This is a genomic window from Alcanivorax sp. NBRC 102024 (assembly GCF_001602235.1).
In the GTDB taxonomy this organism is placed as follows: Bacteria; Pseudomonadota; Gammaproteobacteria; order Pseudomonadales; family Alcanivoracaceae; genus Alcanivorax.
Genome location: NZ_BDAS01000003.1, coordinates 1 through 230,686, shown reverse-complemented (window position 1 = coordinate 230,686; position 230,686 = coordinate 1). Strand labels below are relative to the sequence as shown.

Annotated in this window: 205 protein-coding genes and 7 tRNA genes (1 of these 212 cut by a window edge); 132 read left to right on the top strand and 80 right to left on the bottom strand. The window is 58.2% G+C overall.

All coding sequences use genetic code 11. The features are described 5' to 3' along the window. Both A0251_RS07350 and dusA read right to left on the bottom strand, forming a co-directional pair. Positions 1-393, bottom strand: the 5' portion of a protein-coding gene (locus tag A0251_RS07350) for a transaldolase (RefSeq protein ID WP_062816204.1). The gene continues 582 nt to the left of window position 1, outside the view; only the first 393 of its 975 coding nucleotides appear in the window; it begins with the start codon at positions 391-393; its stop codon lies off the left edge, out of view. Between the two features lie 276 nt (positions 394-669). Further along, on the bottom strand, positions 670-1,668 hold the full coding sequence (dusA, locus tag A0251_RS07345) for a tRNA dihydrouridine(20/20a) synthase DusA (protein WP_082810793.1): 999 nt from the start codon (positions 1,666-1,668) through the stop codon (positions 670-672). A gap of 284 nt (positions 1,669-1,952) precedes the next feature. Between dusA and A0251_RS07340 the strand changes: the two genes are divergently transcribed. The 3 genes from A0251_RS07340 to A0251_RS07330 all read left to right on the top strand — a co-directional run bounded on the left by A0251_RS07340 (position 1,953) and on the right by A0251_RS07330 (position 4,831). Next, entirely contained in the window at positions 1,953-3,437 is a 1,485-nt protein-coding gene (locus A0251_RS07340; RefSeq protein ID WP_062816202.1) for a SulP family inorganic anion transporter, read from the top strand. A gap of 21 nt (positions 3,438-3,458) precedes the next feature. Further along, positions 3,459-4,307 (top strand): universal stress protein, encoded by an 849-nt coding sequence (locus A0251_RS07335; protein ID WP_062816201.1) that lies wholly within the window; start codon positions 3,459-3,461, stop codon positions 4,305-4,307. 188 nt (positions 4,308-4,495) lie between these two features. Then, the gene (locus A0251_RS07330; RefSeq protein WP_062816200.1) at positions 4,496-4,831 is read left to right on the top strand and encodes a YnfA family protein; all 336 of its coding nucleotides are present in this window, start codon (positions 4,496-4,498) and stop codon (positions 4,829-4,831) included. Positions 4,832-4,906: 75 nt separating this feature from the next. Here the strand turns inward: A0251_RS07330 and A0251_RS07325 are convergent, their stop codons facing one another. Next, positions 4,907-5,482, bottom strand: a complete 576-nt coding sequence (locus A0251_RS07325; protein WP_062816199.1) for a DUF4399 domain-containing protein — start codon at positions 5,480-5,482, stop codon at positions 4,907-4,909. Between the two features lie 163 nt (positions 5,483-5,645). On the opposite strand from A0251_RS07325, the gene gltX reads away from it, so the two are divergent. The 3 genes from gltX (at position 5,646) to A0251_RS07310 (ending at position 7,608) form a co-directional block, all read left to right on the top strand. Next, positions 5,646-7,130: a glutamate--tRNA ligase gene (gene gltX / locus A0251_RS07320; RefSeq protein WP_062816198.1), complete on the top strand. Its 1,485-nt coding sequence runs from the start codon at positions 5,646-5,648 to the stop codon at positions 7,128-7,130. Positions 7,131-7,451: 321 nt separating this feature from the next. After that, positions 7,452-7,527: transfer RNA gene (locus A0251_RS07315), tRNA-Ala, on the top strand. Between the two features lie 5 nt (positions 7,528-7,532). Further along, positions 7,533-7,608, top strand: a tRNA-Glu gene (locus tag A0251_RS07310). Positions 7,609-7,853: 245 nt separating this feature from the next. Here A0251_RS07310 and A0251_RS07305 read toward each other — a convergent pair. The 5 genes from A0251_RS07305 to A0251_RS07285 all read right to left on the bottom strand — a co-directional run bounded on the left by A0251_RS07305 (position 7,854) and on the right by A0251_RS07285 (position 11,771). After that, on the bottom strand, positions 7,854-9,197 hold the full coding sequence (locus A0251_RS07305) for a nicotinate phosphoribosyltransferase (RefSeq protein WP_062816197.1): 1,344 nt from the start codon (positions 9,195-9,197) through the stop codon (positions 7,854-7,856). A gap of 1 nt (position 9,198) precedes the next feature. Next, positions 9,199-9,768 carry an isochorismatase family protein gene (locus A0251_RS07300; RefSeq protein WP_062816196.1) on the bottom strand — a complete coding sequence of 190 codons (570 nt, stop codon included), beginning with the start codon at positions 9,766-9,768 and terminating at the stop codon, positions 9,199-9,201. 74 nt (positions 9,769-9,842) lie between these two features. After that, positions 9,843-10,607 carry a TIGR01458 family HAD-type hydrolase gene (locus A0251_RS07295; RefSeq protein ID WP_062816195.1) on the bottom strand — a complete coding sequence of 255 codons (765 nt, stop codon included), beginning with the start codon at positions 10,605-10,607 and terminating at the stop codon, positions 9,843-9,845. Positions 10,608-10,665: 58 nt separating this feature from the next. Then, positions 10,666-11,367, bottom strand: coding sequence for an RES family NAD+ phosphorylase (locus tag A0251_RS07290; RefSeq protein WP_307188431.1), 702 nt, complete (start codon positions 11,365-11,367; stop codon positions 10,666-10,668). Next, positions 11,364-11,771: an MbcA/ParS/Xre antitoxin family protein gene (locus A0251_RS07285; RefSeq protein WP_062816193.1), complete on the bottom strand. Its 408-nt coding sequence runs from the start codon at positions 11,769-11,771 to the stop codon at positions 11,364-11,366. Before A0251_RS07285 ends, A0251_RS07290 begins: the two co-directional genes overlap by 4 nt. A 161-nt stretch (positions 11,772-11,932) precedes the next feature. Here A0251_RS07285 and A0251_RS07280 point away from each other — a divergent pair, with 161 nt between their 5' ends. Beyond that, a complete protein-coding gene (locus A0251_RS07280; protein ID WP_156478259.1) occupies positions 11,933-12,949 on the top strand; it encodes an amidohydrolase family protein in 1,017 nt (338 codons plus the stop codon). Between the two features lie 57 nt (positions 12,950-13,006). On the opposite strand, the gene A0251_RS07275 is transcribed toward A0251_RS07280, so the two are convergent. The 3 genes from A0251_RS07275 to gltA all read right to left on the bottom strand — a co-directional run bounded on the left by A0251_RS07275 (position 13,007) and on the right by gltA (position 16,529). Further along, positions 13,007-13,885, bottom strand: coding sequence for an NAD(P)-dependent oxidoreductase (locus A0251_RS07275; RefSeq protein WP_062816191.1), 879 nt, complete (start codon positions 13,883-13,885; stop codon positions 13,007-13,009). Then, the gene (locus tag A0251_RS07270; RefSeq protein ID WP_062816190.1) at positions 13,872-14,984 is read right to left on the bottom strand and encodes an SMP-30/gluconolactonase/LRE family protein; all 1,113 of its coding nucleotides are present in this window, start codon (positions 14,982-14,984) and stop codon (positions 13,872-13,874) included. Before A0251_RS07270 ends, A0251_RS07275 begins: the two co-directional genes overlap by 14 nt. A 261-nt stretch (positions 14,985-15,245) precedes the next feature. Then, positions 15,246-16,529: a citrate synthase gene (gene gltA / locus A0251_RS07265; protein ID WP_062816189.1), complete on the bottom strand. Its 1,284-nt coding sequence runs from the start codon at positions 16,527-16,529 to the stop codon at positions 15,246-15,248. 465 nt (positions 16,530-16,994) lie between these two features. On the opposite strand from gltA, the gene sdhC reads away from it, so the two are divergent. From sdhC to sucD, 9 genes are all read left to right on the top strand, one after another. Beyond that, positions 16,995-17,369 (top strand): succinate dehydrogenase, cytochrome b556 subunit, encoded by a 375-nt coding sequence (sdhC, locus tag A0251_RS07260; protein ID WP_062816188.1) that lies wholly within the window; start codon positions 16,995-16,997, stop codon positions 17,367-17,369. Further along, positions 17,363-17,734 (top strand): succinate dehydrogenase, hydrophobic membrane anchor protein, encoded by a 372-nt coding sequence (gene sdhD / locus A0251_RS07255; RefSeq protein ID WP_062816187.1) that lies wholly within the window; start codon positions 17,363-17,365, stop codon positions 17,732-17,734. Before sdhC ends, sdhD begins: the two co-directional genes overlap by 7 nt. Positions 17,735-17,737: 3 nt before the next feature. Further along, on the top strand, positions 17,738-19,513 hold the full coding sequence (sdhA, locus tag A0251_RS07250) for a succinate dehydrogenase flavoprotein subunit (protein ID WP_062816186.1): 1,776 nt from the start codon (positions 17,738-17,740) through the stop codon (positions 19,511-19,513). A gap of 12 nt (positions 19,514-19,525) precedes the next feature. Beyond that, positions 19,526-20,242, top strand: a complete 717-nt coding sequence (locus A0251_RS07245; protein WP_062816185.1) for a succinate dehydrogenase iron-sulfur subunit — start codon at positions 19,526-19,528, stop codon at positions 20,240-20,242. A 384-nt stretch (positions 20,243-20,626) separates the two neighbouring features. Next, positions 20,627-23,461, top strand: a complete 2,835-nt coding sequence (locus A0251_RS07240) for a 2-oxoglutarate dehydrogenase E1 component (RefSeq protein ID WP_062816184.1) — start codon at positions 20,627-20,629, stop codon at positions 23,459-23,461. 13 nt (positions 23,462-23,474) lie between these two features. After that, on the top strand, positions 23,475-24,734 hold the full coding sequence (gene odhB, locus A0251_RS07235) for a 2-oxoglutarate dehydrogenase complex dihydrolipoyllysine-residue succinyltransferase (RefSeq protein WP_062816183.1): 1,260 nt from the start codon (positions 23,475-23,477) through the stop codon (positions 24,732-24,734). Between the two features lie 93 nt (positions 24,735-24,827). Next, entirely contained in the window at positions 24,828-26,267 is a 1,440-nt protein-coding gene (gene lpdA, locus A0251_RS07230; protein WP_062816182.1) for a dihydrolipoyl dehydrogenase, read from the top strand. Between the two features lie 73 nt (positions 26,268-26,340). Next, positions 26,341-27,510 (top strand): ADP-forming succinate--CoA ligase subunit beta, encoded by a 1,170-nt coding sequence (gene sucC / locus A0251_RS07225; RefSeq protein WP_062816181.1) that lies wholly within the window; start codon positions 26,341-26,343, stop codon positions 27,508-27,510. Beyond that, positions 27,507-28,382, top strand: coding sequence for a succinate--CoA ligase subunit alpha (gene sucD, locus A0251_RS07220; protein ID WP_062816180.1), 876 nt, complete (start codon positions 27,507-27,509; stop codon positions 28,380-28,382). Before sucC ends, sucD begins: the two co-directional genes overlap by 4 nt. Before the next feature lie 47 nt (positions 28,383-28,429). Here the strand turns inward: sucD and A0251_RS07215 are convergent, their stop codons facing one another. Next, a complete protein-coding gene (locus A0251_RS07215; protein ID WP_062816179.1) occupies positions 28,430-28,666 on the bottom strand; it encodes a PA3496 family putative envelope integrity protein in 237 nt (78 codons plus the stop codon). 414 nt (positions 28,667-29,080) lie between these two features. Here A0251_RS07215 and A0251_RS07210 point away from each other — a divergent pair, with 414 nt between their 5' ends. From A0251_RS07210 to sixA, 5 genes are all read left to right on the top strand, one after another. Beyond that, positions 29,081-30,703: a hypothetical protein gene (locus A0251_RS07210; protein WP_062816178.1), complete on the top strand. Its 1,623-nt coding sequence runs from the start codon at positions 29,081-29,083 to the stop codon at positions 30,701-30,703. Continuing rightward, complete coding sequence (locus tag A0251_RS07205; RefSeq protein WP_062816177.1) at positions 30,700-31,602, top strand: TIGR01777 family oxidoreductase; 903 nt, start codon at positions 30,700-30,702, stop codon at positions 31,600-31,602. Before A0251_RS07210 ends, A0251_RS07205 begins: the two co-directional genes overlap by 4 nt. A 122-nt stretch (positions 31,603-31,724) precedes the next feature. Further along, entirely contained in the window at positions 31,725-33,572 is a 1,848-nt protein-coding gene (gene htpG / locus A0251_RS07200; protein WP_062816176.1) for a molecular chaperone HtpG, read from the top strand. 317 nt (positions 33,573-33,889) lie between these two features. Further along, entirely contained in the window at positions 33,890-34,921 is a 1,032-nt protein-coding gene (locus A0251_RS07195; protein ID WP_062816175.1) for an NAD(P)H-dependent glycerol-3-phosphate dehydrogenase, read from the top strand. After that, positions 34,918-35,394, top strand: a complete 477-nt coding sequence (gene sixA / locus A0251_RS07190) for a phosphohistidine phosphatase SixA (RefSeq protein ID WP_062816174.1) — start codon at positions 34,918-34,920, stop codon at positions 35,392-35,394. The genes A0251_RS07195 and sixA overlap by 4 nt, the downstream gene beginning before the upstream one ends. 307 nt (positions 35,395-35,701) lie before the next feature. On the opposite strand, the gene A0251_RS07185 is transcribed toward sixA, so the two are convergent. Genes A0251_RS07185 through xthA form a run of 4 tightly spaced genes read right to left on the bottom strand, consistent with a single transcriptional unit; the run spans position 35,702 to position 39,359 of the window. Further along, entirely contained in the window at positions 35,702-36,916 is a 1,215-nt protein-coding gene (locus A0251_RS07185) for a serine/threonine-protein kinase (protein ID WP_062816173.1), read from the bottom strand. 43 nt (positions 36,917-36,959) lie between these two features. After that, positions 36,960-37,463, bottom strand: coding sequence for a two-component system response regulator (locus tag A0251_RS07180; RefSeq protein WP_062816172.1), 504 nt, complete (start codon positions 37,461-37,463; stop codon positions 36,960-36,962). A 51-nt stretch (positions 37,464-37,514) separates the two neighbouring features. Next, positions 37,515-38,540, bottom strand: a complete 1,026-nt coding sequence (locus A0251_RS07175; protein ID WP_062816171.1) for an ion transporter — start codon at positions 38,538-38,540, stop codon at positions 37,515-37,517. 3 nt (positions 38,541-38,543) lie between these two features. Continuing rightward, a complete protein-coding gene (gene xthA, locus A0251_RS07170) occupies positions 38,544-39,359 on the bottom strand; it encodes an exodeoxyribonuclease III (RefSeq protein WP_062816170.1) in 816 nt (271 codons plus the stop codon). Between the two features lie 142 nt (positions 39,360-39,501). On the opposite strand from xthA, the gene A0251_RS07165 reads away from it, so the two are divergent. From A0251_RS07165 to A0251_RS07140, 6 genes are all read left to right on the top strand, one after another. Next, positions 39,502-40,314 carry an alpha/beta fold hydrolase gene (locus tag A0251_RS07165; protein ID WP_062816169.1) on the top strand — a complete coding sequence of 271 codons (813 nt, stop codon included), beginning with the start codon at positions 39,502-39,504 and terminating at the stop codon, positions 40,312-40,314. After that, on the top strand, positions 40,314-41,162 hold the full coding sequence (locus A0251_RS07160; protein WP_062816168.1) for an alpha/beta fold hydrolase: 849 nt from the start codon (positions 40,314-40,316) through the stop codon (positions 41,160-41,162). Before A0251_RS07165 ends, A0251_RS07160 begins: the two co-directional genes overlap by 1 nt. Before the next feature lie 108 nt (positions 41,163-41,270). Continuing rightward, the gene (locus tag A0251_RS07155; protein WP_062816167.1) at positions 41,271-41,732 is read left to right on the top strand and encodes a MaoC family dehydratase; all 462 of its coding nucleotides are present in this window, start codon (positions 41,271-41,273) and stop codon (positions 41,730-41,732) included. A gap of 289 nt (positions 41,733-42,021) precedes the next feature. Next, positions 42,022-42,975: an alpha/beta hydrolase gene (locus A0251_RS07150; RefSeq protein ID WP_062816166.1), complete on the top strand. Its 954-nt coding sequence runs from the start codon at positions 42,022-42,024 to the stop codon at positions 42,973-42,975. Then, positions 42,968-44,056 carry a diguanylate cyclase domain-containing protein gene (locus tag A0251_RS07145; protein ID WP_062816165.1) on the top strand — a complete coding sequence of 363 codons (1,089 nt, stop codon included), beginning with the start codon at positions 42,968-42,970 and terminating at the stop codon, positions 44,054-44,056. Before A0251_RS07150 ends, A0251_RS07145 begins: the two co-directional genes overlap by 8 nt. Then, positions 44,053-44,562 (top strand): DUF2505 domain-containing protein, encoded by a 510-nt coding sequence (locus tag A0251_RS07140; protein ID WP_062816164.1) that lies wholly within the window; start codon positions 44,053-44,055, stop codon positions 44,560-44,562. The genes A0251_RS07145 and A0251_RS07140 overlap by 4 nt, the downstream gene beginning before the upstream one ends. 94 nt (positions 44,563-44,656) lie before the next feature. Here the strand turns inward: A0251_RS07140 and A0251_RS07135 are convergent, their stop codons facing one another. After that, positions 44,657-45,454, bottom strand: a complete 798-nt coding sequence (locus tag A0251_RS07135; RefSeq protein ID WP_062816163.1) for an SDR family NAD(P)-dependent oxidoreductase — start codon at positions 45,452-45,454, stop codon at positions 44,657-44,659. Between the two features lie 101 nt (positions 45,455-45,555). Here A0251_RS07135 and A0251_RS07130 point away from each other — a divergent pair, with 101 nt between their 5' ends. Next, positions 45,556-45,765, top strand: a complete 210-nt coding sequence (locus A0251_RS07130; protein WP_062816162.1) for a hypothetical protein — start codon at positions 45,556-45,558, stop codon at positions 45,763-45,765. Here A0251_RS07130 and A0251_RS07125 read toward each other — a convergent pair. The 5 genes from A0251_RS07125 to A0251_RS07105 form a co-directional block, all read right to left on the bottom strand. Next, positions 45,750-47,078 carry a dicarboxylate/amino acid:cation symporter gene (locus A0251_RS07125; RefSeq protein WP_062816161.1) on the bottom strand — a complete coding sequence of 443 codons (1,329 nt, stop codon included), beginning with the start codon at positions 47,076-47,078 and terminating at the stop codon, positions 45,750-45,752. The two genes, A0251_RS07130 and A0251_RS07125, sit on opposite strands and share 16 nt — an antisense overlap. A gap of 98 nt (positions 47,079-47,176) precedes the next feature. Then, positions 47,177-47,794 (bottom strand): hypothetical protein, encoded by a 618-nt coding sequence (locus A0251_RS07120; protein WP_062816160.1) that lies wholly within the window; start codon positions 47,792-47,794, stop codon positions 47,177-47,179. Beyond that, positions 47,791-49,086, bottom strand: a complete 1,296-nt coding sequence (locus A0251_RS07115) for an ammonium transporter (protein ID WP_062816159.1) — start codon at positions 49,084-49,086, stop codon at positions 47,791-47,793. Before A0251_RS07115 ends, A0251_RS07120 begins: the two co-directional genes overlap by 4 nt. Positions 49,087-49,260: 174 nt before the next feature. Next, positions 49,261-49,740, bottom strand: a complete 480-nt coding sequence (locus tag A0251_RS07110) for an EVE domain-containing protein (protein WP_062816158.1) — start codon at positions 49,738-49,740, stop codon at positions 49,261-49,263. Beyond that, positions 49,737-50,117 carry a hypothetical protein gene (locus tag A0251_RS07105; RefSeq protein WP_062816157.1) on the bottom strand — a complete coding sequence of 127 codons (381 nt, stop codon included), beginning with the start codon at positions 50,115-50,117 and terminating at the stop codon, positions 49,737-49,739. Before A0251_RS07105 ends, A0251_RS07110 begins: the two co-directional genes overlap by 4 nt. 211 nt (positions 50,118-50,328) lie before the next feature. Here A0251_RS07105 and prmB point away from each other — a divergent pair, with 211 nt between their 5' ends. The 3 genes from prmB (at position 50,329) to A0251_RS07090 (ending at position 53,814) form a co-directional block, all read left to right on the top strand. Further along, positions 50,329-51,255, top strand: a complete 927-nt coding sequence (gene prmB, locus A0251_RS07100; RefSeq protein ID WP_062816156.1) for a 50S ribosomal protein L3 N(5)-glutamine methyltransferase — start codon at positions 50,329-50,331, stop codon at positions 51,253-51,255. A gap of 69 nt (positions 51,256-51,324) precedes the next feature. Beyond that, positions 51,325-52,410, top strand: coding sequence for a chorismate synthase (gene aroC, locus A0251_RS07095; protein ID WP_062816155.1), 1,086 nt, complete (start codon positions 51,325-51,327; stop codon positions 52,408-52,410). A 258-nt stretch (positions 52,411-52,668) separates the two neighbouring features. Further along, the gene (locus A0251_RS07090; RefSeq protein WP_062816154.1) at positions 52,669-53,814 is read left to right on the top strand and encodes an MFS transporter; all 1,146 of its coding nucleotides are present in this window, start codon (positions 52,669-52,671) and stop codon (positions 53,812-53,814) included. A 22-nt stretch (positions 53,815-53,836) separates the two neighbouring features. Here A0251_RS07090 and A0251_RS07085 read toward each other — a convergent pair whose 3' ends face one another. Then, positions 53,837-54,712: a LysR family transcriptional regulator gene (locus A0251_RS07085; RefSeq protein ID WP_082810792.1), complete on the bottom strand. Its 876-nt coding sequence runs from the start codon at positions 54,710-54,712 to the stop codon at positions 53,837-53,839. A 159-nt stretch (positions 54,713-54,871) separates the two neighbouring features. On the opposite strand from A0251_RS07085, the gene leuC reads away from it, so the two are divergent. The 21 genes from leuC to A0251_RS06980 all read left to right on the top strand — a co-directional run bounded on the left by leuC (position 54,872) and on the right by A0251_RS06980 (position 78,767). Beyond that, positions 54,872-56,290, top strand: a complete 1,419-nt coding sequence (gene leuC, locus A0251_RS07080; RefSeq protein WP_062816153.1) for a 3-isopropylmalate dehydratase large subunit — start codon at positions 54,872-54,874, stop codon at positions 56,288-56,290. 10 nt (positions 56,291-56,300) lie between these two features. Further along, on the top strand, positions 56,301-56,939 hold the full coding sequence (gene leuD, locus A0251_RS07075) for a 3-isopropylmalate dehydratase small subunit (protein ID WP_062816152.1): 639 nt from the start codon (positions 56,301-56,303) through the stop codon (positions 56,937-56,939). Positions 56,940-56,982: 43 nt separating this feature from the next. After that, entirely contained in the window at positions 56,983-57,423 is a 441-nt protein-coding gene (locus A0251_RS07070) for a hypothetical protein (RefSeq protein ID WP_062816151.1), read from the top strand. 26 nt (positions 57,424-57,449) lie between these two features. Beyond that, entirely contained in the window at positions 57,450-58,526 is a 1,077-nt protein-coding gene (gene leuB, locus A0251_RS07065; protein ID WP_062816150.1) for a 3-isopropylmalate dehydrogenase, read from the top strand. Positions 58,527-58,588: 62 nt separating this feature from the next. Next, on the top strand, positions 58,589-59,701 hold the full coding sequence (asd, locus tag A0251_RS07060) for an aspartate-semialdehyde dehydrogenase (RefSeq protein WP_062816149.1): 1,113 nt from the start codon (positions 58,589-58,591) through the stop codon (positions 59,699-59,701). A 126-nt stretch (positions 59,702-59,827) separates the two neighbouring features. Beyond that, a complete protein-coding gene (locus A0251_RS07055; protein ID WP_062816148.1) occupies positions 59,828-60,841 on the top strand; it encodes an aspartate-semialdehyde dehydrogenase in 1,014 nt (337 codons plus the stop codon). Positions 60,842-61,005: 164 nt separating this feature from the next. Next, entirely contained in the window at positions 61,006-64,143 is a 3,138-nt protein-coding gene (locus A0251_RS07050) for a FimV/HubP family polar landmark protein (protein ID WP_062816147.1), read from the top strand. Between the two features lie 69 nt (positions 64,144-64,212). After that, the gene (truA, locus tag A0251_RS07045; protein WP_062816146.1) at positions 64,213-65,016 is read left to right on the top strand and encodes a tRNA pseudouridine(38-40) synthase TruA; all 804 of its coding nucleotides are present in this window, start codon (positions 64,213-64,215) and stop codon (positions 65,014-65,016) included. An 83-nt stretch (positions 65,017-65,099) separates the two neighbouring features. Further along, complete coding sequence (locus A0251_RS07040) at positions 65,100-65,756, top strand: phosphoribosylanthranilate isomerase (RefSeq protein ID WP_062816145.1); 657 nt, start codon at positions 65,100-65,102, stop codon at positions 65,754-65,756. Then, positions 65,749-66,960: a tryptophan synthase subunit beta gene (trpB, locus tag A0251_RS07035; RefSeq protein ID WP_062816144.1), complete on the top strand. Its 1,212-nt coding sequence runs from the start codon at positions 65,749-65,751 to the stop codon at positions 66,958-66,960. Before A0251_RS07040 ends, trpB begins: the two co-directional genes overlap by 8 nt. A 9-nt stretch (positions 66,961-66,969) precedes the next feature. Then, complete coding sequence (trpA, locus tag A0251_RS07030) at positions 66,970-67,773, top strand: tryptophan synthase subunit alpha (RefSeq protein WP_062816143.1); 804 nt, start codon at positions 66,970-66,972, stop codon at positions 67,771-67,773. Between the two features lie 12 nt (positions 67,774-67,785). After that, positions 67,786-68,667, top strand: a complete 882-nt coding sequence (gene accD, locus A0251_RS07025; protein WP_062816142.1) for an acetyl-CoA carboxylase, carboxyltransferase subunit beta — start codon at positions 67,786-67,788, stop codon at positions 68,665-68,667. Beyond that, on the top strand, positions 68,660-69,895 hold the full coding sequence (locus A0251_RS07020) for a folylpolyglutamate synthase/dihydrofolate synthase family protein (protein ID WP_062816141.1): 1,236 nt from the start codon (positions 68,660-68,662) through the stop codon (positions 69,893-69,895). The genes accD and A0251_RS07020 overlap by 8 nt, the downstream gene beginning before the upstream one ends. Further along, on the top strand, positions 69,888-70,484 hold the full coding sequence (locus tag A0251_RS07015) for an SPOR domain-containing protein (protein WP_231874185.1): 597 nt from the start codon (positions 69,888-69,890) through the stop codon (positions 70,482-70,484). Before A0251_RS07020 ends, A0251_RS07015 begins: the two co-directional genes overlap by 8 nt. Positions 70,485-70,632: 148 nt before the next feature. Continuing rightward, a complete protein-coding gene (locus A0251_RS07010) occupies positions 70,633-71,118 on the top strand; it encodes a CvpA family protein (protein ID WP_062816139.1) in 486 nt (161 codons plus the stop codon). A 68-nt stretch (positions 71,119-71,186) separates the two neighbouring features. Next, a complete protein-coding gene (gene purF, locus A0251_RS07005; protein WP_062816138.1) occupies positions 71,187-72,710 on the top strand; it encodes an amidophosphoribosyltransferase in 1,524 nt (507 codons plus the stop codon). Positions 72,711-72,739: 29 nt separating this feature from the next. Then, a complete protein-coding gene (locus tag A0251_RS07000) occupies positions 72,740-73,951 on the top strand; it encodes an O-succinylhomoserine sulfhydrylase (protein ID WP_062816137.1) in 1,212 nt (403 codons plus the stop codon). Positions 73,952-74,042: 91 nt separating this feature from the next. Further along, positions 74,043-74,954 carry a MoxR family ATPase gene (locus tag A0251_RS06995; RefSeq protein ID WP_062816136.1) on the top strand — a complete coding sequence of 304 codons (912 nt, stop codon included), beginning with the start codon at positions 74,043-74,045 and terminating at the stop codon, positions 74,952-74,954. Positions 74,955-74,956: 2 nt separating this feature from the next. After that, positions 74,957-75,913 (top strand): DUF58 domain-containing protein, encoded by a 957-nt coding sequence (locus A0251_RS06990; protein WP_062816135.1) that lies wholly within the window; start codon positions 74,957-74,959, stop codon positions 75,911-75,913. A gap of 8 nt (positions 75,914-75,921) precedes the next feature. After that, the gene (locus tag A0251_RS06985) at positions 75,922-77,964 is read left to right on the top strand and encodes a DUF3488 and transglutaminase-like domain-containing protein (RefSeq protein WP_062816134.1); all 2,043 of its coding nucleotides are present in this window, start codon (positions 75,922-75,924) and stop codon (positions 77,962-77,964) included. A gap of 68 nt (positions 77,965-78,032) precedes the next feature. Beyond that, on the top strand, positions 78,033-78,767 hold the full coding sequence (locus A0251_RS06980) for a TenA family transcriptional regulator (protein WP_062816133.1): 735 nt from the start codon (positions 78,033-78,035) through the stop codon (positions 78,765-78,767). Between the two features lie 112 nt (positions 78,768-78,879). Here A0251_RS06980 and A0251_RS06975 read toward each other — a convergent pair whose 3' ends face one another. Next, positions 78,880-79,446, bottom strand: coding sequence for a hypothetical protein (locus A0251_RS06975; protein ID WP_062816132.1), 567 nt, complete (start codon positions 79,444-79,446; stop codon positions 78,880-78,882). 143 nt (positions 79,447-79,589) lie between these two features. Between A0251_RS06975 and hrpB the strand changes: the two genes are divergently transcribed. Then, positions 79,590-82,040: an ATP-dependent helicase HrpB gene (hrpB, locus tag A0251_RS06970; RefSeq protein ID WP_062816131.1), complete on the top strand. Its 2,451-nt coding sequence runs from the start codon at positions 79,590-79,592 to the stop codon at positions 82,038-82,040. A gap of 197 nt (positions 82,041-82,237) precedes the next feature. Here the strand turns inward: hrpB and acnB are convergent, their stop codons facing one another. Next, positions 82,238-84,838: a bifunctional aconitate hydratase 2/2-methylisocitrate dehydratase gene (gene acnB / locus A0251_RS06965; protein WP_062816130.1), complete on the bottom strand. Its 2,601-nt coding sequence runs from the start codon at positions 84,836-84,838 to the stop codon at positions 82,238-82,240. A gap of 182 nt (positions 84,839-85,020) precedes the next feature. Continuing rightward, positions 85,021-85,878 (bottom strand): lysophospholipid acyltransferase family protein, encoded by an 858-nt coding sequence (locus tag A0251_RS06960; RefSeq protein ID WP_231874184.1) that lies wholly within the window; start codon positions 85,876-85,878, stop codon positions 85,021-85,023. Positions 85,879-86,115: 237 nt separating this feature from the next. Between A0251_RS06960 and A0251_RS06955 the strand changes: the two genes are divergently transcribed. Then, positions 86,116-88,002, top strand: coding sequence for a hypothetical protein (locus A0251_RS06955; protein WP_197461875.1), 1,887 nt, complete (start codon positions 86,116-86,118; stop codon positions 88,000-88,002). Between the two features lie 96 nt (positions 88,003-88,098). After that, positions 88,099-88,719, top strand: a complete 621-nt coding sequence (locus tag A0251_RS06950) for a tRNA-(ms[2]io[6]A)-hydroxylase (RefSeq protein WP_062816128.1) — start codon at positions 88,099-88,101, stop codon at positions 88,717-88,719. Between the two features lie 111 nt (positions 88,720-88,830). Here the strand turns inward: A0251_RS06950 and A0251_RS06945 are convergent, their stop codons facing one another. The 3 genes from A0251_RS06945 to A0251_RS06935 are packed head-to-tail and all read right to left on the bottom strand — an operon-like array spanning position 88,831 to position 90,663. Next, positions 88,831-89,562, bottom strand: coding sequence for a UDP-2,3-diacylglucosamine diphosphatase (locus tag A0251_RS06945; RefSeq protein WP_062816127.1), 732 nt, complete (start codon positions 89,560-89,562; stop codon positions 88,831-88,833). A 2-nt stretch (positions 89,563-89,564) separates the two neighbouring features. Further along, positions 89,565-90,161: a peptidylprolyl isomerase gene (locus A0251_RS06940; RefSeq protein WP_062816126.1), complete on the bottom strand. Its 597-nt coding sequence runs from the start codon at positions 90,159-90,161 to the stop codon at positions 89,565-89,567. Between the two features lie 4 nt (positions 90,162-90,165). Continuing rightward, on the bottom strand, positions 90,166-90,663 hold the full coding sequence (locus A0251_RS06935) for a peptidylprolyl isomerase (protein ID WP_062816125.1): 498 nt from the start codon (positions 90,661-90,663) through the stop codon (positions 90,166-90,168). 160 nt (positions 90,664-90,823) lie between these two features. Here A0251_RS06935 and A0251_RS06930 point away from each other — a divergent pair, with 160 nt between their 5' ends. Continuing rightward, the gene (locus A0251_RS06930; RefSeq protein ID WP_062816124.1) at positions 90,824-92,506 is read left to right on the top strand and encodes a glutamine--tRNA ligase/YqeY domain fusion protein; all 1,683 of its coding nucleotides are present in this window, start codon (positions 90,824-90,826) and stop codon (positions 92,504-92,506) included. 50 nt (positions 92,507-92,556) lie between these two features. Here A0251_RS06930 and A0251_RS06925 read toward each other — a convergent pair whose 3' ends face one another. Further along, a complete protein-coding gene (locus A0251_RS06925) occupies positions 92,557-92,892 on the bottom strand; it encodes a YegP family protein (protein WP_062816123.1) in 336 nt (111 codons plus the stop codon). Between the two features lie 184 nt (positions 92,893-93,076). Next, positions 93,077-93,922: a bifunctional methylenetetrahydrofolate dehydrogenase/methenyltetrahydrofolate cyclohydrolase FolD gene (gene folD / locus A0251_RS06920; protein ID WP_062816122.1), complete on the bottom strand. Its 846-nt coding sequence runs from the start codon at positions 93,920-93,922 to the stop codon at positions 93,077-93,079. Positions 93,923-94,127: 205 nt separating this feature from the next. On the opposite strand from folD, the gene A0251_RS06915 reads away from it, so the two are divergent. From A0251_RS06915 to A0251_RS06870, 10 genes are all read left to right on the top strand, one after another. Beyond that, a tRNA-Pro gene (locus A0251_RS06915) sits at positions 94,128-94,204 on the top strand. 25 nt (positions 94,205-94,229) lie between these two features. Further along, a tRNA-Arg gene (locus tag A0251_RS06910) sits at positions 94,230-94,306 on the top strand. Between the two features lie 43 nt (positions 94,307-94,349). Beyond that, positions 94,350-94,425, top strand: a tRNA-His gene (locus A0251_RS06905). Positions 94,426-94,793: 368 nt separating this feature from the next. Then, a complete protein-coding gene (gene tig, locus A0251_RS06900) occupies positions 94,794-96,107 on the top strand; it encodes a trigger factor (RefSeq protein WP_062816121.1) in 1,314 nt (437 codons plus the stop codon). 280 nt (positions 96,108-96,387) lie between these two features. After that, a complete protein-coding gene (gene clpP, locus A0251_RS06895; protein ID WP_103916937.1) occupies positions 96,388-97,044 on the top strand; it encodes an ATP-dependent Clp endopeptidase proteolytic subunit ClpP in 657 nt (218 codons plus the stop codon). A 131-nt stretch (positions 97,045-97,175) separates the two neighbouring features. Next, complete coding sequence (gene clpX / locus A0251_RS06890) at positions 97,176-98,456, top strand: ATP-dependent Clp protease ATP-binding subunit ClpX (protein WP_062816120.1); 1,281 nt, start codon at positions 97,176-97,178, stop codon at positions 98,454-98,456. 28 nt (positions 98,457-98,484) lie between these two features. Beyond that, on the top strand, positions 98,485-100,881 hold the full coding sequence (gene lon / locus A0251_RS06885; protein ID WP_062816119.1) for an endopeptidase La: 2,397 nt from the start codon (positions 98,485-98,487) through the stop codon (positions 100,879-100,881). A gap of 185 nt (positions 100,882-101,066) precedes the next feature. Beyond that, the gene (locus tag A0251_RS06880) at positions 101,067-101,339 is read left to right on the top strand and encodes an HU family DNA-binding protein (RefSeq protein ID WP_035244197.1); all 273 of its coding nucleotides are present in this window, start codon (positions 101,067-101,069) and stop codon (positions 101,337-101,339) included. 10 nt (positions 101,340-101,349) lie between these two features. Then, positions 101,350-101,426: transfer RNA gene (locus tag A0251_RS06875), tRNA-Asp, on the top strand. Between the two features lie 165 nt (positions 101,427-101,591). Then, positions 101,592-103,523, top strand: coding sequence for a SurA N-terminal domain-containing protein (locus A0251_RS06870; protein ID WP_062816118.1), 1,932 nt, complete (start codon positions 101,592-101,594; stop codon positions 103,521-103,523). Between the two features lie 72 nt (positions 103,524-103,595). On the opposite strand, the gene A0251_RS06865 is transcribed toward A0251_RS06870, so the two are convergent. The 8 genes from A0251_RS06865 to gloB all read right to left on the bottom strand — a co-directional run bounded on the left by A0251_RS06865 (position 103,596) and on the right by gloB (position 114,325). Beyond that, a complete protein-coding gene (locus A0251_RS06865) occupies positions 103,596-104,396 on the bottom strand; it encodes an enoyl-ACP reductase (protein ID WP_062816334.1) in 801 nt (266 codons plus the stop codon). A 133-nt stretch (positions 104,397-104,529) separates the two neighbouring features. Beyond that, the gene (locus A0251_RS06860; RefSeq protein WP_062816117.1) at positions 104,530-106,104 is read right to left on the bottom strand and encodes an ABC transporter ATP-binding protein; all 1,575 of its coding nucleotides are present in this window, start codon (positions 106,102-106,104) and stop codon (positions 104,530-104,532) included. Beyond that, positions 106,101-107,153 carry an ABC transporter permease gene (locus A0251_RS06855; RefSeq protein ID WP_062816116.1) on the bottom strand — a complete coding sequence of 351 codons (1,053 nt, stop codon included), beginning with the start codon at positions 107,151-107,153 and terminating at the stop codon, positions 106,101-106,103. Before A0251_RS06855 ends, A0251_RS06860 begins: the two co-directional genes overlap by 4 nt. Next, on the bottom strand, positions 107,153-108,229 hold the full coding sequence (locus A0251_RS06850) for a microcin C ABC transporter permease YejB (RefSeq protein WP_062816115.1): 1,077 nt from the start codon (positions 108,227-108,229) through the stop codon (positions 107,153-107,155). Before A0251_RS06850 ends, A0251_RS06855 begins: the two co-directional genes overlap by 1 nt. Further along, entirely contained in the window at positions 108,226-110,058 is a 1,833-nt protein-coding gene (locus tag A0251_RS06845) for an extracellular solute-binding protein (RefSeq protein WP_156478258.1), read from the bottom strand. The genes A0251_RS06850 and A0251_RS06845 overlap by 4 nt, the downstream gene beginning before the upstream one ends. Before the next feature lie 12 nt (positions 110,059-110,070). Then, the gene (locus tag A0251_RS06840; RefSeq protein WP_231874183.1) at positions 110,071-111,864 is read right to left on the bottom strand and encodes an extracellular solute-binding protein; all 1,794 of its coding nucleotides are present in this window, start codon (positions 111,862-111,864) and stop codon (positions 110,071-110,073) included. Between the two features lie 16 nt (positions 111,865-111,880). Continuing rightward, on the bottom strand, positions 111,881-113,482 hold the full coding sequence (locus A0251_RS06835) for a LysM peptidoglycan-binding domain-containing protein (protein WP_062816113.1): 1,602 nt from the start codon (positions 113,480-113,482) through the stop codon (positions 111,881-111,883). Positions 113,483-113,551: 69 nt separating this feature from the next. Continuing rightward, a complete protein-coding gene (gene gloB / locus A0251_RS06830) occupies positions 113,552-114,325 on the bottom strand; it encodes a hydroxyacylglutathione hydrolase (protein ID WP_062816112.1) in 774 nt (257 codons plus the stop codon). Positions 114,326-114,379: 54 nt separating this feature from the next. On the opposite strand from gloB, the gene A0251_RS06825 reads away from it, so the two are divergent. The 3 genes from A0251_RS06825 to dnaQ are packed head-to-tail and all read left to right on the top strand — an operon-like array spanning position 114,380 to position 116,353. Continuing rightward, the gene (locus tag A0251_RS06825; RefSeq protein WP_062816111.1) at positions 114,380-115,156 is read left to right on the top strand and encodes a class I SAM-dependent methyltransferase; all 777 of its coding nucleotides are present in this window, start codon (positions 114,380-114,382) and stop codon (positions 115,154-115,156) included. A gap of 4 nt (positions 115,157-115,160) precedes the next feature. Further along, positions 115,161-115,616, top strand: a complete 456-nt coding sequence (gene rnhA, locus A0251_RS06820) for a ribonuclease HI (protein WP_082810791.1) — start codon at positions 115,161-115,163, stop codon at positions 115,614-115,616. Beyond that, positions 115,616-116,353, top strand: coding sequence for a DNA polymerase III subunit epsilon (dnaQ, locus tag A0251_RS06815; RefSeq protein ID WP_062816109.1), 738 nt, complete (start codon positions 115,616-115,618; stop codon positions 116,351-116,353). Before rnhA ends, dnaQ begins: the two co-directional genes overlap by 1 nt. A 15-nt stretch (positions 116,354-116,368) precedes the next feature. Here dnaQ and nhaB read toward each other — a convergent pair whose 3' ends face one another. Further along, positions 116,369-117,958, bottom strand: a complete 1,590-nt coding sequence (gene nhaB / locus A0251_RS06810) for a sodium/proton antiporter NhaB (RefSeq protein ID WP_062816108.1) — start codon at positions 117,956-117,958, stop codon at positions 116,369-116,371. 497 nt (positions 117,959-118,455) lie between these two features. Here nhaB and A0251_RS06805 point away from each other — a divergent pair, with 497 nt between their 5' ends. From A0251_RS06805 to A0251_RS06780, 6 genes are all read left to right on the top strand, one after another. After that, the gene (locus A0251_RS06805) at positions 118,456-120,135 is read left to right on the top strand and encodes a hypothetical protein (protein WP_062816107.1); all 1,680 of its coding nucleotides are present in this window, start codon (positions 118,456-118,458) and stop codon (positions 120,133-120,135) included. Further along, positions 120,135-120,941 (top strand): NAD(+) diphosphatase, encoded by an 807-nt coding sequence (gene nudC, locus A0251_RS06800; protein ID WP_231874182.1) that lies wholly within the window; start codon positions 120,135-120,137, stop codon positions 120,939-120,941. Before A0251_RS06805 ends, nudC begins: the two co-directional genes overlap by 1 nt. A 12-nt stretch (positions 120,942-120,953) precedes the next feature. Beyond that, positions 120,954-121,601, top strand: coding sequence for a hypothetical protein (locus A0251_RS06795; RefSeq protein WP_062816106.1), 648 nt, complete (start codon positions 120,954-120,956; stop codon positions 121,599-121,601). 134 nt (positions 121,602-121,735) lie between these two features. Next, positions 121,736-122,788 (top strand): protease SohB, encoded by a 1,053-nt coding sequence (gene sohB / locus A0251_RS06790; protein WP_082810790.1) that lies wholly within the window; start codon positions 121,736-121,738, stop codon positions 122,786-122,788. A 168-nt stretch (positions 122,789-122,956) separates the two neighbouring features. Next, the gene (locus tag A0251_RS06785) at positions 122,957-123,946 is read left to right on the top strand and encodes a YhdH/YhfP family quinone oxidoreductase (RefSeq protein WP_062816105.1); all 990 of its coding nucleotides are present in this window, start codon (positions 122,957-122,959) and stop codon (positions 123,944-123,946) included. Between the two features lie 117 nt (positions 123,947-124,063). Then, positions 124,064-125,020 carry a zinc transporter ZntB gene (locus A0251_RS06780; RefSeq protein WP_062816104.1) on the top strand — a complete coding sequence of 319 codons (957 nt, stop codon included), beginning with the start codon at positions 124,064-124,066 and terminating at the stop codon, positions 125,018-125,020. A 35-nt stretch (positions 125,021-125,055) separates the two neighbouring features. Here the strand turns inward: A0251_RS06780 and A0251_RS06775 are convergent, their stop codons facing one another. The 3 genes from A0251_RS06775 to A0251_RS06765 form a co-directional block, all read right to left on the bottom strand. After that, positions 125,056-125,547, bottom strand: a complete 492-nt coding sequence (locus tag A0251_RS06775) for a DUF934 domain-containing protein (protein WP_062816103.1) — start codon at positions 125,545-125,547, stop codon at positions 125,056-125,058. After that, positions 125,540-127,186, bottom strand: coding sequence for a nitrite/sulfite reductase (locus A0251_RS06770; protein ID WP_062816102.1), 1,647 nt, complete (start codon positions 127,184-127,186; stop codon positions 125,540-125,542). Before A0251_RS06770 ends, A0251_RS06775 begins: the two co-directional genes overlap by 8 nt. Positions 127,187-127,366: 180 nt before the next feature. Beyond that, positions 127,367-127,600 (bottom strand): DUF2970 domain-containing protein, encoded by a 234-nt coding sequence (locus A0251_RS06765; RefSeq protein ID WP_062816101.1) that lies wholly within the window; start codon positions 127,598-127,600, stop codon positions 127,367-127,369. A 201-nt stretch (positions 127,601-127,801) separates the two neighbouring features. Between A0251_RS06765 and nfuA the strand changes: the two genes are divergently transcribed. Then, positions 127,802-128,398, top strand: coding sequence for a Fe-S biogenesis protein NfuA (gene nfuA, locus A0251_RS06760; RefSeq protein WP_062816100.1), 597 nt, complete (start codon positions 127,802-127,804; stop codon positions 128,396-128,398). 153 nt (positions 128,399-128,551) lie between these two features. On the opposite strand, the gene A0251_RS06755 is transcribed toward nfuA, so the two are convergent. The 3 genes from A0251_RS06755 to A0251_RS17705 all read right to left on the bottom strand — a co-directional run bounded on the left by A0251_RS06755 (position 128,552) and on the right by A0251_RS17705 (position 131,040). Then, positions 128,552-129,343 (bottom strand): M48 family metallopeptidase, encoded by a 792-nt coding sequence (locus tag A0251_RS06755; RefSeq protein WP_062816099.1) that lies wholly within the window; start codon positions 129,341-129,343, stop codon positions 128,552-128,554. Beyond that, positions 129,340-129,549, bottom strand: coding sequence for a hypothetical protein (locus A0251_RS17380; protein WP_156478257.1), 210 nt, complete (start codon positions 129,547-129,549; stop codon positions 129,340-129,342). Before A0251_RS17380 ends, A0251_RS06755 begins: the two co-directional genes overlap by 4 nt. Positions 129,550-129,618: 69 nt before the next feature. Further along, positions 129,619-131,040 carry a haloalkane dehalogenase gene (locus A0251_RS17705; RefSeq protein WP_197461871.1) on the bottom strand — a complete coding sequence of 474 codons (1,422 nt, stop codon included), beginning with the start codon at positions 131,038-131,040 and terminating at the stop codon, positions 129,619-129,621. An 89-nt stretch (positions 131,041-131,129) separates the two neighbouring features. On the opposite strand from A0251_RS17705, the gene A0251_RS06745 reads away from it, so the two are divergent. Then, complete coding sequence (locus A0251_RS06745) at positions 131,130-131,453, top strand: SET domain-containing protein (RefSeq protein ID WP_062816097.1); 324 nt, start codon at positions 131,130-131,132, stop codon at positions 131,451-131,453. A gap of 39 nt (positions 131,454-131,492) precedes the next feature. Here A0251_RS06745 and A0251_RS06740 read toward each other — a convergent pair whose 3' ends face one another. From A0251_RS06740 to A0251_RS06730, 3 genes are all read right to left on the bottom strand, one after another. Then, positions 131,493-132,170 carry a pseudouridine synthase gene (locus A0251_RS06740; protein WP_062816096.1) on the bottom strand — a complete coding sequence of 226 codons (678 nt, stop codon included), beginning with the start codon at positions 132,168-132,170 and terminating at the stop codon, positions 131,493-131,495. Between the two features lie 91 nt (positions 132,171-132,261). Continuing rightward, positions 132,262-134,634 carry an endopeptidase La gene (lon, locus tag A0251_RS06735; RefSeq protein WP_062816095.1) on the bottom strand — a complete coding sequence of 791 codons (2,373 nt, stop codon included), beginning with the start codon at positions 134,632-134,634 and terminating at the stop codon, positions 132,262-132,264. Between the two features lie 54 nt (positions 134,635-134,688). Beyond that, positions 134,689-135,324 (bottom strand): methyltransferase, encoded by a 636-nt coding sequence (locus tag A0251_RS06730; RefSeq protein ID WP_062816094.1) that lies wholly within the window; start codon positions 135,322-135,324, stop codon positions 134,689-134,691. Positions 135,325-135,420: 96 nt separating this feature from the next. Between A0251_RS06730 and A0251_RS06725 the strand changes: the two genes are divergently transcribed. Beyond that, positions 135,421-136,707 (top strand): AarF/ABC1/UbiB kinase family protein, encoded by a 1,287-nt coding sequence (locus A0251_RS06725; protein WP_231874181.1) that lies wholly within the window; start codon positions 135,421-135,423, stop codon positions 136,705-136,707. Between the two features lie 47 nt (positions 136,708-136,754). On the opposite strand, the gene A0251_RS06720 is transcribed toward A0251_RS06725, so the two are convergent. The 3 genes from A0251_RS06720 to rimO all read right to left on the bottom strand — a co-directional run bounded on the left by A0251_RS06720 (position 136,755) and on the right by rimO (position 140,004). Further along, on the bottom strand, positions 136,755-137,705 hold the full coding sequence (locus tag A0251_RS06720; protein WP_062816329.1) for an alpha/beta fold hydrolase: 951 nt from the start codon (positions 137,703-137,705) through the stop codon (positions 136,755-136,757). 123 nt (positions 137,706-137,828) lie between these two features. Further along, entirely contained in the window at positions 137,829-138,674 is an 846-nt protein-coding gene (locus A0251_RS06715; protein WP_062816093.1) for a DMT family transporter, read from the bottom strand. 4 nt (positions 138,675-138,678) lie between these two features. Beyond that, entirely contained in the window at positions 138,679-140,004 is a 1,326-nt protein-coding gene (rimO, locus tag A0251_RS06710; protein ID WP_062816092.1) for a 30S ribosomal protein S12 methylthiotransferase RimO, read from the bottom strand. A gap of 130 nt (positions 140,005-140,134) precedes the next feature. Here rimO and thpR point away from each other — a divergent pair, with 130 nt between their 5' ends. After that, on the top strand, positions 140,135-140,641 hold the full coding sequence (thpR, locus tag A0251_RS06705; protein WP_062816091.1) for an RNA 2',3'-cyclic phosphodiesterase: 507 nt from the start codon (positions 140,135-140,137) through the stop codon (positions 140,639-140,641). A 91-nt stretch (positions 140,642-140,732) separates the two neighbouring features. Continuing rightward, a complete protein-coding gene (locus tag A0251_RS06700) occupies positions 140,733-141,362 on the top strand; it encodes a YbhB/YbcL family Raf kinase inhibitor-like protein (protein WP_062816090.1) in 630 nt (209 codons plus the stop codon). A 73-nt stretch (positions 141,363-141,435) separates the two neighbouring features. On the opposite strand, the gene A0251_RS06695 is transcribed toward A0251_RS06700, so the two are convergent. Next, positions 141,436-141,512: transfer RNA gene (locus A0251_RS06695), tRNA-Pro, on the bottom strand. A 142-nt stretch (positions 141,513-141,654) separates the two neighbouring features. Here A0251_RS06695 and A0251_RS06690 point away from each other — a divergent pair. Then, positions 141,655-142,761 carry a methyltransferase gene (locus tag A0251_RS06690; RefSeq protein WP_062816328.1) on the top strand — a complete coding sequence of 369 codons (1,107 nt, stop codon included), beginning with the start codon at positions 141,655-141,657 and terminating at the stop codon, positions 142,759-142,761. A gap of 104 nt (positions 142,762-142,865) precedes the next feature. Here A0251_RS06690 and mtnC read toward each other — a convergent pair whose 3' ends face one another. The 5 genes from mtnC to A0251_RS06665 all read right to left on the bottom strand — a co-directional run bounded on the left by mtnC (position 142,866) and on the right by A0251_RS06665 (position 146,393). Continuing rightward, positions 142,866-143,540, bottom strand: coding sequence for an acireductone synthase (gene mtnC, locus A0251_RS06685; protein WP_062816089.1), 675 nt, complete (start codon positions 143,538-143,540; stop codon positions 142,866-142,868). Between the two features lie 192 nt (positions 143,541-143,732). After that, entirely contained in the window at positions 143,733-144,275 is a 543-nt protein-coding gene (locus A0251_RS06680; protein ID WP_062816088.1) for an acireductone dioxygenase, read from the bottom strand. A gap of 4 nt (positions 144,276-144,279) precedes the next feature. After that, positions 144,280-144,915 carry a methylthioribulose 1-phosphate dehydratase gene (locus A0251_RS06675; protein WP_062816087.1) on the bottom strand — a complete coding sequence of 212 codons (636 nt, stop codon included), beginning with the start codon at positions 144,913-144,915 and terminating at the stop codon, positions 144,280-144,282. Between the two features lie 4 nt (positions 144,916-144,919). Next, the gene (gene mtnA, locus A0251_RS06670) at positions 144,920-145,948 is read right to left on the bottom strand and encodes an S-methyl-5-thioribose-1-phosphate isomerase (RefSeq protein WP_062816086.1); all 1,029 of its coding nucleotides are present in this window, start codon (positions 145,946-145,948) and stop codon (positions 144,920-144,922) included. Further along, on the bottom strand, positions 145,938-146,393 hold the full coding sequence (locus A0251_RS06665) for a PGPGW domain-containing protein (protein ID WP_062816085.1): 456 nt from the start codon (positions 146,391-146,393) through the stop codon (positions 145,938-145,940). The genes mtnA and A0251_RS06665 overlap by 11 nt, the downstream gene beginning before the upstream one ends. A gap of 121 nt (positions 146,394-146,514) precedes the next feature. On the opposite strand from A0251_RS06665, the gene A0251_RS06660 reads away from it, so the two are divergent. Continuing rightward, positions 146,515-146,988 carry a DUF2489 domain-containing protein gene (locus tag A0251_RS06660; protein ID WP_062816084.1) on the top strand — a complete coding sequence of 158 codons (474 nt, stop codon included), beginning with the start codon at positions 146,515-146,517 and terminating at the stop codon, positions 146,986-146,988. Between the two features lie 60 nt (positions 146,989-147,048). Here A0251_RS06660 and A0251_RS06655 read toward each other — a convergent pair whose 3' ends face one another. Then, positions 147,049-147,786 (bottom strand): DUF3108 domain-containing protein, encoded by a 738-nt coding sequence (locus A0251_RS06655; RefSeq protein ID WP_062816083.1) that lies wholly within the window; start codon positions 147,784-147,786, stop codon positions 147,049-147,051. 28 nt (positions 147,787-147,814) lie between these two features. Here A0251_RS06655 and A0251_RS06650 point away from each other — a divergent pair, with 28 nt between their 5' ends. Beyond that, entirely contained in the window at positions 147,815-148,492 is a 678-nt protein-coding gene (locus A0251_RS06650; RefSeq protein ID WP_062816082.1) for a hypothetical protein, read from the top strand. Then, entirely contained in the window at positions 148,482-148,871 is a 390-nt protein-coding gene (locus A0251_RS06645) for a PilZ domain-containing protein (protein ID WP_231866101.1), read from the top strand. Before A0251_RS06650 ends, A0251_RS06645 begins: the two co-directional genes overlap by 11 nt. A gap of 57 nt (positions 148,872-148,928) precedes the next feature. Here the strand turns inward: A0251_RS06645 and A0251_RS06640 are convergent, their stop codons facing one another. Beyond that, the gene (locus A0251_RS06640; RefSeq protein ID WP_062816081.1) at positions 148,929-149,558 is read right to left on the bottom strand and encodes a hypothetical protein; all 630 of its coding nucleotides are present in this window, start codon (positions 149,556-149,558) and stop codon (positions 148,929-148,931) included. Positions 149,559-149,947: 389 nt separating this feature from the next. Here A0251_RS06640 and A0251_RS06635 point away from each other — a divergent pair, with 389 nt between their 5' ends. Next, entirely contained in the window at positions 149,948-150,865 is a 918-nt protein-coding gene (locus tag A0251_RS06635) for a 5'-nucleotidase (protein ID WP_062816080.1), read from the top strand. Between the two features lie 86 nt (positions 150,866-150,951). Here the strand turns inward: A0251_RS06635 and A0251_RS06630 are convergent, their stop codons facing one another. After that, positions 150,952-151,749, bottom strand: coding sequence for a sulfite exporter TauE/SafE family protein (locus A0251_RS06630; protein WP_062816079.1), 798 nt, complete (start codon positions 151,747-151,749; stop codon positions 150,952-150,954). Positions 151,750-151,919: 170 nt separating this feature from the next. On the opposite strand from A0251_RS06630, the gene cysB reads away from it, so the two are divergent. Beyond that, a complete protein-coding gene (gene cysB / locus A0251_RS06625; RefSeq protein ID WP_062816078.1) occupies positions 151,920-152,894 on the top strand; it encodes an HTH-type transcriptional regulator CysB in 975 nt (324 codons plus the stop codon). Positions 152,895-153,093: 199 nt separating this feature from the next. Continuing rightward, positions 153,094-153,711 carry a bifunctional phosphoserine phosphatase/homoserine phosphotransferase ThrH gene (gene thrH / locus A0251_RS06620; RefSeq protein ID WP_062816077.1) on the top strand — a complete coding sequence of 206 codons (618 nt, stop codon included), beginning with the start codon at positions 153,094-153,096 and terminating at the stop codon, positions 153,709-153,711. A 90-nt stretch (positions 153,712-153,801) separates the two neighbouring features. On the opposite strand, the gene pabB is transcribed toward thrH, so the two are convergent. Then, the gene (gene pabB / locus A0251_RS06615) at positions 153,802-154,956 is read right to left on the bottom strand and encodes an aminodeoxychorismate synthase component I (RefSeq protein WP_062816076.1); all 1,155 of its coding nucleotides are present in this window, start codon (positions 154,954-154,956) and stop codon (positions 153,802-153,804) included. Between the two features lie 305 nt (positions 154,957-155,261). On the opposite strand from pabB, the gene A0251_RS06610 reads away from it, so the two are divergent. The 16 genes from A0251_RS06610 to A0251_RS06535 all read left to right on the top strand — a co-directional run bounded on the left by A0251_RS06610 (position 155,262) and on the right by A0251_RS06535 (position 178,082). Then, positions 155,262-156,137, top strand: a complete 876-nt coding sequence (locus A0251_RS06610; RefSeq protein WP_062816075.1) for a DUF6160 family protein — start codon at positions 155,262-155,264, stop codon at positions 156,135-156,137. 406 nt (positions 156,138-156,543) lie between these two features. Next, positions 156,544-157,353: a C39 family peptidase gene (locus A0251_RS06605; protein ID WP_062816074.1), complete on the top strand. Its 810-nt coding sequence runs from the start codon at positions 156,544-156,546 to the stop codon at positions 157,351-157,353. 51 nt (positions 157,354-157,404) lie between these two features. Further along, the gene (locus tag A0251_RS06600; RefSeq protein WP_231874180.1) at positions 157,405-158,415 is read left to right on the top strand and encodes a transporter; all 1,011 of its coding nucleotides are present in this window, start codon (positions 157,405-157,407) and stop codon (positions 158,413-158,415) included. 30 nt (positions 158,416-158,445) lie between these two features. Beyond that, positions 158,446-160,113: an OmpP1/FadL family transporter gene (locus tag A0251_RS06595; RefSeq protein ID WP_062816072.1), complete on the top strand. Its 1,668-nt coding sequence runs from the start codon at positions 158,446-158,448 to the stop codon at positions 160,111-160,113. Positions 160,114-160,242: 129 nt separating this feature from the next. Further along, on the top strand, positions 160,243-161,070 hold the full coding sequence (locus tag A0251_RS06590) for a hypothetical protein (protein ID WP_197461870.1): 828 nt from the start codon (positions 160,243-160,245) through the stop codon (positions 161,068-161,070). 44 nt (positions 161,071-161,114) lie between these two features. After that, a complete protein-coding gene (locus A0251_RS06585) occupies positions 161,115-163,061 on the top strand; it encodes a hypothetical protein (protein ID WP_156478256.1) in 1,947 nt (648 codons plus the stop codon). 97 nt (positions 163,062-163,158) lie between these two features. Continuing rightward, complete coding sequence (locus A0251_RS06580) at positions 163,159-163,857, top strand: GntR family transcriptional regulator (RefSeq protein ID WP_062816069.1); 699 nt, start codon at positions 163,159-163,161, stop codon at positions 163,855-163,857. A gap of 72 nt (positions 163,858-163,929) precedes the next feature. Beyond that, positions 163,930-164,817, top strand: coding sequence for a methylisocitrate lyase (gene prpB, locus A0251_RS06575; RefSeq protein WP_062816068.1), 888 nt, complete (start codon positions 163,930-163,932; stop codon positions 164,815-164,817). An 86-nt stretch (positions 164,818-164,903) separates the two neighbouring features. Beyond that, complete coding sequence (prpC, locus tag A0251_RS06570; protein ID WP_062816067.1) at positions 164,904-166,034, top strand: 2-methylcitrate synthase; 1,131 nt, start codon at positions 164,904-164,906, stop codon at positions 166,032-166,034. A 168-nt stretch (positions 166,035-166,202) separates the two neighbouring features. After that, the gene (gene acnD / locus A0251_RS06565; RefSeq protein WP_062816066.1) at positions 166,203-168,794 is read left to right on the top strand and encodes a Fe/S-dependent 2-methylisocitrate dehydratase AcnD; all 2,592 of its coding nucleotides are present in this window, start codon (positions 166,203-166,205) and stop codon (positions 168,792-168,794) included. A gap of 116 nt (positions 168,795-168,910) precedes the next feature. After that, positions 168,911-170,089 (top strand): 2-methylaconitate cis-trans isomerase PrpF, encoded by a 1,179-nt coding sequence (gene prpF / locus A0251_RS06560; RefSeq protein WP_062816065.1) that lies wholly within the window; start codon positions 168,911-168,913, stop codon positions 170,087-170,089. A 166-nt stretch (positions 170,090-170,255) separates the two neighbouring features. Continuing rightward, a complete protein-coding gene (locus tag A0251_RS06555; RefSeq protein ID WP_062816064.1) occupies positions 170,256-171,740 on the top strand; it encodes a bifunctional 2-methylcitrate dehydratase/aconitate hydratase in 1,485 nt (494 codons plus the stop codon). Between the two features lie 402 nt (positions 171,741-172,142). Continuing rightward, positions 172,143-173,876, top strand: coding sequence for a hypothetical protein (locus A0251_RS06550; protein WP_156478255.1), 1,734 nt, complete (start codon positions 172,143-172,145; stop codon positions 173,874-173,876). After that, positions 173,876-174,553, top strand: coding sequence for a DUF6160 family protein (locus A0251_RS06545; RefSeq protein ID WP_156478254.1), 678 nt, complete (start codon positions 173,876-173,878; stop codon positions 174,551-174,553). The genes A0251_RS06550 and A0251_RS06545 overlap by 1 nt, the downstream gene beginning before the upstream one ends. Positions 174,554-174,555: 2 nt before the next feature. Beyond that, the gene (locus A0251_RS06540; RefSeq protein WP_062816061.1) at positions 174,556-175,656 is read left to right on the top strand and encodes a hypothetical protein; all 1,101 of its coding nucleotides are present in this window, start codon (positions 174,556-174,558) and stop codon (positions 175,654-175,656) included. Positions 175,657-175,667: 11 nt separating this feature from the next. Beyond that, positions 175,668-178,082: a DUF6160 family protein gene (locus A0251_RS06535; RefSeq protein WP_062816060.1), complete on the top strand. Its 2,415-nt coding sequence runs from the start codon at positions 175,668-175,670 to the stop codon at positions 178,080-178,082. Between the two features lie 366 nt (positions 178,083-178,448). Here the strand turns inward: A0251_RS06535 and A0251_RS06530 are convergent, their stop codons facing one another. Beyond that, a complete protein-coding gene (locus A0251_RS06530) occupies positions 178,449-179,267 on the bottom strand; it encodes a pyruvate, water dikinase regulatory protein (protein WP_062816059.1) in 819 nt (272 codons plus the stop codon). A 464-nt stretch (positions 179,268-179,731) separates the two neighbouring features. Here A0251_RS06530 and ppsA point away from each other — a divergent pair, with 464 nt between their 5' ends. Both ppsA and A0251_RS06520 read left to right on the top strand, forming a co-directional pair. Then, on the top strand, positions 179,732-182,104 hold the full coding sequence (gene ppsA / locus A0251_RS06525) for a phosphoenolpyruvate synthase (RefSeq protein ID WP_062816058.1): 2,373 nt from the start codon (positions 179,732-179,734) through the stop codon (positions 182,102-182,104). Positions 182,105-182,324: 220 nt separating this feature from the next. Then, the gene (locus tag A0251_RS06520; protein ID WP_062816057.1) at positions 182,325-182,627 is read left to right on the top strand and encodes a Rieske 2Fe-2S domain-containing protein; all 303 of its coding nucleotides are present in this window, start codon (positions 182,325-182,327) and stop codon (positions 182,625-182,627) included. A gap of 87 nt (positions 182,628-182,714) precedes the next feature. On the opposite strand, the gene A0251_RS06515 is transcribed toward A0251_RS06520, so the two are convergent. Next, positions 182,715-183,362, bottom strand: a complete 648-nt coding sequence (locus tag A0251_RS06515) for a lytic transglycosylase domain-containing protein (protein ID WP_062816056.1) — start codon at positions 183,360-183,362, stop codon at positions 182,715-182,717. Between the two features lie 360 nt (positions 183,363-183,722). On the opposite strand from A0251_RS06515, the gene gorA reads away from it, so the two are divergent. Next, positions 183,723-185,087, top strand: a complete 1,365-nt coding sequence (gene gorA, locus A0251_RS06510) for a glutathione-disulfide reductase (protein ID WP_156478253.1) — start codon at positions 183,723-183,725, stop codon at positions 185,085-185,087. A gap of 63 nt (positions 185,088-185,150) precedes the next feature. Here the strand turns inward: gorA and A0251_RS06505 are convergent, their stop codons facing one another. Beyond that, positions 185,151-186,494, bottom strand: coding sequence for a cytochrome P450 (locus tag A0251_RS06505; protein ID WP_062816054.1), 1,344 nt, complete (start codon positions 186,492-186,494; stop codon positions 185,151-185,153). Between the two features lie 590 nt (positions 186,495-187,084). Between A0251_RS06505 and A0251_RS06500 the strand changes: the two genes are divergently transcribed. The 5 genes from A0251_RS06500 (at position 187,085) to A0251_RS06480 (ending at position 190,626) form a co-directional block, all read left to right on the top strand. Further along, entirely contained in the window at positions 187,085-187,867 is a 783-nt protein-coding gene (locus A0251_RS06500) for a ParA family protein (RefSeq protein WP_062816053.1), read from the top strand. Beyond that, a complete protein-coding gene (locus A0251_RS06495; protein ID WP_062816052.1) occupies positions 187,857-188,267 on the top strand; it encodes a YkvA family protein in 411 nt (136 codons plus the stop codon). The genes A0251_RS06500 and A0251_RS06495 overlap by 11 nt, the downstream gene beginning before the upstream one ends. Then, positions 188,245-188,847, top strand: coding sequence for a DUF805 domain-containing protein (locus A0251_RS06490; protein ID WP_231866190.1), 603 nt, complete (start codon positions 188,245-188,247; stop codon positions 188,845-188,847). The genes A0251_RS06495 and A0251_RS06490 overlap by 23 nt, the downstream gene beginning before the upstream one ends. Positions 188,848-188,989: 142 nt before the next feature. After that, positions 188,990-189,784, top strand: a complete 795-nt coding sequence (locus A0251_RS06485) for a hypothetical protein (protein ID WP_062816051.1) — start codon at positions 188,990-188,992, stop codon at positions 189,782-189,784. A gap of 80 nt (positions 189,785-189,864) precedes the next feature. After that, positions 189,865-190,626 (top strand): hypothetical protein, encoded by a 762-nt coding sequence (locus A0251_RS06480; RefSeq protein WP_231874179.1) that lies wholly within the window; start codon positions 189,865-189,867, stop codon positions 190,624-190,626. 87 nt (positions 190,627-190,713) lie between these two features. On the opposite strand, the gene A0251_RS06475 is transcribed toward A0251_RS06480, so the two are convergent. After that, complete coding sequence (locus A0251_RS06475) at positions 190,714-191,838, bottom strand: alpha/beta fold hydrolase (protein ID WP_062816050.1); 1,125 nt, start codon at positions 191,836-191,838, stop codon at positions 190,714-190,716. Positions 191,839-192,243: 405 nt separating this feature from the next. Here A0251_RS06475 and A0251_RS06470 point away from each other — a divergent pair, with 405 nt between their 5' ends. The 3 genes from A0251_RS06470 to A0251_RS06460 all read left to right on the top strand — a co-directional run bounded on the left by A0251_RS06470 (position 192,244) and on the right by A0251_RS06460 (position 194,584). Continuing rightward, positions 192,244-192,714, top strand: a complete 471-nt coding sequence (locus A0251_RS06470) for a PaaI family thioesterase (RefSeq protein WP_231874178.1) — start codon at positions 192,244-192,246, stop codon at positions 192,712-192,714. Continuing rightward, a complete protein-coding gene (locus A0251_RS06465) occupies positions 192,711-193,160 on the top strand; it encodes a PaaI family thioesterase (RefSeq protein ID WP_035244352.1) in 450 nt (149 codons plus the stop codon). Before A0251_RS06470 ends, A0251_RS06465 begins: the two co-directional genes overlap by 4 nt. Before the next feature lie 311 nt (positions 193,161-193,471). Continuing rightward, positions 193,472-194,584, top strand: a complete 1,113-nt coding sequence (locus A0251_RS06460; RefSeq protein WP_062816048.1) for a ferritin-like domain-containing protein — start codon at positions 193,472-193,474, stop codon at positions 194,582-194,584. 102 nt (positions 194,585-194,686) lie between these two features. Here the strand turns inward: A0251_RS06460 and A0251_RS06455 are convergent, their stop codons facing one another. After that, entirely contained in the window at positions 194,687-195,460 is a 774-nt protein-coding gene (locus A0251_RS06455) for a patatin-like phospholipase family protein (protein ID WP_062816047.1), read from the bottom strand. Here A0251_RS06455 and A0251_RS06450 point away from each other — a divergent pair. Continuing rightward, a complete protein-coding gene (locus A0251_RS06450; RefSeq protein WP_062816046.1) occupies positions 195,451-196,704 on the top strand; it encodes an MFS transporter in 1,254 nt (417 codons plus the stop codon). The genes A0251_RS06455 and A0251_RS06450 overlap by 10 nt on opposite strands. A gap of 174 nt (positions 196,705-196,878) precedes the next feature. Here A0251_RS06450 and A0251_RS06445 read toward each other — a convergent pair whose 3' ends face one another. The 3 genes from A0251_RS06445 to A0251_RS06435 form a co-directional block, all read right to left on the bottom strand. Beyond that, the gene (locus A0251_RS06445) at positions 196,879-197,772 is read right to left on the bottom strand and encodes an AlkA N-terminal domain-containing protein (protein WP_062816045.1); all 894 of its coding nucleotides are present in this window, start codon (positions 197,770-197,772) and stop codon (positions 196,879-196,881) included. Then, positions 197,769-198,860 (bottom strand): bifunctional DNA-binding transcriptional regulator/O6-methylguanine-DNA methyltransferase Ada, encoded by a 1,092-nt coding sequence (gene ada / locus A0251_RS06440; RefSeq protein ID WP_062816044.1) that lies wholly within the window; start codon positions 198,858-198,860, stop codon positions 197,769-197,771. The genes A0251_RS06445 and ada overlap by 4 nt, the downstream gene beginning before the upstream one ends. A 136-nt stretch (positions 198,861-198,996) precedes the next feature. Further along, a complete protein-coding gene (locus tag A0251_RS06435; RefSeq protein ID WP_062816043.1) occupies positions 198,997-199,665 on the bottom strand; it encodes an OmpA family protein in 669 nt (222 codons plus the stop codon). Positions 199,666-200,009: 344 nt separating this feature from the next. Between A0251_RS06435 and A0251_RS06430 the strand changes: the two genes are divergently transcribed. The 5 genes from A0251_RS06430 to A0251_RS06410 all read left to right on the top strand — a co-directional run bounded on the left by A0251_RS06430 (position 200,010) and on the right by A0251_RS06410 (position 206,185). Next, on the top strand, positions 200,010-201,617 hold the full coding sequence (locus A0251_RS06430; protein WP_062816042.1) for an FAD-binding oxidoreductase: 1,608 nt from the start codon (positions 200,010-200,012) through the stop codon (positions 201,615-201,617). A 12-nt stretch (positions 201,618-201,629) separates the two neighbouring features. Then, on the top strand, positions 201,630-203,129 hold the full coding sequence (locus A0251_RS06425) for a glycerol-3-phosphate dehydrogenase/oxidase (RefSeq protein WP_062816041.1): 1,500 nt from the start codon (positions 201,630-201,632) through the stop codon (positions 203,127-203,129). Next, positions 203,126-204,685 carry an FGGY-family carbohydrate kinase gene (locus A0251_RS06420; RefSeq protein WP_062816040.1) on the top strand — a complete coding sequence of 520 codons (1,560 nt, stop codon included), beginning with the start codon at positions 203,126-203,128 and terminating at the stop codon, positions 204,683-204,685. Before A0251_RS06425 ends, A0251_RS06420 begins: the two co-directional genes overlap by 4 nt. Positions 204,686-204,822: 137 nt before the next feature. Continuing rightward, positions 204,823-205,761, top strand: a complete 939-nt coding sequence (locus A0251_RS06415; RefSeq protein ID WP_062816039.1) for a hypothetical protein — start codon at positions 204,823-204,825, stop codon at positions 205,759-205,761. 1 nt (position 205,762) lies between these two features. Then, positions 205,763-206,185 (top strand): MerR family transcriptional regulator, encoded by a 423-nt coding sequence (locus A0251_RS06410; protein WP_062816038.1) that lies wholly within the window; start codon positions 205,763-205,765, stop codon positions 206,183-206,185. Between the two features lies 1 nt (position 206,186). Here the strand turns inward: A0251_RS06410 and A0251_RS06405 are convergent, their stop codons facing one another. After that, entirely contained in the window at positions 206,187-208,079 is a 1,893-nt protein-coding gene (locus A0251_RS06405) for a sodium:proton antiporter (RefSeq protein ID WP_062816037.1), read from the bottom strand. Positions 208,080-208,395: 316 nt separating this feature from the next. Between A0251_RS06405 and A0251_RS06400 the strand changes: the two genes are divergently transcribed. Further along, on the top strand, positions 208,396-209,595 hold the full coding sequence (locus A0251_RS06400; protein WP_062816036.1) for a multidrug effflux MFS transporter: 1,200 nt from the start codon (positions 208,396-208,398) through the stop codon (positions 209,593-209,595). Between the two features lie 32 nt (positions 209,596-209,627). On the opposite strand, the gene A0251_RS06395 is transcribed toward A0251_RS06400, so the two are convergent. Continuing rightward, entirely contained in the window at positions 209,628-212,045 is a 2,418-nt protein-coding gene (locus A0251_RS06395) for an ABC transporter permease (RefSeq protein WP_062816324.1), read from the bottom strand. Then, entirely contained in the window at positions 212,038-212,715 is a 678-nt protein-coding gene (locus A0251_RS06390; protein WP_062816035.1) for an ABC transporter ATP-binding protein, read from the bottom strand. Before A0251_RS06390 ends, A0251_RS06395 begins: the two co-directional genes overlap by 8 nt. 16 nt (positions 212,716-212,731) lie before the next feature. Between A0251_RS06390 and A0251_RS06385 the strand changes: the two genes are divergently transcribed. Further along, entirely contained in the window at positions 212,732-213,349 is a 618-nt protein-coding gene (locus A0251_RS06385) for an arylesterase (RefSeq protein WP_304438776.1), read from the top strand. Next, positions 213,342-213,956 (top strand): DUF924 family protein, encoded by a 615-nt coding sequence (locus A0251_RS06380; RefSeq protein ID WP_062816033.1) that lies wholly within the window; start codon positions 213,342-213,344, stop codon positions 213,954-213,956. The genes A0251_RS06385 and A0251_RS06380 overlap by 8 nt, the downstream gene beginning before the upstream one ends. A gap of 68 nt (positions 213,957-214,024) precedes the next feature. On the opposite strand, the gene A0251_RS06375 is transcribed toward A0251_RS06380, so the two are convergent. The 6 genes from A0251_RS06375 to A0251_RS06350 all read right to left on the bottom strand — a co-directional run bounded on the left by A0251_RS06375 (position 214,025) and on the right by A0251_RS06350 (position 220,041). Continuing rightward, positions 214,025-214,507 carry a DUF4442 domain-containing protein gene (locus A0251_RS06375; RefSeq protein ID WP_062816032.1) on the bottom strand — a complete coding sequence of 161 codons (483 nt, stop codon included), beginning with the start codon at positions 214,505-214,507 and terminating at the stop codon, positions 214,025-214,027. After that, a complete protein-coding gene (locus tag A0251_RS06370) occupies positions 214,500-217,064 on the bottom strand; it encodes a DUF349 domain-containing protein (RefSeq protein WP_062816031.1) in 2,565 nt (854 codons plus the stop codon). Before A0251_RS06370 ends, A0251_RS06375 begins: the two co-directional genes overlap by 8 nt. Positions 217,065-217,127: 63 nt before the next feature. Beyond that, on the bottom strand, positions 217,128-218,018 hold the full coding sequence (locus A0251_RS06365) for an acyltransferase (RefSeq protein ID WP_062816030.1): 891 nt from the start codon (positions 218,016-218,018) through the stop codon (positions 217,128-217,130). 170 nt (positions 218,019-218,188) lie between these two features. Next, complete coding sequence (locus tag A0251_RS06360) at positions 218,189-218,851, bottom strand: TIGR04211 family SH3 domain-containing protein (protein WP_062816323.1); 663 nt, start codon at positions 218,849-218,851, stop codon at positions 218,189-218,191. Between the two features lie 132 nt (positions 218,852-218,983). Next, entirely contained in the window at positions 218,984-219,283 is a 300-nt protein-coding gene (locus A0251_RS06355; protein ID WP_062816029.1) for a YciI family protein, read from the bottom strand. 23 nt (positions 219,284-219,306) lie between these two features. Further along, positions 219,307-220,041: a VC0807 family protein gene (locus tag A0251_RS06350; RefSeq protein ID WP_062816028.1), complete on the bottom strand. Its 735-nt coding sequence runs from the start codon at positions 220,039-220,041 to the stop codon at positions 219,307-219,309. A gap of 193 nt (positions 220,042-220,234) precedes the next feature. Here A0251_RS06350 and A0251_RS06345 point away from each other — a divergent pair, with 193 nt between their 5' ends. The 6 genes from A0251_RS06345 to rluB all read left to right on the top strand — a co-directional run bounded on the left by A0251_RS06345 (position 220,235) and on the right by rluB (position 225,885). After that, positions 220,235-221,068 (top strand): PHP domain-containing protein, encoded by an 834-nt coding sequence (locus A0251_RS06345; protein ID WP_255357613.1) that lies wholly within the window; start codon positions 220,235-220,237, stop codon positions 221,066-221,068. Between the two features lie 87 nt (positions 221,069-221,155). Then, positions 221,156-221,779: an L-threonylcarbamoyladenylate synthase gene (locus A0251_RS06340; RefSeq protein WP_062816026.1), complete on the top strand. Its 624-nt coding sequence runs from the start codon at positions 221,156-221,158 to the stop codon at positions 221,777-221,779. 154 nt (positions 221,780-221,933) lie between these two features. Further along, the gene (locus A0251_RS06335) at positions 221,934-223,148 is read left to right on the top strand and encodes a tryptophan--tRNA ligase (RefSeq protein WP_082810788.1); all 1,215 of its coding nucleotides are present in this window, start codon (positions 221,934-221,936) and stop codon (positions 223,146-223,148) included. A 28-nt stretch (positions 223,149-223,176) separates the two neighbouring features. Then, positions 223,177-224,115, top strand: a complete 939-nt coding sequence (locus A0251_RS06330) for a ScpA family protein (RefSeq protein WP_062816024.1) — start codon at positions 223,177-223,179, stop codon at positions 224,113-224,115. Positions 224,116-224,117: 2 nt separating this feature from the next. Next, complete coding sequence (gene scpB / locus A0251_RS06325) at positions 224,118-225,047, top strand: SMC-Scp complex subunit ScpB (protein WP_062816023.1); 930 nt, start codon at positions 224,118-224,120, stop codon at positions 225,045-225,047. Further along, a complete protein-coding gene (gene rluB, locus A0251_RS06320; RefSeq protein ID WP_062816022.1) occupies positions 225,040-225,885 on the top strand; it encodes a 23S rRNA pseudouridine(2605) synthase RluB in 846 nt (281 codons plus the stop codon). The genes scpB and rluB overlap by 8 nt, the downstream gene beginning before the upstream one ends. 96 nt (positions 225,886-225,981) lie before the next feature. Here rluB and A0251_RS06315 read toward each other — a convergent pair whose 3' ends face one another. Continuing rightward, positions 225,982-226,698: a 16S rRNA (uracil(1498)-N(3))-methyltransferase gene (locus A0251_RS06315; RefSeq protein ID WP_062816021.1), complete on the bottom strand. Its 717-nt coding sequence runs from the start codon at positions 226,696-226,698 to the stop codon at positions 225,982-225,984. Between the two features lie 263 nt (positions 226,699-226,961). On the opposite strand from A0251_RS06315, the gene A0251_RS06310 reads away from it, so the two are divergent. The 3 genes from A0251_RS06310 to A0251_RS06300 all read left to right on the top strand — a co-directional run bounded on the left by A0251_RS06310 (position 226,962) and on the right by A0251_RS06300 (position 230,512). Continuing rightward, positions 226,962-227,804, top strand: a complete 843-nt coding sequence (locus A0251_RS06310; RefSeq protein ID WP_062816020.1) for a MoxR family ATPase — start codon at positions 226,962-226,964, stop codon at positions 227,802-227,804. A gap of 18 nt (positions 227,805-227,822) precedes the next feature. Then, on the top strand, positions 227,823-229,001 hold the full coding sequence (locus A0251_RS06305; protein WP_062816019.1) for a VWA domain-containing protein: 1,179 nt from the start codon (positions 227,823-227,825) through the stop codon (positions 228,999-229,001). A 290-nt stretch (positions 229,002-229,291) separates the two neighbouring features. Then, entirely contained in the window at positions 229,292-230,512 is a 1,221-nt protein-coding gene (locus A0251_RS06300) for a hypothetical protein (RefSeq protein ID WP_062816018.1), read from the top strand. Positions 230,513-230,686 lie beyond the last annotated feature (174 nt).

Below are 230,686 nucleotides of genomic sequence, written 5' to 3'. Positions count from 1 at the left end.
CGGGTCCACGTCCAGTTCCCGGTAGATGGCCATCAGACGACGGGCCTTTTCCACCGTGGCGCGGGTATCAAAGGACAAGCGCGCATCCACCTCACTGGAAACACGGCCGGGAATCCGCTCCAGGATGGCCTGGCCGGCCAGGCAGGCATAGCAGTCGGTCAGCCAGTCCATCTCCCCGCCATGGCCCAGGGTGCGACACAGATCGGCTGCCTGTTGCAGCAATGGCCGGTAACGTTCGTCTCGTGCTGCTGCCAGCAGCAGGGAGGGGTTGGTGGTGGCATCTTCCGGTGCCAGTTCGGCGATCATGTCCAGATCACCGGTATCGGCCACCAGAGAGGTCCATTGGGCTAGCTGTTCGCGTTTGTTCACGGTATCCGTTCCTTTCAGTGTCATGGTGGGGCACGTTAAGGCGTTGCCATGACAGTATGGTGTTAGCGTGCAGTAATCATGTCCCGATGTGGGTGAAGAGAGTTGCAAGTTGAAAGTTCAAAGTTGAAACGCGGCGACGGATCGTACCAACCGACTACGATGTTGGCCGCGCTTTACCTGGGGAGTGAGCGCGGGCAGGACATTTCCCTTACTGATGGGCTTTCACGCGCTTTTCAACTTTGAACTTTCAACTTGTAACTCAACCACGATTCTTGCTAAGAATTGCGGGCTCATTACAGCCTAAGGCAGTTGCGCCAAAGCGTCCATGAGCACTTGCGGGGTGGTGCCGGGCTTGTGCATGTTTTCGCTCAGGTGACGGCGAAAACGGCGGGCGCCGGGTTCGCCCTGGAACAGGTTGAGGATATGACGCAGGGAATGTTTGGGGGCATGACCCAGCGCGTAGCGACGTTCTACATAGGGGAGAAATTGCTCGGCGATGTCCCGGCGGCTGGGGACGGGGTGATCGTCGGCAAACACGATGCGATCTGCATCGGCCAGGAAATAGGGATTCTGGTAAGCCTCGCGACCAATCATCACGCCATCCACGTCACCCATGTGGGCATGCACTTCCTCCAGAGTCTTCACGCCACCGTTGAGAATGATCTCCATCCGGGGGAACGCCTGCTTGATGGCGTAGGCCCGCTGATAGATCAGCGGCGGAATCTCCCGGTTTTCTTTCGGCGACAGCCCGGACAGGATGGCCTTGCGGGCATGGATGGTGAGACTGGTGCAGCCGGCCTGCTCCATGCGGGTAACAAACCGGTAGAGAAAGTCGTAATCATCCTGGTCATCGATGCCGATGCGGGTCTTCACCGTCACTGGAACGCGGACCGCCGCCTGCATGGCTTCCACGCACTGGCCCACCAGTTCCGGCTCGGCCATCAGAATGGCGCCGATCTTGCCCTGCTGCACCCGGTCCGACGGGCAGCCCACATTGAGGTTGATCTCGTCGTAACCGTATTGTTCGGCAATTCGTGCGGCTTCCGCCAGATCCTGCGGTTCGCTGCCGCCCAGTTGAAGCGCCACCGGGTGCTCTTCGTCATTGAATGCCAGAAACCGCTCACGGTCCCCGCGCAGAATCGCCTGGGCCACCACCATTTCGGTGTAGAGCAGGGTGTGGCGGGTAATCAGCCGGGCCAGAAACCGGTAGTCGCGGGTGGTCCAGTCCATCATCGGGGCGACGGACAGGCGCCGATCAGGCTGAAGCGACGGGGCTGTTTGGATCAAGGAATCATTCATGCAAGACGATAACACGGGTATTGGGTCAACTATTGTCGCATGTTGCGGCGCTGTGGCGTAGGCCGGGCGGCGGCGTTGCCTGTCAAAGGCCTGCCGGCTCTGCTAGACTCCGCGCCTTTCCGAACCACTCGAGACTGTTCATGATCCTCTCCCGGCTGAGTCCGCCCTAGTAGACAGCCCGTCTCCGGCTTTGCCGTATGGTGCCCTGCGCCATGTCATCCCGTGTTCTGTTGCCCTTGAGCAGCATCCTTGTCTGTCGTATTTGCAAAACAGGATTGTTCTTCATGCTTCGATCTATTCAGCAGGAATGGTTCAGTAATATCCGTGGTGATTTACTGGCGGGTTCCGTTGTGGCCCTGGCCCTGATTCCGGAGGCGATTGCCTTCTCCATCATTGCCGGTGTGGACCCCAAGGTGGGGTTGTATGCATCTTTCTGTATCGCCGTTGTCATTGCGTTTGTCGGCGGCCGCCCGGGGATGATTTCGGCGGCAACCGGGGCCATGGCGCTGGTGATGGTGACCCTGGTCAAAGACCATGGCCTGCAGTATTTGCTGGCGGCGACGGTGTTGACCGGGATGCTGCAGATTGTTGCGGGCTTTCTGCAGCTTGGCAATCTCATGCGCTTTGTCTCCCGCTCCGTGGTCACCGGCTTTGTGAATGCCCTGGCTATCCTGATTTTCATGGCGCAGTTGCCGGAGCTGGTCGGGGTAACCTGGCATGTGTATGCCATGGTGGTCGCCGGCCTGGCGATCATTTACCTGCTGCCGCTGCTGACCACCGCCGTACCATCACCCCTGATCTGTATTGTCGTGATGACCGGGATTGCCATGTATCTGGGTCTGGATGTGCCCACCGTCGGAGACAAGGGTGATCTGCCGGACAGTCTGCCGGTATTCCTGTTGCCGGATATCCCGCTCAACCTGGAAACCCTGAAAATCATTCTGCCGTACTCTCTGGCCCTCGCCGTGGTAGGTCTGCTGGAATCCATGATGACGGCAACCATCGTGGATGATCTGACCGATACCGATAGCGACAAGAATCGCGAATGCAAAGGGCAGGGCGTGGCCAACATTTTCTCCGGGTTCCTGGGGGGGATGGCCGGGTGTGCCATGATCGGCCAGTCCGTGATCAACGTGAAATCCGGTGGCCGCAAGCGCCTGTCCACCTTGTTTGCCGGTTGCTTCCTGCTGGTGCTGGTGGTGTTCCTGGGTGAATGGGTGTCCCGGATACCCATGGCCGCGCTGGTAGCGGTGATGATCATGGTGTCCATCGGTACCTTCAGCTGGGAGTCCATTACCAACATGGCCAAGCATCCGGCGAGCAGCACCGTGGTGATGCTGGCTACGGTGTCGGCCACCGTGGCAACCCATAACCTGGCGATCGGGGTGGGTATCGGCGTGGTACTCAGCGCGCTGTTCTATGCAAACAAGGTGGGGCGCGTTTTTTATGTGCGCTCGGATCTTGATGAAACTAACAGCAGCCACCGCCGCTACGAGGTGCTGGGGCAGGTATTTTTCACCTCTGCGGATCAGTTCATCGCTTCCTTTGATTTCAAGGAAGCACTGGATAAAGTGACTATTGATGTGCACCGTTCCCACTTCTGGGATATCACCGCCATCGGAGCGCTGGACAAGGTGATCATCAAATTCCGTCGTGAAGGGACCGAGGTGGAATTGATCGGTCTGAACGACGCCAGCGCCACCCTGGTGGATAAATTTGCCGTGCACGACAAGCCTGAGGCGGTCGAAAAACTCATGGGCGGCCACTAGTCCCCTGCCAAGGAGAAAACAATGAGTGATGTTATTGCCTGTATTGATGGTTCTCCGGCCGCGGCTCGGGTGTGCGACTATGCGGTGTGGGCGGTGCAGCGGTTGAATGCCCCCTTGACCCTGCTGCATGTGCTGGATCACTCCCGTTATCCGGTGGAAAGTGATCTTAGCGGCAACCTGTTGCTGGGCGGTCGCGAAGCCCTGCTCACCGAGCTCTCCGAGCTGGATGCCAAACGGAACAAGCTGGCCCTGGAGCAGGGCAAGCTGATGCTGGAAGCCGCTGCTGCCCGAGCCATCGAAAAAGGGGTGAGCGAGCCCAAACAACGACAGCGCCACGGCGGCCTGGTAGAAACTCTGGCCGGCATGCAGGAGCAGACCCGCATTCTGGTGATTGGCAAACTGGGTGAAGAGCACACCGGTGAGGCAGAGCAGGTGGGCGACCATGTGGAGCAAGTGATTCGCACCATGCACAAGCCGATTCTGGTGGTGCCCTCGGATTTCACCGAGCCACGCAAGGTGATGCTGGCCTTCGATGGCAGCCCGACCTGCCGTGAAGGAGTGAAAATGCTGGCCGCCAGTCCGCTGTTCCTGGGCCTGCCATGTCACCTGGTGGCGGTGGGCAAGGACAAACAGCTGGGGGAGGATCTGGCCTGGGCCCGTGACACCTTGGAGCAATCCGGTCACGAGGTGGAAGTGGCGCAGTTGGAAGGGGACGTGGAGCCTTCCTTGCACCAGTACCAGCAAGACAACCATATCGATATGGTGGTCATGGGCGCCTACGGGCATTCCCGTATCCGCGAGTTCTTTGTGGGTAGCACCACCAGCAAGATGATCAAGCATGCCACGGTGCCCCATTTGCTGCTGCGATAAGTCGCCGGTCCGGCGCACCGCAAAGCGCCCAGGGAAAGGAAAATGGTGCGGGCAGAACCGCATCGCGTTGGCCTGACATTTCTGGCAGACCGATTGGTCCCCGGGATGGGTGATTGTCCCGTCAGCGTGTGCTGTACTGAGCACGCCAGTGCCTGCGTATTGATCCGAGCCTATACCGGGAGGTTGTCTTGCCGGAATTGAAAATTCTGGGGCTGTTTCTGATCACGGCGGTCGCCGAGATCGTGGGCTGCTACCTGCCTTATCTATGGTTGCGTGAAGGGAAGTCAGCCTGGTTGTTGGTGCCTGCTGCGCTGAGCCTGGCGGCCTTTGCCTGGCTGTTGTCTTTGCATCCCACGGCGGCGGGGCGGGTCTATGCGGCCTACGGCGGCGTGTATATTTTTGTGGCCATTCTCTGGTTGTGGGGCGTGGACGGTATTCGTCCCACGGGCTGGGATATTGTCGGATCGCTGGTGGCGCTGACGGGGATGGCGATCATCATGTTTGCGCCTCGGCAGATGGGGTGATGCCAGAGGCTTGATGCCGGACGTTTGACGCTGAAAGACAAGCCCTTCTGGCGTCCGACGTCCGGCGTTTAATGCTTACTCCACCGTAATGGTGATCTTTTCGGACATTACCGGCGGTTCATGGGGCACATGCATGTGGTCACCCAGCAGCAATTGCAGGGTGTGTGTGCCCGGCTCCAGTTCCAGTTCGGTCTGGGTCTGGCCCTTGCCGAAGTGCACCACGTTGTCGTTGGCCGGCAGCGGGAAGTCCATGGCAGGCATGGACTCCTGATCCAGGTCGATCAGCAGGTGGTGGTGACCGGCATGCTCCAGTTGGGTGCCGGCGGGTACCACCTCCATGCCTTCCAGGCCAAACTCCACGGTTACCGGGCTGGTCACGGTGGCACCATCTGCAGGGCTGAGAATGGTGGCGCTGGCCCCTTCCGGTGCCGCGCTACGGGTTATGCCGTTGTTGCTTGCCGCTTCTTCTGTGCTTTCTTTGGCGCTCTCTTTGCTGCTCTCTTTGGCGCTTTCACCGGCATTGTCCATGGTGGGTGCTTCCGCAGCCGGGGTATCTGTTTTTGCTTCCTCTTTATTGTCAGAGCAGCCCTGGAGCAGGGTGGCACCGGCAATCATGGCTACCAGCAGGGAGTGTTGAAAGGGAATACGCATGGTCTTTTCCTTTACGTCCTGTCGAGTGGGTCAAGCCCGCCGGTGGCCCGGCGGGCGAAAGCATGAGTCGCGTTCAACCTTAGCAGAAAGCCGCCGGCCCGTGTCTATAAGCTTCCTGTTTTGACAGGTATAATCCGCGCCAGTTTGCATTGTTGGAGTCAGCATGACCGTCCGTACTCGCGTAGCGCCGTCACCCACCGGTGACCCCCACGTAGGCACCGCCTATATTGCCCTGTTCAATCGCTGTTTTGCCCACCAGCACGGTGGTCAGTTTATTCTGCGTATTGAAGATACGGACCAGACCCGTTCCACCGATCAGTCCGAGCAGATGATTCTGGATTCGCTCAAATGGCTGGGGCTGAGCTGGGATGAAGGCCCCGATGTGGGCGGCCCCCATGGCCCGTATCGGCAGAGTGAACGCAAGCATATGTATCGGGAGTATGCCGAGGCGCTGATCGAGAAAGGCCATGCCTTCAAGTGCTATCGCACCAGTGAAGAGCTGGACAGTCTCCGTGCGGCACTGAAAGAGCAGGGCGAGAACCGGGCGCTGAAGCCGATGGATCTGGAACTGCCGGCGGGAGAACAGGCAAAGCGGGAGGCGGAAGGGGCGCCCTATGTGATTCGCATGCGCGTGCCCACCGATGGCCGCTGCGAAATCCAGGACATGCTGCGCGGTACCGTGGAGCTGGATTGGGCGCTGGTGGATGCCCAGATCCTGCTCAAGTCCGACGGCATGCCCACCTACCACCTGGCCAATATCGTGGATGATCACCTGATGGAGATCACCCATGTGATCCGTGGTGAGGAATGGCTGAACTCCGCGCCCAAGCACAAGCTGCTCTACGAATATTTCGGCTGGGAGATGCCGGTACTTTGCCATATGCCGCTGCTGCGCAACCCGGACAAGTCCAAGCTCAGCAAGCGCAAGAACCCCACCAGCATCCTGTTCTACCAGCGTATGGGCTACCTGCCGGAGGCGCTGGTGAATTACCTGGGCCGGATGGGCTGGTCCATGCCGGATGAGAGCGAGAAGTTCACCCTGACGCAGATGCAGGACGCTTTCGATATCAACCGGGTCTCCCTGGGTGGTCCCGTTTTTGATGTGGAAAAGCTGAGCTGGCTGAATGGCCAATGGCTGCGTGAGCAGAGTGATGAGCAGTTTCTGGATACCTTGCTCGATTGGGCCTACAACCGCGATTACGCCATGAAGATCATTCCCCATTTGCGCCAGCGAGTGGAAACCCTGTCGGACGTGGCGGACAAGGCGGCATTCTGTTTCAACGGCATGCCGGCGATCAGCGAAGCCAGCTTCGAGCACAAGCAGTACGGTGGCGAGGACATGAAAGTGTGGCTCCAGTACCTGCTGTGGGCCTACGAGGCGCGCAATGACTGGAACCGTGACGGTCTGTTTGCGGATGCCAAGGCCATTGCTGATGCCCTGGACGTGAAGATCAAGGACTTCCTGTTTCCGGCCTTTGTCGCCATTGCCGGCACCAGCGCCAGCTTCTCGGTGGTGGATTCCATGGAAATCATCGGCGCCGACCTGAGCCGGGCCCGCCTGCGTAACGCCATCGAGGTGCTGGGCGGGGTGTCCAAGAAGCAGATGAAGAAGCTGGAGAAGGCCTACCGGGATTTGCCGGTAGGCTGAGGCCTGAGTCGCTGGCGGCGCGATAAGACCAGTTGCGAGTAACGAGTGACGAGAATCGAAAATCATCGGGCTTCCCCGGGTTTTGGGGTTTGTCTTTCGAAACTGGCTTCTCGCAACTCGAAACTGGGGTTATCGCGCCGTCAGCGACGCTTCTACGGCAGAGGCTGTGGATTTTCGCCCAGTTTTTCAGCAGCTTGTTCAGGATGTAGTCAAATGGACTTCATTCTGAAAAAAACCACAGGTCTACGCTTGACAGAGTAGGGGTGCTGGGTAGAATACGCCGCACCAACCGGGACGCACCTTGTCTTGATTGATGTATTTGGGGCCATAGCTCAGCTGGGAGAGCGCAACACTGGCAGTGTTGAGGTCGGCGGTTCGATCCCGCCTGGCTCCACCAAATACGTCCCCTTCGTCTAGTGGCCCAGGACACCGCCCTTTCACGGCGGTAACAGGGGTTCGACTCCCCTAGGGGACGCCATATAGAAAAGCCCTGCTCGAAAGAGTGGGGCTTTTTTATTTTTGTGTATCGCGGATAAGGAAGCGGTCAGCTAGTCGGTACTCTGGCAGAGCTGGACGCCCGATATGGATGACAGAAGCTCGAATCTGCTCCGCCGCCGCTGATTGTGTAGGGTGCACTGAGCCTAAGGCGAACTGCACCATCAAACGCCGGATCGGTGCAGTTCGCCTTAGGCTCAGTGCACCCTACGCCCCGGGATTCTGCGATTAACCTTCCAGCTCCCGCAGCACCGTTTCCCGCAAGGTCTGTAGTCGTTCACTGAAAGCAACCGGGTAGCTTGATTTCACAGGGCTCAGGCTGAGCAGAGATTCGGGTAGCTTTCTCAGATGCCTGGCCACGTTCTCCCGGGTAACCGCCAAATCCGGCGCCTCGCGGCAGGGTTCGCCTTCCTGGATAACAGGCTGCAATAACGGTTCGCCCTCACTTTGCTCGTCCCGGGCGGTAATCCGGTCCTGCTGATAATGTCCCTGCTCATCGGTTTGTCGCCATACCTGCTTACGGCCCGGGTGTAGCTGCTTGCCGGGAGAGTTTTTCAGCCGGGGACGACCCGCATAGTCGGTGAGCTTGTAGGCCAGATCCAGGGTGGGGGCATCGCTGGAGGCCCCCATGCTGGTGCCTACGCCAAAGCCGTCGATGGGCGCGCCAGCCGCTAACAGACCGGCAATCCGGTATTCATCCAGACCACCACTGACCAGGATGCGGATCTGTTGCAGACCTGCGTCATCCAGTTGATGACGGGCGTCTTTTGCTTGCTGCGAAAGGTCTCCGGAATCCAGGCGAATGCCGCCCACATCCAACCCTTCATTGCGCACCAGGTGAATGACTTTTTCCACGCCAGCCCGGCTGTCGTAGGTGTCTACCAGCAGGGTGGTACCGGGATACAGTCGGGCGTAGGCGCGGAAGGCATCCAGCTCATCATCGTGGGCCTGGATATAGGAATGTGCCATGGTGCCACGGAGTGGTAGCCCGTGTTGCAGGCCGCCCAGCACATTACTGGTGCCGGCCAGGCCGGCGGCGCGGTAGGCACGCACCCCGCGCAGTGCAGCGTCGCTGCCATGCATGCGACGCATGCCGAAATCCACCACCGGCCGGCCATCGGCGGCGAGGACCATACGCACCGCCTTGGAGGCCAGTACGGTCTCCAGGTGCACATAATTCATCAGCAGGCTTTCCAGTAGCTGCGCTTCCATCAGCGGGGCGGTGATTTCCAGCAGAGGTTCCTGGGGGAATACCGGGGTGCCTTCCGGCAGGCAGTGGATGTGGCCACTAAAGCGGAAGTCCTGCAGCCACTGCAGAAAGTCATCATGAAACAGGTCCAGCGTCTTGAGCCGGTTAACCTGCCGGGAGGGGAAGTGCAGTTGGCTGACCCGTCGGGCGGCGTACTCCTGCCCGCAGGCCAGGATCACGTTGCGTTGCGCCGGCATTTGCCGATAAAACAGGCTGAAGGTTGCGGTGTCATTCATGCCTTCATGCCAGTAGGCCTGCAGCATGGTCAGTTCGTAGAGATCGGTCAGCAGACCCAGCGCATCATTGTCAGCAGAAAGATCCATATCAGGCGATATCTTCCAGTTGGGTGCCGGCTTCACGCAAGGCTTCGAGGGTGGGGGCTTCCTGATCGGGGAAAACCGGGCGAGTGGCGTTGCGGAGCAGATGCACCTGGAAGCCGGCGGCACAGGCATCCTTGATGGAGTGGAAGACGCAGACATCTTCTGCCAGACCGCCAACCCAGAGACGTTTGACACCTTTTTTGCGCAGCCAATCTGTCAGACCTGTCCCGTCAAAAGCGGAGTAGGCATCCCGGTCGAAGGCCGTGCCCTTGCTCACAATTACCGTGCCTGTGGGCAGGTGCAAATCCGGGTGAAAGGCGGCACCCCAGGTATCCTGTATGCAGTGCGTCGGCCAGGGGCCACCCTGGGCCTGGAAGGAGCAGTGGTCCACGGTGTGCCAGTCGCGGGAGGCGATCGCCGGCAGGTTGGCGTCGGCGGCGGCTTTCAGCCAGCGATTCATTGCCGGCACCACCTGGTCACCATCGGCGACGGCCAGAGCGCCACCGGGGCAAAAATCATTCTGGATATCCACGGCCAGCACAGCATCGCCGGCCTTGAGCGGGAAGTGTTCCATCGCTGCCAGCCCTCTGTTGCTTGTGACTACTCTCAGTGTCGGGGCCTGCTGGCAGTGATACAAGGGGGGGCGGTTTATTCGAGCAGGCGGGTCACGGTTCGGGCGACGGCGCGGATGTCGGCCTCCAGGCGGAACTCCCCGGTGATGGTTTTCTCGTCGCCGGCCCGGTATTTCCCGGTTTGCACCAGGCAGGCTTGCATGCCGCTGTTCAGGGCACCTTCCACGTCGCCATGGACATCGTCTCCGACCATCAGGGTGTCTTCCGGCCTTGTACCCAGGTCGGCCAGCACCTGTTCGAAAAAGGCGGGGGAGGGTTTGCCGGTGATGATGGCCCGGCAGTCGGCGGCATACTCCAATGCCCTGACAAAAGGGCCCGCATCCAGATGCAGGCCGTCATCCAGCTGGTAATAACGGTTCTCGCCGATGGCAATCAGCGGTGCGCCGTCCTGCAGCAAGCGAAACGCCTGGTCCAGATGCTCATAATTGAATTTTCTGCCGGCATCACCGAGTAGCACTGCATTGGGTGGCTTGCCTTCCAGATCGGAAAATTCCTCTTTCAGGTTTGGATGAAACAGGCAGTAGGGCGTGAGCTGATGGAGGGTCAGGTAGTCGTGGGCTGCTTGCGGGGCGGTAAACAGTTCTGACGGGTTCACAACCAGATTCAAGCTGGCCAGGTCGCTGAGGATTTGGCTGCGGTTGCGTTGGGAGGTGTTGGTGACAAAGCGCAGGGGCAAACCGGTGGCGCGCAGCCGTTCAAGGGCGTTCAGGGCGCCGGGGAGCAGGCGCGGGCCCTGGTAAAGTACGCCAGCGAGGTCCAGGCAGATGGCACGCAGCGGCATGGGATTCCTCCGAGAGCGACTCTGAATAGCCTGTTAGAGCATAGGCTCGGCGGTGTGGTCAGCTCAAGCGGCGAATGGTCAGCGTGTGGGCAATTTTCTCGCCATCCCAGATGTATTCATAGTGGGCGCTGGGAGTGATGGCTTCGATCGGTTGGGGGGTGAGCAGGGCGTAGCAGTGGCTGCCGGGGGCACGGACGGATTCGTAGTGAAGGCCGGTTTCGTGTAGCTGGTAAAGCTGCTGGCCGAGCTGTTGTGGGGCCTGGTAGTGGTCCGGGTCATGCCACTGTGGATAGCGGCTGGCCGGGGTGATATCGCACAGGGTGGCCGAGAAGTGGACCTTGAGGCCCCGCATGACAATACGATCGTATTTCAGGCCCTCTACTCGCTGAAAATAGCGTTGCTGATGGTACCGGGTTTCGGCAATGGCGGTGGCCATGCGGTCTGCGCAGTAGAAAACACCGTAGGCACCATCGGAAAACCGGGAGCCGGCCGGGTTTACGTGGACAAAGGGGCCCAGGGCATAGTTGCAGCCGGGAATGCCCCAGGGACGCTCTGCGGCGGGTACCCGGTTCAGGTCGCCCACTTCGTTCTGCAGGCGCGGGTTGGTCAGGGCCTGCACGGCAAAGAGCGCATCGAAGTCAGCCTGGTTCGCCACATCATCAAAGATGGCAATGGGCGGGTATTTGCCGTTGACCAGCCGGTAAGCCGCCTGGGATGGGAAGGCTTGTCGGGGCAGGGCGTGGATCTCTGTGTCGCTCATCCCCATTGCCCGCCCCGCAGACTGTCCAGTTGACGGTGCACTTCGTAGAGACTGGCCACGCGGCCGTTGCTCATGATGTCCATGGGGGTGGCCCCATTGAAGAACGGGTTGTGGTTGGCCATGCGAACGAAGCCATAGACGTTTTCCCGGTTGCCAAACAAGGTGCGCAGCGCCTGATGGATGTTCAGCAAGTAGCTGAGGCGCTCCAGCAGGTCGTTGCCCACCCGGGCACTGTCCGGCTGACTCTGGTACTTGTGCAGGGTGGAGCGACCCACGCCAAGCAGTGCCATCTTTTCCTTCTCGCTGCACTGCCAGTGCTCCAGCAGTTTGAGAACTGCGCGCAGTGCTGCATGGCGCGCACCGTCGTTCACTGCCAGCGTTGTCTGTTGTCTGGCTGCTTCCATAACGCCTCCTGACCTAACTCATGGTTCAATAATGGCCCTTTTTCCGTGTATTGTCTATATGTGGATATGCAGAGAGATCCGGGTCGCAGTTTATGAGAATGGTCAGAACTTGAGCCGGGTTTCCCGGTCCCTGACAGCGAGATGACAGACAGGGCATTGTGATGGGAAAGACAGGGTTGTCGATATGGGTACTGCTGATAATGCTGGGCAGTCCCGGGCTTCAGGCCAGGACGCTGACAGATGCGCACCTGCACTACGTGGATTTCATGCAGGACAGTGAGGGCAGCGAGGCCATGCTGGCGGCCATGGATCAGGCCGGGGTGGAGACGGCCTGGTTGTTCGGCTTGCCGGTGATGAAGAAGTGGCAGGCGGAGGCGCCCCGCAAACCCCGCTATTACCTGGGGGATGAAGCGCCGCTGTATTACTACAGCGCCACCGATGACATTGTGGCGCAGGCGGTTCTTGCCTTGCCAGAGTCGCAGCAGAAGCGGCTCAAACCTTTTGTCAGCGGCGTTAACCCCACGGACATGAATGCCGCGGATCAGGTTGAGGCGCTGATACAGCGCTATCCGGGATTGTGGTTCGGCATTGGCGAAATCCTGACTCGTCATGATCAGCTGACGGCGTTGACCGAAGGCGAAACCCCCAGGGCCAACCACCCGGCTCTGATGCGGGTTTACAAGCTGGCGGCCCGCTACGATCTGCCGGTGTTGCTGCACAGTAATCTGACATCGCTGCGGGAAGAGACGCCGATTTTCCTAGAAGAGCTGGAGACGGCGTTGTCCGCCAACCCGCAGACCCGCTTTGTGCTGGCCCATGCGGGTACCAGTGGTGGGGTGGAAGAGCGACAGGCGCCCCTGGGGACCCTGGTGCCAATCCTGCGGGCCTTACTGAGCCGTTATGCACATTTTTATGTGGATCTCTCCTGGAGCGTCAAGGATCACTATTTGTTGAAGAACGACAAGCCCGCATCGGAATGGGTTGAACTGATCCGGGATTATCCGGACCGTTTTGTCCTCGGTTCGGACCTGGTAGGGCACTTCGACAGCATGAAACGGCTGATGGATGACTACCAACCGCTGCTGGATGCCTTGCCCCAAAAAGTGGCGGAGCAACTGGCAAGCGGCAATGCTGCGGCGCTTGTGCCCGAAAAAGGTGCGCAATATCGGCGTGATTGAGGGGCATGAAATGTTCCGTTGTTGCCTTGGTGAAAAGGCAACAACGGCGGTGGCGGGCTACTCGGATTTTTGCAGACGGCGCAGCAGGGCGGAGGTATCCCAACGCCCGCCACCCATGGCCTGGATCTCCCGATAGAAATCATTGACCTGGGCCGTCACCGGCAAGAGGGTGCTGTTGCGGGCGGCTTCTTCCAGGCAGATATCCAGATCCTTGCGCATCCAGTCCACCGCGAAACCATGTTCGTACTGGTCGTCGATCATGGTCTGGTGGCGGTGGGTCATTTGCCAGGAGCCGGCGGCGCCATGCTGAATGGTCTCGAAGACTTTGCCGGCATCCAGTCCGGCATTCCGGGCAAAGGCGACGCCTTCGGCGAGGGCTTCTACCAGGCCTGCCACGCAGATCTGGTTGACCATCTTGGTGAGCTGCCCACTGCCCGCCGGGCCCATCAGATTGACCGCTTTGGCATAGTGGTTCAGCACGGGAACCGCGCGCTGGTAGGCCGCATCGTCGCCGCCACACATGATCGATAGCTGGCCGTTTTCAGCACCTTGCTGGCCGCCTGACACTGGTGCATCGATAAAGTCTGCCTGGCGATCCCGGCAGGCGGCGTCCAGCTCCCGGGCCACGGCGGCGCTGGCGGTGGTGTGATCCACCAGCAAGGCGCGTTCGCTGAGCGTTTTCAGCACGCCGTCAGGTCCCAGGGTGACCTGGCGCAGATCATCGTCATTGCCCACGCAGACAAACACCATGGCAGCGCCCGCGGCGGCTTCTGCTGGCGTATCCGCGGTGCGGCCACGGTAATCCCGGGCCCACTGCCGGGCGCGGCTGGCGGTTCGGTTGTAGACGGTCACGGACAGCCCGGCCTCGGCCAGGTGGCCGGCCATGGGATAGCCCATGGTGCCGAGCCCGATAAAAGCGGCGTTAATCTGTGACATTGCGGGTGTCCTGCTCCGTTACGGTGGCGGGGTCATTGGCCGGGAGTGGATAGGCGGCAAAGCGGGGGGCGGTGAGGCTGCCCAGGTACAGGGTATTGCCGTGTTGCTCCGCGCTGGTGATGGGGGCGAAGGCGTCGGCGCTGGTGTCCTGCAAGTTGTGCGTGACGTCACCCTGTTCGTTCAGGCCCAGCACGAAGCCGTGGTGGGCAGGCTGGGGCTGGAGGAAGGATGGCAGTCGGAAGGCCACCTTGCGCAGCAGGGGCTTGTCGGACATGGCGTCCAGCATGGCATTGCGCGGGCTGAACAGAGCCACCCAGAAGGTGCCATTGCCGTTGGCGGAGACGCCGTCGGGAATCCCGGGCAGGTTGTCGAAGAACACATCATGGCTGCCGGCTTTGTCGCCCTTCAGCCAGTAGCGGACGATCCGGTAACTCCCGGTTTCATTGACCAGGACAAAGTCCTCGTCCTGGGACAGTGCCACGCCGTTGGCGAATTGCAGGCCATCCAGCAGGACTTCGGCTTTCTCTGTCGCCGGGTCATAACGTAGCAGGCGGCCATGACCGCCGTGTTCGAGAATATCGTCCCGGGCGTGCAGGGCGGGACCGAATTTGCTGGATGCATCGGTAAAGTAGATGACCCCATTACTGTCCGCGTCCACATCGTCGGTGAACCGGTAATCCACACCATTGGCCCGTTGTGACAGCGCGGCAATGGCGCCGGAGGGGCTGATGCTGAGCAGGCCCTTGTAGCCGTCGGCCACGATCAGATTGCCCTGGGGGTCGAAATCCAGCCCCAGCGGACGCCCCTTGGTGTCGGCTATCAGGTCCGGGTTGCTGCCATCCGGGTCAAAACGGACGATGCGCCCGTCCACATAGCCAACGTAGAGAAAGCCGTCGTCATCAATGGCCACGTCTTCCGGGCCGACACCTTCATCCACTGCCAGAGAGCGGCTTTTTGCCAGGGCGGAGTTGCTGGCGTAGGGGCCTTCCAGTGCTGGCGCTTCGGGGGCTTGCCAGGCAACAGGGTCAATGGATACCGGCCAGAACAACAGATAGCCAACCAGAATGGCGAGAATCAGCAGTGCGATGTTTTTTATCATTGGAATCCGGAAGATCAATTAACGGAAAGCTGATGCTTGCATGCACGGGGCAACCACGCAAATGCAGGGCGGTAATAGCGTGTAATCAGCGCGGTGAAGTCTGTGTTGGCTGGTGAGCGAGAAGCGAGTTTCGAGGAGCGAAAGGCGGAGTCACGAGAGGGTTTTGGGTTCGTGGCTCGCAACATTCAACTCGTAACTGCTTTTCTTCAGGCACAAAAAAACCGCCCGGAGGCGGTTTTTTTGTCTGGCGATAACGGGCGCTTATTTGCGCTCGTTGACCGGTACGAACTCGCGTTCGGTCTCGCCGGTGTACAGCTGACGCGGACGGCCAATCTTGTACGGGTTGGAGATCATTTCGTTCCAGTGTGCGATCCAGCCCACGGTGCGGGACAGGGCGAAGATCACGGTGAACATGGAGGTCGGAATACCGATCGCCTTGAGGATGATGCCGGAGTAGAAATCCACGTTCGGGAACAATTTCTTCTCTTTGAAGTAGGGGTCGCTCAGAGCGATCTCTTCCAGCTTCATGGCCAGTTCCAACTGCGGGTCGTTGACACCGAGTTCGGCCAGCACTTCGTGGCAGGACTCGCGCATTACCGTGGCACGCGGGTCGTAGTTCTTGTAGACGCGGTGACCGAAGCCCATCAGCTTGAACGGATCGTTCTTGTCCTTGGCCTTGGCGATGTAGGTGTCGATGTTATCCAGGGAGCCGATTTCATCCAGCATGTTCAGCACGGCTTCGTTGGCGCCACCGTGTGCCGGGCCCCACAGGGCAGAAATGCCGGCAGCGATACAGGCGAACGGGTTGGCACCGGAGGAACCAGCCAGACGCACGGTAGAGGTAGAGGCGTTCTGCTCGTGATCAGCGTGCAGGATGAAGATGCGATCCATGGCCTTGGCCAGGGTCGGGCTGATCTTGGATTCTTCGCAGGGGTTGCCGAACATCATGTGCAGGAAGTTCTCTGCGTAACCCAGGTCGTTGCGCGGGTACATGAAGGGCTGGCCTAGCGCGTACTTGTAGCACATGGCCGCGATGGTGGGCATCTTGGCGATCAGGCGGTATGCGGTGATTTCACGGTGCTCGGGATTATTGATGTCCAGAGAGTCGTGGTAGAAGGCGGACAGGGCGCCCACTACGCCACACATGATGGCCATGGGGTGAGCATCGCGGCGGAAACCGTTGAAGAAATTGCGAATCTGCTCATGCACCATGGTGTGGTTCTTAACGGTGCTGACAAATTGCTCTTTCTGCTCAGCTGTCGGCAACTCGCCGTAGAGCAGGGTGTAGCACACTTCCAGGTAGTCGGACTTACCAGCCAGTTCCTCGATGGAGTAGCCGCGGTGCAGCAGCTTACCCACTTCACCATCAATAAAGGTGATCTTGGATTCACAGGAAGCGGTGGAGGTAAAGCCCGGGTCGAAGGTAAAGACACCATTGGCTACCAGTTTGGACACGTCGATAACGTCGCGGCCCAGGGTGGGGGAGTAGATAGGCAGGTCCAGGTCCTTACCATCTACCTTGAGAGTGGCTTTCTTCTCGGTCATGGGAATCTCTCCATTGGCGGACGAGGGAACGTTCCTCAAGGCAAGGAAGGTCCTCCAAAGCGCGGGGGAAGGTAAAGTTTTGACACACCTTTGTCAACGCGAACCCGGGAACCGGTGAGTCAGACTTTTGTAGGGTAAACAGCTTGTTACGGCCATAAACCCGTTTTGCATCAGGGTGGTGCAGGCTCTTTTCGTGGCGCTCACATCCGGTGCGGCATTGTAAATCAAGGCGTTAGGAGAAAGATACTTTGTCTTAATCGCCTGTTTAAGGTGCTCGGCGTTTGTTTTGCTCAGGGCGCGGCGATATACTGCCGCCCGGCAGAAACCTCTGACTGGGGGTTTTGTGCGGGCCCACCCCGGCCCGGGCGAGGTTGTTAAGATCAGACTTCACGTTTTGATCTCAACAACTTTGCCAAAGTTCCCGACAACCGCCCCAACCTGGGGCCCGGCTATAAGTAGGCTACCGTGAACGATAAGCGACCCGTTAACCTCGATCTGAGCACGATCAAGTTCCCGGTCACGGCTATAGCATCTATCACCCACCGTGTAACCGGCGTTGCCATTTTCCTGGCGTTGCCGATTCTGCTGTGGATGCTGGATCGCTCCCTGGCGTCTCCCGAGAGCTTTGCGGACCTGAAAGAACTGATGACCTCCCCGCTGGTGAAGCTGGTGGTATGGGCCATTCTGGCAGTACTGCTGTATCACCTGGTGGCAGGTATTCGCCACCTTGTTATGGACGCTGGCGTGGGTGAGAGCCTGGAAGGCGGCCGACGTGGTGCCAAGCTGGTATTCATCATTTCTGTAGTACTGATTCTGCTGGTAGGAGGCTGGATATGGTAACCAGTGTGACGAGCCTGGGCCGTAACGGCCTGTATGACTGGCTCATTCAACGTGTATCCGCCGTGATCATCGGGGTCTACCTGATCGGCATGCTCGGCTACCTGATGGTTGCCGGCGATCTGGACTATGGCAGCTGGAAAGCCCTGATGGGCTCTGTCTGCATGCAGATTGCCAACACCCTGCTGGTAGTTTCTGTTGCAGCACACACCTGGGTAGGTCTGTGGGGCGTAACCACCGACTACCTGACCAGCTTGACCTTCGGTAAAGCCGCCACTGGCGTTCGCCTGATTGCCCAGCTGGCAATTGCACTGGCTCTGGTGGTGTACCTGCTGTGGGGTCTGGTTCTGATCTGGGGAGGGGCGTAATCCATGTCCATTCGCACTATTACGTTTGACGCTATCGTCGTAGGTGGTGGTGGTGCCGGTATGCGCGCCTCACTGCAGATGGCCCAGTCCGGTTTCAAGACCGCGCTGATTTCCAAAGTTTTCCCGACCCGTTCGCACACCGTTTCCGCCCAGGGCGGCATTACCTGTGCGATCGCGTCTGCCGATCCCAACGATGATTGGCGCTGGCACATGTACGATACCGTCAAGGGCTCCGACTACATCGGTGACCAGGACGCTATCGAATACATGTGTAATGTGGGCCCGGAAGCGGTATTCGAGCTGGACCACATGGGCCTGCCGTTCTCCCGTACCGAAGAAGGCCGTATTTACCAGCGTCCTTTCGGTGGTCAGTCCAAGAACTTCGGTGAGGGTGGCCAGGCGGCCCGTACCTGTGCGGCCGCTGACCGTACCGGCCACGCGCTGCTGCACACCCTGTACCAGCAAAACCTGAAAAACGGCACCCAGTTCTATAACGAGTGGTACGCCGCCGAGCTGGTAAAAGACGCTGATGGCAATGTCTGTGGTGTCATCGCCATCGACATCGAATCCGGCGAAACCGTGTTCTTCAAGGCCAAGGCTACCGTCTTTGCCACCGGGGGCTCCGGTCGTATCTACGCCTCCACCACCAATGCCCTGATCAACACCGGCGACGGCGTTGGCATGGCCCTGCGTGCGGGTCTGCCGGTTCAGGACATTGAAATGTGGCAGTTCCACCCCACCGGTATTGCCGGTGCCGGTGTGCTGGTGACCGAGGGTTGCCGGGGCGAGGGTGGCTACCTGATCAACAAGGACGGCGAGCGCTTCATGGAGCGTTATGCGCCGAACGCCAAAGACCTGGCGTCCCGTGACGTTGTGGCCCGCTCCATGATGATGGAAATCCTGGATGGGCGTGGTGCCGGCCCCAATGGCGATCACGTGTTCCTGAAGCTGGATCACCTGGGTGAGGAAGTGCTGCACAGCCGCCTGCCGGGCATCTGTGAACTGGCTATTACCTTTGCCCAGACCGACCCGGTGAAAGAGCCGATTCCGGTTGTTCCCACCTGTCACTACATGATGGGCGGTATTCCCACCAATGTTCACGGTCAGGCGATCAAGTTGTCCGGTGGCCATGAGGGCGAAGACCAGTTTGTTAACGGTCTCTTCGCGGTGGGCGAGGTAGCCTGTGTATCTGTACATGGTGCCAACCGTCTGGGCGGCAATTCGCTGCTGGACCTGGTGGTATTCGGTCGTGCGGCCGGTCTCTTTATCGAAGACCAGCTGCGTCAGGGTATGACCCAGTATGAGCCTTCCGATTCTGATATCGAACAGGCTCTGTCCCGTGTGCGTCGCTGGGATGAGTCCAGCGGTGGAGAATCTGTTTCTGCCCTGCGCAAAGAGCTGCAGAGCGTGATGCAGAATCACTTCGGGGTGTTCCGTAAGGGTGACCTGATGGCGGAAGGTGTGGCCAAACTGGCGGATCTGCGTGAGCGGATTTCCAAGGCGCATCTGGATGACAAGAGCAAGCCGTTCAACACCGCGCGTATCGAAGCGCTGGAGCTGGACAATCTGCTCGAGGTGGCGGAAGCCACTGCTATCGCCGCAGAAGGCCGTACCGAAAGCCGTGGCGCGCATTCCCGCTACGACTACCCGGATCGTGATGATGAGAACTGGCTGTGCCATTCCATCTTCGACCCCACTGCCAAGAAGCTGGGTAAGCGCGAGGTGAATTTCAAGCCGAAGACCGTTGACACCTTCCAGCCCAAGGCGCGGACCTACTAAGGGGAGCTAACGATGAAAGTCAGTATCTATCGCTACAATCCGGAAACGGACCGCGAGCCGACCATGAAGGAGTATGAGGTCGATACCCAGGGTAAAGACCTCATGGTGCTGGATATCCTGGCTCTGGTGAAAGAGCAGGACGAATCCATGTCCTACCGTCGCTCCTGCCGTGAAGGCGTGTGTGGTTCCGATGGTATGAACATGAACGGCAAGAACGGCCTGGCCTGTATTACGCAGCTGTCCCAGGTGGCACCGGGTGTCCTGGAAGGCAAGAAGCCGCTGATCCTGCGTCCCTTGCCCGGCCTGCCGGTGATCCGTGACCTGGTCGTAGACATGGGCATGTTCTACAACCAGTACGAAAAAGTGCAGCCGTTCCTGCAGAACAGCACCCCGGCACCGGCCATTGAGCGCCTGCAGACTCCGGAAGATCGTGCCAAGCTGGATGGTCTGTATGAGTGCATCCTGTGCGCCTGCTGCTCTACCAGCTGTCCGAGCTTCTGGTGGAACCCGGACAAGTTCCTGGGTCCGGCGGCCCTGTTGCAGAGCTACCGCTTCCTGGCGGACAGCCGCGATACGGCCACTGAAGAGCGATTGAGCAAACTGGACGACCCGTTCAGCCTGTTCCGTTGCCATGGCATCATGAACTGTGTCAGCGTGTGTCCGAAAGGGCTCAACCCGACCCGGGCCATTGGCCATATCCGTTCCATGCTACTGGAACGGGGTATCTGACCCGAACGAAGGAGGCGGCCATGTGGCCGCCTTTTTTGTTTCTGGTGTTGAGCAATACCGCTGTCTATTCGACGTTTCGCCAATGCAGTGACAGGCATAAAAAGTGTTACCTTATTTTATCAAGACGGCGTCTAACAAAAGCGAAATAAAAGGGCTACACTAGACGTCGGTTCGAGGTAATCCCTCGTCGAGACGTGGCATAACACTCACTCTCACCAACCCGGTGAAGATGGGTGGTTTTGTTGCATCTCATGGGTGGGGCAGGGCTTAAAAGGCGCTGTCCCGGACAATACAAAGCGTACGGGAACAGGGTCGCCCCCCTGTGGTCGCAGTGACACCAGTTACCACAGAGTGTGACACCTCCCGCTGAAGGAACGAGCTGACATGCAAGACAGTTCCATGCAGCGCCAATGGCAGTCCTCCCACATTGGAGGAGCCAACGCCGCCTATGTCGACGAACTGTACGAATCCTATCTGACTGACCCCAATTCTGTGCCGGAAGACTGGCGCGTCTACTTCGAAAAACTCCCCAGTGTTGATGCCGCCGTCGAGTCCGACGTGCCCCATGCGGCTGTTCGCGAATATTTCCTGCTACAAGCCAAGAATCGCTCCCGTGTGCAAAAGTTTGGCGCCAGTGCTGTCAGCACTGAGCACGAGCGGCGCCAGGTGCGTGTGCTGCACCTGATTGCGGCGTACCGCAACCGGGGCCATCAGGTGGCCAAGCTGGATCCGCTGGGGATTATGGAGCGTGAAGCGGTACCGGATCTGGAGTTGTCACACCACGGGTTAAGTCCCGCGGACCTGGATACCGTATTCCAGACCGGTAACCTGTTTATCGGCAAACCGGAAGCCACCCTCCGTGAAATTGTTGACTGCTTGCAAGGCACCTATTGTTCCAGTGTCGGTGCCGAATATATGCATATCGTCAACACCGCGGAAAAACGCTGGTTGCAACAGCGTATGGAAGGGGTGCGCAGCCATCCGGAATACGGCGAAGACGTCAAAAAGCATATCCTCGAACGTCTCTCCGCCGCGGAAGGCCTGGAAAAATACCTGGGCAGCAAGTACCCCGGCACCAAACGTTTTGGGCTGGAAGGCGGTGAATCGCTGATTCCGCTGATGGATGAAATCATCCAGCGGGTCGGCAGCTACGGGGCCAAGGAACTGGTCATCGGTATGGCCCACCGGGGCCGCCTGAACGTGCTGGTCAACACCCTGGGCAAGAGCCCCAAGGATCTGTTCGAGGAATTTGACGGCAAGAGCTTTATTGAAACCGGTTCCGGTGATGTGAAGTATCACCAGGGGTTTTCCTCCAACGTGCAGACTTCCGGTGGCGAAGTGCACCTGGCCATGGCCTTCAACCCGTCTCACCTGGAAATCGTGTCTCCGGTGGTGGAGGGCTCGGTACGGGCCCGTCAGGACCGCCGTGAGGATTTTGAAGGCGAGCAGGTGGTGCCGATCTTGCTGCATGGTGACGCGGCTTTCGCCGGCCAGGGTGTGGTCATGGAAACCTTCCAGATGTCACAGACCCGCGGCTTCAAGACCGGCGGGACCCTGCATGTGATCATCAACAATCAGGTCGGTTTCACCACCAGCCGACGTGAGGATGCCCGTTCCACGGAATACTGCACCGACGTGGCGAAGATGGTTCAGGCGCCGATCTTCCACGTCAATGCGGACGACCCGGAAGCCGTGTACTTCGTTACCCAGCTGGCCGTGGACTACCGCATGCAGTTCAAGAAGGATGTGGTTATCGACCTGATCTGTTATCGCCGGCTTGGTCATAACGAGGCGGATGAGCCGTCTTCCACCCAGCCGTTGATGTACAAGAAGATCAAGTCTCACCCGACCACCCGAACCCTGTACGCGGAACGTCTGGTCAGGGAAGGCGTAGTCAGTGAACAGGCTGCGCAGAAAACAGCTGACGATTATCGCAACATGCTGGACGCGGGTGACCATGTGGTGAAATCGCTGGTGCGCGAGCCAAACAAGTCACTGTTTGTGGACTGGTCACCCTATATCGGTCATCAGGTGGAAGATGACTGGGATACCAGCTATCCGCTGAAAAAACTGCAGGATCTGGCTACCCGTCTGGAAACGCCGCCGGAAGGCTTTGTGGTTCAGCGTCAGGTAAAGAAGATCCTTGAAGACCGACGCAAGATGACGGCCGGGGCCTTGCCGCTGAACTGGGGCTATGGGGAAACCCTGGCCTATGCCACCTTGATTGATCAGGGCTTTAATGTCCGTATCACCGGCCAGGATTCCGGCCGCGGGACCTTCTCCCACCGTCATGCGGTTCTGCATAACCAAAAAGACGGTGAGCAGTATGTGCCGCTGCAGCATCTCTATGACGAGCAGCCGCGCTTCGACATTTATGATTCCTTGTTGTCGGAAGAAGCGGTGCTTGGTTACGAGTACGGCTATTCCACCACCACCCCCAAGACCCTGGTGATCTGGGAGGCGCAATTCGGCGATTTTGCCAATGGTGCCCAGGTGGTGATCGACCAGTTCATCTCCTCCGGGGAAGCAAAGTGGGGCCGCCTGTGTGGTCTCACCATGCTGTTGCCCCATGGCTACGAAGGGCAGGGGCCGGAGCATTCCTCCGCTCGACTGGAACGTTTCCTGCAGCTGTGCGCAGAGCACAACATGCAGGTCTGCGTGCCCAGCACCCCGGCCCAGATTTACCACCTGCTTCGCCGTCAGGCAGTCCGCCCGTTGCGCAAGCCGCTGGTGATCATGAGCCCGAAGAGTTTGCTGCGGCACAAGAAAGCCATCTCCACACTGGAAGAGCTGGCCGACGGTATTTTCCGTACCGTGCTGGATGATCCTGCAGAGCTGGATCGTGACAAGGTGAAACGGGTAGTGATGTGCTCTGGCAAGGTGTACTACGACCTGCTGGAGAAGCGGGACAGTGATGATTTGAACGACACTGCGCTGATTCGTGTCGAGCAGCTTTACCCGTTCCCGGAACAGCGTCTTCAGCAAGTGCTGGAGGGATACCCCAATCTGGAAACCCTGGTGTGGTGTCAGGAAGAACCCATGAACCAGGGCGCCTGGTATTGCTCGCAACACCATATGTATCGGGTGGCCCGTGAGGTCGGAGACCTGCGGGTGCATTACGCAGGTCGGGATATGGCTGCCGCGCCGGCGGCCGGGTCCATGGCCCTTCATGTGGAACAACAGCAGCGTCTGGTCCAGGACGCCTTCGAGATCAAGTAAATAAGGATTAGGCATGGCGACTGATATCAAAGCACCGCAGTTTCCCGAATCAGTAGCGGACGGCACCGTAGCCACCTGGCACAAGCAGGAAGGTGAAGCGGTCAAGCGTGATGAGCTGCTGGTGGATATTGAAACCGACAAGGTGGTGCTGGAAGTAGTGGCACCGGCTGACGGTGTAGTCAGCAAGATTCTCGCCGGTGAAGGCGACACGGTTGAGAGCCAGCAGGTGCTGGGTCATTTCGAAGAGGGCGCCAGCGGTGGTGCTGCGCCGTCCGGTGACAAGGCCGATTCGGCACCGGCGGAAGAAGAGAAAGAGGAACCGGCAGAAGCACCGGCGAAAGCCAGTGAGTCTGCCAGTGATGATGACAGCGCGTCGGACCAGGCGGGTCCGGCTGCCCGCAAGTTGATGACCGAGCACGGCGTGGCCGCGGAACAGGTAACGGGTACTGGCAAGGGTGGCCGTATTACCAAGGCGGATGTGGAAAAAACCATCAGCGCCAAGGAAGAGAAGCGGGCCAGCCAGCCGGCTCCGCAGCAGCCCGCTACCGTGGATGTGCCGGCAACGCCGGGCGAGCGCGAAGAGCGTCGGGTACCGATGACCCGCCTGCGCAAGCGTATCGCCGAGCGTCTGGTGTCTGCCCAGCAGAACTCCGCCATGTTGACCACCTTCAACGAGGTCAACATGAAGCCGATCATGGATATGCGCAAGCATTACCAGCCGGAATTCGAAAAGGCCCACAACGTGCGTCTGGGCTTCATGGGCTTCTTTACCCGTGCCTGTGTGGAAGCGCTGAAGCGTTTCCCGGCGGTGAATGCCTCTATCGACGGTGAGGATATCGTGTACCACGGTTACTACGACGTGGGTGTGGCGGTGTCCACCGAGCGCGGGCTGGTGGTGCCGGTGATTCGCGATGCGGACCAGCGTGGTCTGGCAGAAGTGGAATCACAGATCATCGAGTTCGGTCAGAAGGCCCAGAAGGGCAAGCTTTCCATTGAGGAAATGACCGGTGGCACCTTCACCATTTCCAATGGCGGGGTGTTCGGGTCACTGATTTCCACGCCCATTCTCAACCCGCCGCAGACCGCCATCCTCGGTATGCACAAAATCCAGGAACGTCCCATGGCCGTGGACGGCAAGGTGGAAATTCTGCCGATGATGTACCTGGCGCTGTCCTACGATCACCGCTTGATTGATGGCAAGGAAGCGGTGCAGTTCCTGGTGGCAGTGAAAAACTTTATCGAAGATCCGGCGCGTTTGCTGCTGGATATCTGAATGTATGCCTGCACGCATCACGTCGGCACGCAACCACGCTAAGGGCGTGCCAGCGTGTTGCGTGAAGCGTGCCAGCGATTGAAGGAATAGATCATGGCTGACAAGTACGACGTCATTGTCATCGGTGGTGGCCCCGGCGGTTATGTGGCTGCCATTCGTTGTGCGCAACTGGGTTTCAACACGGCCTGCATTGAAAAACGGATCAACAAACAGGATGAGCCGGCACTGGGCGGTACCTGCCTGAACGTGGGCTGCATTCCCTCCAAGGCGTTGCTGGATTCTTCCTGGAAGTATCACGAAGCGCAGAGCTCTCTGGCGGACCATGGCATCAAACTGGGTGATGTGAGCCTGGATCTGGATGCCATGCACAAGCGCAAGGACACCATCGTCCGCAACCTGACCGGTGGTATCGCCCAACTTTTCAAGGCCAACAAGGTGACCTGGCTGCAAGGCTCCGGCCAGCTGAAAAGTGGCAAGCAGGTGGAGTTTACGCCGCTGGAAGGGGATGCCCAGACCTTGCAGGCCGAGAACATCATTCTCGCCGCAGGTTCTGTGCCGGTGGAAATTCCGCCCACTCCGATCGATCAGAAGCTGATCGTCGACTCGACCGGCGCGCTGGATCTACCCGAAGTGCCCAAACGTCTTGGCGTGATTGGTGCAGGCGTGATCGGGCTGGAGCTGGGCAGTGTCTGGGCCCGGCTCGGCAGTGAAGTGGTGGTCCTGGAAGCGGTGGATACCTTCCTGCCCACGGTGGATCAACAGATCGCCAAGGATGCCCGGAAACAGTTCAGTAAACAGGGTCTGGATATCCGCCTTGGCGCCCGGGTCACCGGGTCCGAGGTGAAAAAGAACCAGGTCGTGGTCAACTTTACCGATAAAGACGGGGACCAGCAGGAAACCTTCGATCGGTTGATTGTCGCGGTGGGCCGTCGCCCCTACACCGAGGGCCTGCTCAGCCAGGATGCCGGTGTCAGCCTGGACGAGCGTAATTTCGTCTACGTGGACAGCCAGTGCCGCACGGATGTGCCCGGTGTCTACGCCATCGGTGATCTGGTGCGCGGTCCGGCGCTGGCTCACAAGGCCATCGAAGAAGGTGTGATGGTGGCCGAGGTGATTGCCGGTGAGCACACTCAGGTCAACTACGATGCCGTCCCGGGGGTGATCTATACCCATCCGGAAGTGGCCTGGGTGGGCAAGACCGAAGAAGAAGTGAAGGAATCCGGGGAAGCCTACAAGACCGGTGCGGTGCCATTTGCGGCCAATGGTCGCGCCATGGCGGCTGGTGAGACCGGGGGCATGGTGAAGTTTGTGGCGGATGAAAAGACCGACCGCATTCTCGGCATGCATGTGGTCGGTCCTCAGGCGTCCGAGTTGATCCAGCAAGGCGTGGTGGCGATGGAATTCGGCGCCACCATCGAAGATTTGCAACTGATGGTGTTCGGTCATCCGAGCCTGTCGGAAACCGTTCATGAAGCCGCCCTGGCCGTGGATTACAAGGCAATCCACGTGGCGCAGCGTCGGCGCAAGAAATAACGCCGCAGAACGGTCGCGAAGTGACGGCGTCTGGACACGGGCGCCACTCATTCATTGATATGGAAGTATTGGCATGAATCTCCATGAATATCAGTCAAAGCAGCTTTTTGCTGATTATGGTCTGCCAGTTTCTACCGGTTTCGCCTGCGATACTCCTGAAGAGGTCGCAGCCAAAACCAGAGAAATTGGTGGTGACAAGTGGGTGGTAAAAGCCCAGGTGCACGCGGGAGGCCGGGGCAAGGCCGGGGGCGTGAAGCTGGTCAACAGCCCGGAAGAAGCGGCGGAGTTTGCCAAGCAATGGCTGGGCAAAAACCTGGTCACGTTCCAGACCGATGAACACGGTCAGCCGGTGTCCAAGATTCTGGTGGAAACCTGCACGGATATCGCCAAGGAACTCTATCTGAGCGCGGTGTTTGACCGTGCCTCCCGACGAGTCGTGTTCATGGCCTCCACAGAAGGTGGCGTGGATATCGAAACTGTTGCGGAAGAGACCCCGGAAAAGATCCTCAAGGCAGAGGTGGATCCGCTGGTGGGTGCACAGCCCTACCAGGCCCGAGAGATCGCTTTCAAACTTGGCCTTGAGGGCAAGCAGGTCGGCCAGTTCGCCAAAATCTTTGTGGGCCTGGCCAAGCTGTTTGAAGACAAGGATCTGGCATTGATCGAGGTGAACCCCCTGGTGATCACGGACCAGGGCGATCTGCATTGCCTGGATGCCAAGATCAACGTGGATGGCTCAGCACTGTACCGCCACCCGGACATCAAGGCCCTGGAAGACCCCAGCCAGGAAGACGAGCGTGAGCGCCGTGCTGCAGAGTGGGATCTCAACTACGTGGCCCTGGACGGCAACATCGGCTGCATGGTCAACGGTGCCGGCCTGGCCATGGGCACCATGGATCTGGTCAAGCTCAAAGGCGGTGCGCCGGCCAACTTCCTGGATGTGGGCGGTGGCGCCACCAAGGAGCGGGTCACCGAAGCCTTCAAGATCATCCTCTCCGATGATCAGGTAAAAGGCGTTCTGGTTAACATCTTCGGTGGTATCGTTCGCTGCGATCTGATCGCCGAGGGCATTATCGGAGCCGTGGAGGAAGTAGGTGTGACCGTACCTGTGGTGGTTCGCCTGGAAGGTAACAATGCGGAGCTGGGCTCCCAGAAGCTGGCAGAAAGTGGCATGAACATCATCGCCGCGCAAAGTTTTGACGATGCTGCCGAGCAGGTAGTGAAAGCAGTGGGAGGTGCCGCATGAGCGTACTGATCGACAAGAACACCAAAGTCATCTGCCAGGGGTTTACCGGCAGCCAGGGCACCTTTCATTCCGAGCAGGCCATCGAATACGGTACCAAGATGGTTGGCGGTGTGACTCCGGGCAAGGGCGGCCAGACTCACCTGGGCTTGCCGGTGTTCAACACCGTGGCTGAAGCGGTTGCCGAAACCGGCGCCACTGCCAGTGTGATCTATGTGCCGGCACCGTTCTGCAAAGACTCCATTCTGGAAGCTGCCGATGCAGGGGTGGAGCTGATCGTCTGTATTACCGAGGGCATTCCTGCGCTGGATATGCTGTACGTGAAGGAATACATCACTCGCAAGGGCGGCGTACGCCTGATCGGCCCCAACTGCCCGGGTGTGATCACTCCCGGTGAGTGCAAGATCGGTATCATGCCCGGTCACATTCACCAGCCGGGCAAGGTGGGTATCGTATCCCGCTCTGGCACCCTGACCTATGAGGCGGTCAACCAGACCACCAAGCTGGGTTTTGGTCAGTCTACCTGCATCGGTATTGGCGGCGACCCGATTCCCGGCACCACCTTTATCGATGCCCTGGAACTGTTCCAGAACGATCCCCAGACTGAAGCCATTGTCATGGTCGGTGAGATCGGGGGCACTGCAGAAGATGAAGCGGCAGCCTATATCAAGGAGCATGTGACCAAGCCGGTAGTCAGCTACATTGCCGGGGTGACGGCGCCTCCGGGTAAGCGCATGGGGCATGCTGGTGCCATCATTGCTGGCGGCAAGGGGACTGCGGACGAGAAGTTTGCTGCTCTGGAAGCGGCCGGAGTGACAACTGTGCGGAACCCTGCGGAAATCGGCAAGGCTGTCAAAGAAGCGACGGGCTGGTAAATCGCCCTCCGCATCGACAAAAAGGCCGGCATTTGCCGGCCTTTTTGTTAGTGGAGTACGTCGTCGTCCAGATTAAAGAACTCGTATTCATTGAGTTCCTTTTTCAGGCGCCGCTCCTCCAGGCGATCTTCGATGCGATGGCGCATGTCCATGTTGAAAGCCCTGGAGCGCGCGCTGCGCTCTTCCTGCTCCTCATCGTCCATGTCGTCATCCAGAATATCGAAATCTTCGTTCATCAGCAGATCTTCCGAATCAAGGTCTTGCTCATTACGACGGTTACTCATGGTGGCCTCCTGTGTCTGACCTCCTCAAACAACCTGTTAATCGGCTAGTCAGGCCCGGAGTACCGGTTTCCTAACGTCCTCAGCGCCTATATATCTGCTGATTTTCTCCCTTACAAGTTTTTTTTTATTTCCGATGATGAGTGGTGGTGGCAGGCGCGCCCGACGGCGCCGGGGGCGTTGCCCCGGCCGCTGCAGACAATGCCGAATGTGATGGAGATCATACCTGGCTGCCGGATAGCAAAATCAGTCACTTAAGTGCTGGAATGCCCGGGCGCGGCTTTGTAAAGTGGAGCCAACGGGCCAACGCTATGTCTGTAACCGGCAGACTCTGGTCTGAAGGTTAGTGCGGCAAACATGCTTCAAGAAGCCTGCTCAACGCTCCGTTGAGGAATCATCCGCTGAGAGAATAAGAAGATGGCAGAACTGCTGATCATTATTGGGGTAAGTGGCTTTATCATCAGCACCCTGGGACTGATGCACGAGGCCGCCAGTCGGGGGCATAGCGCTCTGTTTTTTCTGGTGCCACTGGCAAGCCTGGGGCAGGTACAGCAGCACTGGGAAGAGTACCGGTGGTGGGCGCTGGGCCGTGTTGCGTCGCTGCTGACGGCCGCGGTTGGCGTTGCCTTGTTCCTGGCAACCGGACAAACCCTGTTGGAGCCGTCTACCCGGCAGAATCTGGCGGGCCAGGCTGGCCAGGTGTTGCGGGGCGATAATATGGCGTCCAGTACTTCTTTCGTGACCTCCGAGAAAGCGGCGTTGCTGGTGGTGGAAGGGCAGGGCAAAGCCCTTTCGGGGCGCCTGCACGGTCAACGGTTTCGCTATGATCGGGTGGCATTGATTGATGGCGTGCTGACCGCCAGTCAGGGGGAAGGCTTTCTTCCCGAGTTGGAAGTGCGCATTCTGCTGGGCTGGAATCCGCAAGACATTACCGAGCGCCGTTCATTGTTGGTGAACCCGTCCGATGAAGAGGCGCCGGTAGTGCATCTTTCCTGGAAGCCTGATGGCCAGGATTACCCGGAAACCCGTATCTTTTCCGGGGGCTACCGTCTGGAACTGGCCCTGGCCCCGCTGGATACCGGCCAGCTTTCCGGGTCCATGGTCCTTGTCATGCCGGACAGTTTCAAAAGCTACCTGGTCGGCGACTTCACGGCGTATTCCAACCACCTTCGTTATCGTAATGGGGAGGTTGATCTGCACTTCGATCACGATGATACCCTGGCCCATGTGGCCGAAGAGTATCTGGTGACCCAGTTCCCGGAGGGGCTGCTGGAATCCGTCAAGGCTGAGCATGTCCAGCTGAGGCGTGCCGAGGCCAGTGGTCAGGTAATGGCCCGGGTGGTGTTGACCAATGGTGCGGTGGAGCAACGGCATGTGCGCCTGGAGAAAAGCGAGGTTGGCTGGGCAGTGGTGCCGGGCTCGATGGAAACACGGGTGATTACACCACCGTCAGAGGGTGGCGCCACGCTGGTCACCCCCACCTTCGAGAAAGCGGCACCAGAACAGCCAAAGGCTCAGCCGCCGGTGGAAAAGACCTTCCCGGAGCTGGTCGCTTATGTGGACAAGAAAGTGCTGCTGGAAACCCAAAGTGGTCGACAGCTTGATGGCGTACTACGACGGGTCAGCGGTAATCGTCTGTGGCTCGTCATGAATGTTGGCAGCGGCAATGTTGAGCGTAGTGTGTCAGACGAAGAGCTCAAATCCGTGACCTTGTCCAATGGACAGCGGATTGATCTGATCTCGGAGTCGGACACTGGCAGTGAGGTGGTCATTGCCCCTGACAATGAGGCAGCGCCAGTCCAGCCTGAGCGGTTGCAGCAGGAGCCGCAGCCGGAAGAGGCCATCTCCGCCAAGCTCAGGGAATTGCGTGCCCTGGTCGGCAAATCCGTGACCATTACTGCCGCCGGGGTCGCGACACGGACAGGGATCCTGCAAGCGGTGAGCGAGGATCATTTGACCTTGAGTGTGGCGATGGGAGCAGGCAACATCGAATACTTCTATGACATGAACAGCATTCAAAAAGTTGAGGCGGTACGTTGAAGATACTGATAACCGGAGGCAGTGGTTTTATCGGCCAGCATTTGTGCCGGCGCCTGGCGGCCCATGGGCACGAACTGGTAGTGCTCAGTCGGCGTCCGCGCCGGGCAGCCAAGGTGCTGCCGGAGGAAACCCGTATCGTGTCGAGCCTGGATGACATTGCCGATGATGATGCCATTGACGGTATCATCAACCTGGCCGGGGAAAGCCTGTTTGCCGGTCGCTGGACGGAGCGTCGCAAAAAGGTGCTGTTCGATTCCCGTATCGGCGTCACCCAGCAGCTGGTCAGCCTGGTGTCCCGGTTGCAGCGCAAGCCGGCAGTCATGGTATCCGGCTCGGCGGTGGGTTTTTATGGTGATGCGGGCAATGCGGAACTGACCGAAGACAGCTCTGCCCGCAAGCGTGACTTCGGATACCTGCTTTGCGATGCCTGGGAGCAATCGGCGCGACCGGTTTCCCGGCAGGGTGTTCGGCTTTGTCTGGTGCGCACCGGCATTGTGCTGGGGCGTGATGGCGGCATGCTGGGCAAGCTGCTGCCGGTTTACCGCCTTGGCCTTGGCGCCATGCTCGGCGACGGTAGCCAATGGCTGAGCTGGATCCATATTGATGACATGGTCGCGATTCTGGTCCGGGCGGTAGAGACTCCGGGGATCGATGGCGTGTTCAACGCGACTGCGCCTGGCCCTGTCACCCAGCGCGAGTTTCATCGCTCGCTGGCCAGTGCCGTGAAGCGTCCTGCTTTTTTGCGCGTCCCGTCAATCGCCTTGCGTACCGGGTTGGGTGAGCAGTCAGACATCCTGCTGGGTGGGCAGCGGGTCTATCCCCGTCGTCTGGAGCAGCAGGGTTTCGTGTTCCGCTTTCCGGATTTGCAGTCGGCCCTGGCCCAGCAGATCAAACGATGACCTTCCCAGGGCGTCTCTGAAAGACCGAGCTTGCAAGGCGTTACTCAGAGTCTCCCTGGCCCTTGAAAAAAGTCCGGCTGCCCCTATTACTCCCGGGTGATTAACGCCCATAGGAGTCAGCCGTGTCCGTAGAAAAACAAACCCATGGTTTTCAGGCAGAAGTCTCCCGCCTGTTACACCTGATGATTCATTCCCTGTACAGCAACCGGGAAATTTTTCTTCGCGAACTGATCTCCAATGCCTCGGATGCTTGCGACAAATTGCGTTTCATGGCATTGGATGAGCCGTCCCTGCTCGAGTCCGGGAGTGACCCTGCCATCAGCCTGCGGATAGACAAGGCGGCGGGCACCCTGACCATTGCCGATAACGGTATTGGCATGAACCAGGAGGAAGTGATCGAGAACCTGGGCACGATCGCCCGTTCCGGCACCGAAAAATTCCTGGCCTCGCTCAGTGGTGATCAGAAGAAAGACGCCCAGCTCATCGGTCAGTTTGGTGTGGGCTTCTACTCCGCCTTTATTGTGGCCGATCGGGTAACCGTAGAAAGCCGTAAGGCCGGTACCGATGTGTCAGCGGGTGTGCGTTGGGAAAGCGATGGCCAGGGCGAGTTTACCGTAGAGACCATTGAGCGGGCCGAGCAGGGTACGGCGGTGATTCTGCATCTACGCAAGGATGCCCGTGAGTTTCTGGATGATTTCAAGGTTCGCCAGGTGGTTCACCAGTATTCGGATCATGTGGCATTTCCGATCACGCTTGTTACCCCGGGCGATGATGGGGAAGAGGAGAAAACCGAGACTCTCAATTCGGCCACGGCCCTGTGGCAGCGCCCTCGTCAGGAGATCAGTGATGAGGAGTACCAGAATTTCTACAAGCATATCAGCCATGATTTTCAGGATGCCCTGAACTGGAGCCACAACAAGGTCGAGGGCAAGCTGGAATACACCAGTCTGCTTTATATCCCTGCCCGAGCGCCTTTTGATCTTTACCACCGCGATGCCAATCGTGGCCTTAAGCTCTATGTGCAACGCGTTTTCATCATGGATGATGCGGAGCAGTTCCTGCCGCAGTATCTGCGTTTTATCAAAGGGGTCATTGACGCGCCAAACCTGCCTCTGAACGTGAGCCGGGAGTTGCTGCAGGACTATGGTCCGGTACAGAAAATCCGTGCCGCCCTGACCAAGCGGGTGCTGCAGATGCTCAAGAAACTGGGTAAGGACGAGGAAAAATACGCCACCTTCTGGTCCCAGTTTGGTCAGGTTATCAAGGAAGGCATTGGCGAAGACCGGGACAATCAGCAGGCGATCGCTGCGCTGTTGCGGTTTGCCACTAGCAAACAGCCAGGCAAGGCGGCCACCTCACTGGATCAGTATCTTGAGAACAAACCCGCGGATCAGGACAAGATCTATTATCTGCTTGCCGACAGTCCATCAGCGGCAGAAAACAGTCCGCATCTGGAAGTGTTCCGCAAGAAGGGCATTGAGGTGTTGTTACTCAGCGATCCGGTGGATGAGTGGATGGTCAGCTACCTGGACAGCTATCAGGACGTGAAGCTGGTCAATGCGGCCCGTGGCGAGCTGGATCTGGGGGATCAGGAGGAAAAAGCGGATAACGATAATCCGTTGATTGCCCGCCTGGGCACCACCCTGGCTGAACGGGTAGAAGCGGTCCGGGCCACCTCACGCCTGGTGGATTCCCCCGCATGTCTGGTGTTGGCCGAAGATCAGCTGGGGCCGCAAATGCGCCGCATGCTGGAAGCTGCCGGTCAGCCGGTACCGGAAAACAAGCCGGTGCTGGAGGTGAATCTGGATCACGGTCTGTTGCAGGCGTTGGCAGGGATGGAAGAGGGCGAACGGTTCGACGATCTGGCCGCACTGCTGCTGGACCAGGCCATGCTGGCGGAAGGGCAGTTGCCCAAGGACCCGGCGGCCACCGCACGACGCCTGCAGGAGCTTCTTGTCAGAGCGTTGTGATAGCCCCCTGTAGGAGCGCTGACTATTCGCTTCGCTCACCCCTTCGGGGCTGCCTTGCAGGCGTTCCTTCGCTTCGCTTGGTGAGGCGCGAACCGAGCGTAGCGAGGACAGCGGTATCTTTGCCTTGTCCTTTCTATTGGCACAAGTTGAGCTCTGACAGGCTTGATCGCCTGCGGCGATTTCCTCGCTGGCGCGAGGTTCGCGCCTCAAGAGGCGCTCCTACAGGTGGTTTCGATCCAGGCTTGATGAGGCTTCCGTTGTCTCTGCTTCGATGGGCGCTTATGATGCCTCAAAAGCTGCTATACAAGGCGTTCCGTATGGAGCAGGAAAGACATAACGCAACAATTCTGGGCGGTGGCAGCTTTGGCACCGCCATGGCCAGTATCCTGGCCGCCAATGGTCATCGAGTGAATATCTGGGTGCGAGACCCGGAAACCGCTGCCGCGATCAATATGGACCGCGAGAACAGCCGTTATCTGCCCGGCGCAGAACTGCCCGCCGGAGTGAACGCCACTGATAGCCTGGAAGAGGCCTTGCACCAGGCCTCTCTGGTGTTTGTGGCTATCCCCAGCAAGGCGTTCGTTGAGGTTTTGCGTCAAGCGAAAGAGTGGGTCCCCGCCGATACCCTGGCCATCAGTTGTACCAAAGGCATTTATGCTGAAGGCTTTCTGCTGATGAGCGAAGTGCTGCAGCAGGAGTGGCCCCACGCCCGTATCGGTGCTCTCAGTGGTCCCAATCTGGCCAAGGAAATCGTGGAGCAGAAATTCAGTGGCACCGTGGTGGCAAGCCCGGATGAGACGCTTTGCCAAGTGGTGCAGACTGCCCTCAGCTGCGATTACTTTCGGGTTTATGACAACCCGGATATCTACGGCGTGGAGCTTGGCGGCGCGTTAAAGAATATTTATGCGGTGGCGTCCGGCATGGCTGCGGCCATCGGCGTCGGTGAAAACAGCCGCAGCTTTATGATTACCCGCGCCCTGGCGGAAATGAGCCGTTTTGCTGTGGAGCTGGGTGCCAACCCGATGACGTTCCTGGGTCTTTCAGGGGTGGGGGATTTGATTGCCACCTGTAGCTCCTCCCTGTCCCGCAACTATCAGGTGGGGTTCCAGCTGGGGCAGGGCAAGACCCTGGAAGAGGCGATAGAAAGCCTTGGCCAGACCGCAGAGGGTATCAATACCATCAAACTGGTGGCGGACAAGGCCGCCGAGCTGGGGGTCTACATGCCGTTGGCCACGGCGCTCTACCAGATCGTCTACCATGGCCAGCCACTGGAACTGGTAATCCAGCAGCTGATGAGTGGGGAATACAAGCACGATGTGGAGTTCCAACTGGCGGGACCCGGGTTGTGAGGTTGTATCTCAGCCGACATGGCCAGGCTGTTTCCCAGGCCCCCACCGATGCTGAGCGGCCATTGACCGAAACCGGCAGGGCAGCCTTGCTGGCGCATTGGCAGCAGATGCGCAGCAGCGGCATTACCGTTTCAGCGCTGATTGCCAGTCCTTATGTGCGGGCCCAGCAGACGGCTGACTGTATCCAGCAGGTCTATGGTGATCTGCCACGAGTCACCTGTGAGCAGTTGGTTCCGGATGCCCACCCCGGAGAGCTGTTCGATTGGCTGCTTGCGAATCCCCCCGCGGAGAATACCGCGCTGGTCAGTCATATGCCGTTAGTGGCGCAGCTGACGGCAAGCTGGACCGGTTCCGCAGAGCGTATTGGTTTCAATGTGGGAACGGTCGCCAGCCTGGATGTGGACGTGGCTGCCGCAGGGGGTGCCCGACTGTTGTGGCTGCGTAGCCCGGGAGAGGCGGTGGCTGGCCGCTGATCCGCCAAACGCTACCCCTGATAACACACTCTCTACCGTTCGCCGTAATCCGCTGGTCAGGCCCGTTGTGATTGTCCTAGTCTGACCCTGATGGCACCGGAACGCATGGCAGACTCCTGAAGGGTGTCATCGGAACCACCTAAGGGGGGGGAATGCGATGTCTCCTTGCGTCGCATCAACTTAGGCAGATCCTAGAGCACCAACCCGTGTTGGTGCTTTTTTTATGTCCGCAGTATTGTCCGTTATTCCCTGACCCGTCAGCGACGAAGCTTACAGCGCCTTGTGCGGCAAGGATTCATGAGGTGTGCTAACCCGATTCGGATTCCGGCTCCCAGGCCAGCCTCTCGATGGGTTGGCCATCGGCAGCCACCAGGTTTAGCTGCATTGGCAGTCGCCCCAGGAACGCCAGATCATCGGACTGGCGAAGTTCCTTGAGATACTGTTTTACCCGGCCGCTGATCCAGGGGTGTAGGGTCGCTTTGATCGTGACGCTCTTGCAGCGTGAGCCTCTTTGTTGATGCCAATCCTGAAGGGCGGAGCGCAGTACCGGGAAATGAGACTGAAATTGCTCGAAGTCGTCAGCCACCAGATAGATGTCGTACTGGTAGAGATTGCCTCTCCAGCTCATTCCCGCCTTGGTTTCCTTGAGTCGCAGGCGAGGCGCCAGGGCACTGTTGATGCCCGTTTCCTGTGGCCGGTAGCGGGCCCGTTCCCGGGTGTAATGTTCCGGTGACTCCAGATTATCGAGCAGCTCGGTAATGGCGGTGCCACTTTGTGGTCGGTCCGCGGGCGACTTGGCCAGTAACTGGCGGAGTAACGGCTGATAGTGGCGGAGTTTGACCGGTAGCAGGGGAATGGGCTCGCGCTGATGGGCCTGGGCCATGGCGCTGGCATCATCCCCCGTGTAGGGCGGCTTGCCAGTGAGCATCTCGTAGAATACGCAGCCCAGAGAGTAAAGATCGGATTGTGGTGTCAAAGGCTGGCGGCGATGCTGCTCCGGGCTCATGTATTTGGGCGTGCCCATGACGCTGGTGCTGCCGGTGACGGAGGTATCACGAAGGATGTTTGCGGCGATACCGAAATCCATCAGCAGGGCTGAGCCGTCGGCCCGGAACATCACATTGTCCGGCTTCACATCCCGGTGAATAAAACCGTGCTGGCCGGCATAGTCCAGTGCGCCGGCCAACTGACGGAGAACCGTCTCAGCCTGCCGGGGTTCCAGCCCGTCCCGGATGCGCTGTTTCAGGCTGCCCCCGGTGACGTACTCCATGCTCAGATAATAATAGCCCTCGTGTTCGCCCACATCGTAAACCGGCACGATATGCGGGTGATTAAGGCTGGCAACGGTGCGGGCTTCCTGCATGAAGCGCTCGGCAAAACTCGGCTCCAGGGCAAGGGAGGGGGAGAGAATCTTGATTGCAACCTGGCGTTCGAAGGAATGCTGTGTTGCCAGAAACACATGGGCCATTCCGCCCTTGCCAAGGCGCTCGGTAATACGGTATCCGGGAAGTCTGATGGCCATGCTGTTTTTTCGGGTCGTCCTGACCGTTTGTTGTGGGGCCCGTTTACTCGGGCGGCTCGCCGTAAAGCGCTTTCATCTCGGCTTCCGAGCGACGGGCCTGGGCCAGTTTCGCTTCCAGCCGCTTCTTCTGTTGGTCAAGGCTGAGGAAAAAGCTGACCTTGCTTTGCAACAGTTGAGGATCGATGGGCTTGAACAGATAGTCTACGGCACCACTGCGGTAACCTTGTTGCACAAAGCGTGTTTCTTTCGAGATGGCAGTCACAAAAATGATCGGCACAGTCTGGGTACGCTGGTGAGAGCGCATGATATCTGCCACCTCAAAACCGTCCATTTCCGGCATTTGTACGTCCAGCAAAACCAGGGCGTAATCGTGCTTGAGCAGCTTGGCCAGGGCGGCATTGCCACTGGTGACACTGTCCAGGTCGCAGTCCATGTCTTCCAGCACAACCTCCAGAGCGACCAGATTCTGCGGGGTATCATCCACAAGCAGAATGCGGGAGCGAGGCAGTTGCAGATTGTCGTCGCTGGATTCAGTGTTGGTGCTCATGCTGTGATCCGGTTGGCGTAGCCGCTGAGACTTTAGTCCTAGACGATGGTATCAACTTTTTTCGGGGCCGTCTTGCTCTTCCAGCTTCCATTGTTGCACGGCTATCTGGGCTTTTACCTGCTCCAGCACATCCATCAGGGTATCGCGGATCAATTGATCCAGCTGCTCCCCTTCGCCCTTGGCGGCGCCGATCAGGTCATGCAGCAGTTGCTCCAGTTGTTGCCGGTTGGCCGGTGAGGCCAGGTCGTCGACCAGCTGGTCCACAAAGGCGGTACCGGTTTCCCGGACGGCTTCGCCGAGCAGTGCGATGGCGCGGGGCCCGGCGACCGGTATGGCCGCCAACCGCTTGCCCGCCTGGGTGCGTGTCAGTGATTCGTCGGTAAGATGCGCGAAATATTCCGCCAGTTGATCCCGGTACTGGCCGTGGCTTTTCTGGGTGGCATCGGCGATGCGCGTGGCGATGAAACTGACCAGTTTATCCTGGCGTGGGGCCAGCACCTGGGACTCAATGCGATGAAGCAGGGGGCTGCCACCCCCAATTTCCCGTTGGGCGCCGCTCAGGACATTGATCACTACCCGGTCAGAAATCTCCTCCACCACAATGTTGTAGTACTTGAGAATGGTCTGGCCCAGCCAGGTTTGCGAGAGGTCGATGATTCCCATGCGCTGCAAGCGCATGAGCAGGCCAACCACCCTCAGGATCCGCAACCAGCGGAAGCTGCCCACCGGGATACAACCAAGCAGGTCGTACCAGTGGGCAAAGGGATAGAAAAACCAGCGGTGGTAAGTGCCCCTGGCAATGGCGACGATCCAGCGGATCACGAACTCCGTCAGGTAGACGGCCACGAAACAGAGGTCGTAGAACAGGAAGTTGCTGTGAATCGTGTCCCGGTAGAAAGCATGAAACCCTGGCGTCATCCCGGCCAGGAATTCCTGGACAGGGGGAACCTGGAAAAGCCAGTCAAACAGGATCAGCCCGAGGTTGAGTATCACCAGACCGATCATGAACAGGTCGATGATAAAACCGAGGGTATCCAGATTGAGCTTGAGCTTTTCCGGGTGCAATTTGATTTTCATGGTTCAACCGCGAAACCGTGCCCAGACCGGGCAGTGATCAGAGGGCTTTTCCATGCCGCGTAGCTCGTAGTCAACGCCGGTGCTGTCCAGTTTTTCCAGCAGAGGCGCGGTGGCCAGCACCGTATCAATGCGCAGGCCCCGGCGTGGTTCTCGCTCGAACCCCCGGGAGCGATAATCAAACCAGGAAAAAATATCATCGGTGTGCGGATTCTGATGCCGGAAAGTGTCAGTCAGACCCCAGTCAATCAGGCGCTGCCACCATTCCCGTTCCTCCGGCAGGAAGCTGGTTTTGCCTTCGCGAAGCCAGCGTTTACGGTTGGCCTCGCCGATGCCGATATCCCGATCGGTGGAGGAAATATTGAAATCGCCCATCACCGCCACTTGCTCGCCGGGTTGGTGATGGCTATCCAGGTATTGCTGCAAGTCCTGGTAGAACTTCTCCTTGGCAGGAAATTTGGTCGGGTGCTCGCGGTTTTCCCCCTGGGGGAAATAACCATTGAGTACCGTTATGGCAGAGCCATCGGTGTGCCGCAGGGTGCCGATGATCATACGACGTTGGGCGTCTTCCTCGTCGGAGGGGAAGCCGTACTGCACGGATTCAAGAGGCTCACGGGTTATCAGTGCCACGCCATAATGGCCTTTCTGCCCGAAATAGTAAGGGTGGTAACCCATGTCGCGGACAGCCTGTTCGGGAAATTCCGGGTCATGGACCTTGGTTTCCTGCAGGCCGATAACGGCCGGCTGATATTTATCGATGACGGCCTGCAATTGGTGCAGACGGGCGCGAATACCATTGATGTTGAATGAAATCAGGGTCATGGAGCCTCCTTTGTGCCGGCATTGTACACCAACAAAAGATGGCGAAGGCAGGCAACGCTGTGGCGTTTTCGGACATGGTCGAGGGTGAACAGATGGGGCTATGATGTCTCTTTTTATTCGATCCGCAACCCAGGGAGACACCATGTCAGCAGTTTCTGCCGGTCGCCAGACGCTGGTCTTCGCCCACGCCAACGGTATACCCGGGCACAGTTACGACACCTTCCTGGCGCCATTGGCGGATGAATTTGATATCACCATCATCGATCGCCTGGGCCACAACCCGGCGTATCCGGTGGATACGGGTTGGCACAGTCTGAGCCTGGAGTTGGAAGCCAGCCTGGCATCGTTGCCCAAGCCGTTGGTTGGCGCAGGACACTCGCTGGGTTCGGTGGTGATGTATCTGGTCGCGCAACGGCGGCCGGAGTGGTTTTCCGCGCTGATTATGCTGGACCCACCGATGATGAATGGCTGGCACGGGACCTTGATGCAGGTGGCCAAGCTGACCGGCATGATTGACCGGGTAACCCCGGCGGGCAAAAGCAAGGGCCGCCTGGATTACTGGCCGAATTGGGACGCCGTGGAAAGTTACTTTTCCACGCGTGGCCTGTTCAGGGCCTTTGATCCCCGTTGCCTGGCAGATTATTTGCGTGCGGGTCTGGAGCCTTGGGAGGGCGGTTGGCGATTGCGTTTTCGCCCGGAGGTGGAAGTCGATATTTTTCGCCATACCCCTACGACTGCCACCCGTATGCCAAGGCTGAAAGTGCCGGGGGCGATTATCACCGGCAAGGGATCGCCATCTCCCTTCCTCGACAGTGCCAGGCGGCATGTGCGCCGTCACGGCATGCTTCACCGCATTGCAGAGGGATCGCACATGTATCCACTGGAGAAGCCTGAACAGACCCTGGCCCTGTTTCGTGAAACCCTGCAAACGCTTCAGCAGGGGGAGGCAGGATAATGGCTGCAAAAGAGAAGAAATTTCACGTTTTCGGACAAACCCTGGCTGCCCTCAGCTGGGACGGCCAGGGTGAGCCGGTGTTGGCTCTGCATGGCTGGCTGGATAACGCCGCGTCCTTTATGCCGCTGGCAACACAGTGGCAGCGTCCCATGGTGGCCCTGGATTTCTCCGGCCATGGTCATTCTGATCATCGTCCGGATGGCGTAGTGACGCACCTGGTGGACCATGTGCGCGATGTGCTGGCTGTGGCCGATCAACTTGGCTGGCAGCGATTCACTCTGGTGGGACATTCCATGGGAGCCGGGATTGCCTGTCTGTTTGCCGCGGCATTGCCGGAACGGGTCTCCCGGTTGGTATTGATTGAAGGGCTGGGGCCTCCCACCACCGCCGCTGAAGATGTGGCCAAAACCCTGCGCAAGGCACTGGATGACATGATGGCGCTGGCCGACAAGCGCAAACCGGTGTACACGGAGATTGCCGATGCGGTCGAGGCTCGCACCCGGGGTTTTGGAGGCTTGAGTCGGGATGCATCCGCATTACTGAGCGAGCGGGGTTTAATGCCGGTGGATGGTGGCTGGACCTGGCGGGCGGACAGCCGCCTGCGGCTTACCTCATCGCTGCGGCTCACTGAAGAACAGGTGGAGGGGTTTGTGCGTGCCATTCAGGCTCCCGTCTGCCTGATTCTTGGCGAGCAGGGGATGGGGGGCAACGGTATGTTTGATCACCGTCTTGAGTGGCTGTCGAATGCCACGGTGGTGCGCTTGCCGGGCCGACATCATTTGCATATGGAAGCCCCGAAAGAGGTGGCGCATGCAATGAATGTTTTTCTTGATAACAACAACGGTTGACTGACCAAAAGCACCAGACCGGATCGGGCTGATATCTGAAAGGGTCATGTATTGACTTGCTGAGGAAGGCTAAGCTTCGGGAAAAACACATTTGAGGAGCGCGTTACGATGAAAGTGGTTGAGGTTGCCTCGCTGACCGAATACGTAGGAAAGGAATTGGGCGCGTCTGATTGGTTTCAGATCGATCAGGACAGAATTAACGCTTTCGCCGATGCGACTCTGGATCATCAGTTTATTCATGTGGATCCTGAACAGGCAAAGAACACCCCGTTTGGCACCACCATTGCCCATGGTTATCTGACCCTGTCCCTGCTGCCTTACCTGCAAGCGTCCATCGACGGTTTTCTTATGCCCAAGGGCATGAAAATGGCAATGAACTATGGCTTCGACAAGCTGCGGTTCATGGCTCCGGTAAAAGAGGGGAAGCGGGTTCGTGCCGTGGCGACCCTGCTGGATGCGAAAGAAAAACGCGATGGCCAGTGGTTGCTGACTTTTTCCTTTACCGTTGAGATTGAAGGCGAAGACAAACCCGCACTGATTGCAGAATGGTTGTTGATGTACTTCGTCTGACCGAAAAATCCCTTCCAATAGTCGTATCCCCCTCTCCTGGTCAGGCCTGTCATGTTGCGCGCGTCAGGCCTGTTTTTTTCGCACGGGCGGGTTTCAATTCCTGTCATCGTTTGCCGTGCAAAGTTCGGGTTCTACACAAGGTTGATCAAATAAGCTGCTGATTTGGCTCAGTTTGATTTTCTGTTTTGGCCACTTTTGCTGCTGGCAAAAGACCGCATTTCGACGTACTGTAAGGGGGAACTTTCGTAGTAGGGCGAGTTTGCCGCCACCCTTTTATCAGGGCTTTCCCATGTTGCATCGTCCCCGACAATGGCTTCGCCGTCTGGTAGATAACCGATCTGCCATACGCCGCGATTTGCGCCTCAGCCTGACCCATGCGGCGGATATCCCGCGCATGGTGCTGCCTGTTGGCCGCGAGCCGGGTATCCGCTCGGAACTGGCCTGGTCGTCTTATACCAGCCGCGGTGAAGCGGTATTCTCGCTACTACAGTTGTTGGTGCCTGCCACGCGCGAATCCATCAGCCAGGGTACCCTGGTGTGTCATCCTCCGAGGGCTACCGCAGAAGCCCGTTCTTCACGCTGGTTCTTTATCAATGGCATGGGCACAGCGGGACCGGTGGCATTGCTCAATGCCAGCGAGATCGCGCGAATTTTCCGACGTCCGGTCCACCTGATTCATACTCCCACCTGGGGGCTGATTCGCGATGTGGCGGAATCCATCACTGCGCGGACGTTGCGCAAGGATGGCAAGTTGTCCCGCCCGGCACTGAATATCCTTGTGGAAGCACTGGAAAACAACGATCAGGTGGTACTGCTCTGCCACTCTCAGGGCACCATTGTGGCCAGCTATATCGTTCGTAAACTGCTCCGCCACCCCAGTGCCCGGGAACTGGTCAAGAAGCTGGAAATCTATTGCATCGGCGGCGTGGCTGACAGTCTGGAAATTGATCCGCAACTGACCCTGGCGGCAGGACATCCCGTGCCCTATGTGGAGCACTTTGCCAACGGCCGCGATTATCTGGCGCAGATCGGCATTCTCTCGCATCTGGACAGTACCGCCGGGACCGTTTACTGCCTTGCTGATCGACCGGGCCATCTTCTCAACGAGCATTATTTGCCAGCCATTGCGCGCGGTGATTTCTGCCAGCGACGCTCCCGGCTTTACGGGTATGTGCGAGGACGGGAACCCGGCCCCAAAGGGGCGCTGTCCGTATTCAACAAGGAAGTGAAATTACATGGATAACAATAACAAACCGGTACTGTTGTTTGTCGATGACTCCAAGGTGATGCGTCTGGCAGCCGACAAGATGCTGGGCAGGGAGTTTCGTGTGGAGGTTGCGGAAAACGGGGTCGCAGCCTGGGAGATGATCTGCCATAACCCGAGCATCAGCGTGGTCTTTTCGGATCTGGCCATGCCGGAGATGGATGGCTTTACGCTACTGAAAAAAATCCGCACCAACGAGGATTACGGCATTGCCGGGTTACCGGTGATTATCGTCACCGGTGCCGAGAATGATGAGGAAGCGCGCAGCGAAGCCCTGCGGCTGGGGGGTACCGATTTTATCAGCAAGCCGTTCAATTCCACCGACTTGCTGGCCCGCGCGCGCGCCCATGCCCATTATCAGCGTGAGCGCAAGGAGCTGGTCCGCCAGGCCATGATCGATCCGTTAACCCGGCTCGGCAACCGTCGCTATCTGCAACATCGCCTGCGTCAGGAGCTGGCACTGGCCAGTCGGCAGCAAATCCCCCTGTCGGTTGTGCAACTGGAGATTTACCAATTCAATCAACTTTTCGTACAGCTCGGTAAACGCAGAACCGATATGGTGCTGATGAAAATGGCGCAGCTGATGCGGGGAGTGGTGCGCAAGGAAGATTCGCTGGCGAGAAGCAGCGTGGCCCAGTTCACCATTCTGCTGCCCAGTGCCGGGGCGAATGGTGCGCAGCGATTTGTGGAGCGAGCGTTGAAAGTCAGTGAGAAACTGGCCTTCCAGTTCCGTGGCAAACCGCAGCAGCTGCCTTTGTCGGTGGTGATCCACACGCCCACCGCGCACACCGGCCTGATACCTCGTCAAGTACAGGCGGTACTGGATCAACAAATGAAGAAGGCCCGTCTGGCGGGGCCCGGAGCAGTGGTGACGGATGGTCCCGACGAGCCTCTGGCCACCGCCCGGGCGGTGCCCTCGATAACCATAGAGCAGGCACTCACCCTGTTGCGGGCAGGCAAGTCCCGTGTGGTGGTGAATGCATTGCCGGATTTGAAACGCCAGCTGGCGCCACTGCTGAAACTGATAGAGCAGACGCCGGCGGGTCAGGAGACAGCATGAAGGTAATGGTTGACCGGGAATTTCCTGTCGGTGTGGACCGGCTTTATGAAATTCTCACCAGCAAGGCCTATTTCGAACAGCGTTTCGAGTGGGGCAAGGTAAATGACTACCGTTTCCAGGCATTTCAGGATACCGCGGAAGGGTTGTTGATACAGATCGTTCAGCCGATCCAGATCCGCACTGACAAGGTGCCGTCATTTGCGCGGCGGTTGCTGCCTGGTCAGGCAGATCTGTTGACCGAGTTTCTCTGGCAGAGCACGGGGCAGCCGGGATGTTATCAGGCCCGCTATCGCTTTCAGCTTGGTAATGTTCCGTTAAAGATCAGTGGGACCATGCGGCTCAGCGCTGACAGTGAAAACCAGTCGATTCAACAAACCCAGGTGGAAATCACCTCATCGGTTCCGCTGGTGGGCAAGAAGCTGGTGGATCTGGTGGCCCCCAAAATTGATGACGCCCTGGCCGGGGATTACCGGCACACCCTGCGTTATGTGGAGCAGTTCGCCTGACAGTCAGCCGTTGCGAGACGCGGGATTCGGGTCACAAAACCGGCACAGGGCCCAGGATCCTCGCAAGCCCCCTGCGGTTCCGGCGCTTGTCTCCCTAGCGCCGGTATTTGGCGCCCAATGCCCGTAAACCCCGCTCCCAGCGTTCCCTGAACCAGCGTTTGCGTCGCCACTTGCTCCGGGTGTGGCCCGAGGCAATGTGCAGGGCGCTGTCACTGTCCAGTGCCCGCAGAATTTGCTGGCTGAGTTCCTGGCGGGTGACCGGGCTGCGGGCAAGCTTGCGTTGGAAGCGGGCGTCGCTGAGCGGGTCCGTGGCGCACAGGTTATTGGCCTGTTCCGCATACAGGGGAATCACCACGGTGGTTACCTGGATACCGCTGCTGTGCAATTCGCTGTTAAGACTTTCTCCCATTGCCACGATGGCGGCGCTGGCGGCGCTTTGTGCCGCAGCCAGCGGGCCCGGCAGAATGCCGTATTCCGGCACCACATTGAGAATCCTGCCGCCTTCCTGGCGGTGCATGGCGCTGATCGCACTCTGACACAGGTTCACCGTATCCATCAGTTGCTCATCCAGCACCCGCTGCCAGTGGGAGGCCTGGGTGGCCTCGAAGGGCCCCAGGGTCAGCGGGGCCGGCAGGTTGATGACGGTGTCCAGTTGCTGCCAGCGACGTAACACCCGCTCCACGCCCCGTTGCCGGTCTCGGGCGCTGCCGGGCAGGCAGTCCAGGAAAAGGGCTTCCCGGCCGTTACCTTGCAGGTCGGCACACAGCTGGTTTCCGAGCTGCCCATCAGCGTCTGCCAGGGCCACCCGAAAATGCGCTGCGGCGTCACTGACCAGGGTCTGGCCAAGCTCGGAACAGGCATTGCTGATAAGCAGGGTAGGCTGATGTTTCAAGGGATCTCCGCGGCAAATCGATCAATAGTGAACAGGCGTTGACTTTCTCTTTTTGTGAGTTAACATGTGTTCACTAAAACAAGTTCAGAGGAGCATTTCCCATGACTATTATCTCTCGTCTCTGCAAAGATGTTGTCGCTCTGGTTGTGGCTGTTCTGTTCACCGTGCTGATGGTAGCCGGTCTTGCCGATCAGGGGAAAAATCTGTTTCCAGCCATGCTGGCGTTTGCCGCCATGGTCCCGGTAGTGGGCAGTGCGGCGGTAGCCATCAAACGTGACTGGGACAACCGTGACCATCACCTGTCAGTCTGACCCTCGCTGGCGCGGGCGCCTGCCGCCTGCGCCGCTCTCTCTGCTTCGGCCACTGACAGCGTCAGCACCTTATCTTCCCCTTCGCTGCGAGCCAGCAACACCGTGACGACACTGTCCCCCCACACGTTGACGGCGGTGCGGAACATGTCCAGCAGACGATCCGTGACCAGAATCAGGCCAATGGCTTCCGCCGGCAGGCCGATGGCGGCCAGTATCACCGTAATTGCCACCAGCGAGGCGGCGGGAATGCTGGCCACGCCAATGGAGGTGAGTACCGCGGTGATCACAATCATGAATTGTGTGGCCAGTGACAGATCCATGCCATAGGCCTGGGCAATGAACATGGCCGCCACGCACTCGTACAGGGCGGTACCATCCATGTTCACGGTGGCTCCCAGGGGGAGTACAAAGCTGCTGCTTCGTTGGGACACGCCGGCACGATTCTGCACGCATTCCATGGTCAGCGGCAGGGTAGCTGCGGAGCTGGCCGAGGAAAAGGCGGTGAGCAATGCCGGGGTCATGGCCTGAAGGTGTCGAAGCGGGGAGCGGCGGGCCAGGAAAAACACCAGTGCTGGCATGAAAACAAAGGCATGGAGGGTGAGCGCCACCACCACAGAGACAAAGAACCAGGCCAGCGGCTCAATGGCATCCAGGCCGGTACGGGTCACCGTAGCGGCAATCAGGGCAAAAACCCCTATTGGTGTGAAACGAATCACCAGCATGGTGATTTTCATCACTACCTGGTATATCCCCTCGATCAAATCTCGCAGGCTGCGGCCGGCAGCATTGCGTTCCGTGCGCAGGAAATAGCCGAAAAGAAGGGCAAATACGATCAGGCCCAGCATCTGGCCTTCTGCGGCGGCGGCGATCAGATTGGGCGGCAGCATTTGCATGAGAATCTGGGTGAAATCCCCGGCACCACGCCCTTCGATCCCCGCCAGTACGGCCTCGGTGTCGCTGGCCAGGCCAAGCATGTCCCTGGCCGGTTCACCATTGATGACCCCGGGGCTCAGCAGATTGACGATGACCAGACCGATGGTGACCGCGACCACGGTGGTGGTCATGTACAAGGCGACGGTCTTGAGCCCCATGCGCCCCAGGTTCCTGCCATCACCAACGCTGGTCATGCCATTGATGATGGCCGTGACAATCAGCGGCACCACCACCATTTTCAGCCCATTGATAAAAAGACTGCCCACCAGATCGTAACCGGCCAGTACCGGGACCCCGAACAGGGTGGTGGACTCGCTGGTCAGGCTGCCGGCCAGGGCGCCGGCCAGCATGGCAATAAAGATCTGGTGGTGTAGCTTCATGGTGTTCCCTATCGGTTGTTGTCGGGTTCAACGCGCGAACAGGATTACAAGCCTACCTGATCCTTGTTGGTGTCACAGGGGGGAAATGGCGGCAACGGTTACAGGAGCTGGCGAAGTGCCGCCGGCGCAACCTGGCGTGCCAGGGCCTTCTGGTAAGCCGCCTTCAGCTGTTGATCGGCTTCCACCGGGCCGAGTCGTTCGCACAGCAGGACATAGGTTCGGTTCAGTTGGTCACGCAGGGGGGGCAGTGCCAGTGGCGCCAGTGGGCGCTCCGGCGATTGCAGCCAGTATTCCATGGTCAGACGGACCTCGGCACCTACCTGCTGACTACGAAGCTGGGCGGCCAGGTCCAGGCGAAGCTGGCTGGCAGCTGCAGCCCCGATGCCCTCCCACAACGCATGCATCATCTGTTCAAAAGCCCGGCTGCAAGGGTGCTCCTCCAAGGGGCTCTCGTCGCTGCTGGCCAGGGGATCGTCGGCCAGTTCCTGTTCGGAGAGTGTCATGGCCTGTACCAGACTCATATGAATCTGGTGACGCCGTTCACCCAGATCAAACAGCTGGCACAGCTCACTGACGAACCCTTGCAATGAAAACCGTGGCCGTTCGGCATAGTTCTGCTGCCAGAGGCTGATAGCCTCAAGCAGCAGGGGCTCATTCATGTAGGGCATGAGTCCGGTGACAATGGCACGCCGTCGGCGTTGCAGTTCCTGACTCATGAACGCGACTCCACAGGGTTGCTCATATCACTGTTGTAGAGGGTGTTCTGGGGAAACTCCGGATAGCCACTCTCGGCATGTTCGCTCAGGTCCAGGCCTCGCTGTTCATGGAGCGCGGGAGCGCGCAGGCCGGCCAGCAGTGAAACCAGCATATACATGACCAGGGCAGTGAAGAACGCCCAGCCAAACGCCACCACGATGCCGAGCAGTTGCACGGTAATCCGTTCCGGGTTGAACAGGTCGCCTTCGTAGAAGAGGCCAGCGGCCAGGGTGCCCCAGGCGCCGGCGAAGGCATGCACCGGTACCGCGCCGACCACATCATCTAGGCGAAATGCCAGCAGGACCCTGGCACCGAACGCGGCCAGGGCCCCGGCCACCAGGCCGGTGAGGACCGCAAACCCCGGGGTCATGACTGCACAGCCGGCCGTCACCGCGACCAGACCGGCCAGGCTGCCATTGACGGTTTCCGTCAACAGAATCGGGCGTCGGCTGACCATGCGGTAGACCACGCTACCCACTGCGCCCGCGGCGGCAGCGAGCTGAGTGTTCAGGTTTACCTTGGCGATATCCACGCTGGCCGCCAGGGTGGAGCCACCATTAAAGCCGAACCAGCCGAACCAGAGGATAAAACCGCCCAGGGCCACATAGGACAGGTTATGGCCAGGGATTGTGCGAGGTTGGCCGTGGCGGTCGAAACGACCCAGTCGTGGTCCCACCACCAGTACCCCGGCCAGGGCGCACCAGCCACCAATACTGTGCACGACAGTGGAACCGGCAAAATCGATAAAGCCCAGTTTTGCCAGCCAGCCGTCACTGTTCCATGCCCAGTGGCCGTAAAGCGGATAGATCAGACCGGTGATAATCACCGCCCCGCACAGGTAGCCCACGTAGCGGGTGCGTTCGGCCATGGCCCCGGAGGCGATGGTAGCCGCGGTGGCCGCAAACATGATCTGGAACAACAGCATGGCCCAGGTGCTGGCATCCGCCTGGCTGAGCATAAACTGGTTCTCGCCGAACCAGCCGGTGCTACTGGTGCCAAACATCAGCCCGAAACCCACCCCCCAGAACACAAGCGTCCCCACGCACAGGTCCATGTAGTTTTTCATCACCACATTCAGGGCGTTTTTGGCTCGGCTCAGGCCGCTTTCCAGCAAGGCAAAACCGGCCTGCATGAAGAACACCAGGGCAGCGGCGACGGCAATCCAGACCGTGTCGACGGCGCTGAGTGAGTCGGCTCTGGCAAGCCCGGGCAAGAACAACAGGACACACCAGGGTAGGCGGCGCAGCGGCATGAGATGAACCTCATTCGTGGATAGTGACGAAGGGTCAACTGCAACGGCTGTGCCAAGCCGGGCGGACGAGGAAATCCGCGGGGTAGTCGTTCTTTTTTCGTATCTCCCGGCCCTGTTTTGGGGCGGAGCATCACAATGGTGCGCAGTGATGCGCCGTAATGATTCCGCTGACAGTCAGGCGCTGGCGCGCGTGGACTGACAGCATTGCTGAATACGCTGAAATTGCCGCTCAGTGACTTTCTGTACTGACAGGCGAGGACGAATGACCAGTTCCATGTCGGCAAATTCCGGATCCTGGCGCAGGGTTTTCAGGGTTAGCGGCTGTGGATACATGCACACAAAGCGAATATCCACCTGATACCAGCGTGGGGTGTCCGGTGTACTGCGGGGATCGTAACCCGTTGAGTCGGGATCAAACTGGCTGGGATCCGGATAGGGGGCACTGGCGACCCGGGCTTCGCCGACAATGGCCGGTTCGGCGCAACTGGAGTGATAGATCAGCACGGCATCGCCGTTGTCCATTTCGTCGCGCAGTCGGTTGCGGGCCTGATAATTGCGCACTCCGTCCCAACCGCTGGTGCCATCCGGGCAGGCTTGCAGGTCTTCAATGGAAAAGGTGTCAGGTTCGGTTTTCAGTAGCCAGATTTTGCTCACTTTTCCCCCGGGGCGTAGTTTTCCTGCAGCCAGGCCTTGGCCTGGCTGAGGCTGCCGCAGACGTGGACCGGAAACTGCGGTTTATTGAGCGTCAACATCATATTGGCAAAAGTCCGGTTTAGCATGTTTTCCAGTACCAGGACTTTGGCCTCGGTAATTTGTTCAAAATCTTCACCGCAGGCGTAGCGGGCGGCAGTGAAATCCAGTCCACGGATACGACCCAGATAGATGGCAAGCTGTTTGCGCTGGCGATTCATGTTGAACAGGGTCAGCCGCTGCCGATAAATGGACAGTTCCACACGCATGTCTACCAGGGTGCCGTTTTTCAGATCTACCAGGGTGAAAGGGCCATCTTGTGACACGGTAACTGCAGTCATGCTTATCCTTTCATAAAGTCTATCCGCACTTTATACGCAATCCTTGCTCGGCTGAAAATGATGGCACTGAATTCTGTTCGGATGGCTGAAGAGGATCCCTGCTTGACCATCGACCCCTCCTGTGGCTTTAAACGGGCCAGCAAGGCATTCTCTGGCAGGTCCTCCTCATGGATTCTGTGCTAACCTTCGCCGCCTGCTTGAGGAGGATGCCGTGATTAGCCCGCAACAACACCAGGAAGCCGTGACGGCGCTACAGACAGTGAGGGATTGCCTGCGCTTCGGTGAAAGCGCGCTGCGTGCCGGTGACGTTTTTTTTGGCCATGGTAATGATGATCCCTGGGATGAGGCCCTGGCCTTGCTGATGCACACCCTGTCGCTGCCGTTGCAGAGCGACCCGCGTATCCTGGATGCCCGCTTGCTGCCCTCCGAGGTCAGTGACTATCTGGACCTCTTGTCACGGCGGGTAAATGACCGGGTCCCGGTGCCGTATCTGACCCATGAAGCCTGGTTCTGCGGGTTGCCCTTTTACGTGGACGAGCGCGTGCTGATCCCCCGTTCGCCGCTGGCGGAGCTCATCGAGCAATCTTTCACTCCCTGGGTGGATCCTGAGCAGGTCCATGCGGTGCTGGATCTGTGTACGGGCAGCGGCTGTATTGCCATTGCCTGTGCCTATGCGTTTGAGCAGGCGAGGGTGGACGGCAGCGATATCAGTGAAGAGGCCCTGGCGGTCTGTGAAGAGAATATTCGCCGTCACGGCCTGGCAGGGCAGGTGAGAGCATTGCATTCCGACGGTCTTGCCCAGGTGGACGGTCCCTATGACCTGATTGTCTCCAACCCCCCCTACGTGGATGCGCAGGATATGGCCAGCCTGCCGGATGAATACCGCCATGAGCCGGAGTTGGCGCTGGCCTCCGGAGAGGATGGGCTGGATTTTACCCGCCGCTTGCTGCGTGAGGCCCCGGATCAGCTCACCGACCATGGTGTGTTGATCGTGGAAGTGGGCAACAGCTGGGAAGCCATGGTCAATCAGTGGCCCCAGGTGCCGTTCTTCTGGTTCGAATTCGAGCGCGGCGGTCACGGGGTATTCATGCTTACCCGCCAACAGCTGCTAGAATACCGCCAACAGTTTTCTTCCTGAGCCTCTGATGCTCCTTTCATCCGACCGGTGAAGGGAGTCAGCAATGGCCCAATGCTTTAGAGGATCCGCATGTCCGGCAACAGTTTCGGTGAACGTTTTCGCATCACCACCTTTGGTGAGAGTCATGGCCTGGCATTGGGGGCCATTGTGGATGGCTGCCCGCCAGGGCTGGAAATCAGCGAGGAAGACCTGCAGGTGGAACTGGACCGGCGCAAGCCCGGCACCAGCCGTTATACCACCCAGCGTCGGGAACCGGATCAGGTGAAGATCCTTTCCGGGGTGTTCGAGGGCAAGACCACCGGCACGTCCATTGGACTGTTGATTGAAAACACGGATCAGAAGTCCAAGGACTATTCCGATATCGCCACCACCTTCCGGCCCGGGCATGCGGATTACACCTATACCCAGAAATACGGCTTCCGGGATTACCGGGGCGGTGGTCGTTCCTCTGCCAGGGAAACGGCCATGCGCGTGGCCGCCGGCGCCATTGCCCGCAAGTACCTGGAACAGACTCAAGGTATCCGCATTTACGGTGGCTGTACCCAGATCGGGGCCATCAAGGCCGAGCAGTTCGACTGGTCAACGGTAAACCGCAATCCGTTTTTCTTCCCGGATGCCGACAAGGTGCCGGAGCTGGAAGCGCTCATCAATGCCCTGCGCAAGGACGGTTCTTCCATTGGCGCGCGGGTGGAAGTGTTTGCCGACGGTGTCCCGCCGGGTTGGGGGGAGCCGGTATTCGACCGCATCGACGCAGACCTGGCCAAGGCGATGATGTCCATCAACGCAGTCAAAGGTGTGGAAGTGGGCGATGGCTTTGCGGTCGTCAACCAGCGTGGCGAGGAACATCGTGATGAGATGACGCCGGACGGGTTTCTCAGCAACCATGCCGGCGGGGTCCTCGGGGGGATCAGCTCCGGGCAGACCATTCGTGTGGCCATGGCACTCAAGCCCACTTCCAGCATTCTGATTCCCGGCAAGAGCATTGATCTGCAAGGGAATCCGGTGGAGGTGATCACCAAGGGGCGTCACGACCCATGCGTGGGGGTGCGTGCCACCCCCATCGCCGAAGCCATGCTGGCCCTTGTGCTGATGGATCACTGCCTGCGCCATCGGGCCCAGAACGGCGATGTGACGCCACCGTTTCCGGCGATTTAAATGACGAATGCCTGATGCCAGGTCAAGGCGCCGGGATTCGTAGGGCGGAAATGGCCGTCAGCCCATTTCCGCCGATCTCGTGCCATAGTGAGTAGGGTGTACTTAGCCCAAGGCGAACTGCACCATCAAGCGCCGGATCGATGCAATTCGCCTTGGGCTCAGTGCACCCAGCAAAAAAAACGCGGGACTGCCCGAACAAAAAAGCGGCCGCCGCACAATGTCTCGCTCACGTTCCAAGCCAAGAGCAAGGTTCGCTCCATGCCCTATTACTGGCGACTGTCAGGCTTCTATTTTCTCTATTTCGGACTGCTGGGCACCCTGGTGCCTTACTGGTCCTTGTATCTGAAAGACCTGGGATTCAGTGCTGCTGCCATCGGTCTGTTGATGGCGATTCCGCAACTGACCAAGATCGGCGCTCCCAATCTTTGGGGCTGGCTGGCGGACCGCAGCGGCCAGCGTCTTCGTATCATCCGGGCCGGCAATCTGCTGGCGGCAGTGGTATTCCTGCCGGTGTTCTGGATCGATCAGTTCTGGTCCATGGCCGCACTGCTGGTGTCGTTCAGCTTCTTCTGGAACGCGGTGCTGGCCCAGTTTGAAGTGCTCACCCTGCAATCTCTTGGGCGTCAGTCTCATCGCTACAGTCTGGTACGCCTGTGGGGCTCGGTGGGTTTTATCCTGGCAGTGCTGGTGCTTGGTGAGGCTCTGGACCGGTTTGGTACTGAGCTGCTGCCCTGGGTGTTAAGCGCTCTGCTATGGCTGCTGTGGCTGGGTACGCTGACGTTGCCGGCCGGTGACGGGGTGGCGCGTCAGCGGAAACAGGGCGAGCCCTCTGTATGGCGCGTATTGCGCCGTCCCGCCGTTTCCCTGTTTCTGGTGTCGGCGTTTCTGATGCAGCTTTCCCACGGGCCTTACTACACCTTCTACAGCATCTATCTGCAGGATCTAGGGTTCAGCAAGTTTGTGGTGGGGAGTCTGTGGGCGTTGGGCGTACTGGCGGAAGTGGGGCTGTTTCTGGTCATGCACCGGTTGATGCGGCGTTTCTCCATACCCTGGATTCTGGTGGCCAGTCTGTTTTTGGCCGCCCTCCGTTGGCTGCTGATTGGCGTGGTGGCCGATTCCCTGTTCTGGCTGGCCTTTGCCCAGCTGCTCCATGCGGCCAGTTTCGGCAGCTTCCACGCGGGCAGTATCGCCTGGGTGCACAAACAGTTCGGGGCGTCACTGGGCGGTCAGGGACAGGCTCTCTATTCCAGCCTGGGCTTTGGTGCAGGGTGGGCCGCCGGGGCCGGACTGTCCGGTTTGCTCTGGCAGCAGTGGGGAGTCCATCTGTTCTTCGGCGCTGGGCTGGCCGCCGTGCTGGCGGCCATGTTGCTGATGGTTGGCGGTGTAACGCGTTCCCGCGATTAGCGGGACGCTGCGGTGGTAAGGGTTATAGCCCGGACGCCTCAAGGGCCTGCAAAAACGCCTTGGCGGCGTTGGAACGGGTGCGGGCCGGGTGGATCACCACGCCCAGTTCCCGTTCCGGCAAGGGCACGTCCACGGCCAGTTCCACCACCGAACCATCCACCATGGTGGCGGGCAGAACACTCCAGCCCAGGCCGATGGAGACCATCATGTGGATGGTTTCCAGATAGTTGGTGGACATGGCGATATTGAGCTTCAGGTTATGCTCGTCAAAGAGCCGCTCCACGATACCGCGGGTAAAGGTGACCGGTGACGGCAGGATGGCGCTGTAGCCGGTGAGGGTTTCCAGGGTGATATTCTCCACCTTCGCCAGCGGGTGCTCGGGGGCGCACATGAATACCAGTGGATCGCGCCAGATCACGTCACTCTGCAGACGGTCATCCGGTTGCGGGGGCAGGGTGACCACACCCATTTCCAGTTCCCCGTGCAGCACCCCCTCCCAGGCTTCCTCCGAATCAATAAAATGGATATCCAGCTCCACCTTTGGATAATCCCGGGAAAACTGGCGCAGTACCGGTGGCAGGCGATGCAGGCCGATGTGGTGGCTGGTGCCGATACGCAGTTTGCCGGTGACGGAACCGGACAGATCATGGATGGCCCGGGCCATATCTTCCACATCCATCAGCACCTGGCGGGCGCGGGGCAGCAGGGATCGGCCGGCTTCGGTAAGCTGAATCTGGCGGCCCACCCGGTCAAACAGACGGGCGCCAAGTTGCTGTTCGAGCAGGGCAATACGCTTGCTGATGGCGGGTTGGGTGATGTAAAGGCGCTCTGCGGCAGCAGAAAACGAGCCGGTTTCGGCCACCGCCATGAAGGCGCTGAGAGTCGGCGTGTCTATCATTCCCGGTGCGTCCAGTTATTCGGTTGCGAGATAATAATTGGTTATCTTAAAAATGAAAAATATGAATTGGATTTATTGATGGGTGAACCCTACATTAATAGTTATTGACAAACCAGTCGCAATGGTGAAGTTGCTGCACCGCGACACAGGGAGAGACACATGGCCGGCAAAACCCTCTATGACAAATTGTGGGACGCTCACCTCGTCACCGAGCGTGAGGATGGCTCCGCACTGATCTATATCGATCGTCAGATCATTCATGAGGTGACGTCGCCACAGGCCTTCGAGGGCTTGCGTCTGGCGGGTCGCAAACCCTGGCGTACGGGTGCCAGCGTGGCCACCATCGATCACAACGTGCCGACCACCCCATTCAAATCCGCAGCGGAAATTGTGGATGAAACCTCCCGCATCCAGGTGCAGACCCTGCAGGACAACACCAAGGAGTTCGGCATTACCGAATTCGGCATTGGCGATGTTCGCCAGGGCATCGTGCATGTGATGGCCCCGGAACAGGGCGCAGTGGTCCCCGGGATGACGGTGGTCTGCGGTGATTCGCACACCTCTACCAATGGCGCGCTTGCCTGTCTGGCCCATGGTATTGGCACCAGCGAGGTAGAGCATGTGTTGGCTACCCAGACCCTGGTGGCGAAAAAAATGAACAATATGCGTGTCAGCGTGGAAGGGGAGCTGGGTCCCGGTGTCACCGCCAAAGATGTGGTGTTGCATATCATCGGGATTATCGGCACCGCCGGGGGTACCGGGTATGCGCTGGAATTTGCTGGCAGTGCCATTCGCAGTCTTTCCATGGAAGGCCGGATGACGATCTGCAACATGTCCATCGAAGCCGGTGCCCGTGCCGGCATGGTGGCGGTGGATGATGTCACCATTGATTATGTGAAGGGCCGTCCCTTTGCCCCCAGCGGCGCAGACTGGGACAAGGCCGTGGAATACTGGCGCACGCTGGTGTCCGATGCCGATGCGCAATTCGACCAGGACATCACCATCGATGCGGTGGACATCAAACCCCAGGTTTCGTGGGGGACCAGCCCGGAGATGGTCGTGCCAGTGGATGCCAACCTGCCGGATCCCGCCGCCGAGAGCGATGAGGTGAAGCGCTCGGGCATGACACGTGCCTATGCCTACATGGGGCTCAAGCCGGGTATGCCGGTGACGGATATCAAAGTGGACCGGGTGTTTATCGGTTCCTGCACCAACTCCCGTATCGAGGATTTGCGTGCCGCTGCCGAAGTGGCCCGGGGCCGCAAGAAGTCAGCGTCGGTTAAGCAGGTGCTGGTGGTGCCCGGTTCCGGCCTGGTCAAACGGCAGGCGGAGCAGGAAGGTCTGGACAAGATCTTTATCGAAGCCGGCTTCGAGTGGCGTGAGCCGGGCTGTTCCATGTGTCTGGCCATGAACCCGGACCGTTTGGAAGCCGGGGAGCATTGTGCATCCACGTCCAACCGTAATTTTGAGGGACGCCAGGGCAACGGCGGCCGCACGCATCTGGTGAGCCCTGCCATGGCCGCCGCCGCGGCAGTGGCCGGTCACTTCGTCGATATTCGCGAACTCGACCGGGCCTGAGGAGAACATCATGGAAAAATTTATTCGTCAGGAAGGGCTGGTCGCACCGTTGGATCGTGCCAATGTGGACACCGACCAGATCATTCCCAAGCAGTTTCTCAAATCCATCAAACGCACGGGTTTCGGGCCGAACCTGTTTGATGAGTGGCGCTATCTGGATGAAGGCTTTCCTGGCCAGGACAGTAGCCAGCGGCCGAAAAACGAAGACTTCGTGCTCAACCAGGCACGCTATCAGGGCGCCAGCATTCTGCTTACCCGTCGCAACTTCGGGTGCGGCTCCAGCCGTGAGCATGCCCCCTGGGCGCTGATGGATTTCGGTTTCAAGGCCATCATCGCGCCGAGCTTTGCAGATATCTTCTACAACAACTGCTTCAAAAACGGATTGTTGCCCATTGTGTTGTCTGAGGATAACGTGGAAGCCCTGTTCAGAGCGGTGGAAGGGAAGGAAGGCTTCCGGATCACCATTGATCTGGAGCAGCAGCAGGTAATCCCGGAAAACGGAGAGCCACTGCCGTTCGAGATTGATGAGTTCCGCAAGCATTGTCTGCTCAATGGTCTGGATGAAATCGGCCTCACACTGAATGAGGCGGACACCATTCGTGCCTATGAAGCACGCCGCGCCGAGCGTGAACCCTGGATTTTCCAGTAACAGAGTCCGGGACCATTAAAAGAAAAAACCAGGAGGCGACACCATGTTGCGAATTTTATCTCTGCTGTCAGTACTGACTCTGGCCGGTTGTGCGACCGGTATGTACAACGAACCGGACGCAGGAGATGCGGCCAAACTGAGCGTGGATAACCAGCTCTCCGTCGCGTCTCAGGATGAGAATGCCGGTGGTTGGCAGATGCCTACCAGCAGCGCCGCCAAGGCAGAAATTTTCAAGGTCGATGGTGACCGGATTTCCGAGCAGGGCGGGGTGGAATCGGTGTTCATTGATGCCGGTGAGCGTTCCGTTGAAGTGTTCGCCGATCAGGGCGGCATTCTGCGGTTCGGTAAATTCCGCCATACCTTTGAAGAAAAGGGTATCTACCAGGTGCGGATCAAGCCGTCTTCCGGCAGCAAGGGCGATTACACCCTGGAGCTGGTCAAGGCCTCCGCACCGAATGATGTGCTGGTAAGCAAAAACTTTTAAACCCAGAGAGTAAACAGGAAGCAGGAATGAGCAAGGTACTGGTGTTGCCCGGCGACGGTATCGGCCCGGAAATCGTGAATGAAGCGGTGAAAGTGCTGAATGTCGCCAAGCAGAAGTTTGGCCTCGAGGTTGAGCTGGATGAGGCCCTGGTGGGCGGCGCGGCGGTGGATGCGGAAGGTGATCCGCTGCCGGAAGGTACCCTGGACAAGGCCCGCGCTGCGGATGCGATTCTGTTTGGCTCTATCGGTGGCCCCAAGTGGGACACCATTGAGCGGGACAAGCGCCCGGAGCGGGGGCTGCTGCGCCTGCGTTCCTCGTTGGGCCTGTTCGCCAATTTGCGCCCGGCGATCCTGTTTCCGCAACTGGCGGATGCATCCAGCCTCAAGCCTGAAGTGGTTTCCGGTCTGGACATTCTGATTGTGCGCGAGCTGACCGGTGGCATCTACTTCGGTCAGCCCCGCGGAATCAGGGAAGAGAACGGCGAGCGCGTGGGTTTCAATACCTACGTCTACACCGAGTCGGAAATGCGCCGCATCGCCAAGGTGGCGTTCGAGCTGGCCATGAAGCGTGGCAAGCGAGTCTGCTCGGTGGACAAGGCCAACGTGCTGGAAGTCACCGAGCTCTGGAAAGAAGTGGTCACCGAGGAGGCCAAGGCCTACCCGGAGATCGAGTTGTCTCATATGTATGTGGACAATGCGGCCATGCAGTTGGTGCGTGCGCCGAAACAGTTTGATGTGATTGTCACCGGCAACCTGTTTGGTGACATTCTCTCCGATGAAGCCGCCATGCTCACCGGCTCCATCGGAATGCTGCCCTCCGCGTCCCTGGACGAGAACCGCAAGGGCTTGTACGAACCCTGCCATGGCTCGGCACCGGATATTGCCGGCCAGGGTATTGCCAACCCGCTGGCGACCATCATGTCGCTGGCCATGCTGATGCGTTACAGCCTGGAGCGCGGCGATGTGGCGGATGCCATCGAAGCGGCGGTAGAGCGGGTACTGGATCAGGGGTTGCGTACTGCGGACATCTACACCGAGGGCACTCGCAAAGTGGGCACTGAAGAGATGGGTAGCGCCGTGGCCGAAGCTCTGGCCCAGGCGTAATAGCGCGTTCACCCGTTTATTCACAGATAGAAAGGGCAATCCTTTCAGGAGACTGTTTTCCAATGAAGAAAGTCGGTTTTGTCGGCTGGCGTGGCATGGTGGGTTCCGTTCTGATGGAACGCATGATTGCCGAAAATGATTTTGCAGATATCGAACCGGTCTTTTTCTCGACCTCCCAGGTCGGACAGGCGGGCCCCGATGTGGGCAAGGACATTCCTGCCCTGGGTGATGCCAAGAGCATTGATGAGCTGAAAAGCCTGGATGTGATCGTGACCTGTCAGGGCGGCGATTACACCAATGAGGTCTATCCCAAACTGCGTGAAGCTGGCTGGGACGGTTACTGGATTGATGCCGCCTCGGCCCTGCGCATGGCGGACAACAGCGTTATCGTGCTGGATCCGGTGAACCGCAAAGTGATTGATAGCGCCCTGGAAAAGGGTGTGAAGGATTATGTGGGCGGCAACTGCACCGTGAGCCTGATGCTGATGGCCCTCGGTGGTCTGTTCAATGAAGGACTGGTGGAATGGGCCAGCGCCCAGACCTATCAGGCGGCATCCGGTGCCGGCGCCCAGAACATGCGCGAGCTGATTGCCCAGATGGGCAAGATCCACGGCGATGTGGCAGACAAGCTGGCGGATCCGGCCAGCGCGATTCTGGATATCGACAGCCAGGTGGCGGCCACCATGCGTAGCAGCGATCTGCCCGCAGAACATTTCGGTCACTCCCTGGCGGGCTCTTTGCTGCCCTGGATCGACAAGGAAATGGAGAATGGGCAGAGCAAGGAAGAATGGAAGGCTCAAGCGGAAACCAACAAGATTTTGGGTCGTGGTGCGGATCCCATTGCTCTGGACGGTACCTGTGTGCGCATCGGTGCCATGCGTTGCCATGCCCAGGCCATCACTGTGAAGCTCACTCGCGATGTGCCCCTGGAGGAAATCTACCAGATCATTGGCAAGGCCAATGACTGGGTGAAAGTGGTGCCCAATGAGAAAGAGGCGACCCTTCGGGATCTGACTCCCACGGCGGTGACCGGTACCCTGAGTATTCCGGTGGGCCGGCTGCGCAAGCTCAACATGGGCGGCGAGTACCTGAATGCCTTCACCGTGGGCGACCAGCTGCTGTGGGGCGCCGCGGAGCCGCTGCGTCGCATGCTGCGCATCCTTATGGAGCGCTAGAAAGCAGTTAAAAGTTGAAAGTGGAAAAGCGCGGGCAGGGCCGAGGTAGTATCAAGGCCGTGCCCGCGTTTGTATTTGTGGGGGACGTGATCCGCGTTCCCGCAGCATCGTTCTAGCGAGGTTTCTATGCGCGCTATCAATCTTGCCATTGTCGGTGCAACCGGACTGGTCGGTGAGGCGATTCTCAAATTGCTTGCGGAGCGACAGTTCCCGGTCGGCGAGCTTTTTCTTCTGGCGTCAGACAATGGTGCAGGCGCCAAGGTGTCATTTGCAGGTAAATCGGTGATCGTCAAAAAAGCCGAAGATTTTGACTTTTCCCAGGTGGAGGTGGCGCTCTTTGCTGCGGGTGCCAGCGTCAGTCAGCAGCTGGCTCCCCGGGCCGCAGAGGCCGGGGCCGTGGCGGTGGACCTGTCACCGGCGTTTCGATACGAATCCGACGTGCCGTTGCTGGTTGCCGACGTCAATGACGAGCTGCTGGCCCAGGCCCGGGAGAACAACCTGGTTGCGTGTGCCGATGCGGCCACCGTCCAGCTGGTCCGTACACTCAAGCCCCTGGCCGACCTGGCTCCGCTCCAGGAAGTGGTGGTGACCCAGTTTCAGGCGGTGTCCGCCACGGGCAAAAGCGGGGTGGATCAGCTTGCACAGCAGAGCGTACGGTTGCTCAATGGCCTGTCTCCCAGCGAGGCGGCCCAGGCCCAGATCGCGTTCAATGTGCTGCCGGTCAGTGGCCAGGTCCAGGAAAATGGCTTTACCAGCGAAGAGCTCAAATTGATGCTGGAAACCCGCCGCATTCTGGCTGAGCAACCCCTGTCGGTGCAGGTTACCACGGTGCGGGTGCCGGTTTTCTATGGGCATGGCCAGAGTGTGTCGGTTCGTAGCATCCAGCCGCTGGCCATGGCGCAGGCGCTTACCGTCTGGGAAGCGCAGAACGACGTGGATGTGCTGGACAATGAGGATCCACAGGCCATGTCTCCGGTTGCCTCGGTGGAAGGGGAGCCGTGCCTGCGGATTTCCCGAACCCGGGAAGACATGGAAGGCAGCGGCGGTTTGAGCTATTTTAGCGTCGCCGACAATGTCCGTTGGGGGGCCGCGCTGAATGCGGTGAAGGTGGTCGAGAAGTTGCTAAAAGACTATCTGTAATGGATACTTACTGACATTATGTGACGCGGTTTCTAGGTTTTGACCCCAGCCTGGGGCAAAATGTGTGACCAGCGTCATAGGACTGCTTGCCGCCTCGGGTTCGTCCGGTAGCGCCCGCGGGATCGGGCTGAGCGCGGGAAACATAATAAATAAAGGGTTCGACCATGCTTCGAAAACTTGGGTTTGGCTTAACCGCACTGGTCATCATGTCACCAGGCGTTGCGGCAGCTTTAGGGGTTGGGGAATACGAGCTGAATTCCTACCTTAATCAGCCCCTGGATATGGAAATTTCCTTGCATGAGGTTGGGGATCTGACCGAAGAGGAAATTCTCGTGAATCTGGCGTCGCAGGCCGAATTTGATGCGGCGGGGGTGGATCGCGCCTATTTTCTCAACCGTATGGATTTTGCGGTGGAGAAGCAGGGGGCTGACAAAGCACGACTGCGTATCACCACGGACCAACCGGTTCGTGAGCCCTACCTGAATTTCCTGGTGGAATTTCTCTGGCCTACCGGCCGACTGATGCGTGAGTACACGGTGTTGCTGGACCCGCCCAGCTACGCGGACAGTGCAGCGACCACCACGCCAACGATCAGTCGTGCGCCCCAGCCGGTTTCTCGAAGCGAGCCGCAGGTGCAGCCCTCTCCCCAGCGCCCGGTTTCGCCGGCTCCGGCACAGCCTGCGCCAGCCGAACCGGCCGCACAGCCGTCAGTACCGGCTTCACCGATGGCCGACAGCGGTGCTCGTAATTCGTACACGGTGAAAGCCTCTGACACGATGTGGCGTATTGCTCTGGATAATCGTCCGGCTGACAGTGTTTCCGTGCAGCAAATGCTGGTCGCCATCCAGACCATGAATCCGGATGCGTTCATTAACAACAATGTGAACCTGGTACGGGAAGGCACCGTGCTGCGCATTCCCAACGAGCAGGAAGTGCGCACCATCTCAACCCGCAACGCCATCGTTGAAGTGGCGGACCAGAACCGCAAATGGCGCGAAATGCTCGAGGCCCGTGGCATTCAGGCCCCCCAGCAGCGCGCCCAACTGGATGGCAGCCGTCAGGTTGCCGATAGCGATGAAGATGACCGGGGCCCAACTACCGGCCAGGTGAAACTGGTTTCCCCGGAGTCTGCGGCCGGTGTGGATGACGGTGACAGTACTGGCTCTGCCAGTGACGGGAATGCCAACACGGCGGTGCTTGAGAATGAACTGGCCATTCGCGATGAAAATCTGGACCGTCTTGATCGCGAAAACGCAGAACTGAAATCCCGCCTGGGTGACCTGGAAGAGCAGACTCGTACCAGCGAGCAGCTCCTGAAACTGCGTAACGACCAGATTGCCCAGTTGCAGGAAGAACTCCGCAAGCTGCGTGAGCAGGAAGGCGTCGTTGTGGACGGGGAAGACCCGCTCATGGACGCGCCTGCCGAACCGGAAGTGGTTGCCGTGGAAGCGGGCACTGATGGCACGCCTGACAGTGATGTCGCTGCGGACACTTCCGAACCGGAATCCACAGAAACCTTGCAGGGTGGTGATTCTTCGGACGCACGCCTCGACGACAGCGCCTCTGCGGCGGCAGCGGATACCGGGGCAGCGAATCAGGATGAGAGCGTTGACGGCAGCGAGTCGGCAGAAGGGGACGCCACGGTTGTCGCCGGCGGCGAACCGACAACGGCAAAAGCACCGGAAGTGGCAAAACCCGAACCGGTAGCCCCGGCACAGCCTCCGGTCCAGCAGCAGGGCGGCATTGTGTCTCTGTTGATTGATAACCTGATGTATATCGCCCTGGCTCTGGTTGCCATCCTGCTGCTGGTATTCGTGCTGCTTCGCAGCAAGAAGAAAGACGATGCTGACCAGGACTCTGAGGGCGCCCTGTTCGAAGACCTTGATGATGAGGGTCAGGATGAGTTTGGCCTGAACCTGGATGATGACAACGCGGCCACTGGCGCCATCACGGATCATGATGATGACGACGATGCGCCGGAGCAGGGTGGCAGCCAGGATCCGCTGGAAGACGTGGAAGTCTATGTGGCCTATGGCCGTTACCCGCAGGCCGTGGATTTCCTGCGCAATGAAATCAACAAGCACCCCCAGCGAGATGACCTCAAGGTCCGTTTGCTGGAGCTGCTCAAGGAAATGAATGACGACGCTGCTTTCCAGCAGCAAACCAGCATTTTTGCCGGCACCTCCCCCGAGGTCGATGATGCCATCGCCCGCCTTGGTGGTAGCGTGGCGTCAGACGCTTCTGCAGCGGATGATGACGCCTTGTCTCTGGACGATCTGGAAATGGGGCTGTCTTCCGGTCTGGACGACGATGTGCCGACCATGCAGGCGGATGAGCCTGAATCCGGCACCACGGACCAGGCCCCGGAGCCGCAGGGTGATGAGCTGGCTGATTTCGATTTCGAACTCGATGAGAACGGCGACGATGAAGATCACACCGTGATGCTGGACTCTTCCGAGGAGAATACCGCTTCGCTGGATGACGACTTCAGCCTGGATTTCGAAGACGACAGCAAGCCGCAAACCGAGCAGGAAGAGGAAGCGCCTCTTTCCGATGCCGACAAGCAGTCCCTGGGCGCCAGCCCGGTGCTGGAGCTGGACGATGTAAGCAGCGCCTCCATGGGCGACGATGACACCGAGTTCGGCGATTTCAACCTGGACGACATGAGTCTTGAGTTCGATGAGTCCGGTGACAGTGAAGACAGCAAGGAAGAACTGGACCTGTCCCTGGATGATCTGGATCTGGATGGTGGCGCGGATGACAACGCGGATGACACTCTGACGGATCTGGACCTGGAACTGGATGAGGCCGAAAAATCGCTGGCCGAATCGGCGGAAAGTGGCGTTGAGGCTGACGCTGCCAAGGATGATCTTGCCGATCTGGATCTGGACGAGCCAGTAGAGCCGGAGGCGCCGGCCGCCGACAAGGCCGATTCACTGGAAGACCTGTTGGGCGATGACGATCTGGAGATCGAGGAACAGGGCGAGAGCCTGTCTCTGGAAGAGGAGCCTGCCCGGGAAGATGCGCCGGTGGCAGAACCGGAAATCCCTGCCGTCCCGATGCCGCAGGCCGATGAGCTGGCGTCGTCTGCACCGCAAGAATCCGCTGACGTCCTGGGTGACGAGGATGATTTCGATTTCCTCGGCGAAACCGACGAGAACGCCACCAAGCTGGACCTGGCCAAGGCCTATATCGATATGGGGGATACCGAAGGTGCCCGCGATATCCTTAATGAGGTGATCTCGGAAGGCAATGATCAGCAACAGGCGGAAGCCCGTGAGCTGATGTCCCAGGTCGGCTGATACTGGCTGAGCTAGGAAAAAGGGGGGCGATGCCTTAAGGTATCGCCCCCTTTTTGTTTTGGTGGAACCATGGCCCGCATCGCCCTGGGAATCGAATACGACGGTACTGATTTTCGCGGCTGGCAGACCCAGCAGCCCGGCGTCAGAACCGTGCAGGAATGCCTCGAGGAGGCATTATCGAAAGTGGCGGATCATCCGGTATCGGTGGTGTGTGCCGGACGCACCGATGCGGGTGTCCATGGCACCGGGCAGGTGGTGCATTTTGACTCTGATGCGCCCAGAGAGATGAAAAGCTGGATCATGGGCGGGAACACCAACCTGCCCCGGGACGTGACCGTGCGCTGGGCGAAACCGGTAAGCGATGAGTTTCATGCCCGTTTTTCTGCGGTCAGCCGACGCTATCGATACGTGATCTACAATCACTCGCGACCGCCAGCCCTGTACCGCAATCAGGTGACCTGGAATTACCGGCCACTGGATCTGAACGCCATGCGTGAAGCTGCGTCTTGTCTGGTCGGCAGTCATGATTTTACCGCTTACCGAAGTGTGCACTGTCAGGCCAAGTCTCCCCACAAGACACTACACAGTCTGAAACTGCACCAACACGGCAAGGTCATCGTGCTGGAAGCCCATGCTAACGCCTTCTTGATGCATATGGTGCGTAATATGGCGGGCGTATTAATGACAATCGGTGCCGGCAAGAGGCCGGCCACCTGGGCCCGCGAAGTCCTGGAATCCCGAGATCGTCGCAAGGGGGCAGCCACGGCGCCCCCCTATGGTTTGTATCTGGTGGAGATCGAATACCCGGATCAATTCGATTTGCCCAGAGAGCCGCTGGGTCCTCTGTGGTTACCCGATTCCCTTGAGGCATAATGGCAGGGGGTGAGTACAGTCTGGCTCGCTCACGCCCCGGAAATATCCCTAATCCATCGGGCTTTTGATACACTGGAGAACCCATGACCATACCCCGGGTCAAAATCTGTGGCATTACCCGCATTGAGGACGGACTGGCGGCGGCAAACGCCGGTGCTGATGCCATTGGTCTGGTTTTTTACGAGCCCAGTCCCCGTTTTGTGACGGTCGCCAGGGCAGCAGCAATTTGTGCCAGCCTGCCTCCGTTCGTGACTACCGTCGGCCTGTTTGTGAATGCCACACAGGCGGATATAGAGAATGTGCTGAGCCAGGTACCGTTGGATCTGCTGCAATTTCATGGCGATGAGCCTGCAGAGTTCTGTTCCCGTTTTTCGCGCCCCTGGATCAAGGCAGTGCGCATGAAAGACGATGTGGATCTGTATCAATGCGCGGTTCAGTACCGGCAGGCTGCAGGGTTACTGGTGGATAGCTATGTGGCCGGTATTCCGGGGGGGACCGGTGAGACGTTCAATTGGGACAGGTTGCCTAAGGACCTGTCCCTCCCCGTGGTGCTGGCCGGTGGCCTGCAACCGGGTAATGTGGCCGATGCCGTAGCACAGGTGCGGCCATGGGCGGTGGATGTGAGTGGTGGCGTTGAACAGAAAACTGTTCAGGGTGGCCGCAGTGGCGGGATCAAGGATCCTGCCGCCATCCGCGCCTTCATCAAAAGTGCGAAAACACGAGGAGTAGCTGGTGTCTGAACGCCCTGATTTTTCTGCTTTTCCTGACGCCCGAGGCCACTTCGGCCAATTTGGCGGCTGTTTTGTATCCGAGACCCTGATGGGGGCTCTGGACGATCTGGCCGCCATGTATGAGCGTCTCAAGGATGATCCGCAGTTCCGTGCGGATTTCGACTATGATCTGGCCCATTATGTCGGCCGCCCGTCTCCACTGTATCTGGCGGAGCGATGGTCGAAGCAGCTCGGCGGCGCAAAAATCTGGCTCAAGCGTGAGGACCTGAACCACACCGGGGCCCACAAAGTGAACAACACCATTGGCCAGGCGCTGCTTGCCAAACATATGGGCAAGCCACGGGTGATTGCGGAAACCGGGGCAGGGCAGCATGGGGTGGCAACTGCCACCGTGGCCGCCCGGCTGGGGCTCAAGTGCCAGGTGTACATGGGCGCCGAGGATGTGGAGCGACAGAAGCTCAACGTTTACCGCATGAAGTTGCTGGGTGCCGAGGTGATTCCGGTCACCTCCGGTTCGAAAACCCTGAAAGATGCCATGAACGAGGCCATGCGTGACTGGGTCACCAATGTGGATGACACCTTTTACATCATCGGCACCGTGGCAGGCCCGCATCCTTACCCGTTGCTGGTGCGCGATTTCCAGTGCGTGATCGGTCGTGAAGCCCGTGAGCAGAGCCTGAAGCAGGCCGGTAAGCTCCCGGATGCACTGGTGGCCTGTGTCGGTGGTGGCTCCAATGCCATTGGCCTGTTCCACCCCTTCCTCAATGATGATGGGGTGGCCATGTACGGCGTAGAAGCGGCCGGCGACGGGATTGAAACCGGTCGCCATGCGGCTCCGCTGAGTGCAGGGCGCCCGGGTGTGCTGCACGGCAACCGCACTTATCTGATGGAAGACGACAACGGCCAGATCATTGAAACCCATTCCGTGTCTGCCGGCCTGGATTACCCGGGTGTCGGTCCCGAGCACGCCTGGTTGAAGGATCTGGGACGGGTAAATTATGTGTCAGCAGACGACACGGAAGCCCTCTCTGCGTTTCGTGAGTTGACCCGGGTGGAAGGCATCATGCCGGCTCTGGAATCGGCCCATGCGCTTGCCTACGCTCGCAAGCTGGCTCCGACCATGACCCCGGATCAGGACATCGTTATCAACCTGTCCGGTCGAGGGGACAAGGATATTCTGACTGTCGCTGCCATCGATGGCATTGAATTTTAAGGAGCAGTAATGCGTCGTATTGAAAGCTGTTTTCAGCGGCTGGCCGAGCAAAAACGCAAGGCATTGATTCCTTTCGTGACCGCCGGTGACTCCAGTAAGGAAGTGACGGTGCCACTGATGCATGCCATGGTGGAAGCCGGTGCCGACATCATCGAGTTGGGTGTGCCTTTTTCTGACCCCATGGCTGACGGGCCGGTGATCCAGAAGGCCTGCGAGCGGGCCCTGGCCCATGGCACTTCCACTCATGACGTGCTGGCAATGGTAAAGGCATTCCGTGAGCGCGATAGCGAGACACCGGTGGTCCTGATGGGCTATCTGAATCCGGTGGAAGCGCTCGGCTATGAAAACTTTGCCAAGGCGGCCTCACAATCCGGCGTGGATGGCATCCTGCTGGTGGACTTGCCCCCGGAAGAGGCCCTGGAAATCAAGCCGGTGATGGATGCCCACGAGCTGGACATGATTTTCCTGGTGGCCCCGACCACCTCGGATGCCCGTATCAAGCTGATTGGCAAGGCCGGTTCCGGCTACCTGTATTACGTCTCTCTCAAGGGGGTGACAGGCTCGGCCTCCCTGAATGTGGACGAAGTGGCCGGTCGGGTTGAAACAATTCGCAACCTTGCTCAATTGCCCATTGGTGTCGGCTTTGGTATCAAAGACGCTGAATCTGCACAGGCGGTAAGTCGAGTGTCTGATGGTGTGGTTGTCGGGAGTGCCCTGGTGAACCAGATTGCGGCCAATCCGGACAACCCGGAAGCGATCAACCAGTCCATCAGTGACATTCTGGCCGCCATGCGTAACGCTATGGATCAGTAACGGGACCTTTGCATGAGCAACAGCAACTGGCTGGAAAAAATCCTGCCTGCAGTACGCCGCCCCCAGGAAAACCGGCGCAACAGCATTCCCGAGGGGTTGTGGCGCAAGTGCCCACGCTGCGACGGGGTGGTGTATCGGCCCGAACTGGACCGCAACATGGATGTTTGCCCGAAATGTGAGCATCACCTGCGCATCAATGCCCGGCGGCGGCTCAAGCTGTTTCTCGATGAAGGCGTGCAGACGGAAATCGGAGCGGAACTGGCCCCGGTGGATCGTCTCAAGTTCAAGGACTCCAAGAAATACAAGGATCGCCTGGTCGCTGCCCAGAAAGCCACCGAGGAAAACGACGCCCTGATAGCCCTGAAAGGGACGTTGCACGGGGAACCCCTGGTGGCCTGTGCCTTCGAATTCAACTTCATGGGCGGCTCCATGGGCTCTGTGGTGGGTGAGCGGTTTGTCCGTGCCGTAGACGTATGCCTGGAGCAAAAGCTGCCGCTGGTCTGTTTTTCCGCCAGCGGTGGGGCGCGCATGCAGGAAGCCCTGTTCTCCCTGATGCAGATGGCCAAGACCAGCGCGGCGCTGGAAAAGTTGCGGCAGGCGGGTCTGCCGTTTATCTCCGTACTCACCGATCCGGTTTATGGCGGCGTGTCCGCGTCCCTGGCCATGCTGGGTGATGTGAACGTGGCTGAGCCCAATGCCCTGATCGGTTTTGCCGGACCTCGGGTCATTGAACAGACCGTGCGGCAGAAATTGCCTGAAGGTTTCCAGCGTAGCGAGTTCCTCTTGGATCATGGTGCCATCGACATGATCGTGGCTCGCCACGATATGCGCGATACCCTCCATCGCCTGCTGGCGAACATGATGGGCTGGTCCCTCCAGACTGTCGATGACTGACGATCCTGCCGCATCCGCTCTGGCCGCCTGGCTGGAGCGGATCGAGGCCATGCATCCCACCGAAATTGAACTGGGCCTGGAGCGTATTCGCCAGGTGGCCAGTCGTCTCGGGGTGAGCACAATGCCTGTGCCGGTGATCACCGTGGCTGGCACCAATGGGAAAGGCTCCACCCTGCGCCTGATGCAGGTTCTGGCGGAGCGTCATGGCCGAAGAGTCTGTCTTTATACCTCCCCCCATCTGCATCGTTTCAATGAGCGCGTTCGCCTGCCTGATGGTCTGGCGTCTGATCAGCAGCTCTGTGAAGCGTTTGAACAGGTGGAGCAGGCGCGCCAGGACATTTCCCTGACCTATTTCGAGTTCAGTACCCTGGCGGCGCTGTGGCTGTTCCGGCAGAGCGGGGCGGATCTGGTGCTGTTGGAGGTGGGGCTCGGGGGCCGACTTGATGCGGTCAATATCGTCGACCCGGATGTGGCGGTGGTCACCTCGGTGGGGCTGGATCACCAGGACTGGCTGGGTGAGACCCGGGAAGCCATTGCCGGTGAAAAATGCGGGATTGCCCGATCCGGCAAGCCGCTGGTCTTTGGTGAGGCAGACTGGCCGCAAAACCTGCCGGAGCTGGCAGGACAGTATGCCGCGGTGCCGGTGTTTGCCGGCCGGGATTTCCGTCTTGCCCAGCAGGGAGTCACTCTCTGTGATGGGCGTGACCTGGCTTTTCCCGACCGGGTAGTGCTGGGTCGGGATAATCTGGCGACGGCTTGCCAGGCGCTCAGCCTGGCGGGGGTGCAGGTCGACACAGCGGACTGCCAGGCCGTGGCTGAAGTGACCCTGTTCGGGCGTTGTGAATTCCGACAGGTTCAGGGCCGTGCCTGCTGGTTTGACGTGGGCCATAATCTGCCCGCGGTTGCGCGTTTCCTTCAGATGTTGCCCCCCTGTGAGGGGGCGCGACACCTGGTGTTCGGGATGATGGCCGACAAGCCGATCGATGACGTGGTGGCGCTCTTCACCGGACAGCCGGTGAGCTGGCATCTGGCCGCGCCTGCCATTGCCAGGGCCGCCCCCGCGACCAGGCTGGCCGCTGCCTTGCCGGAGCAGGCATCCTGCCGCCAGTACGCTAGTGTCCGTGAGGCGTTGCAGGGTGCCCTTAACGCTGCACAGGCCGACGATCAGGTGCTAATCTTCGGGTCTTTCTATACCGTTGCGGAAGCGAGGGGAGAGCAAGGTGGATAAACGAACCCGTCAGCGCATTGTCGGCGTTGTTCTGTTGTTGGTCCTGGCGGCTGTGCTGGCACCCTTTGTGTTCCGGTCGCCGGAACAGATCCGCAATGCCCTGGATATGCAAATTCCTGATCAGCCGGAGATGACGGCGGTCAACGTGGATCCCGTTGTGACAACCGAGATGGAGGAGGCCGCGGCGGAGCGCATTGAGTCGGAGAGAGAGGCGGTCAGAGCTGCTGCGCAGGAGCATTTGCAGGCGAATCCAGACAGTGCCGAGCCGCCGCCAGCCAAGGAGCCTGTGGTGACGGAGGATGCGCCAGTGCCACCGCCGGCAGATCCGGATGACGGTCCGGTGCTGGCCGGTTTTGTGGTTCAGGTGGGCAGCTATTCCAGTGTCGATAACGCCGAGGCCGTGGTGGAGAAGCTGAAAGCCGCCGGTTACCGGGCATACAGTGAGACTGACAGCCACCAGGGCAAGGTCGTGCACCGTGTCATGGTGGGGCCGGAAATCCACAAGAAAGATGCCGAACGAACCCGCCAGCAGCTGGCGGATGACAGCCGTTTCGGCTTCAAGGGGCTGGTACGGATTTACGCCCCCTGATTGCCGCCATCCACGGGCTGTATCCATGGGCAAGTGGGTCAGCCTCTGTTAAACTTCGCGCTCTGAATTTTCCGGGTGTCCCGCCGCTGGCTACAGCGCAAGGGCACCCCCGGACGAGCGCTTATCCGCCGGTGAGAGCACGCTTTACATGAATCTGGCAGACGCCATCATTCTGATTGTCATCGCAATTTCCGCTTTGCTTAGCGTGCGCCGAGGCTTCACCCGTGAAGCCTTTTCGTTGCTCACCTGGGTGGCGGCCTTTATCATCGCGCGCCTGTTCAGCCCGGCCCTGGATCTTCTTCTTCAGGACCAGATCACCACTCCCAGCCTGCGTGCCGCTGTTGCTTTCGGCTTGCTGTTTGTCTTGACGCTGGTGGTCGGTGCCCTCATTAACCATTTGCTCGGTGAGTTGATTCGTGTCACCGGGCTGAGCAGTACTGATCGATTGCTGGGTATGGTCTTCGGCGCCATGCGAGGTGTGCTGCTGATGGTTGTGCTGGTAGCCCTGGGGCGGCACCTGTTTGGTGCCGATCCATGGTGGCAAGAATCCACTCTGGTTCCGCATCTGGTCATGATGGAAGCGTGGACCCGGGACATGGGCGAAAAACTACTCGCTCTGGTCATGAACGTATAAGCAACGAGGGGCTGCAAGACATCGTTCAGATGAATGCGGTTAACAGCCCCTAACGAGAGGAAAGTACCATGTGCGGCATTGTGGGCATTGTCGGCCATAGCTATGTGAACCAGGGTATCTATGATGCGCTGACAGTCCTTCAGCATCGGGGGCAGGATGCAGCCGGTATCGTTACCTGTGACGGGGATCGTCTTTATCTGCGCAAGGACAACGGCATGGTGCGTGATGTGTTTCGCACCCGCCATATGCGCCGTCTGGTGGGCAACATGGGCATCGGTCATGTGCGCTATCCCACTGCGGGCAGCTCCAGTTCCGCGGAAGCCCAGCCGTTCTATGTGAACTCTCCCTACGGCATCACCCTGGCCCACAACGGCAATCTCACCAATGCCGAGGAATTGGCCGAGCATATCTTCCGGGCCGATCTGCGCCATATCAACACCACCTCCGATTCCGAGGTGCTGCTGAATGTGTTTGCCCACGAACTGCAGAGTCGTGGCAAGTTGCAGCCGGAGCCGGACGATATCTTTGACGCCGTCGCCGCTGTTCACAAGCGGGTGGAAGGGGCCTATGCGGTGGTGGCCATGATTACCGGCTATGGCATTCTGGCGTTTCGTGACCCCCACGGCATTCGTCCGGTCTGTTTCGGTCGCAAGGACACCCCCAATGGTCCCGAGTACATGGTGGCGTCGGAATCTGTGGCTTTGTCTTCCCTGGGGTTTCATATCGAACGGGATCTGGCGCCTGGTGAAGCCATCTACATTACTGCAGAAGGGGAGATGCACACCCGTCAGTGTGCCGACAATCCCAGTCTGCATCCCTGCATTTTCGAGCAGGTTTACCTGGCCCGGCCGGACTCCATCATCGACGGTATTTCGGTGTACAAGGCGCGCCTGCGCATGGGCGAGAAGCTGGCGGAGAAAGTCGAGCGGGAATGGCCGGACCACGACATCGACGTGGTGATCCCGATCCCGGATACCAGCCGTACGTCTGCCCTGCAGATGGCGAACCATCTGGGCGTCAAATACCGTGAGGGTTTCATCAAGAACCGCTACATCGGCCGGACCTTCATCATGCCGGGCCAGCAGCAACGCAAGAAATCCGTGCGCCAGAAACTCAATGCCATTGAGCTGGAGTTCAAAGGCAAGAATGTGCTGTTGGTGGATGACTCCATTGTCCGCGGGACGACCTGTAACGAGATCATCCAGATGGCCCGGGAAGCCGGCGCCCGCAAGGTCTATTTCGCCTCTGCGGCTCCTGCGGTGCAGTATCCCAACGTCTATGGCATTGATATGCCGGCCGCCCAGGAATTGATTGCCCACGGTCGCACCACTGAGGAAATCGGCAAATTGATCGGTGCCGACAAGTTGATTTACCAGGATCTGGAAGATCTGGTGGAGACGTGCAAGGAAGGTAATCCCGGGGTGGAGTCCTTCGACTGTTCCGTGTTCAATGGAACCTATCTGGCGGGCAACATCACCCCGGAATATCTGGCCGGTCTGGAAGCCCGTCGTAACGATATGGCCAAAGGCAGTAGTGAGAAAACCCGCGCATTGGCAGATAACGAGATTATCGATTTGCACAATCCGAACTGAGCAAGACCGAAGGAAAACCGAGGCTATCAATGAACGATCTGGATCCGACACAACTTGATGTGGAAACCCTGGCTATCCGCACGGCACAGTTGCGTACGGACGAGATGGCACACTCGGATCCGATTTTCCTGACCTCGAGTTTTGTCTATGAAAGCGCCGCCCAGGCTGCGGCCCGATTCGGAGGCCAGGAGCCGGGTAATATTTATTCCCGCTTTACCAATCCCACGGTACGCGCCTTCGAGCAGCGGCTGGCAGCGCTTGAAGGGGGCGAAGCCTGTGTGGCGTTTGCTTCTGGCATGGCCGCCATCAGTGGGACTTTCTTTTCGCTGTTGTCTCCGGGCGATCACATTGTCAGCTCACGCAGTGTGTTCGGTACCACCAATGTGGTGTTCGACAAATACCTGGCCAAGTTCGGTATCGAAACGTCATTGGTGGATCTGAGTGACTTGCAGGACTGGGAAGCGGCAATACGGCCGGAGACCCGGATTCTCTACCTGGAAACCCCGTCCAACCCGCTATCGGAAATTGGCGATATTCGCGCCCTGGCCAAGTTGGCCCATGACAATGGCGCACTGCTGGTCGTGGATAATTGCTTCTGCACCCCTGCGCTGCAAAAGCCCCTGGCGCTTGGCGCTGATATCGTCATCCACAGTGCCACCAAATATCTTGATGGCCAGGGGCGTTGCCTCGGTGGTGCCGTGGTAGGCCCGAAAGCCGAAATGGAAGAAGTGCTGGGTTTTGTTCGTTCCGCCGGTGCCTGCATGAGCCCCTTCAACGCCTGGGTATTTCTCAAGGGCCTGGAAACACTATCCCTGCGGATGGAAGCCCAGAGCGCCCGTACCCAGGAGCTGGCCGAGTGGTTGGAAAAACAGCCTGGCATTGTGCGGGTGCATTATGCGGGCCTGAAACATCACCCTCAGCATGCTCTTGCCGGAAAACAGCAGTCCGGTTTTGGCGCTGTCATGTCCATTGAAGTGGAAGATGCTGCGGGAAACCGGGACCGGCAAGCAGCCTGGCGCTTTATTGATGCCACCCGGCTGATTTCCATCACCGCCAACCTGGGTGATGTTAAAACGACGATTACCCACCCGGCATCCACAACCCACGGGCGGGTTAAAGAGGAAGAAAAACAGCGGGCAGGGGTCACTGAAAACCTGATTCGTCTGGCCATTGGTCTGGAATCGGTGAACGACCTGAAGGCAGACTTGAACCGGGGTTTACAGGCGATCGCCAGCGCATAACAACAAGCGCCGGCGTAGGTTGGCCAATCGGGTTAAAAAGACGCCTGTACTTCATCTGTCGCGCCCGCAATAAATAGAATCAAGGGGAACCATGCAGGCACTGGATAAAGTTCTGGCCCAGGTGGGCCGTGTTGTACTGGGCAAAGAAGAACAACTCAAGCTCGCACTTACCTGCATGCTGGCCAATGGTCACCTGCTTATCGAAGACCTGCCCGGCATGGGTAAAACCACGCTCGCGCATGCCCTGGCCAGGGTCTTCAAGCTTGAGTACCGACGGGTGCAGTTCACCAGCGACATGCTGCCTGCGGACATTCTTGGCGTCTCTGTGTTTGACCCTGCCACACAGCAATTCTCCCTGCGCGAAGGGCCGGTTTTCACCCAGTTGCTGCTTGCCGATGAGATCAATCGCGCCACACCGAAAACCCAGAGTGCATTGCTGGAAGCCATGGAAGAGCGACAGGTGACTCTGGATGGGGTGACCCGGGATCTGCCACAACCATTCTTCGTTGTCGCCACCCAGAATCCGGTGGACCAGGCCGGCACCTTCGTGCTCCCGGAATCCCAACTTGACCGTTTCTTGATGCGAATTTCCCTGGGCTATCCCGCGCCGGAAGTGGAGCTGCAATTGCTGGCCGGTGGCGACTTGCGCGAACAGGTGCGGGAGTTGCAGGCCGTCATAAACAGTGAAGGCCTCATCAAGCTGTCACGGGTCGTGGGGAAGGTGCGCGCCAGCCACGAACTGCTGGACTATGTACAACGGCTACTGGATGCCACCCGATCTGATGACCGTTTTGTCTCCGGGTTGTCTCCCCGGGCAGGTCTGGGGCTGCTCAAGGCGGCCCGTGCCTGGGCCCTCATCAGTGGGCGTGATTATGTCTTGCCCGAGGATGTACAGGCAGTGTGGCCCTCTGTGGCGGAGCATCGTCTCAGTGCCCGGCAGGGTGGCAGTGTGGCCGCCACCACCCAGTCTTTGCTGCAGTCCGTTCCCGTTATACGCCGTTAGCCATGCTGATGCCGGCGCCGATACGGAACCTTTATGAACGCTGGCTGGCGCGGCGCTTACCGCCGGCCAGACAGGTGGTGCTGGATCAACGGCGCATCTTTATTTTTCCCACCGGCTACGGTTTCTTCTATCTGTTGGTGTCCGCCCTGTTGTTCATCGGCGGCATCAATTATGAAAATAATCTGATCCTGGCCCTGGCGTTCCTGCTTGCCAGCCTGTTCATGGTGGCAATTCTGCATACCTTCCGGAACCTGTCCGCCCTGGGCATGCGTAACGGTGATAGTGAATCCGGCTTTGCGGGGGAAGAAGGGGCACTGGAAATTGTGCTGTTTGCCCAACGTCGCGATCACCATTGTGTCTGGCTACGCTGGCCGGACCAGGATGGTCAACAGATCAGCATCCGCAGGGGCGAGGAAGAAAGCCTGTGGCTGAACCTGCCGTTGCCCGAACGAGGCAGGGTGACGGCGCCCCGGTTAAGGGTAGAAAGCCGCTTCCCGCTGGGATTGCTGCGAAGTTGGTCCTATGTGTCCATGGACCATTACTGCCTGGCCTGGCCGCGCCCGCAGGAAAGCCCGGATTGCCCGGCCGATGGCGGCAAAGAAAATCAGCAGTCATTCAGTAGTGGTCAAACGGGCAATGACGAATTCCAGGGGTTGCGAAACTACACAGCGGGGGATTCCCTGCGACGGGTCGACTGGAAAGGGTACGCCCGGGGCCGTGGGCTGAATACCAAGCAGTTCGAGGAACCGGTCGGTGGTCGTCTGTGGCTGCGCTGGGACCGTCTGCAGGGCCTGGGGGAGGAGCAACGCTTATCCATATTGTGCTACTGGATTTTGCAACTGGATCCGCAGCGCCAACCCTATGGTCTGGAGTTGCCCGGGCTGACACTGGCTCCGGATACCGGTGACGTGCATCGCTGGCGGCTGCTGGATGCATTGGCCAGTTATCCGGATTTCTGAGGTTCTCCATGGCGCGCATCTATCAGGTTCCATCCCATACCCGACTCTGGCTGGCTCTGGCTGTCGTGCTGTGCTCCATCCCGCAACTGGTCAAAGGCGTTCTCTGGCAGACCGGTTTGCTGGCGTTGGTGATCCTGATCCGCTGGCTGGTGGATCATCAACGCCTGACACTACCGGGCCGGATAGTGCGTTCCCTGTTGTTGATCGGTGCTGTCGGGCTGACGTTTTTCAGCTTCGGTCGACTGTACGGGCCCGAAGCCGGGGTCGCTCTGCTGGTGAGCCTGTTCGCGCTGAAGTATCTGGAAGTGGTGCAGCAGCGTGACGCCTATGTGGTGATTGTGCTCGGTTATTTTGTCTGTGCAACCGCGCTATTGTTTTCCCAGACCCTGGGCATGTTTCTCTATGTGCTGCTGTGCATGATGGTCCTTACCACCTGCCTGGTCGGGATCAACCACAGTGATACCCGTGCCAGTGGCTGGGTACATGGCAAGCGTGCGGCGATGATGACCTTGCAAGCGATCCCCATGATGGTGGTGCTGTTCCTGTTGGTACCCCGGGTGGCGCCGTTATGGAATATGCAGGTGGGGGGAGACAAGGCCCGCACGGGGATGAGCGACAGCATGTCGCCGGGACAGATCAGCGAGTTGTCGGAGTCGGCGGAGCTGGCGTTTCGGGTGGACTTTGAGGGAGAGATGCCGTCGCGGGGCCAGCGTTACTGGCGGGGCCTGACGCTGAGCCACTATGACGGTCGAACCTGGCAGCAGGCGATCCCCCAGGGGATCCCGGAATCGCAGTACCTGTACCGGCCAGGCAATAACAAACCGGACTGGTACCAGCGGATAGCAGAGCAGCGGGAGTCAGGGCAGCCCGGTTACCGCTATCAGGTGATCGCGGAACCCACCCAGCGGCGCTGGTTGTTCAGCCTGGATGTGCCTTTCCCGATCTATGGCGATGTGGCCCTGGCCAAGGATATGCGTCTGGTGGCCAACCGACCGGTTTCCGAGCGATTTGCCTATCGCGTGGAAAGCGTGCCTGCCGTGGCCGAAGAGATTGACCTGACCCGGCTGGAGCGACAATTGATGTTGTCGATACCGGAGGACGCCGGGGTCAAGGCACGTGGCCTGGCGCAACAGTGGCGTCTGGAAAGCCCTTCGGCTGAGGGGATTGCTCAGCGTGCCCTGCAATACTTCCGGGAGCAGCCTTTTCACTACACACTGCGGCCCCCACGGCTTGCCATGGATCCGGTGGATGATTTTTTATTCCGAACCCGGCGGGGGTTCTGTGAGCACTATGCGTCCAGCTTTACCTTTCTGATGCGCGCTGCAGGGGTGCCGGCCAGAGTGGTGGTTGGCTACCAGGGGGGTGAGCGTAACGAGCTGGGCTCACATTTACTGGTGCGCCAGTATGACGCCCATGCCTGGAGTGAAATCTGGCTTGAAAACAAAGGGTGGACCCGTGTGGATCCCACCGCCGCGGTTGCCCCCGAGCGCATTGAGTTTGGTCTGAGAGAGGCCCTGGAAAACAGCGAGGAGGGCAGCGATCTGCTGGATGATCTGGGGCTGCGTCGTTTCTCGGATGGCGGCGTACTGGCGCTGGTCAGCCAGTGGATGGACTATGTGGATTTCCGCTGGCAGACCTGGGTGTTGGGCTACGACAGTGTCTTCCAGTCCGAATTTCTCGGAGACCTTCTCGGCGCGGTTTCGCCAACGCGCATTGCCATTGCCCTGATTGTCTCTGTCGGCGTGCTGATGGGGCTCTATGCGCTGTTTCTGATTTGGCGAACCGGCAAGGCAAAACAGACGCTGATGGAGCGGGAATACTGGCGGTTACATCAACGGGCCAGTGAGCGGGGGCGCCCCCTGGTAGTCGGCCTGAGCCCCATGCAGCTATGCGATGCGATCAGCGAGCAATGGCCCCAGGCGGCTGGCGCTGCCCAAAGTTGGGCAAAATACTACCAGAAGCTCCACTACGATCCCGCTTCGCCACCGAATAAACAGCAACGGCGTCATTTACGCAGGCTCCGAAATCGCTTATACAAATTATTGGACTAGTGTGTTATCTGTATAGGATAGCTCTCTGATCCAACGCTGCGATAACTGGTTGTTATGGAGAACGACAAATGCGCGCCGCAAATTATAAGAAAGGGCTCGAACTCACCGATCACAGCCCCTGGGCCCAAACTTTCTGGGACGATCTGGTACCGTTGAAAAATCAGGTGGTGGAGCATCCGGTCTTTGTGGAAATGGGGGCCGGGACACTCAGCTTGCCCCGTTTCCGCAGTGCCTTGCTGAATTTCTATCCGCTGGTGGAAAACTTTCCCAAGTACATGGGGCTGAATCTGGCCAAGACCCAGCCAGGCCGGTATCCCGGCCACGAAGAAAGCAAGAACTGGTTGATCAGCAATATCAAGGTCGAACAACGCCATGCGTACTGGTATCAGGACTGGGCCATGGGCTTTGGTATTACTCTGGAAGAGCTGGAGTTTGTCACGCCGCCGCCAGCCATGGATGCGGTAAACCATTATCTCTGGCACATGGGCAGACAGGCCAGCCTGGAAGAAGGCATTGCCGCCACCAATCTGGCCATAGAGTGGGCCACGGGGGAGTGGAGCCAGAGCGTGGTCAAAGGCATGCAGGCCTATCAGGAAAACGGGGTGGCCACCATTAACCGCCATTCCATGGCCTGGCTGCGAGCCCACGCCTCCTACGATGATGCCCATCCCCACGAGGCCATGGAGCTCATCAAGCTCACCTGTGTCGATCAACAGAGCCGGGAAAGAGCCTTTGCGGCAGCGGTGAAAGGGCTGGAGTACTATGTCCTGGCACTGGACCACTGTTACGCTCAGTCAGACTGAATAGACTTGATCACGTCTACACATCCGGGAAAGCCATCTCTGGTGTTTGGTGGTTCTTCCCGGTCCGGTGTGTTTTCGCTGTTAACTCTTCACTATTAGCGGTTCACTGCCGTTACATGTACACCTTCAGCTTGTCGCGGATGACGCGCTGTATGGCTTTGATTTCCATGGGCGAGCGATCAGACAGTCTGGAGGGTTGAATACGATGCAGGTGGAGGCAGGGAAAATCCTTGCGAAAGGCCCGTAAATCCCCTTTGGTGATGACCGGGAGGAAGGGGATGGTAGTGGATTCCTTCTTCATCAGCGCCCACAGGCCCACTTTCAGAGGCACCGGTTTGATAACCCGCTTGCCATACTTCAGTAGCCGTAACGTCAGAAAAAGCCCTTCCTTGCCGAACAAATCTCCAGGCACGATATACATGCCGGTGGCGTGAACACTATGATCCCCAATACTGTTGAACGTATCGTGGTATGCATAGGGATTTGGCAGAATCACCAATGAGCGATCGTCATCGGGTGGTATGGAAATATCGTAATTGGTATAGAGCTGTTCCACCGGCGCACTGTATACGCACAGCGTATCCTGAAACTGTTTGATGAAATTGACCGCCCGCTGGTGGTTGTCAAAGTCATTCAACTTCCAGATCAGGTGCTCAGGAATCCCCAAGTCATTCAGCATATATCACTACAGAAAGTCATTATTAATTATTAGTCGATGATGAGCAGAATATAGCATAGGTCCGTTTCCCCACCAGCGGTATTGATTCACCAAGTTGACCAGAAGTGACCGCCGTCACGGCGCCTCAGCAATGGACGTAACAAATGCAGAACGAATTCCCCGTCGATGATGTGGTGGCGCCACTCCTTGAGGCCCTGCAGCAATCCGGCTGTGCCATTCTGGAAGCGCCCCCGGGGGCCGGGAAATCGACCCGTGTGCCGTTGTCTCTGCTCGAGCGTTTCGGCTCCCGCCCGGGGCGGATTCTGATGCTGGAGCCCCGTCGGGTTGCCGCCCGCTCCGTGGCGACCTTTATGGCTTCCCAGCTCGGTGAGCCGGTGGGGCAGACTGTTGGTTACCGAACCCGGACCGATACCCGAGTCAGCGCGGCCACCCGGCTGGAGGTGGTCACGGAAGGGGTGCTGACCCGCATGGCGTTGAGTGACCCGGAGCTCCAGGGTATTGCGCTGGTCATTTTTGATGAATTTCATGAACGATCCCTGAATGCGGACCTGGGGCTGGCTCTGGTCAGGGAAATCCGAGAGGCCTTCCGCCCGGACCTGGGGTTGCTGGTCATGTCCGCGACGCTGGACTGTGGGCCCCTGGAGGCCATGCTGGAGGCGCCGGTCATTCGCAGTGAAGGGCGCAGTTACCCGGTGGAGGTTCTCTATCGCCCGCCGGCATCAAGTCAGGATTGGCGCGACCACTGCGTGCAGCAAATTCTGTCCGTGACGGCTGACGCCCAGGTGATACTGGTGTTTCTTCCCGGCCGCGGGGATATTCGCCGGGTAGCCCGGGGTTTGTCCGAATCCGGATACGGTTTGCCAGTGAGAGAATTGCATGGGGGGTTGCCGCTGGCGCAGCAACAACAGGTGCTGGAAGCAGCCGCAAACGGTGAGCCTCTGGTGGTGTTGGCCACCAATGTGGCGGAAACCAGCCTCACCATTGAGGGGGTTACCCATGTGATTGATAGTGGCCTGGCCAGGGAGCCCGTCTATGACCCGGCCCGCCACCGTAGCCGTCTGGTGACTCGCAGGATCAGCGAAGCCAGTGCTCGTCAGCGTAGCGGTCGGGCGGGGCGGTTAGGCCCCGGCTGCTGTGTGCGGCTATGGTCAGCCTCAGAGGTCATGGCCAGCCACCAGAAGCCGGAGATTGCCCGGGTGGCGCTGGACCCTCTGGTGCTGGATCTGGCCCGCTGGGGATGCCGGGAACCTCAGCAGATGCAATGGCTGGACCTGCCCCCTGTGGCGGCCTGGAACAGTGCGGTGGCGAGGCTGCGCGACGGTGGGGCGCTGGATGCCCAAGGTGGGCTTACCACGTTTGGCGCTGCGATTGCCGGCCTGGGTGTTGAACCCGCTCTGGGGATGCTGATTCTGGCCGGCCGGGAGCAGGGGCTGCCCGTTTGTGCCGCCCGGGTCGCCGCGTTGCTTTCAGAGCGAGACATCCTGAGTCAGGGTGTGGATTTGCGCAGCCGGCTGCAGGCCCTGGAAACCAGTCCGGATCGTCACCGTTCGCTGCTGCTCGAAGCACAACGTCTGCTCGCCGGCGACCCACAGGATCGACAGGACTGGCGCCAGAGTCTGGGGGCGTTGCTGGCCCGGGTTTATCCGCGACAGCTGGCTCGACTGCGCCAGGGAGAGGGTAACCGCTACCAGATGATGGACGGCCCGGGTGTGCAACTGCCCCCCGGGGACAGTTTGTCCGGGACATCATGGTTACTGATTCTGGACACGGACGGCCAACCCCGGGATGCCCGTATCCGGCTCGCCATGCCGCTGGATGAGACGGACCTGGACTCGGTTCTGGGGGACCATGCCCAGTGGCACGAACAGATCGGGTGGGATCGTCAGCGTCAGCGGGTAACGGGCTGGCGCCAACGGCGTCTTGGCGCCATTGTCCTGCACAGTCAGCCCATGGCGTCGCTTACCGCTGAGCAACAGGTACAGGGACTGCTGGAGGGGCTGCGGACGGATGGCCTGGGGTTGTTGCCCTGGTCCGAGGACTGTCGGCAGTGGCAGGCCAGGGTGGCAACGCTGGCGGCGGTAGAGGGAGAGCATTGGCCGGATGTGAGTGATGATGCGCTGCAGGAAAACCTGGAAAGCTGGTTGGCGCCTTTTCTCGCCGGGATGCGTACCCTTCAGGATCTCAAACGGGTGCCGCTACGTGATGCCCTGAACCTGCTATTGACTGCGGATCAGCGCAAGCAGCTGCAAAGGGATATGCCGGAGGCGATCACCATTCCCACCGGACGACGGGTGTTGCTGGATTACACGGGGGAAACCGTGGTTCTGGCGGTCAAGTTGCAGGAATTGTTTGGCCTTACCCGCTTGCCAGCCATTGCCGGAGGAAAGCGGACCATCAGCGCCCATCTTCTCACCCCGGCGGGACGGCCTGCCGCCATTACCGATAACCTGGAACGATTCTGGCGGGAGAACTACCCGGCTGTGCGCAAGGATCTGCGTGGCCGTTATCCCAAGCACCCCTGGCCGGAAGATCCTCTGGCGGCAGATGCAACCGCGCTTACCAAACGGCGCCTGAGTGGCAGTGGCGGTCAGTAGTCGGTTGAAATGACGGCAAGGAAGGTGGGTGGCCCTGGATAGGGCAAAGTGCGGATGGAGGTTGCTGCTGGAACAGGATTGCCTCAAGCGTTGATGCGATGGCCGCCAATTGGTGCTGAATCCATTGACTTCCTGTTAAAACGCGAAACGCCCGGCACAGGCCGGGCGTTTCGGGTTCGCGAAGCGATTATCCGGTCTTAGACAGACTGGGCAACCGGGATCTTCACGGTATCGGCCACGTCCTGGTACTCCGGCATCTGGTCGAAGTTCAGGTAGCGGTAGATGTCAGAAGACATGGAGTCGATGGTGTTTGCATACTCCATGTACTCTTCCGGGGTCGGCAGCTTGCCGAGGATGGACGCCACAGACGCCAGCTCAGCCGATGCCAGGTACACATCCGCACCCTGACCCAGACGGTTCGGGAAGTTACGGGTGGAAGTGGATACCGCCGTGGACTTGGGCGCGATGCGAGCCTGGTTACCCATGCACAGAGAGCAGCCCGGCATCTCGGTACGCGCACCGGCGCTGCCGAAGATGTTGTAGTAGCCTTCTTCGGTGAGCTGGTGCTGATCCATCTTGGTCGGCGGTGCGATCCACAGACGGGTGGGCATGGTGCCGCTTTCCACTTTCTGCAGCAGTTTACCCGCCGCGCGGAAGTGACCGATGTTGGTCATGCAGGAACCGATGAATACCTCGTCGATCTTGGCGCCAGCCACCTCGGACAGGGTCTTGGCATCGTCCGGATCGTTCGGGCAGCACAGTACCGGCTCCTTGATCTGATCCATGTCGATTTCGATGACGGTGTGGTACTCGGCATCGGCGTCGGCACGCATCAGGCTCGGGTTGGCCAGCCACTCTTCCATGCCCTGGATACGACGCTCGATGGTACGGGCATCGCCGTAACCGTTGGCAATCATCCACTTGAGCATGGTGATGTTGGACTTCAGGTACTCGGTCACGCTGTCTTCAGACAGGGTGATGGTACAACCGGCGGCAGAACGCTCAGCGGAAGCATCAGACAGTTCGAATGCCTGCTCCACAGTCAGATCGTCCAGACCTTCGATTTCCAGGACCCGACCGGAGAACACGTTGACCTTGCCGGCTTTGGCAACGGTCAGGTGACCGTCTTTGATCGCCTGCAGCGGGATGGCGTGTACCAGGTCACGCAGGGTGATGCCCGGCTGGCGCTTGCCCTTGAAGCGAACTAGTACGGATTCCGGCATATCCAGTGGCATGACACCGGTGGCAGCAGCGAAGGCTACCAGGCCAGAACCTGCGGGGAAGGAAATGCCCATGGGGAAACGGGTGTGGGAGTCACCACCGGTGCCCACGGTGTCAGGCAGCAGCATACGGTTCAGCCAGGAATGGATGATGCCGTCGCCCGGACGCAGGGACACACCGCCACGGTTCATGATGAAGTCGGGCAGGGTATGCTGGGTTTCCACGTCGACCGGCTTGGGGTAAGCGGCGGTGTGACAGAAGGACTGCATCACCAGGTCCGCCTGGAAGCCCAGACAGGCCAGATCTTTCAGCTCGTCACGGGTCATCGGGCCGGTGGTGTCCTGGGAACCCACGGTGGTCATCTTCGGCTCGCAGTACATGCCGGGGCGAACGCCTTCCAGGCCGCAGGCCTTGCCGACCATCTTCTGGGCCAGGGTGTAGCCCTTGTTGGAGTCACCGGGCTGCTCCGGCTTGCGGAACAGATCAGACGGGGCCAGACCCAGCGCTTCGCGGGCCTTGGTGGTCAGGCCGCGGCCAATGATCAGGTTGATACGGCCGCCGGCGCGCACTTCGTCCAGCAATACCTGGGAGCGCAGTTCGAATTCGGCAATCACTTCGCCGTTCTTCTCGACCTTGCCTTCGAACGGATAGATGTCGATCTGGTCGCCGGTTTCCATCTTGGAAACGTCACATTCAAAGGGCAGGGCGCCGGAATCTTCCATGGTGTTGAAGAAGATGGGGGCGATCTTGCCACCGATGCAGACCCCGCCGGCGCGCTTGTTAGGCACGTACGGAATGTCTTCACCGAAGTGCCACAGCACGGAGTTGGTGGCGGACTTACGGGAGGAACCGGTACCAACAACGTCACCCACATAGGCAACAGGGAGACCTTTGGCTTTCAGTTCTTCCATTTGCTTGAGCGGGCCGATTTCGCCGTCTTTCTCCGGGAAGATGCCTTCGCGGGCATTCTTCAGCATGGCGTTGCCGTGCAGCGGGATGTCCGGGCGGCTCCAGGCGTCCTGGGCGGGGGACAGGTCATCGGTGTTGGTTTCGCCGGTTACCTTGAACACGGTCAGAGACATTTTCTCTGCCAGATCCGGGCGCTTGGTGAACCACTCGCCTTCGGCCCAGGACTCGATCACTTCCTTGGCCTTGGCGTTGCCGGCTTTCATCTTGTCTTCCACATCGTGGAAAGCATCGAAAACCAGCAGGGTGTGCTTGAGTTCGTTGGCGGCGATTTCTGCCAGTTCGGCGTCGTCCAGGGCTTCCACCAGGGTGGCGACGTTGTAGCCGCCCTGCATGGTGCCCAGCAGCTGCACGGCACGCTTGCGGTCGATCAGGGGAGAGCTGGCTTCGCCTTTCACAATCGCGGTCAGGAAGGCAGCCTTCACGTAGGCGGCCTGGTCCACGCCGGGCGGAACACGGTTAACGAACAGGTCCTGGATGAATTCTTCTTCGCCAGCCGGCGGGTTTTTCAGCAGTTCGACCAGCTCGGCAACCTGCTGCTCGTTCAGCGGCTTGGGCGGCACACCTTCGGCGGCGCGCTCTTCAACATGTTTGCGATAGGCTTCTAGCACAGCGTGTCCCTCTTTACTCGAATTGGCTGATTTCTTTTGGAAATCAGTCTTTTAGGGTGTTACTGGGGGTTGGAATTGCGCGCGGAGTATAGCCGAAACGCCATCAACTGTTAAGCCAAACCGCGGTTACAGCCATTCATGGGATGAATACTCGCAATCACTGAAAGCGAGATCCGTTGGCGTCAATAGGGGGCCTGGTGCCCCGGGGGCGGTCGCCGGAAGCGTTTATAGCTCCACAGATACTGGGCGGGCTCCTCGTCAATCAGGTGTGCGATGGAGCGGTTCATGGCGGTGAGAGCAGTGTCCAGATCGTCATCAGCCACCTGCGGGTCCGCCGGACGCACGCGAATCTCGAATCCCTTTCCGTTCGGTAAACGGCGAGCCCAGGCCATAAAAGTGACTGCACCGGCCTGGCGGATCAGCTTGCAGGCCAGGGTGCCGGTGTAGGCAGGTTGGCCGAAGAAGGGGGCGTGCCGACCACTGCGACGATCCGGTACCTGGTCCGGCAGGATGGCGGTGAGCGCCCCTTTCTTCATGGCCCGGACCAGACCGGCCACTCCCCGGGCGGTGGTGGGGTACATGGTAGAGCCGAAGTGCTCGCGCCCGGAGCGTATCAGGTCATCCACTTCCGGCAGTCCTGACGGGGCAAACATGGCATGCAGACCGAACTCGGTGGCCAGCCAGAAATTAAGTACCTCCCAGCATCCCAGGTGAGGAGCCAGAATCATCACCGGTTTGCCGTCCTCCACTGCCTGCCGCAGCGGGCCGTCACCGTCCACTGCCACGATGCGTTTCAGTCCTTGCTCCGGTCGTCGCCAGAACAGGGCGATCTCGAAGGTATTGCGAGCGCTTTCCATAAGCGATTGCCGGGCCAGATGATGACGCTGGACCTCGCTCAAATGGGGATAGCAGAGGGAGAGATTGATCCGGGACACATGTCGGGCCTCGCCGGGGAGTCGGGCCAGGATCGCACCGAACAGGGAGGCGATGGCACGATTCACAGCGTAGGGAAGCCAGGCGATCAGTCGCAGTAATGACACTGCGATCACTCCCTTGATGCGTTGAATTGTCGGATTGGTTCGTCGGCCCATGGCGGCAGAGTATAAGGGGCAGAAGGCTCGGTCGCAGCATTCTTCTCGACGACTGCCCCACAGTGCGGAACATTTTCTGTGTGTCTTCGTGTCATGTTTTGTGACATGACGTGCGGTTGACCTGATGTTCACTGCCCGAGGAACACTGTCGATCCATCTCATGCGGTGTTGGTAGGGAGAAACATCATGGTCAGCGTCATCAGTAACAGCCGGTTCGACAAACATTCCGCCGGATCGCGGCGGCGGCGGGGAAGGTTGGAGCGTTCAGCCATTGCCTGTCGCTTACCCGGAGTCCCGGCATTCCTTCTTGTGCTCGCCGGACTGGGGCTGGCCGGTTGCGGTGGCGACGACACGACCCGCTTTGTGGATCGCCCGGTTGAAGTTGTTGTCGGAGACGATCCGGTTTCCGAAGGCAGGGAGGTGTTTCGCTTCGAAACCTTCGGCAACGAACGCTTCTGGACGGATTTCATGCAACTTCCCCAGGGCATTGCCCAGGCTGAGGTAACCCCGCTGACAGCGTTGTCTCTTGGCTTGAACGTCAATGTGGAGGCACTGAGTCCTGGAACAGCTGCCGCCTTGCTGGATGCACTGGCAATGATAGAAGACGGAGCCAATCCTCAGGATACGATCCTCAGCAATCCCCAGGTGACTCTCGCGCTGATCAATGAGGGGGCCGTCATTGGCGTTGTTCCCTTCGCCGCGGATGGCAGCCGAAAACCGCTGGGGAGTGACGCTGACTTCAACGCCAACGACAGTCTCGATCTGGCACGGGGTGATAAAGTCGGTGTGACCTGTGCCCTTTGCCACGCACGAACGGATGATTCCGTTGTTCCGGCCGGTTTTGCGGGCCCCGGTTCAGTGGGTGTGCAAGTGGATGGTGTCGTCGCTGAAGGCATTGATGTGGGCAATATTTTCGCCGCATCCGCGAATCCTTTGGCGTATTTGCCTTTACTGCAGCTTGCGTTTGACACCCAGAAGGGAGCAACTATTGGCAATGGTGATTTCACCGGCATACCGTCTGACGGCACCATTGACGACCTCAATCAGGTTGCCAGGGAATACCTGACCGGCGTGAACGGGGAAACCGGTATTCGTTACTATCCGGTGACTTCGTTTGACGCCACTCCGGACGGCATTGGCAACGCGACCTATGTGCCTCCGTTCTTCCGCACGGATCTGGCGGCGCCGTGGGGCCACAGTGGATCTTTTGCGCGCCTGAATGACTTCAACAATCTGGTCTATACCGTGGCGCTGGACCCCACCAGCCTGCTCACCGATGAGGGCAAGGCCTTCCTGAATGTGCTTGCAGGCCCGGTCGGTGACGAAATCACGCAGCGATATCAGCAAATTCTGGAAGACAGTGGTGTGCTTTCCTCCGGTATGGCGCTGGATGATCAGGTGCCGCTGGTAGATAGCGAAACCACAGGGATTGCTGCCGGGGATCCGACGGGTCCGGTGGGAGTGAGAGTCTCCGATGACAAACTGGATGCCCTCAAGGCATACACGGATCAATTGGAATCCCCGGCTGCTCCGCAAGGGCTGGATGCTGAGATGGTGGCAGCCGGGGAGGCGATCTTCCGCAATTCCCGTCCCGAGGGTGCCAACTGCGCTGCGTGCCACACGCCCAACCCCAATGACCCTGTGGCCAACATCATCGTGTCGATCACCACGCTGTACCGTGATTATGAAGACGATCTTCTGGTTCTCCTGGAGCGCGATGACCCGCTCAGTAATGTTCAGACCACCTTGGCCGGCCCCACACCGGATTACGACAACACCCTGGTGGTACTGGATGCCAGCGTGCGACAGCAGCAGCGAGGTTTTTCGAAACCGCTATTGCTGGGCCTGGCGGACAAGGATGAGTTTCTTCATAACGGTTCGGTGAAGGGTGAGGATGCGGCAGAGGCATTGAATAACCTGTTCAACCCGGCCCGGGGAGAAGACGAGATGGGGAATCCTGTAAATTCACCGCATCCTTTCTACTTCCCGAGATCGGTTGCTGATGAAACCCCGGCAACGGAGGAGGGCCGTGCGGCACTGGTCGAGTACTTGCTGAGTCGGACCACCCTTTAATCACGACGACCTTTGCGGGGCCTGCCTCTGGCCCCGCAAATGATGCACAGGCTTTGGCGCCGCTCTATACTTATCCCCCCGCGGCGCGAGAGTCCCATGCAAGATATCAGTTTCATTCACGAATTCCTGCCCTGTTCAACCCCATCGGCCTGGATCGACTGGGCGTTGCAGCATCCGGACATTCTTCTTATTGATCATGCCCATTGTGAGAAGAAAGCGGCCAGTACGGCCCTGAATCTCATGTTCCGTTATGTGGATCGGCCGGAATTGCTGGACGCCCTGAGCCAGCTGGCCCGGGAAGAGTTGCTGCATTTTGAACAAGTACTGCAGATCATGCGGCAGCGCGGTGTTAGCTACGACCATATGACGCCGGCCCGCTATGCCAAAGGTCTGCGACAGCATGTGCGCACCAGTGAGCCCGGCCGTCTTATCGACACCCTGATCGTAGGGGCGCTGATCGAAGCCAGAAGCTGCGAGCGCTTTGCCGCCCTGGCTCCCCATGTGGACGAGGAACTGGGTCGTTACTACCGCTATCTACTGAAAAGTGAATCACGGCACTTTGCGGATTATCTGGCACTGGCAGAAAAGTATGCCGGTGAACCGATTGAAGAGCGGGTGAGTTTTTTCAAGGAAGTGGAACGGGAGCTGGTGGAGTCGCCGGATTCGGAGTTCCGGTTTCATTCGGGAGTACCACAGCAGTTAACAGTGAACAGTTAATAGTTAACAGCTGCGCGAGCAGGGCCTTAAACAACGAGGCCGCGCTCATCTTATGGGCGCGGCCTCATGCGTTTGAAAATCATAAGCACGCTTAACGCGCGCTGTTCACTGTTAACTGATTTCGAAGCTTTCCAGTCTTAAGCCCTTCTCACTGTCCGCCACAATCTGCCATCCCAGCTTGCCCCAGTCCCCCAGCACCCAGCGTTTGCCCTGGCCGTCGGCCAGAGTCACATCGTGGATGTTGGGGCGGTGGGTGTGGCCGTGGATCAGGTGTTTGACGCCAGCTTCGTCCATCACCCGGACGACTTCTTCCGGGGTCACGTCCATGATGTTTTCGGCCTTGTTGGCGTTGTTGCCCTGGCTTTGCATGCGCATGCCCTGGGCGATCATGCGGCGTTCTTCCAGCGGTTTGGCCAGCATACCCTGCTGCCACTGGGGGCTGCGGGCCATGGTGCGGAATTGCTGATAGGCCGTATCCAGGGTGCACAGGCTGTCACCGTGCATCAGCAGGGCAGGGGTGCCATACAGATCGACCACGGTGCCTTCTTCGAGCAGGTTGCCACCACAGGCGGCAGCGAAGCCCTCACCGAGCATGAAATCCCGGTTGCCATGCATGAAATAGAGCTGGCTGCCGTTGTCGCTGAAACTGCGGAAGGCACTGATGGCTTCCTGATTGAACGGCGTGTCATCGTCATCGCCGATCCAGGCCTCGAACAGATCGCCCAAAACATAGAGCGCGTCTGCCTTGCCGGCATGGGCTTCCAGCAGTTTGCCCAGAGCCTCCAGATGTTCCGGTCGGGCCGGGTCCAGATGCAAGTCGGAAATAAACAGGGTGTAGCTCATGGTTACTGAGGGCCTTTCTCTGTGTCACCGGCTGCATCCAGGCGGTAGGCCCGGGTAATCAGAATGGGCACTTCCGGCACATCCCGTGCCATCATGCCATTCAGGCGCTGGCTGGTGGTGCGCTCGCGGGCGATATTGTCCACCACGGACATGCCGTCCGTGACTTTGCCGAACACGGCATAGCCCCAGCCGCGCGCGTTCTTGCCGGAAAAATCCAGATTGCCGTTGTCGACCAGATTGATAAAGAACTGAGCAGTGGCGGAGTGCGGGTCGCCGGTACGGGCCATGGCCAGAGTGCCACGCTCATTGCTCAGGCCGTTGTCCGCCTCATTCTGGATCGGGGCGCGGGTCGCCTTGCGTTGCCCGTTCTGGTCAAAACCGCCACCCTGAATCATGAAACCCCGAATGACCCGATGGAACAGGGTGCCGTCGTAGAAGCCCGCATCCACATATTTGAGGAAGTTGGCGACCGTCAGTGGGGCCTTGTCCTCGTAGAGTTCCACGGTGACAGGCCCGGCAGAGGTTTCCAGGCGAACCTGCGGGTTGGCGAGCAGCAGGGTCGGTACCAGGGTAAGCAGGGCGATGGCCAGAACGCGCATGGGCTCAGTCCTCGATCAGTTCAGCGGATTCGATCAGCACGGGTTCCACCGGCACATCCTGGTGGAAGCCGCTGTTACCGGTGGGCACATTGCGGATCTTTTCCACCACGTCCATGCCCTCGACCACAGCACCGAAGACCGCATAGCCCCAGCCATCCTGGCTGCGTTCCTTGTCCAGGAAGTGGTTATCGGCCACGTTGATGAAAAACTGGGCGGAGGCGGAATGTGGGTCCGGTGTGCGCGCCATGGCGATGGTGCCCACCTTGTTGGACAGACCATTGCCCGCCTCGTTCTGGATGGTGTCGCGGGTGGGTTTTTGCTGCATATCTTCGGTGAAACCGCCGCCCTGGATCATGAAATTGCTGATAACACGGTGGAAGATGGTGCCGTCGAAGTGGCCATCCTTGACGTATTGTACAAAGTTCTCGGTCGTGATCGGCGCCTTCTCTGCGTCCAGTTGCAGGGTGATTTTGCCGTAGGTTGTTGTCAGCACCACTTTCATCAGGTTTTCTCCGCAAGATGGGGCCGCTGGGCTTTTTGTTCCCGGGCTGGCCCTGAGTCTTTGACTGTTGGGGGGCGTACAGTACACTAGCGCACCTTCATTTTCACCGTGAGAGCCTGCCCATATTGAGGCTCTCAGCCTTCCGGACTGGCCAAGACCCATGAGCGAAACGAAAGCGCCCAGCAATTTTATCAGACAGATCATCGACCGTGACCTCGCAGAAGGTAAAAACGACGGCCAGGTGGTGACCCGTTTTCCGCCGGAACCCAATGGCTACCTGCATATCGGTCATGCCAAATCTATTTGTCTGAACTTCGGTATTGCCGAAAGCTATAACGGTACCTGCAACCTGCGCTTCGACGATACCAACCCGGAGAAGGAAGAAGACGAGTACATCCAGTCCATCAAGCAGGATGTGCAATGGCTGGGCTTCACCTGGCATGGCCAGGAACGGTTTGCCAGTGACTATTTTGATCGGCTTTATGAGCTGGCAGTGGAGCTGATCCACAAGGGGCTGGCCTATGTGGACAGCCTGAGCCCGGAGCAGATTGCCGAGTACCGGGGCAATTTCACCACCCCGGGCAGGCCAAGTCCCTACCGCGAGCGAAGCGTGGAAGAAAACCTGGCGCTGTTCGAGCAGATGCGCAGCGGCGAGCTGGATGAAGGGGCGGCGGTACTGCGTGCCAAAATCGACATGCAGAGCCCCAACCTGACGTTACGGGATCCGATTCTCTATCGAATCCGCAAGAAAGTGCATCACCAGACCGGTGACAAATGGGTGATCTACCCCATGTACGATTTTACCCATCCGCTGTCCGATGCCCTTGAGGGGATTACCCACAGCCTTTGTACCCTGGAGTTCGAGGATCATCGCCCCTTCTATGACTGGATCATTGAGAACACGTCGGTGCCCGCCAACCCACGCCAGTATGAGTTTGCCCGGCTCAACCTGAATTACACGGTGACCAGCAAGCGCAAGCTCAAACAGTTGGTGGATGAGGGCCATGTGGAAGGCTGGAACGACCCGCGCATGCCGACCATCAGTGGCCTGCGGCGTCGCGGTTACACCCCGGCTTCCATCCGTACCTTCTGTGAGTCCGTGGGCGTCAGTCGAGCGGATTCCGTGGTGGATATGGGCATGCTGGAAGCTGCCATTCGCGATGATCTGAACCACCATGCACCCCGCGCCATGTGTGTGCTGCACCCCTTGAAAGTCGTCATCGAAAACTGGCCGGAAGGGCACGAGGAGTCCCTCACTGCGCCGGTTCACCCGCAGAATGAGACCATGGGCACCCGGCAGGTGCCCATGACCCGTGAGGTGTATATCGACCGGGAAGATTTCCGCGAAGAGGCCAACAAGAAATTCAAGCGTCTGGTGCTGGGTGACCGGGTGCGCCTGCGCTATGGCTATGTGATTCGTGCCACGGACGTTGTGCGCGATGACAATGGCGAGATTCTGGAAGTACGGTGTACCTATGACCCGGATACCCTGGGCAAGAATCCGGAGAACGCGGAGGATCAGGGTAAGCTGCGGGGGGTGATCCACTGGGTCAGCGCCAGCAAGGGAGTGCCTTGCGAAGTGCGTCTTTACGACCGCCTCTTCACTGCCGCGAATCCCAACAAGACCGAAGAAGGGCAGACCTTCCTTTCCCACATCAACCCTGATTCCCTCAACGTGCTGGAAGGTTGCTGGGTGGAGCCGGGGCTGCGAGGGGCGCTGGCAGAAACCCGCTACCAGTTCGAACGTGAGGGCTATTTCTGCGTGGATCAGGAGAGCAAAGAGGACAAGCTGGTGTTCAACCAAACGGTGGGACTGCGTGAGTCCTGGCCCAAGGAGGCCTGATTCCGGCGACAGTCTGAAAAAAGGGGCCGCACAAGCGGCCCCTTTTTGTATCAATCAGTCAGATCGTCTACGGGGGCATCCGGGGCATTGTTTTTGACGGACTCAATGCCGTTTTCCATGCCACTGGTGCTTTTGTACATCTGGCTCTGGCCAATGATCTGGTGGTTGGCCGCTTTCAGGGAAAAATAATGCCTGCCGTCCTTGGCCTCCTTGCGTTCGTAGCGGCTGTCGTCCGGGGCATTCTTTTTTACTGAGTCCACACCGTTCTCACAGGCACCTTTGCTGGTGTACTGCTCGCTGGAGAGAATAATTTCTCCGTTACCGGCTTTCAGGCGGAAGATGTACTGCCCGTTGCTGGCCTTATCGATCTCGAATTTCCCTGCCATTGTCGTTCTCCCTGGGGCGATTGAAGGGCCTCGCGGATGAGGCTCGAGAAACTATAGGCCGCGGGAGAAGACAATAATGTTACCGCCGGTCGTGACTGCGTAGCGTAGCGTTGCTTTGCTGGAGGGTATCGCAAACAGGGAGAGGACGGTGCCACCTGTGGCGGCACCGCGGAGCGGGGAGGGGTTAGCCGAGCGCTTTCTCGCCAGACTGAAGGGTCTGGAAAATCAGGGTATTGATCGTCATTGGACCCACGCCGCCGGGTACCGGGGTATAGGCGCTGACCCGGTCCACCAGAGGCGTCAGCTCGATATCGCCACATTTCTCCGGGTGGAAGCCGGCATCCACTACGACGGCTCCATCCTTGATCCAGTCCGCCTTGATGAATTCCGGCTTGCCCACGGCGCCGACTACAATATCCGCTTGCTTGACCAGCTCCGGCAGGTTGCGGGTGCGGCTATGGCAGATGGTCACGGTGGCGTTGGCTTCCAACAGCATCATCGCCATGGGCTTGCCCAGGATGGCACTGCGCCCGACCACCACGGCGTGCTTGCCTTCCAGCTCAACCCGATAGTGCTCCAGCAGGCGCATGATGCCTTTCGGTGTGGCGCAACCGTAGGCCGCTTCGCCCATACTCATGCGACCAAAACCCAGGCAGGTGACGCCGTCCACATCCTTCTCCAGGCTGATAGCGTCGAAACAGGCCCGCTCGTCAATCTGCTCGGGCACCGGGTGCTGCAGCAAAATGCCGTGTACATCCGGGTTATGGTTCAGTTCACTGATCTTGGCCAGCAGTTGTTCGGTGGTGGTCTCCGCGGGCAGCTCGATGGCTTCGGATTCCATGCCGACACGGCGGCAGGCGTTCCCCTTCATCTTGACATAGGTGGCCGAGGCCGGATCGGCGCCGACCAGGATAGTGGCCAGAATAGGAGTGCGGCCGCCGGCCTTGGTCTTCAGGGCGTCAACACGCTCACGCATTTCCTCTTCAAACTGCTGGGCCAGGGCTTTGCCATCAAGAATCTGGGCGGTCATGATCGGGTCTCTCTAACATTGGCTGAAAATAGGCAAGGGAGTTGGGGCGAAAACGGCGCGATTCTCGCACGCACCGGCCATGGGCGCAAAAGTTGTCTAAAATCTGTACGTTAGGCATATTTTTGTTGCCAGGTCCGTTGACGCTCCCGGGGGTGCCGAGTATTATGCGCGCCTCGCTTTCAAGCTATGTAGGCGTGAAGAACATCGGGGTGTAGCGCAGCCTGGTAGCGCGCCTGCTTTGGGAGCAGGATGTCGGGGGTTCGAATCCCTCCACCCCGACCATTTTAGAGAAGGCGAAACCTGCAATGCGCCTGTAGCTCAACCGGATAGAGCAACGGCCTTCTAAGCCGTCGGTTGCAGGTTCGAGTCCTGCCAGGCGCGCCATTAGCCATTGCGGCGACGCGCAGGACAAACAATGTGGTTTATGGTGACTGTAGCTCAGTTGGTAGAGCCCCGGATTGTGACTCCGGTGGTCGGGGGTTCAAATCCCCTCAGTCACCCCAATTGAAAAGCCTCCGGGAACTCCCGGAGGCTTTTTCGTATGGGCCCCGGTAGAAGCTATCGCTGGGCTCTGTAGGCACAGTGGGCGCCTTTTGATTATAATCTGCGCCCGCTGAGCCTGATTGGGATCTGTACACAGCGTTTTAGCGACAACCGGAAGGGCCGGGCCCCTTATTGCCGCCAGGCTGCGATTACGATTGTTTATGTAGAGTGACTACAGCGCGCAATCGTAACCACGACCTGGCGACACACTCTAACGGGTGAAGAGGGACGCCGGCACGGCTGTGTATAGATTCCAATCAGGCTCATTCAGGCCGTCTGCTCTATCATGCGACGGCGAGCAGCAAAAAGTCTTTTTAAAGAGGATGTTATGCAGGTTTCTGTTGAAACGACTTCAGGTCTTGAGCGCCGTCTGACGGTGGGTGTGCCGGCGGAGAAAGTGGACTCTGCAGTAGAAGGCAAGCTCCAGGAAGCCCAGAAGAATGTCCGTCTGGACGGTTTCCGCCCGGGCAAAGTGCCCATGCGTGAAGTAAAGCGTCGCTTTGGCAGCGCCGTGCGTAACGAAGTGCTGGCCGATGTGATGCGTGAAGCGTTCATCGAAGCCGTGGAGCAGGAAAAGCTGCAGCCAGCGGGCATGCCGGGCTTTGAAGCCACCAAGAACGAAGCGGGCCAGGATCTGGAATTTGTTGCCACCTTCGAGGTATACCCGGATGTGGAGCTGTCTGCCTTTGATTCCATCGAAGTGGAAAAGCCCCAGGCAGAAGTCACCGACGCTGACGTGGACACCATGATCGAAACCCTGCGTCAGCAGCGTGCCCAGTTTGAAGAAGTGGACCGTGCTGCGGAAAGCGGTGACCGTGTCAACATCGACTTCAAGGGTCTGAAAGACGGTGAAGCCTTCGACGGCGGCAGCGCCGAAGGGCAGAACCTGGAGCTGGGCTCCGGTCAGATGATCCCCGGTTTTGAAGACGGTATCGTCGGCATGAAAGCCGGTGAGGAAAAGGATATCGATGTGACCTTCCCGGAGGACTACCAGTCCGAAGAGCTGAAAGGTCAGGCCGTGGTCTTCCAGATCAAGGTCAACAAGGTAGAGGGCAAGGCCCTGCCGGAAGTGGACGCCGAGTTCATGAAGGCCTTTGGTGTTGAAGATGGCGATGAGGCCAAATTCAAGGCGGAAGTGCGCAAGAACATGGAGCGCGAGCTGAAGAATGCGGTCACCGGCAAGGTGAAAGAGCAGGCGATGGATGGCCTGGTCAATCTGCACGAGTTTGACCTGCCGGGCGCCCTGGTCACCCAGGAAATCCAGCGCATGCGTCAGCAGATGATGCAGCAGTTCGGTGGCGGTCAGCAGTTTGACGCCTCCATCCTGCCGGATGACCTGTTCAAGGAACAGGCTGAGCGCTCCGTTCGTCTGGGTCTGGTGGTTCGCGCGATTCTCGACAAGCACGAGATCAAGGCTGATGCCGACAAGGTCAAAGCCCGTGTAGAAGAGATCGCCGAGCAATACGAGAAGCCGGAAGAAGTCGTTAACTGGGTGTACAGCAACCCCCAGCAGCTGCAGCAGATTGAAGGTGCGGTGCTGGAAGAGCAGGTTGTCGACCTGGTACTGGATAGTGCCAAGGTGGAAGAAAAAGCCATGTCCTACCAGGACGCGGTGAAGCCTCGCGAGCAAGCGCAAGGCTGATTCTTTCCGCTTTTTGACACCAAAACGGGGCCTTCTGGCCCCGTTTTGCGTTATTTATGCACAATTTGCGCAAGTTTTGCGCATTCAGACCCCGCCTGAGCCCACTTTTATAGACGCCCCCCATACACCGTCATAAGATGCTGGAAGACCTGTTCGTCCGGCCTGCCTTGTTTTCGGCTATGCCAGCCCCCATTGCAGCAATCAGGATGAGGTCGGCTACCGCCGATACCAACAAATCACAAGAGCGTCCCCGGACGATCGACGAGAAGGAAAGCGCTACATGATCGACTTGAGCCGTATCAACTCCATGACCCCGGAAATGCAGCAACTGAGCAAGGACCCCACCAATCTGGGTCTGGTGCCGGTGGTGATCGAGCAGACCGCCCGTGGCGAGCGTTCTTTTGATATTTATTCCCGCCTGCTCAAAGAGCGGGTGATTTTCATGATCGGCCAGGTGGAAGACCACATGGCGAATCTGATCGTGGCCCAGATGCTGTTTCTGGAGTCCGAAAACCCGGACAAGGATATTCACCTGTATATCAACAGCCCGGGTGGCTCTGTGACGGCGGGTATGTCTATTTATGACACCATGCAGTTCATCAAACCGGATGTGTCCACCATGTGCGTCGGGCAGGCTGCCAGCATGGGCGCCTTCCTGTTGGCTGCCGGTGCCGCTGGCAAGCGTTATGCCTTGCCGAATGCGCGGGTGATGATTCACCAGCCGCTGGGTGGTTTCCAGGGCCAGGCGTCGGATATCGAAATCCACGCCAAGGAAATCCTCAAGATCAAGGGGCAGCTCAACAGCTTGCTGGCGCACCACACCGGTCAGCCGCTGGAGCGGCTGGAGAAAGACACGGACCGTGATAATTTCATGGGCGCTGAAGAAGCCCAGGAATACGGCATCGTTGACGCGGTGTTGCGTCAACGTCCGGTGTAATTCGGTAAGCGTCGTACAAAAAGTGTCCTAACGGAAGGCCTGAGAGGCCCGGCGGGCTTGAAAAACCCCCCGTCTCCCTGCATCTTCAAAGAGACGCAAATACTCAAATACACAGGTTTAGAGGCGATTCAATGACCGACTCCACTGGCAAGGGCGACGACGGCAAGCTGCTGTACTGCTCTTTTTGTGGCAAAAGCCAGCATGAGGTCCGCAAACTGATTGCGGGGCCCTCGGTCTTTATCTGCGACGAATGCGTGGATCTGTGTAATGACATTATCCGCGAGGAAGTGCAGGAAGACACCGGAGATACCGGCGGAGAGAGCCTGCCGAAGCCCAACGAAATCAAGGAAACCCTTGATGAGTATGTCATTGGGCAGGAGCGAGCCAAACGTGTTCTCGCTGTAGCGGTGTACAACCATTACAAGCGTCTGCGCAGTACTGGCAAGGGCCGTGATGAAGTGGAGCTGGGCAAGAGCAATATTTTGCTTATCGGCCCCACCGGTAGTGGTAAGACACTATTGGCAGAGACCCTGGCCCGACTGCTCAATGTGCCTTTCACCATTGCGGATGCCACCACCCTCACCGAAGCCGGTTACGTGGGTGAGGATGTGGAAAACATCATCCAGAAGCTGCTGCAGAAGTGCGACTACGATGTGGACAAGGCCCAGCGCGGCATTGTCTATATCGATGAAATCGACAAGATTTCCCGCAAATCCGACAACCCGTCCATTACCCGTGATGTGAGCGGGGAGGGTGTGCAGCAGGCCCTGCTCAAACTGATTGAAGGCACGGTGGCTTCCGTGCCCCCGCAGGGCGGTCGCAAGCACCCCCAGCAGGAGTTCCTGCAGGTGGACACCTCCAACATGTTGTTCATCTGTGGCGGTGCGTTTGCCGGGCTGGACAAGGTGATTCGCGAGCGTTCCGAGAAAGGTGGGATCGGCTTCTCCGCAGAAGTGAAGAGCAAGGACGATGCCCGCAACCTGGGCGAGCTGCTGGTGGATGTGGAGCCGGAAGATCTGGTCAAGTATGGCCTGATTCCCGAATTTATCGGCCGTCTGCCGGTGATTGCCACACTGGAAGAACTCAGTGAGGAGGCTTTGGTGCAGATCCTGACCGAGCCTCGCAACGCCCTGACCAAGCAATACGCCCGCCTGTTCGAGATGGAAGGGGTGGAGCTGGATTTCCGCGATGATGCCCTGCGGGCCGTGGCCCACAAGGCCATGGAGCGCAAGACCGGGGCTCGTGGCCTGCGCTCCATTCTGGAAAGCGTGTTGCTCGATACCATGTATCAGGTTCCGTCCATGGACTCTGTCGCCAAGGTGGTTATCGACAGCCCCACCATCAAGGGTGAATCCGATCCGTTGTTGATTTACGAAAACAACGAGCAGTCTTCCAAGGTGGCACCGGATTAAGGTGCCGCCACGGCAATAGAGGCAATACGTGCTGAAAGATATCCCGCTTTTACCACTGCGTGACGTAGTGGTGTATCCCCACATGGTGATCCCGTTGTTTGTTGGCCGGGAAAAGTCCATTGCTGCGCTCGAAACAGCCATGGCCGACGACAAACAGATCATGCTGGTCGCCCAGCGCAATGCCTCCGACGACGACCCGGGCGTGGACGACATCTACCGGGTTGGTACTGTTTCGACCATCCTGCAGCTGCTGAAACTCCCTGACGGTACCGTTAAGGTGCTGGTGGAAGGCGGGCAGCGCGCCCACGTGGTCAAGGCCGAGTTCGGTGATCAGGGTGGTATCGCGGATGTGCGCGAGCTGGAAGAGGGGCTGCCTGAAGAGGGCGAGCAAGAAGCCCTGTCCCGTTCGTTGCAATCCCAGTTTGAGGATTACGTAAAACTTTCCAAGAAAGTCGCGCCGGAAGTCACCGGTTCCGTGTCTTCCATCGATGAAGTCAGCCGTCTGGCCGACACCATTGCCGCGCATCTGCAGCTGAAACTGGAAGAAAAGCAGGATGTCCTGGAGATGGTGGATGTCCGTGAGCGTGTCGAGCATCTGATTGCCCTGATGGAATCCGATATTGACGTGCTCAAGGTGGAAAAACGTATTCGTGGCCGCGTCAAGAAACAGATGGAGAAAAGCCAGCGCGAGTACTATCTGAACGAACAGATGAAAGCCATCCAGAAAGAGTTGGGTGATCTGGACGACAGCGGCAACGACCTGGAAGACCTGGAAAAGAAAATTGAAAACGTGGGCATGCCCAAGGAAGCCCTCGAGAAGTCCATGAATGAGCTGAACAAGCTCAAGATGATGTCACCCATGTCCGCGGAAGCCACGGTAGTAAGAAGCTATCTTGACTGGATGACATCGGTGCCATGGAAAAAACGCAGCCGCGTTCGCCACGATCTGGCCCATGCCAAGGAAGTGCTTGATCGCGACCACTATGGTCTGGAAGAAGTGAAAGACCGTATTCTGGAATTTCTGGCCGTGCAAAGCCGTGTGGGCAAGGTCAAGGGGCCGGTATTGTGTCTTGTGGGCCCTCCCGGTGTGGGCAAAACCTCCCTGGGGCAATCCATTGCCCATGCCACCAATCGCAAGTTTGTGCGAATGGCCCTCGGCGGGGTGCGCGATGAGGCGGAAATTCGTGGCCACCGTCGCACCTACATTGGTTCACTGCCTGGCAAAGTGGTCCAGAAATTGTCCAAGGTCGGCGTAAAAAACCCGCTGTTCCTGTTTGATGAAGTCGACAAGATGGGCATGGATAACCGTGGTGATCCGGCCTCCGCGTTGTTGGAAGTGCTCGATCCCGAACAGAACGACACCTTCAGCGATCATTATCTTGAAGTTGACTACAATCTGTCGGAAACCCTGTTTATCTGCACCTCTAACTCCATGAACATTCCGGCACCCTTGCTGGACCGCATGGAAGTGATCCGTCTGCCAGGCTATACGGAAGACGAAAAGGTCAATATTGCCCTCCAGTACTTGGTCCCGAAACAGATCAAGAACAATGGCCTGAAGAAAGACGAAGTGGTTTTCGACGAGAGCGTGCTGCGCTATGTGGTTCGTCACTACACCCGTGAAGCCGGGGTTCGTGGGCTGGAGCGGGAAGTGAGCAAGATTTGCCGCAAGGTGGTCAAGGAGCACTTGCTGGCGAACGAGGCCAAGACCGTTACCTTGTCTGAAGAGCTGATCGAACATTACCTTGGTGTGCGCAAGTTCAGTTTCGGTCGTGCGGAAGAGCAAGACCAGGTTGGACAGGTTACCGGGTTGGCATGGACCTCCGTTGGCGGCGAGCTGCTCACCATCGAAAGTGTTTCCACTCCGGGCAAAGGCCGCGTAATCTCTACCGGTTCCCTGGGTGATGTGATGCAGGAGTCTATTCAGGCTGCATGGACAGTTGTGAAAAGCCGTGCCGGTACCCTTGGAATTCGACGCCGCACACTGGAACGCAACGATCTGCACATGCATGTGCCAGAGGGTGCGACTCCGAAAGATGGGCCCAGTGCGGGTATTGGCATGTGTACCGCCATGGTTTCTGTACTGACCGGGATCCCGGTCCGTGCGGATGTGGCCATGACCGGTGAAATTACCCTGCGCGGTCAAGTGCTTCCCATCGGTGGCCTGAAAGAAAAATTGCTGGCCGCTCACCGTGGTGGCATCAAGACGGTATTGATACCGGAAGAAAATGAGAGGGACCTCAAAGAGATCCCTGACAATATCAAGTCGTCCCTGGATATCCGTCCTGTCAAATGGATTGACCAGGTGCTTGATGTGGCGCTAACTCATCAACCCAGCCCGCTGAGCGAAGCGGAACAGGAAGAGGATTTGGCGCTCGCAGAAGAGAAAAACCAGGAAGGCACAAAGCGTCCCAGTACACATTAACGGGTCGGATTTGAAGCTTTTTAAATTATTGATCTATATGGTTTTTCATTTTTTTTAACTTGGGTGCGATGATACCTTTCCTTTCTTGACGCTCCTTATACCCGTTGGTATAAAGGCGGCTTGCTCAGGAGGAGAGTACATCACGCCTCGACCATAAAACCGGGAAAAACAGAAAGGGGAACTTTGTGAATAAGTCAGAGTTGATTGATGCGATTGCCGCTAGCGCGGATATTTCCAAGGCCGACGCAGGCCGTGCACTGGATGCTACTTTGGAAGCGGTAACTGGCGCCCTGAAAAAAGGTGACAGCGTTTCTCTGGTAGGTTTTGGCACTTTTGCTGTGAAAGAGCGCGCTGCTCGTGAAGGCCGCAACCCGCAAACTGGTCAGACCATTCAGATCGCCGCCGCCAAAGTACCGGGCTTCAAAGCCGGTAAGGCACTGAAAGACGCGGTGAACTAAACTGTTTGCGGGAGCGGTAGTTCAGCTGGTTAGAATACCGGCCTGTCACGCCGGGGGTCGCGGGTTCGAGTCCCGTCCGCTCCGCCAGTTTGAGGAAGCGCAGCCGTAAGCGGGTGCGCTTTTTTCCGTTTAGGGAACCTGCAGTCATTATTGCGGTTCTCATATAACAAGATTGAATTCGACAGTTTTTACCTGACGCCATGTTGAAGTCACCGGCTCAGGTTTTAATAAGAGTCCCTACGGAGTATTTTCATGCAGGAGTTCAGACGGTTTGTCCGCGGTCCCGTGGGCAAGGTCCTGCTTGCCGCGATTATCCTTCCTTTTGTCATTTCCGGCTTCTATGGGTATTTCACCGGAGGCGGAAGCGGGGATGTGGTTGCCGAAGTGGAAGGCAACAAAATCACCCGAAGTATGGTCAATCAGCGCGTTGAACGCGTTCGTGACATGCTGCGACAGCAAAGTCCGAACATTGACCCCTCCATGCTGGATTCCTTTGTGCGTCCTGAAATGGTTCTTGAGGGGCTGGTCAATGAACAGCTGATTCTGGCAGCAGCACAAAATGCCAACCTGGCATTCAGTGAAACCCAGGCCGCACGCGATATTTATCAGATCCCCCTGTTTCAGGAAAATGGCAAGTTTTCCGAAACCCGTTTCGAGCGGGAGCTGCGTAGCCGGGGTATGACTCCGCAGAGCTACATTCAGGGCCTGCGTCAGGATGTGATCAAAGAGCAGTATCGTAGTGGCTTCGTGGCGACCAATTTCGCGCTTCCTGCGGAGTTGAGCGAACAGCGCCGCCTGGGCGAACAGGTTCGTGATATTCGCTATGTGGCCCTGGATATGAGTGCCCTGCGTAGCGAGTTCACCGTGACCAGCGAGGACGTTCAGGCCTACTACGATGAAAATCAGGCAGAGTTCATGCGCCCGGAGGAATTCCGCATCAGCTATGTGAGGCTGGCGGCTGAGGATTATGCGGATCAGGTCTCTGTCAGCGACGAGGACGTGGCGGCAGAGTATCAGGTGCGTCGTTCCATCATGGAAGAATCCGGAGCCGGTGCGGCCCGTAAAGTGGCGCATATTCTGGTGGAAATTAACGGCGACAGGGACCTGCAGCAGGCGCAGGCGCGTGCCAGCGAGGCGGCTCAGGCTATCGCTGCGGGGGCATCTTTTGCTGATGTGGCTGCCGAGTATTCCGACGATCCGGGCTCCGCCAATGCTGGCGGTGATCTGGGCGTGGTCTCCAAAGGCGCGCTGCCTGAAGAGATGGAAGAGGCCATTGCCAGTCTTGAGCCCGGGATGGTTTCCGAGCCGGTTGTCACCGATGCGGGTGTTCACCTGATCAAGGTGTCCGAGGCTGTTCGTGAGCAGGACCTGCCTACACTGGAGGCGCTTAGCGAACAGATTCGTGCTGATCTCAAGCAGGGTCGTGCAGAAACCCTGTTGAATGAAGATGTGGCGCGTCTTGAAGAGCTGCTGTACGAACACAGTGATATGGCTGTTCCGGCCGAACAGGTGGGGGCAGAAGTCCAAACCACCGAATGGGTTGCCTTGTCAGCTCTGCCAGCGCCACTGTCTGCGCCCCAGGTTCAACAGGCACTTAACAGCGATCAGGTGCGTAAGGATCGCCATAACAGTGATCTGATCGAAACGGCGCCGGGTGAGTATCTGGCGGTTCGCATTGCTGAAGAAAAGCCTGCCGAAGCTCTGCCACTGGAGGACGTCGCCGCTGTGATTCGCGAGCGTCTCAAGGCCGAGCTGGCAGCGGACAAGGCCCAGCAGTTGTCCGCCCAGGCAGAGGAGCAATTACAGCAAGGGGCAACACTGGATGAGATCGCCTCCCTGTTTGGTAGCGAAATCGAGGAACAGGAAGGGCTTCAGCGCGGTGGCGCCGAGCCGTTCATGGAAGTGGTCAACGGTGCTTTTGCCTTGCCCAAGAGCAATGAAGGTGCGCCTTCCTCCATCGAGCTGACTCGGGTGGGAGATGGTTCCCTGGTTGCTTATCAGGTAACCCGTGTGGAAGACGGTAACGTTGAGCCTCTGTCCGAAGTCCAGCAACAGGCTGCGCTGCTTCAGCTTGGTAATATTGAAGGGCAACGCAGTTTCCGCCAGGTGGTGGCACTGCTGCGCGATGAGGGCGACGTGGACCTCAACCTGGGACGGCTGAGCAGTAACACTGCCGATCAGTAGCCTGGCCAGGGCACAAAAAAAGCTCACCAGCGATGGTGAGCTTTTTTTTGTGCTGAATGATCTGTTTTGGGGTTACTCGCTATCCATTTCGAAAGGCATGGATACGGTGCTTGCCCCGGCATCGACGTAGGTGATTTCACCGGTAATGCCGGAAGCCAGATCAGAGCACAGGAAAGCGGCTACGTTACCCACTTCCTCGATGGTCACATTGCGACGCAAAGGCGCTTTGGCAGCATTGTAGTCCAGCATGCTGCGAAATTTCTTGATACCGGATGCTGCCAGGGTGCGGATGGGGCCGGCAGAGATGCCGTTCACGCGGATGCCATCCGGGCCCATACTGGAAGCCAGATACCGGACAGAGGCTTCCAGGCTGGCCTTGGCCAGACCCATCACGTTGTAGTTCGGCACGGTTTGTCGGGCGGCATGATAGGTCAGGGTCAGCAGGGAACCATTGCGGTTGGCCATCATCTGGCGGCCGGCCTTGGCCAGGGCAACGAAGCTGTAGCTGGAAATATCATGGGCGATACGGAAGCCTTCCCGGGTGGCCACGTCGGCAAAGTTGCCATCCAGCTCATTGCCGGGGGCAAAGCCCACCGCATGGATAATGCCATCCAGGCCGTCCCATTGTTTGCCCAGGGAGGTGAACACAGCCTCGATTTCTTCATCGCTTGCCACATCGCAGGGGTAGCACAGGGCTTCGCTACTGCCATAGCGTTCGGCCGCTTTCACGACCCGGCTTTTCAGTTTCTCGTTCTGGAAGGTAAAGGCCAGCTCAGCACCCTCGCGATGCATTGCTTCGGCGATACCTGTGGCAATGGAGCGGTCACTGGCGACGCCGACAATCAGGTAGCGTTTGCCTGCTAGAAATCCCATGGTCATCCCTCGTGGTTCTGGTTGTTCCGATTGGTGGCCAACATAACGACTGGGCCAAGTATAGGCAATTAAAGCGGGTTTGACGTCTCTTCACGGGCTGACAAATGCAACGGTGTGTTTCCCGGTGCCTTCCTCAGGCGAAGGCGGCGGACATCAACTTAAGGGTGTAACCGTGTTGCGGCTGGTCGAAAACGGCCTCGGTCTCGCCGTGTTCCACCACTTTGCCATCTTTCATCACCATAACCCGATGACAGATGGACCGTATGACTTTCAGATCATGGCTGATAAACAGATAGCTGAGATCATGTTTCTTCTGAAGAGATTTCAATAGCTCGAGAATCTGATATTGCACGCTCCGGTCCAGGGCTGACGTGGGCTCATCCAGAATCAGCAGCTCCGGTTCCATGATCAGGGCCCGGGCGATGGCGATACGCTGTCGCTGGCCACCGGAAAACTCATGGGGGTAACGGCCCTGTGCCGATGCAGGGAGATCCACTTCCTCGAGGATCTGCGCCACCTTCATGTCCCGTTCCTGGCGGGTCAGGTTGCTGGCATGTACTGCCAGGCCTTCCGCCACAATCTGGCCCACGGTCATGCGGGGGTTGAGGCTGCCGAATGGGTCCTGAAAGACCACCTGCAGGCGACGGCGCCAGTCACGCATCTGGCGCTGATTCAGGCTATGCAGGTCGTGGCTGTCCATGATGATGCGCCCCTCGCTCCTGATCAGCCTCAGCAGCGCCAGGGCCAGAGTGGACTTGCCCGAACCGGACTCGCCGACAATGCCCAGGGTCTCCCCGCGGCGAAGGTTGAGATCAATACGATCCACGGCATGGAACAGTGGGGCAGGTGAAAAGAGGCTGCGTCGACGTTGCTTGAAGGTCACGGCGATGTCACTGGCATCGAGCAGGAGAGGGGCGTCATCATTCAGCGGGGGCATCTTTCCCCGCGGCTCCGACTCGATCAAATGACGGGTGTAGGCTTCTTTGGGTGACTGGAGCACCTGAGCGGTGGGCCCGGCCTCTACCTTTTTGCCGTTATGCATGACGACAATATCATCGGCAAAACGGCTGACGACGCCCAGGTCATGGCTAATCAGCAGGATGGAGAGTCCCAGCTCATTCTGAAGGCGTTTGATCAGGGTAAGGATGGTTTCCTGAACCGTCACATCCAGTGCCGTGGTGGGCTCGTCGGCAATCAGAATCTGGGGATCGTTGGCCAGCGCCATGGCGATCATGACACGTTGCCGTTGGCCGCCGCTGAGCTGATGCGGGTAGCGCGCCAGCATCTCGTCGGTGGTGGGCAGCTCAACCTGCCCAAGCAGTTCCAGGCAGCGCTCACGGGCTTTCTGCCGACTCATGCCCTGGTGGACGAACAGGCTTTCACTGATCTGCTTTTCCACCGTGTGTAACGGATTCAGCGCGGTCAGCGGTTCCTGGAAAATGGTACCGATACGGCCACCACGCAGGGAACGCTTGCGATTCTCGTTGAGACCCAGCAGGTTCTCACCGCCCAACGTCAGCGTCTCGGCTTCCCAGATGGCGCTCTCGGGCAGTAAATCGAGCAAAGACATGGCAGTGAGCGACTTGCCAGAGCCGGATTCTCCTACCAGTGCCAGCATGTGGCCTGGCTCGAGATCCAGTGACATATCATCGACAACCCGCTGTTGCCCAAAGCGGATGGTCAGACCACGTAAGGTCAGCAAGCTCATTGCAGGAACTTCCTCGTGTCGAAGGCATCCCGGACGGCCTCTCCGATGAAGACCAGCAAGGTCAGCATCAGCGTCAGCGTGGCAAACACACTGATACCGATCCACGGAGCATGCAGATTGGCCTTGCCCTGGCCGACCAGGCGTCCCAGTGAAGGGGCATCGGGTGGCAGCCCGAAACCGATAAAATCCAGGGAGGTGAGGGTGACCACCGCGCTATTGAGAATGAACGGCAAGAAGGTCAGCGTTGCCACCATGGCATTGGGCAGCATATGGCGAAACATGATGACCGGTGTCCCTACGCCCATGGCTTTGGCGGAACGGACATAGTCCATGTTGCGACAGCGAAGAAACTCCGCCCGTACCAGATCGACCAGTGTCATCCAGGAGAACAGCAGCATGATGGCCAGCAGTGTCCAGAAACTGGGAATCAGGAAGCTGGAAATAATGATGATCAGGAAGAGGGTGGGCATGCTTGACCAGATTTCGATGAAACGCTGCCCGAACAGGTCCAGCTTGCCGCCATAGTAACCCTGGATAGCGCCGACAATGATCCCCACGATGCTCGAGAGGATGGTCAGTATCAGCCCGAACAATACCGAAATACGAAACCCGTAGATCAGACCGGCAAGAATATCGCGGCCCTGATCGTCAGTGCCCAGCCAGTTTTCTGAAGAGGGTGGTGCCGGGGCGGGAACGTCCAGGTCGTAATTGATGGTGTTGTAGCTGAAACGAATGGGAGGCCAAAGCATCCATCCCTTGTCGTTGATCAGGTCCTTGACCACCGGATCCCGGTAGTTGGCTTCGGATTCGAAAAAACCGCCGAACGTGGTTTCCGGATAAACCTTTGCCACCGGCACATAGAACTCACCCTCGTAGCTCACCAGTAATGGCTTCTCATTGGCCACCAACTCGGCGCCCAGGCTGAGGATAAACAGAAACAGAAATAACCACAGGGACCAGTAGCCACGCCGATTACTGCGGAATGCCTGCCACTGCCGGGCCCACACGGGATTCGATCTGGCTGGCTTGAGGAACGTGGACAGAGGCATCAATGATCCCTCCGCTCGAAATCAATACGCGGGTCCACCCACATATAGGTCAGATCACTGATCAGTTTCATCACCAGACTGAACAGGGTGAAGATGAAGAGGGTGCCGAACACCACCGGGTAATCCCGACTGATCACCGATTCGAACCCCAGCAGTCCGAGACCGTCCAGCGAGAAGATATATTCGATCAGCAGCACACCGGTGAAAAACATGCTGATAAAGGCCGCCGGAAAGCCGGCGATGATGATCAGCATGGCATTGCGAAACACATGGCCGTAAAGCACCTGTTTTTCGGTAAGTCCCTTGGCACGGGCGGTCTGCACATATTGCTTGCGAATCTCGTCCATGAAGGAATTCTTGGTCAGCATGGAGAGGGTGGCAAAGTTGCCGGCGACAATGGCGATGGTGGGGAGGGTAATGTGCCAGAGATAATCGCCCACCTTGCCCAGCAAGCTCAGTTCATCGAAATTATCCGAGGTCAGCCCCCTCAGCGGGAACCACTCGAAGTAGGAGCCGCCCGCGAAGAGAACGATCAGCAACAGGCCGAGCAGGAAGCTGGGAATGGCAAAACCGATGATGATGGCGGTGCTGCTCCACACATCGAAGCGGCTGCCGTCCTTCACTGCCTTGCGGATGCCCAGCGGTATGGATACCAGATAGGCGATCAGGGTGCTCCACAGACCGAGAGAAATGGACACCGGCAGACGCTCCAGGATCAGTTCGGTCACCGAGCGATCACGGTAATAGGATTCACCAAAATTGCCGGTGAAGTAATTCTTGATCATTAACCAGAAACGCTCGTGGGCGGGCTTGTCGAAGCCGTACATTTTCTCGATGCGTTCCACCAGCTCAGGGGGCAGACCCTTGGCATTCTGGTAGTTGCCCCCCGTCATGGTGTCGGCGCTGCTGCCGGCAAAACTGCTGCCGGCACCGCCGGTGCCAACCCCCTGGAGTTCGGCCAGTGTCTTTTCAACCGGGCCGCCCGGAGCGGCCTGGATAACGACAAAGTTCAGCAGCAGAATGCCGAACAGGGTCGGCAGCACCAGCAGCAGGCGTTTGTTGATATAGAGTTTCATTTCGCGGTGCTATCCCACCAGGTATCCAGTGAGGTATCGAGTGGGACGTACTTGCCAAACTCCGGGTGACGCAGCCGGGACTGGTAGGCGATACGGTGCTGATCCGTGTACCAGTTCAATACACTGTAATAGTTCCACTGCAGCACCCGATCCAGGGCCTGGCAGCTGGTAACCAGCGCTTCCCGGCTCGGAGCGGCAATAATCTTGTCTACCAGAGCGTCAACCACCGGGTTCTGGATGCCGATCAGGTTGCGGCTGTCAGTCTGTTTGGCGGCTTCCGAGCTCCAGTATTCTTTCTGCTCGTTACCCGGGGAGCTGGACTGACCGATACGGCCCACCACCATATCGAACTCAAAGTGCCGAAGGCGTTCCACGTATTGGGCGGAATCAATGGTAACCACATTGGCCTTGATACCGAGGGCCTTCAGATTGCGGGAGAAGGGCAGCACGATCCGTTCAAACGCGGGAGAGCCCAGCATGATTTCAAATTGCACCGGGTTACCATCGGGCGTGTACAGGGTGCCTTCACGAAATTGGTAACCGGCGGCTTTCAGCAGCTCCTGCGCCGTGCGCAGGTTTTCCCGGGGCCTGCCTGAACCGTCGCTTTTCGGGGGCTGATATTCCCGGGTAAAGACTTCTTCCGGGAGTTGGTCGCGGTAGGGTTCGAGCAGGGCCAGCTCGGCTTTGGAGGGAAGTCCGGTGGCCGCCATATCGGAGTTTTCAAAGTAGCTCCGGTTACGCTTGTACTGGCCGTAGAAGAGATTGTTGTTGGACCATTCGAAATCAAAGGCATAGCCGATGGCCTTGCGCAACGTCTTGTCCTGAAAAAGCGGCTTGCGCAGATTGAACAGGAAGCCCTGGGCGCCCCAGGGATTATGATGCGTGACGGATTCGGTCTTGATCTCACCCTTGGCGAAGGCGGGTCCCTTGTAGGCGGTGGCCCACAGTTTGGAATTGTTTTCGTGGCGCCAGTCGTAGTTGCCGCTTTTGAAGGCTTCCAGTGCCACGTTGCCTTCCAGATAGTAATCATAGGTGATGGTGCCGAAGTTATTCCGGCCTTTCATCACGGGAAGGTCCCTGGCCCAGTAATCGTCGCGGCGCTGATAAACGATCTGTTTGCCCGGCTCTGCCTTGATAATGCGGTACGGGCCGGACCCCACGGGAATGGCCATGCCGTCCTTGCCGAATTCTTTTTCCTCCCAGATATGCTTGGGAAGAATCGGTAACTGGCCAATGATCAGTGGCAGCTCCTTGTTGACGCTGTCGTTGGCGAAGTGAAAGGTCACGGTAAGCGGGTCCTGCACTTCCACCCGGTCCACTTCCGCATAGTAGTAGCTGTAGAAGGGGCGCCCTTTTTCTAACAGGGTATTGAAGGTCCAGGCCACGTCTTCCGCGCGCACCGGGTGGCCATCCGAGAAAGTGGCCTCTTCGTGCAGGTGGTAGCGGACCCAGCTGCGGTCATCGGGCCATTCGATGGTTTCTGCCAACAGGCCGTATTGGGTGAAAGGTTCATCTTCGCCACGAACGGTCAGTGAATCGTAAAGGTACGAATTGTCGGTGGCGCCCATGCCGGCGGCAGGCCGTCCCTTGGGCACAAAGGGATTGAGCGAGTCAAAGCTGCCGACAACGTGAAGTCGCAGCTCGCCGCCCTTGGGGGCATTCGGGTTGGTGTAGTTGAAGTGGGTAAAATCAGCGGGGTAGAGCGGCTCGCCATGCATGGCGATGGCATGCCCCCTGTGAATCTCGGCATTTGCCAGGCCGGTGCAAACACACAGACCAAGAAACAGCCCACGCAGCATTCGCGTGCGAATGGTGCAGTGAATGGCCATATCGACTCCTTGTTATTGTTTCATCCACCAGGTATCGAGACCCAGGCCATAGGGGATTGGTTCCGGGGGCCTGGCGAACTTGTCCCACCAGGCGATCCTGTGATGGCGGATATGATAGTTCAGTACACCGTAGTGCTGGTAGCGTAAACGACGGTCCAGCGCTTTCAAGGCAAGGGTATAGTCGGCTTCGGTATCAGCCGCCAGCGCACGTTTGACCAGGAAGTCCACCACCGGGTCGGCAATGCCTGCCAGGTTACGGCTGCCGGAAATGTCAGCACTGCTGGACAGGAAATAGTCTTTCAGTTCCGGGCCGGGGTAGTCACGCATGGGAAGCACGAAGAGCACCACGTCGTACTGGAAATTATCCAGTTTTTCCTTGTAGGCCGAGGGGTCGACCTCCCGATAGTCGGCATCGATTCCCAGGCGCTTCAGGTTGCGAAACCAGGGGGCCAGAATGCGGTAGATGCCGGGATTGTGGTAGTTGAGAACCGTAAAACGCAGCGGTTTGCCGGCATCATTCACCAGTCGGTTACCTTGCAGCTGCCAGCCGCTCTCTTTCAGCAAGGCCAGCGCTTCACGCATGCGGTTGCGAATCTGGCCGCTACCATCATTGACCGGAGGGGTAATGTCTGCGGAAAAGTAGTCCGCCGGCAGCGTCTTGCGGAAGTCCTCCAGCAAGGCCTGCTCTTCGGCGCTGGCCGGAATATCGGCAGAGTAGGGGCTATTGGGAAACCAGCTCACCGTGCGTGTGTAGGCATCGGCAAACAGGTTGCGGTTGGACCATTCAAAGTCGAACAACAGGGTGGCAGCTTCACGGACATTGGGGTCGTCAAAGGGTGCCTGCCGGGTGTTGAAGAAGAAGGCCTGCACCGGTCGAGGCACGCTGTGGGGAATTTCCGCCCGTTTCACTCTGCCATCCTTCATGGCCGCAAAGTCGAAGGCAGTGGACCAGCGTTTTGAGCTGTAGGTGTAGTGAAGGTCATAGGCACCGGATTTGAAGGCTTCGAATCCCACATCCGCATCCCGATAGAATTCGAATACCACTTGGTCAAAGTTGTACCGTCCCCGGTTCACCGGCAGGTCTTTGGCCCAGTAATCCGCCACCCTCTGGAATGTGACCTGCTTGCCGCCCTGAACGTCGGCAACCCGGTAGGGCCCACTGCTCACCGGCGCTTCCAGGGTAGACCGTTCAAAATCATGGGTCTGCCAATAATGGCGGGGCAGGATCGGGATGGCTCCCACCAGCAGAGGCAGGTCGCGGCGGCCCTCGGTAAAGGTGAACCTGACCGTGCGTTCGTCCAAGGCTTCAACGCTGGCCACATCCGCCAGGCGAAGACTGTATTCGGGGTGACCCTTTTCGCGCAGGATATTGAAGGTGAATACCACATCGTCAGCACGGATCGGCTCACCATCATGGAAACGGGCCTGGTCACGGAGGCGGAATACGCACCAGCTCCGGTCCTCGGGGTATTCCAGCCACTCGGCGATCAGACCGTAGGCGGCACCGGCTTCATCGCCCAGGGGGTTATGTGGCTGGCTGCCCATCAGCAGGCTGTCCGCCAATTCGGTCACCCCGTACATCTGCATGCCGGGGGTGTCCGCAGGGCTGCGACCCTTGAGGATATAGGGATTGAGGCTGTCGAAGGTGCCGTTGCCGAACAGGGTGATGGAGCCCCCTTTCGGGGCGTCGGGATTCACGTAGTCGAAATGGCTGAAATCGGCGGGATACTTGAGGTCCCCGAAGGGATGATAGCCGTGGCTGCGGGTTACCTCGGCGTGGCAGACCACGCCGAGGAACAGGGCCACAAGGGCAAGGAAGGGTCTAGAACGTTTTGCGAATATCAACGTAGAGTGTCAGCCGTTGCCCGGGTTGAATGTATCGATTGCTGGCAACGCGGTCGTTCCAGCTCTTGATGTCATTGACCGATACATTAAAACGGTCTGCGATGGCATACAAGGAGTCACCATTGCGAACAGCGTAGCGCAGCTTGCGGACCATCTTGTCGTTTTCCGGTGGAACGGCGCTGGCGGCCTGGCGGGATTCGCTCCACACAGCCAGGGACTGGCCGATACGCAAGCTGTCGCCGGGAGCCATGTTGTTCCACTTGGCCAGCTCTTTTACGCCCACGTTATAACGTCTGGAGATATCCCAGAGGGTATCCCCGGACTGTACCGTGTAATTGATCCGTTGCCGGCCTTTGCGCTCCCGGGACTGGTTGGCAGTCAAGCGCGCCTCTTCACTCAGGCTGTAGTCGTCATCACCGGAAGAGGGGCCCGGAATCAGCAAGGTTCGCCCGGCAATGATGGTATTGCCGTTGAGTTTGTTGATGCTGCGCAGTACCTGGGGGGTGGTGCGGTGTTTGCGGGCAATGGCGCCCAGATTGTCACCGGGACGAATTTCATAGCGAGCCCAGCGCATACGCTGATCTTTCGGCAATTCGGCCATGCCAGCCAAAAAGCGTTCCTCCCGGTCTGCCGGGACCAGAAGCCGGTGAGGGCCATCCGGGGAGGTGGCCCAACGGTTGTAGGCCGGATTCAGCAGGTAGAGTTCTTCCACGGAAATATCAGCCAGTCGCGCAGCCTGAGCCAGATCAATCTGGCCGCCCGTATCCACGGTGCTGAAGTAGGCCTCGTTGCGGATCGGGTGCAGGGTCACGCCGTAGCTGTCCGGGTCCTGAACGATCTGGGCAATGGCCAGAAGCTTGGGAACGTAGGCGGTGGTTTCCCGTGGCAGGCTCAGGTTCCAGAAATCCGTTGGTTTGCCGGCTTCTTCGTTGCGGCGAATGGCCCTGGATACCGTACCGCCGCCGGCATTGTAGGAGGCCAGCGCCAGCAACCAGTCACCCTCAAATCGGTCGGACAGCTGCTGAAGGTAATCCAGTGCGGCATTGGTGGACTTGAGAATGTCCCGTCGCTGGTCCTGCCACCAGGTACGCTTCATGCCGAAGTAGTCGCCAGTGGAAGGAATAAACTGCCAGGGCCCGGCGGCACGACCATGGGAATAGGCGAAAGGGTCGAAAGCGCTTTCTACGATAGGCAGTAATGCCAGCTCGAGAGGCATATCGCGGGCTTCGGCTTGCTCGATGATGTAATGCAGGTAGCGTTCGGAGCGGGTGGTGACGCGGGTGAAATACTGCGGGTGGCGGGCGTACCAGTCTCGTTGTACGCGGATACGATCGTTTTCTATCGACAGATCAAGGCCATAACCCTGTCGAAGCCTAACCCATATATCATTGTTTTCCTGCGTTTTTTCCTTTTTTCTCTCCAGAGGAGAGGGTTCTGTCATGCCGTTGGCGAGATTGACATCGTCCACCGAAGGCTCGGCGGCTGGCATGGGCGGGAGTTCATCCAGTGACTGTTTCGAGGCACAACCACTGAGGACTCCCAGGCCCACACAAAGGGCGAGAGTAATAATTCTTTTCATAAATATAACGACAGCAAAATGTTTCAATCATTCTAGGGGCAGGGTAAGGGGCGCCACAAGCCGTGTCGGTCAAAAGTTGTCTTTCCAGCGACGCAAGGTGGCAAAACACTGCATATCACTGTTGCCAGCCCCGGGTTCCCGTGCCTCACAGGCATGCTTGAGGGCCGGTTCATGGGCACGCAGGAAAGGGTTGCTGCGTGCCTCTTCGGCAAGCGTCGATGGCAGGGTGATTTGCCCGGCGTCACGGGCCTCTTTTACGGCCTCAAGCCGTTGGGTCACTGCCGTGTCATCCGGCGTCACTGCGGCTGCAAAGGTGAGGTTGGCGAGGGTGTATTCGTGGGTGCAGTACACCAGGGTGGAGGCGGGCAGGCTGGCCAGACGTTGCAGTGAGTCATACATCTGCTCTGGAGTGCCCTCGAAAAGGCGTCCACATCCCCCGGCGAACAGGGTGTCGCCGCAAAAAAGCCAGTTCAGGTCAGCATTGTGGAAGGCGATATGTCCAAGGGTATGGCCGGGGACTTCCATGACTCTCAAGCTGATGTCGAGTCCGGCGGGTTGAATGACATCGCCTTCAGCCAGTGGGTGGGTCATTGCGGGGATGGTTTCCCTGGCAGGCCCATAAACGGGGATCTCCCGTTGCTTGAGCAGAGCCGGAATGCCGCCCACATGGTCCGGGTGATGATGGGTAATCAGAATACTGGTGAGTTGCAGACCGTTTTCCTGCAGGAACTGCTCCACCGGTTCTGCATCGCCAGGGTCCACGACCACGCAGCGGTCTTCCTGGCGAATGGCCCAGATGTAATTGTCTCTGAATGCGGGGATGGCAGTAGGGCTGGGCAACATGTCGTGCTACGCTCCTGATAAAACGGCAATCTTTTGTGGGAGTCATTGTCCGTCATGCAGCTGCCTCCACTCAACCGTATTTCCTATAACGCCTCTTCCCCGGAGCTGGGGCGCAATTTTGATAACTGGCTGGACAGTGAGCCCGGTCAGGCCTTGCTTGCAGCGGAGCGTGAAATGCTCGGTGAATGGTTGCGCAGTCAGGCGGGCCAGCGAGCGGTCGCCCTGTACAGCGGCACGGGGAGAGATTTGCTGGCGGAAAGCCCGCTGCCCTGGCAAACCAGTATTTCCACAGAGGGTTTTGGCGGCACCCGGGTTCAGGCCCGTCTGGAGTTGTTACCCTTGGCGAAGGCCAGTGTGGATCTGCTTCTGCTGCACCATGTCATGGATTTCAGCCAGGACCCCCATCAGGTACTACGGGAAGCAACGCGCAGTATCGCCCCGGGCGGCAAGGTGGCCATCATCGGCTTCCATCCGGTCAGCTTGATGGGGCTGGCACGCTGGTTTTTCTGGCGGAAACGGCCGGGCTGGTCCGGGCGGTTTTATCGCCCCAATCGTCTTACCGACTGGTTGCAGGTATTGGGATTTGAGGTCGATGGTATGGCCAGCGGCTTCTATACTATGCCGCTTTCCGGTCGCGGCCGTGAGCGTCTGCGGCTGCTGGAATGGTTGGGTAGCCTGCTTTGGCCTCGCCATGGCAATACCTATCTGCTGGTTGCCCGCAAGCGGGCCGGTATGGCCAAGCTATTGCCCAACCGGCAAAAAAGGGTGCCGCGAAATACCGTTGTCCCGGTACCGGTTGCCCGCTGGGGGCAGCAAAACAAGGAGTCCTGATTCATTGAAGCAAGTGATGATATTTACCGACGGCGCCTGCCGCGGCAATCCCGGCCCCGGTGGCTGGGGCGCCGTGCTGCGTTATGGCAGTACCGAAAAGACCCTTTCCGGTGGGGAGCTTGATACCACCAACAACCGGATGGAACTGATGGCGGCGATCATGGCCCTGGAGGCCCTGACGCAGCCCTGTCAGGTGGTGCTGACCACCGATTCCCGCTATGTCATGGATGGCATCACGCAGTGGATGGCCAACTGGAAAAAGCGGGGCTGGAAAACGGCGTCGAAACAGCCGGTAAAGAATGCGGATTTATGGCGGCGTCTGGATGCGGCCTGCAGCAAGCACACCATTGAATGGCAATGGGTGAAGGGGCACAGCGGTCACCCCGAGAATGAAAAAGCCGATGCGCTTGCCAATCGTGGCATCGATGAACTTCTTCAGAAAAAAGGAATGCCAAGCTGATGCGTCAGGTAGTACTGGATACGGAAACCACGGGTCTTGAACCCAACGATGGCCACCGGGTGATCGAAATTGGCTGTGTGGAAGTGGTCAACAGACGTCTGACCGGCAATAGCCTGCATTTGTATCTCAATCCCCAGCGAGAGATTGATGAGGGCGCCCTGGCTGTCCACGGGATCAGCACCGAGTTTCTCGCGGACAAACCGACGTTCGACAAGGTGGTGGATGAGTTTCTGGCCTTTGTTGACGGTTCGGAACTGGTGATCCATAACGCGCCGTTCGATGTGGGCTTCCTGAACCATGAGTTACGTCGCCTGGGCAGCCGTTATGGCACCATCGAGCAACGCTGTGGTGTCCTCGATACCCTGGTGATGGCACGCCAGAAACACCCTGGCCAGAAAAACAACCTGGATGCGCTTTGCCGGCGCTATGGGGTCGAGAACAGCCATCGCGAGTTGCACGGTGCCTTGCTGGATGCGGAGATTCTCGCCGACGTGTATCTGGCCATGACCGGCGGCCAGACCCGCTTGTCACTGGATGGTAGTGACGGTGCCAGCCAGGGTGGGGAAATGGCTGCTGAGGCGATTCGCCGCCTGGACGGTCAACGCCCCGGGCTGAAGGTTGTACGAGCCTCTGACCAGGAGCTGCAACGGCATCGCGACAAGCTGGCCGCCATTGCCGACAGCAATGGTGAAACCACGTTGTGGGACCGCCAGAAGGAAGAAAGCCCGCTTCATTAAGCGGGCTTTCCGGGGTCAGTGACTCTTGTTCGGTGACAGCTGGAACTCGCTCACATCGTGGTGTTCGATCCACTCATTCTCGTAGAGGTAATCCGTGGCCGGCCCCAGTGCCATCATGGACATCAGTAAGCCGGTAATCGACATGACGATGGTGTAGGGCAGGGCCATGACCACCATCCGTCCGTAAGAGAGCCGCACAAGGGGAGCCAGCGCCGAGGTGAGCAGGAACAGGAATGCGGCCTGGCCATTGGGGGTGGCCACCGAAGGAATGTTGGTGCCGGTGTTGATTGCCACCGCCAGCAGGTCAAAAGTGTCCCGGTCGATCTCGCCTTTCAACAGTGCCTGGCCAACCTCATCCACATAGACTGTGGCCACGAAAACGTTGTCGGAAACCGCCGAAAGCACCCCGTTCGCCACATAGAATGCCGGCCCCTGGATCTGCTTCTCCAGACTCAGCACATACTCAATGACCGGTGCAAAGAGCTGTTGGTCTGCAATAACCGCCACCACGGCGAAAAAGACCGTCAGCAGGGCGGTGAACGGGAGAGCCTCCTCAAAAGCGGCGCCCAGTCGGTGTTCCTCAATGATGCCGGTAAACGAGGTAGCGAGAATAATCACCGTCAGGCCCACCAGCCCCACGGAGGCGGCATGGGTGGCCAGGCCGACTACCAGCCACACGGCGGTGAGCGCCTGTATGACCAGCGCAGCCCGATTTTGTACGGTGCGTTTGCGGTCCTGCTCCAGCGCGTACTGGCGCATAATGCCGCGCACCTTTTCAGGAATGTCCTCGCCGTAGCCGAAGCTGCCGCTGATTTCCAGGAAGACACAGGTCAGCAGGCCCATTACCAGGACAGGCAGGGTAATCGGCGCCATGCGCAGGAAAAACTCACCAAATTCCCAGCCGGCCTTGTTGGCGATAAGCAGGTTCTGGGGTTCGCCGACCAGGGTGCAGACTCCACCAAGGGCAGTGCCTACTGCAGCATGCATCAGCAGGCTGCGCAGGAAGGCCCGGAAGCGGCGCAGGTCTTCCCGGTGCAGGTCTTCGACGCTGGTATCGTCGCCATGATCATGCTTCTGCTGAAAGGTCTTGCCGGAAGCCACTTTGTGGTAGATCCCGTAGAAGCCGGTACACACCGCGATGACCACGGCGGTGACGGTGAGCGCATCCAGAAACGCGGAGAGGACGGCCGCCGCGACACAGAACAGCAGGCTCAGGCGAACCTTGGACTTCACCCCCAGAAGGATGCGAGTAAAGAGGAACAGAAGCAGATCCTTGAGGAAGAAAATCCCCGCCACCATGAAAATCAGCAGCAGCATGACTTCCAGGTTGCTTTCTACCTTGTGCAGCACGGTCTCAGCGGAAGTCAGCCCGATCAGCACTGCCTCAATGGCAAGCAGCCCGCCCGGCTGGAGCGGGTAGCATTTGAGGGCCATGGCCAGGGTGAAGATAAACTCGGCCAGCAGCAGCCAGCCTGCCACAACGGGGCCCAGTGTCAGAAAAATCAGCGGATTGACGGCCAGAAAGGCAATGATGGTGTATTTGTACCAGGCAGGGGCCTGCCCAAGGAAATTGTGCAGAAAGGCACGGCCAAGCGTGGCGGACATGGCGAAATCCTGTGCGAGGGATGAACGGAGTCGAGGCGGCGGCAATCATACGGATTTGCTGTGCCCCGGTACAGTGCAGAAAGGCAAGAAGTGGCCAGGACCATGGTCGGGATTGACAGGGTTATGGCGGGATTCGGGTTAGGGGCCGATTAAGTGCCGTTTCCAGAGTGTGGCCAGGTTAACAAATAGCCAATAAATCAGTTGCTTACAAATGAAAGTTGACGCATTGTTTGATGACGTGCAAAAGTTGATGCGCCTTTCGCGGTGGGTGTTGAAAGTGGGCTTCAGGCCTTTTCGGCCCGCCTTATTGGTAGATTCTGCCCACGCTGAACAGAGTCAATTGCGATGACTCTGTTGATGGGGAAGGGGCCTTTTTCTTGTCTGCCAAGTGGGTTTAAACCCTATGTCGACACTTCTATGATGAGAAATGCGGCGTATGCGGGGGTTGCACGGCGTACGACCGATGATAATAACAGTTGGGTGCTTGCGGAGAGTCCATGGTCGCCATAACGAATACCACCTCCCTGACTTTTCTCAAGGAAGCGATTGACGCCACCCTGACGGAAGCGGAAACCAGCCTGGAGGCGTTTTCCGACGATCCCTCCCGTCAGGAAGAGCTGGCACGGTGTGCCGAAGACTTCCAGCAATTACGGGGTATCTGCCAGGTGGTTGAGCTGCCTGCAGCGGCACTGATGAGTGAAGAAATGGCACTCGCCGCCCGGGAGCTGCGTGAAAAGCAGTCCGATGCCCGCGTTCAGGCCCTCAGTAATGCCATTGTCCTGCTGACCCGCTATTTCGATTACGTGCAACTCAAGAACCGCACGCTGCCGGCATTGCTGATCGGCGGTATCAATGAATTACGTCGCGCTGGTGGCAAAGCACTGATTCAGGAAAGTCATTTTTTCAGTGCCAATCTGTCTCGCCCGCGCACACCGCCCGCCCCCGAGAGTGACTTGCCCCGCGCCGAACTGCCGGCCCTGGCCCGGCGCCTGCGGCATATGTATCAAACCGGGTTGTTAGGCGTACTCCGGGACCTGAATCCCTCGGTCAACCTGCGTCTGATGGGCCGCGCCATGGTGCGCCTGGATCGCGCTGCCGGCGACTGTGGCCTGAGTCGTTTCCTGTGGATTGGCCAGGCGGTGATTACGGCCATGGTGGCGGACGACATGGCCATCACCCCGGCCAGGAAGGCCTTGCTCTCCCAGTACGACAGGCAATTGAAGAAGCTGGTTTACGGTGGCGATCAGGCGCTTAGCGAAGAAGCGCCGCTGTTGATGATCAAGGAAAGTCTCTACCTGGTGTCCCTGTCTTCCCTGAATTCCGGGGTTGTCGGGCAAGTGAAGCAGGCGTTTGCCCTGGACAGCGATGTGTCGGATGCCATCCTGCAGCGTGAACTGGCGTTGATGACCGGAGCCAGTGGTTCGGTGATCCGGTCGGTTGCCAGTGCCATGCGTGATGAAATCAGTGAACTCAAGGAAAGTCTGGATATGGCATCCCAGGGTGTGGCAGATACCAATTACCAGTCTGTGGCCGCCAGCCTTAATCGCCTCGGCAGTACCCTGGCCATGATCGGCAAGGATGATGAGGCCGGTGTCATCAAACAACAGGCCACCAAGGTCAATGACTGGCAGGCGGACCAGAATGTGGAGAGCGACGCTTTCCACTCGCTGGTGGATGACCTGCTGATGGTGGAGAACGTTGCCGCCAATCTCGAGCGCAGTATCAGCCCGGAAGATGATATCCACCGTGGCAGCAACAACAGCGGCATTTCCCTCTATCAGCTGGACGATGCCCGGATGACTGTGGTGGGGGAGTGTCGCGCCGGCCTGGCCCTGGCAAAACGCTCCATCAGCTCGTTCATGGATAACAACTGGGATGCCATGCACCTTTCCAATCTTCCGGGTACCTTCGCATCCATTGCCGGGGGGCTGATGTTCCTGGAGCTGCAGCGGGCCCGTGGTGTGACGCAGGCCTGTCATCAATATATTGTTCACCAGCTCATCGAGGGGGGCACGCCTCCTACGAGAGAGAACATGGAAACCCTCGCGGACGCTCTGACCGGAGTCGATTACTACCTGGAAAGCATGGAAGAGCAGAAGCCTATCGGTGACGGCGTGCTTGAAGTGGCCGAAGAAAGCATGAAAGCGCTGGGTTACCCGGTTGCCAAAGTGGCCTGATGCCCATGATTGATCTGTCCAGCCCCGAACCGAAGCACGCCGAGCACGCACGCTGCTATGTGATTCATGAACAGAATATCCTGATTGCTGCGGATCCGTGGCAATTACCGGTCTTACCGGCGTACATGCTGCGTCAGCACCCGCATTACTATTATCTTGGCCTTCTGAATGGCGAGCCCTGCTACGTCTGTGAGCTGAGCAACCACGAGCTCGACGACGGCTCCCTGCAACCAGTGCCGTTGCGGCGACTGATCGCCGGTGGGCTCGATGAAGCCGGGTTTACCATGGTCAGTCGGGCCCTGCAGTTCTTGAGTTGGCAGAAAAATCACCGGTTCTGCAGTCGTTGTGGTTCGCCTACCGAGCCGCATCCCCGTGATCTGGCCATGACGTGCCCGGCCTGTGGCTATTTTCAGTACCCGAGAATCACGCCTTGCATCATTGCGCTGGTGACACGCGGGGAACATGCCCTGTTGGGGCGTTCGACACGCTTCCCGGAGGGCATGTATTCCTGTTTGGCCGGTTTCATGGAAGCCGGGGAGTCCGCTGAGCAGGCTCTGGCCCGGGAAGTCCGGGAAGAGAGCGGTATCGAGGTGACCAACCTGAAATATCTGAGCAGTCAGTCCTGGCCGTTTCCTCACTCCCTCATGTTGGGATTCCATGCGGATTATGCCGGCGGGGAAATCTGCATTGATGATGACGAAATTGTCGCGGCGGACTGGTTCCACTACCAGTCATTGCCGATGATACCGCCCCCGGGCAGTATTGCCCGGACACTGATTGACCATTGGGTAGCGCGCTTCCAATAAGGGATAGAATCAATGAATTACACACTCGCGCCTCTGGTAATTTTTATTTTCAGCCTGGTGTTCGTATTGCTGGGCGCCTGGGTGCTGCTGCGACAGCAATGGCTGCTGCAATGGCTCAAAGGCACAGCCGGCCTGCTAATGGTGGGGCTGGCCATTTATCTCAGCCTGTTTGCCCTGAATATCTACGGTTATCGGGAATACGCCCAGGAAGTCTCCGTAGCCACAGTGAGCTTCCGCCAGTCAGGTGATCAATCCTTTATCGCCACCGTGACCCGCACGGACGGAACCACCGAAGATTTCCGCCTGAAAGGCGATCAATGGCAACTGGATGCCCGCATCATCAAGTGGAAGATGCCATTCAGCCTGCTGGGCCTGCAGCCGGGCTATCAACTGGATCGCATCTCAGGCAGATACTATGCCCTGGAAGATGAACGCTCCCGTGATCGAACCGTCTACAGTCTCCATCGTGACCCGGTGGGCATTGATGTCTGGGAAATGGCGCGAGAGGGCTGGAGCCTGCTGGTCGATGCCAGCTATGGCAGTGCCGCCTATTTGCCCATGGCTGAAGGGGCCTTGTTTGAGGTCAATGCAGGTCCCACTGGATTGGTCGCTCGTCCCATGAACGGCAGCGCCCAGCAGGCCATCTCCGGCTGGGATTGAGGTTTTCCGTCACCACAGGCCCTCCCTGTGGTGACTGCCATACCCCATTGGGGCTCTGTTAGGTAGAATCACCCCACTTCTTTTCATCTGTCGATATTGGGCAGGTGCCAATCCCACGGACAAGCAGGTAACCAGTGATCGCGTTTTTATCCGAATACGGCATGTTTCTGGCCAAGGTTGCCACCCTGGTGGTGGCAATCTTGTTTGTGATCGGCGGCATCGCCGCCACCGCGTCCCGTGGCCGGCAAAAGGCCGGCCAGGACGGGGAGCTGAAGGTGCGTCACCTCAATGAAGAATTCGAGGACCTGAAGGATTCCCTGGAGGCAGAGATTCTCCCCGAGGCCCAGCGCAAGAAAGCGCACAAGGCAAAGCGCAAAAAAGAGAAACTGGAGGCCAAGCAGAAGAAAAAGGCCGGAACGGAAGACAAGGTGGAGCCGCGTCTGTTTGTACTGGATTTTGATGGCGATGTGCAGGCCAGTGCGGTGGATCATCTGCGCCGTGAAATCAGTGCAGTGCTGCAGGTTGCGACCCAGAATGATGAGGTGCTGGTACGGCTGCAGAGTCCGGGTGGGCTGGTACACAGCTATGGATTGGCCGCGTCGCAATTACGCCGTATCCGCAATAGTGGCATCAAACTGACGGTCACCGTTGACGAGGTGGCTGCCAGTGGCGGTTACATGATGGCCTGCATTGCTGACCGCATTGTCGCTGCGCCATTCGCCGTCATCGGTTCCATTGGCGTGGTTGCCCAGATTCCCAACTTCCACCGGTTGTTGAAGAAAAACGATATCGACGTGGAGTTGATGACCGCTGGTGAATACAAGCGGACCATGACCATGCTGGGGGAAAATACCGAAAAAGGCCGCGCCAAGTTCCAGGAAGAACTGGAAGAGACCCACCAGCTGTTCAAGTCCTTTGTCCGCGATAACCGCCGTGGTCTGGATCTGGACAAGGTGGCCACCGGCGAGCACTGGTTCGGTTCTCAGGCCAAGGAGCTGGGCCTGGTCGATGAGATCATGACCAGTGATGAATTGTTGCAACTGCGGCAGAGTTCCCATGCACTCTATCAGGTACAGTGGGAAGCCAAGCGCAAGCTGGGAGAGCGACTTGGATTCTCCCTGGAGAGCAGCCTGCAGCGTGCTGTGGAGAAATTCTGGCACCGTGGCAGTCAGCGCCAGATTCATTAACGCTTAGCCTTAGCGAGTTATCCCGTGTTGTAGGGGCGTCGCTGGCGCCGCGATAACCCGACAGTCACGAGAGACGAGCAGCGAGTTTCGAAAACCAAAACCTGGAAGTCGAAAAAGTCAGGTTTTCGCTGCTCGCTCCCCGTCTCTCGCAACGCAAAGGAGTCGACCATGAGTTTCCAAGCCTTGCTGACCCGTGAAACCGAGAACGGCTATGAAAACGCGGTTGAAGAACGCGAACTGGCCGATCTTGGGGAGGAGGGTGTGCTGGTGCGGGTGCACTGGTCATCCCTGAACTACAAGGATGCCCTCTCCGCCACCGGCAACAAGGGCGTCACCCGCCAGTTCCCTCACACGCCGGGGATTGACGCGGTGGGTGTGGTGGAGGAAACCTCTGACGGCCCGTTCAGTGTGGGTGATGCCGTAATCTGCACCGGTTATGACCTGGGCATGAATACGGATGGAGGTTACGGCCAGTATATCCGTGTGCCGGCCGAGTGGTTGGTTCCTTTGCCCGAAGGTCTGGCTCCCCGTGATGCCATGGTGCTGGGCACCGCTGGACTGACCGCAGCCCTGTGCGTGGAATCCTTGCTCGATACCGGCCTCAATCCGGACCAGGGCCCGGTGTTGGTAACCGGTGCCACCGGTGGTGTGGGGAGCATCACTGTGGCCATCCTGGCCAAGTTGGGCTTTTCCGTCAGCGCCGTCAGTGGCAAACAGGCATCCCATCAGTGGCTTCAGTCCCTGGGCGCCAGTGAGGTGATTGACCGCGACCGTTTTCTGGAAAATACCGGCAAGCCCATGCTCAAAGAACAATGGGCCGGGGCCGTGGACTGTGCCGGTGGTGACATGCTGACCACGGCACTGAAAAGCCTGAAGTATGGTGGCTCTGCCGCCTGCTGTGGTCTGGCGGCGTCCCCCAAGCTGGAAATGACCGTATTACCGTTTATCCTGCGCGGCGTGAACCTGCTGGGTGTGGACAGTGTTGAGCTGCCCTGCGAGATAAAGCAGCAGATGTGGCAGTTGCTTGCGGACGAATGGATGCCCGCGGATCTGGCTTTGCTGGAAGCGGATGAGGTAGCGCTTGATGGCGTCAATGCCTGGGTGGAAAAAATCCTTCAGGGCGGTGTTCAGGGGCGTGTCGTGGTGCGGTTGCCTTGATTCATTGATGTGGTGCCAGTGAAAGTAAAAAAGCGCGGATTACCGCGCTTTTTTATTTGTCTGACGAAATCTGCTCACGCATTCTATGGGTAACAGAACACAGGGGCATAGGCCGCAATGAGTGACAACAACTGGCTGAAAACTGCACTTCAGTTGACCGGAAACGGGGGCGCACAGCCACTGGACCCCCAGCAGCAACTGGCTGACACCACGGGCTACTGGGTTCACCTGGATTATACCCGGGAAGAGAGTGAGCAGTGGCTGCAGAACGAAGCCGTTCCCCAAGCCGTCATAGATGCCCTGACCGCCGCGGAAACCCGTCCCCGGGCATCGGAAGTCGCCGGGGGCGTGTTGGTGTATCTGCGGGGTGTGAATCTTAACCCGGGGGCACGGCCGGAGGACATGATTGCTTTGCGCATGTGGGTGTCACCGGGAGGATTGATCAGCACACAGAAGCGCACCTTGCTCAGTGTCGAGGCGGTCCGGAAGACTCTGGACAGTCAGCAAGGGCCGGAATCCATTAGTGCGCTGGTGGCAGAGTTGATCGACCAACTTATCTGGCGAATGGAAGAGGTCATTGAGAATCTTGAGCTGGAGGTGGAGGCCTGTGCCCAGCAGCTGGAGGAATCGCCCACCGCCAGCCTGACGTCACATTTGAGTTTGCTGCGTCGCCGGGCGATTACCCTGCGGCGATACCTGGCGCCACAGCGGGAAGCTCTGATCAAGCTGCAGAACGAAAGTCTCTTTGCGGCAGCCGATACCCTGTTGATCCGTGAAGCCACGGACAGGCTGCAGCGCTTGCTGGAAGATCTGGATGCGGCAAGAGAGCATGCCACGCTGCTTCAGGAAGAAGTGTTCTCGGTACAGAACGAGGCGATCAATGATCGCATGTATCTGTTGGCAATTATTTCGGCTTTATTTTTGCCGTTGGGGTTTCTCACCGGCCTGTTCGGCATCAACGTGGGCGGTTTGCCCGGTGTCGAGGATCCCAATGCGTTCTGGTGGTTCTGTTCCGGTGTCGCAGTGATTGCCCTTGGAGTGGGTGTCTGGATGCGAAAACGCCGCTGGTTGTAACCAGCGGCGTTTCAGAATCTACCGTCAGAGCCTGATCAGGCCCGTCGATAAATTGGTCTCGGGTCGTTCACGTCAGCCTGGTAGGTGACGCTGAAGTCCTTGAGGCCTTGTAGTGCTTCTTCAATATTGCGATCTGCACGAACCTCGAAGGCATTGAATCCGCAACGGGTCATGTAGAACAACTGGTCACGGAGTACGTCGCCAGTGGCACGCACCTCACCGTCAAATTTGTAGCGGGTACGCAGCTCCCGGGCGTAGGAGTAGCCGCGTCCGTCCTTGAAGGCAGGGAAGTGGATTGCCACCAGCGGCAAAGCGGCAAGGTCGTCTTCAAGGTCTTTCGGCTCCTCGCCGGGGGCCAGCCAAACCGCCACGTCGCCACGGGCGATCAGGGCTTCGCGATTTTCCTGCCAGTAGGCCAGCGGCACAATGATCTTGCCCTGTGCCGGGACGCCATTTTCCAGCGCATCTGTTTCCAGACGCTGCCACTGGTTGTCCACGATGGCGCCATCGATGATCAGCTTACCCATAGATGCGCTCCTTGAACGGTTCCATGCCAATCCGCTCGTAGGTGTCGATGAACGGCTCGTTTTCGAGGCGTTTTTCCACGTAGAGCTTGATGATGTTTTCTACCACATCGGTGATCTGGTCAGACTCGAAGGACGGGCCCAGTTTCTCACCCACCCGGGATTCCCTGTCACCACGACCGCCCAGGGTGATCTGGTAAAACTCCTTGCCTTTCTTGTCCACGCCGAGAATGCCGATGTGGCCAATGTGGTGATGACCACAGGCGTTCATACAACCGGAGATGTTCAGGTCTATGGGGCCGAGATCGTGAACATAATCCATATTGTCGAAGCGGCGCTGGATGGATTCCGCCACTGGAATGGATTTGGCGTTGGCCAGGGCGCACAGATCGCCGCCGGGGCAGGCGACGATATCGGTGATCAGACCCAGGTTGGGGGTGGCGAAACCCAGGGCATCCAGGGCTTTCCATAGGTCGTAGAGATCCGAGGCAGCTACATCCGCCAGCACCATGTTCTGCTGATGGCTGTTACGCAGCACCCCGAAGCTGTACTGGTCTGCCAGGTCGGCGACGGCTTCCAGCTGCTCATCGCTGATATCGCCGGGAATCCGACCGGTTTTCTTCAGGGTCAGGGTCACCGCACGGTAACCGGCCTGTTTGTGCGCACGGGTGTTGGTGTGATACCAACGATTGAATGCCTTGTCTTCGGCCAGTTTGCTGTCCAGGGCTGCAGTGTCCACTGCCTGGTAGGCCGGAGCGGTAAAGCAGGACTGGATGCGCTCCACTTCTTCCCGGGTCAGCGTCATGGGGCCATCTTTCAGCTCGGCGAACTCCTGTTCTACCAGTTCCCGATACTTGTCGGCACCCAGGGCTTTCACCAGGATCTTGATGCGCGCCTTGTACTTGTTGTCCCGGTTACCGTACTTGTTGTACACCCGCAGGATGGATTCCAGGTAGGGCAGCAGATCCTGCCAGGGAACAAACTCGCCGATCAGCGAGCCCGTCATCGGGGTACGGCCCAGGCCACCACCGGCCCAAACCTGGAAGCCGGTCTCTCCGTCGGCACCGTGAACCAGTTGGACACCGATGTCGTGAACGCCAATCAGGGCCGGGTCCGCATCGGGCACCGCATTCACGGCAATCTTGAACTTCCGTGGCAGGTAGGCGAACTCCGGATTGAACGTGGACCACTGGCGAATGATTTCACACCAGGGGCGAGGATCTTCAATTTCCTTCGGGTTCACACCGGCGAATTCATCGGTGGTGATGTTACGGATACAGTTGCCGCTGGTTTGGATGGCGTGCATCTGCACCTCGGCCAGCTCGGCAAGAATGTCCGGCACTTCCTCTACGGACGGCCAGTTCAGCTGAATGTTCTGACGGGTGCTGACGTGGCAGAAGCCCTTGTCATAGGTGCGCACAATATGAGCCAGACGGCGCAACTGACGGCTCGCCAGTAAGCCATAAGGAACGGATATGCGCAGCATCGGCGCATAACGCTGAATATAGAGGCCGTTCTGGAGACGCAGGGCGAGAAACTCGTCTTCGCTCAGTTCTCCAGCCAGATAACGACGGGTCTGGTCGCGATACTGCGCAACCCGCTCTTCCAGCAATCGCTGGTCATGTTCCTGATAGACGTACATGGGACCGATTCACCGTCCTTTATGCTTGAACCCGAATCCATGGCAAATCACAGATTCGGGTTAGAATTCAACAGGTAAGCGCCTCCCTCGGGGGAGGGAGAGCGGCACTCTAACAAAGCGCCCTTATAGTGAAAAGAAATATCTTGGCATATCGCTATAACGGCGGGCCATTAAAAGGGCTTACTTTGCGGCGGCGTCCAGCACCATATTGACCGTGACCACCATGCCGATGACCAGTGCCAGAACCAGCACCACATAGACACCGATATAGTTCCCGGCATCGCCCTTGGTAAAGTCGCGCTCGCGGTTTTTGGCGCTCTGGACCCCGAACAAGGCGGCCAGAATACTGCTGATGGTCTGAATCAGGGTGGGTTTCTTGTCCTGATTGGCGGGGTTGTGATGTTGCTCGGACATGGAAAATCCTGCGTTTTGGCGTTGGGCTAAACGTTGAAGCTACTGGTGTCTATTGTACGCTTGCCGGGGCCCGGGTAACAGCGCAGAAAGGTAGGGTTGAATTCGCTTCACAACGGCACCATTGCAACTGGGGAGTACCTGACTAAAATAGTCAGGAAAGCATTACCACCCCCAGGTGGCCATTCATCCCGAACAGGAATCATGATGGCAGAGCAGTTGATCAACATTACCGAAACCGCCCAGGACTACTTGCGTGACCTGTTGGGCAAGCAGGATCAGGGCAATATCGGCGTGCGCATTTTTGTAGAGCGTCCGGGTACCCCCCATGCGGAGTGCTGCATGGCTTACTGTCCGGAGGGTGAGCAGGAAGAGAGCGACGTTCGCTATGACTACGAGGGCTTTCATGCCTGGGTGGAAGGCAAGAGCGTGCGCTACCTGGAAGATGCGGTGATCGACTACAAGAAAGACAGCATGGGCGGCCAGCTCACCTTCCGCGCCCCGAAATCCCGGGTGCCTGACATCAGTGAAGATGCCAGCATTGAAGAGAAGATCAATTACGTGCTGTATGCCGAGATCAACCCCAACTTGGCAGCCCACGGCGGTAGCGTCCAGCTGCTGGAGCTGACCGAGGATAACGTGGCGGTGCTGGAGTTCGGTGGCGGCTGCCAGGGTTGCTCTGTGGTCGACGTAACCCTGCGAGATGGCGTGGAGAAGACCCTCAAAGAACGCGTGCCGGACCTGACCGGTGTCCGCGACAAGACGGACCACTCTGTCACGGATAACGCTTACTACAGTTAAAAGTGGCAAGTTCAAAGTTGTAACACGAGTAAGGCGATTCAATAGCCCGAAAGCAAAAAGGCCGCGCCCAAAGTCTGGACGCGGCCTTTTGCATTTCAGGACAGAGTTAACCTGTCCTGCGCGCTATTCACTGTTAACGGTTAATTGCTTTCCTCACCCACACTGCGGTTTACGACCCGCAGCCTGGGCCTGCTGATACAGCGGCATCACTTCCGGTATACGCGCGCGCAGACCTTCAATCCGGGTGGAATTGGACGGGTGAGTGGACATGAATTCCGGTGGCTCGTTCCCCCCATTGGCCGCGGCCATGTTCTGCCACAGGCCCACGCTCTCACGGGGATCGAAGCCGGCCTGGGCCATCAGCTGCAGTCCAATGATATCGGCTTCGGCTTCATGCTTGCGGCTGAAGGGCAGGGCGAGACCGTATTCTGCGCCCACACCCAGGGCTGCCATGATTCCCTGTTTCGCGGCGCTGTCCTGGCCCGCCAGGGCGCCCAATAGCTGCATGCCACTTTGGGTGGCATATTGCAGGGACATGCGCTCGTTGGAGTGCTGCGCTTGCACATGACCAATCTCATGGCCGATCACAGCCGCAAGCTGACTCTGGTTATCGGCCACTTTCAGCAGCCCGGTATGAACGCCGATCTTGCCACCGGGCAGGGCAAAGGCATTGGCACTGCCTTCCTGGAATACGGTCACTTCCCACTGCTGATTCCCATCCAGGGTGCTGGTGATGGCATTGCTGACGCAAAGGACATAATTCACTTCACGGCTGTTCTTGCTCTGGGGCTTTTCTTGCTTCATCTGGGCGTAGGCGGTGCTCCCCATCTCATCCATCTGGTCCGCTGGCATCAGCAGGAGCTGGTTGCGTCCCAGTGGTGAGGTGGCGCAGGCCAGCAGACCGGCGGTGAGGACGGAAACCGTGATCAAACGGCGACATTTCATTGTTCAGTTACTCCCATTCCCGCAGAAAACGGCGGGATACAAACATAAGCCAGCCTGCCCAGCCGGCGCTTCCGGGGAAGATGATAAGGCCAAACAGGGAAATTTCCCATGGTGCCGGGAGCCAGCATCAGCCCGAAGCCGGTAAAACCGGCTGATACCAGCAGGCCTGCAGCAGATGATATTTGGCCAGATTGCAGGCATGACATCAGCCTCTCCCGATGGTGCGGATCGATATACTTTTCTTTGGGGCGGCCGTTTGCCGGTATCAGGGATTCTCATGGGGTATGTCCTGCTGTGGTTCGCTCCTGGTCCAGTAATTGCTGTTTCAACTCTGTGCCCCAGTAAAAGCCGCCCGCACTACCATCGGCACGGGTAACCCGGTGGCAAGGTACCAGTATTGCCAGGCGGTTCTTGCCCACCGCTTGCCCGACAGCCCGCGCCTGGCTGCCGATTTGCCGGGCAATGTCACCATAGTGCCGGGTGCTGCCGGCGGGGATGTCGAGCAAGGCGTGCCAAACCTGACGCTGGAATGAGCTTCCGCACAGATGCAACGGGGCGTGCGAGGTGCCCGGGTTTTCCAGGGCCGAGAGCAGTGCAGGGGTCGGCTGCTCGTTAAGGCACGCATCCGGAAAGCGCTGCTTCAATCTGGTCACAGCGTCGTCCTTGTGGTCACAGAAATCGAAATGGATCAGGCCATGAGGCGACTCGGCGACCAGGGCGTTGCCGTAACCGCTTTCACCGTAGTACCAGGTCAGTGAATCCGCATAATCATCGGACTGATAAATCCGGTGAGCGGCTGACGCGGGCGGTTGCCCAGTGTCAGTTTGTGCAGGGGGTTGAAGCCATTGCCCGATCGCCTCGGCGATGGCCTTGGGGTTATCTTCCTGCACATAGTGTAGTCCGCGTCCGCAATCGGAAATATCCAGATTGGGGATCTGGTCCAGCAACCAACGGATACGAGCCGGGCCGAGTACTGCGCCAGGGCGAAAACGCAATAAAAGCATGGGCTGCGACATGCGACTGAGGCCCTTTTCAATCTGCTCGATGGCTTGCCAGGTTTCATCCTGACGATCATTGATCGGCAACTGGTTGGGCCAGACATACACCGGATAGCGGGACTCGTGCTGACGGAAAGGACGTTGATAGATACGTCTGACACTGCGTGGCAGATGGCGGATAACCCCGAAGGGCAGCACCATCCTGACAAACAGGTTACGGTTGATGATCAGAAACCGGCCCAGCCGTTCCTGCCGAAAGGCAAAGAAAACGGGCCGCAAGGGCAGGGGGAATTCATCCCAGTCAAAGGTGAACGGGAAGGTTTCCATAAAACACAGACGGCTGACCTTCCCGGGATGCTGTTGAGCCAAACGGAATCCCAGCGGACCGCCCCAATCGTGCAGAACCAGGGTGATGTCGGTGAGTGCCAGGGCGGCAACGAACTCTTCCAGGTACCGGTAATGGGTGAGAAAGCGGTAATCCAGGTCGGGCTGGTCACTTTTCCCGAAACCGATCAGGTCCAGGGCAATACAGCGGTATTTGCCGCGCAGGGGTTTGATGACATTACGCCACAGATAACTGGATGTGGGGTTGCCATGGATAAACAGAAGAAGCGGTCCTTCACCTTCATCGATGTAATGCAGGCGATGCCCATTCAGCGTGACGAAACGTGACTCAAATGGAAAATCCGCAAAACCCATGACATGCATCCCTTGCATCGAATTTTTCAACTGTTAGCGCTTTTCTGGCAAGATGCCATGGCCGTGTTATCAACGTAAAGTGCAAAAAAATGCCAAAACCCTACCTGCGTGACGATTTACTGGAAGTGCGCCGAAGCGCAGTCCATGGCCGAGGCCTCTTTGCCAGCCTGCCGATCAAGAAGGGGACCGAGCTGGGTCTGTGTAAAACCAAGCCTGCCAAAAAAGATGGCCCCTATGTGTTATCGCTGGATGACGAGGGCAATGAGCGCTACCGGGTGCTGTGCGATCTGCGTTTCATCAACCACGGCAAGAAGCCCAACGTAGCTTACTATGACGACCTGACCGTGGTGGCCCTCAAGTCCATCAAGCCCGGCGAAGAGCTGCTCCACGACTACGGCGACGATTGGGATTAACCGCAGGAGCTATGCGTAGGGTGCACCGATTGGGTCGCCTCAGAACGGGCAGGGCGAGGTGAATTCCTGCCAGAGCCCGGTCAGCGGGTGGTTGAAGGCCAGCCACTGGGCGTGCAGCAGCAATCTCGAGCTTAATGCCTCAATCTCCGGCGGCGCATACATGTCGCAGCCGATGATGGGGTGGCCAAGCTCCCGGCAGTGAATGCGCAGTTGATGGCTTCGGCCGGTGACCGGACTTAACGCCAGCCGGGTGCGGTTGTGGACTTCGTCCCGTTCCAGCACCTGGTAATGGGTCAGGGCGGGCTTACCGGTCTCGTAGCAGACTTTCTGCAGCGGACGGTTGGGCCAATCCGCGATCAATGGCAATTCGATGCTGCCCTGATCCTTTTCGACCAGACCGTGTACTACTGCCTGATAACGTTTCTTGACGGTCCTTTGCTGAAACAGCCGGCTCAATTGGCTTTGTGCCTGACGGGTCAGGGCGAAAACCATGATGCCGGAGGTATCCAGATCCAACCGGTGTACCAGTCGTATACCCGGATCCTTGATCGCCAGCCGTCTAACCGCACAATCCTTATTTTCCGGTGCCCGCCCGGGCACACTCAACAGAAAGGCTGGTTTGTTGATCAGCAGAACATGATCATCCCGGTATATTGTGCCGACCCGCTCATGGCAGGTGGGCACAATATAATAGGGTTTGTCGGCGAGGGAACTCATGAGGCAATTCGCCGTAGAGAGTCGCAAGTGTCGAGTGACGAAGCACCGGCCCGGTTTTGCCTTTCGCTATGCATTACTCGCTTCTCGCCACTTATTTTCCCCAGAGAATCGCAAACACGTCGTCATAACGGCTGGCGAAGTGCACGGTGAGGCCGGCTTTCAGATACTGGGGCAGCTCATCGAAATCACGTTGGCAAGCGTCCGGAAGGATTACCTCACGGATACCCACCCGCCGGGCGGCGATGACTTTCTCGCGGATGCCTCCCACGGCCAGTACCTGACCGGTGAGAGTCAGCTCGCCGGTCATGGCGACCTTGCGGGGCAGACGCTTTTTCAGTAACAGAGACAGCAGGGCAGTGGCCATGGTAATGCCTGCACTGGGGCCATCCTTGGGGGTGGCTCCCTCCGGCACATGAAGGTGAATGAAGGCCTCATCCAGCTGCTCCTCGCTGAGACCGTAATCCTTCAGATGGCTGGCCACGTAACTATAGGCAATCTCCGCGGACTCCTTCATCACATCGCCCAGCTGGCCGGTGAGTTTGAAACCGCGCTGTTTGCTGTGGACCAGGCTGGCTTCCACCGAGAGGGTGGCGCCGCCCATGGAAGTCCAGGCGAGCCCGGTGACCACTCCGACACCACGTTGGGTTTTTTCCGTCTGGAAGTAGGGCTGGCCCAGAAAATCCGCCAGGTTCTTGCCGGAGATACTCAGTTTCTTTTCCCCGGCGAGCAGTTTGACGGCCGCCTTGCGGATAATCTTGTTGAGCTGCTTCTCCAGATTTCGAACCCCGGCTTCGCGTGCGTAGCCCTCGACAATTTGCCGAAGTGCACTGTCGCTGATGCGAAGTTGTCCCGATTTTACGCCGGCACGTTCAAGGGCCCGGGGCCACAGATGCTGGCGAGCAATTTGCACCTTCTCTTCGGTGATGTAACCGGACAGACGGATCACTTCCATGCGATCCAGCAACGGCCCCGGAATACTGTCCAGCGTGTTGGCAGTACAGATAAACAGGGCGTGGCTCAGGTCCAGCCGTTCATCCAGGTAGTGGTCGAGAAAGTCCTGGTTCTGTTCGGGATCCAGGACTTCCAGCAGGGCCGAGGCCGGGTCACCCTGAAAAGACTGGCCCAGTTTGTCCACCTCGTCGAGCATGATCACCGGATTGGCGGTGCCGGCTTCCTTGAGTGCCTGCACCAGTTTGCCGGGCATGGCACCAATGTAGGTGCGCCGGTGGCCCTTGATCTCGGCCTCATCGCGCATACCGCCAAGACTGAAACGATAGAACTGCCGACCGAGGGCATCGGCTACGGATTTGCCGATACTGGTCTTGCCCACACCAGGCGGGCCCACCAGCAGAATAATGGAGCCTTTCACTTCACCACGCAGGGCGCCGACGGCCAGGAACTCGACAATACGATCCTTTACATCATCCAGACCACTGTGGTGCGCTTCGAGAATGCGGCGGGCGTGTTGCAGATCCAGGTTGTCGTCACTGTACTGCCCCCAGGGCACACTGGTGAGCCAGTCCAGGTAGTTGCGGGTAACGCCATATTCCGGGGAGCCGGTTTCCAGCACCGATAGTTTCTGTAACTCGTCCTCAAATCGTTTCTGTACCGATTCCGGGGGAGCCAGCGCGCTCATGCGCTCACGGAACTCCTCGGCTTCGGCGGTTTTGTCGTCCTTGCTCAGGCCCAATTCACGCTGGATGATCTTAAGCTGCTCGCGCAGGAAAAACTCACGCTGGTGCTGACTGACTTTCTCGTTCACCTCTTCGGAGATCTGGCTTTGCAGGCGAGCGACTTCCAGTTCTTTTTTCACCAGGGTGAGCACTTTTTCCATGCGTGGTTTCAATGGCACGGTTTCCAGAATGGCCTGGAGCTCCGAACCATTGGCACTGGTCAGCGCTGCGGCAAAGTCGGTAAGCGGTGACGGTTCGCTGGGGGAAAAGTTCTGCAGATAGTGCCTCAGCCCCTCATTGTAGAGAGGGTTCAACGGCAGCAGTTCACGAATGGTATTGATGATGGCCATGCCAAAGGCGCGGATGGTTTCATCCGCCTCGGCGCGGGGTTCCGGGTAGCTGACCTCGGTCATGAAAGGCCGCTTGCGGTTCAGCCAGTGCTCAATTCGGAATCGAGTGGTGCCCTGGGCCACCATCTGGAACTGGCCGTTCTCCTCATTGAGGGCATGGACCTTGACCAGGCAGCCGTATTCCGGGAAATCCTCCTGGGTGACCGTATTCGGGTCCTTGTCGCCCACGTAGACCAGGCCCAGAGACTGGTGGGGTGTCTGGCTCACCCGTTCCAGGGTGGCTTGCCAGCGTTCCTTGTCCAGCATGACCGGTTGCACGAGCCCGGGCATAAAGGGGCGATGCTGCACGGGGATCAGGTATATTCGCTGGGGTTTCAGCTGGTCGGGCAACGCCAGGCTGCCCGAGGATTGCTCAACAGTATTGGTGTTGTCTTGGCTCATAGTGTTGTCACTTCCATTCAGCGTGGAAACAACATGGTGGCGATGGGCAAAAAATCAATTGTTGATGATCAACAGGTCGGCTGACAGGGATTTCGGGGTTTTGGTGCGGCGCTCCACCACACGGGCGTCCATCCCCGCATTCTCACACTTTTCTGCCAGGGCATAGAAGGGGGAACGTCCCGGGTCGGCAATGATTACCTGCTTGACCCCGCTGCGAAGTCCCCGGCGTATCAGGTTGAAGAGCACCGGGGTCAGTTCATCCCAGAAGCAGATATCGGCGCCAGCGATAATATCCACGTCCGCCAGCCGCTTTTTAGTGAGTTTTTCAAAGCGATCCTGCTGCCGGGTTATCTGGACCTTGTTGATCTGGGCATGTAAATCCAGATAGGGGAACACGTCCGGGTCCGCATCCACAGCGGTGACCCGGCAGCCGAAACGTTTGGCGGCAAAGATCGACAGGGGCCCCCAGCCGCAACCGATATCCATCATGTGCTCATCGGCGGACACTTTTCGTCGCGTCAGATGGTCCATGATCAGGAAGCTGGAGTTCCAGACCTTGTTGCCATGAATGGACGGTGTGTGATTGGCACGTTTCAGGCGGCGGATTTCCCGGTGGCCGGAACGCAGCAGGGTGATGCCGCGAGTGCGAATGGTATGCGGCTCTCCGGCGCGTATAACTGTTCCTGACATAATCGCTCACCAGCGGCAAAGCTAGAAACAGTAAGGTCAAGCCCGGCGGGATTCAAGCCGTATTATGCAGGCATACTATGGGCAGACAGTTTCTGGATGAATAACCATAACGATTACACCCAGATGATGAGAGAAAGTATTGCCGGTGTCAGTGGTCTCGCCGCCGGAAGAACCCGTTATTTACGTGCCCTGACAGCCATGTCTCGAGTAGCGGCTGTCTATGCCGGTGGGGTTGGCAAGGACGACCGACATCAACGGCATTGCCGGGGCGCAGATATCCTGGCGGCTCTGTGTCGTCGTAATGGGGCGTTCTGGGTCAAGGCGGCCCAGTTCTTCAGTTGCCGACCGGACGTGCTGCCGCAGGAATATATTGAAGCGTTTCAGGCGTTGCAGAATGACGCGGCGCCGGTTTCCTTTGCGCGCATCGAAAAGGTGTTGAGGAAATCCTGGGGCAGGGACTGGCGTGAGCGGTTTCGCTGGATTGAAGAAACCCCGGTGGCGGTAGCATCCATAGCCCAGGTGCATCGCGCACGCCTGGAGGATGGTACGGATGTGGCCGTGAAAGTGCGCCTGCCCGGTGTCAGCAAGCTGTTCGAGCAGGATGCAAAGGTATTTCAGGTTCTGGCGGCGATTGCGGCGCCCCGATTCCGTGAGTTCGATCTCAAACAGGCCATCGAGCAACTGTTGATCATGACTGCCATGGAATTGGATTTTCGTAACGAGGCCGCCAATACCCGGCGCTTTTCCCGCCAGCCCCATCATGACCGCATCCGTATTCCTGATTTGATCGACGGGCTGTGCTCGGAACGGATTCTGGTTACCAGCTGGGAGCAGGGCCAGCGATTGCGCAACCATCTGGATGCAAATCCGGAACAGGCAAAAGATCTGCTCTCGGTGCTGTTGACCAGCTACCTGCAGCAGGTGACCCGTTTCGGGGTCTACCAGGCGGACCCGCACCCGGGGAATTTTCTGGTCAACGATCAGGGCCAGGTAGTGATACTGGATTTTGGCGCCATCGGGGTGCTGACGCCGGATCAGGTCCGTCGCTACTCACGACTGCTTTACGGTCTGATGGGCTTTGAGGGCGAGGTGGATATTGGCGAACTCTTTGTCCAGGCCGGTTTTAAAGGCGGGAGCCCGGAAACACTGAAAGAGCTGGCACTCTTTGTGCTGACTGACAAGGTCAATCAGCAGGGGCCGGTGGCGGCCATGGGCGAGCTGATGCAGCGGTTCCGGGAGGAGCGAATCAGTATTCCCGATTCCTATATCGGCATCTCCCGGGTGTTGATTACCCTGGGGGGCTTTCTGATGAGTTATCAGGTGCCCTTTGACTGGACCCCGCCAGAGCAGCGGCGGGTGCCGTCAAAGGGAGCCTCTGAATGACGTTTTCCTGGCTCCGTCTTTCAGGCAGGCTCCCCGGTCGGATCAGATCAGGATTCCGGCTGGGCCTCACGCCAGAACACCCGGAACGCGTCGGCACTTTTGGTGGGCGCTTCTGCCATGGGCACATGGCCAATGCCATCCAGAATCACTGCCCGAGCACGGGGTAACGCTTCCAGGAACGCCTCCACGTTGTCCACGCCCAGCAGTCGGTCTTCACGGCCCCAGAGAATCAGCGCCGGCTGATTCAGGGTCGTCAGTGTACCGGTGCCCTCAAGGCTCATGCCCGGGTCCGTGTCCATGTCTTGCCAGATCTTGTCCGCCACCGGGGCATTCTCGGCCTTTTTTGCGCCCATGATGTCGATAAAGAATTCGGGAATATAAGGGGCATCTTCCATGGCCCATTTGAGCGTGGTGTGGAACTGTTCAGGGCTACGAGGGATCAGGGGATTGCTGTCACTGGAGGCGAGAATAGCCTTGAATTCCTCCGTCTGGCGGGTCAGACCGGCGGAATCCACCAGCCCCATGGAAAGCACCCGCTGCGGTGCTGCCTGCGCCAGCGCCAGGGTGATGGCGCCGCCCATGGAATTGCCGGCCACGTGATAAGCCGGAATTTCCAGGGTTTCCATCAGGTTAACCAGACGCTCGGCCTGTGCGGCCATGGTGTAGTCCAGAGTGGTAGTGCGAGTGGTTTCACCGTGGCCTGGCAGATCCGGCACCACAAAGTGGAAGTCGCCTTCCAGTTCGTTGACAAAGCGCACCCAGTTACTGGAATCGGCGCCAAAGCCGTGAATCAGCAGTACCACCGGCTTGTCTTGCTGGCCTTCACTGCGCAACAGGTGCCATTGAATGCCGTCTGCGGTCTCCACAGTCTGATCTGTGAGGCCAGCACGGCTTTTTTCCAGACCCAGGCCGGTTTCGTAGGCCCATTTTGCCAGGCCGTCACAGCCGGAAAGAAGAAGGGTGCTGACTAACAGCAGGCTGAGTTTGAATGTGTGCATGCAGGAATCCCGTTTGTTGTTTTGCCGAGCCATGAGGATAGGGGATTTTGTGGTCGAGTGTCCTTCCCTGCGGGCCAATATACCGTGCGTCGTTAATGGTTCTGAAGGCAGCCAGCAAAGACCCTATCGACTCTTCAGATTCCAGACACCGGCGGCGACAATCAGCAGCGTGCCAATGAGGGTGGTCAGGATCAGGGTCTCTCCCCAGAACATCCAGCCGAGCAGAGCAGCCCAGACTACGGAGGAATAGTTGTAGACGCCTACCTGGCCCGGACGGGCGATTTGATAGGCGGTGGTCATGGCATATTGCCCGCCGGTGGCCACCAGGCCGATGCCGAACAGCCACAGATAATCCGTGCCAACAGGCAAGGTGCTGGCCCAGGGCAGGGGCAGGGCGGAAAACAGGGTGGCGAACAGGGCAAAGTAAAACACCACGCGCTGGGCCGGTTCCGATACCGCCATACGCCGAATGCTCACCTTGGCCACGCTCATGATGGCGGCACCGGCCAATGCCACCCACATCACCGGGTTCACGCTGCCACTGCCCACATCCATGATCACCGCAACCCCGGCAAACCCGCCGATGATGGCCAGCCAGGTGTGCAGACTGATGACTTCGCGCAGCCATAACCAGGCCACGATGGGCAGGAAAAACGGCACGGTCATCTTCACCAGTACGGCTTCCGCCAGGGCAATATGCCCGATGGTGTAGAAAAAGCAGAACATGGCGGTGACGCCGGTGAAGCCGCGGATCATGTGCAGATGCAGAAAGCGGGTGCGCAGCTGGCCGAAGCCGCCACGGGAGGCAATGATCGGAATCAGAATCAGCAGGCCGAACAGATTGCGGGCAAACACGATCACCTCGGTATCGAGGTGATCGGACAGGTGCTTGATCATGGCGGCCATGACCGCCAGCAGGCCCTCGCCAAGGACCAGTAGCAGGGCGCCTTTAAGAGGCTGGTCGTTCACGGGATTACTGGCTGGCCGGCAAGGGAGTGCCCCACAGGTCGTGCTCGTCAGCGTGTTCGATATTGACCTTCAGGCGCTGGCCAGGTTTCAGATCGCTTTCCCCGTTGAGATAGACTAGCCCGTCGATTTCCGGGGCATCCGCCTGGGAGCGGGCAATGGCGCCTTCCTCATCCACTTCGTCCACCAGGACTTCCAGGGTACGGCCGATTTTCTTTTGCAGCTTGGCAGCACTGATGCGTGCCTGCACATTCATGAACCGCTCGCGGCGCTCTTCCGCCACGTCCGGGTCCACCGGGTCGGGCAGGGCGTTGGCCGGCGCGCCTTCCACCGGGGAGTAGGTGAAACAACCCACACGGTCCAACTGGGCCTCCTCCAGCCAGTCCAGCAGTATTTCGAAATCCGCGTCGGTTTCACCGGGGAAGCCGGTGATGAAAGTACTGCGCAGGGTAATATCCGGGCAGATTTCCCGCCAGCGACGAATGCGTTCCAGGGTGTTTTCGGCATGGGCTGGGCGCTTCATGTTCTTGAGAACACTGGGGCTGGCATGCTGAAAAGGAATATCCAGATAAGGAAGGATATGACCTTCGGCCATCATCGGGATGATGTCGTCCACATGCGGGTAGGGGTACACATAGTGCAGTCGTACCCAGGCACCCAGTTGGCCCAGCGCCTGACACATCTCCAGCATGCGGGTCTTTACCGGCATCCCTTGCCAGAACCCGGTCTGGTACTTGCGGTCCACTCCGTAGGCGCTGGTGTCCTGGCTGATAACCAGTAACTCCTGAACACCGGATTTCACCAGTCGTTCGGCCTCATCCATTACATCGCCAATGGGCCGTGAATCCAGTTTGCCACGCATGCTGGGGATAATGCAGAAACTGCACTTGTGATTGCAGCCTTCGGAAATTTTCAGATACGCGTAGTGACGGGGTGTCAGCTTGATGCCCTGTGGCGGCACCAGGTCCAGGAAGGGGTCGTGGTTCTGGCTGGGTGGCACCACCTGGTGAACCGCGTTGACCACCTGTTCATATTGCTGGGGGCCTGTGACAGAGAGTACCGAGGGATGCACCTTGCGGATGGTATCCTCTTCCACGCCCATGCAACCGGTGACAATGACCTTGCCATTTTCGCTCAGGGCTTCACCAATGGTTTCCAGGGACTCGGCCTTGGCATCGTCGATAAAACCACAGGTGTTGACCACCACCACATCCGCATCGTCGTAACTGGGTGTGACCTCGTAGCCTTCCGTGCGAAGCTGGGTCAGAATACGTTCAGAGTCCACCAGGGCCTTGGGGCAACCCAGGCTGATGAAACCGACTTTACCGGACATAGTGATACCTCGAGATTGGCTACCGTTCGCTGATGGCTGACACTGGCTGGGCGAACGGGGGCGCAATTCTACCGCCGTCACCGCTTTGAAGCCATGCCACAGGGCTGGTCTATCAGACAGGAGGTTTTTGATGCGCTGTTTTGTCGGCGTACCGGTGACCGGGCCCCTGGCCCGGGAATGCAAGGAGCTTGCCCTGGGGTTGCCGCGTGCCACCCCTCGACCCAATCTGCACATGACGTTGGCCTTTCTGGGGCAGTGCACCCCGGCTGGAGTGGGCCGGCTGTCTGCAGAATTACGGTCGTTGGCCGACCGCTTTGCGGCCTTTGACCTGACCTTTGATCGTTGTGAACCCTTCCCCGCAGAACAGGGTCCATTCCTGGCGCTGACCGCTACCTGTTCAGAGGCGCTCAGCGCGCTGCATGAGGGGCTATGGGAATGTCTTGGCCGACAGGGCATTGATCGCGAACAGCGCGCCTTTCGCCCGCACATTACCCTGGCGAAGCCGGGGCTGGCCCTTGCGACGCAAACCGGCGCCTGGCAGTTGACCGTAGATCAATTATGTTTGTACCAGAGTGAGTTGATCCAGGGGGAGGTTCCTACCTATCGGCCTCTCTCCCAGCACCCTTTGGCGGGGTGACAGGAATCGGAATGAGGGATTGCCGGTTGAATTTTTCCTCGGCACCTGCAAGGTTGGAGCCTCTGCAAAACCGGACCCAAGGAGTCTTACCATGGAGCTAGTCAGTAACAGTCTCACCGATCAGGCTCCCATAGCTGAAAAGTTTGCCTTTGCGGTGATTGACCCGGACAACCATGTGGCCTTGTCCAGCAACATCAATCCTCATCTGGCCTGGAAAGGCGAGCCTCCAGGAACCCGTTCCTTCGCGGTGATCTGTCACGACCCGGATGTGCCCAGCGCCGGGGACGATGTGAACCAGGAAGACCGTGAGGTGCCTGCGGACTTGCCCCGGGTGGATTTTTATCACTGGACCCTTTTCGATATTCCCGCAGACCAGAGCGAAATCATGGAAGGCAGCCATTGTGAGGGGATCACCCCGCGGGGCAAGTCGGGACCGTCTGCTCCCCAGGGGCTGCGACATGGTCTCAATGACTACACCAGCTGGTTCGCCGGCGATGGTGAGATGGAGGGGAACTATTTCGGTTATGACGGCCCCTGTCCGCCCTGGAACGACAGTATCGTTCATCGCTACGTCTTTACTGTCTATGCCCTGGATGTGGACAAGCTGCCGGTGGCAGATGACATGAGCGGAGCGGCGATTGTGGCCGCCCTTGAGGGGCATGTGCTGGACAAGGCCAGTATCACGGTGAGCTACACACTGAATCCGCGACTGGCTGACTGAACCTGCCATGTGCAGACACAAAAAAGGCCGCTTTCGCGGCCTTTTTTGTAGACCCTTCGGCGAGGGTCTGAATTGGTCGGAATAGCAGGATTCGAACCTGCGACCCCTACGTCCCGAACGTAGTGCTCTACCAGGCTGAGCTATATTCCGGATCTTGTGCTGGCGCATTCTAGCAGCGAAATTTCAAAATACCATACCTAAATAACCGTCGCCGGCCTGTTTGCGCAGATTCTGGTCAACGACGGGCAGGGCAGGCAGAATGCGCCGCCTGAACGACACAACCGGGAACGGTATGACAACCTTTGAGCACCCCTGGGGCCGATTGACACTGCAGCGCTGGCCCCGACGCCGCAATGACCCTCTGCAAGCCTGGGATAATGCGGATCTCTACCTGCTGAATACCTTGAAAGCGCGGGCGCTTGGGCCGTCCACGCTGGTGGTGAATGACCAGCAGGGAGCATTGGCATTGGCGTCACTTCAGCAGGGGCCTGTGGTGAGTACCGGCGATTCTTTTCTGGCCCGGCGGGCCCGCTGTCATAACCGGGATCTGAACGGGCTGCCGGAGGAGGGGAGGCATCTGTGGCCCTTCGATCCTCTCCCGGAGTCTCCGGATCAGGTGATCATGCGGGTTCCCAAGTCATTGGCATTACTGGAATGGCAGTTGCAGTGGCTGAGTGAGCAGCTGGCAAAAGACACGCCGGTCTGGCTGTCGGGGATGGACAAGCACCTGCCTCGCCAGCTGGTGCCGTTGATGCAACTGTATCTGGGCAATGGTCGGGCAGAGCTGGGCTGGAAAAAAGCCCGCTTGTTCAGTGCCGTGGCGCCTGGTGAGCGGCTGGCCGAGGCGCCGTACCCCACCGCGGTGGAGGGCCCCATGGGGCCGTTGACGGTGCATGCGGGCGTGTTTGCCCAGCAGCAGCTGGATATCGGGGCGCGGTTTTTCCTCGAGCACCTTCCCGGCACTCTGTCAGCGGGGACCAAGGTGGCGGATCTTGGCTGCGGCAACGGGGTGATCGGGCTGTCGCTGCTTCAGGCACACCCGAGCAGTCATCTGGTGTTCTGCGACGAATCCTGGCTGGCCCTGCAAAGCGCCCGTGACAATGTGGCCAGGTATTGCCCGGAAAGCACCTGCGACTTTCATCTTGGTGATGGCCTGGCCGAGTACGATGAGCGTTTTGATCTGATCCTTCTCAACCCGCCGTTTCATGAAGGGCATGTGGTCGGTGATCACGTGGCGCGGCGGTTGTTCCGGCAATCGAAACAGGCGCTGAACACTGGCGGAGAACTGCGGGTGATCGGTAATCGCCATCTGGGCTACCACAAATTACTGGGCAAGCTGTTTGGCAAGGTAGAGGTGTTGGGCAGCAACCAGAAATTCGTCGTTTGGCGCTGTTCGTAGGGTGCATTGAGCCTAGGGCGAACTGCACCGAACCGGCGCTCGAATGGTGCAGTTCGCTTTAGGCTCAGTGCACCCTGCATTTTCCGATTCCCCGTTGTGCGGCCCTATAGGGCGATTTCTTCAAACGAGCTCACTACCCGGTGCTGGCTTTCCCCCTGACTGCCTTCCCGGTCCAGTCGGATTGTCTGGAATCCCGCTTCCGCGGCCGCATCAAGCTCTGCTTCTATATCCGACAGGAACAGTAATTGTTCCGCCGGCAAACCGATGGCCTGCTGAATCGTGCGGTAGCTGTCTACTTCCTGTTTATGGCCGGAGGTGGTGTCGAAATAGCCGCAGAGCAGGGCGGTCAGGTCCCCCGCATCGCTATAGCCGAAGAACAGCTGCTGGGCGGCAATGGAACCGGAAGAATAGACATACAGGTCCAGTCCCTGCTGCTTCCAGGCTCGCAGGGCCGCGGCGGTATCCGGGTAGAGGTGAGCGGTGTAATCCCCATTTTGATAGCCGGCCTTCCAGATCATTCCCTGCAGGGCTTTTAGCGGTGTGGCCTTGCGGTCCTCGCTGATCCACTGCTGGAAGAGGGCATTGGCGGCGGCCGGACTGCCCAGACTCTGGCCGCTTTCCTGCTCGGCCGCTCGCAGCTGAGCCTGTACCTCCGGTTTGTCCCAGTGCGTTTCCAGAAACGCCGGAAGTTGCCTGGCAGCATAGGGAAACAGCACTTCCTTGACGAAGGAAATGCTGCTGGTGGTGCCTTCAATGTCGGTGACAATTGCCTTGATCATGGGGATCCTTACTTTCAAGCCTCAACAGGCTCTGCAGGGGCGGAGCGTTGCGAACAAGCACTGAAGTGACGAGTGACCCGGTGCAAGTTTCGAAAGGCAAAGGTCTGATGCTCGTGCTTGGATTTCGCAACTCGCAACTCGCAACTCAATCGCTTCGCGACTCAAGCGTCGCTCCTGCAGGCAGCGAGGGGATTAGCCCAAACGGTTGAACCGCTGTGCGATATCGCTACCGGTAAAATTGGCCACCCAGCCCTCCGGATTATTGAACAGGCGGATGGCCACGAAGCGCGGATTGGGCCCCATATCAAACCAGTGCGGCGTGTTGGCAGGAACGCTGATCAGGTCCCCCTTGGTGCAGAGCACCTCGTAGACCCGCTCGCCGATGTGCAGGGTAAACAGGCCCTGACCTTCCACGAAAAAACGTACCTCGTCTTCACTGTGTCGATGTTCTTCCAGAAACTTCTGACGGAAAGCCGCCTTTTCCGGGTGATCGGGCACCATGCTGACCACGTCCACAGTCTGGTAGCCTTCTTCCGCGATCAAGCGATCGATATCTGCCTTGTAGGCGGCAATCACTTCTTCCTGCTGCGGATTATCCGACAACTCTTGTGTGGCCTGCCATTGCTCATAGCGAATGCCTGCATCGGCCAACACTTTGGCCATGGCTGCCTTGTCAGTCAGGTGTTGTTCAAGGGTGTCAGGCTGACTGTCTTGAAAGATTTTCAGTTCGCTCATGGGGTCATACTCCTTGCAAACGGCGACGATCCAGCTCTACGGCGAGCAAGGTCTCCAGCGCTTCAAGTTGACGGTAACAGGTGGGTAAATCCCGTGCCCAGGTGTAAAGGCCATGACCGCGGATCAGATAGGCGTGGCTAATGCCATCGTCCGCCATGGCGGCATCCACCTGATCGGCCAGGGTGGCGATATCCTGGGTATTATCAAACACAGGAATCCGTAGCCGGCTGTCATGGGTGGTATAGCCGTCCAGAGCCTTGAGCAGCTCATAGCCTTCCAGGGTGATGCTGTTGGCAGGCCAGTGCATGGTCAGCACAGTACTGGCATGGCTGTGGGTATGCAGGACAGCCCCCACGTTGTCATGGCGACGGTAAAGCTGGGTGTGCAGCAGGGTTTCGGCCGAGGGTTTGCCGTCGCTGACGGCCTGGCCATCCATGTCCACGGCCATGATATCGGTTTCCTGCAGCAGGCCCTTGTCCTTGCCGGAACGGGTAATGGCGGCATGGGTGGCATTCAGGCGCACGGAGTAGTTGCTACTGGTGGCCGGCGACCAGCCATGTTGATAGATACGCTGTCCCACGGCGGCCAGAGCCCGGGCAGCTTCACGGTAATCGGCAGTAGAGTAGGGGCGATCAGTCATGCGGTTATCCACGAAGATGGGCCATCAGTGTAGCGGTGCTGGGGTTCTGGATCACGCCTCGCTCGGTGACGATGGCGGAGATCAACGCAGCCGGGGTCACATCAAACGCCGGGTTGTACACGGGACAATGGGCCGGCGCCAGGGTCTTGCCTTGAATGCTGCGGACTTCGCTAGCGTCGCGCTCTTCGATGACAATATGGCTGCCGTCCGGGAGTTCCGCATCCAGAGTCGACAATGGCGCTGCCACGATAAAAGGAATGCCATGGTGACGCGCCAGTACGGCCAGATTGTAGGTGCCGATCTTGTTGGCCGTATCGCCATTGGCGGTAATGCGGTCTGCGCCCACGATCACGGCCTGTATTTTGCCCTGCTGCATGAGCTGACCTGCGGCACTGTCTGCCACCAGGGTAACGGGAATGCCGTCGTTGAGCAGTTCCCAGCTGGTCAGGCGGCTGCCTTGCAACCAGGGCCGGGTTTCTCCGGCGTAGACTCCCTGCAGGTTTCCCCGCGCCCACGCCGTACGGATGATGCCGAGCGCTGTCCCATGGCCGCCGGTCGCCAGGGCTCCGGTGTTGCAGTGCGTGTAGACGCTGGCGTTGTCTGGAAGCAGGTCGGCACCCAGCTCGCCCATGCGCTGATTGGCTGCCAGGTCGTCCTCGTGAATGGCCTGGGCGTCCGCTTTCAGGGCGTTGACCAGGGCTTGCCCGGACTGATCAGCGGCCAGCGTCTGCAGGCGCTCCAGGGCCCAGAACAGGTTGACGGCGGTTGGCCGGCTGGCGGCGAGAGTGGCGATGGCCGGGGCCAGCGTCGCTGCGGATGCACTATCACCCAGGCGTGCGGCTTCCAGTGCCAGGCCATAGGCGGCGGTAATGCCGATGGCAGGTGCGCCGCGGACCACCATGTCCCGAATGGCGCTGGCGGCATCATCGCTGCCATGCACAGGCAGCCAAACGGTTTCCGCGGGCAGTCGCCGCTGATCCAGTAACTCAAGGTGGTCGTCATGCCAACGGATGGCAGCGCTGTTAATCGCCATCAGTGATGTCCTCGTCATGTCCGTCAGGGTGTTTCAGCGGTGTTCTGTGGTATTTGCGACGTATCCAGTTGGCAGCCCGGAACACGCCAGGGCGGCGCATGATAGCGCGTTCCAAACGGTATTTCCCTGGAAAGGTGCTGGCCATCAGGGCGATCAGAATGGTGAGCAGCCCTTGCCCGGGAAGCACCAGCATCAGGATGCCGGCTACCAGCAATACTACCGCGATCACGTTTCGAATCACCCAGAAAAACCAGGCAAGAGGGCCGCGATTGGCGTGTGGCAAGTAGCTCTCGGTGAAGTAATCCGCAGGCATGCGCAGCAGCAGCCAGGGAATGGCAACACAGGAGGCCAGAGCCATGACAAACCCGGTGATTGTGAGTGCTGGCACCCAGGGTTCCAATTGCTGGGCCAATGGCGCCAGCCAGGCAGGTAACTCTGCGTTCAATGGGCCTCCGGTTTGCGGTGCTGTGCAGAGAGAGTGTGCCGCGTACAATGCGGCTATGCTCGGGGATTTTCAATCCCGCAAATGTCACTTTTATCCTCACATACCCCTAGGAGAATCTGTTATGGCCCAGGCCGGACAACTCATACTGGCAGCGCTCATCGGGCTGTTGATTGGCGCTGCGCTGGGTTTGGGGCTCTGGCGGTTATGGTTGGCCCGTCGCCAGGCAAGGGAAACGCGAGCCCAGCAGGTGCATATCATTGAAAGCCTGGAGGTGTTGTGTCGCGCCGTAGAGCAGAAACAGGTGGAGCTGAGTGAAGCCTCCATTCGCATCAGTGCGTTGCTTGACTGCCTGCCTGACAGCATTGAACCGAAGGTAGACCTTGCGGCCATTCACCAGTTTGCCGAGACGTGCCGCCAGTTTGACCGTGGTGAGCAGCGGCAGGAACTCACGCCGCGAGCCCGTTTTCAGCAGGACTCCCGTCGCTGGCAAATGGAAGAGGACCAGAATGAAGTGATCAATCAGGCGACCCGGCGTTTGGCCAAGGTGCTGCCGGCCTGGCGCAGTGGTTTGGGAATCCGGGGAGGCGCTGAATAATGCCTGGCTTACCCGGTCTTTCAGGCTGGGCACGCAGGGCGTTATTCCGTGGCTACCGGGTTACGGGGTGCTGGCGAGATATCTGAATGAGGTCATTTCAATACGCCCCCGTACGAACAGATTCTCCTGATGATCCATGCGGACCATGAAGTAATCCAGCTCTCTGGCGGCCCAGAATCGTGAACGTTTACTGCGCTCAGGGTAGTCCCTCTCTATGCTGGCTGCATCCCACTCGCCAGCGGGGGTCTCCAGGATTTCCTCACCTAAAGAGCGGTACTGATAGTGCGTCATGCCATCAGGTTCCGCCACCTGGTAGCTGAAGGCGGTATCGCCTCTGGCCATATTGCAGCGTGCCATCATGGCCACGCTGAGTGCATCCAGAGCATTGTCCACTAAAGGGTAAACGGCCTTGCTTCCTTGCGCTTCGCCTTCTTTCCAGTCAAAGCGGATTTCGCCTTCCCGACGCATGCCAAAACCGGCGCTGGCATGGCGATAGTGGTACGGACGGGCACTACAGTCATGCCAGCGGAAGGTGGCAATTTCTTCATGTTGGAATAGCCGATTTTCAATTTGGAAGTGCAGTTGGTAATCCTGATCACTCTGCGTCAGGCGAATGGTGGCATCGAGGCCTAGCGGGATACCATTGACGACAACCCGGTACTGGGCTTCAGCGGGTTGCAGTGTCATCGGGAAGGAGGAGGTGGGGGTCTCTGCTTCCGCAAAAAGTGACTGGGACGCCAGAAGAACCAGGCCCGTCAGCAGCCGTAAGGGCCTGAAAATTACAGTAAGATTCGCCACTTTCCCTGTGTCCGCCAGTTAAACGAGTATGGATCATAGCACGCTACACATTACCTTCGAGGCATCACCACCACTTCAGCAATCCATTGAGCAATTTATTGATGGCATGCTGGCTGCCCCGCATCGTTGTCATCTGGAACAACTGGATGCGCTGGTCGCGCCTTTTGTTGATGAGGTGCTGTCGGTGTTTTTCAAAGGTCCCCTTGAAGCCGCCCAAGCAAAGGGTGCTTCGGCAAGGCTGATTCTAGGTGCCATGCGTGTCATCAACCGCTCGGCGGACAGTCTTGTTGGACGGTTGCTGAAAAATACCTCCGTCGCTGAACAGCTTGCCCTGGCGCGGTACTTCTCCAATTTGCGCCATTATCAGCAGGACAGGCTGTATGTGGCCTATCCGCTATGCCCATCGATGGCTGAAAAAGCCAGTCTGGTGTTCCAGGCCAGCCTGCAGGGTGAGGAGGACATGGCGGCACTGCTTGACGTGTTGCAGGCCATCAATGACGGGGCGATCACTCATTTTATGGATAACTCTGTGTGTTGTCTGACATTGGGACGAGTAAACCGTGCACTCGTCGCCGCTGCTCGTGTTACAATTTGTAAAGCTACAGCGTCCGCCACCCACAAAGGGCTGCCGGGCATGGAGGCCAGCGCCAGGAAGGCGGTGGTACATTATTTTGATCAGATGCTGATACGGTTCGATGATGGATAGCAGGGAAAATCGCGGCGCCAATCGTCGCAAGCTGGCACGAATCCACACCCAGATGCGGGTGGACATCTTTCGACATCGCCTGATTGGTGGGTGGCGCTTTCTCACCCGCGCCAAGGCCATGGACTATAACCGTTACGGCGTTGGACTGACGTCTCCGGTGAGTCTGTCGCCGGGAACCCGCCTCAAGCTGGATCTCTATGCGCCGGGAATGATCCTGCGACAGGTCTCTGCCGAGGTGGTCAGTTGCCAGCGGGTAGGGCAGGCGTACCGTATTGGGCTTCGCACCTATTCCAATCTGCGTGAACTGGCGGGCGATGCTCGCCAGCATCAGATTCGCTATCTGGCAGGTATGGAAGAACAGCTTTTACCCCAAGGGTAACCGCTTCATGAAACCAAAAAAGCCGCCCTTGGGCGGCTTTTTTGGTTTCGGGGCAGCCTAGCTGCCGGAGGAGGGCGCTGCTGCTTTCTTCTTGGCAGGTGCGCGCTTGGCAGCCGCTTTTTTCTTGGTTGCTGCTTTCTTGGCGGGGGCCTTTTTGGCAGCGGCTTTCTTTTTCGCAGGTGCCTTGCGAGTGGCGGCTTTCTTCGTTGCAGCGGCCTTTTTCTTGGCAGGTGCCTTGCGGGCAGCTGCCTTCTTGGGGGCGACTTTGCGCTCGATTTCCTTGGCACGCTTTTCCAGGTCTTTTTCGTACTGGCCGATCACCCGTGACAGGCTGTGTGCCTGTTTGGCGGTGGCTTTCAGCACGCGAACCTCGGTTTCCAGAATACGCTTGCGGCCTTCTGAGGCTTCAACCTGCTTGCGGGCATCCTCGGCTGCCTTGCGAGCCCGCTCAATCTGCTTCTTGACGGTAGCAGTGGCTCGTTCACGGTATTCAGCCTGGAGCTTTTCAAGCTTGGCGAAGTACTCCCGTTGGCGCTTCATTTCCTGGTTCAGGCGATCGCGCACCTTCTCCAGTTGTTTCTCAAGTTGACTGATCTGTTTCTCGCGTTCCTTGTCGAAGCGCTCAGCCAGCTTGCGAATCTGAGCCTGAAGTTCCTCGACAGTATCTTTCACCTTGCTAGCAGCCATGGATGACTCCCTTTCCCCTTCGGATTGTTCGTAGTGGCTTTGTGCCGGAGAGCAGCAATGCCCTGTTTCAATGCTAACGTGCAACGCCGTTGCTGTAGCAACTTTATGCCACATCCCAGCACTGAACAACCATTGATCAATTTCCTGATCATGCTAATGGCAATTTTTCTCTGCCAGTGACCATTTTCAATGCCGGCTGAGGAGCCGCTGAATCACTCCTGTGTACTCATCGTTTCCTCCTGGCTGCGGTCTCTGCTCTTTGGGTAAAGATCGTGAACCAGACTGAAAGGTTAAGCATGCAGGGAGTGATAAGGAGGCTGCCCAAGGCCGGTTGCGAATTGCCCAACGGCACAGGATACTGAGCTAAATACACTGACATGAGAGCCATGATGCCGGTTTCCTTTGATGGCAAGTTGGTTGTAGCGATCAGCTCACGCGCCCTGTTCAACCTGGCTGACAGCCATCGGGTCTATCTGGAAGAGGGGCTTGAGGCCTTTCAGGATTACCAGACCCGCCACGAGGATGATGTACTGGAACCGGGGGATGCCTTCCCTCTGGTGCAGAAATTGCTGGCCATCAATGAGCTGAAGGAAGGCAAGGGCCGGGTGGAAGTGATTCTGTTGTCACGCAACAGTTCGGACACCGGGCTGCGGGTCTTCAATTCCATTGAACACTACGGGCTGCCCATTACCCGCGCCGCCTTTGCCGGGGGGCAGAGCCCTCACCGCTATGTTTCTGCATTCGGCGCCCATCTGTTTCTCTCTACTGATCCGGATGATGTGCAGCAGGTGCTGGAAGCCGGTTACGCTGCCGCGACGATCCTTTCCGGTGGGCAGTGCCAGCGCCCGGATGGCATTCTGCGGATCGCCTTTGACGGCGATGCCGTGTTGTTTTCCGATGAGTCTGAACAGATTTTCCAGAGTGATGGACTGGAAGCCTTTACCGAAAACGAGAAACGTTCTGCCCGTCAGCCCTTGGACGGAGGGCCCTTCAAACCCTTCCTGGCTGCATTGCATCAATTGCAGACCAGCTTTCCCGTTGCGACCTGCCCAATCCGGACCGCCCTTGTGACGGCCCGTGGAGCGCCGGCTCACGAGCGGGTGGTACGGACACTGCGGGACTGGAATATCCGTCTTGATGAAAGCCTGTTTCTGGGAGGGTTGCCGAAAGGGGATTTTCTGCGAGCTTTTGGGGCAGATGTGTTCTTTGACGATCAGCAGGGCCATTGCGAATCCGCCGCTCGTCATGTGGCCGCAGGACATGTTCCCCACGGGGTCGCCAACCGGCGTAAAACCGGAGAAAGTTGACTTCCCTGCGGCAGAGGTCTGGTCCTTTGCCAAAACGACTTGCGAAAGCTATTCCCTGCGCTGATGGGAGTTGTCCTGGCCGCCCGTCAAAACACCGCATATTTGACTCCCAACGCCAACAACACTGTGACCAACAGTGGATGCATGATGTGGCTGGGGACCCGGTGACCCACATGGGTGCCGATGTAAATTGCCGGCAGGGACCCCATCAGCAGAGCTAACAGCAGACCCGGATCCACATGACCAAGAGCCAAGTGGCCCAGGCCAGCAACGAGAGTCAGCGGGACCGCATGGGCCAGATCGGTGCCCACCACTTTAACGGGTGCCAGGGCAGGGTAGAGAATCAGCAAGACGGCTGTACCGATGGCGCCGGCACCCACAGAGGACAGGGTTACGAAAACCCCCAGCAGAATCCCCATGGCCACCGTCCATGCCCCGGCCCGCTGTTGTACGGACCCCATAAAGCTGGCCGATTGCGGGTTCGCCAGGGCCTGCAGACGATGCTTGAACAGTAGCACCAGAGCGGTGACGATCAGGGTTATGCCTAATGCCGTTGTCAGTAACGGGGCATAGTCACCCGCATCAGACGCCAGTAACCACAGCGTTGCAGCGGTGAGCAAGGCGGCCGGGATGCTGCCGGCTGCCATGCGCTTCAAAATGGTCCAGTCCACGTTGCCGCGGCGGGCATGCATCACCATACCCGAAGATTTGGTTATAGCGGCGTAAAGCAGGTCGGTGCCAATGGCAACCTGGGGCGGGAAACCAAACAGGAGCAGTAGTGGCGTCATCAACGATCCGCCTCCGACTCCGGTCAGGCCAACGGCAAAACCGACCAGGGCACCGGCGCCTATATAGAGAAGCAGCTCCGGTTGCAGTAGCGGCATAAAGTACTCCATATGGGAGAAAGACTTGACGGAGACACTGTAAAGACGGTTATCTATGCTTTGAACGAATAATTATTCATATTTTTATAACCAGGTTAGGTTGTCGTTACGAAAACCCCACACCGGGTGGCGACGGATCCGGGAGCCGTGTTCCGATTGCGGAGGCAAGGATGAAATTGCAGCAATTACGCTACATTTGGGAAGTGGCCCGCCATGATCTGAATGTATCTGCCACTGCCGCGGCCCTTTTCACGTCCCAGCCGGGAATCAGCAAGCAGATTCGCATGCTTGAGGATGAACTCGGCGTCGAAGTCTTTGCCCGCAGCGGCAAGCATTTGACCCATATCACCCCGGCAGGCCAGGCGATTCTGAAGATTGCCGGAGAGATTCTTCAGCAGACTGAATCGATTCGTCGTGTTTCCCAGGAATTCCGTGATGAATCCCGGGGTGAACTGAGCATCGCCACTACCCATACCCAGGCCCGTTATGCGCTGCCGCCGGTGATACAGCAGTTCACCGGGCGTTTCCCGGATGTTTCCCTGCATATGCATCAGGGCACGCCGATGCAGATTTCCGAGATGGCCGCCAATGGCAGCGTGGATTTCGCCATTGCCACGGAAGCCCTGGATCTGTTCACGGACCTGGTCATGATGCCCTGTTATCGCTGGAACCGAACCGTGGTGGTGCCGGAGGGTCACCCGCTGACCAAGGTCAAACCGTTGACCCTGGAAGCGCTGGCGGAGTACCCCATTGTCACCTATGTGTTCGGTTTCACGGGGCGCAGCAAGCTGGACGATGCCTTTGTCGACAAGGGGCTGGAACCGAAGGTGGTGTTCACCGCTGCAGATGCGGACGTGATCAAAACCTACGTCCGCCTGGGCATGGGGGTGGGTATCATCGCCCATATGGCCGTGGACCCGGTGGAGGACAAGGGCCTGGTCGCGCTGGATGCCGGTCATCTGTTCGAATCCAGCACCACGCGCATCGGTTTCCGTAAGGGCACCTTCCTGCGCGGGTTCATGTATGACTTTCTGGAAGCCTTCGCTCCTCATCTCACCCGTGATCAGGTGGATGCCGCCATCAAGGCCCCCAACCGGGAAGAAAGAGAGGCGCTGTTCGAGGGCATTGAGTTGCCCATACGCTAATCCCTCAGAACCGCTTACGGTTTCCATTCGTGTTGTCCTGCCTGAAAGGGAAGAGTCCCGGCAGCACTGGCGGCCTTCCCGTGCCAGCCTGGCCAGCAAGGCCCTCACAGGTTAAGCCAAGCTGAATGTGGCCAGTCGTTGCAAAGCGCATCGCCCGCCGCTACATTGTGCGCGCCTTATTCACCCAAAGGGGAAAACCGTGGAATTGCTGTGCCTGGACCTGGAAGGGGTGTTGATCCCCGAAATCTGGATCAACTTTGCGGAAAAGACCGGTATTGAGGAGCTTCGAGCCACCACCCGGGATATTCCGGACTATGACGAGTTGATGCGGATGCGCCTGCGGCTGCTGGACGAACACGGCTATGGCCTGCCGGATATTCAGGCGGTTATTGATACCCTGGAGCCTCTGGAAGGTGCCAGGGAGTTTGTCGAGTGGGCTCGCGAGAACTTCCAGCTGATCATTCTTTCCGACACCTTCTACGAGTTCGCCAGGCCGCTGATGAAGAAGCTTGGCTGGCCGACCCTGTTCTGCCATCGCCTGGAAGTGGACGGCAATGGCCGGATCACCGACTATAAATTGCGCCAGAAAGACCCCAAACGGGCATCCATCAAGGCATTTCATTCCCTGAATTACCACTGTATCGCGGCAGGTGACTCCTACAACGACACCACCATGCTGTCAGAGGCGGAGCAGGGGATCCTGTTTCATGCTCCCGACAATGTGATCGCCGAATTTCCCCAGTTCCCTGCCGTGCACAGCTATGAGGACCTGAAGAAGGAAATCGTCAAGGCCAGCCCCCGGGATATCCCGCTGTAACACAGTGGCCCTGGCCAGGATGGCAGAGTCAAAAAAGCCGCGCCCAATTCTGGGCGCGACTTTTTTGAGGGTGGAATGCAACGCTGCTTTCTAGAGAAATCGTTCCTCCAGTGCGCCCATCAGCTTGGCGACCTTAAAGCGGCTTTCCTCATATTCGGCCTCTGGCACTGAATCGAACACAATCCCCCCTCCGCCATGGCAGTAGAGCCTGTCACCTTCGGTCTGCAGCGTGCGAATCAGGATGTTGCTGTCCAGATTGCCCTGGTTGTCCATCCAGAAGAAGCTGCCGCAATAGGCGCCGCGGGGCACGGGTTCCAGCTCGGCAATTATCTCCATGGCCCGTTTCTTCGGGGCGCCGGTAATGGAGCCACCGGGAAAAGCGCCGAGCAGGGCGTCCAGGGGAGACAGGTCCTGGCGCAGGGTGCCGGTCACGGTGCTGACCAGATGCTGAACATTGCTGAAACGCCGTAACTCGAAGAGTGGGTCGGCCTGGACGCTGCCCGGTTCACAGCAGATTCCCAGGTCATTGCGCAGCAGATCCACAATCATCAGGTTTTCGGCCCGATCCTTCGGGTTGGACAGCAGTTCCGCACCGAACGCCTGGTCTTCCTCAGGGGTTGTCCCTCGTGGCCGCGATCCCTTGATCGGTTCGGTCACTACCTGCCTGCCGCGGATGGACAAGAACCGTTCAGGCGAGACACCGAATACCTGGTTATCACCCGTATCAAAGTAACAACTGTGCGGGGCAGGGTGGGCGTCGCGCAATCCCAGCCAGGCAACCAGGGGATTCCCCGTGAATTCGGTGCAGAAGCGCTGGGACAGATTGACCTGGTAGCAGTCCCCGGCGGACAGGTAGTCCTTGATCTGACTCAGGCTATGCAGATATTGCTCCCGGCGTTGCTCCTCCCGAAAGGTTCCACAGAGGCTGAACTGGCCTTTGAGAGCGGCTTCTGAACCGCTTACGGCCGTTGGCAATTCCCGGTAAAGGTGGATCACTGCAGGCATCACCGAAGGGGCAGACCTGCCAGTCTCGGTCACGGCGGACGTTGCGCTAACCTCTCTTAACCAGGCGCCGGCCTCATAGGGCAGGATCCCGGCTGCAAAAAGAAACCCGTCAGCCAGCGCCTCTTGAGTGTCAGTCACACAGCGCATGAGTTCCGCCTTGTTGTTGGCAGTTAACGTCAGATCCGGTCGCTGGAGCGCGACCAGACCGTCTGTGCTATTAAAGAGGCAGCTCGGTGTCATTGCTGTAACCCGGTGAAAGTGCGAGCTAGTCTACCTGCCATGGTCGGACTTGCCCAACCTTGTTACCGCGCGTAACAGGTAGACTTATTCTTTTTTCCTGTTTACATGCGTTCATGGCTGTGACTGTGGTTCCAATAACAATATTAGTTATTAAAAACAGATAGATACGAGCTTATTCTGGTAACAACAACTTTTGTAACGGGAGCATTTGTTTTTGTAACTGTTGTGTTAACTTAGAGGCGTGCCCTGACAAGCGTGGCACCCGAACGATTACAACAAAACGTTGTGCACACGAGGAGATTACAATGAAATTCAAGAAGCTTGCTCTGGCGGCCGCCGTTGCAGCCCTTCCGGCTACCGGTTTTTCCATGGAAGCCATGGAAGACAGCGCGCTGTCCGGTGTGACTGGTCAGGACGGTATCGTTGTAGATATCAGTGCAAATATTGATGCTGATGTAGTGATCCATGACAGGGGCGGTTTTACTGGCTATGCAAATGATGGCGCCATCGTTATGGACGGTTTTAGTATTGATGATGGGGCTGGCGGTAATGCGTCTATTCGTCTGGATATTGATGCTGGCGATAGTGCGGTAACTGGAACTGCTCCGATTTTGCAGGTTGCCGTCAGCATGCCTACTGGTGTAACTATCAATACTGGCACGATTAAAGTTGCTAATAGTGAAAGGGACGACGGGACTCCAGATTGGGGTTGGGATGCTGCCACCGAAGAGTCAATCATTGATCCAATTTCGATTGCCTTGGGTGCAGGTACATCGCTTAATATTCAACTTGGTAATGAGTTGCAGAGCGTTGGCGGTACCAACACTAATATGATCGCTCTAAGTTCGACAATTACTGGTGGTTTGAAGCTCGGTGATGCAAGTGACGCCACTAACAATTTGGCTATTGTCGATGCAGCAACTGCTGGCAGTAATGCGGGTGGTGGCCGTTTGGGCGCAAGCGAAATTTTGATTACAGACGCTAGTAGCACAAATCTTACGGCTAATGTTGGTATTGATGTAAGTTCTTCTGGCTTGGTTGTTGATATGTCCGGTAGCTCCCCGATGGACATCAAAATGTCGGACGTGATTCTTGGTGACGCTGCCGGTAACTACTTAGGCGATGTTGCGATTCTGGGTCTGGACATGTCCTCATCTACTGTGACCATCTCTGGTAAGTGATCTGAAGTGCTGGAGACTACGCTTATGAGTTAATGTTTCGAATTGGCTCATTGCAGGTTTAAGGCTTGTTTCTGATTAGTCCGGCTTCCTTTCACTGGAAGCCGGATTTTTTATTGTGGCTTATATAGATAGGAAAACGAAAGCGCGTTTAATTTTGTTGCTGTCATCTCTTTCGATGAAAGCCCTGTCGAAGGGATGCTAATTACTGAGTTCAGCAGCTGGGTGAGAAAGACTTTGATTCCTGTCGGAGGCTTGGGCTGAGGTGTGTTTCTTTGGGCAAGGGCCGCAGTTGGCTGCATCGCCAACCCTGTCTGTCTGAATAGGTGGTTGCCTGCCTACGGGTACATGGTTAACATGTCTGCCTATGTTGGAAACAAACAATAACAATAATAGCGGATAACTTGCCATGCTGACGTCCATGCTGGGTGTAGCGCTGATCTACTTTGCGGCCAATGAGTCGGTTGTGGTCGAGCCCCCTGAAAAAGGCGTGATCTACTACGAGCACCCCACTGGTGACGGTCCTCTCCGTGAGCGGGGGTTACCCGTCAAACCGGTTTCCGAATTCCGTTATCATAATGTCACACGCCAGGCGTACGATTATTCCTGTGGCTCTGCTGCATTGACGACCGTGCTGAATCAATATCTTGGACGCCAGTTCCAGGAGCGCCAGATAATGGAAGGGCTTCTGCGGTTCGGCGAAACCGAGAAGATTGTCCAGCGGCGAGGCTTTTCGTTATTGGATATGAAACGATTGGCAACGGCTCTGGGTCATCCCAGTGGTGGCTTCAAGGCGGAAATCAAGGACATCAAAACGCTCGACCACCCCGCCATCGTGCCTATCGCCTATGGGGGCTTCAAGCACTTCGTTGTTTTGAAAAAATACCAGAATGGCCATGTGTTTGTGGCTGATCCTGCACTGGGAAATATCAGTTTTACCGAATCCAAATTCCTTGAGGTCTGGGACCAGAACGTCCTCTTTATTGTCTTCCCCAATGGCTTTGAGCCTCAGGATGGTCTGGAATTAACAGATTATGATCTCCGTTTGCTCGACGAGCGGACGGTCAATCGTTTGGCCTTCCAGGAGTTTCCTGTATTCACCAATACCATTGAGAACTGGGCTGACAAGGCCAGTACGCTTCGCCGAGTATTGATTGAGGAAGACGATGGCTCAGAGAGGGTCATCAATGTGCCAACCCGTACCTATTTCAGAAAATAAGAGCCTGCAGTGGCAAATAACAAACAGAATAAATGAAGGCTTTGCATGAACATGAAGTCTGGAAAAGTGGCAGCCCTGGCTGCACTTCTGCTTGCCCAGCCCGTTGCCTGGGCGGCTGAAAGCGTTGAGGAAGCGCGTGATGCCCTGCAGACCAAAGAAGACGATGTAACCGAAGAAAAGAACCTGGAAGAGGTGTTTCAGGCCGCAGAGAAACAGTACTCCCTGCTGCCCAGTGGGCAGATGTCGCTGAATTTCTCTGCCAACTATAATTATTATCGTGATGACCGTATTGATATCGCTCTGGACGAAGACAGCGGCAACATCAGCCGGTTTCGCATTGAACAGGACGCCCAGCACTCCTTCGGCTCGTCCTTGTCCTTTGACTACGGGATCTGGAACAACCTGACCTTCAATACCCGCCTGCCGGTCTCGTACAAATATGACACCGAAAAAGATGTGTCCCAGGCTGCCCTGGGGGATGTTTCCTTTGGTTTGCGCTATCAGCCTTTCCCGGTGCGGCCTGGTGCGGTTAACACCACCCTTTACACCACGTTGACCACCCCTACCGGTGACAGTCCTTACGACATCAACGTCAATAGTGAGGTGTCCAGTGGCTCCGGCTTTTACTCCCTGGGCGGTGGCGTGAGTATGAGCAAGGTTGTTGATCCGGTCGTACTCTACGGTTCCTTAGGCTACACCATGGCCTTTGATATTACCGGGCTTAATCAGCGTCGTGGGTCTGACATCCTTGAGGAAGTGAACCCCGGCGACAGTATCAACTTCTCCATGGGGATGGCCTATGCACTTTCCTATGAAGTGTCCTTAAGCGCCAGCTACCAGCAATCCTATAATTTTGATACCGAATTCTTTTTTGATGGTGGGCGTATTGCCCGCTCTGAAGACTCCACTTCCAGTGTGGTGAACACCTCCATTGGCCTGCGTACTTCCAAGAACCGCATCATTAATTTCAGTTTCGGCTTCGGTCTCACCGAAGACTCTCCCGACGTGTTGCTTGGGTTGTCAATGCCGATTGATTTCAGTGCTCTGAAACCCGGTGCCTAAGCCGACATTTGCAGTTGTGAGAGGCATGCCATGAAAAATAACAAGAAGGCGTTGGTCTTTGGCCTGGTGGCTCTGCTGGGAGGAGCGTTTGCAACGAGTGTCAACGCCCAGCTGGCGAACAACCTAGCGATCGATGTGCGGGCCATGAGCATGGGCCACGCAGTCACGGCCGATCCACCGGGGATTATGGCTATTCACTTTAACCCGGCGGGTCTTGCCAAACTGGATGGTCGCAGGGTCGATTTGCAGTTTCTGGCAGCAGACTTCAGCTTGAACTCGGAGTTCTCCGCGCCACCGGACTATAACGTTTTCGGCTTTTCCGATGATCCGGTGGTTTGTAATGATGCTCCCAATGATGGTGTGGATTTCTGTCGGGACTTTAAAACCGCGAACAGTACTATTGAGGGGATTTCTCTCTATGTCCCCTTTATTAACGATACCGTGGATCTGCCGCCGGGGCCGTTGATTGCCGGCCCATTGCCGGCATTTTCCATTCGCCCGGCAGGCTCCAAATTTACCTTCGGCACCGCCACGTATTTGCCCATGGCGGCCGGTTTTTATCGTGATGAAGATGATGTCGGTAACTTCATGGGTGAAAGGGTTGCTCTGGAGCGGATTACCTATCTTTCCCCATCGGTGGGCTACCGGGTGAATGACGAGCTTTCGATCGGTGCCTCCATCGGCATGAGTTTTCAGGCGGTTGCCCTGGAGCAAGATTTTCGTGCTCCCAACGAGCTTTTGGGCTTTGCTCGAGTGCTGGATGAAAGCATCTGTGCCCCCTTCAAGGGGGAATCGAACATCGCGCTAGATCTGATCCTGTTCGGGATATGTCGACCGGAGGAAGGCCTGGGACCTTTCAAGAACCTGGCATCCCTGGACGTCAAAATGGATCAGCGGTTCAGCCCCTCTTACAACCTGGGCGTCTTGTGGGAGCCTAATGACCGTTTTGCCTGGGGGGCCGTATGGCGCTCTGCGGCCAAAACGCATATGCGCGGTGATTATAAAATCAGCTACTCCAATGCTGCCCAGGAAACCATCAATGGCATTGGTGGATCCGCCACCGGGGCCATTGCCCTGGCGGTGCTTGGGATACCTTCTCGTGTTGCACCAGAGGAAGTGGGCCGTGTCAGTATGGATTTGACCATGCCGGCGTCATTCCAGACCGGCATCAAAATTCGCCCCACCGAAAGACTGCAGTTTAATATCGATGCGGTCTGGGCGGATTACAAAGAGTGGGATTCCTTCGATTTTGCCTTTGACCGCAGCTCGGCGGTGCTTAGTCTGGCGCGGCTGTTTTCACCGGGTTCTACCTCAACACGGCTGAGTTACCCGCTGAACTACCAGTCCACGTGGAATCTGGCGTTTGGTGCATCCTATGACCTCACCGGTCGTATCCAGCTTCGCGCCGGGTACGAGCCGCGGGCATCGGCAATTCCCGAGGATCGCCGCAGCCCGCTGGTGCCGATCAACGAGGCCAAGTACTACAGCCTGGGTCTTGGCTACAAATGGGATAAGGATACGGATATCGACCTGGGGATTGCCCAGCTTCGTAGCGAGGATGAAATCCCGGCGAATTCAAGCTGTGCGGCAAACTGTACGGGTATCGACAATGTGGTGTACAACCCCTATGCGGGGCTGGATATCAAAACCGAAGCGACAGTCACGATTATGGGGCTGGCGTTCAGGACCCGTTTCTAATATTGCATAGAACGAACGCTGCCAGGTTGGCTTGCGAGGAGTCCTGCAGAATCATCATGGGTGCGCAGTCGTGGAGAACACAAGAAGATGCAGGGTAATGGTGTGAAGCCGATAATGCATTCTTTCGCATTGGTGGTGGCCCTTTGCCTGCTTCTTTCTGCCTGCCAAAGCAGCACGGGGCAGGGTGAGTTTTACGTTTACACGGATGCCCAGGGGAACCTGGTTACCATTGAAAAGCCCGTGTCGGAGCAAGCCGCGGAAGAGGCCAAGGAAGACAGTGTTGAAACTGTCGACACATCCGGTGCGGATTTGCTGTCTGCACCCCTTGAAGATTACCGGCCCAGTGAAGAGATTGACCAGGAGCTTGCAGCGAAAGAGCGAGACCGCTTCATCACCTATGTGGATGAAAGTGGTCAACTAGTGAGCCGTCCGGTGGATATGGTGGCAGAGAAAGAAGCCAAAAACCGGGTTGAGCCTGACTATGCGGAGTTACCCGGCGGCGATGGGTTCCTGGAAACCTACCGGACGATAAGGCAGGATTGCTGCCTGCACTTGCTTGACGAAATCGAAACCCTTGGCGCCGGGCAGGAAATGCTGATTACGTTTGGCCCGGACAGTCCGGTCTTGCTTGGTGATCAGCCATTCAAGGCAAAAGCTCTGAAGTTGGCCGAAAATGTTAACAGTCTTGATCTGAAGGCATTTATCCGAAAAAAAGACTATGTGGCTGCCCAGCTTCTCTGGCTGGATGAGCAGGGGCGCCCATTGCTTCTTGTCGATCAACCGTTCAGCCGAAAATACCCGGAGACCTGGTACCGTTACGGCTATCTGCATGGAACCTTTCCGCGTGAATCCGGTCAACGCCACTTGGTGCTTTTCCTGCCTTATCAACAACAACAGCCAAGCACTGATGGGCTGCAGGCAGTACTGAACGGCGAATTGCTGCTATCCGCCCAATGAATTCAGTCGGGACCTTCCTGGCTTGAGATGACAGGTAAAGAATTATGCGACATCTAACATTAATGGCTATTGCTGCCCTGGCGCTGGCTGGCTGTAATGGCGGCGAGGATTTTTCTGATGCCACGGTTCCGGGGTGTCCGTTAGGGGCTAACTGTGACATCAACCCTCGCGGTGATTCACTGATCGAGTTGCAAGGGCCGCGTGTTGCAAACCTGGGTTATCGGTGCGGCAATTCCAATGGCTTTACACGTGATGAGGCCTATACGCCCGCGGGGGTTGATATTGAAGTGCCAGCATTTCATGCCCTTTGCCCCGCCAATTCTCGCAGTATTGAATTTTATATCGGGAGTGCGATTTTTGAAGGCAATCGCGTCAGCTTGGGTACATACCTGCTGCCGCAGCAGTTGCGCAAGGGAACCTACCAATTAACCCTTGCGGATTTGATTGAATCGCCTCGTCGTACCGCGATCCGAGAAGGTGCGCTGGGTACAGCCAGCCCGGCACTGAACCGCTCTGCGTTGCTTCATGCTCTCAATCAACAGGGGAATGACCCTGCCGACAAGATCATTATTCCCGGCGACCAGGCTCTGCCTGCCGACCCCGGTGATCCCAACACCATTCTTGATGCGCAACCTGAACTTGCCGCAGACAATGGTTTTGACTACAGCGATTTTGACGATTTCAAGGCTGCTTGGCAGGGCTTTATTGACCGGGTAAACGCTGAAACCCCCGTGGATGGGTTTGCCAACGATACCGGCAATTACGAGGCTCGCCTTGTTGAGGGGAATAACCGCACCCGCGCCGGCCTCTATGCCTTTGAAATTGCTGGCGAGTGCATCATTCTTGAGGGGTGTGATTTTGGTGGAGAGGATGGCTCGACGGTATCCTTTACTCTCAATGCATTGGTTCTCCCTGATGGCGATATTCTCGGTGGCGGTTTGGGTGTGCGGGCCTCAGAGGGAGGTAATGAGGTACTGGATTACCTGAGCTTCAGCTCCACTGCTGGATTATCCGCGCTTCTTGAACTTCAGAATCAAAGCGACGACACACTGTCGGTCAATCTCCTGAGTGCGGGCATCGGTGATGCTGCGGATAACAATACCGATGCCCAGGTATCTGGCCGTTTCCTTGGCTCAAGCCTTTATGCTGGTGTGGAGATCCAGGGTAACAGCGATTTCCGGCTGGACTTTCCCGGTGCTGATTCGGAACTGGAAGAGGAAGAGAAGGGGAAAATAACCGGCAAGTTACTTGATGAGCAATTGACCGGTGAGCCGCTTCCTTTCCGGGCTACCAAAACCGGTTTTGTTCAGGCGAAGCCTGATATCGCTGTTGAGTTAGTCGGTGATTACACGATTCGTTTGATGCGGGCTTGTGTGAATGACGACCTTGGCGATGACGATGACGCCGGCGTCTGCATGGATATTATCGATCCGAACGAGGACACGGAGGATAATGAAGAAATCAGCAGTGATGGCGGCAATTATCCCGAGACGCTTGGCGGAGAGACGGTAACCCGTGAACGTGTGCGAAATGACGAAAATGATATCGGCGAATTTTGTTTAAGGATTGCTTCAGACGGACTGGTAACCACTGGGGCCGCTGGCGTTTGCGGTAATACCTATGCCGTTGGCCTTGTCACCCGAAGTTTTGACGACCCCAAAAGCGCCAATCTTTCCATTCGGCTGGCACCAGGCATCGACCAACGGGAAGACATCCCGCATTTCAATGCAACTATTGAGGGGCGTGTTGATCTCACTGTCGAGGCAGATGATTGTGCCCCTCTTTACCGGCTCTCTGATGAAAACTTCGAAATTGGTCTTCGTGCTCGTTGGGTAGAGGAGACATTTTTGCCGCGCATCGTTCTTGCGGGTTTCGGGGAAGAGGGGCCTAGCGGACCTGAGTCACGGCGGTTCAATTCACTGCGCAGTGGTGCTGTGCAATTCTTTAAGGGTGCGCCTGGCGATCCTGACTGTGACCCAATGGCTCCTTAGACTTAACGCCAATTGTCAACAATGCCCCTTGAAACATCCTGTTTAGAGGCGTAAAGTCCAGCCCGGTTGTTCAGATTGTCAACAATCGGGCTGTTTTATGTCTATAGCTTCCCCAGGCACACTTTCAGATAGTCGTGCACGAACACTGGCAGACCGGGTCTTTGCCCGGCTCCAGGACGATATCGTGCGCGGGGAGATACTGCCTGGTTCCAAGGTCAGCGAAACCGAGCTGGCCAGCCGCTATGGCGTCAGTCGTGGCCCCCTCCGTGAAGCGATACGCCGCCTGGAATCCCGCAAATTGCTTGAAAGAGTGGTGCATGTGGGGACTCGCGTGGCCTCTCTCAGTGTCAGTGACCTGATCGAAATCTACCATGTGCGTGAAGCTCTGGAAGGCATGGCCGCCCGGCTCGCCGCCGAGCATATGACTGCCGAGGAAGTCCGCGGCCTCTATGATGTGCTGGCCCAGCATGAGCAGCAGCAGGATCTGCGTGAGGATGTGGCCTATTTCCAGCGCGAAGGGGATCTGGACTTTCACTACCGCATTATTCAGGGCAGCCACAATGCCACGCTCAGCCAGTTACTGATCGGTGAGCTCTACCACCTGGTGCGTATGTATCGCTATCAGTTCAGCACCGTGGCCAATCGGCCCCAGAAAGCCCTTAATGAACATCGTCGTATCGTGGAAGCGATCGAGGCCCGGGATGCGGAAATGGCCGAGCTGTTAATGCGTCGCCATATCAGCAGTGCCCGCAAGAATATCGAAAACCAGTACACCATATCGCCAGATACCCCGTAGGAGCCATGCTAGCGTGGCGAACCTGGTTCGCATGCTGGCAAGCTCCTGAGGCACATAACGAGGAGATTGAGTATGAGTAAACTGACCGCCGGGGGCCGTTTCCGCAAGGCGTTGGCCGAAGAAAAACCGTTGCAAGTCATGGGCACCATCAACGCCTACGCGGCAATGATGGCAGAACAGACCGGGTACCGGGCGATCTATCTGTCTGGTGGCGGAGTGGCCAATGCCAGCTATGGCCTGCCGGATCTGGGCATGACCAGCATGAACGACGTGTTGGAAGACGTGCGCCGCATCTCCAGTGCCGTGGAAACCCCGCTGCTGGTAGATATCGATACCGGTTGGGGTGGGGCGTTCAATATCTCCCGTACCGTCAAGGAAATGATCAAGGCCGGCGCTGGCGCGGTGCATCTGGAAGACCAGGTGGCGCAGAAGCGTTGTGGGCACCGTCCGAACAAGGAAATTGTTTCCCAGGAGGAAATGGTTGACCGGGTCAAGGCGGCCGTAGACGGCAAGACCGATGATGATTTCTTCATCATTGCCCGTACCGACGCCTTCCAGAAAGATGGCCTGGAGGCGGCCATCGAGCGTTCCAGAGCCTGTATTGATGCCGGAGCAGACGGCATCTTTGCTGAGGCTGTGCACACCCTGGAAGATTACAAGGCCTTCAAGAAAGGGCTTGGGGATGTGCCGCTGTTGGCCAATATCACTGAATTTGGTGCGACGCCACTCTTCACCCGCGAAGAGCTGGCAGAGGCTGGCGCCGACATGATCCTGTATCCGCTGAGTGCGTTCCGTGCCATGAACCAGGCAGCGTTGAAGGTGTACCAGAGCATCCGCGAGCAGGGTCATCAGAAGGATGTGGTAGACATCATGCAGACACGTATGGAACTGTACGATTTCCTGAACTACCACGATTACGAACAGAAGCTGGATGCGCTCTTCGCCAAAGGCAAGGGCTGAGAGATTTTATCTGGGAGCGGCTTGAAAGACGTTCCCACAGAGCAGAATTCGTATTGCTGAAAATGAGTTTCACAAGGAGATAAACAATGGCAGAAGGCAAAAAACTCGGTGGCGCAGGCCTGCGCGGCCAGGTAGCAGGTAAAACCGCACTCTCCACCGTTGGCAAGAGTGGCTCGGGGCTGACCTACCGTGGTTATGATGTGAAAGATCTTGCCGAGAACTGCGAGTTCGAGGAAGTGGCACACCTGATCCTGAAAGGGGAGCTGCCTACCCAGGATCAGCTGGCCACCTACAAGGCCAAGTTGAAAAGCCTGCGCGGTCTGCCTGATGCGCTGAAAACTGTTCTGGAGCAAATCCCCAAGGATGCGCACCCCATGGATGTGATGCGCACCGGCTGCTCCATGCTGGGTAATCTGGAAACGGAAACCGATTTCAGTCAGCAGGAAGATGCCACCGACCGTCTGCTGGCCGCTTTCCCCAGCATCATCTGCTACTGGTACCGTTTCAGCCACGATGGCGTGAAAATCGATCCGGAAACTGACGACGAGTCCATTGGCGCCCACTTCCTGCATCTTCTGCGCGGCGAAAAGCCCAACGAGCTGCACGAGCGGGTAATGAACGTATCTCTGATTCTCTATGCAGAGCATGAGTTCAACGCGTCTACCTTCACTGCCCGTGTTTGTGCATCCACCCTGAGCGATTTGCACAGCTGTGTCACCGGTGCCATCGGTTCTTTGCGGGGTCCGTTGCATGGCGGCGCCAACGAAGCGGCCATGGACATGATCGAGAAGTTTTCCGATGCGGAGCATGCCGAGAAAGAAATGATGGGCATGCTGGAGCGCAAGGAAAAGATCATGGGCTTCGGCCACGCGATCTACACCGAATCCGATCCGCGGAATGCCATCATCAAGCAATGGTCCGAAAAGCTGGCCAAGGATGTGGGCGATACGGTGCTGTATCCGGTATCCGTGCGTTGTGAAGAAGTTATGTGGCGCGAGAAGAAACTGTTCTGCAACGCGGATTTTTTCCATGCATCTGCGTATCACTTCATGGGCATTCCCACCAAACTGTTCACCCCTATCTTCGTGATGAGCCGTCTGACTGGCTGGGCCGCCCACGTGTTCGAGCAACGTGCCGATAACCGCATCATCCGTCCCAGTGCGGAGTACACCGGTCCGGAACTGCGCAAGGTAACCCCGATCGCCGAGCGCGGCTGATTGACCGCGCCGGGCGTCTGATGTCGGACGCCCGGCGCTCAAGCCGATGCGGATCGAGGTGGCTTGATTGTCAACATTCGATACCCATTTGAGCGCAGCAGAAATTGTTTAAAGCGTCTGACGTGCGACTGTAAGACGTCCCCAGGATTGACTAAAGAGTCCCAGGCTATGAACACCGAATACCGCAAAGCCCTTCCCGGCACCGAGCTGGAGTATTTCGACACCCGTGCGGCCGTCGATGCGATCCAGCCTGGGGCCTACGACAAACTGCCGTACACTTCACGGATTCTCGCCGAACAGCTGGTTCGCCGCTGTGCGCCGGAAGCATTGACCGACTCGCTGAACCAGCTGATCGAGCGTAAACGCGATCTGGATTTCCCCTGGTATCCGGCCCGGGTTGTCTGTCACGACATCCTGGGCCAGACCGCATTGGTGGATCTGGCCGGCTTGCGCGACACCATCGCCGAGCAGGGCGGTGATCCGTCCAAGGTTAACCCGGTGGTACCGACCCAGCTGATCGTCGATCACTCCCTGGCTGTGGAACACCCGGGCTTTGAAGATAATGCCTTCGAGAAAAACCGGGCGGTGGAAGAACGCCGCAACGAAGACCGTTTCCACTTCATCAACTGGACCAAGACCGCCTTTGATAACGTGGACGTGATTCCGCCGGGTAATGGCATCATGCACCAGATCAACCTGGAGAAAATGTCGCCGGTGGTCCAGGTGCGCGATGGCGTTGCCTACCCGGATACCTGTGTCGGTACCGACAGCCATACGCCCATGGTGGATGCGCTCGGCGTAATTTCTGTTGGTGTCGGTGGTCTCGAGGCCGAGAACGTGATGCTGGGCAACCCGTCCATGATGCGTCTGCCTGACATCGTCGGCGTGGAGCTCACCGGCAAACTGCGTCCCGGCATTAACGGTACTGATCTGGTACTGGCGATCACCGAGTTCCTGCGCCGCGAGCGTGTTGTCGGTGCCTACCTGGAATTCTTCGGCGAAGGCGCTGACAGCCTGTCCGTGGGCGATCGTGCTACCATCGCCAACATGACGCCGGAATATGGCGCCACTGCCGGCATGTTCTTCATCGACGATAACACCCTGGAATACCTGAAGCTCACCGGCCGCGAAGACAAGCAGGTGTCGCTGGTGGAAACCTATGCCAAAGCCACCGGCCTGTGGGCAGACAGCCTGAAGACCGCCGAATACGAGCGCGTTCTCAAGTTCGACATGACCAGCGTCGGCCGCAACCTGGCAGGCCCTTCCAACCCTCATGCCTTGCTGCCGGCCTCTGAACTGGCCAATCGTGGCATCTCCGGCAAGTGGGAAGAGAAAGAAGGCGAAATGCCGGATGGCGCGGTGATCATTGCTGCCATCACCAGCTGCACCAACACCAGTAACCCGCGCAACATGATCGCTGCCGGCCTGATTGCCCGCAACGCCAACAAGCTGGGCCTGATCCGCAAGCCCTGGGTGAAATCCTCCCTGGCGCCGGGCTCCAAGACCGTCAAGATGTACCTGGAAGAAGCGGACCTGCTGCCGGAACTGCAGCAGCTGGGCTTTGATGTGGTGGCCTTTGCCTGCACCACCTGTAACGGCATGAGTGGCGCGCTGGATCCCAAAATCCAGAAAGAAGTGATTGATCGCGACCTGTACGCCACCGCGGTACTGTCCGGTAACCGGAACTTCGATGGACGTATTCACCCTTACGCCAAGCAGGCCTTCCTGGCTTCGCCACCGCTGGTGGTGGCCTACGCCATTGCCGGTACCATCCGTTTCGATATCGAGAAGGATGTGCTGGGCCACGACCAGGATGGTAATCCGATCATGCTCAAGGATATCTGGCCGGCTGACGAGGAAATCGATGCCATCGTCAAGGCATCCGTAAAGCCGGATCAGTTCCGTAAAACCTACATCCCCATGTTCGAGAAGAAAGGCGACGGCGCGCGCGCAGCCAGCCCGCTATACGACTGGCGCCCGCAGAGCACCTACATCCGCCGTCCGCCGTACTGGGAAGGCACCATGGCCGAGGCCCGTGCCCTGAAAGGTATGCGTCCGCTGGCGATCCTGCCGGACAATATCACCACTGACCATTTGTCGCCCTCCAACGCCATCCTGCTGGACAGCGCTGCCGGTGCCTACTTGCACAAGATGGGCCTGCCGGAGGAAGACTTTAACTCCTACGCCACGCACCGTGGCGATCACCTGACGGCCCAGCGTGCCACCCTGGCCAACCCGAAGCTGTTCAACGAGATGGTCAAGGACGAGCAGGGCAATGTGATCCAGGGCTCCCTGGCCCGGGTTGAACCGGAAGGCGAAGTGAAGCGCATGTGGGAAGCCATTGAGACCTACATGGACCGCAAACAGCCGCTGATCATTATCGCCGGCGCCGACTACGGCCAGGGTTCATCCCGTGACTGGGCGGCTAAAGGTGTGGCTCTTGCGGGTGTGGAAGCCATCGTTGCCGAAGGCTTCGAACGCATCCACCGTACCAACCTCATCGGCATGGGTGTCATGCCTCTGCAGTTTGAAGAAGGTACTACCCGCAAGACCCTGGGTCTGGCCGGCACAGAGATCTTCGACGTGGAAGGGGAGCGCGCGCCCGGGTCCACCATGACCCTGGTGATCCACCGCCAGAATGGCGATGTGGAACGTGTACCGGTCAAGTGCCGCCTGGATACTGCCGAGGAAGTCTCCGTGTATTCCGCCGGCGGCATCCTGCAGAAGTTCGCCAAGGACTTCATGGCAGAGGCGAGTTAAGTCGTTCGTTAATGTGAGCAAGGCTTCAGCGAAATTTGTTGGAGCCTTGTTCGCAAGGCGAAGAATCTGAAACCCCGATGGCTTCGCTCATCGGGGTTTTTTGAAGGAGAAAACGCATGACTCATGCACCTCAAATAAAAGTCCCCGCCACCTACATGCGTGGGGGCACCAGCAAAGGCGTGTTCTTCAGTCTCACGGATCTGCCGGAGGTGGCCCAGGTCCCGGGCGAGGCCCGTGACAAACTGTTGCTGCGAGTGATCGGCAGCCCGGACCCCTACGGCAAACACACTGACGGCATGGGTGGTGCCACATCCAGCACCAGCAAAACAGTGATTCTGGCCAAGAGCGAGAGCACCGATCATGACGTGGATTACCTGTTCGGTCAGGTCTCCATCGACAAGCCCTTTATTGACTGGAGCGGCAATTGCGGCAACCTGACTGCGGCGGTAGGGGCTTTTGCCATCAATAATGGACTGGTAGCTGCCGAACGGATTCCTGAAAATGGCATTGCGGTGGTGCGCATCTGGCAGGTGAATATCCAGAAAACCATCATCGCCCACGTACCGATCACTAACGGGGAAGTCCAGGAAACCGGTGACTTCGAGCTGGACGGGGTGACCTTTCCGGCCGCGGAAGTGCAGGTGGACTTCATGGACCCGGCAGACGGCGACGGCGCCATGTTCCCCACGGGCAATGTGGTTGATGAGCTGGAAGTCCCCGGCGTCGGATCCTTCCCCGCGACCATGATCAATGCCGGTATTCCTACGGTTTTCGTGAACGCAGAAGATATCGGTTACAGAGGTACAGAGCTGCAGGGCGACATTAACGAAAACAAGGAGGCGTTGCAGAGGTTTGAGACCATTCGTGCCTATGGCGCCGTGCGCATGGGACTGATCGAGAATATCGAGGAAGCAGAAGCCCGCCAGCACACCCCCAAAATTGCTTTTGTGGCAAAACCGAAGGCGTATACCGCATCCAGTGGCAAGCAAATCGGAGAAGGGGAGGTGGACCTGCTGGTGCGGGCCTTGTCCATGGGCAAGCTGCACCACGCAATGATGGGCACCGCCGCCGTGGCCATCGCCAGTGCCTCGGCGGTACCGGGCACCCTGGTTAACCTGGCCGCCGGTGGAGGCGAACGTGACAGTGTAACCTTCGGCCACCCCTCCGGCACCCTGCGCGTCGGTGCCGGCGCCCAGCAAGTGAACGGCCAGTGGACTGCCACCAAAGCCAGCATGAGCCGTAGTGCACGTGTGCTGATGGAAGGCTGGGTGCGGGTCCCCGGCGACTGCTTCTGATTCGCTTGGCCGACTTCGCACTGCGAGCAAGGCTCCAACAATAGCCACCCCCGTTGGAGCCTTGCTCGCAAGGCGAATATCCGCCGATTTAGTCTTCTCCAACCCTTGACCCTCTGTCATCCCGGGGCGACCCTGAAAGCCAACCCAGTCAGGGGAGGCTCCCGTCATGTCCGCTAATGTCGATCATAATGAACGCCCGGATTACGATCAGGAAATCCAGGCGATCGTCGACTACGTCCTCGATTACCGGATCGACTCGGAAGAAGCCTGGGATACGGCGCGCCACTGCCTGATGGATACCCTGGGGTGTGGTTTGCTGGCACTGCGGTTTCCAGAGTGCACCAAACACCTTGGGCCGCTGGTCGAAGGCACCCTGGTTCCCCATGCTGCTCGCGTTCCGGGCACACCGCATCGCCTTGACCCGGTCAAAGCTGCCTGGGATATCGGCTGCATTGTCCGCTGGCTGGACTACAACGACACCTGGCTGGCAGCGGAGTGGGGGCATCCATCGGATAACCTGGGCGCGATACTGGCGGTGGCAGATCACCTTTCCCAGAAACGGGTGGCACAGGGTAGGGCGCCGCTGGCCATGAAGGATGTGCTGGATGCAATGATTCGGGCCCATGAAATCCAGGGCGTACTGGCACTGGAGAATTCCTTCAACAGGGTAGGGCTCGACCATGTGGTGCTTGTGAAAGTGGCGTCCACGGCCGTGGCAGCAAAAATGATGGGCGCCAATCGCGAACAGCTGCTTTCCGCCATTTCCCATGCCTGGGTTGATGGTCAGTCTCTACGTGCCTACCGCCATGCCCCCAATGCGGGCTCACGAAAATCCTGGGCTGCCGGCGATGCCACCAGCCGGGCCGTACGGCTGGCCGATATCGCGCTGAGAGGGGAGATGGGGATCCCCGGTGCGCTGACGGCCAAGCAGTGGGGCTTCTACGACGTACTGTTTTCCAAGACCAACAAGGACCAGCAGATCAAACCCGAGGCAGAGCGCAGATTCCGTTTTCAGCGAGAGTATGGCTCCTATGTCATGGAGAATATTCTCTTCAAACTCAGTTTCCCGGCAGAGTTCCATGCCCAGACGGCCTGTGAAGCGGCGGTGACGTTGCACCCTCAGGTAAAGGATCGACTCGACGAAATCGACAGGATCGAGCTTACTACCCACGATTCCGCTATTCGTATCATCTCCAAGGAGGGCAAGTTGGCCAATCCGGCGGACAGAGACCACTGTCTGCAATACATGGTCGCCGTGCCCCTCATATTCGGTGAACTGACTGCCGAACACTACGAGGATGACTTCCATGCTTGCCACCCCAGGATCGACACCCTGCGCGACAAAATGATCGTCCGGGAAGACAAACAGTACTCGTCGGATTATCACGACCCTGATAAGCGGTCCATCGCCAATGCCATCCAGATAGTTTTCAAGGATGGCTCCCGCACGGACAAGGTGGCGGTGGAATATCCCATTGGACACCGCCGTCGCAGGGAGGAGGGGATCCCTGTTCTGGAAAGCAAATTCCGTCGTAACCTGCTTACCTGCTTCCCCTTGGCGCGATCAGAGAAAATCCTGGAACGTTGCCAGGACCGTAATGGGCTTGAAATCATGCCGGTCAATGACTTCATGAGCATGCTGGCTTTGTAAGAGCTCGGCAGTACAGTCGGAGCATTTCGTCAGCCCGACGCAACCCCCGAATTTTCTGTTGGGGCCATGCTTGCATGGCGAACCGCCCAACTTCGCACCTCATCCGCATAGTTAGTGACGCCCCTTGATGCGATTCAGCATCCACAATCTCCCACAAAGTGTGCATATTTGTAACAGGCGGAGTGAATTCCTGGCGCACGAATATTTATATGCTGAGTAAACTCGGTGTATACAGGTTCCAACTTGTTGAAATTCATTAAATTTTAAATCCGACATCGTGTAGTGTTTCTGTTAACGCATGTTGTGACACGTTAACAGCCTGTGTAACCTTGTGGCATAAGTAACCAGTCCTGCCCAAAGACCCTTCATGGCCAGACTGATAACAACAAGACAGAGGTCACAGTGCGGCGCAACAACTCCCTTTCCCACATGCTGCTGGGAGCGGCCCTCACCCTCGGCGCTTCCCAGGCAATGGCTCTTCAAGAGCTGGATGATTCTTCGCTGTCTGAGGTTCAGGGGGCGGGGCTGGCCTTCCCGTTTGATGAGTTTCGCTTTGAAATGGCGCCGACTAGCTATATTGAGCTTGTAGGTAATGACACCATCCCTACGGAAACCACCTTCGTTCGCGGTGACCTTCGTTATTACGGCATGAGCATGACACGTGCTACAGAAGGCGGAGTACTTCAAAACAGTGGAGTGGATTGGCAGGGCAATGATTGCTCAGGAGGATTCCGCGGTTTGGGCTGTCCAATGAATGAGGGTTATATCGAAAACTTTTCTACCTATGACAACCCTTACGTGTGGCGAGCCTTCAATTATACGGGCTATGAGCCTGACAGTAATGGCACTCAGACCAATGATCGCGCTGTTTTTGAGATTCTTGGGCCTTCTAACATGGATACATTCCGCTGGGCTTTCTGGGGCGAGATTGAATCTGGCAGGACATACAACGCAGCAACTAACGGACTTGCTACTATCAGTGGTGCAAGTTGCGCCGCAGGTACAGGGTCAAACTGTCTGACACAGCTGCAAAACATCATTATTGGAAAACCGACAGCTCTGGAGAAACCGCGATCGATTTTTGGTGGTGAATCCAGCAGCAATCGAAATTTGGGGCCGGCACTGCGCTTTTTTCAGTATGCCGGTACGACAGGGCCAGAGGGGGATAACCCAGCCACCTATGGCTTGCAATACCTTAGCCGTTTGTCTGGTGATTACCGTTTGAGCATTAATACTACCAGCGACGCCGCCCCGCAGCGTGGTGTTATTCCCGACTTTACTAATGAAGAAGGCCTCTATTTTACCGATGTGCAGGCCTACCTGCCCTTGGGTCAGCTTCATTATCAGGCGCTGGTATTCGATAACGCCCAGCCTGGTAGTACTAATATCGGCAACCAGGATGGCAATATTGTTATTGAATTGACTCGTATTCCGAATGTGGGAGCGGTATTTAATGATTTTTATAGTTTGGCGCCGGGTGATACGGAAGGGTATCAGCGCACCGATCGTCCAAACAGATACTACGAAACTCACGGTTATGTTGAGTGGGGTAATGCCTTCCCTGCTAATGCCAATCCTAATGGCCTGGGTGGCAGCGGAGTAAGCCAGTTGCGCTTTGCTGGTGCAGGCGCACCAGATCTTTTTCTCTCAGAGCGTGCTGTAAACGCTGGCAATTTTCCAGGTGATATTTGTGGTGGAGGCAGAACTGATTCTTGTGACAGATACAATGGCACTGCGCCAAGTATAACGGTTCCTGGCACCGCAGTAACTTCATCAAGCTCTAGAGAAGACCTTTTAGAAGAGGGCGGGATAGTCTTTCTTTCACGCTCGGGAGGGGGGTGGACAGTGCTGAACAATCAGAACCAAGACGAAGGTTTTGACGTCAACACTAGAGAAGTCATGTTGGCCAGAACAAATGCCACCCAGGGAGGTATTTTTAGTTGTGGTTTGCGGCGGTGCAGAGACTTGGGCGCAAGGGCGATTGGGGGTGTGGATTTTTCTGCAATTGCTCAACAAGCAAACGAAGGAGGCTATAACCCGGTGCTCAATGTCAACGCCATAAATCTTGGTACGGCTCGTGTTGAAGGGTTGCAAATAAATCACCTAAAAATTGAAACTTTGGGGGGCGGGAATTAATGAAAGCCCTAATTCTTTTATGTATGCAGCTGATTTCTTCCGCAACGTTAGCAGCTGGTCTGCAGTCGCTTGACGATGCTACCATGAGTAACGTGACTGGCCAGGCGGGTATTGCAGTTGATCTAGAGCTGCGCATTAATACCGATGAAAATTTCAACCCCCTTTCCAACCTGGATTACTGTGACGGGCCAAGCAATGATTGCCGCATGGCATTCAATTTCCATAATCGTAACAGTGGTGGCGGTGAATGGATCGTCTGGAAAGACTTGTACGGTACTCTGAAAATTAATGATCTTCGCATCGATGCCGGGCAGACATCTGGAAACCCCAGTGGTTTTCAGGATGATATTGCAAATAACCGTTTCATAAGCGGTACCGGTGGTGGGTGTCTCCTTGATGAAAACCTCACAGCGGAGGATTGTTACCAAGGTGCCCTCGGAATTCCCATGCTGTCATTGACCTTCAATGAAGATATTGAGCTATTTTTGAATATTGGTGCTGTGGCTGTGGAGTACGGGCCGGAAGGTTACCTGCAAGATGCCCAGTCAGCCGCTCTGGGTTTACGTATTGCCGATACGGGTACTGATGGCACCATTAGCGATAACGGTTTCAGCTACGGCAATATTCACCCTGCCACCATTAAAATCGGTGGCTCCATGGGCTTGTACGGATTCTGATAATGCTAATTATAAGAATAAAAAAATGTCTTTCTATCTCTTTGTTGTTGCTTGCCGGGCAGGCCTCCTCAATGGTTGAAATGAGTAATGACGAAATGGAAACGGTGGTTGGAAAGGGGTTGATGGTCACCGAAACTATTGCAGGTTCAGGCGAGTGGAGTGATTTTTCCTATATGCGTATGGGGCTTGACGCCAGAGTTTCCTTGAATGCCAATATCGATAAATTGCAGCTTGGTTGTGGGGGGTTCAACGAATCAATTGCAAGCCAGGCCTGTGATATTGATTTTGATTTTGTGCGTTTGATGGGGCGTGACGGAAATCAGGCCGGTACTGTTGGAAGCGATTTTGTTCTGACTCGCCCTTATATCGAGATCGCGACCAAGGGTAGCGGCACTACAAGAGAAATCGTCGGCTTTAAGGTGGGTTCGCAATCAGCTGATGGATATTTTGGTATTGGTCGTACCTATAATAATGGAGATACAAACCTGGAAAATGGTGGTGTATGTGGTGAGGATGGTGATCGCCTGCCATGTCATTCAGGTATCAATAGCCTTAGTGGTTATATCAATGCGGAAATTTCTGGCAATGTCCCAGTGAGGGTGCTGGGCGGAATTTTTAGCGGTGATGGGTGTTTTGGGCAGACAAATCTGAACTCGCGTTGTGTGAATAATGCTCCCGTTTTCCAAGAAATAGTGGGCACTCGAGTTAACCAGCTTGTTGCAACAGGACTCGAGCTCGACATTGATTTGGGGATATTGGCTAGCCTGGTTGGTATTGATACAGCATATGCTAATTTATATGAAGATCTTCGCTTTATTCATGGTTTTGCCTTTCAGAATACAGCGAATTTTGGTATTTCCCTGCAGCGTGAGCAGATAGCATGGCCTACCTACGATAAAAGCGATTACGCCGAACCTGCTAACGCAGGGTGGTGGTTGAATGTCCCTTATGTTGCTACAAAAGATATTGCTGGTGACGAAGTGTCAATCTCGGGTTTAGGCGATGTTGTTAGTGCATTGCAAGAGGAGGGGGTGGATTTAACTAATATTGAATTGAATTTTGAGCCTCCTAAAAACTGCTTCGGTTCTGCTAATTTCTGTTAATGGGTGCGCCCATGAATAAAATAATAAGCACGCTTACGACCGTAATTGCTACGGTTATGCTGGGAGGGTTGTCATTGCCATTGCAGGCAATGCAGCCCCTTGATGATGCTGCCCTCTCTGGAGTCAATGGTCGAGATGGTTTAACCGTAAATCTGCAAAGCAGCAACGCCGGCATTACTGCTGACAACATCAAGGTCACTCTGGATGATGATCAACTTTATGAGGGCTCAATGTCATTGGGTGGCATCAGCCTGGTTGGCAAAAGCGACTTGTATGACCCTCTGGCGCTTGCTGATGCTCCTGTTTTTTTTACCAATAAATTTGATTTTGGCAGTGTAAATGGTGATCCGCGTTTAGCTTGGCAGCTGTCCCTTGATGGACCAGCACGGCTGTCGGTAGATAGTATGTCGTTGGGCAATAGTAGTCGGTCTTTCGGTTCAGTGGTGTTGGAGGCTGGGGATGCGGGGTTGAGTTTGGTGAACAAGGGATTGTTCAGCATGGACACGACCGATGCTTACTTGAAAGGTTATATCACTGATGCTGCCCTCTTTTATCGGCAACTATGGCACGCACACCCTTACATGGTAATGGACAACCTGGATTTACTCTGGGAGATGCCCAGTGGCACCTTGGGTGTAACTGATTCACCAGTCGGTGATGCAAATAGTTATGGGATTTACATGTCAAGTGGGGATAGTACAAGTAATGGCACGGGATCTTTGGCCGATAGTCTGATTAACATCGGTCTGAAATTTGATCTTAATTACCGTTTCCCTGTAGATGGGCAGCCTGGTTGCGATGGTGCCAATTGTACTCCTTATATAAGCAATGATGAGTATGCAGCACCTATGCTTCAATTCGGCTGGCTAGGGGCCCTCAAGGATGCCCGTCTAATTTGGGGGCCTGGTGGAGCCTGGGCTTCGGACGGCAGCTGGGATGACCAAAACAGCCGTCCAGGTGGGCTTCGCCTTGAGTCCCGATGGAACTACGTAACAGCTGCGAATGCAGCCACATTGGGAGACCCAGAAAAAGAATTTCGTTGGCGGTTTGCCGAAGCTGGCGGTGAGCAGGTGGGTATAGAGCTTGGCGACTGGCGAAACATGCCGGGTGTTGATTATGCCCATGATTGGAAACTGATCGCCATGGATGTTATTCCCGGTGGCAGTGGTGGCCCTGGTGGCCTTAGCGGAGGACTCTGTTGGGGCGGCGCTAGTAATGACAGCAGCACCGCATGCGGTGGACAGGGCGAGCTTCTGCGCTTATCTGCTGGTGACGTAAATGGGCTTGGCTTCGATTCAGAAGAAGATTACGACGCCTTGGCGATAATGGTGCGCGACGGCAATATTCTTGCCTACTCCAACAAAGTCAATATTCTCGGCGCCACTGAAACCATTGATGTTGGTTGGGGGCTGATCTATACCCTAGCTAATGTCGATGGCAATATTTATCTCTACCCTGGTGGCAACCCGAGTGATGACGTCGCACTTGGAGGTCAAGGTAATAGCCTGCAATCCGGTATCTACGGCGATATTCTGTTAATGGGCCAAAGTTTGAACGACAGTGGCGATCAAATGTTGCCTCTTAACCGTGCAGAAAACTGGGATGGCAATGCTGATTATTGGGATCATGAAAACTTCTGGGATCGTGGCATGCATTTCATGATTGCCGACACGGAAGCGTGTGAAGGTGGTGCTCTTGATTGTGCTCCTGGTGAAGAAGGTATGGGCATAGGCTTAATCGGCAGCAGCCTGTTGATTGGAGCCAATGATACACGTATTTGGGTGAAGCCAGCGTGGGACGCAGACACTTATAACGGTGGTATTGATTTGCTATCCCCTCAGGCACGCATCGCGCTCAATGGTGTTTTTGGCGGCGGCACTATTCCGAATGGCGAGCAGCTTGTGACGGGCGCTTTGGTGGATATTAATCTGGAGGGGCTTCTTAATCTGCGACTCTCCCCATCACCGAATGATTGTGCTGATGTCGGTGGCTGTTTTCTTGGCTATAGTATGGCCGCACGTCTTTATGATATAGGTGAAGATGGACTATACCCGCAGGGCAGTAATGAGCTTGCCAGTGGCCGAGGCTCTTATATCGCAGTAGCAGAGCTTAACCGGCCTGATATGGCGTACACTCTGGGCAATATCACTGGGGATTTTGCCATTACCAATGGCAAGGCAGATATGATTGACAAAGCAGAAGAAGGCGATGATAGCTACAAGCTTCGCCTCTCTAATGATATTTTGTTTGGTTCAACCGCTAATGCCAGGTTGCTTAATGGTGTCGAGGGTGGGGGTGTTTTACCAGGCGCTGAAACAGCTCAGCCATTTATGATTAACGACATTGCATTGGGGCCGGATAGGATGGGTGCCGTGGCAATTCCGTCTGGACAGTGGCACCTTTCCACTACATTACGCCCGCAATGACTCTTAAATGGGCGTTAGCTGAAACTCGAAAGCTCGCCTTTCCAGCAGTGCTGGAATTTTCGCAATCAATCCCTGCCGATAATTCTCTAACGGGATAAAATATGGTGTGTAGGTTCAAGTGATATAACGCAGAAGCTAGTGGATGCAAGCCTTTTATTCTCAAAAAAAGTGCTAAACCAAAGCATGAATCGGGGGGCAGGAACTTCCCTAAAACGGAATCTCTACTGGTGACACATCGGTATCTTCTCTCAGAATACCGTATCCTCCCCGAATCGCTCTGCCAGCGGATGGGGACTCCTGAGCATGCTCAAAAGGGCTTTGCTATATATTGAATCGTTTATAAGCAAGTTCTTATAAAGTGTTATTTTACTGCAGCCGCCGCTTCAATCCCTTCATCGCCAGCACCCGCGTGCTGATTTCCTCGATCGACAACTCCGTGGCATCCAAGTACGGGATGTTGTGCTTGTTGTACATGGCTTCCAGGGCTCTCAACTCCATATCACACTGACGGAGGGAGGCATATTTGCTGCCGGCTTTGCGTTCGCTGCGGATGGCGCTGAGGCGGTCGGCGTTTATGGTCAGGCCGAAGAGTTTGTGTTTGTGCTCCATGAGCGGCTTGGGTAGACGAAGGTCGTCAAAGTCGTCTTCGGTGAGCGGGTAGTTGGCGGTGAAAAGACCGAACTGCAAAGCCAGGTAGAGGCAGGTCGGCGTTTTGCCCGAGCGGGACACGCCAATGAGGATGACGTCTGCCTGGTCGTAATGACGGGTGCGGGCACCATCGTCGTTGTCCAGGGCGAAATGCACGGCGTTGATACGGATTCGGTAAGACTCCGCATCCCGGATAGCGTGGCTTTGATTGATCTTGTGGCTTGAGCGCACCCCCAGCTCGTCTTCCAGGGGGTTGAGAAACGCCCCGAACAGATCCAGTACCAGGCCGTCACAGCCGTGGAGCAGGGTTCGGTGGTCACTGTTGACCAGGGTAGAGAACACCACGGGCTTTTGGCCGTCTTCCCGGGACGCCTGGTTTATCCGTGCCACGGCTTCACGGGTCTGCTCATCCGACTGCACGAAGGGCAGGGTGATCTGCACGAACTCGATATCGCCGAACTGGCTGAGCATGCTGTGGCCGAGGGTTTCAGCGGTGATGCCGGTGCCGTCAGAGAGATAAAACGCCGTTCTTTTCATGGGGATCAGCCGTTTTCTGTGCCGCAGGAGCGGCGCTTGAGCCGCGTATTGACTTGCAAAAAGGCGTTGCCAGTCGTTCGCAGCTCAGGCGCCGCTCCTGTGGGGGTTCGTAAGTCATTGTTTTCAATGATGACAGTCTAGAGCTCGCCGTTGTCCGGGGCCAGTGCTATCTGCGAACTATTGGCCGGCAAATTCGGGAAATCCCGCCTGGGGCGTTGTCCCTGCCTTCACATCCTTCTAAACTGCGCCGCACAGGCTGGCCCAATGGTTAAATACCCTTTCATTTTCAATGGGATAGACAGGCCAGGCAAGTCGCAGCTCGCTGCAGATGCAGGGATTGACCAAAGTCGTACCCAAATTACGACGAGGGGCGGGCAAACTGTGCGGGTTTTGAGTAGAATGTCGGCTCGATTAGCGCCGGCTCAGGCCAGTAATCAACGGTAATACGTAAAAAGGAGACGACCTTGGCGGAATATGTAGTCTGGTTTCAGGACCTGGGGAAAAATGACGTTGAACGCGTAGGCGGCAAAAATGCATCCCTCGGTGAGATGATCAGCAATCTGTCGGCAGCGGGTGTCTCCGTTCCGGGCGGTTTTGCCACCACCGCTGAAGCCTTTCGCGAGTTCCTCGAGCACAACAATCTGACACAGAAGATCAATGACGCCTTGAGCGCTCTGGATGTGGATGATGTGGTCGCCTTGGCCAAGACCGGTGAGCAGATCCGCCAGTGGGTGGTGGATGCACCTTTCCAGCCCGCTCTGGATAGCGCTATCCGCGACGCCTATGCACAGATTGGTGAGGGCAACGCTGATCTGCCGGTAGCGGTTCGTTCTTCCGCTACCGCAGAGGACTTGCCGGATGCGTCCTTCGCCGGCCAGCAGGAAACCTTCCTGAATATTCGCGGCATCGACAGTGTGATGATTGCCGTCAAGGAAGTGTTTGCCTCCCTGTTCAATGATCGCGCGATCAGCTATCGCGTTCACCAGGGTTTTGACCACAAACTGGTGGCCCTGTCTGCGGGTGTGCAGCGCATGGTCCGCTCAGAAACCGGTGCCGCCGGGGTTATGTTCTCCATGGACACCGAATCCGGTTTCCGTGATGTGGTCTTTATCACTGCCTCCTACGGTCTGGGTGAAATGGTGGTGCAGGGCGCGGTTAACCCTGACGAATTCTACGTTCACAAAAAGACTCTCCTGAACAAGAAGCCTGCCATTCTTCGCCGTAATCTGGGCAGCAAGATGCAGAAGATGGTTTACGGTGCTGAAGCGTCTGCGGGCAAGTCCGTCAAGATTGTGGAAGTCGATACGGCAGAGCGCATGACGTTCTGTCTGAACGACGAGCAAATCGAGAACCTGTCCCGTCAGGCCATCGAGATCGAAAAGCACTACGGCATGCCCATGGATATTGAATGGGCGCTGGATGGTGACGACGGCAAGCTGTACATCGTGCAGGCCCGCCCGGAAACCGTGAAGAGCCGCTCCGATGTGAATGTGATGGAGCGCTACCTGCTCAAACAGACCGGCAAGGTATTGGTGGAAGGCCGCTCCATTGGCCAGCGTATTGGTGCCGGTAAAGTGCGCATCGTTACCAATATCAAGGAGATGGACAAGGTCCAGCCCGGCGACGTGTTGGTCACCGACATGACAGACCCGGATTGGGAACCGGTCATGAAGCGTGCAGCAGCGATTGTTACCAACCGTGGTGGGCGCACCTGCCACGCGGCGATCATTGCCCGCGAACTGGGTGTTCCCGCCATTGTTGGCTGTGGCGACGCCACCGAGGTACTCAGTGACGGTCAGGAAGTTACGGCTTCCTGTGCGGAAGGCGATACCGGCAAGATTTACGAGGGCCAGCTGGAATTCGATATTCAGCGCAACTCCATTGAATCCATGCCCAAACTGCCATTCAAGATCATGATGAATGTGGGCAACCCGGACCGTGCCTTTGACTTTGCCGGTTTGCCGAACCAGGGCGTCGGTCTGGCCCGTCTGGAATTCATTATCAACCGCATGATCGGTGTGCACCCGAAAGCGCTGCTGAACTACGATACCTTACCCAAAGATGTGAAGCAGAACGTGGACAAGCGCACCTCCGGTTACGGTGATCCGGTGGATTTCTACGTGGAAAAGTTGGTCGAGGGGATTTCCACCCTGGCCGCGGCTTTCCATCCGGAGAAGGTGATTGTTCGTCTGTCCGACTTCAAGTCCAACGAGTACGCCAACCTGATCGGCGGCAAGCTCTACGAGCCGGAAGAAGAGAACCCCATGCTGGGCTTCCGGGGTGCCAGCCGTTACATCAGCGAAAACTTCCGGGATTGCTTCGAGCTTGAGTGCCGCGCCCTGAAGAAAGTGCGTGACGTCATGGGCTTCACCAATGTGGAAATCATGGTGCCCTTCGTCCGGACTGTTGGCGAAGCCGAGCAAGCGGTTGATCTGCTGGCCAAGAACGGACTGAAGCGTGGTGAAAACGGTCTGCGCGTGATCATGATGTGCGAGCTGCCCACCAACGCGCTGCTGGCCGATGAGTTCCTGCAGCACTTCGATGGCTTCTCAATCGGTTCCAACGATCTGACCCAGTTGACGCTGGGGCTGGACCGGGATTCCGGTATCGTCAGCCATCTGTTTGACGAGCGCGATCCGGCGGTCAAGAAGTTGCTGAAGATGGCTATCGATGCCTGTAACGCCCAGGGCAAGTACATCGGCATCTGTGGCCAGGGGCCATCTGATCATCCTGATCTTGCCAAGTGGCTGATGGAGCAGGGCATCTCTTCCGTGTCCCTGAACCCGGATTCCGTCCTGGATACCTGGTTCTACCTGGCGGAGAAGCATGGCAACTGATTAGCCTGCTTGATCCATCTGGTGCCTCACGGCAAAGTAAAAAGCCCGCTATTGCGGGCTTTTTACGTTAGTGGCAATGTTGGCGACAAGACGCTTTACAGCCGCTCATGCCTCTTGAAAGTGACAACCTGATTGGAGCCTGATTGGGCGATGGGTTGAGGTGGCGTTGAGGCCGCCATTCAAGGTCGCCGGGTGTATCGAATCGGAGAGAAGGGAAGCCATGTTTCATCGCCTGATCAGGACGCTGGATTTATATGATGGCTTGAGATTGCCCGTAAAAGTCGGTCGGCTTGAGCTTTTGCTGGTCCATGAAGAGGGCGAAACCCGGTTAATGCAGCGTCGCTGCCCCCATGCAGACTTTGCTCTGGATCGCTGCACCATCAGTCATGGGGAGCTTCGCTGCCCAGGGCATGGATTGACCTTTTCCCTGCGGAGTGGCCGCTGTCTCGATGGCAACTACCAGCTGCAGCAATACCGAATTGACTACGACGGCCCCTGGCTGGGTGTGGATTTGTCTCCCTAACCACCGGCTTCAACACAGAAAATCGGGCTGACTGAACAGGACGACTCTCTCTTCTTTTGACGGCACGTGCCAGAACGGCCAGGCGTCTTATTGAGGGATGGGGGAGGCGTAGACCACTTTCTCGTCACCCAGGCCTGCGACAAAGTGGCTGCTGTAACGATGGCGCAGTTGTTTGACCTTACGCACATAGGCCTGGGTCTCCTTGAAGGGAGGGATGCCACCGTAGCGGCGCACATTCCCTTCGCCGGCGTTATAGGCCGCCAGGATATGATCCAGGGTAGAGAACTTGCCTTTCAAGTAGGCCAGAAAGCGGGTTCCGCCAAGAATGTTTTCACGGGCATCAAACGGGTTGCTGACTTTCAGATAGGCCGCCGTTTCGGGCATTAGCTGCATCAGACCCTGAGCTCCCACACGGGAGATGGCCTTCGGGTTAAACAGGGATTCCGCATGGATTACGGCTTTCACCAGCGCCGGGTCGACCCGGTGCTGGCTGGCTGCGAAAGTGATCAGGGTATCGTAACGGTCACGCTCTGCATCGCTTAACGCACGGGGCTGGTAATTCCATCCCTTGCGGATGGACAGCAGAGTATGGCCACTGCCAACCCGGTCCTGTGGCTGGTCCGTGAACAGAATGGTGCCATCGGCGGCGCGATACTTGTAGATATCGCTTGCCGCAGCACTTGAAAAACTGATCATGCCGCTCAATAGCAGAGCCAGCAGCCCGGTCAGTCGCATTGTGTCCCGTTCCCCATTGGATGCGTGCTGTTTCAGACGCGTTATTGTTTTCGTGAAATGCCTTACCAAGCTATATGCAGACTATATAGCAACAGATTAGCATTTCTGATGGACGTTACCCCCATGGTACCGCTGCGCCCGTTGATGTTGACCCCAGTTCGATAAAGGGTCATTTTCACGTGCTGAGCGTCGCGGCTGATCCAAGCCAATCATACTATCGCTGCGGTCATAGCCCAAGTGACGTGGCACACATTCCGGTTTGTCCCTGCTATTGCCGTTTGCTATGGGTGGTATCAGCGGGGACGTCTTGTGAATCTTCTCGCACTGCGCACAATGGGGTCTAACTTGAAGGAGTCAGCAGTGACAAAAGAATTCGACCTGGTGGTAATCGGGGCCGGTTCCGGCGGTGTTCGAGCGGCCCGTATGGCGGCAAGCCACGGTGCTCGGGTAGCCATCATTGAAGAGCGGTTTTTTGGCGGCACCTGCGTGAATGTGGGTTGTGTCCCCAAGAAGCTGTTTTCCTACGGGGCGCATTTTCCTCAGGAATTTACCCTGGCAGAGGATTTCGGTTTTACGCTCAAGGGCTGGTCCTTTGATTGGGCAACCCTGCGAGATAACAAAAGCCGGGAAATCCAGCGCCTGAATGGTATTTACCAGCGAATTCTTGACCAGGCCGGGGTTACCGTTTTTGAGGGACATGGCAAGGTGCTGGGCCAGGGGCGCGTTGCGGTGGATGACCAAGAGCTGAAAGCGGCGAACATCCTCGTCGCTACCGGCGGCAAGCCTTATGTGCCGGAGTTCCCGGGCTCAGAATTGGCCCGAATCTCTGACGACCTTTTCTACCTGGAGGCGCTGCCTGACACGGTGGCAGTGGTAGGAGGAGGCTACATCGCCACCGAATTCGCTGGCATCCTGCACGGGCTGGGCTGCCAGGTAACCCAGATTTACCGCGGTGACCTTTTCCTGCGCGGATTTGACGGCGATATCCGGCAGTTTGTGGCAGAGCAAATGCGCGGGCAGGGCGTGGACCTGAAGTTCAATGCCGACGTGAGCCGTCTTGAAGTCGTGGGCAGCGGCAAACAGGTCACCTATCATGATGGCAGCCAGCAAACCTTCGATGAAGTGTTTTACGCCACCGGCCGTGTGCCGAAGCTGGATGGCCTGTTCGCAGACGGTGCTGTTCCGGCATTGACGGATAAAGGGGCGATCCAGGTCGATGCCGGGTTTGCCACTTCCATTCCCGGGCTTTATGCCTTGGGGGATGTGATTGACCGTGTTCAGCTGACACCTGTGGCACTATCTGAAGGGATGTGGCTGGCTGCAAAATTGTTCGGAGAGAACAAGCCGTCATCGCCCATGGATTACCGCCATATCGCTACCGCCGTATTCAGCCACCCCAACATTGGCACTGTCGGCCTCACCGAGGAAGATGCGTTGCGGCAGACCCCTGCCGTCCGGGTTTACAAAAGTGGTTTCCGCCCCATGCGCTATACCTTGGGTGACAAACAGGAGCGCAGCTTTATCAAGCTTATCGTGGACGATGAAAGCGACAAGGTGCTCGGGTTGCATATGGCCGGGGAGGACGCGGCGGAAATCACTCAGGGATTTGCCGTGGCCATCAAGATGGGGGCCACCAAGGCTGATTTTGACGCCACGGTGGGCATTCACCCCACGGCGGCGGAAGAGCTGGTCACCATGCGTCAGGGAGAAAGAGTTACCGCCTGACGATCAACCTATCGTTTCCCGAGACGTAGGCGCGTCGCTGGCGGCGCGCCTACGGTCCGGGTGTCAGATTCTCTCCAGTGTTACAGGTAACCCATCCCCGGGAACCGGCAGGCTGGTGGTATCCACCGGCATTTCGTAATCCTGTGGCACAGTCCAGCGGTAATTGAGCAGCACCTGGTGAAGAATGGCCTTCACCTGCATCTCCGCAAAGTGCAGACCGATACATTTGTGGGCACCGCCCCCAAACGGCACCCAGGCATAGGGATGCACCTTGTCTTCCCGGCGAGCGTCGCTGAATCGCTCCGGATCAAACTTTTCCGGTTCCGGCCAGTACTCCTCCATGTAGTGTGTGAAGTAGGGCACCACGTTAATGAAGCTGCCGCGGGGGATAAAGAACCCTTCGTACTCCACATCCTTGACTGTCTTGCGAGGCAGGGAGGGCACCGGAGCGCAGAGCCTAAGCGCCTCTTTCATGGCCATGCCGATGCCCTCAAGCCGTGGCAGATCCTCGTAGTCCAGACAGGTTTTGCCGAGGGCCTGGCTTTCTTCGCGCAGACGTTCCTGCCATTGCGGATTCTTGGCCAGATAGTAGAAGAGGGTGGAAAGCGTGATGGTGGAGGTGTCGTGTGCCGCCATCATCAGAAAGATCATGTGGTTGACCACGTCGTCATCGCTGAACTGCTCACCCTCTTCGGTTTCGGCGTGACACAGAACACTGAACAGATCGGAATCCCGGCTTTGGCGTTTTGCGGCAATTTCCTTGCGGAAAAAGGCTTCCAGAACCTTTCGGCCCTTCAGTCCTTTTGACCAGCGCAAACCGGGCACACTGGTGCGCACGATCGCCGTGCCGGCGCGAACGGTATCCACAAAGGCGCGATTGATGTCGTCAGCCTCCGGGCCCAGCTCATAGCCCATGAACACATCCGTTGCCAGGTCCAGAGTGAGTTGTTTTACCGCATTGAGCACGTGGAAATCGGGGATCGATTTCCAGGGGGTAATCCCGGTGGTGATGTGCGGGCCCATTCTGTCCAGGTAGCCTTTCAGCACCTCGCGGTTGAAGGCCTGCTGCATGATCTTCCGGTGCCAGCGATGTTCCTCGAAATCCAGCAGCATGATGCCGCGGTGAAAAAACCGGCCGATAAAGTAATCCCAGCCCTGATGATTGGAGAACAGATCGCCGCGGTTGAGCATAACGAATTGATTGGCATCAGGACCGAGCAATTGCACCATTTTCAGCCCGAAAACGCTGGTCCAGGACACGGGGCCGTATTGGTCATACCGCTTGCGCATCAAGCCGATGGGGTCGCGCATGAAGGAGAGGGTGTGGCCAATTAGCGGCAGCCCCTTGTCACCGGGTACGGCCCGAAGCGGGCTTTGGGTGGGCACGGGGCAAAACGGTTGCGACATGAATCTCTCCTCATAAACAGTCCGTTTACTATTAGCCTGATAGCGCCTGAACCTCAACACAACTAAACAGATTTCGTACTGGCATTTCCTGGGGAACGGCGAGTCTGAACCGGCAATCCGATGCTTGCAGAGGGTGAGCTTCCACAGCGCAGGTCCGCGGTTTTCTCCTTTTGAAGCACCACGCCGGCAATAACGGTATGGCTTTCTCTGGATCGCATTGATTGCGAATGCACGAGTTTGGCCAGGGCCATGTGTTGTTTTTTTGATCGGCAGGACTTGGGCAGCCCAAGGGGCGTGGCTGTGGGCAGTCACTAAAGGGTTATGCACCCGGTTATCCACAGAAACTGTGGATAGAAAAAGAGGGCCCATGGACACTGGGAGAGCCTGTACGGCCTGTGTATGATTCGGCAACAAACAAAATTCCTGCAGATGCCTGCCTGGTTCGCGTTGAATCGTCTTTCCGGTTAAAGGGGCCTGTCGCCTGATTCGAATCGAATCGGGGCCAGAGCGCCAATGCCCGAACGCGCAAGCCCCGGCGGAACGGGTTCTGCAGTTGATCTGCCAGTCTGCTGTATTAAGGAGAACAAGGAATGCGTCGTGTGGTCTTTAACCAGAAAGGGGGCGTGGGGAAATCCAGCATCACGGTAAACCTCGCCGCCATCAGTGCTGCCGAAGGCAATCGCACCCTGGTGGTGGATCTGGATCCGCAGTGTAATGCCAGCCAATACCTGTTGGGGATGCCTGCGTACAGCAATGGTGAGGGCCCCAAACCCAATATCGGTACTTTCTTTGCCCAGACGCTGTCGTTTCGGTTGAAAGAGAAGGACGCCCGCGAGTACGTGCATGCCACTCCTTTCGAGAACCTGTTTGTTTTGCCTTCGGATGGTGAGCTGGGCGAAATCGAGCATATGCTCGAATCCAAGCACAAGATCTATAAGCTCCGGGGCCTTCTGAAAAGCCTGGCAAAGGATTTTGACGCGATCTTTGTGGATACTCCGCCGGCCTATAACTTTTATACCCTCTCCGCCTTGATTGCGGCGGACCGGGTGCTGATTCCTTTCGATTGTGATGCCTTCTCCCGCAAAGCACTGTACACACTGCTGGAAAATATTCAGGAAGCCCGGGAGGACCATAACGACGAGCTTCAGGTGGAAGGGATTGTGGTCAATCAGTTCCAGCCCCGCGCCCGATTGCCTCAGGAGCTGGTAGCATCCCTGGAAGAAGAGGGCCTGCCCATGTTGAGTAGCAAGCTCTCTGCCAGCGTGGTCATGCGGGAATCCCATGAACAGGCCACACCGCTGGTGAATTTGCAGCCCAAGCACAAGCTGACCGAGGAATACCGGGCACTGTTCCACGAGCTCAATGGCCGCTAATCCATTTCGTCGCCAGGCCACCCGCCGCGCCGAACGTATATTGCGTTCGGCCACCGCCAGTCGCTGGTTGGCCAGGGCGGTGTTCAGCCGCTCTGATCAGTTGCAGCAACGGCTGGGCGAGGCGGCAGGGCAGCTCAAACTCCTGGCCGCGATGCTGCTTGATTGGGCCACAGGGCGCTATCGGCAGGTACCCTGGGCAACCCTGCTGACCATCACCGGGGCGTTGGTGTACTTTTTGATGCCTCTGGACGCCATTCCTGACCCGATTATCGGCCTAGGTCTGCTGGATGATATGGGGGTGCTTGCCAAATCCTGGCAATTTGCCCGCCAAGACATTGAAAGCTACCGAGAGTGGCGTGATAGAAAGGGGGATATCCGTGCCGACGAGAAGCAGGACTGACGACAGCGACGCCATCTTCAAGCCGGGTTTTAATGGCCGCGGCAACCTGGTTTACGAACCCTTGTCAGTGCTGAGCCTCAGCCAACGGCTGGGACGGCTGCGCTATGCCTGTTACCAATTTGCCGCATGGTTCACCGGGTTTTTGCTGATTGCCCTTGCCATGCTGCTTTCCGTGGAGCTTGTCCCTGGCCTCGTCGGTATTGGTGTCACGCTGATAGTCGGGCTGCTGTTATTGCTCTACACGGTGGGGCTGATGGTGCGCCGGCTTCATGATATGGATATGAGCGGCTGGTGGGCGCTGCTGTCCCTGGTCCCTGTGCTGAATCTGCCCTTTCATCTATTCCTATACCTGGGTAATGGCAGCAGCTCCATGAACCGCTACGGCACGCCGAACCCGCTACCGAGCGGTATTGTTATGCTGTTCGGCGGACTGTTCTGGTTTATTAATGTGTTTTCGATTATAGCTACCATCGCCTTCATGGTAATTGCGTGGCTGGCTCCGGAATGGTTGCTGCCCTACCTGTCACAAATACCGGATAGTTGGTCGGCTTCGGGTCGCAATTGGATGGAGGTATTTTGATATCAATGTCAGGTTCCTCTCTCTTACGAATTTTGTGATAGTGTTTACTATAATTTCGTCATTGCTTGCCTGGGGCAGGCTTGATCAGAGCAAAAACAAACAACACACAACAACAATTAGCGATCTGGAAAAGGGAGTAGTTATGGGCAAGCGTCTGCTGGGGAGCCTTTTGGCCATCGCCTTGCTGCCAGTGCAGGGGATGGCAGCCATCACCAATGCCGATCTTGAAGAACTCGAATTATCACTGTGGAAATTGCGCACAAACTTTCATATGCTGACGGTGATGACAGGCAGTGATACCTACGCCTCGGAACTGAACAAGACGATCTCACAGGCCAGTCAGGCGCTTTCCAATTTGAAAGCCAGTGCGGAAGGCAGTGAAGAGCGTCAGTTTGTCATGGACCTGGAAAAGGACTGGGCTCTCTACATGGATGCTGCCAAGGGCAATACCATGGCAGAGCAAGGCTACACCAATGCCTACGTCATCAAGGACGTGAATGAGCTTCCCGCTATCATGGCGGAAAAAATGGATACCTTCGGGAATGCCTCAGGTGGACAGTACGATGAGATTCGTGAGCTCTCCGCCTATCTGCAGCGGATGACATCGGAATACCTGAATGTGGCTGCGGATCCGGCCGGCGGTATGGCTGCCGGTTCCGATGAGGGGCGGCTGGATTTCAAAAATGCCGTACCGGAATTCGAGAAAATGCTCAAAGCGGCCCAGGCCCAGTATGCCGGCGATGAAGCCATGACCCGGGCACTGGATCAGGTAGCGGTAAAATGGAAATTCATTCGTCAGTCCATGGTGAAGTTCTATGAAAATGCGGTGCCGTTTCTTATCTACCGCTATACCCGGCAGATGGTAGATACCATGGAGCAGGCGATCAGCCTGGCTTCAACGGATATGGCCAAGCCCACCTTTGGGCCCGTTGAATAGTCACAACGGCCATTATTCAGATACATTGTGCCCCCGCTAACGGCGGGGGTTTTTCATGGGGTTGAAAAGAGGATATCGGGGTGAAAAAACAAGGACTGTGTGTGTTTGCGGGTGCACTGATGTTGGCTGTTTCCGGCGCACAAGCGGCACTGTCTGCAACGGAGCTTGCGATGCTGGAAGCGGATGCCTGGCGTGCCAGGATGGGATTTCATCTGCTCTCGATCCGTGGCGACAACCCGGAAGATCGTGCGGCCCTGCGCCAATTGCTGGAAGCCGGCGAGGGCCGTGTGGCTGAATTGAAATCCCAGGCTGAGGGTGACGAGGTGTCTCAGGCTAACGCCTTTGGCCAGGCCTGGAACGATCTTTCCCGCCGGGCCATGGATAACCCGCTGGCGTCTCTCGGCTATGCCGATTACGGTGCCATGAGCGAGATGAATACCACGACGCTGGCAATGGCCGAATTGGCAGAACAGGCGCAAAGTGCCCCTGACGCCCAGTATCTGGATATTGCGGATTTGTCGGTATCCATGCAGCGGCTGGCCAGTGAGTATCTGGCATTGGCTGCCTTCCCGTCAGCGGGGCTGCCCACCGGTACCGGGTTGGCGCCGCTGGATTTTGCCCTTGAAGCAAAAAGTATCGATGACACGCTGAGCCGCCTCAAGAGCCGCTATGCCAGCGATCCGCAAGCGAATGAGGTTCTGGCTTTTGTCGAGCAGCGCTGGGTTTTCGTACGGGGCACCATTCCGCGAATGAACGAGCAGGATACCAACAAGGTGCCGTACCTGTTTTACCGATATGCCACCCAGATAGCAGAGCGGGTGGATGAGTTGGTCGCGCCCTGAAACCTCGCGCCGCCGCTTGGCAAGGGACTATTGAGACAGGCACTCCCTTTTACAGCGTTCCCGTCTCGCTGCTGAACAGATACCGCATCAATCAGAACGGGTTGCCAGCCAGTCCGCACTGATCCGCCAGGCGTGGCTCGGCGCCTTGGAACCGGAGAACACCCCGGCGTGACCGCCGGGGACTTCCTCGAATCGCTTCTCCTGGCTACCGACTAGCCGCAAGACTTCCCGGGCCGCGCGCAGGCTGACGATATTGTCAGTGGTTCCGGCAAAAGCCAGCAGATCCTGGTGAATGGCGGAGAAGTCCACACTGCGCCCTCCGACACGGATTTTTCCCTTGGCCAGGCTGTTCGCCAGAATCATCTTCTCGATCACTTCCCGCACCACCGCGCCCGGGTAATCCACCATATCGTTAAACCATTGGCCCATGGTCATGTACTCGGTGACGTATTCCCGGTCGGCGATATTCTTTACCAGATCCAGGTAAGCCTGAACCACCCCCGGCGGGTTGGTCATCTTGAATCCGAATCTGAGCAGCCCCGCCGGGATATGGAACAGCTTGTCGTCCAGGGGGGAAAGGCGCACCTTGAACCAGTCGTGGGCTTGCATGGCCGGAATGGAGGCCAGGCCCAGAGCCTTGCCGAAGGGGCCGCTCTTGTGGAAATTCACCGGGCTGGCAATCGTGATCAGGCTGCGCACCGGGGCATCCGGGTGTCCGCCCAGATACATGAGGCAGAGCAGGCCTCCCATGCAGTAGCCCAGCAGATTGACCTGTTCCTGACCGGAGTGGTCTTTCACTGTGTCCACCGCCGCCGGCAACCAGCGGTTCACATAGGTATCCAGATCCAGGCTGCGCTCCGCCTGGGAGGGTTTGCCCCAGTCCACCAGGTAGACGTCATAGCCCCGGGCCATCAGATAGCGGACCATGGAGCGGTTCGGCATCAGATCGTAGGTCCAGCACTGGATGCCCAATGCCGGCACCAGAATCAACGGGGTGCGGTATTTGTTGCGTTCTACCGGCATCATTTCGTCGTTGACCGGGATTTCGCTCATGGGCGGCAGGCTATAATGGCGAACGGCCATGATGCCGTCCCGGTAGATTTCATCCCAGGGGCATTTGTCGATCTGGATAAACCGTTGCGGATGCCGCCGACGCTCGACGATATGCCCAACGGCACGCAGACTGGTTTTCAAACGGGATGACGTCGCCATGGGCGGCCTCCGACAATAAGGGGGGATGAAATGCTAGCGGCAGGGCAACGTATTACCATGGTGAAAAATGGAGCCTGCCTGGAGCCTATACGCAGCCGCGCCGGAGTCAATTTTTTCGCCAGGTCGTGATTGCGATTGTGCGGTGTAGTTGATTCTACATAAACAAGCGCAATCGCGGGCTGACGGAAAAAGGGGCCCGGCCCTTCGGGTTGCGGCTAAAAATGGTGCCATACTGTGTTGCGGACCTTGAACTTGACCCGTCAGGCCCTGCGGTCCGCGCCTTGTCTGGCATCATTTTTAGCCGCAACGCGGCTGCGTATAGGCTCCAGGCAGGCTCTAACACTTTGCAGATTAATGTCGACTCGTTAATCTATCGCGCCCGACGCACAGGAGGCATTGGCCGTCGTGACAAACTCATCATTACCTTACACCCGCCTGGATGTCTGTAACCGTTTTCTGGAGTCGGTGAGACACTCTGTGGTGCTGGGACTGGAAGTCCTCAGCGCAGAAGAACACGCTGTCAGGGTAAGGGTTCCCTGGCGAGAGGATCTGGTGGGTAACCCGGAAACCGGCGTCATGCATGGTGGCGCCATCTTCGCCATGATGGACCATGCTGGCGGTATGGCAGTGACCTGTCGCACCTTTCCCACGTTCGAAATCACCCCCACCATCGATTTTCGCGTCGACCACCTTCGCGGACCGGCCAAGGGCGCTGCGGTGGTTTGCGAAGCCACCTGTTACCGGCTCACCAACCATGTGGCCTTTGTCCGCATCACCACCTGGGAGGAGGGCGCCGAGGACGAGCCCATCGCATCTGGTCTGGCAACCTACACCCGGTTGAAAATTGAAACTGCTGGCAAGGTGGTGGGGCAATGAAAGCACTGAAAACCCTGATTGAAGAATGCCGAGCCGGCGAGGCGGACTACCAGAGCCTGATCGACCGGGTGCCCTATGCCCGCTTTCTGGGTATCCAGGTGGTGGCACAAGGAGACGAGCTGACCTTTGTGTTGCCCAAGCATGACAATGTGGTGGGTAATCCGACTCTGCCAGCCTTGCATGGCGGGGCCGTGGCAGGCTTCATGGAGCAGGCAGCGATTATCTTTATCCTGTTGCAAATGGGGGAGCCACGGGTCCCCAAGACCATCGATTTCACCATCGATTACCTGCGAGCCGGGCTTTTCCGTGACACCTACGCGGAATGCAGCGTCACCCGACTGGGCCGACGGATAGCCAATGTGCATATCAGCGCCTGGCAAAAAAACCGCCAGGAACCGATCACCATTGCCCGGGCGCATTTCCTGCTGTCCGATGATGCGGGCTGATCCCGACGGATCGAGGCCTGCTCCTTTGTCCAAGAGACCGCGCCCTGAGGTCGGGCGCGGTGCTTGGCACCGTAATTAACACGACTCGCCTGTCCGTTATCCATGTTCTGGTAGCGGATGCACCCTCCCGCTGCTGGCCACGTTAGTCCTCCCTGGTCCGTACTGCGATTGTGATTTTGCGCCAGCCCACAACCCGATTGTCATAACGCGACATTGTCCCGGCAAACACTTCCGCCTAGCGTTTAAGTGAACCTGTTCGGAGCGCACCGTTGCGTTCCGGGGTGTGCGACAACGCTAAAAAGGGTGTATCCATGAAAATAACCAATGTCACCTCGCCACCAACTTCCGTGAGCATCTACGACAACTGGGACGGTCCCGGCTCCGAGGATATCGAAGACAAGCTGACACCGGGCCACGTGCAGGATGTGGTAGAAATCTTCCAGACCCCGCTTACCGGTCACTATAACTGGGACTATTCCAGTGCCGATGGCCGTATCCGCAAGTTGTATCGCCTTGGCAAGGAGCTGAACTGGAATGCAGACATGGATCTTGACTGGACCCAGACCTTCCCCAGGAGCGAGGTTCCTCTCGATCAGGCCTTTAATCCGTTCAACGGCTGGCCCACGTTCGAGGCACTGAGCGATGACGAGAAACTGCGTTTCGGCTGGCACAACCTGGCCTGGATGCTGGCGCAGTTCATGCACGGGGAGCAGGGCGCACTGCTGGTGGCATCGCAATTAGCCAGTTGCGCGCCGTCCTACGATGCCAAGCTCTATGCGGCAAGTCAGACTTTTGACGAGGCCCGACACGTTGAAGTGTTCACCCGGTACCTGCAGGAAAAGATCGGCATCCTGTATCCGGTGAACCCCAACCTGAAAGCACTGCTCGACAAGATCCTTTCCGATCCGCGCTGGGACCTGAAATTCATCGGCATGCAGATCATCATTGAGGGCCTGGCTCTGGCGGCCTTCAACACCCTCAAGCTGACCGCCCATGACCCGCTGCTCAAGCAGATTATCCACCTGGTGATTCGTGATGAAGCACGCCATGTTACCTTTGGCGTCAATTACTTGGAGGATTTTGTTGAGACCCTTTCTGAAGAAGAGAGGGAGGAGCGCGCCCACTTCGCGTTTGAAGCCTGCGTGGTCATGCGCGAACGGCTGATCAGCACCGAGGTCTTTGAGCACTTTGGCTGGGATGTGGAAGAGGCCCGTGAGCAGGTGCTGTCTTCCACCATCATGGCCCAGTTCCGCAATCTGCTCTTCACCCGCATCATGCCCAACCTGAAACGTATCGGCCTGCTCACCGAGTCAGTGCGCCCCCGTTTCGAAGAGCTGGGCATCCTGCAGTTCGAAAACCTGGTGGATGACGGCGAAGTGGATTGGGCAGAGCTGTCGAAACCTCTCTACGACGAAGTCTCCTGAGGGCTGTTTCTGTAGGCTCTTACAAAGCCCATGGACAGCGTAGGGTGCACTGAGCCTAAGCGAACTGCACCGATCTGGGGGCTCGGTGCATCCTACGTTTCATTACACACTCTCCACGTTGACCATTCCCTGCCGAACCGGTTTGGCCAGCGCCTGAGAGGTCGCTTTATAGGCCTGCTGTAACGCCACGGGCCCATGCTCCAGCTTCCGCGGACCGCTGCGGGCCAGGCCGTCAATGGCCAGGGTGATCAGGTTGGGGCGCAAAGGGGCCTTCAAGGCAGGGCTATTGGCCCGACGCCACGGGGATCGGGATTGCAGATGGTGATAGAGTACGCGCTCGCCGGGCCAGGTGCTGGCCAGGCCATGTCGGTCAGCAATACCGCCGTCCCAATAGTAGTCACCGTCAATGCGTGCCGGTTGAAACAGGAACGGCACGGCGCAAGACGCATAAACGGCCTCGATGGGATCTCCCGCATTCAGCACCCGCGTGCGGCGGGTACCCGCATGCCAGGCAGACAGGGCTACCGGGGTGGGACTGTCTGCCAGATCGGTCAGCGTCAGCATCTCCCGCAGCAAACTGCGGAAACGTTTGCCGGCAAGCAGTCCCAGCCCGGGGGCAGGGTCCCAGAAATGCTCACGGCACAGGCTTGTCAGGGTGAGTTCCATTTTTTCCGGGCATGCCTGACCGGCCATGCAGGCTGACACCAGGGCTCCGGCACTGGAACCGCAGTAGCGGGCCGGCGCCAAATCATGTTCTTTCAGGGCTTTGACGACACCAAAATGGGCAAAAAAACCAAAAAAACCGGACGACATGGCCAGGGTGAAGGGGCGATCTGCCAGCCATTCAGCCAGGCTCGGGGCGGGATATGTCTTCATTGAATGCTTCCTCTGCGGCGACAAACCCTAACCCGGGGACACTCAGCCACACAATCCTGCTGACCGCCGTGGCCGTGACGGCCCTGGGCCAGACCCTGGTATTCACGCTGCTGCCGTCTCTGGGGCGTGCCACGGGCCTGGCGGAAATGCAGGTGGGGCTGATCATCAGTTGTTCCTCACTGGTTTTTGCGCTGGCCAGCCCGGTGTGGGGCACCCTCAGCGAATCCCTGGGGCGCAAGCGGGTGCTGGTGATCGGGCTCAGTGGCTATTCCCTGGGCACACTGATGTTTGCGCTGGTGTTTGATATCGGCCTGCACGGTGGCCTGGCAGGCGGCCTATTGGTGGCCGGGCTGGTGTTAAGCCGAATGCTGCAGGCAGCAATCATGGCCGCTACACCGGCGGCTGCCGCCGCTTACACTGCGGATATAACCACCCCGGAGCAGCGCACCCAGGGCATGGGCCGTATCGGTGCGGCCAACAACCTGGGCACGGTTATCGGCCCCGTGTCCGGTGGCCTGCTGGCAGCGGTGGGACTGGTTTTCCCGCTCTATGGCGTGGCCGCCCTGACGGCGTTGATGGCACTGGCCACCGCATTGTGGCTGCCTGCCTCGCCCCATCAGCCCACCGCGAGAACCGTATCACTGGCCAGGGTGCTGCGTAGCGGATTGGGTGCCTATGCGGACCCGCGATTGCGGGATCTTCTGCTCACCGGGGTGATGCTGTTTATGAGCTTTGCGCTGATTCAGCAAACCCTGGGCTTTCTGTTTCAGGATCAGTTTGGATTATCGCCGGCCGCTGCGGCGCGTGCTCTGGGATTAACCATGATGGCGGCGGCGGTGACCTCGTTGGTCGGTCAGATTGTGGTCGTGCAATGGTTGCGTGCCCCGGCGACCTTGCTGGTGATTCTGGCGGTGCCCGCAATCGGTCTCGGTGCGTTGATATTGTGGCTGGCTGATCAGCAATGGGTAATGAGTGTGGCGGTTTTGCTGGTTGGCCTGGGGCTGGGCTTTGGTATGCCGGCGATCATGTCTCTGGCCAGCCTGCGCGTCAGCAGCGAAGAGCAGGGCAGGGTCGCCGGCCTGGCAAGCGCCTGTCCGGCCCTGGGTTTTATTCTTGGTCCCCTGGTCGGCACCGGGTTGTATACCCTGGATCATCGCTGGCCCTATCTGCTGGTATTGTCCCTGATGGTGCCGCTGACCTGGCTGGCCTGGCGCCTAGTGCGTTCCGCGGCTGACAATGCGTAGGGAGTCAGTGGCGAGGTCAGAGTTTCGAGTTGCGAAAACCGGTCAAGAATACTTCAGCCTCGTAGGGTGCACTGAGCCTAAGGCGAACTGCACCATCCCCGGTGCCGAATCGGTGCAGTTCGCCTAGGCTCAGTGCACCCTACGGAAATGCCGGGTGTCATAGGCCAGATCGAGTCAGGCGTTTAGCGACAGAGATTTCCATAGATGAGCCGCCAGCAGGCTGCGCCAGGGGCGGAAGTCTGCCAGCCAGGTTTCGGCTTCCCGGGCGGTTGGCGGAGTGGCACCGCCCTGTAATTGTTGGATTGCCCGGCGCACTGCCACATCCCCGTGGAGGCTACCGTCCATCCATGCATAGCCCCGCAGCAGGGCATAGTGAACACTCCATGGACCCAGCCCTCGTATCTCCAGCAAGGTCCTGCGCAGGGTTTCCAGCTCGGCTGCCGCGATGGGCCGCTCAGGCAGAAGCGCCTCGTCGAGACAGCGTCGGGCGACAGTCAGCAAGCAATCTGCCTTGCTGTGGGAAAAGCCACAGTCACGCAGGGTATCCGCGTCGACCCGGGCGATATCCCTGGCATCGGGATAACAGTAAAGCCCGGCACTGTGCCTGCGGCCGGTTGTCTGTATCAGACGCCGGCGGATGGAAACGGCAGCCGCCACACTGATCTGCTGGCCGATGATCGCCCAGCTGAGTGCCTCAAACGGCGAGGCGGATTGTGGTATCCGCAATCCGGCCTGGGAGCGCACCAGGGGGCCAGCGAGGGGATGCTTGTCCGCCTGGGCCTCGAACTCCCGCGTCGGTTGATCGAGACCGAGCAGATGTCGCACCAGGGCATCCTGGCAAGGCGACGTCTGTGGCATTTTCCCGTCAGAGTGAAAGGTCACATGGGCCCGGGCCGGTTCATGGAATTCCACTGTCAGCATGACAGGCACCTGTTGCCAAATGAATGCTTTGCGCAGTGTGCTCGCATCCACGGTTTCAGCTACTGCCTCCGCATCCCGCCGGTGAAAATCCAGAAAGGCCTGGTGATCGAAATCCTCAGGGAGCGATACACTCCGCCGGTCAGTCATTTGTCACACTCACTGGCCCTGATAACCCGTTCGCGCTTGAGCAAGACACGCTTGCGTTCGACTCCCCAGCGATAACCGGACAGATGACCATCCCGTCGCACAATACGGTGGCAGGGAATAGCTACGGCAAGCGTGTTGGCGGCGCAGGCCGACGCCACTGCCCGGGCCGCACCCGGCTGGCCGATTTTCTCCGCCAGCTCCTGATAGGACAGGGTGGTGCCCGGTGGTATTTGTCGAAGCGCCTGCCAGACCCGTTGCTGGAATGCAGTGCCACGAATATCCAGCGGCAGCACCAGGCCTTGCCGCGGATCTTCGATCAGCGAAATCACTTGGGCCACTTTGTCATCAAATGCCCCATCCGGAGGGAGAAGCTCGGCACCGGAAAAGCGTTGCTGAAATTCCTCCAATAGTGCTTCAGGCTCATCGCCGAGGCTGATGGCGCAGAGGCCCTGGGAGGTTTCTGCCACCAGCAGGCTGCCCAGACTGCATTCCGCGATGGCAAAGCGGATAGCGGTACCCTTGCCCGCGGAGCGGTACTGGCTCGGGCGCATGCCAAGCATGTCCTTGCCCTGGGTATAAAGCTGACTGCTGGACTCCATGCCGGCGTCCTCCATGGCACCAATGATGGAAGTGTGGCGCTGTAAATTTCCGCACAGGCGTCGTCGGCGCACCGCCAACGCATACTCCCGGGGAGTCAGACCGGTGACGGCCTTGAACTGGCGTTGCAAATGGTAGCGTGACCAGCCGCATTGTGCGGCCAGTTCTTCCAGGGTTGGCAGAGTGTGGCTGTGTTCAATGTGCCGGCACAGGGCGGTTACGGTGGCGGTTACCGGTGAGCCTGCCACAGAAAGGGGGGTGCAGCGACGACAGGGGCGAAATCCCGCCTGCAAGGCTGCTGTGCCATCAGGAAAAATCCGCACATTTTCCACATTGGGACGTCTTGCCGGGCAACTGGGCCGGCAAAAAATGCCGGTAGTGATCACCCCATAGACAAAACGCCCATCCGCGTTCCGGTCCCGTTCCAGGATGGCCTGCCACTGTGTGTCTGTCACCGGCTGAGAGGCTGTCACCACGATCTGTTCCTTCATTGTTTCCGTCACGAGTCTGAACGGATCATGGCGCGAAGGAAATCGTGATGCACTCTGGATGTTGCGGGGGAATTGAAAAAAGCGGCGGGAATGGGAGGTGGGTGAGGGTACCCACCTCCAGACGAACCTAGCTACCTTACTCGGTGTAGGGCAGCAGGGTCAGTTCAACGCGGCGGTTCTGTTCACGACCGCTGGCAGTGCTGTTGCTGGCAATAGGCTGGGTTTCGCCGAAACCGACGGTGTCCAGACGCACTTGCTCAACGCCGAAACCGCTGAGGATATTGGCCACGGACTGGGCGCGCTGCTGGGAAAGCATCAGGTTGTACTTGTCACCGCCGGTGCTGTCGGTGTGACCGGCCACCTGGATCATGGTGGACTTGTATTCCTTGAGGACCTCAGACACCGCATCCAGTACCGGACGGAAAGAGGGCTTCACCGTGGTGCTGTCGGTATCAAAGGTCAGGTTACCCGGCATATTCAGGATGATGTTGTCACCATCACGGGTCACAGAGACGCCAGCACCTTCCATTTTTTCGCGCAGTTTGGCTTCCTGGACATCCATGTAGTAGCCCACACCGCCGCCGGCAACGGCACCAATACCGGCCCCTTTCAGTGCCCGCTCCTTGCGTTCCTTGGCACTGTCGGACGTGGCGATACCGATCAGGGCACCGGTTACAGCGCCAATACCGGCACCCATGCCGGCTTTGGAGGTCTGCTTCTCACCGGTATAGGGGTTGATGGTGCTACAGCCTGCCTGCAGGGAAACAGCACCTGCCAGTGCCAGGCAGCCAATAAAACGTTTCATGGAAACTCCTTGTAAATTATATAAGGTATTGGTTTTAAAATGGTTTGAGAGTGTAGAGACAATAGCCCTGCAAACAGGGTCGGTAAAGCGGCGTCTTCACGAGTTTACGAATTTGTACGAAAAAAACCGGTTGCCGTTCGGGATATGCGCATACCGGATCCATGATTCCGGTAACGGCGATGGCAATACTTTGCGTGTCCGAAATAGTCCATCAGGTGTCCCCCTGCGCCAGTGAAAACCTCACTCTGCAGGTCTACCATGGGGCATGAGTCAGGTCCGATCTGCCCCTGTCCATCCTCTCTCATTCGGGGCTGACGGATTCCCAACATCAAGGAGTACGCTGCATGCGACGCTGGAACGGCTGGGGCGACAGCGCCAACCATTATCCGCTGAAGGCCTCTGGCCTGACTTTCTTACAATCCCGCCTTGGTTCCGCCACACCCTTGCCTGATGCGGAAATCACCACGGTATCCCAGGCGGTTCCACGGTCCCGTCTGCCAGCCCACCCGCTGATCCGAACCGATGCGGAAACCCGGATCCGCCACGCCCGCGGGCAAAGCCTGCCGGACTGGCTGGCCATGCGCTCCGGTGATTTCGGCCGTTTCCCCGATGGTGTCGCCATACCGACCAAAAGCGCTGAGGTGAAAGCCTTGCTGGTCTGGGCACAGGAACATGATGTGCTGGTTATCCCCTATGGGGGTGGCACTTCCGTAGCAGGGCACATCAACCCGCCCGCCAGCGACAAGCCGGTCCTGACCCTGTCCCTGGCGGCCATGAATCGGCTGCTGCATCTGGACAAGGAAAGCCAGATCGCCACTTTCGGAGCCGGTACACCGGGACCGGAAGTGGAAGGCCAGTTGCGGGAAAAGGGATATATGCTGGGGCATTTTCCGCAATCCTGGGAGCTTTCTACTGTGGGAGGCTGGGTAGCCAGCCGTTCCAGTGGTCAGCAGTCCATGCGTTACGGTCGCATCGAGCAGATGTTCGCCGGAGGCCGTGTTGAAACCCCCAGGGGCACCCTGGATATCCCCACCATCCCGGCGTCGTCCGCCGGGCCGGATTTGCGGGAAATCATCATGGGCTCGGAAGGGCGCATGGGCGTCATTACCGAGGTCAAGGTCCGGATTACGCCTTTGCCGGAAATGGAAACCTTTCAGGTGGCCTTTGCGCCGGATTGGGAAACAGCCAAGACCTTGGTACGCAGCCTCACCCAGGCAAAGCTGCCGCTTTCCATGCTGCGCCTGTCCAATGCGGAAGAGACCCGTACCCATCTGATGCTGGCCGGGCATGAAAAAATGGTCTCTGTGTTGCACCGCTACCTGGCATTACGCGGTTGCCGGAATGAAAAATGCATGATCACCTTTGGTGTCACCGGGGAAAGGGCACTGGTGCGCCATACACTGGCCACCGTCAAGAAGCGCATTCGCGCCGCCGGCGGCACGGTGGTTGGTGAGCTGCTCGGCAAAAAGTGGGAAGAGTCCCGTTTCCGCTCTCCCTATCTTCGCCATGGCCTCTGGGAGCATGGTTACGTGGTGGACACGTTCGAGACAGCAGTGGACTGGAAGCAGGTCACCCCGGCCATGGAGGCCATGGAACAGGCGGTGCGCGACAATGTGGGGGAGGGAGAGAAGGTGCATGTCTTTACCCATCTGTCACACCTGTATCCGCAGGGTTCCAGTATCTATACCACGTATGTGTTTCGCTGCTCCGACACGTATCAGGCGACCCTGGAACGTTGGCAGGCCATGAAACAGGCGGCCAGCAATGCCATCGTGGCCCATGGCGGCACGATCAGTCACCAGCACGGGGTAGGGCGCGACCACGCTCCCTGGCTCCATCATGAGAAAGGTGATCAGGGCATGGCAGCACTGGGGTCGCTGGTGAAGCACTTTGATCCCCAGCAACGGTTGAACCCGGGTTGTTTGCTTGAAAACGCAACGTCCCGGACTTGAGAAGGAATATTGATGTTAGGCAAACGCCAATCCCTGGACGCCCTGGCTGACGAAAATTGGGATCTTGTTGTCATCGGTGGCGGAATCACCGGTGCCGGCGTGCTCCTGGAAGCGGCGCGCCGCGGGCTCCGTGTGTTGCTGCTCGAACAGACCGATTTTGCCTGGGGGACGTCCAGCCGCTCCTCAAAGATGGTCCACGGGGGGCTGCGATACATTGCCCAGGGGGACATTCGCCTGACGCGCCATTCCCTGCTGGAACGGGAGCGCCTGATCGACGAATTGCCGGGGCTGGTGGAGCGGGCAACCTATCTCTTCCCGTTGCGCAAAGGGGTGTTCCCGGGCCGCTGGCCCATGAAAGCCATTCTCTGGCTCTATGACTTCCTGGCGGGCATCCGTGACCATCGCTACCTGAGCCGCGAGCAATTGCTGGAGCGGGTGCCCGGCTTGAATCGCCAGTCGCTGACCGGCGCAATGAGTTATACGGATGCGCTCACAGATGATTGTCGTCTGGTGGTGCGGGCGATCCTGGAAGCGGCCCGCCATGGCGGGGTGGCGCAGAATTATTGCCGGGTGGAGCAGGCGATGGCCGATGGAGACAAATTTGCCATCACCGTCACAGACCGTACCAGCGGGCAGACCGCCACGCTCTCATCACGGCGGGTGGTCAGTGCGACGGGTGCCTGGGCAGACCGTTTTTCCGGCAGCGACCCGCGTGTTCGGCCGCTCCGGGGCAGCCACCTGTTTGTCGACCCTGAACGCCTACCAGTGAAGGATTGCCTGACGGTGATGCACCCGGATGATGGCCGCCCGGTCTTTGTCTTCCCCTGGGAGGGAGTGACCTGTGTGGGCACGACGGACCTGGATCATCCCCAGGACATGGACATTGAAGCCGCCGCCAGTGGCCAGGAAGTGGACTACTTGCTGCGCCTCATCAACAGCCAGTTCCCCGACGTCAAACTCGACCGCAAGGATATCTACGCCACCATTGCTGGCGTCCGACCGGTGATTGCCTCGGGGAAGGGGCTGGACCCCTCCAAAGAGCGCCGCGACCATGCGGTGTGGGGTGAAAACGGCATCGTCACCGTCAGTGGCGGCAAGCTCACTACCTTTCGACTGATCGCCCTGGATGCCTTGCTTGCCACCGGACTGATTGATAGCGCCACCCACCGACGCGGCCAGAAAAGCCGTGAACCCGGCTTTACGCCCATCAGCGATGCGCCCGCAGCCGTGGATGCGTTCCTCCATGCGGACCAGGGTGACCCGGATTTCATTCAGTGGATTCTGGATCACGAAGATGTGGTGCACCTGGATGACCTGATGCTGCGCCGGACCCGCCTGGGTTTGCTGTTGCCGCAAGCAGGCAAAGCCAAGCTCGATGCCCTGCAACAACAGATTCAGCAAAGTCTGGGCTGGGATGACGAGCGCTGGCAGCAAGAAAGGGCCCGCTACCTGGATATTCATCAGCGTTATTACGGTGTGCCCGCGTCTCCATTACAGCAGGCCGCAGGATGAGCGCGCCATTACTGCTGGCTCTGGATCAGGGCACACAAAGCGCCCGGGCCATGTTGTTTGACGGCCATGGCGAGCTTGTGGCCCGGTATCAGCAACATATCGAACCCTACGTGGTGGATCAGCCCGGTCACGCGGAGCAGGATGCCAATTATTTTTGGGAGCAGTTGGGCCAGGCTTGTCAGGGGTTGTGGCTGGAGCATGCCGAGCTGCGTTCCCGGGTTGTGGCTGTCTCCCTGACCACCCAGCGAGCCTCGGTAGTCTGCCTGGACAAGGCGAAGAAACCGCTTCGTCCGGCTGTGATCTGGCTGGATCAACGCCGCACGCCGGATTTTCCCCGGCTTCCCTGGTGGTATGCGGCGCCGGTGAATTTGCTGGGCCAGGGCGAAACCCTGCGCCAGTTTCAGGCCAAGGCAGAATGCAACTGGCTGGCCCAGGACGAGCCGGAAATTTGGCAGCGAACCGCGCATTTTCTGCTGCTCTCCGGCTATCTGAACTACCGGCTTACCGGAGAAATTCGCGACTGTACGGCCTCCCAGGTCGGCTACATTCCGTTTGATTACAAGGGACAGCGCTGGGCGCCGCCCCACGATCTGAAATGGAAAGCCCTGCAGGTTACCCGCGAACAGTTACCTGAGCTGATTCCGCCGGGGGAGACCCTGGGCAAGGTGACTGCCGCCGCCAGTCGACACACCGGCATTCCTGCCGGGTTGCCGGTGATCGCCAGCGGCGCTGACAAAGCCTGTGAAGTGCTTGGGTCAGGCGCCTTTACCCCGGACATCGGCAACCTCAGCTACGGCACCACCGCCACCTTCAACACCTGCAACGAACGCTATGTGGAACCGATCCCCTTTGTGCCCGCTTACAGTGCCGCGGTCCCGGGGCGTTTTAATTCGGAGATCATCGTCCAGCGCGGTTACTGGATGGTGAACTGGTTCAAGCGGGAGTTTGCCCAACAGGAAGTGCAGCAGGCGCAAGAGCTGGGCGTCAGCCCGGAAACCCTGTTCGAATCCTTCCTGCATGAGTCGCCACCCGGTGCCATGGGGCTGGTGCTGCAACCTTTCTGGAACCCCGGGGTGCGCATACCCGGCCCCGAGGCCAAAGGGGCCATTATCGGTTTTGGTGACGTGCATACCCGCGCCCATCTCTACCGGGCGATCATCGAAGGCATTGCTTATGCGTTGCGCGAGGGCAAGGAGCGCCTGGAAAAACGTAACCGGGTTGCAGTGCAGTCGTTAAGGGTGTCCGGGGGTGGCTCCCAGAGCGATGCCATCATGCAGATCACGGCCAATATATTCGGCTTGCCCGCCGAACGCCCCCATACCTCGGAAACCTCCTGTCTGGGTGCGGCGATTAACGCGGCCGTGGCCATGGGGCTGCATGCGGATCATGCCAGTGCGGTGGCGGCCATGACACGGCCGGGCAAGCGCTTTGAGCCTGACACGGAGACGGCGCGTCAATACGATGCGCTCTTCCGTCAGGTCTACCGCAAAATGTACCCTCGGCTGTCTCCCTTGTATCGTTCCATCCGGCAGATAACCGGCTACCCGGCACGATAGCACTGTTCGCCGGCAGGCGGCGTCCCTTGCAGCATGACTCGCGCTACAGAGAGCGGATCCGGCCGTTTCATTCTTCGTCCGTTGTGGTTTGTGTACGTTTTTTTGCCTAGGCTGTGCCGGACTGAATGAGGTTTTCCATGGTTTTCCGATTCTGGGCCACATTGTTGCTTTTCTGCCTCGCATCCTCTGCGGTTGCTGGCAGCGCCACCCTACAGGCGTTAAGGGCGGATCTAGCCAGCGGATCGCTCAAGCCAGTACTGGCCCGCCAGGCGCTGGTATCCATTCCCGACAAGCTGCTGGCCCGCTGGGTGCAGGATATCCCCATCGAACAGTTTGCCATCACCGGATTCAATCAAAACCGGGCGCGTTTTGCCGCCCGCGTCAGGCTGCATTTCGTTGACGGCAGGGTGGGGTTTTTACGGCTGGAGGGTGAGCCCGGACCAGACTACCGGTTGACCGGATGGTATGACTACAGCAGCGGCCTCGAGCTGAGTGAGTTGATTGCCTACGGTGATCAATTCAACCACGGACAGGGCAAGGCGTTTCTGACCATGCTGCACAAGCGGCCTGATGCTCCGGAACTGGCCACCCTGGCCGCGGACCCCCCCGTGCTGCAGGCGTTATGGCTCGCGCAATGCAGCGGCAAACCCTGTGAAGAGCAGGCCCTGGCGGCCCAGGCCGTGACGGACAAGCCGGCCCTGTGGCAGCTCGAGAAGGCTCTGGACGCTGATCTCGAGGATTACCGAAAAATCAGCCAGACGCTTCGTGGTGCCCTCGGCGATGATCCCTATCTATGGTGGCTGGAAGGGCAGCAGGCGTTGCTTCAGCAGCGATGTGAATGGGTGCAGGCAGACCTGGCACGGGCCTGGCAACGGCACACGGAACATCGCTTGCTGGCCGACGTGGCGCTGCAATGTTATCTGGCGATAGAGCCGGGCGGGACGGAGTTTCTCGACCAGCTTTCCGCTGCTTTGGGGGCTGACACCCTGTCCGCCGCCATCCGCAATTATTACCAGCAGCAGGGTACCCCGGTACCCACTCTCTACCAACCCTGGACTGTGCCGGGAGACTATTGATATGCGTGTTTCCGATCTGGCCCGCAAGACGGGAACCACCACCGAAACGGTGCGGCATTACACCGACATTGGTTTGCTGCAACCGGTCAGGGACCCGAATAATGGTTATCGCCGTTACGGAAATACGGATCTACGGCTGCTGCGGTTTGCCCTGAAGGCGCGCTCCCTGGGGTTTACGCTTGCGGATATCCAGTCTCTGGCAGAGGCATCTCGGCATGGAGAGACCCCTTGCGGTCAGGTGCGTACGCTGATTGAAACCCGCTTGCAGCAGGTGGAGGATCGTATTGCCGAGTTGCAATCACTAAGCCAGAGAATGCGTACCGCCATGGCCGAATGGCAAACCGTCCCCGACCAGCGTCTTGACGATGGTCGGGTCTGCGGCCTGATTGACACCTTTTCGGATGATGCCGGGGAAACCGGCTAGATCAGTCTTTCTTGGCGGCCTTGTCGGCACCTTTCTGTTTGTCTGCGGCCACTTTTTCCGCAGCCGCTTCCGCGCGGGCTTCAGTACGAGCCTCTTCCTTGGCGGCATCTTCCTTCACCAGACCCAGTACATGCCAGCCCGCCTTCGGTGCCGGCTGGCTTTCCTCGCTGAAGACATAGATACGATCACGGGTGTCGATGGCAAACAGCGGCCATACCCGGCGGTGAGGGGTCTGCAGGTAGGTGTTGAAGTCGAATTCCTCGGTGAGCCGGGTCTTGCGGATTTCCGCCCCCTGACTCAACAGGCTGGCCAGGCGGGCATAGGTCATTTCCGCACCAAATAACGTGGCGCCCCGGTGTTCAGGGGCCACCTCATGTTTCACTTCCTTGTCGCTGCGCTGGGTCGGCAGGCTGAAGATGTTGGGCTCCCCGAATTCCAGGCGATAGCGCATGGTGGCCATGGTGTTGAGTTCTCGCCGTGGGCTCAGGCCCAGCAGTTTTCCGTAACCCACCAGGTCCATGTATTGGTCAGCATGCTGGGAGACCGGATTACCGTAGAAGGTGCTCAGGCCTTCCATGCGCGCCAGACGGATGGATTCCCAGCTGGAATCGGTAACCATCACCGGGAACTGGTTTTTCTGCAGGGAAGAACCAATGGCCCGGGCCACCGGGTTGGCTCCCACAATCAGGAAACCTCGCGGAGCCGGCTCGGCAACTTTCAGTAACCGCGCCAGCGGCCGGGCGGTCAGGCTTTGCAGGGCCACCGTGCCAATGATGACCATAAATGTGAGGGGCACCAGCATTTCCGCACCGGCCACGCCGTTTTGCAGTAAGCGTTCGGCAAACAGGGCGGAGATAGCCGCAGCAACAATCCCTCGGGGCGCAATCCAGGCAAGCAGTGACTTCTCCCGCCAGTTCAGATTGGAGCCAAGGGTTGCTACCAGCACCGAGGCAGGGCGGGCCACCAGCTGGATAATTGCCAGCAGCACCAGTGCCATCAGGCCAAGCTGCTGCAGCTCCTGCATTTCCAGTCGCGCGGCCAGCACAATAAACAGGCCGGAAATCAGAATGACCGACAGGTTTTCCTTGAAGTGAAGGATGTCGTTGGTCCGCACTCCCTTCAGGTTGGCCAGCACGATGCCGGTGGCGGTGACGGCCACCAGGCCGGATTCCTCACTGAGTGCGTTGGCAAGCACGAATTCGCCGATCACCAGAGACAGCACCAGAAAGCTGCGCAGATATTCCGGCACCAGATGCCGACGCAGCAGCGCCGCCAGTGCCATGGCAACCACAACCCCGATGGCGGTGCCCACGGTAATGGTCTGGATAAACAGCCACAGGGTGTGGAGCAGGGCGCCTTCCTGGCCGCTGGCCACCACCAGCTCATAGGCCAGTACGGCAAAAATGGCGCCCAGCGGGTCAATTACGATGCCCTCCCAGCGCAACAGCCGGGCCACGCTGCTCACCGGGCGTACGCTGCGCAACAACGGCACGATCACGGTAGGCCCGGTGACCACTACGAGAGCGCCGAACAGCAGGGCCAGGTCAAAAGACAGCTTCAATAACCACCAGGCAGAAATGGCCACAATGGACCAGGTCACCAGTGCCCCCCAGGTAACCAGGCGACGCACCGTTTTCTCGAGGCCGCGGATTTCGTCGAAGCGCAGGGTCATGGCCCCTTCGAAGAGAATGATGGAAACCGCCAGCGACACGCCGGGAAGAAGCAAATCGCCCAGCAGCTCCTTGGGCTCCAACACGCCAGTGAGTGGTCCCAGGGCCAGACCGGTCAACAACAACGGGAGAATGGCAGGGAGTTTGATGCGCCAGGAAACCCACTGGCAGAGGAAGGCCACTACGGTAATGATGGCCAATTGGTAAGCGATCTCTAAATCCATGCAGTTTCCGTTTGGTAATGACGGCAGGTTGGGCGGGCAGCGTTATTAATGGGGCCGATGGCAGCATGCAGTGGCAAACAATCTGCGGGGCATCTGCGCCGATCCGTTGGTTGTCTTGTCATCACTGGCATCCATCGCGGTTTTCGCCCCAACGGTGAGACTCGTGCCAGGCCCACCAAAGCGGCTAATGGTCACAGGACATCCCGGTGGCCGCAACCCGTTTTTCATAAGCATACTTGAATCAGGTTCAGAAAATCACTGAACCTGGCGTTGACATGCGTTACCATCGCGCTCTTACTGCCTGACTGGACATTGCATGCAAGCCCGAATTTCCCCGCGCCGACTGGCGCTTCTGCTCGGCACCCTGGTTGCCCTGGGGCCGCTGGCCATTGACACCTATCTTCCTGCTTTACTCGCCATGTCCGAACATTTCGCCGTGCCGATCCATGATGTGGAGATTTCGGTGAGTGTTTATGTGCTGGGCGTGGCGCTGGGCCAGTGGCTAGGCGGGCCCTTGTCGGATCACTTCGGGCGAAAGCCGGTGGCCTACGCAGGTTTGCTGTTGTTTATCAGCTCCAGCCTGATGATTCCGTTCAGTGCGGATATTCAGGCGCTGTATGTCCTGCGTTTTCTGCAGGCGGTGGGCGGCGGCGCCTCGGTGGTGATTGCTGCCGCGTCGGTGCGGGACCATTTTACCGGCCAGCAGGCCGCCAGTGTGCTGACCAGTATCGGCCTGGTGATGTTGATTGCCCCCCTGGTGGCCCCGGCAGTGGGCGTGGCGTTACTCAATCTGGCAGGTTGGCAGAGCATTTTCTTCATGCTGGCAGGCTACGGGGCACTGCTGATGCTGCTGGTGCGTTTTCCCCTGCCTACAGTGCCGCCCAGTCAGGACAGTGAAACCCTGTGGCATCGGTTGTTTCATGCCTATGGGCGGGTGCTGCGCAATCGCCCGGCCATGGGATTCATTCTGGCCAACGGGCTGGCATTTTCCGCCCTGTTCGTCTTCATTACCGATGCGGCCTTTTTGTACATGGATTATTTCGGTATCAGCCCGGAGCAGTTTCCACTCTTTTTCGGCGCCAATGTGGTGACCATGCTGGGTCTGAACCGCTTGAATGTGATCCTGCTGCGCCGTTATGCCAGCGCCGACATCATGCGTGCGGGTTTGATCCTGCAAGCGTTGGCGGGAGTGGCCTTGTTGGTGCTGACGCTGACAGACACTCTGGTGCTGTGGGCCGTGGTGCCATTGATCATGGTGACCGCGGGCATGGTGGCTTTGGTGATTCCCAACGGTATTGCCAGTTTTCTGAGCCTGTTCGATCGCGATAGCGGGGCGGCGACCGGCCTCAACGGCACCCTGCAATTCCTGTTGGCTGGCCTGATCGGCACCGTACTGGGTGCCTGGCATGATGGCACCCCGGTCCCCATGACCATGCTGATGGCCGGCAGTAGCATCACCGCGCTCATCGTTTTCCTCTGGCTGAGGAAGGGGGCGGAGCACCCAGCCTCCCCCTAGCATTGCGGCCCCCCTGTGCAGGGGGAATGCAGTCAGGCTTTTCCCCCACGGGGAGCGGGCTGCAGTGGTGGCGCGATCTGCGCCGCCAGCACCAGTACCAGGGTGACAGCCCAGGGCAGCAGCAACCAGAGACTCAGCGGCAACTGCCCATCAAACAACCTCTGCCCCAGAGGAAACAGTGAGGCAAAGTGAATCAGATTTGCCAGCAACGCGGCCCCGCCGATCAGGAACAGGGCCTGCAGAGCCGCGGTGCGACGCAATAGACGCTGACGGGCACCGATGACGATCAGCAGATGGTTGTCCTTACGCATCTGATCGGCACTGGCCAGCAATGCCGCCGCCAGCACCAGCAGGGCGGCCAGCATCAACAGCAGACCGACGAAGAACGCGGCTCGACTGGCCTGGGTCACAATCTCTTGCAGCGTGGCCAGGATCGCATTCACATCCAGCAAGCTGATCTGGGGAAATTGTTGTACCAGACTGCCAAGGGCTTTGCTCTTCTCCGGTGGCAGATAAAAACTGGTGATCCAGGTGCGGCTTTGGGCCTCCAGGGTGCCGGGGGAAAACATGAAGTAGAAGTTGGGGGCAAAACTCTCCCAGTCCACGTTTCGCAAGCCCACCACTTCCGCCTTGATGGGGGTGGCAGCACCGGTAAAGGTCAGCCGGTCGCCTACCTTCAGTCCCAGGGATTCGGCCAGCTTGCTTTCCACTGTAACCTCGCCGGGCCTGTCGGCCCAGCGACCTTCCTGCATGAGGTTACTGTCGGGCAAGGTGTCTGCTTCGGTCAGTGACAGGTCCCGATTCAATGCTCGCTCGCCCCGGTCCTGCTCCTTGGTCACCGCCTCACGAACCGGTTCGCCATTGACCGCCGTCAACCGGGCACGTACCACCGGGTAGAGGGGCTGGCTGTCGCTGTTATGTGCCGCCAGCCAGTCTTTGAACGGGGCCAGATCCTGATCGAACAGGTTGATGACAAAATAGTTGGGAGCGTTCTCGGGCAGAGTGGATCGCCAGTCGGTCAACAGCTGCCGACCGGTCTGTATGGACATGGCTAACACGGCCAGTGATACCACCAGGGCGGCAAGCAGGGGCAGGGTGGTGGTCTTCCGTCGACTCAGCCGACGCAAGGCAAGGCGGGCTGCCAGTGGCAACTTGCCGCTGGCACGATCCAGCAGGGACACCAGCGGCCAGAGCAGCAATGGCAGTCCCACTGCGATGGCGAAGGTCAGCAAGAGCAGGGGCCACAACGCGCTCAGTGAGCCGCTCATCATGGCTGCAATCGGAACCGGAGTGAGCAGCGCAATCAACAGGGTCCAGCGCTGGCGGCCAGGCGCGTTTTCCCGTTGTTGCAGCAGGGCGGTGGCTGGCAACCCCAGATGCGCCCACAGGGTGGGGGCGGCAAATCCCAGCCACAGCAGTACCGGGCCGATGATACCCAGCAGCGGCGCCATGACGGGGAACGCCATATTGCCGCCCATCAGGGCGATCAGGTAAAGCCCGGTGGCAGCGGCCAGGGCAATGCCGACCAGGGCCGGGATCAACAATGCCAGGGCATCCCCGCCCAACAAACGGCGTACGATGGCGCCCTGGCTGGCACCCACGGTTTTCATCACCGCGCAGAGGGTTTGCTGGTGTCGCGCCCGGTGGCTGGAAGTCAGGTAAATGGCTGCCGCGCAAAGCAATACCACCAGCATCACCGCCAGTTGTGACCACAGGAAAAGCTGTTCCACCGGACCCCGGCTGCGCAGGTCGGTATTGGCCACGGTTTCCAGTTCCTGGTCCGGGCGCAGTGCCGGGGTCAGACGATCCTCCAGCTGCTGACGAGTGGCATCATCCGCCGCCACCAGCAGGTTGTGTCGGTAGCGGCTGCCTTCACCCAGTACGCCTGCATCCTGCAGATCATCAAGATGGATCAGGGCGCGGGGGTTCATGCTGTAGAAGCCCGCCTGCTGGTCCGGTTCCTGGACAATCACCTTGTCGATCAACAGGCTGCGCTCGCCCAGGGTGATAAACTCCCCGGTCTGCATGCCCAGACGGTCCAGTCCGGTGCCGGCGATCCAGACATGGCCGGGTTTCGGGCCGTGGCTCACCGGATACGGGTCAGCGAATCGGCTGTCACTGATGCGGATTTCCCCATACAAGGGGAAGCCGGCGGAAACCGCACGGATGCTGGCCAGCAAAAAACGCTCGTCATGGATCAGCACGCTGGAAAACGTCACGCTCTCGGCCTGGCGGGTGCCTTCCGCGTCGGCCAGCCATTGCCGTTGTTCCGGTTTCGGAAAACGACTGCCTTCCAGGATCAGGTCCGCCCCCAGGGCAACGGCGGTTCGCTGATTGAATCGTTGGTCCACGGTGTCGCGCAGGATCAGCATGGCGGTCATGGCAAAGGCTGCCACCAGCACGGCCAGTGCCTGCACGCGGAATGCGGGGGAACGCCAGGGTTTAAACACCAAGACGGCCCTCCACCAGCGACATGGCTCGACTGCAACGGCGAGCCAGGGTCTGGTCGTGGGTGACCAGCACCAGGGCGGTGCCCTGTTCCCGGTTCAGAGAAAACAGCAGGTCTGCCACGTGCTCGCCGTTGGCATAATCCAGGCTTCCCGTGGGTTCATCGGCAAACAGTAACGAAGGGGCGACCGCGAAGGCTCGGGCCAGGGCCACTCGCTGCTGTTCACCGCCTGACAGTTGGGCGGGGAAGTGGTGGCAACGCTTGCCCAGCCCCACCTGGCCCAGCCAGTGTCGGGCGGTGTCGCGGGCCTTGTCACGGCCAAGAATTTCCAGCGGCAGCATCACATTCTCCTGGGCGGTAAGATCCGCTACCAACTGGAAATGCTGAAAGACAAAGCCGCAATGCTCGCCGCGCAGCCGTGCACGTTGATCTTCACTGCCACTGCTGAAGGGGGTGTCTCCCAGCAACACCTCGCCACTGGTGGGCACATCCAGACCTGCCAACAGGGAAAGCAATGTGGACTTGCCGGAACCTGACGGCCCGGTGATGGCCAGACTATCACCGGCATTCACCGTCAGCGTGATATCCTGCAACAGGTCCAGTCCGCCCTCTGGTCCCTGGACACGTTTGCCAAGGTTTCGGGCGCTCAATACGGGAGACTTTGTATTCATGATTCGGCTTCTTTTAGTGACAGTTCTGGCAATGGCGTCGTTGTCTGTGCAGGCCGGTGGCTTGCTGGTGCTTGGCGATAGTATCAGCGCGGCCTACGGGATTGAAAAATCCGCCGGCTGGGTCGCCCTGTTGGAGAAAGAACTGGAACAGCGCTGCCGTGATTTCCCCGTGATCAATGCCTCGGTCAGTGGAGAAACCACCGCCGGTGGCAATAGTCGCCTTGAGGCCCTGCTGGACACGCATTCGCCAGACATCGTGGTCATTGAGCTTGGCGGTAATGATGGACTGCGCGGCCTGTCCCCGGTGGCCATGGCGAACAATCTGACACAGATGATCGAGAAAAGCCGTGCGGCCAATGCGACGCCTGTGCTGCTGGGCATGCGGATTCCCCCCAATTACGGGCAACAGTATACCCGCCTGTTCGAACAACAGTTCCGTCAGGTATCCGACGACAAACAGGTGCCTTTGTTCCCGTTTTTCCTTGAGGGCGTGGTAGAACAGGGCTGGTTGCAGAAAGACGGAATTCATCCCACCGAAGAGGCGCAGCCATTGTTGAAGCGCCATGCGGTTTCCGTGCTTGAACCGGTGTTGCCCGCACAGTGCGGCAATGGCAAAGGGGACGAGGATGTTTGAGCTGACGCCCCCCTGGCAGGAGGTACTGGATTACTGGTTTGAGGATGGCCTGAGCCAGGATTGGCCGGCGTCATCGGTGACCCGGAAATGGTTTCGGGCCAGCGCCGGAGATGATGCGGAAATAGACCATCGTTTCGGCGCCTATGTGGAAGCTGGCCTTCAGCAGGAGCTGGTGGACTGGGAACGTCAGCCGCTGTCACGTCTGGCCTTGATCCTGGTGCTGGATCAGTTTCCCCGCCATATCTACCGGGGCCAGCGCAGGGCGTTTGCGGGCGATCACCGGGCCGCCACACTGGCCGTGGAAGGGGTCTCCAGGCAGATGCACAGCAAGCTGCCCCTGTGCGCCCAGGTGTTTTTCCTGATGCCGCTCATGCATGCCGAGGATGAGGATTTGCAGGATCTCTGCCTGACAAGCATGACCGCATTGCTGGAACGGTCGCCGGATTTTTGTCGGCAGTCGGTACAAGACAGTGTCAGCGCGGCAAGGCAACACCGGGAGTTGATTCGTCGTTTTGGCCGTTTCCCCCATCGTAATGCGGCTCTGGACCGGGAAAGTACAGCGGAAGAGCAGGCCTATCTGGAAAAGTCGGGGCGTTTTGGGCAGTAGCGGCGGCTGGCCGGCGTTTTACGGCAACCCCGATGGAGGAGCCTGGGAAGCGGGACCGGTTGATGTCTTCAGTGCCGGGATTTTCTGCGGATATAAAGCGTTTTGTTGACGGTGGCCACCGTCTCACCCTGATCGTTAACGATGGTCACCGGCCAACAGGGCAGGTACTTGCTGCCATCCGCCGTCGCTTGGCGGATATCATCCAGCATGGCATCCGTGAGCTGGAAGTGCGCATGGACCCGTCCTGTGCCCGGTTTGATGAAATCAATCTCTGCGGCCTTGTCCCAGACGATATAGTCACGACCCAGCACGTTCATCACCATGAGCATGTAGAACGGGTCCACCATAGAATAAAGGCTGCCGCCAAAATGGGTGCCCACGTAGTTGCGGTTGTACCAGCGCAAGCCCATGGACACCTTCAATTCGCGGAAATCCTCAGCCAGATAATCCACCCGCACTCCAGCTCCGAGATACGGGCCGTACAAGTTGAGAAACCAGCGTATTCCTCTGGGGGTGCTGGCGAATCGGGTGAGGAAGTTGGCCTTACTCACTGCCGGGCTCCAGAACAGCCAGCGCCTGCAGAAGGCGGTTACGTACTGCGGTAGAAACGGCCTGGTCGTGGGCGTCAAGCAGGCGGCCCATCTCCTCCAGGGCGGCAAACTCCTGCTGCTTCATGGCTGACGGCAATTTCTCCAGTTGCCATTGCAGGCGTCGCTGGCGTTCAGCTTCCGGGCTGGGTACCCCGGCCAGTGCTTCGAAGGCCACCGCCAGTGTGAGGGCGGTTTCGTCACTCTCATTGGTGTCGGCAAGGCTCTCTACCTTCTCTTGCAGTGCCTGCCAGTGTTTCCATTCAGAGAGACGATCAAGTCTTTCCCGGGCGCGGCGTCGAAGTTGCTGGGCCTGGCGATTCAGTGATTGGGGCAGGGCAGCGCTGTGGAATTGCTCAACAGCGCGTAGTGCGTCCTTCAGGTCGTCGGCGCCATCTGTCGAGAAAGGGGCATCCAGGCTGTTTTGCAGGCGCTCAACGGCACTCTGTGCCTCCTGTGAACGGGCCTCCTGTTCTGCCTTACGCTCGGCGTGCTGACGATTGCGCTCCGCAAACAGGCCATCCATGATTTTCTTGAACTGCTTTTGCCCGGCACGGTGCTGAGCCGGTGGCAGCCATGGCGTGTCTCGCCATTGTTTCTGCAGTTGCTGGGCCTGGCGGGTAGCTTCACCCACATCGGTCTGCTCGGTCAGCGCTGTCGCCTGGTTGATCAGGGTTTGCCGGGCCGCTTCCGCCTGTTCCACATAGTCTTTCAACTTGTCATCCAGGTCAGAAAGGATGGCGGAGAAGCGTTTCTGCACCTCCCGGGCATCGGTGAACCGCACCGGCTGGATGGCCTTCCAGTCCTTCGGTGCCTGTTGGCGGATTTGCCAGATGCCTTGCCAGTCTGCCCGGCTCCAGTCCTGGGCACTGATAAAATGCTCCAGCTGTTCGCAAAGCTGGCGGCGCTTTTCCAGATTCTGCTGGCGCAGTGCGTCCTGTTCGGCGAAATGGGCCTTGCAGGGCTCATAGGCACGATCGGAGGCGGCCTTGAACCGGTCCCAGAGGGCCTGGTCCTCATCCTGATCAGAACTCATCAGGGCCCGCCATTCGTCATGAAGCGCCTGGATGGCCGATGCCAGTTGCGGGGCATCCATGGCGCTGTCGGCAATGGCTTCCATGGATTCACACAGCGAGACTTTCTTGGGCTCAGCAGCAAACCGGTGCCAGTCCTGCAGTTCGGCGCGTCGGGATTCCAGCTTCTTCAGCTGGTTGGCCAGCGCCGGATCATCGCCTTCCTCGACAATGGCCTGGGCCTTGTGCCAGAGACGATTGGCATGGCGCAGGTTGCCTTCACGGAGTTCCCGTTTCAGGGCAACCAGCAGCCCTTGATGGGGACTGGCCGTCGGCCGGCCGGGAGCGGAAGCGGGCTTCTCTTCGCGGGGTTCTGTTGCCAGTGCACTCAGCAAGGGCGGCTTGGGATATCCCGTCGGCCACTGTTCTGCCAGGCTGCGCAGGCGAGCGGGATCATCCCGGGCGTCGAGAATCTCCGTAGCCAGGCTCAACATGCGCTCGAAAGCGCTCACCAGGTCGTCGAAGGCCTGCCGGTCATTGTCAGGCGCTGGCGCTTGCTCATTGGCGCTGTCCCAGCGCCGTTTCTGGGTGGCCAGGGCAGAGCGCAATTCGCCGAGTTGGGCTTCCCAGGCCTGCGGTTCGCTGTGGCTGAGGAGTTGATACAGGTTGTGAGCGGCGGCCTCGCGCTCTGCACGGGCGGTATCTGCCAATGCCTGGCGATGGGTTTCTTCCTGCAGGGTCGCCAGTTGATGGCGGCAGTGCTGCAGGGCCTGTTGCACCCGCTCGGCCAGGTCCGGTGTCGCCCGGTTACGGCTTTCCTGCCACTGTTGCTCAAATTGTTCCAGGCGCGGGCCATACAGCGCATCCACTGAACGGCGGGCATGTTGTTCCAGTCGATCGGCCAGTTGGACCACCCGTGCGGATTCGGCTTCTTCCAGCTGGATTTTTTCCTGCAACGCCCTGGCTTGTTCCCTGGCCAGCCGGGTCACGCGTTTATCGCGGCCTTCGCGGCTCAGACGCTTGAGCAGGGACAGGCTGCGCAGTTGCTGGGCAGCCTCCAGACGCAGGGTTTCTGTCTTGCTCTCCAGCGCCAGTTCGAACAGCAGGCTGTCATCGTCCAGGCGCTCGATGGCGGCCTGTTGGCACATTTCGTCGGGGCTGTTGCGGGCAATATAGGCCAGAGCGTCCCGGTTGCCGGTGAGGCGGATCAATCGCAACCGGGTTTCACTGTTGGGAGCGCCTTCGGCGGTGCCGGCCAGTAACGCCATGATGCGTAGTGAGGCGGCCTCGCGCACGGAGGGTTCCTCATCACGCTGATGGATTTCATCCAGCAGGGAAAAATCGGTAATCCGGCCACTGGCAGCGGCTCGCACCAGGGAATTGGAATCCCCCCGGGCGAGGCGGGCCAGGGTGGCCTCGTCATCACTGGGGGAAAGTTGCTCGACGGCCTTCAGCCGTATATCGGGATTGGCGTGCTGCCAGCGTGGTTTCAGAAATCGGCCAAACATAATGTCTCGCCCGGGTGCTTCCCGGGTCCCTGTTTTTTGTGGGCCGATATGCCGAACTCTGGCTTATCGGTCCATTTTCGAAGTCAGTAAGACATCCTTTTCCGCCCAGAGCTCGCCAATCCATTGCTGGAATCGGGCGCGGAATTCCGGGTCCGATTCATAGTCGCCTTCCGAGGCCCAGGCAGGAATAACACGCTGTTGAACGATCACGTCGATGTCGTTCATGGCGCCGCCGAGAAAAGCCAGCAGAGAGCGAGGAGCCTCCGGGGGGTAAATAATGGTCACATCAAGCAAATTTCGCAAATGTCCTGACATGGCATTGAGGGTAAAGGCGGCGCCGCCGGCCTTGGGTTTGAGCAGGTGTTTATAGGGGGATTGTTGCTTGGCGTGTTTTTCCGCGTCGAAGCGGGTGCCTTCAAAAAAGTTCATCACCGAGGTGGGAAAGTAGGCAAATTTCTCGCAGGCCTTGCGGGTGGTTTCCAGGTCCTTGCCCTTCAGCGACGGGTTCTTTTCAATTTCCGCCTTGCTGAAGCGCTTCATAAAGGGGAAGTCCAGCGCCCACCAGGCCAGTCCCAGCAGGGGGACCTTGATCAGTTCCTGCTTGAGGAAAAACTTCAGGAACGGAATACGGCGGTTGGAAATGCGCTGCAGCACGAGAATATCGGCCCAGGACTGGTGGTTGCAGGTGACCAGGTACCATTGATCCCGGTCCAGGCTCTCCATGCCAGTGATGTTCCATTTCACCTGACTGGTCAGGCCGATAATGGCGTTATTGATGCCGATCCAGGTTTCGGCGATGAACACGAGGATTTTGGACAACACCACCTGGGCTTTTTCCCCGCGCAGGACCAGGCGCAGCAGGGCAAAAAAGTAAAGCGGCAGGCAGAGAAGCAGGGTGTTGACCAGGATGCCCAGCAGGGCCAGGGCGCCACGAATCTTGTGCCAGAGAGTCATAACTGTCGTCATCAATATCAGGGTAAACACGCATGCTACCCAAAGGCTGTGGGCATGTCCCGTGTCCGTTTCGGTCATTTTTGCCGAAAATACAGGGTGTTGGACCGTTTATGCATAAAAAAGGCCATGCGGGTATGGCATGGCCTTTATCAGGATTGCGGGGGCAGGGGTCAGTTGGCCCAACCACTATTGCGACGGCGCCCGGAACGGGAGCGCATGATCATGCCGGCAATCAGGCCAAGCAGCAGAATGCCGACCCCGGTGATCCATTGCTGGGAGGTATTGTTGTTGCGGAGCATCACATTCTCGCCCTTGACCTGATCCAGCTCGGATCGAAGCAGGCTCAGCTCCTCGTTGAGGCGACGGTTGGCCTGGTCCAGGCGGATCGGATCCGAGGCCACGTCCTGCAGTTGCTCCAGTTCATTACTGCGGGCGCTGAGGGCATTCTTCAGTTCGGATGACTGTTCGGAAAGGGCCTGGTGCTGACCTTTTAGCTCTGCCAGCTGGGTCCGCAGTTTGGCCGCTTCCGCCTTGGCCTGTTCGCTGGCCTGATTGGCCCGTTCCAGCAGGATCTCGGCGGTGGGGGTCTGGCTCAGGTATTGCTTGCCGATGTAGCCTTCTATGTCCTTGTAGCGGATCTTCGCCCAGTCCCCGTCAAAACCGAGAAACTCAATGCGGGTACCGCTCTTGATACCCCGGTGCAGGATTCGTCCAGCCGGGTTGGCGGATGAGCGAATGGGCACATAAATACTGTCATCCACCCAGGCAGTCGAGGCAACCGCCGTATGGCTGGCTACCATTATTGCCAGGAAACAAACCAGTCTTGCGAGCATGGGGGTCATTACTCCTTCGTATCAGGCCGCGCAGTCTAAAGAAGTCATCAGGGTTGCGGCGCTACCATAATCACATTTCGCGCTGTGGGCCGTGGTGTCTTTGTAAAAAATGGCAATCTGCCCGCCATCAGCTCAGGGCAGCACCTTCTTGAACGGTTTTACCGTGACGCCGGCATACACACCGGCAGCAATGTAGGGGTCCGCATCAGCCCATTGCTGGGCCGCTTCCAGGGACGGGAATTCGGCCACGACCAGCGATCCGGTAAAACCGGCGTCGCCGGGATCGTTACTGTCGATGGCCGGGTGCGGGCCGGCGAGAATAAGCCGCCCTTGTTCTTTCAGGCTTTCCAGGCGGGCCAGGTGGTCCGCCCGGGCCTGTTTGCGCAAGGGAAGGGAATTGGCCACATCCTCACTGATAATCGCGTACAGCATGGTTTCGCTCTTTCGTTTGGGGGTTAGCGGTGGTGTGCGGCCATGATCTCTTCCAGCTTCAGGCCGGTGAGTTTGCCGATGCGGCGAAACAGAAAGACCATGGCAAGGATCAGTACAATCATGGAAGGCAAGACAATAACCGGGTAACTCAGAGCTGTCATCTTGCCGAGTTCAGCGTTGAAGGCTTCGGTGCCGGGAGGGCTGGTCAGTATCAGCATGGCCAGGAAGTAATTCAGCACCGAGGACAGAAAAAACGAGGCTGCCACCATCCAGGAGGCCTGTTTCAGGGTTTGCTCGAAGGCGGACACGCTATTGTTCTCGGCCAGTCGGGACGCAATTTTCTCGGTATCGAGCACCTTGTCGTTGTAGAGGAACGTTTTCACCAATGGCCAACGCGTGCGCAGGGATACAATCGTCGCAAAACCCAGCAGCGCCGGAATGGCTGCTTCCTTGATCGCAATGTATTTGGCGTCCAGCTCCATCAGGCTGATGCCACCGGTCAGCAGAATGCTGATAATGCCGAGCCCGGAGAAAAAATTGGCCCTGCCGGTCTTGAGAAAGTCCCGCAGGCCATAGAGCAGGGGGAATGCCAATGCGACCACAATGGCCCATTTGGTGCCCAGCCAGTCGTCCCCGGAGAGTTTCGCCAGGATCAGGGCAGGAATGATGATGTTGATCAGCAGATTGGCCAGCAGGCTTTCCTGTTTCGCCGGCGCAGTGGGTTTGCGGGTCTGTTCGGGGGTATCGCTGTCGGTCATTGCTGATTCCGTTTGATCGATGGGGGTGGCCTGGCGCCGTTAAAAATGCCGGTAACGGGGACAAAAATGCTACCCTGCGCCTTGGCCCAGTGATCCGCCGACCTTTCCGGGCCATTTGGCGGATTTGGCGTCATAGCAGAAACATCAAGAACCCTGAGAGGATCTGGCTATCTCCTGTAAGCATACAATCGACTTGCACAGTCACAGCACGGCGTCCGACGGTATTCTAAGCCCTGCAGCGCTGGTGTCGAGGGCTGCAGACTACGGAGTGACCTGCCTGGCTCTGACCGACCACGATACTCTGGCAGGACTGCCGGAGGCGGATGAGGCTGCTCGCCAGCATGGCATCAGGCTGGTGAACGGGATCGAGCTGTCCGTGCGACACGAAAACCGTGAGTATCATGTGTTGGGGCTATGGCTGGATACCGATTGCGCCCAGCTGCAGGAAAGGGTGGCTGCCCAGCAGGCCGCACGGGTCAATCGTGCCCGGGAGATAGGCCGTCGTCTGGACCGGGCTGCCACGCTGGCCAATAGCTATGAACGCACCTGCGAGCTGGCAGGCACCGATGCCCCGGGTCGCCCCTTGTTTGCCCGGTTTCTGGAAGAGGCGGGCAGGGTGCGCAACCAGCGACATGCCTTTAACCGTTACCTCAAGCAGGGCCAATCCGCGTTTGTGGCAACGCCCTGGTGTTCGCTGCATGAGGCCATTGCGGATATCCATGCCGCAGGAGGCTCGGCGGTGCTGGCCCACCCGCAAGCCTATGGCATGACCCGCAAGAAACTGCGCCAGTTTCTTGCCAGCTTCAAGGAAGCCGGCGGCGATGGACTGGAAGTCGCCATGCCGGGACTGTCCCCGCAACAGACCGCGTTGCTGGATGAGTGCTGGCAGCACTTTGATTTGCAGGTGTCCGCCGGGTCGGATTTTCACTCGCCAGAGCAGAAATGGCTGGCCCTGGGGCGATTGCCGCCGGTGCCGAAGGGGGCCAGGCCGGTGTGGGAAGGGCGACAGATATCAATTCATGGTTAATAGTGAATGACTTTAAAAACAATCCACTATTGGCTTTTTTTGATGTTAATTATTAACTATTAATTATTCATTATTAATTGCTTCTTTATGACCGAAATCCTCTATATCCATCCTGAAACACCCCAGCCTCGCCTTATCCGGCAAGCTGTGGATGTGATTCGCAACGGCGGGCTGATCGCCTACCCGACGGATACCACCTATGCACTGGGCTGTGGCATCGGTGAAAAAAATGCCCTGGATCGGCTGATCCGCATGCGGCAGCTGGACAAGAAGCACCAGTTCACCCTGTTGTGTCATGACCTGTCCGCGCTGGCCATCTATGCCAAGGTGGAAAACCCAGATTACCGTTTGCTCAAGTCCCACACGCCGGGCCCCTATACCTTCATTCTCAAGGGTACCACCGAGGTGCCACGGCGGCTGATGGACCCGAAGAAGCGCAATATCGGTATCCGGGTGCCGGATCATCCCATCTGCCAGGCGTTGCTGGCCGAGCATGGCGAGCCGATCATGACCTCGACCTGCCATCTGCCCAATGATGAATTTCCTCTCACCGATCCCCAGGATGTCCGTGATTTCCTGCAGGGGCAGGTGGACCTGGTCATTGACGGGGGCTTCTGTGGTGTCACCGAAACCACCGTCATCTCGCTGGCCGATGGCGATGGCCCCGAAGTGGTGCGTGAAGGGGCAGGGCCGGTGGACAGTATTTACTGATCTCCGCCGCGACTGGTTATCTTTTGCCCGGACTGCCGCAAAGAGCCCGCTTGCCACTGTCCCTGATGGCCCGGTTCACCGTATAATCCCGGGCTTTCCTCCGTGCCTTGCCAATGGCAGCGCACGGATCGTCGGGTTTGTTAAGGAGTAGGCTTTGAGTTCCGTGGTTCCCTCCCAGCGAGTTGTTTCAGGCATGCGCGCCACCGGCCGTCTGCATCTGGGTCATTACCATGGCGTGCTGAAGAACTGGGCGCGTCTGCAGCACGAGTACGAGTGCTTTTTCTTCGTGGCAGACTGGCACGGACTCACCACCGAATACGAAAATCCGCACAAGATCGAACAACACGTCTGGGATCTGGTGATCGACTGGCTGGCCGCCGGTGTGAACCCCGGTTCCGCCACCCTGTTTATCCAGAGTCAGGTACCGGAGCACGCAGAGTTGCATCTGTTGCTGTCCATGATGACGCCCCTGTCCTGGCTGGAACGGGTGCCTACCTATAAAGATCAGCAGGAAAAGCTGCGCGAGAAAGACCTCAGCACCTATGGGTTTCTGGGCTATCCGCTGCTGCAATCCGCCGACATTCTGGCTTACCGGGCCGGTCAGGTACCGGTCGGTGCTGATCAGGTGGCCCATGTGGAGCTCACGCGGGAAGTGGCGCGCCGTTTCAATCACCTCTATGGCCGTGAGCCGGGCTTCGAGGAAGCCGTGGATGCCGCCATCAAGAAAATGGGCAAGAAACAGGCAAAGGTCTACCTGACCCACCGTCGTCAGTACCAGGAAAAAGGCGATGAAGCCTCCCTGGAAACCGCCCGCGCCCTGGTGGAAAGCCAGCAGAATATCACCCTGGGTGACAAGGAACGGTTGATGGGCGATCTGGAGGGTGGCGGCAAGGTGATCCTGCCGGAACCCCAGGCCCTGCTGACACCGGCCTCCAAGATGCCCGGCCTGGATGGGCAGAAAATGTCCAAGTCCTACGGCAACTTCATCACCATGCGTGAGGAAGAGGCGGATATCGACAGCAAGATTCGTCGCATGCCGACCGACCCGGCCCGGGTTCGCCGTACCGACCCGGGCAACCCGGATAACTGCCCGGTATGGCAGTTCCATATGGTCTATTCCGATGACAACACCCGTCAGTGGGTGAAAGAGGGCTGCACCAGTGCCGGCATCGGTTGTCTGGACTGCAAGAAGCCGGTCATCGAAGCGGTTCAGGAAGAGCTGGAACCGATCCGCAAGCGCGCCGAAGAACACCTGCGCAACCCGGATCTGGTCCGCACCCTGGTCGCTGAAGGTTGCGAAGAAGCCCGCGAGGCTGCCCGCGCCACCCTGGAAGAAGTCCGTGCCGCCATGGGGCTCAATTACCGCTGAGGCGCAGCTGCGCACTCGGGAGAGAGACATGACTGAACCGGCAGAACCCACAGCTACACCCGTCATGAAGCCGCTGCATCCCAGCCAGGCTGAGATGCCGTTTGGCCTGATGTATGGCAAGGCGATCACCAAGCTGCCGGACGATCTGTACATTCCGCCGGATGCACTGGAAGTCTTCCTGGAAGCGTTCGAAGGCCCGCTGGATCTGCTGCTGTACCTGATCAAGCGCCAGAACCTGGACATTCTCGATATTCCCGTCTCCACCATTACCACCCAGTACATGGAATACGTGGAGCTGATGAAGGCGATGAACTTCGAGCTTGCGGCGGAATACCTGGTGATGGCGGCCATGCTCGGTGAGATCAAGTCACGGATGCTGCTGCCCCGTCAGAAGGATGACGAGGAGGATGAAGAGCACGACCCGCGGGCTGAGCTGATTCGTCGTCTGCAGGAATACGAGCGTTTCAAGCAGGCAGCAGAGGACATTGACGAGCTGCCAAGGCTGGAAAGGGATATCTTCCCCGCCGAAGCAAAGCGCCCGGAGTTTACCCGCGAAAAGGCGCAGCCGGACGTGGATATGCGCGAGCTGCTGTTGGCCCTGAAAGAGGTGATGCACCGGGCGGACATGTTCGAAAGCCACCAGGTGTCCCGCGAGAAGCTGTCGACCCGGGAGCGGATGGCCAACGTCCTGGACAAACTCAAGGGCCGCGATTTTGTGCCTTTCGTGGAGTTGTTTAACCCGGAAGAAGGGCGCCTGGGTGTGGTGGTCACATTCCTGGCCACCCTGGAGCTGGTTAAAGGCAGCCTGATCGAACTGGTGCAAAACGGGCCTTTTGCCCCGATTCATGTGAAGGCGAAGACCCTGGTGCTGGAAGAATCCGACGTGCTGGCTCAACTGGAACTGGAAGACGAACCCGATGACGGCGTGGATGATGAAACCGATGCCCATGACGGAACCAAGGGGTAAGCGTGGAAGCTGAGCAGATAAAAAAAATTATTGAGGCCGCCATCTTGGTGGCGGAAGGCCCGCTGGACCGGGATGCCATCCTGTCCCTGTTTGACGAGGAGGATCGTCCCAGCAAGCAGGATCTGGGTAAATACCTGGAAGATATCGATGCGGCCTATGCAGACCGCGGCATCTTTCTGAAGGAAGTGGCCTCCGGTTTCCGTTTTCAGGCTCGCCCGGAACTGGGCCAGTGGGTCAGCCGGCTGTGGCAGGAGAAGCCGCCGCGTTACAGTCGGGCGATTCTGGAAACCCTGGCACTGATTGCCTATCGCCAACCCATTACCCGTGGCGAAATCGAAGAAATTCGTGGTGTTTTGGTAAGCTCGCATATCGTCAAGAGTTTGCTGGAGCGAAACTGGGTACGCGTGGTGGGCCACCGGGATGTACCGGGCCGGCCGGCCATGTTTGCCACCACCAAACACTTTCTCGACTACTTTGACCTGAAGAGCCTGGAAGACCTGCCCCCGCTGTCAGAGATTCGCGATCTGGACAAGATCAACGAGGAGCTGTCCCTCAGCGATGTACCTCCCGCCAATGCGGGCCCCGGAGATATGGACGAGGCGCCGGAAGGGGAGGACGGCCATGGCATGCTGGAAGACGAACGCGAAGCCCGGCTGCCGGGCGATCAGGAGGCTTTCCCGGGGCTCGAGCAGGAACCGGAAATTGACGACGCCACCCTGATGAGCATGGACAAGGTGGATTCGGTGCTGAGCAGCTTTGAGCAGGAGTTCCGCCGCAAACCGTCTGTCGACAGGGATGATTCGGAGAGCCCGGCTGAAGATGCTGCGGCCGACCAGGCAGAACCGGCTGACAATGCCCCCGATAATGACGCTGACGGCACCGATGCCGCTGCGAACGAGAATGCAGAGGACAGCCAGACCCGTCATGAGTGAGACTGAAAAATTGCAGAAAGTGCTGGCGCGAGCCGGCCTTGGTTCCCGTCGGGAGCTGGAAAAATGGATTGCCGATGGCCGGGTTTCGGTGAACGGCACAGTGGCAACCCTGGGTGACAGGGTTGGCAATGACGACACCCTACGTGTGGATGGCAGGATTATTAAAGTGAAGCCGGAAGAAGACATTGTTCAGCGCGTGATCATGTACCATAAGCCACCCGGCGAAGTGTGTTCGCGCAACGATCCGGAAGGACGCCCCACGGTGTTTGATAATCTGCCACGCCTGCAGGGCATGCGCTGGGTGCAGGTAGGGCGTCTGGACATCAATACCACCGGGCTGCTGCTGTTCACCACCGACGGGGAGTTGGCGCATCGCCTGATGCACCCGTCCAATGGCTTCGTCCGTGAGTACGCAGTGCGCGTCCGTGGCGGCATGACCCCGGAAAAGCGCCAGGCCATGCTCGATGGCGTGTTGCTCGAAGATGGTGTGTCCAAATTCGACAGTATCGAAGATGCCGGCGGCGCGGAAGAGGGCGCCAACCACTGGTACAAGGTGACGCTGACCGGGGGTAAATACCGGGAAGTGCGCCGTCTGTTCCAGTCCCAGGATCTGGATGTGGCCCGATTGATGCGAATTCGCTTTGGCGATCTGACACTGCCGCCACAGCTGCGCCAGGGCCGCTGGATGGAACTGGAAGCCGAGCAAATCCAGGCCCTGATCGGCAAGGTGGAGCTGAAGGGCAAGAAATACACCGGCCTCTACGGCCGTGCCCGCCTGCGCCATCAGCGTACCGGCAGCAAACCGCCCCGCAAGGCCCGCGGCCCTTACCGCCGTTAAGTTGCACCTGTAGGAGCGCCTCTCGAGGCGCGAATCGCCGAATTGTGCCAATCGGGGTTCGCGCCTCACACCCGCAGAGCACAGTGAGCGGCGCTCCTACGGCAGCCTCATCAAGCGTCCGACCAGCGCGGGCAGCGCAGTCTCCACTCTGAGAATTCGCGTCCCGAAGCTGTGGCAGGCAAATCCCTGCCGCTGCAGCATTTCCACTTCGTAGTCAGTCCAGCCACCCTCCGGGCCGATGGCCAGAGTGACAGGCTCACTCAGATCACAGGGCATGGCCGGGAAGTCGCCGGGATGGGCAAGCAGGCGCCGGCCGGGCCCGGCCCAGCGGTCCAGCTCATCTTCCACGAAGGGTTTGAAACGCGGCGCGAGAATAAGGTCGGGTAGGGACGTGTCCCGGGCCTGTTCCAGCCCGAGCAGCATCTTTTCCCGCAGCAGGCCGGCCTTCAGATTCGGGGTTTGCCAGTAGCTCTTGTCCACCTTCCAGCTATTGATCAGCACAATACGTTTGATGCCCAGACTGGTGGCGTCGATCAGGATGCGTTTGAGCATCTTTGGCCGGGGCAGGGCCAGCAAAAGGGAAAGCGATGGGGCAGGGGTCGAATGAGACTCTACATTAAATAAAATCGTTATCTCATTGTTTTTAATTGACTCTACCCGTGCCAATCCCACGCCGCCATCGAGAATTCCGGCCCGGAAAGTGTCTCCCTCTGCCAACCCCAGAATATCGCGCACATGACGACCCTGGCGCTCGTCCAGGCACCAGAGATTGTCGTGAAGATATTGATGAGGGTGTAGCAGCAGCAGGTTCATGGGGCGGATTATGGCACAGCCTGGGCGCTAATCCGCCCTCAATTCCTCACCGCATAGTGACGTAAATCGCTGTTTACTTGGCTGTTCTCGCCCTTTGCGGGTGGTGGCAGCCTTGCTAAATTGCCCCTCTGTCATATCGCCTGCAGGCCGGATCCTGCGTTGAAAGGGGATTGGCCTGCTGGTAACTGGCGACGTCTTCGGGGCGCTGGTAGAGTGTGCCGCCCGTTCACCCGTTCGATTAACTGTTTAGTGTGGAGAGTTTCATGCAGTTTCAGGGTACTGGCCAATATGTGGCCACCGACGACCTGAAAATGGCCGTTAACGCAGCGATCGCCCTCAAGCGCCCGTTGCTGATCAAGGGTGAGCCGGGTACCGGCAAGACCCTGTTGGCAGAACAGGTGGCCGAGTCCCTGGGCCTGCCGCTGCTGTCCTGGAATATCAAATCCACCACCAAGGCCCAGCAGGGCCTGTACGAGTACGATGCGGTGTCGCGCCTGCGTGACTCCCAGCTCGGCGCCGAAGGGGTGGAAGATGTGTCCAACTACCTGAAAAAAGGCAAGCTGTGGGAAGCCTTTACCCATGACGGCCAGGTGGTGCTGCTGATCGATGAGATCGACAAGGCCGACATCGAGTTCCCCAACGACCTGCTGCAGGAACTGGATCGCATGGAGTTCTTCGTCTACGAGACCGGGGAAACCATCCGCGCCGAGCAGCGCCCGATCGTGATCATCACCTCCAACAACGAGAAAGAGCTGCCCGACGCCTTCCTGCGTCGCTGTTTCTTCCATTACATCAATTTCCCCGATGCCCAGACCATGCAGGCCATCGTGGATGTGCATTTCCCGGAGATCAAAAAGAACCTGGTCACCGAGGCCCTGGAAATCTTCTTCGATCTGCGCAAGGTGCCCGGGCTGAAGAAGAAGCCGTCCACCAGTGAGCTGATCGATTGGCTCAAGCTACTCATGGCCGACGATATTCCGGCGGATATCCTGCGTAGCCGGGATACCAAGAGTGCCGTGCCGCCGCTTTATGGCGCGTTGCTGAAAAACGAGTCGGACGTCCAGCTGCTTGAGCGCCTGGCGTTCATGAACCGTCGCGAAAGCTAACCGCAGCGCTGACTGATTATGCTGATTGGTTTCTTCGAAAATCTGCGCCGCTACCGGGTCCCGGTGACCCTGCGTGAGCTGCTGGACCTCTTTGATGCCCTCCAGGCCCATGTGGCCTTCGGTTCTGTTGAGGATTTCTACTTGCTCAGCCGGGCGGTGATGGTCAAGGACGAAAAGTTCTATGACCGCTTCGATCAGGCCTTTGCCAATTACTTCGAAGGGCTGGAAAACCTGGAGCCGGACTGGCTCAACAAGGTGATTCCGGATGAGTGGCTGCGCAAGGAGCTGGAGAAGAACCTCAGCCCGGAAGAGTTCGAGAAACTCAAGGGCCTGGGTAGCCTGGAAAAAATCATGGACGAGCTGCGCAAGCGGCTCGAAGAGCAGGAAAAACGGCACCAGGGCGGCAACAAGTGGGTCGGTACCGGTGGCACCAGCCCGTTTGGCGGCTACGGCGCCAACCCTGAGGGCGTGCGCATGGTCGGCCCGTCCCGCAACAAGCGGGCGGTGAAAGTTTGGGAAAAGCGGGAATTCCGCAACCTGGACGATTCCGTGGAACTGGGCACGCGCAACATCAAGCTGGCCCTGCGTCGTTTGCGCAAGTTTGCCCGCACCGGGCGCGAAGAAGAGCTGGATATGGATGACACCATCCGCTCCACTGCGCGCAATGCGGGTCTGCTCGACATCAAGATGCGTCCGCAGAAGGAAAACCGGGTCAAAGTGCTGATCTTCTTTGATGTGGGCGGCTCCATGGACCCCTATATCAAACTCTGCGAAGAGCTGTTCTCCGCCGCCCGGCTGGAGTTCAAGCACATGGAGTATTTCTACTTCCACAACTTCATTTATGAATATGTGTGGAAGGACAACCGCCGTCGCTGGGACGAGAAGATTTCCACCTGGGACGTGCTGCACAAGTACGGCAGCGACTACAAGGTGATTTTTGTCGGCGATGCGGCCATGAGTCCCTACGAAGTCAATTCCGTGGGCGGTAGCGTGGAGCACTGGAACGAGGAGGCCGGGGCCGTCTGGTTCCAGCGCGTCATGGAAACCTACGAGAAAGTGGCCTGGCTCAACCCGGAACCGGAGCGGGCCTGGCAGATGACCACCTCCACCCAATGGATCAAGCAGCTCAGTGAACACAAGATGTACCCGCTCACCATCGAAGGCCTGGAAAAGGCCATGCGTTATTTGAGCAAGTAATAGACCGCTGACAGAAAACTGCCTGTCGTCGCCCCGACATCGTCGGGTTCAGCGACAGGCAGGTTCCTTGACGACCCACCCCGCAAAAACCTGCATTCCATCCGTCCGCCCAGAACAAGATTTTGCCGAAATAAACATTTCGTCTAGTAGCGAACCGCGATTGAGATCCGTATCCTCCGCGCCTTTCGTGTTTTACCGCCCCGGACAGCCCACAAGGCACGGAAGCCCGGGACGTTGAAGCAAAACATTGAACGCCCACCGTGATCCGGTGGACTTCAGGAGAGATTGTCATGTCCAGGGTGCGAACCACCATCTGGACGACGGCTTTCAGCAGTAGCGCTCTGGTCTCGGCGGGCCTTTGCGCGGATACCACTGAAGCTGAAATCCGTCGTCTGCAACAGGAGCTGAATCAGCTCAAGGCCAGCCTCAGCCAGGATGCGCCAACCCGTCCCCGGTCCAATGATCCGCAGTGGCCCAGCTTCGCCGTCTTCGGCAAGGTCAGCGTGGACGCCATCTACGATGACAAGAATGCGGGCCTCAACGATCTGTTGATCCCCAGCACCATCCCTGCCGGCGACACCCACCAGCAAAACGTTGAGCTTCACGGAAAAAACAGCCAGCTTGGCGTGCGGATAGGAGAGGGCGGTGGTGCCCAAGCCGTGTTTGCCATGGATCTGTTCGGTAGCGTTGACGGTTATGAATTGCGGGTGCGCGATTTCTATTTCGAATACGGTGCCCTGCGTGCCGGCTATGGTTATACCGCCTTGCTGGACGGCACCGCCTGGCCGCTGACCCTGGATTCCCAGGGGCCAAACAGTGCCATCTTTGCCCGTCAGACAGGGGTGCGTTGGCAGGGCGAGCATCTCACCCTGGCGCTGGAAGATCCCAATCCGGAAGTGTATGACCCGGAGAATCTGAGCAGTGCCAGCGGTCGCCGCCCCGATGTCATCGCCGCCTGGACCCAGCCCCATGGACGCGGCCATGGACGAGTAGGGCTAGTGCACCGGGAAATCGGGGTGGAATTCGCCGATGGAGACCAGCAATTTGCCAGTGCTACCGGGGGTGTAGTCAGTGGCACACTGGCCCTGGGTGACACGGTCACGTTACTTGCCAGCGCCAGCTACGGCGAGGCCATGGCCCATTACTACAATGACCTGTCCGGCTTCGGCGATGGGGGCATGGATGGCTATGTCTTTGCTGACAGGGGACTGGAGCCGCTACTGGCCCAGGGCGGATATCTGGCCGGGCAATGGCGGTTCCGACCGGACTGGACTCTGGCTCTGGTCGGCGGAGAGATCACCCTGGAAAACGATAGGGATCTGCCGGCGGATGCCATGCGCCGCACTCGCTACGGCACGGTTAGCCTGGTTCGCCAACACGACGACCATCTCAGTTACGGGGCCGAGTTCGCCTACGGCATGCGAGACAATCAGGCAGGGGATCGCAGCGAAGCGCCACGGCTGCAGCTGAATCTGACCTACCGGTTTGAGCACAACCGCAACAATGGATAAGGAGATGCCAACCATTGCGTTCTGACAGTGTCAGATCTGCAAACCGGGATAAACGCGTATGGGCCACGCCATGGACGGCGGCACAGCTTGCAGCAACGATTAACGATCCAGCATGCGAGGGGGCAATGCTTTCAGACCAATTGTGATACTGGTTATTCCTCTATTTAACATAAT

Coding starts and splice junctions, on each gene's coding strand:
- dusA (WP_082810793.1), bottom strand. CDS start 1,668: ATGAATGATTCCTTGATCCAAACAGCCCCGTCGCTTCAGCCTGATCGG.
- A0251_RS07340 (WP_062816202.1), top strand. CDS start 1,953: ATGCTTCGATCTATTCAGCAGGAATGGTTCAGTAATATCCGTGGTGAT.
- A0251_RS07335 (WP_062816201.1), top strand. CDS start 3,459: ATGAGTGATGTTATTGCCTGTATTGATGGTTCTCCGGCCGCGGCTCGG.
- A0251_RS07325 (WP_062816199.1), bottom strand. CDS start 5,482: ATGCGTATTCCCTTTCAACACTCCCTGCTGGTAGCCATGATTGCCGGT.
- gltX (WP_062816198.1), top strand. CDS start 5,646: ATGACCGTCCGTACTCGCGTAGCGCCGTCACCCACCGGTGACCCCCAC.
- A0251_RS07305 (WP_062816197.1), bottom strand. CDS start 9,197: ATGGATCTTTCTGCTGACAATGATGCGCTGGGTCTGCTGACCGATCTC.
- A0251_RS07300 (WP_062816196.1), bottom strand. CDS start 9,768: ATGGAACACTTCCCGCTCAAGGCCGGCGATGCTGTGCTGGCCGTGGAT.
- A0251_RS07295 (WP_062816195.1), bottom strand. CDS start 10,607: ATGCCGCTGCGTGCCATCTGCCTGGACCTCGCTGGCGTACTTTACCAG.
- A0251_RS07290 (WP_307188431.1), bottom strand. CDS start 11,367: ATGAGCGACACAGAGATCCACGCCCTGCCCCGACAAGCCTTCCCATCC.
- A0251_RS07285 (WP_062816193.1), bottom strand. CDS start 11,771: ATGGAAGCAGCCAGACAACAGACAACGCTGGCAGTGAACGACGGTGCG.
- A0251_RS07280 (WP_156478259.1), top strand. CDS start 11,933: ATGGGAAAGACAGGGTTGTCGATATGGGTACTGCTGATAATGCTGGGC.
- A0251_RS07275 (WP_062816191.1), bottom strand. CDS start 13,885: ATGTCACAGATTAACGCCGCTTTTATCGGGCTCGGCACCATGGGCTAT.
- A0251_RS07270 (WP_062816190.1), bottom strand. CDS start 14,984: ATGATAAAAAACATCGCACTGCTGATTCTCGCCATTCTGGTTGGCTAT.
- gltA (WP_062816189.1), bottom strand. CDS start 16,529: ATGACCGAGAAGAAAGCCACTCTCAAGGTAGATGGTAAGGACCTGGAC.
- sdhD (WP_062816187.1), top strand. CDS start 17,363: ATGGTAACCAGTGTGACGAGCCTGGGCCGTAACGGCCTGTATGACTGG.
- sdhA (WP_062816186.1), top strand. CDS start 17,738: ATGTCCATTCGCACTATTACGTTTGACGCTATCGTCGTAGGTGGTGGT.
- A0251_RS07245 (WP_062816185.1), top strand. CDS start 19,526: ATGAAAGTCAGTATCTATCGCTACAATCCGGAAACGGACCGCGAGCCG.
- A0251_RS07240 (WP_062816184.1), top strand. CDS start 20,627: ATGCAAGACAGTTCCATGCAGCGCCAATGGCAGTCCTCCCACATTGGA.
- odhB (WP_062816183.1), top strand. CDS start 23,475: ATGGCGACTGATATCAAAGCACCGCAGTTTCCCGAATCAGTAGCGGAC.
- lpdA (WP_062816182.1), top strand. CDS start 24,828: ATGGCTGACAAGTACGACGTCATTGTCATCGGTGGTGGCCCCGGCGGT.
- sucC (WP_062816181.1), top strand. CDS start 26,341: ATGAATCTCCATGAATATCAGTCAAAGCAGCTTTTTGCTGATTATGGT.
- sucD (WP_062816180.1), top strand. CDS start 27,507: ATGAGCGTACTGATCGACAAGAACACCAAAGTCATCTGCCAGGGGTTT.
- A0251_RS07215 (WP_062816179.1), bottom strand. CDS start 28,666: ATGAGTAACCGTCGTAATGAGCAAGACCTTGATTCGGAAGATCTGCTG.
- A0251_RS07210 (WP_062816178.1), top strand. CDS start 29,081: ATGGCAGAACTGCTGATCATTATTGGGGTAAGTGGCTTTATCATCAGC.
- A0251_RS07195 (WP_062816175.1), top strand. CDS start 33,890: ATGGAGCAGGAAAGACATAACGCAACAATTCTGGGCGGTGGCAGCTTT.
- A0251_RS07185 (WP_062816173.1), bottom strand. CDS start 36,916: ATGGCCATCAGACTTCCCGGATACCGTATTACCGAGCGCCTTGGCAAG.
- A0251_RS07180 (WP_062816172.1), bottom strand. CDS start 37,463: ATGAGCACCAACACTGAATCCAGCGACGACAATCTGCAACTGCCTCGC.
- A0251_RS07175 (WP_062816171.1), bottom strand. CDS start 38,540: ATGAAAATCAAATTGCACCCGGAAAAGCTCAAGCTCAATCTGGATACC.
- xthA (WP_062816170.1), bottom strand. CDS start 39,359: ATGACCCTGATTTCATTCAACATCAATGGTATTCGCGCCCGTCTGCAC.
- A0251_RS07165 (WP_062816169.1), top strand. CDS start 39,502: ATGTCAGCAGTTTCTGCCGGTCGCCAGACGCTGGTCTTCGCCCACGCC.
- A0251_RS07160 (WP_062816168.1), top strand. CDS start 40,314: ATGGCTGCAAAAGAGAAGAAATTTCACGTTTTCGGACAAACCCTGGCT.
- A0251_RS07155 (WP_062816167.1), top strand. CDS start 41,271: ATGAAAGTGGTTGAGGTTGCCTCGCTGACCGAATACGTAGGAAAGGAA.
- A0251_RS07150 (WP_062816166.1), top strand. CDS start 42,022: ATGTTGCATCGTCCCCGACAATGGCTTCGCCGTCTGGTAGATAACCGA.
- A0251_RS07145 (WP_062816165.1), top strand. CDS start 42,968: ATGGATAACAATAACAAACCGGTACTGTTGTTTGTCGATGACTCCAAG.
- A0251_RS07140 (WP_062816164.1), top strand. CDS start 44,053: ATGAAGGTAATGGTTGACCGGGAATTTCCTGTCGGTGTGGACCGGCTT.
- A0251_RS07130 (WP_062816162.1), top strand. CDS start 45,556: ATGACTATTATCTCTCGTCTCTGCAAAGATGTTGTCGCTCTGGTTGTG.
- A0251_RS07125 (WP_062816161.1), bottom strand. CDS start 47,078: ATGAAGCTACACCACCAGATCTTTATTGCCATGCTGGCCGGCGCCCTG.
- A0251_RS07120 (WP_062816160.1), bottom strand. CDS start 47,794: ATGAGTCAGGAACTGCAACGCCGACGGCGTGCCATTGTCACCGGACTC.
- A0251_RS07115 (WP_062816159.1), bottom strand. CDS start 49,086: ATGCCGCTGCGCCGCCTACCCTGGTGTGTCCTGTTGTTCTTGCCCGGG.
- A0251_RS07105 (WP_062816157.1), bottom strand. CDS start 50,117: ATGACTGCAGTTACCGTGTCACAAGATGGCCCTTTCACCCTGGTAGAT.
- aroC (WP_062816155.1), top strand. CDS start 51,325: ATGTCCGGCAACAGTTTCGGTGAACGTTTTCGCATCACCACCTTTGGT.
- A0251_RS07090 (WP_062816154.1), top strand. CDS start 52,669: ATGCCCTATTACTGGCGACTGTCAGGCTTCTATTTTCTCTATTTCGGA.
- A0251_RS07085 (WP_082810792.1), bottom strand. CDS start 54,712: ATGATAGACACGCCGACTCTCAGCGCCTTCATGGCGGTGGCCGAAACC.
- leuC (WP_062816153.1), top strand. CDS start 54,872: ATGGCCGGCAAAACCCTCTATGACAAATTGTGGGACGCTCACCTCGTC.
- leuD (WP_062816152.1), top strand. CDS start 56,301: ATGGAAAAATTTATTCGTCAGGAAGGGCTGGTCGCACCGTTGGATCGT.
- A0251_RS07070 (WP_062816151.1), top strand. CDS start 56,983: ATGTTGCGAATTTTATCTCTGCTGTCAGTACTGACTCTGGCCGGTTGT.
- leuB (WP_062816150.1), top strand. CDS start 57,450: ATGAGCAAGGTACTGGTGTTGCCCGGCGACGGTATCGGCCCGGAAATC.
- asd (WP_062816149.1), top strand. CDS start 58,589: ATGAAGAAAGTCGGTTTTGTCGGCTGGCGTGGCATGGTGGGTTCCGTT.
- A0251_RS07055 (WP_062816148.1), top strand. CDS start 59,828: ATGCGCGCTATCAATCTTGCCATTGTCGGTGCAACCGGACTGGTCGGT.
- A0251_RS07050 (WP_062816147.1), top strand. CDS start 61,006: ATGCTTCGAAAACTTGGGTTTGGCTTAACCGCACTGGTCATCATGTCA.
- truA (WP_062816146.1), top strand. CDS start 64,213: ATGGCCCGCATCGCCCTGGGAATCGAATACGACGGTACTGATTTTCGC.
- A0251_RS07040 (WP_062816145.1), top strand. CDS start 65,100: ATGACCATACCCCGGGTCAAAATCTGTGGCATTACCCGCATTGAGGAC.
- trpA (WP_062816143.1), top strand. CDS start 66,970: ATGCGTCGTATTGAAAGCTGTTTTCAGCGGCTGGCCGAGCAAAAACGC.
- accD (WP_062816142.1), top strand. CDS start 67,786: ATGAGCAACAGCAACTGGCTGGAAAAAATCCTGCCTGCAGTACGCCGC.
- A0251_RS07020 (WP_062816141.1), top strand. CDS start 68,660: ATGACTGACGATCCTGCCGCATCCGCTCTGGCCGCCTGGCTGGAGCGG.
- A0251_RS07010 (WP_062816139.1), top strand. CDS start 70,633: ATGAATCTGGCAGACGCCATCATTCTGATTGTCATCGCAATTTCCGCT.
- purF (WP_062816138.1), top strand. CDS start 71,187: ATGTGCGGCATTGTGGGCATTGTCGGCCATAGCTATGTGAACCAGGGT.
- A0251_RS07000 (WP_062816137.1), top strand. CDS start 72,740: ATGAACGATCTGGATCCGACACAACTTGATGTGGAAACCCTGGCTATC.
- A0251_RS06995 (WP_062816136.1), top strand. CDS start 74,043: ATGCAGGCACTGGATAAAGTTCTGGCCCAGGTGGGCCGTGTTGTACTG.
- A0251_RS06990 (WP_062816135.1), top strand. CDS start 74,957: ATGCTGATGCCGGCGCCGATACGGAACCTTTATGAACGCTGGCTGGCG.
- A0251_RS06985 (WP_062816134.1), top strand. CDS start 75,922: ATGGCGCGCATCTATCAGGTTCCATCCCATACCCGACTCTGGCTGGCT.
- A0251_RS06980 (WP_062816133.1), top strand. CDS start 78,033: ATGCGCGCCGCAAATTATAAGAAAGGGCTCGAACTCACCGATCACAGC.
- A0251_RS06975 (WP_062816132.1), bottom strand. CDS start 79,446: ATGCTGAATGACTTGGGGATTCCTGAGCACCTGATCTGGAAGTTGAAT.
- hrpB (WP_062816131.1), top strand. CDS start 79,590: ATGCAGAACGAATTCCCCGTCGATGATGTGGTGGCGCCACTCCTTGAG.
- A0251_RS06955 (WP_197461875.1), top strand. CDS start 86,116: ATGGTCAGCGTCATCAGTAACAGCCGGTTCGACAAACATTCCGCCGGA.
- A0251_RS06950 (WP_062816128.1), top strand. CDS start 88,099: ATGCAAGATATCAGTTTCATTCACGAATTCCTGCCCTGTTCAACCCCA.
- A0251_RS06945 (WP_062816127.1), bottom strand. CDS start 89,562: ATGAGCTACACCCTGTTTATTTCCGACTTGCATCTGGACCCGGCCCGA.
- A0251_RS06940 (WP_062816126.1), bottom strand. CDS start 90,161: ATGCGCGTTCTGGCCATCGCCCTGCTTACCCTGGTACCGACCCTGCTG.
- A0251_RS06935 (WP_062816125.1), bottom strand. CDS start 90,663: ATGAAAGTGGTGCTGACAACAACCTACGGCAAAATCACCCTGCAACTG.
- A0251_RS06930 (WP_062816124.1), top strand. CDS start 90,824: ATGAGCGAAACGAAAGCGCCCAGCAATTTTATCAGACAGATCATCGAC.
- A0251_RS06925 (WP_062816123.1), bottom strand. CDS start 92,892: ATGGCAGGGAAATTCGAGATCGATAAGGCCAGCAACGGGCAGTACATC.
- folD (WP_062816122.1), bottom strand. CDS start 93,922: ATGACCGCCCAGATTCTTGATGGCAAAGCCCTGGCCCAGCAGTTTGAA.
- tig (WP_062816121.1), top strand. CDS start 94,794: ATGCAGGTTTCTGTTGAAACGACTTCAGGTCTTGAGCGCCGTCTGACG.
- clpP (WP_103916937.1), top strand. CDS start 96,388: ATGATCGACTTGAGCCGTATCAACTCCATGACCCCGGAAATGCAGCAA.
- clpX (WP_062816120.1), top strand. CDS start 97,176: ATGACCGACTCCACTGGCAAGGGCGACGACGGCAAGCTGCTGTACTGC.
- A0251_RS06870 (WP_062816118.1), top strand. CDS start 101,592: ATGCAGGAGTTCAGACGGTTTGTCCGCGGTCCCGTGGGCAAGGTCCTG.
- A0251_RS06865 (WP_062816334.1), bottom strand. CDS start 104,396: ATGGGATTTCTAGCAGGCAAACGCTACCTGATTGTCGGCGTCGCCAGT.
- A0251_RS06860 (WP_062816117.1), bottom strand. CDS start 106,104: ATGAGCTTGCTGACCTTACGTGGTCTGACCATCCGCTTTGGGCAACAG.
- A0251_RS06855 (WP_062816116.1), bottom strand. CDS start 107,153: ATGCCTCTGTCCACGTTCCTCAAGCCAGCCAGATCGAATCCCGTGTGG.
- A0251_RS06850 (WP_062816115.1), bottom strand. CDS start 108,229: ATGAAACTCTATATCAACAAACGCCTGCTGCTGGTGCTGCCGACCCTG.
- A0251_RS06845 (WP_156478258.1), bottom strand. CDS start 110,058: ATGGCCATTCACTGCACCATTCGCACGCGAATGCTGCGTGGGCTGTTT.
- A0251_RS06835 (WP_062816113.1), bottom strand. CDS start 113,482: ATGAAAAGAATTATTACTCTCGCCCTTTGTGTGGGCCTGGGAGTCCTC.
- gloB (WP_062816112.1), bottom strand. CDS start 114,325: ATGTTGCCCAGCCCTACTGCCATCCCCGCATTCAGAGACAATTACATC.
- A0251_RS06825 (WP_062816111.1), top strand. CDS start 114,380: ATGCAGCTGCCTCCACTCAACCGTATTTCCTATAACGCCTCTTCCCCG.
- dnaQ (WP_062816109.1), top strand. CDS start 115,616: ATGCGTCAGGTAGTACTGGATACGGAAACCACGGGTCTTGAACCCAAC.
- nhaB (WP_062816108.1), bottom strand. CDS start 117,958: ATGTCCGCCACGCTTGGCCGTGCCTTTCTGCACAATTTCCTTGGGCAG.
- A0251_RS06805 (WP_062816107.1), top strand. CDS start 118,456: ATGGTCGCCATAACGAATACCACCTCCCTGACTTTTCTCAAGGAAGCG.
- nudC (WP_231874182.1), top strand. CDS start 120,135: ATGCCCATGATTGATCTGTCCAGCCCCGAACCGAAGCACGCCGAGCAC.
- A0251_RS06795 (WP_062816106.1), top strand. CDS start 120,954: ATGAATTACACACTCGCGCCTCTGGTAATTTTTATTTTCAGCCTGGTG.
- A0251_RS06785 (WP_062816105.1), top strand. CDS start 122,957: ATGAGTTTCCAAGCCTTGCTGACCCGTGAAACCGAGAACGGCTATGAA.
- A0251_RS06780 (WP_062816104.1), top strand. CDS start 124,064: ATGAGTGACAACAACTGGCTGAAAACTGCACTTCAGTTGACCGGAAAC.
- A0251_RS06775 (WP_062816103.1), bottom strand. CDS start 125,547: ATGGGTAAGCTGATCATCGATGGCGCCATCGTGGACAACCAGTGGCAG.
- A0251_RS06770 (WP_062816102.1), bottom strand. CDS start 127,186: ATGTACGTCTATCAGGAACATGACCAGCGATTGCTGGAAGAGCGGGTT.
- A0251_RS06765 (WP_062816101.1), bottom strand. CDS start 127,600: ATGTCCGAGCAACATCACAACCCCGCCAATCAGGACAAGAAACCCACC.
- nfuA (WP_062816100.1), top strand. CDS start 127,802: ATGATGGCAGAGCAGTTGATCAACATTACCGAAACCGCCCAGGACTAC.
- A0251_RS06755 (WP_062816099.1), bottom strand. CDS start 129,343: ATGAAATGTCGCCGTTTGATCACGGTTTCCGTCCTCACCGCCGGTCTG.
- A0251_RS17380 (WP_156478257.1), bottom strand. CDS start 129,549: ATGTCATGCCTGCAATCTGGCCAAATATCATCTGCTGCAGGCCTGCTG.
- A0251_RS17705 (WP_197461871.1), bottom strand. CDS start 131,040: ATGGGTTTTGCGGATTTTCCATTTGAGTCACGTTTCGTCACGCTGAAT.
- A0251_RS06745 (WP_062816097.1), top strand. CDS start 131,130: ATGCCAAAACCCTACCTGCGTGACGATTTACTGGAAGTGCGCCGAAGC.
- A0251_RS06740 (WP_062816096.1), bottom strand. CDS start 132,170: ATGAGTTCCCTCGCCGACAAACCCTATTATATTGTGCCCACCTGCCAT.
- lon (WP_062816095.1), bottom strand. CDS start 134,634: ATGAGCCAAGACAACACCAATACTGTTGAGCAATCCTCGGGCAGCCTG.
- A0251_RS06730 (WP_062816094.1), bottom strand. CDS start 135,324: ATGTCAGGAACAGTTATACGCGCCGGAGAGCCGCATACCATTCGCACT.
- A0251_RS06725 (WP_231874181.1), top strand. CDS start 135,421: ATGAATAACCATAACGATTACACCCAGATGATGAGAGAAAGTATTGCC.
- A0251_RS06720 (WP_062816329.1), bottom strand. CDS start 137,705: ATGCACACATTCAAACTCAGCCTGCTGTTAGTCAGCACCCTTCTTCTT.
- rimO (WP_062816092.1), bottom strand. CDS start 140,004: ATGTCCGGTAAAGTCGGTTTCATCAGCCTGGGTTGCCCCAAGGCCCTG.
- thpR (WP_062816091.1), top strand. CDS start 140,135: ATGCGCTGTTTTGTCGGCGTACCGGTGACCGGGCCCCTGGCCCGGGAA.
- A0251_RS06700 (WP_062816090.1), top strand. CDS start 140,733: ATGGAGCTAGTCAGTAACAGTCTCACCGATCAGGCTCCCATAGCTGAA.
- A0251_RS06690 (WP_062816328.1), top strand. CDS start 141,655: ATGACAACCTTTGAGCACCCCTGGGGCCGATTGACACTGCAGCGCTGG.
- mtnC (WP_062816089.1), bottom strand. CDS start 143,540: ATGATCAAGGCAATTGTCACCGACATTGAAGGCACCACCAGCAGCATT.
- A0251_RS06680 (WP_062816088.1), bottom strand. CDS start 144,275: ATGAGCGAACTGAAAATCTTTCAAGACAGTCAGCCTGACACCCTTGAA.
- A0251_RS06675 (WP_062816087.1), bottom strand. CDS start 144,915: ATGACTGATCGCCCCTACTCTACTGCCGATTACCGTGAAGCTGCCCGG.
- mtnA (WP_062816086.1), bottom strand. CDS start 145,948: ATGGCGATTAACAGCGCTGCCATCCGTTGGCATGACGACCACCTTGAG.
- A0251_RS06660 (WP_062816084.1), top strand. CDS start 146,515: ATGGCCCAGGCCGGACAACTCATACTGGCAGCGCTCATCGGGCTGTTG.
- A0251_RS06650 (WP_062816082.1), top strand. CDS start 147,815: ATGGATCATAGCACGCTACACATTACCTTCGAGGCATCACCACCACTT.
- A0251_RS06645 (WP_231866101.1), top strand. CDS start 148,482: ATGATGGATAGCAGGGAAAATCGCGGCGCCAATCGTCGCAAGCTGGCA.
- A0251_RS06640 (WP_062816081.1), bottom strand. CDS start 149,558: ATGGCTGCTAGCAAGGTGAAAGATACTGTCGAGGAACTTCAGGCTCAG.
- A0251_RS06635 (WP_062816080.1), top strand. CDS start 149,948: ATGCCGGTTTCCTTTGATGGCAAGTTGGTTGTAGCGATCAGCTCACGC.
- A0251_RS06630 (WP_062816079.1), bottom strand. CDS start 151,749: ATGCCGCTACTGCAACCGGAGCTGCTTCTCTATATAGGCGCCGGTGCC.
- cysB (WP_062816078.1), top strand. CDS start 151,920: ATGAAATTGCAGCAATTACGCTACATTTGGGAAGTGGCCCGCCATGAT.
- pabB (WP_062816076.1), bottom strand. CDS start 154,956: ATGACACCGAGCTGCCTCTTTAATAGCACAGACGGTCTGGTCGCGCTC.
- A0251_RS06610 (WP_062816075.1), top strand. CDS start 155,262: ATGAAATTCAAGAAGCTTGCTCTGGCGGCCGCCGTTGCAGCCCTTCCG.
- A0251_RS06605 (WP_062816074.1), top strand. CDS start 156,544: ATGCTGACGTCCATGCTGGGTGTAGCGCTGATCTACTTTGCGGCCAAT.
- A0251_RS06600 (WP_231874180.1), top strand. CDS start 157,405: ATGAAGTCTGGAAAAGTGGCAGCCCTGGCTGCACTTCTGCTTGCCCAG.
- A0251_RS06595 (WP_062816072.1), top strand. CDS start 158,446: ATGAAAAATAACAAGAAGGCGTTGGTCTTTGGCCTGGTGGCTCTGCTG.
- A0251_RS06585 (WP_156478256.1), top strand. CDS start 161,115: ATGCGACATCTAACATTAATGGCTATTGCTGCCCTGGCGCTGGCTGGC.
- A0251_RS06580 (WP_062816069.1), top strand. CDS start 163,159: ATGTCTATAGCTTCCCCAGGCACACTTTCAGATAGTCGTGCACGAACA.
- prpB (WP_062816068.1), top strand. CDS start 163,930: ATGAGTAAACTGACCGCCGGGGGCCGTTTCCGCAAGGCGTTGGCCGAA.
- prpC (WP_062816067.1), top strand. CDS start 164,904: ATGGCAGAAGGCAAAAAACTCGGTGGCGCAGGCCTGCGCGGCCAGGTA.
- acnD (WP_062816066.1), top strand. CDS start 166,203: ATGAACACCGAATACCGCAAAGCCCTTCCCGGCACCGAGCTGGAGTAT.
- prpF (WP_062816065.1), top strand. CDS start 168,911: ATGACTCATGCACCTCAAATAAAAGTCCCCGCCACCTACATGCGTGGG.
- A0251_RS06555 (WP_062816064.1), top strand. CDS start 170,256: ATGTCCGCTAATGTCGATCATAATGAACGCCCGGATTACGATCAGGAA.
- A0251_RS06545 (WP_156478254.1), top strand. CDS start 173,876: ATGAAAGCCCTAATTCTTTTATGTATGCAGCTGATTTCTTCCGCAACG.
- A0251_RS06540 (WP_062816061.1), top strand. CDS start 174,556: ATGCTAATTATAAGAATAAAAAAATGTCTTTCTATCTCTTTGTTGTTG.
- A0251_RS06535 (WP_062816060.1), top strand. CDS start 175,668: ATGAATAAAATAATAAGCACGCTTACGACCGTAATTGCTACGGTTATG.
- A0251_RS06530 (WP_062816059.1), bottom strand. CDS start 179,267: ATGAAAAGAACGGCGTTTTATCTCTCTGACGGCACCGGCATCACCGCT.
- A0251_RS06520 (WP_062816057.1), top strand. CDS start 182,325: ATGTTTCATCGCCTGATCAGGACGCTGGATTTATATGATGGCTTGAGA.
- A0251_RS06515 (WP_062816056.1), bottom strand. CDS start 183,362: ATGCGACTGACCGGGCTGCTGGCTCTGCTATTGAGCGGCATGATCAGT.
- A0251_RS06505 (WP_062816054.1), bottom strand. CDS start 186,494: ATGTCGCAACCGTTTTGCCCCGTGCCCACCCAAAGCCCGCTTCGGGCC.
- A0251_RS06500 (WP_062816053.1), top strand. CDS start 187,085: ATGCGTCGTGTGGTCTTTAACCAGAAAGGGGGCGTGGGGAAATCCAGC.
- A0251_RS06495 (WP_062816052.1), top strand. CDS start 187,857: ATGGCCGCTAATCCATTTCGTCGCCAGGCCACCCGCCGCGCCGAACGT.
- A0251_RS06485 (WP_062816051.1), top strand. CDS start 188,990: ATGGGCAAGCGTCTGCTGGGGAGCCTTTTGGCCATCGCCTTGCTGCCA.
- A0251_RS06475 (WP_062816050.1), bottom strand. CDS start 191,838: ATGGCGACGTCATCCCGTTTGAAAACCAGTCTGCGTGCCGTTGGGCAT.
- A0251_RS06465 (WP_035244352.1), top strand. CDS start 192,711: ATGAAAGCACTGAAAACCCTGATTGAAGAATGCCGAGCCGGCGAGGCG.
- A0251_RS06460 (WP_062816048.1), top strand. CDS start 193,472: ATGAAAATAACCAATGTCACCTCGCCACCAACTTCCGTGAGCATCTAC.
- A0251_RS06450 (WP_062816046.1), top strand. CDS start 195,451: ATGTCTTCATTGAATGCTTCCTCTGCGGCGACAAACCCTAACCCGGGG.
- A0251_RS06455 (WP_062816047.1), bottom strand. CDS start 195,460: ATGAAGACATATCCCGCCCCGAGCCTGGCTGAATGGCTGGCAGATCGC.
- A0251_RS06445 (WP_062816045.1), bottom strand. CDS start 197,772: ATGACTGACCGGCGGAGTGTATCGCTCCCTGAGGATTTCGATCACCAG.
- ada (WP_062816044.1), bottom strand. CDS start 198,860: ATGAAGGAACAGATCGTGGTGACAGCCTCTCAGCCGGTGACAGACACA.
- A0251_RS06435 (WP_062816043.1), bottom strand. CDS start 199,665: ATGAAACGTTTTATTGGCTGCCTGGCACTGGCAGGTGCTGTTTCCCTG.
- A0251_RS06430 (WP_062816042.1), top strand. CDS start 200,010: ATGCGACGCTGGAACGGCTGGGGCGACAGCGCCAACCATTATCCGCTG.
- A0251_RS06425 (WP_062816041.1), top strand. CDS start 201,630: ATGTTAGGCAAACGCCAATCCCTGGACGCCCTGGCTGACGAAAATTGG.
- A0251_RS06420 (WP_062816040.1), top strand. CDS start 203,126: ATGAGCGCGCCATTACTGCTGGCTCTGGATCAGGGCACACAAAGCGCC.
- A0251_RS06415 (WP_062816039.1), top strand. CDS start 204,823: ATGGTTTTCCGATTCTGGGCCACATTGTTGCTTTTCTGCCTCGCATCC.
- A0251_RS06410 (WP_062816038.1), top strand. CDS start 205,763: ATGCGTGTTTCCGATCTGGCCCGCAAGACGGGAACCACCACCGAAACG.
- A0251_RS06405 (WP_062816037.1), bottom strand. CDS start 208,079: ATGGATTTAGAGATCGCTTACCAATTGGCCATCATTACCGTAGTGGCC.
- A0251_RS06400 (WP_062816036.1), top strand. CDS start 208,396: ATGCAAGCCCGAATTTCCCCGCGCCGACTGGCGCTTCTGCTCGGCACC.
- A0251_RS06390 (WP_062816035.1), bottom strand. CDS start 212,715: ATGAATACAAAGTCTCCCGTATTGAGCGCCCGAAACCTTGGCAAACGT.
- A0251_RS06380 (WP_062816033.1), top strand. CDS start 213,342: ATGTTTGAGCTGACGCCCCCCTGGCAGGAGGTACTGGATTACTGGTTT.
- A0251_RS06370 (WP_062816031.1), bottom strand. CDS start 217,064: ATGTTTGGCCGATTTCTGAAACCACGCTGGCAGCACGCCAATCCCGAT.
- A0251_RS06365 (WP_062816030.1), bottom strand. CDS start 218,018: ATGACTCTCTGGCACAAGATTCGTGGCGCCCTGGCCCTGCTGGGCATC.
- A0251_RS06360 (WP_062816323.1), bottom strand. CDS start 218,851: ATGCTCGCAAGACTGGTTTGTTTCCTGGCAATAATGGTAGCCAGCCAT.
- A0251_RS06355 (WP_062816029.1), bottom strand. CDS start 219,283: ATGCTGTACGCGATTATCAGTGAGGATGTGGCCAATTCCCTTCCCTTG.
- A0251_RS06350 (WP_062816028.1), bottom strand. CDS start 220,041: ATGACCGACAGCGATACCCCCGAACAGACCCGCAAACCCACTGCGCCG.
- A0251_RS06340 (WP_062816026.1), top strand. CDS start 221,156: ATGACCGAAATCCTCTATATCCATCCTGAAACACCCCAGCCTCGCCTT.
- A0251_RS06330 (WP_062816024.1), top strand. CDS start 223,177: ATGACTGAACCGGCAGAACCCACAGCTACACCCGTCATGAAGCCGCTG.
- rluB (WP_062816022.1), top strand. CDS start 225,040: ATGAGTGAGACTGAAAAATTGCAGAAAGTGCTGGCGCGAGCCGGCCTT.
- A0251_RS06315 (WP_062816021.1), bottom strand. CDS start 226,698: ATGAACCTGCTGCTGCTACACCCTCATCAATATCTTCACGACAATCTC.
- A0251_RS06310 (WP_062816020.1), top strand. CDS start 226,962: ATGCAGTTTCAGGGTACTGGCCAATATGTGGCCACCGACGACCTGAAA.
- A0251_RS06305 (WP_062816019.1), top strand. CDS start 227,823: ATGCTGATTGGTTTCTTCGAAAATCTGCGCCGCTACCGGGTCCCGGTG.
- A0251_RS06300 (WP_062816018.1), top strand. CDS start 229,292: ATGTCCAGGGTGCGAACCACCATCTGGACGACGGCTTTCAGCAGTAGC.